The following is a 230,686-nucleotide window of genomic DNA, read 5'->3' as shown; positions in this document are numbered from 1 at the left end:
ACTATGTAAAGGGTCAAGGTACATACGTAACATTCCAAGAGCCAAACGAACAAGGCGAAGTGAAAACAATTATTAAAATCCAAGATGATCACGTTCTCATCATGCGTTCAGGTGCTGTTTCGATGCGCCAAACTCATAGAAAAGGTGAGTGGACGACAGGGACATATACGAGTGAACTTGGGACGTTTGCATTGCAAACAAAAACAGATAACGTTCTTTTCAAATGGTCAGATGAGAAGAAAAAGGGACAACTCTTTTTAACGTACGCTTTGCTTCTTAGTGAACAAGAAGCTGGCCGATATACAATTACGATTAATTTAAAGGAGGAGAAAAAATGAATTCTTTAGAACAAGTAAAAGAATTGATTAAAGATGAAATTAAAGCTGCTGTTGTAAAAGCAGAACTTGCAACAGAAGAACAAATTCCAAACGTTGTATTAGAAACACCAAAGGATAAAACACATGGTGATTTCTCTACAAACATGGCAATGCAACTTGCTCGCGTAGCGAAAAAAGCACCTCGCATGATTGCAGAAGAGTTAATTGCAAACTTCGAAAAAGAGAAAGCTTCTATCGAAAAGATTGAAATCGCGGGCCCTGGTTTCATCAACTTCTACATGGATAACAGCTACTTAACAGACTTAATCTCAACAATTCTTGAAGCTGATGCAGCTTACGGTGAAACAAACACGGGTAAAGGTGAAAAAGTTCAAGTTGAGTTCGTATCTGCAAACCCAACAGGTGACCTTCACTTAGGACATGCTCGTGGTGCAGCAGTTGGTGATACGTTATGTAACGTGTTAGCAAAAGCAGGTTACGATGTATCTCGTGAATACTATATTAACGATGCAGGTAACCAAATTCACAACTTAGCTCTTTCTGTTGAAGCACGCTACATGCAAGCGTTAGGTTTAGAGAAAGAAATGCCTGAAGATGGATACCACGGTGCAGACATCATCGGAATCGGAAAGCGTTTAGCAGAAGAGTTCGGTGATCGTTACGTACATGCTGATGAGAAAGAAAGCTATGAATTCTACCGTCAGTACGGCTTACAGTATGAGTTAGAAAAACTTCAAAAAGACTTAGAAAGCTTCCGCGTAAGCTTTGATGTTTGGTATTCTGAAACATCACTATACAAAAACGGAAAAATCGATGCGGCACTTGCAGTGTTAAAAGAGCGCAAAGAAATCTTTGAAGAAGAAGGCGCAACTTGGTTCCGTTCTACAACATATGGTGATGATAAAGACCGCGTATTAATTAAAAATGACGGTTCTTACACATACTTAACGCCAGATATCGCGTATCACCGTGACAAATTAGAGCGTGGCTTTAATAAATTAATTAACATTTGGGGTGCGGATCACCACGGTTATATCCCACGTATGAAAGCGGCAATTCAAGCGCTTGGTTACGATAAAGAGACGTTAGAAGTAGAAATCATCCAAATGGTACAACTATACCAAAACGGTGAAAAAGTAAAAATGAGTAAGCGTACAGGTAAAGCTGTTACACTTCGTGAGCTTATGGAAGAAGTAGGCGTGGACGCAATGCGTTACTTCTTCGCAATGCGTAGCGGTGACTCTCATTTAGACTTTGATATGGATTTAGCTGTATCAAAATCAAATGAAAACCCTGTATACTATTCACAATATGCACATGCACGTGTATGCAGTATCCTTCGCCAAGGAGAAGAGTTAGGCTTAACAAAAGGCGGAGATGTAAACTACAAGCTGATTTCTTCAGAAAAAGAAGTAGATTTACTGAAGAAACTGGGAGAATTCCCAGCAGCAGTTGCAGAAGCAGCAGAAAAGCGCTTACCACACCGCATCACAAACTATGTGTTTGAATTAGCGGCTGCACTTCACAGCTTCTACAATGCAGAAAAAGTATTAAATCAAGATAACATGGAATTAAGTCAAGCACGCTATGACTTAATGCATGCTGTACGTATCACTCTTCAAAATGCATTAGCATTAGTAGGCGTATCTGCGCCGGAGAAGATGTAATAAAGAAAAGCGTTAGCGGATCGGTAGAATAGGAGGGGGATGGAGCTCCTGACGTAGAGGCGTAGTTTGCCTCAGAGGAAGGCGCGAAGCCACCGAGTATTCTAGCCGCGAAAGCTAGACAATAAAGAAAAGCGGAAGCAGCTCGGTTAGAACAGAGCGATGTTACCGTAAAATAGTAAGAGCCACCATTTTTATGGTGGCTCTTACTATTTTTTAGGCAGCTTCCTGACTTTGTTGCTCTTCTTGCGCAGCCGGTTGTTGAAGCACATTATAAACACCAGTTCCAATAACATCTAAAGCCATTTTCATACGTTCTGCTGAAATGTTAGTTAACACATTATCTTCTGGTGTGTGGTATACTTTTTCGATGTGATAGATAAGTGGATCCCAGCTATCGATTCCCATCCAGATAAATAGAGCTGACGGTATACCAGCATCAAAGAATGGTACATGGTCACTTGAACCGAATTTTCCCTGTAAAACGAGTGGATTGTTTAACTGTTGTCCAGCTTGTAATGCTGCATTGGATACAAGGTTAGGTGATCCATCAACAGTCATTGCATATAAATTCTTTGCTTTATCATAATTTGTAGCCACCATATCAGCATTAAAAGCGCCTAAAATACGATCGCGCTCTGTCTGTGGTAATTGTTTCACGTAGTGTCTTGAACCGATGAGTCCCATTTCTTCTGCACCAAACGCAATAAAGCGAATCTCTTTATCAGTTTCTACATTTTGAAATGCACGTGCTAATTCTAACATTAGCCCTGTTCCAGAAGCATTATCATTTGCTCCAGGAGCTCCAACAACGCTGTCGTAATGCGCGCTTACGATAACAGCATTTTCATTTCCAGTACTCTTTTTTGGTTTCTTTTTCGCAATGACATTTGTAGATTGTAAGTTTGCTTCATGTGTTGCTTTTAAAGAAAGAGTCACATTCCCTTTTTTATTTAATTCTTCTTTAAATGCATTTCCTTGCGCATAAGCAAGTCCAAATACAGGGACAGATTGTTTCTTTGTTAGTCTTGGATTAAATGTTTGTCCGTAATTCCCACGACCACCAATTAAGCTGTATAAAAGCACTCCTTTTGCGCCCTTTGCAACCGCATTTTCAACTTGTTTATTGTAGTCTGCTATTGTTGCACCTCTTTCAAATAGGACAATTTTACCGTTTACTTCATTTGGGATATCTTCTAAGTTAGTTCCATTCGGTACAAAAATAAGTGGAGCTGTTATAGCTTCTGCTGAAATAAGAGAGTTTGGCGCTGCACCTGCTTGCCAACTTCTTGATTGAGATAAAGATGAGTCAATGAATCCTACGTATTGATCTGGTACATTAAACTTTTGATACTCTACTTCATATCCCATAGATTGTAACTGCATTCCAATATAGCGAGAGGCCCATTGCTCTGGTTTTGTCCCACCAGGACGTGGACCAATTCGTTCGGATAAAAAGCGTACATGCTCAATGGCGCGGTTCGCATCAACCTGCTCCGTAATAGATGGTACTTGTGTGGATTGTGGCGAAGAATCAGCCTTTACTTGTCCAAGCGGAGCTAGGCTGAAAGTGAGTGATACAGCAAGCAACATGCTTACTATTTTTTGTTTCCATGACTTTTTCATATTGTCCTCTCCCATTCTATTGTTCTATCTGACTGACAAAGGGGTGGATAATGAGTTTATTTTATCTTTATTTGTAAGAATTTTCAATAAATTTAGGGGATATATGTTTTAAAATGTTGAAAAATATGAGAAAAAGAGCTGCCACATAGTGACAGCTCCCTTTATTAATTAGATTCGTTTTTTCTTCTCATTGCTAATAAGCTAAATGCGCCAGCTAGTAATAGCATAAATCCTGCCACGATAAAGTGATTGCTATTTTGATGACCTGTTTGTGGTAGAAGCTTTTCTCCGTTAGATGTTTTATCTGTTAGACTATCTTCTTTTACGCCCTTTGTATCAGAGGTATTGTGATTCGTTCCATTGTTGTTGGAACCATCCTCATTAGGGGTACTATTTGGATCATCATCATTTGAATCTTCCCACTCATTCATAATTGGCTTATTTAGAGCAGTTACTTCTAACGTTTGCTTTTGCCCTTTATCAATTGTAAATGCTATCGGTGTGCTATCTAGTTCATATCCTTGCGGAGCAGCTGTTTCTACAAATTGATAGTTACCAGGTTTTAAGTTTGATACAAAGATATTTCCATCTTGATCAGTAGTTAGATCAGCATGAATTACATCGCCGTTGCTATTTAATAAAGTAAATGTAGCACCTGCAAGTACTCCTTTACTTTCAGCATCAACTTTTGTTAATAATGCGTTTCCTGTTGTTAAGCTATTTTCCACTGTAATTTCAGCTAACTTCTCTTGCCCTTTATCAATCGTAAATGGAATCGGCTCTGTACTTAAGTCATAATAAGTTGGAGCTTTCGTTTCTACAAATTGATAATCACCAGGTTTTAAATCAGAGACAGTCAAATTACCATCTTTATTTGTTGTTACATCTTTACGAACGATATTTCCATCACAATCAAGTACATTAAATACAGCACCCTCAAGTGTTTCTTTACTATGAGTGTCAACTTTCGTTAAAGTAATACCACCTTTTGTTAAGCTGTTCTCAGCAGTAACTCCAGCAAACTGTGTTTGCCCTTTTTCAATCGTTACCTTAATTGGCTTCTTATTGATATCGTAATGAATAGGAGCTTTTGTTTCAATAAATTCATAATCACCAGGTTTTAAATCTTTAACGGTAATTTTACCATCTTTACCCGTTTTTAAATCGGTGAAAACGACATTATTGTTGCTATCTACTAGCTTAAACTCTGCACCTTCGAGAACTTCCTTACTATCGGCATCAACTTTCGTTAAAATTGCGCCGCCTTTCATTAAGCTGTTCTTTCCAGTCACTGTAGCTATTTCCCCAGCACTAACTGTCACTGAAATTGGTGTTACATCTAAGCCGTAGTGAGTAGGAGCTTTCGTTTCCACGAATTGATAGCTACCTGGCAATAATCCATGGACAGTAATTTTCCCTTCACTATCTGTTTCTAAGTCTGTATGAACGACATTTCCGCCGCCATCAAGCAATTTAAATATCGCGCCTTGAAGCGTTGCATTTGTATCGGCATCAACCTTCGTTAATGTGACGCTACCTCTTGATAAATAGTTGTGAGCGGTCTTTTCAATTAACGTTGTTTGTCCTTTTTGTACTTCAAACGGAATTGGTGTTGCATTTAAATCATAACCAGCTGGTGCTTGTATTTCTACAAACTCATATTTTCCAGGTTTTAAATCTTTAACAATCGGTGTTTTTCCGTCTTTATCAGTCACTAAGTTTGTTGCAATTACTTCTTTGCTTCCTTGCTTTTGAAGTTTAAAGACAGCACCAGGAAGACCGCCGCTATGTCCTTCACCTGTTTTTGTTAATTGGGCTGAGCCGATTTTAGATAGTTCATTTACGAAAGGCTCAAGTTCTAATGGTGTTTCCTGCCCTCTTACAATTTCAAACTGAATAGGTTTAGGGTTTACTTGGTAGTGTTCAGGAGCACTTTTTTCAACTAAGTAGTATACTCCTGGAGTTAAGTTGTCAATTCGAAGCGTCCCATCTTCTAAAGTCTTTTTCCCTTTATGTTCTGAGATAACTTGTTTGTCTTTATCTAATAAATCAAATGTAGCATCTTTTAATCCAGTTTCCTTATCATCTTCGCCGACTTTCTTTAAGATAACGGATCCTTTTTTTAGACTATTCGTTGCCGTTCTTGAGACGACTGTCGTTTGTTTCTCTTTAATGTTGAAGTCAATTAGCTCGTTGCTCAATTCATAATGAGTAGGAGCTTTTATTTCTTTCAAATAATATGTTCCAGGTTTTAAGTTCTTAATGTGAACCTTACCTTTTTCATCAGTAGCGTCTAATCTTTCGTATCCTTTTACAGGCTTTTTATTTTCATCAAGTAGAGAGAATATAGCCCCTTGTAGATGTTCACCCGTTTCAGCGCCAATCTTTGTTAAGATAGCTTCACCTACAAATTTGTCGTTTTTGAATGTCTCGTATTCTTTTCCATCAGTTTTAGAATCGAGTTTTATTAGTATTCCTTTTTCTAGCTCATCGCTAATAACGTAACCTTTTGGAGCTTTTGTTTCTTTTAATAAATATTCTCCATAACGTAAATTCTTAAATTCAGCAATACCATTTTCTTTAGTTGAAACAGTTCGGATTACGTTCTTTCCAGCTTTATCGTATAGTGTAAATTCAGCATCAGCTAGAACTGTTTGTTTATCAGCATCAACTTTTTTAATCTCAAAGTGTCCTCGTTTACTGCCACCTGTTCCAGAACCAGAAGAAGTTTTTACAATGATTTCTTCTGAGGTTTCAACGTCTTGATTTGTAATTTTACTTCCGGAAAGTTTAACTTTATTACTTACTTTTTCGCCGTTGTCAGCGTAAATTAGAGTCTTATATTCTAGTACATAAGCCTCGTCAATTCGATTTAAAAAGGTAAGTTCAAAGGTTTGTTTTCCAGTTTCATTATCAGTATTGATTTGTAGTGTGTAATCTTTTCCTTGTTCTAGCTTTTTGTTTGGATCTTTCGTTATGTTTCCATTTGCATCAACTGATGTTCCATATAAATGGAATGAATCTGCTACAAGGATTTGATTATCAGTTGGATTATCAATAATCTTTGCATTTTCTAAAGTAGATTGACTGCGGTTAATATTGATTGTCCAGTTAATGTAATTACCATCTTGTTTTGCAGATTTACTAACGAATTCTCCGCCGTGAGTGATAGTTGTTGAGCCTGTTACAGAGGAAACATTCTTTGTACCATCTTTTAATTCGGCTGTATTTTTATACTCTTTTGTAATAAATTCATTTTCGACTGTTGTTTTGAAACTAATATAATATGGTGAATCAATCCTATTTTTAAAATGAATTTTTAATGTGTTTTTATTACTTTCTGTAGGGGTCTCCATTATATATTCACTAGAATCAACAAGGCCACCTAGAGAAACTCCATCAGGAGAACCAGTTAATAGCATGTGACGCACTTCGATAGAGCCCGGTACGAATTTTTGGTTACCCTTTAGTATGTCAGTTATGTAAGGGTCGTCGATTGTGACATTATTATAATTTAATCCGATATACCACGTGATTTCTTTCGTTTTAGCATTATAAATGCCGTATTTAAAGCCGTTTGCTTTTGTAAATTGGTCAGGGTTAAGGTCTTTAGAAGATGTACTGCTTTCATCTTTCCCGTTTTCATTTTTCCAGCTTACATGTGCTGTATTTTTAAATGACGTATATTTATCTTGGATTGTAGGATAATCAAACGTTGTTGTATACGTGATTTCCAGTGTATCTTTCATTTTAGAAGCATAGGATTTTGTTAGCGTTACTTTAAAGCCATCCTTTGTTACTTCTAACGTATAATCTTCACCTTCTACAAGTGGTTTCCCAGCTGTACGGTTTGTAATGGTAAAGGTATCTTTGTGTAAAGTGAGACCGCCATGATCAAATGTATCTGTAATAACAGCATTATTCATTTCATAATTGTTTTTGTTGACTTCAATCTTCCAAGATGTTGTTTTGTCTTTGTAGTTTACACTTGTGTTTGACTTGATAACATTTTGTTGCGTTGTATTCGTTGTATTAGAGCTAGAAGAGCCTCCACCTGTCGTAACAGTATTTTTAATTTTATTATCTGTAGTCACGTTACCAATTGGTTTTGTTTTGTAAGTGATAACATAGGCGTTATGAATATCTTCATTAAATTGTAGGTTAAAACCGTTTTCTTTATCGTTTTTTTGGGAAGTAACAGTGTAATTGTTTACGATTTCACCTGTTACAAGCTTTCCGCTATCATCGTATGCTGCTTTGTTAACTACAACGGAACCTTCAACAAGCTCGTGTGAGTTGTCAAATAAATCTTTTAGAAGTGCATCTTGTTGCTTAATCGTTTTTTCGTCACCGTTATAGGTAATCGTCCAAGTAATGGTTTGGTCAGTTGGATCATATTTACTTGTTTTATTTAAGTGCGTTCCATGAGATGCAGTGACGGTAGCGCTTGTTTCTGTGTCTTTTTGATTATCACTTGATAGAGTAGCCTTATTTGTAAAGTTTGTTTTACTATCATCGGTAATCTTTGTTTTGTATCGAATTTGATATGCTTGATTAATCGTATCGTTAAAAGCAATTGCTAAGTTCGATTCACTTGGTGATGAAATAGTATATGCTGATGAATTTACTTTCTCTCCAAGAGTCGTATTTCCATCAATATCTACATTCAAATAGTAAACTTCAATTGAGTTTGTATCTAAGCTTAACCCTTTTGGAATAGCATCTTTCATGACTGCATTCATAAGAGTGTCTTTCGTTTTATTGATGTTTACAGTCCAGTTGATTTCATTGGCGTTAAACTTTTTGTTTGGCAATCCGCTTTTGTCCATTGGATTTTTTACATTTGGTTTAAATTCAACCGGAATTGTTATACCTTCTTCTGTAACAGGGAAGTGAATCTCTTGAGTTGTAGAACCTTTAATCTTTTGTTTGTTAAATTCTGTTTGTACTTGTAATGCTCCGGAAATATAGGAATGTGTTTCTATGTAGTCATTGAAAGTCATCGTTACTGTACCATCTCTTTTGATGGTATAAGTGCCGACACTTTCACCGCTTCCATCAATTAAGTCACCTTCAACATCATTGTAGATAGCAAAGTGCTCCGGTAGTTTGAAGGTGTAGTAGTCACCACTTTTTGCACCAAGGTCATTTGGCAAATCCCATGTGAACTCAATTTTTGTAATGTCACTCGTAGTGGGACGATTTTCTTTATCATCAAACGGTTTTCCGTTCTTATCTGTCATCTTGACACTTGTCAAAATATTTTCCGTAATCTGCTTCGGGCCATCTTCTGACTCTGTTGTTTCAGCATTAGTTTCTTCCACTCCATTTTGCGTTACAGCATGCTCTTGAGTAAGCTCTTCTGCGTTCTCTAATGTTTCGTCTTGCTCGGAAGGTTGTTCTTGGTTTTGTCTTGTAGTAATTTCTTCTTCCATTCTTTCAACTGGCACTGTAATAAATCGTGACTTCGCACCTAGTGGGAATGTAATTTGAATCGTTTCTTCTTTATTGTCTGCAGCAGGGTTAAATATCGCTGCAAATGTAATTTTGCCATTTCCTTCTTTGGCTTGTTCATTAAAGGTAAGCTTTAATGTATTATCGCTTGCTGTAACAAAATATTGTCCAATTTCAAGCTCATTTCCTATTAAGCTACCTTGTATATCTTGTTGAATTTGTAGCTCACTTGGAATTTTTAATGATAAAGAATCACCGTTTGTTAGTGTGTGATTTTCTTTGAGAGACCAAGCGTATTCTAGTTGTACAGTCGATCCAGGTTGTATTTTTGTATTAGGATTCGAAGCTGCATCGATTGAAATATGATTGCTATCTTTCATTTCGATAGAATCAAATAGTGTATGTAGGTTTGATGTTTCTGCCATTACTTGATGGTAAGGGAAATTTAAAAGCTGTGAAACTATTAAGAATGCTATCAAACATACGTTAAAAGTTTTTTTCATTCTTTCGCCTCCTTGAAATATTGAGCTGTAGTATTATGGTATATTACACTTCAAATGAAGTAATAATCTTATTAAGACGATGTGCTTATATAAAAGCTTATAGCAGACAAAGAAAAGACATCAGACCTATCTGTTTATAGAAGGTTGCTGTCTTTTGGAAATGAAGAATAAAAGAGCAGGTCATCATATGAGTTGAAATCTTTTTCAGTATTCCTAAGTCTATTTCTATAAATAAGGAATCATATGAAACCGGTTTTCCATAGTATAAAAATAAAAAATGTAGTGTGAAAAGAAGGTTTGTAAAATATTGTTAGTGTAAAGTGGTATTTTAAATTGAAAGCTCTTTTTTAGGAAGAAATGAGCGAGATCATTTCTTCCGTTAAAGATTATATAATTAAATGTAGTTTATTTCAATAAAATAGAATTAATTTATTTAAATATTAAAAAGACTGACACTTTTTCGAATGTTATGAAAAAATGTCAGTCTTTTATTATTATAATGCTGTTAAAATAATTGGTTCACCTTTTGTAACCACAATTGTATGTTCACACTGTGCAACAAGGCTCTTATCCGGAGTAACAAATGTCCAGCCATCACCTAGTTCTACAATATGGTCTGCTTTCATCGATACGAATGGCTCAACTGCTAACACAAGTCCTTCTTTTAAAAGGGCGCTATCCATTGGATCGAAGTAGTTTAAAATGTGATTTGGTGCTTCGTGCAAACTAAGTCCAATACCATGGCCTGTTAAGTTTTGAATTACTGTGTAGCCGTTTTGGCGTGCATCATTTGCAACAGCGCGGCCAATTTGGTTTTGTTTTGCGCCAGCTCTTACTTTTTTCATTGCTGCCCAAAACGCGCTTTCAGCAGCTGCACAAAGCTTTTCTTTCTCTTCATCTTGACCGATTACAAATGAAATACCTGTATCTGCATAGTAGCCATCAAGTGCTGCAGATACGTCAACGTTTACTAAGTCGCCTTCTTGTAATGTACGTTCACCTGGAATACCGTGTGCGACTTCTTCATTTACGCTAATGCAAGTTGTACCTGGAAATTTATATTCCTTTTCAGGTGCAGAAACCGCACCGTGCTCATCTAATACTTTTTTACCAATTAAATCTAGCTCTTTCGTTGTCATGCCTGCTTTTGCTTGCTTCTTCATTTCTTCACGTGCAAGCGCAACGATGCGGCCGATTTTTCGTAAGCCTTCTAAATCTTGTTCGTTACGAATGATCATAAACAACCACTGTCCTTCCTCGAATAAACATCTCTCATGATTGTAACATGTTTATTTTCCTCCTGCTACTGAATGGAGAAGTGTGAAGGTAGTATATGACGTTTGTCATATGTATATTATTACTTAAATTACTGTTTTTGGAATTCTCCTCTTCGTAAAATGAAATTAACGATGGAGGTGGAGAGATGGAACATATTATTGAAGTGAATGGTGTGTCAAAAGTATTTAAAGATAAAAAAGCAGTCAATGATGTTTCCTTTTCTGTGAAGAAGGGAGAAATTATAGCACTTCTCGGTCCAAATGGTGCCGGAAAAACAACGATGATTTCGATGATGCTTGGATTGCAGAAACCTTCGGAAGGAAAAGTTTTAATATGTGGGAATGATCCAACACATAAAGATGTTCGCAATAAAATTGGTGGGATGCTTCAAGAAGTGAGCGTAATCGATAGCGTTTCTGTTGAAGAGGTAATCGATTTGTTTTGTAGTTATTATCAAAATCCGATGAAAAAAGAGACGTTACTTCAGTTAGCAAATTTACAAAAAGAAAGAAAAAAGCGTTGTGAAACGTTATCGGGTGGGCAAAAAAGACGTTTGAACTTTGCGCTTGCGCTTGCAGGAAATCCAGATGTAATCTTTTTAGACGAGCCGACCGTGGGTATGGACATTGCGTCGAGAAAATCATTTTGGGATACGATGCGGAATTTAACGAATGAAGGGAAAACAATTATTTTAACAACGCATTATTTAGAGGAAGCAGATGCGCTTGCGGACCGCATTTTATTATTAGCAAATGGAAGGGTAATTGCTGATCGTACGCCAAATGAGATGAAATCAACTATTTTACAAAAGAAGATTTCGTTTGAATTGAAAGAAGAAGTGCCGCTAACTATGCTCCGTAGTCTACCTTATGTAACAGATGTGTATCGAGAAAAGCAGCGTTTTATGTTAATGACAGATGATGCAGATATGACTTTACGAGAAATTTTCATTAAAAATGTGCCTGTTATGGAGATTGAAGTAGAACGCGGTGGATTAGATGAAGCATTCCAGCAGTTTGTTGAAAAAGAGGAGGAGAAGGCTGTATGAGGGCATTTTTAATGCAAAGTAAAATTGAAGTATTACGTACGTTTCGTAATAAATTTTTTATTCTTTTCTCTTTACTCATGCCCGTTATTTTTTATTATATTTTTACAAATGTAGTGAGTGTGCCAGATAACGACGCAGCGTGGAAAGCTCACTATTTAATTTCTATGACGACTTTTAGTATTGTTGCAACGGCATTATTTAGTTTTGGAGTAGGATTATCACAAGAAAGAGGGCAAGGTTGGACGAAACTAATCAAAATTACACCACTCTCTGAAGGGGCATACTTAGGAGCGAAAATTGTTGCACAAACCATTGTAAACTTCTTTTCTATTGTCATAATTTTCGTAGCTGGTATTTTGATCAATGATATTGAGCTAACTCTCTCTCAATGGTTAGGTGCTGGTTTATGGTTATTAATTGGTGTCACACCATTTTTAGCGCTTGGCACCATTATTAGTTCCATTCGAAAGGTAGATGCGGCAACAGGCCTGGCTAACATTTTAAATATGTGCTTAGCGCTTGTAGGGGGACTTTGGATGCCAATTCAAGTATTGCCAAGTACGTTAAGAAGTATTGGAGAATGGACACCAACATATCATTTTGGTAGCGGTGCATGGGATATTGTAGCTGGGAAATCAATATCTTGGGAAAATATTGCTGTGTTAGCAGGATACTTTGTCATCTTCGTCGTAATTTCTGTTTATATACGAAAAAGACAGGAAGCGGTATAAGTGATAGAAGAGAGGGAATTTGAGATTTTTCCGAGACACATGGGTTTCTTTCCATATATGTGGCTCGTATATTTAACACTTCCAATTGCGACATTACTTCAGCAATCGGGATGGGAATTATACGTAGGTGGCGGTATGATGCTTTTGTTTATCGTAGCATATCGCCAGCTTTATTTTGTAAGTAAAACATTTGTCATGTGGGCTTGTATTCAAATTGCGACTACATTTTTCTATGCTTTTTTTTATGAGCCGCATCATATTTTTATGGGGTTTTTTACAGCGTATGCAATTGGATTTGCACCAACAAAGAAGTCATTTCGCCTTTTAGTATCATTACTCGTAACGATGCTCGTTCTTGTTTTTCTGTTACGAGGTGATGATATATCCTTCTTAAATGTAGCACCGATGCTTGTCCTTATGTTAGTTTCACCTTTTGGAATGCGCAATTTCTATGAAAAAAAAGAATTGCAAGTGCAGTTAATGGAAGCGAATAAACATATTGAGACTCTTGTAAAACGTGAAGAAAGAGAAAGGATTGCAAGAGACTTGCATGATACGTTAGGCCATACTCTATCTCTTATTACATTAAAGGGTGAACTTGTTGAAAAGCTTACGGTGAAAAATCCGGAGCGTGCGCGGATGGAGGCAAAGGAAATTTCACAAACAGCAAGAACGGCCTTAAAACAGCTGCGAGAATTAATTTCTGATATGCGTATGATTACAATTGAAGAAGAAATAGAGCATGCGCAAAATATTTTAAGAGCTGCCGACATATTGTTACACGTGGAACAATATGCAAAGGTAGATGCTTTATCAAAACTTGAACAAAATATCGTTGGGATGTGCTTACGTGAAGTCGTAACAAATGTTGTAAAGCATAGTAAAGCGAAAGAATGCCAAATCCATTTATGTGAAAAGGAAGGATATATTGTTTTACGTGTAAAAGATAATGGAATCGGTATGAAAACAAGTGGAGATGGAAATGGCATTTTAGGGATGAAAGAAAGGTTAGTGCTCATTGATGGCATGTTAGCAATAGAGAGTGTGCAGGAAGGAACAACAGTTACGATACAAATACCGGTTGTGATAAGGGCAAGGAAGGTTGAGGAGACGGTATGATTCAAATCATAATAGCAGAAGATCAACGAATGTTGCGCGGGGCATTAGCAGCTCTTCTTGATTTAGAAGATGATATAGAAGTTGTTGGGCAAGCTGCAAATGGGGAAGAGGCGCTTAAGTTAATTGAAAAGCTTCAGCCGCATGTAGCGATTATGGATATTGAAATGCCGATGCAAACGGGGTTAGATGTAGCTGAAGTTATTCAAGAAAGAGGATTAGCATGTAAGGTGATGATAGTAACGACTTTTGCTAGACCTGGATACTTTGAGAGAGCGATGAAAGCAAATGTGCACGGTTATTTGTTAAAAGATAGTCCGAGCGAAGATTTAGCTGCTTCTATTCGAAAAGTGATAGAAGGAAAACGTGAAATTTCTCCAGAGCTCATGTATGGACTTTGGCAAGAGCAAAATCCGTTAACGGAGCGTGAAAAAGAGGTATTACTGCTTGCCCGAGAAGGGAAGACAACAAATGAAATTGCAAGCGAGCTATACCTTTCAGCGGGGACCGTACGCAATTATATTTCTGATGTATTAATGAAATTACAAGCAAAAAATCGAATTGAAGCAATTACGATTGCTGAAGAAAAAGGTTGGATATGAAGAGCCGCTCTATGTAGAGCGGCTTTGTTAATTCGTTTGAAGTCGTACATTTACTTTTAATAAATTCCACACTTCTTCTGGATAAATAGGCTTACTAATTAAAAATCCTTGAATTTGATCGCAATGTTGGTTATGTAGAAATAGTCTTTGTTCATCTGTTTCTACGCCTTCTGCGATGACTGTAAGCTGTAAGTTTTTCGCTAATGTAATAATAGAAGAAGTAATAGCTTCTTCCAATGGACTGTTTTCGATTTCATGAATAAATTCTCGTGCGATTTTTAGTGTATGTATTGGATATTTCGTTAAATAAGAAAGAGAGCTATATCCTGTTCCAAAGTCATCAATTGAAATTTTAATACCAAGCGTTTGGAGCTCTTGAAGTCGTTGAATAACCGTTTCTTCTTTATTGATGGCAATGCTTTCGGTAATTTCTAAGTTTAATGTTTCTGGTGATAAAGCTGTTTCTTTTAAAACTTGCTTAATTGTTGGAAGTAAGTTTACATGATTAAACTGAGCTGGTGATAAGTTGACAGCTACTGTTAAATGAGTAAAACCTTCGTCATGCCATTCTTTTGCTTGCTTGCAAGCTGTACGAAGAACCCATTCACCAAGCTTAATAATAAATCCTGTTTCCTCCGCGATAGGAATAAATTGAGCTGGCGGAACAACGCCGAGCTTTGGATGTTTCCAACGAACAAGTGCTTCAAATCCGATAATCTCGTTTGAAGTCGTACTTACTTGTGGCTGATATTGTAAGTAAAACTCGTCTTGCTTTAATGCTTTAGAAAGCTCGCTTTCTAAAAAGTACCCTTCAGTTTCAAGTATGCTCATTTCTTCTGAGAAAAGGACGACTTTGTTTTTTCCAGTTGCTTTTGCATGGTACATAGCAATATCAGCATTTTTCATTAATTCAGTTGGATCCGTTCCATCAAATGGATATGATGAAATGCCGATACTTGGTGTAATATGTAGCTCATGCTGCTTAATATAAATTGGTTTATTAAGTTCTTGTAATAAACACGCGCCAATAAGAGAGGCGGCATTTTCTTTATGCATATCCGATAAAAAGATTGTGAACTCGTCTCCACCTTGTCGTGCAACAACATCATTACCACGTAAACACCGTTTTAATCGGTTTGCAACTTCAACTAACAATAAATCTCCAATATCGTGACCAAGGCGATCATTTACTTTTTTAAAGCGGTCCAAGTCGATAAATAAGACGGACACATTTGTTTTTTGTTTATTCGCGCGTTGCAGTGCAACGAGTAGATCTTCTTCAAATTTTCTTCGGTTTGGAAGACCTGTGAGTGCATCATGAAACGCCATATGTTCAATTTGTTGTTGCTTTTGTTGTAACTCTGTAATATCGCGAGCAATTCCAAACATCCCAATAACCTTTTTTTTAACTGTTGTTGGAATTAACGTAATATGTAAGTGATGGTATGTATCTTTTTTTGTATAGGTGCGTACTTCAAATGTTTGAGACATCCCTTTTTTCGCTCGGAACATCGCGGCTTTGGCGATATGACAATCTTCATCTACAATAAAATCTTTAAAAGAATGTCCGATAAATTCATTGTAATAAGAAGCAAATAATTCTGTACAAGCTCCGTTTGCACGTTGGAAATTTCCATTCATATCAAGTGAAAATACAGCGTCTGGATGTTCTTTAAATAATGATTTATATTGTTGTTCACTTTTTGCTAGTGCTTGAATGCCTTCTTTCACTTTGACTTCTAGTTGCTCATTTAACCCTTGATATGTATATAATAAATCTTTATGTTCTTTCCACATAAGAGCTTGTCTACATAATAATAGTCCTAGTGAAATGCCTAATCCTATTAATATATTTTGATGCTCTTTCATATCCGAAACTACAAAGGATAAAATTGCGAGTATGCACAAATAAGGAAGGAATGCACGAGGGCCATCCAATCGAGCGTACAATTTCCTTTTTTGCACATGAACTGCTGTTTTCTCCTCATACAACAAGCTAGCAAATCCAATCAGTAATAAAGATACTGTATGAATAAAATAAGTAAACTCTGGAGAAATGATAGATCCACGGGCTTCTTTAAAGGTATGTATATAACCATATATAAGGATTATAAAAAATCCTAGTGCTAATGCTCTCCCACTTGCAATGTGCTTGTGACCCATTTTGTACAAACTGATAACAGCATATACAAAGAGAGATTGTGCAATAAAATAAAATGTCCCTAGCCACATTTCTAAGGATAGGCTTTTGATACTTGGAACATTTAGCACAATATTAAACATGAAATAAAACGTTGTAAAAGTGATAAAAACACTATCAAATAAAAATTGCAAAAATGTTGTTATGGAATGTCTATTAATAAATTCATATGTAAACGCAATAAATAGTAAACCATATTGTAATAGAAAAAAAGGTACTGCATCAAAAGAAAAGATTTCTTGTTCATAAATAGATGAAGCTTTTAAAAACAACCTAATTTCCATTAAACACCCGGATATGCATGTGCATAAAATAAGTGACCAAAAAATTTTTATATGCCCTGTACTAGATCGAATCCTTTTGAAAATCCAGTAAGCTGAAAGTGCGGATGCAAAGTAAAAAAGAAATAGAGTTCCCCATTCTTGTATAAGAGTATGAGAGGGGACTGCTAAAATCCATATAAGAAAGAATAGGCTATAAGTTGTAATGAACATGATATGTTTTGTTATTTGTTGCATATCATCCCCCCTAATTCCATGAAATTATCCCGCTATTTGCGGGCTGTAAGACTTCCACCTCAAAACTTAGAGGATTTAGAGAAGTTTAGGTGGGAGATTAACATCCCGTAAAAGCCCGATTGGTCAGGCTGACAATCAGTGGGGGATAGAGCCCCACTGATTGAAGTTTCACTTTATCCATAATATAAATAATAACACATAACAATTATAGGAAAATCTTTTAATTTTAATATTCTATTACACAGGAACTTTTTCTTTTTACGCCTCTTATCGAAGAAATCTCTTCTACTAATTGGAAAAGGGCTAAATCTTTCTTTTTACTTTCAATCATAACATCGAAGTCTCGCCCGAGTTCTTTAGCAGTAGATAAAAAAGGTCGAATAAACGAAAGATCTATATAATCTGAGTGAGCACGGAATTCTTTAGGCGACCTTGGTGATGAAATATGAACTTTTGGCAGTGCATTTGTGTGATCCCACGTATCAAAAATAGAAGGTAGTAATAATTCGAGCGATTCTTCGCAAAGATTGGCAACGTGATGGTGATAGTCGAAAACGAAAGGGATCTGTTCTTTTTGACAAACAGATAACGTTTCCGATGTTGTATATGTTTTATCATCATTTTCGAGTGTCATTTGTTTTTTGATATGGTTAGGAAGTTTCTTTATATTTTCATGAAAGCGAAGTAGAGCTTTTTCTTTATTGCCATATGCACCACCAACATGAATGTTAATATAGGAAGAATTAGCGAGCCCCATTGCATGTAATACATTGTAATGATAAGTCATATCGTGTACAGCATTGTTTGTAATATGTGGTTTATCGCTCGTAAATAGAGTGAATTGATTTGGGTGGAAACTGATACGTAACTGATGTTTTTTAATTAGCTGTCCTATTTCTTTCCATGTTTCTTTAAAGAGATTTAAGTAGTCAAAGTCGACCTCTGGATGTGTTGCGAGTGGAACAATCGAGGAAGAGAGACGATATAATGGGATTTCATGAGCGATATTATAATGTAAAATTCGCAATGTATGTAATAAATTTTGTTTTGTTATCTCGTATAACTTTTCTTTTCGTTCTTGTTTTTCAAGTGCTTTCCACCTTGTAAAAGTCATTGTTTTTGATGGAGAGCAGTCCCACAGCGCAAGTGCGTGTGAGACGTAGCCAAATCGTATTTTCATTTGTATCAAACCTTTCCTTGCTTTATCCCGCATTAACAGCCCGTAAAAGCCCGATTGGTCGGGCTGACACTCAGTGGAGGATGGAGAAAACTCCCACTGAGTGAAGTTTCACTTTATAAAAAATATGAAAAGACAGTGCCAATCCATTCTTTCATTTTACTTAAAAGTGTTTTCGGTGAAACATCTTGAAGTGAAAGCAGTATGGAAGCTTCTATGTCTTGTTGAATGGCTGCTTTTACTTGTTCTAAAAAGGAGGAATCGTATATGATGCAGTTGATTTCATGGTTGATATATAAACTTCTCATATCAAAATTTGCTGTACCAATATCACAAATTTGATCATCTATCATAATGAGCTTAGCGTGAAAAAAACCGTTTTGAAATTCATAAATGTTGCAGCCAGCTGCAATTAAATTGCGACAGTATGGAAGTTTTGCTTCCCGTACAAATGGATGATCTGCTTTTTTAGGGACAAGGATCGTAATTTGTACACCCCGTTTCATTGCAGTTTGAAGAGCATGTAATACTTTTTTTCCTGGAATAAAATAGGGTGTACCGATATATAATTTTTTTTCTGCTTTTTGGATTAAGTGTAAAAACGTTTCTTCTAAATACACCCCATTTGTTGGGACGAACTGATGAGGAGTAGTTCCTTTTTGTAACGATTTAAAAAAGCGTGCTTCCTGTAGTAATTTTTCTTTCGTATCACCTTGCCAATCGTGTAAAAATTGGTTTTGTAAATCAAGAACGCCTTCTCCTGTTATTCGTAGGTGATAGTCCCGCCACGGCCCAAGGTTTGGATCGTGCCCTAAATATTCTTCTCCGATATTAAATCCTCCTAAGTAACCAATTTCTCCATCGATGATTGTAATTTTCCGGTGGTTCCTTTGATTGGCAGAGAAGAAAAGGAAGGGTGGACGGATTTTATGACTAAAAGAAAACGCGATGCCATGCTCTCGTAATTGTGTAATCGTTTCTTTTGATACATAATGACTTCCAAGACGATCAAGTAATAAACGTACTTCAATTCCTTCTTTCGCTTTTTTCATAAGAAGATTTAAAAAGGTATGACTCACTTCATCATTTTTTACGATAAAAAATAAAATATGTATATGTTCTTTTGCATGTGCAATATCAAAAAATAAGTTATCGTATAATGTTTGACCGGATGTATATAGCTGAAAGTTACTATGGCGAAGTGGAAACGACAGTGGCTTTAACTTCTGAATATATAACTTTCTACCGTATGTAAAATCAAATACGAGCCATAGCAAAAGAAATATAAAAAAGAGAGATAAAAAGATCATCGTCAAATTACCTCCATACTTTTCAGTTTGGTTATGTTTTTATAGGTTGAGCAAAAGGGAGGGAAGACATTCTTATTTTTTGTGGAAAAGGAAATTCTGAAGTGATATAGAACACTATGTAAAGATTGGGGGGATTTGAGTGGAGAATGATTTTACGAGTTATGCAAGTTTAGACTTAGTTGAGCACTTTGATTTCGTTACAATTGATTTACAGCGTAAATTTTTCGTTGTACATATTGTAGAAGTGAAGACGGATAAAATTTTGTTGAAAGTTTTTATAAATTATGATGAAGATGATGTGAGAATAGAGGGAGATACGGCGCATTATGAAACGATGGACATCGCATGTTTGATTGAAAGTTTAAAAGTCACAGCAAAGCTCTGTATTGAAAATGATTTATGTAATGATGAGGAATTAGAAACTTTTTTACGTTCTTGAAAGTGGATAGGCCATATATACATGAGAATCCCATCTACATGCTGTTATGCAAAAGATGGTTTTTTTTCTGAAAAATATATTGTTATATAACAAAAAACTGTTGACTGAATGCTCACTCATAATATAATGAGATTAGGGGAAATAAATTCAGAAAATTATTTATTTTTGAATCTTCGAAAAGAGAGGGTACTACAAAGAGAGGGGCTGGAGAAATGAACACCTTATTAATTATCAATTGGTTGGCGTCAATTGCTGTTATTGGGTATGCGGTCTATTTGTTCGTTTATCTCATACGGACGAGGATGGCCTACATACAATTAGGTAAGAAAGTAGAGTTTGATCGCCGCTTTAAAGAAAGATGGGATCTTCTGAAAGTGAACGTCTTCGGACAGAAGAAGCTCATGAAAGATAAGAAGAGCGGTATCATACACGTTATGTTCTTTTACGGATTTATTCTCGTCCAACTTGGAGCAATTGACTTCATTTGGAAAGGTTTAGCACCAGGATCACATCTTCCACTTGGACCACTATACCCTGCATTTACATTCTTCCAAGAGATCGTCACACTCACGATTTTAATCGCAGTTCTTTGGGCTTTTCATAGAAGATATGTTGAGAAGCTTGTTCGCTTAAAGCGTAATTTCAAATCAGGTCTTGTTTTAATTTTTATCGGGGGCTTAATGCTGTCTGTTTTACTTGGTAACGGTATGAGTCTTATTTGGTACGGCCATGGTGGCGAATTTGCATGGAGTGAACCGGTTGCTTCTGTAATCGCTTACGTTTTCTCTAATATAAGTGAGACAGCTGCGATTGCTGTATTCTACTTTGCTTGGTGGATTCACTTATTATTCTTATTAACGTTTTTAGTTTATGTACCACAATCAAAACATGCTCATTTAATTGCTGGGCCAGCGAACGTATACTTTAGTCGCTTAACAAACCCAGGAAAACTAGAAAAAATTGATTTTGAAGATGAAACACAAGAAACATTTGGTGTTGGGAAAATTGAAGATTTTAGACAAACGCAGCTTATTGATTTATATGCGTGCGTAGAGTGCGGTCGCTGTACAAATATGTGTCCGGCAACAGGAACAGGTAAGATGTTATCGCCGATGGACTTAATTTTAAAACTTCGCGATCATTTAACAGATAAAGGTGCAGCCGTAACTTCGAAGGCACCTTGGGTTCCGACTGTTGCCTTTAACAATACAAAAGGAAATCAATTAGCGATGATGGCTTCAGGGCAAGGGCATCAAGAATCTGCAAGTGCACTTGCATACAACCCAAGCTTAATTGGTGAAGTCATTACAGAAGAAGAAATTTGGGCTTGTACAACGTGTCGTAACTGTGAAGACCAATGTCCGGTTATGAACGAGCACGTTGATAAAATTATTGACTTGCGTCGCTACCTTGTTTTAACAGAAGGGAAAATGGACGCGGAAGCGCAGCGTGCCATGACAAACATTGAGCGTCAAGGTAACCCTTGGGGACTAAATCGTAAAGAGCGCGAAACATGGCGTCAAGGTGACGATGAAGTAACTGTTCCAACGGTAAAAGAGAAATCAAAAGCTGGCGAAGAATTCGAGTACTTATTCTGGGTTGGTTCAATGGGATCTTACGATAGCCGTAGCCAAAAGATCGCGATTTCCTTTGCGAAGCTGATGAATCAAGCTGGCATTTCCTTTGCGATTCTTGGAAACAAAGAAAAGAACTCAGGAGATACGCCGCGCCGCCTTGGAAATGAATTTGTATTCCAAGAAATGGCGACGAAAAACATTGAAGAGTTTGAAAAAGCAGGTGTGAAGAAAATCGTTACGATTGATCCACATGCTTATAATACGTTTAAAAATGAATACCCAGACTTTGGTTTGCAAGCTGAAGTTTATCATCATACAGAATTGTTAGCGGAGTGGGTAGAAGAAGGACGCTTAGAGCCTGTTCACCGCGTTGACGAAACGATTACGTACCATGATTCTTGTTATTTAGGCCGCTATAACGAAGTATACGAAGCACCTCGTAATATTTTAAAAGCAATCCCAGGTGTAACAGTTGTAGAAATGGCTCGTAACCGTGAGACAGGTATGTGCTGCGGTGCCGGCGGCGGTTTGATGTGGATGGAAGAAACTGCAGGATCTCGTATTAACGTTGCCCGCACAGAGCAAGCCCTTGCGGTGAAACCAACAGTCATTGGTACTGGTTGTCCGTACTGCTTAACGATGATTAGTGACGGCACGAAGGCGAAAGAAGTAGAAGAGCAAGTGCAAACACTCGATGTAACAGAGATTTTAGAACGCTCTGTTATCGGACCGAAAAAAGAAGCAATGTAACGAAGAGTTTATACAACTTTAGAGAGAGGGGGGATTCCCCCTCTCATACAACAGCTGCACCGAGCGAGCGTTCAATCAGCGCCGCAAAACTTTAAAAAATTGGGGGTATTTGTTTTGGCAAGAACAGTGATTTTAAGTGCTGCAAGAACACCAGTTGGAAAGTTTGGAGGAGCATTAAAGGATGTAAAAGCAACGGAACTTGGAGGAATTGTAATTAAAGCGGCGCTAGAGCGTGCAAACGTTCAGCCGAGTGATATTGAAGAAGTTGTATTTGGAACGGTTATTCAAGGAGGTCAGGGTCAAATTCCTTCTCGTCAAGCGGCAAGGGCGGCTGGCATTCCGTGGGAAACACATACGGAAACAGTGAATAAAGTATGTGCATCTGGTCTACGTGCTGTTACATTAGCAGATCAAATGATTCGCGTCGGTGATCAGTCATTAATTGTAGCTGGTGGCATGGAATCGATGAGTAACAGTCCGTATATTTTACGCGGCGCGCGCTGGGGATATCGAATGGGAAATAATGAAGTAATCGATTTAAATGTTGCGGACGGTTTAACTTGTGCGTTCTCTGGCATTCATATGGGAGTTTATGGCGGAGATGTAGCGAAGGAAGATGGAATTTCCCGCGAGGCACAAGATGAGTGGGCGTATCGTAGTCATATGCGTGCAACTACTGCACGTAAAGAAGGACGCTTTGAGGAAGAAATTGTCCCTGTACAAGTGCCGCAGCGAAAAGGTGATCCAATTATTGTAAAAGATGATGAGGCTCCTCGTGAAGATACGACGGTAGAAAAGCTAGCAAAGTTAAAGCCTGTATTTGATAAAGAAGCAACAGTTACAGCTGGGAATGCGCCAGGACTGAACGATGGCGGTGCTGCGCTTGTATTAATGAGCGAAGAGAGAGCGAAGGAAGAAGGAAGGAAGCCAATCGCGACCATTTTGGCGCATACGGCAATTGCAGTAGAATCGAAAGATTTTCCAAGAACCCCAGGATATGTAATTAACGAACTATTAAAGAAAACAGGGAAAAAAGTAGAAGATATCGACCTATTTGAGATTAATGAAGCGTTTTCTGCAGTGGCTATTGCAAGTGCAAACATTGCAGGGATTGATCCGGAGAAGATTAATGTGAACGGCGGGGCAGTTGCGATGGGACACCCAATCGGAGCGAGCGGGGCTCGTATTATCGTAACGTTAATTCATGCGTTAAAGCAGCGCGGCGGTGGCATTGGTATCGCTTCGATTTGTAGCGGCGGCGGTCAAGGCGATGCAATTATGATTGAAGTTCATTAATAAAAAGGGGATGGAAAAATGAGCGTACAAAATATTGTTGTAATTGGTGCAGGGCAAATGGGATCTGGTATTGCACAAGTATGTGCAATGGCAGGATATAACGTATATATGCAAGATTTAAAGCAGGAGCAATTAGATAGGGGAACAGGCATCATTACGAAAAATTTAAACAGGCAAGTAGAGAAAGGGCGCATGAGTGAAGAAGATAAAGCAGCGACACTGCAGCGATTAACGGTAACATTATCACTTGACTGCGTCAAAGAAGCAGACCTTGTTATTGAGGCAGCTGTAGAAAGAATGGATATTAAAAAGAAAATTTTTGCGAATTTAGATGAGTTAGCGCCAGCGCATACAATATTGGCAACAAATACGTCCTCTTTACCAATTACAGAAATTGCGGCTGTTACGAAACGCCCTGAAAAAGTAATTGGAATGCACTTTATGAATCCGGTTCCTGTTATGAAACTTGTTGAAATTATTCGCGGCTTAGCAACAGAGGACGGAGTATACGAAACAATTGAAACGATTACGAAGGAAATTGGGAAAGTACCAGTTGAAGTGAATGATTTCCCAGGCTTTGTGTCTAACCGCATTTTATTACCGATGATTAATGAAGCGATTTACACATTGTATGAAGGTGTGGCAACGAAAGAAGCGATTGATGAGGTAATGAAGTTAGGTATGAATCATCCGATGGGACCGTTAACATTAGCTGACTTTATCGGTTTAGATACTTGTTTATACATTATGGAAGTACTTCACGAAGGATTAGGTGATAGCAAATACCGCCCATGCCCACTCCTTCGAAAATATGTAAATGCTGGCTGGTTAGGTCGTAAAACGGGCCGCGGCTTCTACGTATATGAGTAATGATATTTTTTTATAAAGTAGTGGTCTTACCAGGTGATGTAATCTTTTCAGAAAACGAGCTGAGGTGAAGGATATGCATTTTCAATTAACAGAAGAACAGCAAATGATGAGAAAAATGGTTCGTGACTTCGCTCAAAAGGAAATCGCTCCCTTTGTTCCAATGATGGAACAAGGGGTGTTTCCTAGCGAAGTGTTAGAAAAAATGGGTGTTCTTGGACTTATGGGAATCCCGATTCCTGCGAAGTATGGCGGAGCAGAAATGGATTTTATTTCTTATATTTTAGCAATCAATGAAATTTCAAAGGTCAGTGCGACGACGGGTGTTATTTTAGCGGTACATACATCTGTTGGCACGAATCCAATTTTATATTTTGGGACGGAAGAGCAAAAGAAAAAGTATGTTCCTAAGCTTGCAACTGGTGAATATTTAGGAGCATTTGCATTAACGGAACCAGGCGCAGGTTCGGATGCGGGCAGCTTAAAGTCTCGCGCAGTAAAGCAAGGCGATCATTATGTAATTAACGGTTCCAAGGTATTCATTACAAACGGTGGCGAAGCTGATACATATATTGTGTTTGCGTCTACAGATTTAGAAGCTGGGACGCGCGGTATCTCGGCATTTATCGTTGAAAAAGATACGCCGGGCTTAATTATTGGGAAAGATGAGCATAAGATGGGGCTGTATGGTTCTCGTACAGTGCAGTTAACCTTTGAAGATATGAAAGTACCAGTAGGAAATTTACTTGGTGAAGAAGGACAGGGCTTTAAAGTTGCGATGTCTAATTTAGATGTTGGACGCATTGGTATTGGGGCACAGGCACTCGGTATTGCTGAAGCGGCGCTAGAATGTGCGGCTGCTTATGCAAAGGAGCGTTATCAATTTGGAAAGCCAATCGCTATGCAGCAAGGTCTTGGTTTCAAATTAGCTGATATGGCAACAAGTGTTGAAGCGGCGCGCCTTTTAGTATATAGAGCAGCTTCGCTAAGAGCGCAAGGATTGCCATGCAGTAAAGAAGCATCAATTGCGAAATTATTTGCGTCTAAAACAGCGGTAGATGTAACGACGGAAGCCATTCAAGTATTTGGTGGTTACGGTTATACAAAAGAATATCCAGTTGAGAGATTTTTCCGCGATGCGAAAATTTGCGAGATTTATGAGGGTACGAGTGAAATTCAACGTTTAGTTATTAGTAGACAGTTATAAGGGGGAGCAAGGGATGCAATTCAAATTGTCAGAAGAACATGAAATGATCCGTAAAATGGTTCGCGACTTTGCAAGAAATGAAGTAGCACCAACAGCTGCTGAGCGTGATGAGGAAGAGCGTTTTGACCGTGCTTTGTTTGATCAAATGGCGGAACTTGGTTTAACGGGTATTCCGTGGCCTGAAGAGTACGGCGGAATTGGAAGCGATTACTTAGCATATGTTATTGCAGTTGAAGAGTTATCGCGCGTATGTGCTTCAACGGGTGTAACGTTATCGGCACATACATCACTTGCGGGGTGGCCAATTTACACATTTGGAACAGAAGAGCAAAAACAAAAATATTTACGCCCGATGGCTGAAGGTAAGAAAATGGGGGCTTACGGTTTGACAGAGCCAGGGTCAGGTTCAGATGCTGGTAGCATGAAAACAACAGCGAAGCGTGATGGGGATTCTTACATTTTAAATGGATCAAAAATCTTTATTACAAATGGCGGTTACGCTGATATTTATGTTGTATTTGCTTTAACAGATTCAGAGTCGAAGCAACGTGGCACAAGTGCATTCATTGTTGAAAGTAACACACCTGGTTTTTCTGTTGGTAAGAAGGAGAGCAAATTAGGGATTCGTTCTTCGCCAACAACAGAGATTATTTTTGAAGATTGCCGAATTCCAGCGGAGAACTTACTTGGCGAAGAAGGGCAAGGGTTTAAAATTGCAATGCAGACGTTAGATGGTGGGCGTAATGGTATTGCCGCGCAAGCTGTTGGGATTGCACAAGGAGCGCTTGATGCGGCTGTTCAATATGCGAAAGATCGTCATCAATTTGGAAAGCCGATTATCGCGCAACAAGGAATTGGTTTCAAACTGGCAGACATGGCAACGGGTGTAGAAGCATCTCGTCTATTAACATATCAAGCAGCTTGGTTAGAGTCGCAAGGTTTACCTTATGGCAAAGAATCTGCGATGTCGAAACTTTTTGCTGGGGATACAGCGATGAAAGTAACGACAGAAGCAGTGCAAGTATTTGGTGGTTACGGTTATACGAAAGATTATCCTGTAGAACGCTTTATGCGTGATGCGAAAATCACACAAATTTACGAAGGAACACAGGAAATTCAGCGTTTAGTTATTTCGAGAATGTTAACGAAGTAAAAGAGAGTGGCGTAGGGGAACCTGCGCTTTTTCTTACACAAGAAAAGAGAGGTGACAAGGATGACCAAACACAACATACAAGCGTCGGTAAAAGATGAAAAGTTGATAGCGCTTCGCCGTGAACAAATGATTAAAGGTGCAGTACAGCTTTTTAAACAAAAAGGCTTTCCACGTACGACAACGAGGGAAATTGCGAAAGCGGCAGGGTTTAGTATTGGCACATTATATGAATATATAAGAACGAAAGATGACGTGTTGTATTTAGTATGTGATAGCATATATGAGCAAGTAAAAGAGAGATTAGAAGAAGTTGTTTATACGGAAAAAGGTAGTATTGATAGCCTAAAGCAGGCAATTACAAATTACTTTAAAGTAATGGACGAGCTTCAAGAAGAAGTTTTAATTATGTATCAAGAAGTACGTTTTCTCCCAAAAGAATCACTTCCGTATGTATTGCAAAAAGAATTTGAAATGGTAGCGATGTTCGAACATATTTTAGAACAATGCGTTGTAAATGGAATATTCGTGTTAACAAAAAAAGAAGTACAACTAGTAGCTCATAATATTTTTATTCAGGGACAAATGTGGGGATTCCGACGCTGGGCACTTCAGAAGATGTATACCCTCGAGGAATATACAGATTTGCAAATTAAATACGTATTAAATGGTGTTCGTAGTATGTAAAAGAAGAGCGAAATAGATGCTCTTGTAGAAGGAAAAAGGAAATCGTTTTGGTTTCCTATTTTTTTGTGGCATATTTATAGTAGTTTTGTTTATAATGAATAGTATGGATTTTTTTTGAACAGGCCTTTATATATAGGATTATATTTTAATGAAAGGAAGTGCCGCATAAGTGAATTTAAAGCAATATTCACCAGAAGAGCTAAAAGAGTTATCCATGATCGAAGTGGTATACAGCTTATTAGAGGATAAGAGACAAGCAACACCATTTCAAGATCTAGTTCAAGAAGTCGCTCAAATGCTGGGACTATCTGAAGAACAAGTTGCTGCAAAGATTGCACAATTTTATACAGACTTAAACATCGACGGGCGCTTCATTAATTTAGGAGAGAATCGTTGGGGACTACGTAGCTGGTATCCATACGAGCAAATTGATGAAGAAATCTTACCTCAAGCAAAACCTAAGAAGAAGCGTAAAGCTGATGAAGATGAGGACTTCGATGACTATGTTGATAGTAGCGAAGAGGAAGAATTCGTTGATGAAGATGAAGATTTCCAAGAAGAAGCTGATGAAGATCTTGATGAATTACTTGAAGATGATGAAGATGATGAAGATGATGAAGATGAAGATGAAGATCTTGATGAGCTAGACGACGAATTCGGCGAAGAAGAACTAGAATACGATGAAACGGAAGAAGAAGAGGAAGAATTCTAATTCTTGACTTTTTATGAGCGTCCATGTAGAATCATTTTTGGGCTCTTTAAAAAAGACGATTATAGTATTTTAGTTTAAATATAAAAGAAAATTGCTCCCTTTTTATTATGTTTTGTAATAAGGGGAGCAATTTTCTTTTTTGTTTTTTGATTAGAAATAAAGTGAAACTTCACTCAGTGGGGGTCCTATAGCCCGTTAATGCGGGATAAAAAAGAGTCTAACAATAAAGACTATAAAAGTGTTATGTACATACGCTGCCATGTGCGGCGGTGATTATATAAGGGTAAAGTAGAAGGGAGTACATTTATGACTAAGTATATTTTCGTAACAGGTGGCGTAGTATCTTCTTTAGGAAAAGGTATTACAGCAGCATCTCTAGGAAGGCTTTTAAAAAATCGTGGGTTAAATGTAACAATTCAGAAGTTTGATCCATATATTAACGTAGATCCAGGAACAATGAGTCCATATCAACATGGTGAAGTATTCGTAACAGATGATGGTGCGGAAACAGACTTAGACCTTGGTCACTACGAGCGTTTCATCGACATTAACTTAAACAAATACAGTAACGTAACAACAGGTAAAATTTACTCTTCAGTTCTTCAAAAAGAGCGTCGTGGTGAATATTTAGGAGGAACAGTTCAAGTTATTCCTCATATTACAAATGAAATTAAAGAACGTGTATTCCGCGCTGGCCGTGAAACAAATGCAGACGTTATTATCACGGAAATTGGTGGAACTGTTGGTGACATCGAGTCTTTACCATTCTTAGAAGCGATTCGTCAAATTAAGAGTGATATTGGTCGCGACAATGTAATGTACATCCACTGTACGTTAATTCCATACTTAAAAGCAGCTGGCGAAATGAAAACAAAGCCAACGCAACATAGTGTAAAAGAATTACGTAGCTTAGGTATTCAGCCAAACATTATCGTTGTTCGTACAGAAATGCCAGTTTCTCAAGATATGAAAGACAAGCTTGCATTATTCTGTGACATCGATCCAAAAGCTGTAATTGAAGCACGTGATGCAGATACGTTATATGCAGTTCCATTAGCTCTTCAAGAGCAAAATATGGACCAAATCGTTTGTGATCACTTAAAACTAGACAACCCAGCAGCAGACATGACAGATTGGACTGCGTTAGTTGACAAGGTACGTAGTCTAACTAAGAAAACAAAAATTGCACTTGTTGGTAAATATGTAGAACTTCAAGATGCATACATTTCTGTTGTAGAAGCACTTCGTCACGCTGGTTACAACTTCGACACAGATGTAGAAGTAAAATGGGTAAATGCTGAGCATGTAACAGCAGAAAACGTAAAAGAAATGGTTGGCGATACAGATGGTATCCTTGTACCAGGTGGTTTCGGTGACCGTGGTGTTGAAGGTAAAATCGCAGCGATTAAGTACGCACGCGAAAATAAAGTACCATTCTTAGGAATTTGCCTAGGTATGCAACTTGCTACAATTGAATTTGCACGTCACGTATTAGGTTTAGAAGGTGCGAACTCTTCTGAGATTAACCCTGATACAAAATATGCAATTATCGACCTATTACCAGAACAAAAAGATGTAGAAGACTTAGGTGGTACACTTCGTCTTGGTTTATATCCATGTAAGCTTACTGCAGAAACAAAAGCATTTAGCGCATACGGCGAAGAAATCGTATATGAGCGTCATCGCCATCGCTATGAGTTCAACAATCAATTCCGTCAAGAGATGGAAAAAGCAGGCTTCTTATTCTCTGGAACAAGCCCTGATGGCCGTTTAGTAGAGATCATTGAGCTTAAAGAACATCCATGGTTCGTAGCGGCTCAGTTCCACCCAGAACTTGTATCTCGTCCGAACCGTCCGCAACCATTGTTCCGTGACTTTGTACAAGCTTCTATCATTAATAAAGAAAGCAAGTAATATAAGAAACAGGTGTCCATATATGGATGCCTGTTTTTGTATTTGTCACACTATAAAAAAATAGCTGGAAAAATAGAATAGCCGAAAAAAAGACAGCTGTAAAGAAAAAAATACATTTTACAGCTGTCTTTATATATATTTCTAAATAGTGAATGAAAAGGTACTCTCAAAAAACGGCCACGTAGAAAAAAGAGCCCTAATCTTACTGGCTCCATGTGTTGAAACATCGCATGAAGCAGAAACAGGCTCTGAACGCTACAAGCCATGGAGTAACGTCCTATCCCACCCTAAAAAAGAGTTTTTAAGTTTTTTAAGGTTTTCCTTCTTATTCATACTCGTTCATAATCTCATCAATTGTAAACTTTAAATTATGGTACGCAAACAGAGCGATCATTAAACTTGGGAATCCGTAACGTGAGCCATCATCATCGGGAATAAGTGCCTTTAACAGTTTTGTATCAATATGTACATCTGTGAATTGCTCAAGGGATTGCTCACCTTCTTGTAAAGCAGAGATACCAACGATAAAGTTACCTTCTTCTTGGAAGTTTTTTGCTAATGAAATGATTTCTTCATCTGTAGAGGAACGGCTAATCAGAAGTACGCGATCTGCTGATGTTACGTTTGCTTTTGCTTCTCCTTCAAAAAGGCGTTTTGCATTTTTTAGTGGCTCAGCCCCGTATAAAGCTTCGCAAACTACACCTTCCATTTCTTTCGTACCGTGTAGATAAATTGTGCCATCACCAATCATTGCTTGGGCAAGTAAGCGAGCGCTATCTTCTATATTTGCTTCTTCGTTTTGGCTAATTCGTGTGAAGTAGCCATTTAACTGTGTAGAAAAGATTTTAAACATAATCATACTCCTTTTATTTTTCGAACAGTAAAGTTGTGCTTATGTAGACAATCATGAATGACCTCCAGCCCATTTCACAAGTAATACAAAAAGGCTCTGACCGTTATTATATATGGCGCAAAGCTTTTATCTACTAGAAAAGGATGGAGTGTAAGTCTTTCTTTATATTATATCTTATTTTGGCTTATCACCATAACTTGTGGTTGATCTTTTGTTATATAAGGAGCGGAGGATAGGGATAGCGAGGGAAGCGCCTACTCGGAGTTTAGTTCCCAATTGATTTGTCACCCGCGACTTTTGGTGATGAAACCTCATTTTAGAAAAAATTAAAAAGTAGGGAGTTGATATAAAGATGGTGTAAAATGTAAAAGAAGAGGGAATAAGAAGGATTTTGATGAAAGATAGCGAAAGTAGAAAAAATAGAGATCTTAATTTTTGTATGACATAGAAAGGTTGAGGAAAATGGACGGCAAAATTTTAATTGTTGATGATCAATATGGTATTCGTGTACTGTTACATGAAGTGTTCCAGAAAGAGGGTTATCAAACATTCCAAGCAGCAAATGGCTTTCAGGCTTTAGACATCGTAAATAAAGACTGTCCAGATTTAGTTGTTTTAGATATGAAAATTCCTGGGATGGATGGAATTGAAATTTTAAAACGTATAAAAGATATTAATAAGGATATTAAAGTTATTTTAATGACTGCGTATGGTGAGCTAGACATGATTCAAGAAGCGAAAGATTTAGGTGCGCTTATGCATTTTGCGAAGCCTTTTGATATTGATGAAGTTCGTAAAGTAGTGCGAAATGAGCTAGCTGTACAGGCATAGTATGAATTTTTTATAAAAAAAATAGAAAAAAGCGTTTTCATATGGAAGAGGTTGGTGGAAGGCGGTTGAGTTTTTGGATACAAGTTGGTATTCTATTGAGTGTAGAAAAGTCCGGTATATGTTTTTAACACATAAATTTCCTTATGTTGGTTAAAATACCAATGACAGGATTTATCGGATACAAAAAACGTTTTTTAGGAGGATTCACCATGCCTTTAGTTTCCATGAAAGAAATGCTAAACAAAGCGCTAGAAGGAAAATATGCAGTTGGTCAATTTAACATGAACAACTTAGAGTGGACGCAAGCAATCCTAGCTGCTGCAGAAGAAGAAAAATCTCCTGTTATTTTAGGAGTATCTGAAGGTGCAGCTCGTTACATGGGCGGCTTCAATACAGTAGTAAGCATGGTTAAAGGTTTAATTCAAGACATGAGCATCACTGTTCCTGTAGCAATTCACCTTGACCACGGTTCTAGCTTCGATAAATGTAAAGAAGCAATCGATGCAGGTTTCACATCTGTAATGATCGACGCTTCTCACCATCCATTTGAAGAGAACATCGAAACTACTAAAAAAGTAGTAGAATATGCACATGCTCGTAACGTATCTGTAGAAGCAGAGCTTGGTACAGTTGGCGGACAAGAAGATGACATAATCGCTGAAGGCGTTATTTATGCTGATCCTCAAGAGTGTAAAGAATTAGTTGCAGCTACAGGTATTGACTGCCTAGCTCCAGCATTAGGTTCTGTACACGGTCCTTACAAAGGTGAGCCAAACTTAGGCTTCGCAGAAATGGAACAAGTTCGTGACCTAACTGGTGTACCATTAGTACTTCACGGTGGTACTGGAATCCCAACAGCTGATATTAAAAAATCTATCTCTTTAGGTACTTCTAAAATCAACGTAAACACTGAAAACCAAATCGAGTTTACAAAAGCGGTTCGTGAAGTATTAAATAAAGACCAAGAAGTTTACGATCCACGTAAATTCATCGGACCTGGTCGTGAAGCGATTAAAGCTACAGTTATCGGTAAAATGCGCGAATTTGGTTCAAACGGTCAAGCGTAAGAATAAAAATTCGTTTAAGAAACCGTCTAGTCTTTTAGGCGGTTTCCTTTCGTTGTATAATGAAAGCGTCAACATTTTACAAAGTTAGACAAAATCTGCGCTTTCCCTATGTAATAAATAATGGTGAAGACTTCATTGGAAGATGTAAATATAGCTTGTTTGAAACAGCTTGGATGTATCCGAAATAAATATTATATAAAAAGAATCTTGTAGTGTTAGCGAATGAGAACATTGTGAATCTCATGCAGCTTTCTTTGCTACGGCAAATGAATAGGATGGGGGACGTATTCACAAGAAGGGAGCTTCAAATGGACAAGTTGTTAATTGAAGGTGGAAGACCTTTGCAAGGGACAATTCGTGTAAGTGGTGCGAAAAATAGTGCGGTTGCTCTTATTCCGGCCACTATTTTAGCGGAAACACCTGTAACAATTGGCGGAGTACCTAATATTTCAGATGTAAAAATATTAGGGGACTTACTTGAAGAAATTGGTGGCACAGTCACATATCATGGAGAGGAAGAGATGACAATCGACCCTTCTAACATGGTTGCAATGCCCCTTCCAAGCGGTAAGGTGAAAAAACTTCGTGCTTCTTATTATTTAATGGGGGCAATGCTTGGGCGTTTTAAGAAAGCTGTTATCGGTTTGCCTGGTGGTTGTCATTTAGGACCAAGACCGATTGATCAACATATTAAAGGGTTTGAGGCACTTGGTGCTCATGTAACAAATGAACAAGGTGCTATTTATTTACGAGCAGATGAATTAAGAGGGGCGCGCATTTATTTAGATGTTGTAAGCGTAGGTGCGACAATTAATATTATGTTGGCAGCTGTACGAGCAAAAGGTAGGACGGTTATTGAAAATGCAGCGAAAGAACCAGAGATTATTGATGTTGCAACATTACTTACAAGTATGGGTGCACGCATTAAAGGTGCGGGAACAGATGTAATTCGTATTGATGGTGTTGAAAGATTACATGGCTGTTATCACTCAATTATTCCTGATCGTATCGAAGCGGGAACGTATATGATTTTAGGGGCGGCTTCTCGCGGGCAGGTGACGGTGGGAAACGTAATTCCTCAACATTTAGAATCTGTAACAGCGAAATTGCGAGAAATGGGTGTAAAGGTCAAGACAGAAGATGATCAAATTACGGTAGACGGAAGTCAAAGTTTAAAAACTGTTGATATAAAAACACTCGTTTACCCAGGATTTCCAACGGACTTACAACAACCGTTCACAACGTTGTTAACACGTGCAAGTGGTACGGGGGTTGTGACTGATACAATTTATGGTGCGCGTTTTAAACATATTGATGAGTTAAGACGTATGAATGCACAAATTAAAGTAGAAGGCCGTTCAGCTATCGTTGGTGGCGCTGTTACGTTGCAAGGGGCAAAAGTAAAAGCGAGTGACTTACGAGCTGGAGCAGCACTGGTGATTGCTGGACTTATGGCTGATGGGATTACAGAAATAACAGGACTTGAACATATTGATCGTGGTTATGAAAATTTAGAAGAGAAATTAAAAGGTCTTGGTGCAAATTTGTGGCGTGAGAAAATGACAGAGCAAGAAATTGAACAAATGAAAAACGTTTAAAACAAACATAGAATATGGCATATAAGTGGCGCTGTATGTCATACACAAAGGGGAGATTCAGGATGGAAAGAAGTTTATCTATGGAGTTAGTACGTGTAACAGAAGCAGCGGCATTATCATCGGCACGTTGGATGGGACGCGGTAAAAAGGATGAGGCAGATGGAGCAGCTACTTCAGCTATGCGTGATGTATTTGATACGGTACCAATGAAAGGTACTGTTGTAATTGGTGAAGGGGAAATGGATGAAGCACCGATGTTATATATTGGTGAAAAGCTTGGAACAGGTTATGGTCCACGTGTTGATGTAGCGGTTGATCCATTAGAAGGAACAAATATCGTTGCAGCTGGCGGATGGAATGCACTTGCTATTATTGCAGTAGCGGACCATGGAAACTTATTACATGCACCAGATATGTACATGGATAAAATCGCAGTTGGACCAGAAGCTGTCGGTGTAGTTGATATTGAAGCACCGGTAATCGATAATTTACGTGCTGTTGCAAAGGCGAAGAATAAAGATATTGAAGATGTAGTTGCAACGATTTTAAATAGACCACGTCATGAAAAAATTATTGAAGAAATTCGTAAAGCTGGTGCACGTATTAAATTAATTAACGATGGCGATGTAGCGGGTGCGATTAATACAGCATTCGATCGTACGGGCGTTGACATTTTATTTGGCTCTGGTGGTGCACCAGAAGGTGTATTAGCAGCTGTTGCGTTAAAATGCTTAGGTGGGGAAATTCAAGGTAAGCTTCTTCCTCAAAATGAAGCAGAGCTAGCACGTTGCACAAAAATGGGTATTCAAGATGTAAATCGTATTCTTCGTATGGAAGATTTAGTGAGGGGCGATGATGCGATTTTTGCGGCAACAGGTGTAACAGATGGTGAACTTCTTCGTGGTGTTCAATTTAAAGGTAGTGTAGGGACAACTCATTCACTTGTTATGCGTGCGAAGTCTGGTACGGTTCGCTTCGTGGATGGACGTCATAGTTTAAATAAAAAACCGAATTTGGTGATTAAATAGTAGGTCTTATTAAAAGAGCAAATGGGAATTTTTCTCGTTTTGCTCTTTTATTTGTGCTACAACGTATTGATTAAAACTAGATAAAAAGGTTACAATAGTTAATATTACCCTACTTGAATTTATTGCCTTTCATTTATTATTTGCCTTCCTAAAATCACCCTACCCATGTGAAAAAGAGAATAATTTAAAGTGTGGTGTCTGAATGAATTTGTCAATTGCAGCATTGGAAAATTTGAAATTAAAGGAATTATATGAGCTAGCGAAAGAATTTAAGATTTCTTATTATAGTAAATTAACGAAAAAAGAGTTGATTTTTGCAATCTTAAAAGCGCGAGCGGAGAAAGAAGGATTCTTCTTTATGGAAGGTGTACTAGAAATCATTCAATCGGAAGGTTTCGGATTTTTACGTCCGATTAACTATTCTCCGAGCTCTGAAGATATTTATATTTCAGCTTCGCAAATCCGTCGTTTCGATTTGCGTAACGGAGATAAAGTTTCTGGTAAAGTAAGACCTCCAAAGGAAAATGAGCGTTATTTCGGATTACTGCAAGTAGAAGCGGTAAATGGAGATGATCCAGAATCGGCAAAAGAGCGTGTACATTTCCCAGCGTTAACACCGTTATATCCAGACCGTCAGATGAAATTGGAAACGGAACCAAAGAAATTATCAACACGTATTATGGACTTAATTGCACCAGTTGGATTTGGACAACGTGGTTTAATCGTTGCGCCGCCAAAAGCAGGTAAAACAATTTTGTTAAAAGAAATTGCACATAGTATTACAACAAATCATCCAGAGGCAGAGCTTATTGTACTGTTAATCGATGAGCGACCAGAGGAAGTAACGGATATTGAACGTTCTGTAAAAGGGGACGTTGTAAGTTCTACTTTCGATGAGGTGCCAGAAAATCATATTAAGGTTGCTGAACTTGTACTAGAACGTGCAATGCGCCTTGTTGAGCATAAAAAAGATGTTGTAATCTTAATGGATAGTATTACTCGTTTAGCACGTGCTTATAACCTTGTTATTCCGCCAAGTGGACGTACGTTATCAGGTGGTATTGACCCTGCGGCATTCCATCGTCCAAAGCGTTTCTTCGGGGCAGCCCGTAACATTGAGGAAGGCGGAAGTTTAACAATTTTAGCAACAGCTCTTGTTGATACAGGTTCACGTATGGACGATGTAATTTATGAAGAGTTTAAAGGAACAGGAAATATGGAGCTTCACTTAGATCGTTCGTTAGCTGAGCGTCGTATTTTCCCAGCGATTGATATTCGCCGCTCTGGTACACGTAAAGAAGATTTATTAATTCCGAAAGAGCATTTAGACAAGCTATGGGGAATTCGTAAAACGATGCGTGATACGCCAGACTTTGTGGAAAGTTTCTTACGTAAGCTTCGTCAAACAAAGACGAATGAAGAGTTTATGGAAAGTATCGCTGCTGATACAAAAAGGTATGTAACAACAAAGGCATAAGTTTAAAAATAAATTTTTGTTATGCTAAAAACAGGTAGTTGCAAAATGAGGATAGCCTTGTTATAATTTCCTCATGTGTGTTTCATCATTATAGTTGTATACGCAGCTAAAGATGAAAAAACTCTGTTTCGAAAATGATTCAGGGCGGAAGGAGATGAAAAGAATGAAAGCAGGAATCCACCCAGATTACAAGAAAGTTGTATTCATGGATACGAACACAGGCTTCAAGTTCTTAAGCGGATCTACTAAAGGTTCTAACGAAACTATCGAGTGGGAAGATGGAAACACTTATCCATTATTAAAAGTTGAGATCAGTTCTGACTCTCACCCATTCTACACAGGACGTCAGAAGTTTGCTACTGCAGACGGACGTGTTGACCGCTTCAACAAGAAATACGGTCTTAAGTAATAACAAACATAAAACAGGCAAGTGCATTTATTCGCTTGTCTGTTTTTTTTTCGATAATATGAATTTGTACTTAACTTATTTAAGAAAAAGTAGACGAAAGGAGGAGCTCTCGTGTACTTAGTGAATAGACATGGATGGATTGAAGTGATTTGTGGAAGTATGTTTTCCGGAAAATCAGAGGAGCTCATCCGACGTGTACGTCGTACGCAATTTGCAAAACAAAGTGCAATTGTATTTAAGCCAGCTGTTGATGATCGTTATAGTGAAGAAGATGTTGTATCACATAATGGTTTGAAAGTTAAAGGTATTCCGGTTCAGGCTTCGAAAGATATTTTGAACCATGTGACAGACGATGTTGATGTAATTGCAATTGATGAGGTTCAGTTTTTTGATGAGGACATTGTGGAAGTGGTGCAAGGGTTAGCAAACCGTGGCTATCGCGTAATTGTAGCAGGTTTAGACCAAGATTTCCGCGGTCTACCATTTGGACAAGTTCCTCAGCTAATGGCAATTGCAGAACATGTTACGAAATTACAGGCGGTATGTGCAGAATGCGGATCACCAGCAAGTCGTACACAACGCTTAATTGACGGAAGACCAGCTTCTTTTGACGACCCAATTATTTTAGTTGGGGCATCAGAGTCATATGAACCACGCTGCCGTCATTGTCACGCTATGCCGAAAAAGCAAAATTAAAGTGAAACTCGCTGGATAAGGCGAGTTTTTTTGAGGATGTATGGAAGAGTTTTCATATGTAAATAGTGAGGCGCTTCCGCTTTAAAAATAATAATTTGCGTTTTTTTTATTTTGTACCATATACTATTCATATTAGATTATAGGATGTTGAGGTGACTGATTTGTTAGATCGTTTGCAAGCTGTAGAGAATCGTTATGAGAAGTTAAATGAGCTTTTGAGTGATCCTGAGATTGTAAGTAATCCGAATAAGCTTCGTGAGTATTCAAAGGAGCAATCTGATATTCAAGAGACGGTGGAAGTATATCGTGAATATAAAGATGTTCGTGAGCAACTGCAAGATGCAAAAGCAATGCTAGAAGATAAGTTAGATGCTGATATGCGTGAAATGGTGAAGGAAGAAGTTTCTGAGCTAGAAGGACAAGAAAAGGAATTAGCTGAGCGCTTAAAAATCTTACTTGTACCAAAAGATCCAAACGATGATAAGAACGTTATCGTTGAGATTCGCGGAGCTGCTGGTGGAGATGAAGCAGCTTTATTCGCTGGTGACTTATACCGTATGTATAGCCGTTACGCAGAGGTGCAAGGGTGGAAATCAGAGGTTATCGAAGCAAGCTATACAGAGCTTGGTGGATATAAAGAAATTATCTTCATGATTAATGGTAAAGGTGCGTATGCGAAGTTGAAGTTTGAAAACGGCGCACACCGTGTACAACGTGTACCAGAAACTGAGTCTGGTGGCCGTATTCATACATCTACAGCGACTGTAGCTGTATTACCAGAGGCAGAGGAAGTAGAAATTGATATTCACGAGAAAGATATCCGTGTTGATACGTTCGCTTCTAGTGGTCCTGGTGGACAAAGTGTTAATACAACAATGTCAGCGGTACGTTTAACTCATTTACCGACTGGTGTAGTTGTATCATGTCAGGATGAAAAGTCTCAAATTAAGAACAAAGAAAAAGCAATGAAAGTATTACGTGCACGTATTTACGATAAATTCCAACAAGAAGCGCGAGCAGAATATGATCAAAACCGTAAGCAAGCTGTAGGTACAGGTGATCGTTCTGAGCGTATTCGTACGTACAACTTCCCGCAAAACCGTATTACGGATCACCGTATTGGTTTAACGATTCAAAAACTTGATCAAATTTTACAAGGTAAGTTAGATGACTTCATCAATGCTTTAGTAATGGAAGATCAAGCGAAGCGTATGGAGGCAGCTGAGTAATGCGCCTATATGAAGCCCTAAAATGGGCTTCTTCTTTTTTACGTGAAAATGGACGAGATGAAAATGCGGGAGAACTGGTTCTTTGTCACGTATTAAATACGAACCGAACAGGCTTAATGATGAATATGCGTGAAGAGTTAACGAAAGAGCAAGAAGAAATGTTTCGTAGTTTCGTTCAACAACATGTTGCTGGGCAACCTGTTCAATATTTAATTGGGCATGAAATGTTTTACGGACGTTCGTTTTTTGTAAATGAAGAAGTGTTAATTCCAAGACCAGAAACAGAAGAGCTTGTATTAGGTGTGTTAAACCGAATTCAAAATAAGTTTGGTGATAAACCTTTACATGTAGCAGATATTGGAACAGGTAGTGGCGCGATTTCAATTACGCTATCACTAGAAAATAAAAATCTGCATGTATACACAGTTGATATTGCAAAGGAATCCATTGAAGTGGCGAAGAAAAATGCGGAAACGTTAGGTGCAAGTGTGACGTTTTATCATGGTGATTTACTATCACCGTTTTATGAAACGGATCAAAAATTAGATGTTGTCGTTTCTAACCCACCATATATTCCAGAAGAAGATTGGCGTGGTCTTTCGGAAGTTGTGAAAGAGCACGAACCGAAGCGTGCGCTTGTTGGTGGAGACGATGGTCTCGATTTTTATCGCCGTTTTATGGATGAATTGCCAAATGTTTTGCAAAAAGAAGCAATCGTCGCTTTTGAAGTTGGAGTTGGACAAGGGGAAGATGTAAAAGTCTTGCTAGAGCAAACTTTCCCGCATGCAAAGGTAGAAGTTGTATTTGATATTAATGGCAAAGACCGTATGGTATTTGCCGAAATGTAAAAGAGGAGGAAACTCCTCTTTTTTTGTATGCATATTGAATAAAGAAGTGTCAGAAAAGGCCCTGACCGTTACTACACATGGACAGCTGCTCTCTTCCAACCAAAAAAGAAAAGGTTTTTCTCTTTTAAATCTTTTTCTCTAGATTCCCAATTTACTAGTTTAGAAATCATCTAAGTTGTCCACACTGTTTTACTGAAGGGACGGTGGGGAAAATGAAAAAGAAAGTGATTACATATTTCCTTATTTTATTAATCGGTGCACAAGTACTTGGGCATTTTGAATATATGAAAGCTGATGCGAAAGGTCCTTTAGTAATTCCGGATGAAGCAATTCGGTTACGTATTTTAGCAAACAGTGATTCTAAGGAAGATCAAGAGTTAAAGCGGAAAGTACGCGATGAGGTGAAGGCACAAATAGACGGATGGGTAGAAGATTTAAAGTCATTTGAAGAAGCGAAAGAGGTTATTAAAAATCGTTTGCCGGAGCTTGAAGAAACAGTTGCAAATACATTGAAAAGTGAAGGGAGCAAAGAACCATTCCAAGTGAAGTTCAGCAAGCATGTTAAATTTCCAACAAAAATGTATGGGAATTTCATCTATCCCGCAGGTGAGTATGAAGCAGTGCTGATTACAATTGGGGAGGGGGAAGGTGCGAACTGGTGGTGCGTATTATTTCCTCCAATGTGTTTTGTAGATTTTTCAAGTGGGACAGCTGTTAAAGCAAAGGGGCGTTCTGAGGAAGTACCAAAAGAAGAAGTAGATGAAGAAAAACAGGAAACTATAGAAGAAGAGAAAGTGAACTTAAACGAGCTTGAGGAAAAGGTTGTGGTGAATGAGCAGCAGGTAAAGAGAGTGTTAACAAAAGAAGAAGAGACTGTAGAAGAAACGGTAAAGAAAGAAGATGAGGAGGTAAAAGACGAACAAGATAAGGAAGAAAAAGAAGATGAGGAGATAAAAGACAAACAAGATAAGAAAGAAAAAATTGAGGTGGAGGAGGAAGAGGACACAGAAGTGAAACTATTTGTAGTAGAAGCTTTCTCATCACTTTTTTCAAAATAAGTTCTAAAAAGGAATCCCTTCTCATATGTAACAATATGAGGAGGGATTTTTTGAAGAGCGTTCGATTTGCGACAAAAATGGATTGTGAGAAAATACGTGATTTTTTGGGACAAGCTAAAATGGAAGATGATAAAATAAATGAGTTGTATGGACAGTTTATGTTGTTAGAAGAGGATGGGAATATCCAAGCTGTTATTGGTTACGAACAGGTTGAGCAGGATGCTCTTATTCGTTCTTGTTTATTCACACCTGCTGTGGATAACGTTACGTTTTTACATTTTTTCGAAACGTTTTTGCAGTATACTAAGGAAAAAAGTATTAGGCAATTATATTTACTCACAAAACATCCACAATCTTTAACAATATTTCAGTTCTTTCAGTTTTATCCTGTTGATAAAGAACAAGTTTCAGAAGGGATTAGGCGTTTAGAACATTTTTGTAAAAATGTAAAACAACCAAAAGTCATTATACTAAATTGTCAGCTATTAACAAAGTTATCCACTGATTAATTGGGTTTATCCACATTTTGTGGATAAACCTTGTTTGTCTTTTGGCTCTGGCTCATAGTACACTACAAATAACAAGCATTTCAAGCGAAAAAAGGACGTGGAAAAAATGAATACAAAAATGTGGTCTGTGGATAATGTTGTGGAAACAGAAAATGGTTATCCACAATTACAAGAAGCGGCACAACTTTTAAAAGAAAATGAAGCAATTGCTTTCCCAACTGAAACAGTATATGGGCTTGGTGCGAATGCACTTAGTGATGAGGCTGTTGTGAAAATCTTTGAAGCAAAAGGAAGGCCAAGTGATAATCCACTTATTGTACATATTGGCGCAAAAGAGCAGTTATCGCATATTGTTACCGATATTCCACCGGTAGCCGAGGAGCTTATGAAGCATTTTTGGCCGGGACCATTAACGCTTGTCCTTCCTAGAAAAGAAGGAATTTCTGAAAAAGTAACGGCTGGTTTACAAACAGTGGGAGTTCGTATGCCCGATCACCCAGTTGCAAGAGCTTTAATTGAAAAAGCAAATGTACCAGTAGCAGCGCCAAGTGCAAATCGATCTGGCCGACCAAGTCCAACGTTAGCTTCTCATGTATATGAAGATTTACAAGGGAAAATTGCTGGGATTGTAGATGGTGGAGCGACGGGGGTTGGTGTAGAATCGACTGTATTAGATTGCACAAGCAGCGTCCCGACAATTTTACGCCCAGGCGGTATTACAAAAGAGCAATTGGAAGAAGTAATTGGAGAAGTTGCTGTAGATCCGGCTTTATTAGATGAGACAGAAAAGCCAAAATCCCCTGGTATGAAGTATACACATTATGCACCGAAGGCACCTCTTTCTATTGTAGAAGGATCTCGTTCCTTTATTCAAAAGCTGGTGACAGAGAAACGAGCAGAAGGTTATAAAGTTGGTGTATTAACAACAGAAGAGTACAGTCATGTATATGATGCAGATGTAGTGCTTTCTTGTGGTTTGCGCACAGATTTATCTACGGTTGCAACAAAGTTATATGATACACTTCGTACATTTGATAGCAGTGGTGTAGATATTATTTTTAGTGAATCATTCCCGAATAGTGGAATCGGTAGTGCGATTATGAATCGCCTAACGAAAGCGGCAGGACATCACGTTATTTTTGAAGGTTAGTTCCATATCTATAACTTCTAATTCCTCCTCGGTATGCATATTGTAAAGTAGCAAGTCCGAGGGGGGACGAGATGTCGATTGAACACATCATAAGTGAACTGTTACCGCTATTTATTATGGCGTTTGCATTAGGGCTTGATGCTTTTTCGGTGAGCCTTGGTATGGGGATGGTTGCGCTACGCTTAAGACAAATCATCTATATCGGTATTACCATCGGAGTATTTCATATGATAATGCCATTTTTAGGTATGATGCTTGGTAGGTTTTTATCGGATCAGTTTGGTCATTTTGCTAGCATTTTAGGTGGAATATTGCTAATGGGGTTAGGTTTTTACATTATATATTCGACCATGTTAGAAGAAGGAGAGAAACGAGATGCCCCAGAAGGTGCAAGTTTGTTTTTGTTTGCATTTAGTGTGAGTATCGATAGCTTTTCGGTTGGACTCAGCCTTGGTATTTATGGGGCAAAAACATTCATAACAATTATGTTGTTTGGCTTTGTCAGCATGTTGTTAACATGGTGTGGTTTGCTGATTGGTAGACATGTGAAGCAAGCTCTCGGTACATACGGTGAAATCATCGGAGGCACCATTCTTGTTGGATTTGGTATGAAGTTACTATTTTTATCGTGAAAGCACAATCATACGGATATACTATTGCAATAGTATATATTTTTTAGAGCTTTCATAATGAACATGCCTAAAATTCGTCATCGGATAAACAGTCTTATTTTTAGAAGGAGTTCGTATCGTATGACAAAAATAAAACAATTTTTCGGAATCATTCTTAGTTTTTTTATATTTTGGTTTAGTGTACTTGGCATACAACGATTTGCGGAGTTTTTTGATGTGAGCTCGTTAAAATTTGTAGAAGGAAAAACGGCGGCAGCTCGTGTTTTCCATTCTCCATACCCATTTTTAATTGTGTTTATTATTACGCTTCTTTCGTTATATTTCTTTGTTGTGAAGGTTGGAAAAAGAACGAAGGAAGAGCTTGTATTGGTTGAAGATAGGGAAGATGTGTAGTATTAATAATGTATTTCTCAAGTTTACGCATATACTCTATGTGGTAATATTTACATAAGATAATTTTCTCTAGGCTTTCTTAGAAGAAAACTCAATACACACAAAGAAAAGGTGCTCTAAAGAGCACCTTTTCTTTGTGTCACTTTCGCTTATAGTTACGGTCTTACTAATTCAAATAAGTCCCCGAGTTTTGCGTAGTTATGCCCCGCTAAACGACTGATTGGCTTTAAACCTTCTGCATGGATACGTCCATTTTCATATAGATGCTCTGCGATATGGAAGCGAACGATGCGTCCGATTAATAGGTCACATGCTGGTGAATCTTCTGTCCCGCCAAGCTGGATTGCACGTTCTAATACACATTCCATACGGATGCTCGCTTCTTTTACTCCTTTTGTAGAGATTACTTCGCTTTCAATTGGTGTTAGTTTGGTAAGTTCGATTTCACTTTCATTTGGTGGTAAGTTTGCTGCGGTCTCATTGATGGCTTCGACGTATGATTCGTCAGAGACGTGGACGACAAAATCTTCTGTTTCCATTGCGTTTCGAGCGGTATCTTTTGGAACACCATTTTTGCGCTGCACAGAGATGGAGATAAGCGGTGGGTTTGCAGCGACGATATTGAAATAGCTAAACGGAGCTCCGTTTAGTACACCGTCTTTTGTAGTTGTTGTAACAAAAGCAACTGGCCGAGGGATGATGCTTCCTGTTAGTAATTTGTAATTATCCTTTTCTGTTTGTTCGTTTGGATTAATGGATAGCATAATAGTAGCTCCTTCCTAAATCTGAATCTCTCCTTGTTTCTTTACAAGATAGTAGGGGAAAACTCCTGCTAAATGTTGTATAAAAAAATCCTCTTCACATCGGAAGAGGAGTATCTTGAATAGGAATTAAAATAAAGTATAAGCACCAGGGCCAATTAATGCCACACCGATTGCAACTGCGATTAACATAAGATTGTACTCAAAACCGTTTTGTGTAATCCAGTATCCATTTTTGCCGTGAACAGTGAAGATAGCGATTAACATTGTTCCTACGATAAAAAGTGCACCGACGGAAGTGAAGACACCAGCAGCAAATAAGAATCCACCTAATAATTCAGTAGCTCCTGCCATGAATGCCATAAAAACACCAGGCTTTAAGCCGATAGATTCCATCCAGCCGCCAGTTCCTTTTAATCCGTGACCACCAAACCAACCGAATAATTTTTGTGCACCATGACCCATGAATGTAATACCGATAACAAGACGAATAATAAGAAGACCTAAACTCATTTTATAAAACCTCCTAAAAGTTTATTTACTTACTTTATGTAAGTTATAATAAAACAGTTACTTACTTAAGTCAAGTAACTTATTGATATTTTTTTAAGGGATTCACAAAAATGGTTGTAAAGACCTCTAGACAATTGGTGGAAGAAAGGAGACAATAAGGTGTGGAAGTTGCATATTCAGACAGTCTGAATTGACTGGATTTTTTTAAAGAGATACAATAAGGTTTCAACTAGTGTTATCGTTTTCTAATCGAAAGCGTTTTATTACATATATGTAGTATGTAATGAATAATTAGCTAGAAATAACTTCCCTATTTTACAGGTGTATAAAAGGAGGCCGACCTGATGTTCAAGAAATTATTTGGACTTGGTTCTAAAACAAAAGCAGACACAATCGTAGCTCCATTAACTGGAGAAGTGAAAAATATTGATGAAGTACCAGATCCAGTATTTGCTGGTCGTATGATGGGTGACGGTATTGCAATTGATCCAACTGAAGGTGTAGTCGTATCTCCAGTTGATGGCGAAATCGTTCAATTATTCCATACAAAACACGCTATTGGTATTAAAGCGAAAAATGGTGCAGAGGTTTTAATTCATGTTGGATTAGAAACTGTAAAGATGAATGGTGAAGGCTTTGAAGCGCACGTTTCTGAAGGACAAGCTGTTAAAGCTGGCGACAAATTAATTTCTTTCGACTTAGAATTAATTCATGAAAAAGCAAAGAGCACAATTACACCAATCGTAATTACAAACACAGATGCGACTGAGTCAATTAACACAACTGTAGGTGTTACGGCTACTAAAGGTGCAACTGAAGTAATGAAAGTGACAATGAAATAACATTGCTGATTAATGAGGAATTCATGCCCGATATGGAATGGATTCCTTGTTTTTTTTTGTTAATTTAAGGGAAACTTCAATTAATAGTAGACTTTTTAAAATTCTATGTTAGTATATTTGAGTACTTGGAAATTAGGGCTTCATGTATATATGAATAAGGCGCATTTCTTCTGTTGAAAGATATAGAAGAAGTGCGCTTTTTTTCATTTAAAATGTGAGTTATGATAAATAAAGGATAGTCAGTGTAAGGAGGAGTTGAAGGTGAAGCGAGTATTATTCGTTTGTACAGGGAATACATGCCGTAGTCCGATGGCAGAGGCTTTACTCCGCCATCATAGTGAGGGAAGATGGGAAGTACAATCTGCTGGTGTGTATGCATCCGTAGGGAGCGATGCTTCTTCTCATACGAAAAGTGCTTTAAATGGGAAAGGCGTCCCGATTATGCATCAATCCCAGCAAGTAACAACAGAGTTATTGAACTGGTCTGATGTCATTTTAACGATGACATCATCTCACAGGCAATTAATTTTACAGCATCATCCATACATGAGAGAGAAAGTATATACATTATATGAATTTGTTGAGGGAATAAATAAAGATATTTCTGATCCCTATGGCGGATCGTTACAAGTATATGAGCAGACGTTAACGGAGATGGAAATACTTATAAAAACTTTACTGAAAAAACATTCAGACAGTTAAGCTTTCGTGTATAATACGATATTGGATAGAATACTGTTCTTACGGCTTACATATGTCTGTAAGAGCTTGCTTTAAAAAACTTTCTATTTTATGAATAGAAGTCTCATTTTATTATACGGAGGGGTTTTAAAATGAAAGTAGTAGTAGCATCAGATCACGGTGGAATGAATATTCGCAAAGAAATCATTAGCCTATTAGAAGAATTAAACATGGAATATGTTGATTTAGGATGTGAATGTGAAGCAGGCTCTGTTGATTATCCTGATTTTGCGTTCCCAGCAGCAGAAATGATTGCAAAAGGTGAAGCAGATCGCGGTATTTTAGTGTGCGGTACAGGTATTGGAATGTCGATTGCGGCAAATAAAGTACAAGGCATTCGTTGTGCATTGGTACACGATACGTTCAGCGCAAAAGCAACGCGAGAGCATAACGATAGCAATATGCTTGCAATGGGTGAGCGTGTAATTGGACCAGGTTTAGCAAGAGATATCGCAAAAATTTGGTTAACAACAGATTATGAGGGTGGCCGTCACGAAAATCGTGTAGGGAAAATTAAAACGTACGAAACGAAGTAATAGTATGCTAACTTTTAACGGTGAGTAATATAATATGTTGAACCAACCTGTGAAAGGGAGAGGCGTAATGATGGAAATTGTACAAATAAGAGAACAGATGCAAGCGGCACTTTCAGAGTTTCAAGAACAAGCTTTTTTGCAAAGTAGTCGTATTTTTGTAGTTGGGTGTAGTACAAGTGAAGTGCTTGGAGAAAAGATTGGAACATCGGGGACGATGGAAGTAGCAGAAGCAATCTTCTCTGAACTAAAGCAGTTTCGTGAAAAACATGGTATTGCCCTTGCTTTTCAGTGCTGCGAACATTTGAATCGTGCATTAATAGTTGAAAGAGAAGTCGCAGAAAAACATCAGTTCGAAATTGTAACCGTTACGCCTGTCCGATCGGCAGGTGGGGCTCTTGCAACGTATGCCTATCACAATATGAAGGATCCAGTTGTAGTAGAATTTGTGAAAGCCGATGGGGGTATTGACATCGGTGATACATTCATTGGTATGCATTTAAAACATGTTGCTGTTCCAATTCGTACAAGTGTAAAAGAAATTGGGCATGCGCACGTGACAATGGCAAAGGTTCGTCCGAAGCTTATCGGAGGAGCACGTGCAATGTATCAGGCAGAAGTAGAATCTTATACTTGCAGCTAAGTTACATACGTTTAAAAAATAGTAAGAAAGAAAAGGTCATTTTTTGACCTTTTTTATTTTCATCCTTTGTGAACTCATGTTAGAATGTAGATGAAAACATGAAGGTTAGAATGAATTATCACTTGAATTTTCGTTTTTTTCTTAAAAATAAGAGAAAAATGTTGGGAAATGGTGTGGTTCGCTTAAGAAAAGGGGGATTCAGATGGAGCATGTAAAACGTCAAGATGAAAAAGTATTTGCTGCAATTGAAGCGGAATTAGGGAGACAGCGTTCAAAAATTGAGCTGATTGCTTCTGAAAACTTTGTAAGTGAAGCAGTAATGGAAGCGCAAGGTTCTGTATTAACGAACAAGTATGCAGAAGGTTATCCAGGTAAGCGTTACTACGGTGGTTGTGAACATGTTGATGTAGTAGAAGATATCGCACGCGACCGTGTGAAAGAAATTTTCGGTGCGGAACATGTGAACGTTCAACCACACTCTGGTGCACAGGCAAATATGGCTGTATACTTCACAATTTTAGAGCATGGTGACACAGTACTTGGTATGAATTTATCTCATGGTGGTCACTTAACGCACGGAAGCCCTGTTAACTTCAGTGGTGTACAATACAACTTCATCGAGTATGGTGTTGATCAAGAAACGCATCGCATTAACTATGATGATGTATTAGCGAAAGCGAAAGAGCATAAGCCGAAGTTAATCGTTGCAGGTGCAAGTGCTTACCCTCGTGCAATTGACTTTAAGAAGTTCCGCGAAATTGCTGACGAAGTGGGCGCATACTTAATGGTAGATATGGCACACATCGCTGGTCTTGTAGCAGCAGGCTTACATGAAAACCCAGTACCATATGCAGACTTTGTTACGACAACGACACATAAAACATTACGCGGTCCACGTGGTGGTATGATTTTATGTAAAGAACAGTTTGCGAAACAAATTGATAAATCCATCTTCCCTGGTATTCAAGGCGGTCCACTTATGCATGTTATCGCAGCGAAAGCTGTTGCATTTGGTGAAACATTGCAGCCAGAATTTAAAACATATGCACAAAACGTCATCGATAATGCAAAACGCTTAGCAGCAAGTCTTCAAAAAGAAGGCATTACACTTGTTTCTAATGGAACGGACAATCACCTTGTATTAATTGATGTGCGTAGCTTAGAAATTACAGGTAAAGTAGCAGAGCATGTACTAGATGAAGTTGGTATTACAGTTAACAAAAATACAATTCCATTTGATCCAGCAAGTCCATTTGTAACAAGTGGTATCCGCATCGGTACAGCAGCGGTAACATCTCGTGGCTTCGGTTTAGAAGAAATGGATGAAATTGCATCAATTATGGCATACACGTTAAAGAATCATGAAAATGAGGAAGCGCTTGAAGAAGCAAGTAAACGTGTAAGTGCTTTAACAGATAAATTCCCAATGTATCCGGGACTATAATAATTCAAAAAACCCCTCTTTCTTTCCTATATAAAAGAAAGAGGGGTTTTCTCTTTTTCTTTTTCATAATAAAAACTTGAATATTAACTAGGTTTTCTATAAAATCGTACATAGTGTAAAAAAGCGTTTTCGTACACATCAATATCATCTGAAGGAGAGAGTTCACATGGGAAAATTGTATGTATTTGATCACCCGTTAATTCAGCATAAGATTACATATATTCGCGATAAGAATACAGGTACGAAAGATTTTCGTGAATTAGTAGATGAAGTAGCAAGCTTAATGGCATTTGAAATTACGCGTGACCTTCCACTAGAAGAAATCGAAGTTGAAACACCTGTTAGCATGGCGAAATCAAAAGTGATTGCTGGTAAAAAACTTGGTTTAATTCCAATTTTACGTGCAGGATTAGGAATGGTAGATGGAATTCTGAAATTAATCCCAGCAGCAAAAGTAGGACACGTTGGTTTATACCGCGATCCGGAAACATTACAGCCTGTAGAATACTATGTGAAGCTTCCAACGGATGTAGAGGAACGTGACTTCATCGTACTTGACCCAATGTTAGCAACTGGTGGATCTGCAGCAGAGGCAATCAACTCACTGAAAAAGCGCGGTGCAAAAAACATTAAGTTAATGTGTATCGTTGCTGCTCCAGAAGGGGTAGAAGTTGTTCATAAAGAACATCCTGATGTAGATATTTATCTTGCTGCACTTGATGAAAAGCTAAATGACCATGGTTATGTTGTTCCAGGCCTTGGTGATGCTGGTGACCGTTTATTCGGAACGAAGTAAGACAACAGACGAGAAGAGTTCTTCTCGTCTGTTTTTTTATTTGTATATATCTCGTTATGAAATGGATAAAAAGAAATTGCAAGATGTAAGTGTGTTTTCTCAACATGAATCTATAACGGGAAAAGTGAGAGAATTTCAGTCTTCTTCCATATAAATACAAGTTAAAAAACGAAAAAGCCCTTTTCTTTTTCGGTAGAAGAGGATGTTCCTCCATGTGCAGTAGCGGTCAGGGCCTTTTCCTACCGCGCCCCTATGTTACAACAAATAGATGAAATGAGTACGTTTGTCATTCTTATATACGTGGCAGCTACTTTTGTGTGAAATGGTCAAGTTGGATATATATACCTTAAGTAGGGGAGGGGGGATAAAATAGTTTCTACTATTGAAAAAGAATTCTTCTATATTATTATACTTTCCATACTATGAATTGAACGTTATAAAGATAGGGAGACCGCTATGTATGTATAGACCGATTTGAAATAAAGATTGAGTACAGATAGCACGTTGTTTCCTTATATAAATGTAGGGAAGGATAACAAGGTTAAAATGATGTTAATAGTGTATGATTATGCAACATAACTTGCATATGCATTACATATAATAAAGGAGCCCCATCTTTTAAAAGTTATATTACAGAAATAAAATTATACATTCAGGAAATGTAATATTGACAAACTTGTGAACTTTTTCTTCTATATTAATGGTGAGATTCAGAGGTTTTTAACAGTATTTAGAAGGGGAACGTTTTCATTTCTGTCAATAAATGACTGATACTCAAATTTTTTGATTTTTTTCGATTTGTCGTTGACACTGTTAATACCCTATTGTATGCTAACAACGGGAGTAGATGGTAGGGCTTTCAGTGACAATTTTTCATCTATTCTATGTCGAAAAAGTAAACTTTTTTGATTATGAAAGATTTATGCAAGGAAATGAGTTATTATAAACACATTGAGAGTGAGTTCCTTATAAATTGGAGGGATGAATCCTTGCAAAATAATGAGCGAAGTCCAGTAAAAGCATATGCTTTAATGACAGGAATCCTTTCCCAGTTAGTAGGTTCTATCTTAATCGGTATTTTCGGTGGGAAATGGATCGATAGTCAACTTGGAACATTTCCGTTATTTCTCATAGTTGGTTTATTGCTTGGCCTCGGGACAGGAATTTACGCTATGACGCGGCTCATTCGACATTTTTATTCAGGAGAGTAATGATGATAGATGTACACGGACTTGTTCAACGACAAAAGAAATATACTTATAACTTTTTAGCGCTTTTTGTATTAGGATGGGGCTTTACCTCCTACAAAGAAGTATTCCTAGGGCTGATTATCGGAACGATTTTCAGTTTTCTTAGTTTGCGCATCGTTGCCAGTAAAACAGACAAGCTATTAGATCGCGTAACGAACGGGAAGGAAGTTAAGTTTAAAGCTACAGCTGTTAGTACATATTCAAGATTTGCTACTTTCGGTTTATTAATTTTATTTGCAGCGAAATATCAGCACTTGATTGCGATATGGAGCTTAGGTGTGGGATTGTTGACAGGGTATCTTGTCATGATCATAGATTTTCTTTATTTACAGTATAAGAGCAGGGAAGAGAGGTGAATTACTAGTGGAACACGGTAAATTAGTGGAATTTCTAGGAATAACGTTCGACTTATCGGCTGTCATCATGCTTACTGTTGCAGCTACAGTTGTTTTTGTAATCGCTGTGATTGGTACACGCAGTTTAGCTCTTCGTCCAACCGGAATGCAAAACTTCTTCGAGTGGATTTTAGACTTTATTAAAAATATGATTAACAGCACGATGGACTGGAAAACAGGTGGGCGCTTTTTAACGCTTGGTGCTACACTTCTTATGTTTATCTTCGTGTCAAACGTTCTTGGTTTGCCATTTATGATTGCAACAGTGGAAGGTGAACATCACGTCGCGTGGTGGAGATCTCCAACGTCTGACCCAGCAGTTACTTTAGCATTAGCCGTGATGGTAGTTGCCCTCACCCATTATTATGGAGTTAAGATGAAGGGTACAAAAGAATATTTAAAAGGTTATGTTCAACCGATGAAGTTCTTACTCCCTTTAAAAATTGTTGAAGAATTTGCGAACACATTAACTTTAGGTCTTCGTTTATTCGGTAACATTTATGCAGGTGAGATTTTATTAACATTACTAGCTGGATTAGCGGTAAGCGGTCCTTTAGGATTCGTAGGTGCAATCATTCCATCGTTAGCATGGATGGGATTCAGTGTATTCGTAGGTGCAATCCAGGCATTTATTTTCACAATGTTAACAATGGTGTATATGGCTCATAAAGTAAGCCATGACCATTAATATATTTTTAAGTAAGTAAAAACTATTTTTTATAATACAAAGGAGGACATTTTAAAATGAGTTTAGGTGTAATCGCAGCTGCAATTGCAATTGGTTTATCAGCATTAGGTGCAGGTATTGGTAACGGTCTTATCGTATCACGTACAATCGAAGGTGTTGCTCGTCAACCTGAATTACGTGGCGCACTTCAAACAATCATGTTCATCGGGGTTGCATTAGTTGAGGCACTTCCAATCATTGGAGTAGTTATCGCATTCATGGTAATGAACAAATAAGGGACCATTCCCCTTACATAGATGGCGAAGAGTGTTTAAGAACTTTCTTCGCCATTGCTTTATGAACGAAACGTTTATTTGATTTTTTAATATAGTTACTTTAGATACTCGAAGGGAGTGAATCCTTGTGCAAACTTTAGTATTAGGGGCTGGAGCTGGTATGCCATTTGGAACAGTTCTATATACAATCTTCATTTTCTTAATTCTATTAATGTTACTTCGCAAATATGCTTGGGGTCCGTTAATGGGAATGATGAAAGAGCGTGAAGAGCATATCTCTAGTGAAATCGATGCTGCTGAGAAAAATCATGTAGAATCGAAAAAGTTAGTAGAAGAACAACGTGAGATGTTACAACAATCACGTGTTGAAGCGAAAGAGCTAATTGAAAGAGCGAAAAAGCAAGCAGAGGAACAACGCGAAGGTATTGTCGCTGCTGCGAAACAAGAAGCAGAATCTATTAAAGAGTCTGCTGTACAAGAAATTCAACGCGAAAAAGAGCAAGCAATTGCTATGCTACAAGAACAAGTCGCTTCGTTATCCGTTCAAATTGCTTCTAAAGTAATTGAAAAAGAGTTAACAGAAGAAGACCAAGTGAAATTAATTCGTGAGTATATTAAAGAGGTAGGCGAAGCACGATGAGTAATGCCATTGTAGCAAAACGTTATGCAGTCGCTCTTTTTAAAATCGCGAAAGAAAAGCACGTCTTAGAACTGTTTGAAGAAGAGTTACGCCTTGTGAAAAATGTATTTGAAACAAATGCAGAATTACATAGTTTCTTATCTCAACCAAACATTTCAAAAGAGCAGAAAAAAGCTGTTCTTTCTAACGTGTTTTCGTCTCTTTCAGAATCTATTTTAAACACACTATGCATTTTAGTAGATAACAAACGCATTGAAATATTATCTAGTATTGCAAATGAATATGTTACACTTGCGAACGAAGAACGTAACGTAGCAGATGCAACTGTTTACTCTATTCGTCCTCTATCTGAAGATGAAAAAGTAGCAATTGCAGAATCATTTGCAAAGAAAACTGGAAAAGATGCAATTCGCATTCAAAATGTTGTAGATACAGAGTTACTAGGTGGTATTAAAGTACGCATCGGAAACCGTATTTACGATGGAAGTTTACAAGGAAAGTTAGCACGTATTCAGCGTGAACTTATGAAGAATAGATAGGGGTGAAGCGCATGAGCATCAGAGCTGAAGAAATTAGCGCACTGATAAAGCAACAAATCGAGAATTATCAGTCTGAAATCGAAGTTAGCGATGTTGGTACAGTTATTCAAGTTGGTGACGGTATCGCACGTGCTCATGGTCTTGATAACGTTATGGCTGGTGAGCTTGTAGAGTTCGCTAACGGCGTTATGGGACTTGCACAAAACTTAGAGGAAAACAACGTAGGTATTATCATTTTAGGACCTTACACAGAAATTCGTGAAGGTGATGAAGTTCGCCGTACTGGCCGCATCATGCAAGTACCAGTAGGTGAAGAATTAATCGGACGTGTTGTAAACTCATTAGGTCAACCAGTAGACGGTTTAGGCCCAATTAATACAACAAAAACTCGTCCAATCGAAAGTCCAGCACCAGGTGTAATGGATCGTAAATCTGTTCATGAGCCTCTTCAAACAGGTATTAAAGCGATTGACGCGCTTGTACCAATTGGACGTGGTCAACGTGAGTTAATCATCGGTGACCGTCAAACAGGTAAAACATCTGTTGCTATCGATACAATCTTGAACCAAAAAGATCAAGATATGGTTTGTATCTATGTTGCAATCGGACAAAAAGAATCTACGGTTCGTAACGTAGTAGAAACTCTACGTCACCATGGTGCGTTAGAGTACACAATCGTTGTAACAGCATCTGCTTCTCAACCATCTCCATTATTATACTTAGCTCCATACGCTGGTGTAACAATGGGTGAGGAGTTCATGTACAATGGTAAACATGTATTAGTTGTATATGATGACTTATCTAAGCAAGCGGCTGCATACCGTGAGCTTTCATTACTATTACGTCGTCCGCCAGGTCGTGAAGCATATCCAGGGGATGTATTCTACTTACACTCCCGTCTTCTAGAGCGTGCAGCGAAGTTAAGTGATGCAAAAGGCGGCGGTTCTTTAACTGCACTACCTTTCATCGAAACACAAGCTGGGGACGTATCTGCATACATCCCAACGAACGTAATCTCCATCACAGATGGACAAATCTTCTTACAATCTGATCTATTCTTCTCTGGTGTGCGTCCAGCGATCGATGCGGGTACTTCTGTATCTCGTGTTGGTGGTGCGGCTCAAATCAAAGCGATGAGTAAAGTATCAGGTACACTACGTCTTGACCTTGCGTCTTACCGTGAGTTAGAGGCGTTCGCACAGTTCGGTTCTGACCTTGATAAAGCAACACAAGCGAAGTTAAACCGTGGTGCACGTACAGTAGAAGTATTAAAACAAGGCTTACATAAGCCATTAAAAGTAGAAAAACAAGTTATGGTTCTTTACGCATTAACACGCGGCTTCTTAGATGATATCCCAGTAACAGATATCACTCGTTTCGAAGAAGAATTCCATGCTTGGTTAGATTCAAATGCTGCTGAATTACTAGACGAAATCCGTACAACTACAAAGCTTGCGGATGACGAAAAAATGGCTGCTGCAATCAACGGCTTCAAAAAAGTATTCGTAGTATCTGAGTAATAATAAAAAGCGGAGATGGCTCGTTTAGAATGTGAGAGGGGATGGAGCTTCTGGCATAGAGGCGTTTTTTGCCTCCGCGGAAGAAGCGAAGCCACCGAACATTCTAGCCATCGCAGCTAGATTGAATAAAAAGCGGAGATGACTTTAAGTCGCTCGCTATTCATAAAACAACAAGCAGAGCCGACTGTACACCGGCTCTGCTCCCTATACAAACAGGCAACTCCTACATAGAGTGCTGACGGATTGGCTACAGAAAGAATAGGTGCACATACTCTTTCTGTAGCTTATAAGCAAGTGTATCTTGCAACAAGAATAGAAAGAGGGAAGCCTCTCTATTCATGCCAACTTCCGAAATAAAGGTGGTGAAAACCTGTGGCATCTTTACGCGATATAAAAGCGAAAATTAACTCGACAAAGAAAACGAGTCAAATTACGAAAGCGATGGAAATGGTATCTGCATCGAAATTAAGCCGTGCAGAGCAAAATGCTAAATCTTTCGTTCCGTATATGGATAAAATTCAAGAAGTAGTAGCGAGCATAGCGCAAGGAAGCAAAGGGGTAAATCACCCGATGTTAACGGCGCGCCCTGTAAAACGTACGGGATATATCGTTATTACATCTGATCGTGGACTAGCAGGTGGATACAATAGTAACGTTTTACGTGAAGTGAGTAACACCATTAAAGAACGTCACAACATGGACGCGAATCAATACTCTATTATTGTTTTAGGTCGTCTAGGTCGTGATTACTTAAAACGTCGTAACTTTAATATTATTGATGAAGTAGTAGGTCTATCTGACCAACCAGCTTTCTCTGATATTAAAGATATTGCTTCAAGAGCGGTAGCGATGTTTACGGACGGCGCTTACGATGAGTTGTACATTTATTACAATCACTACGTAAGTAAAATTTCACAAGAAGTAACGGAAAAGAAAATTTTACCGCTTACTGATGTTGTATCGGATAAACCAACAACAGCTTATGAATTTGAGCCTTCTGAAGAAGATATTTTAAAAGTTCTATTGCCTCAATACGCAGAAAGCTTAGTGTACGGTGCATTACTAGATGGTAAAGCAAGTGAACACGCAGCGCGTATGACAGCAATGAAGAGTGCTACAGACAACGCAATGGAAGTTATCGATTCACTTACACTTTCATTCAACCGTGCTCGACAAGCGGCGATTACGCAAGAAATTACGGAAATCGTTGGTGGCGCGGCAGCGTTAGAATAGTAAAAAGTGGAGATGGCTTGCTCAGAATGTGAGAGGGGATGGAGCTTCTGACATAGAGGCGCTTTTTGCCTCGGCGGAAGAAGCGAAGCCGGCTCGCTTAACTTATATTAAGCGAGCTGCTAAAGCTATGTAACTTATAAAACCAATATAAAATAAAAGCCGACTGCTCGCAGAAAGTTGGCTAATTTAAAGAAAGCTAGGAGGGAACCCGATGAATAAAGGGCGCGTTACGCAAATCATGGGTCCGGTTGTAGACGTTAAGTTTGACGGCGGAAAGCTACCTGAAATCTACAATGCCCTTAGAATTAAACAAGACGCAATTGACTTAACGTTAGAAGTTGCGCTTCACCTTGGTGACGATACAGTTCGTACAGTAGCAATGGCTTCTACAGATGGCCTTGTTCGTGGTGCAGAAGCAACAGATACAGAGCAACCAATCTCTGTTCCAGTTGGTGATGCAACACTAGGACGTGTATTTAACGTATTAGGTAATGCAATCGACTTAGATGGTGAAGTTCCAGCAGACGTACGTCGCGATCCAATCCACCGTCAAGCACCTTCATTCGAAGAGTTATCTACAAAAGTAGAAATTCTTGAAACTGGTATTAAAGTAGTAGACTTACTTGCTCCTTACATCAAGGGTGGTAAGATTGGTCTATTCGGTGGTGCCGGTGTAGGTAAAACAGTATTAATTCAGGAATTAATCAATAACATCGCACAAGAGCACGGTGGTATCTCTGTATTCGCTGGTGTAGGTGAGCGTACTCGTGAAGGTAACGACTTATACCATGAGATGAGCGATTCTGGCGTAATCAAGAAAACTGCGATGGTATTCGGACAAATGAACGAGCCACCTGGAGCACGTCAACGTGTTGCATTAACAGGCTTAACAATGGCTGAACACTTCCGTGATGAGCAAGGACAAGACGTACTACTGTTCATCGATAACATCTTCCGTTTCACGCAAGCAGGTTCTGAAGTATCTGCCCTTCTTGGCCGTATGCCATCTGCGGTAGGTTACCAACCAACACTTGCAACTGAAATGGGTCAGTTACAAGAGCGTATTACATCTACAAATAAAGGTTCTATCACGTCTATCCAAGCGGTTTATGTACCAGCGGATGACTACACGGATCCAGCACCAGCAACAACGTTCGCTCACTTAGATGCAACAACAAACTTAGAGCGTCGTTTAACACAAATGGGTATTTACCCAGCGGTAGATCCATTAGCATCTACATCTCGTGCGCTTTCTCCAGAAATCGTAGGAGAAGAGCATTACGGAGTAGCTCGTCAAGTACAGCAAACTCTACAACGTTACAAAGAGCTTCAAGATATCATCGCTATCTTAGGTATGGATGAGTTATCTGAAGAAGATAAATTAGTTGTACATCGCGCTCGTCGCATTCAGTTCTTCTTATCACAAAACTTCCACGTTGCTGAGCAGTTTACAGGACAAAAGGGATCTTATGTACCTGTAAAAGAAACAGTTCGTGGTTTCAAAGAAATTCTAGAAGGAAAGTATGATGACCTTCCAGAGGACGCATTCCGTCTTGTTGGTGGTATTGAAGAAGTTATTGAAAACGCGAAGAAAATGATGGCATAAGGCCTTAGGAGGGACGAATTATGAAGACATTTCCAGTCAGTATTGTAACTCCTGATGGACCGGTTTACGAAAAAGAAGTTGAAATGGTAAGCGTAAAGGCAGAAAGTGGGGAAATGGGGATCTTACCAGGTCACATTCCAACTGTTGCACCGCTTAAAATTAGTGCAGTTCGTCTGAAAAGCGGCGGAGACACTGATTATGTAGCAGTGAGCGGCGGCTTTATTGAAGTGCGCCCTGACAAAGTAACAGTGTTAGCACCATCTGCTGAAACTGCAAGCCATATTGACGAACATCGTGCAAACGAAGCGAAGCGTCGTGCTGAAGGACGTCTGCAAGATAAACAAGCAAATGTTGACTTCAAACGTGCAGAACTTGCACTGCAACGTGCAGTTAACCGTTTGGACGTTTCAAATATGAAGTAAAAAAATCCGTAAAGGCTTAGCCTTTACGGATTTTTTATGTTTTCATAAAGAAGTTCAGACAATAAATTCCAATAAATGATACAATTTTAATGTAGCATTTCATACATAGAAAAATTTTGATAGAAGGGGATGGAAAAGTGATTAGTGAAATGAAACGAGAGGCATTGCAGTCATTAAAGGGAAAATGGGGCCTTGGGGTTGGAGGAACTCTCTTATATTTTATTGTAAGCTATGCTGTGTCGATGCTTGCCAGCCTTGTCGTTATGATTCCTGGTATGATGATATTTTTCTTAACGGCAGGACTTGTAGGTGCGTTTGAGGGAGAGGAGATGACGGCGATTGGTCTTCTTGTATTTGTTATTCTGTATGTTATCCTTTTAGTAGTAACACTTGCTTCTTATGGCGTTACGGTGTACGGATATACAAATGTATTTCTACAGCTTAGTAGAACACAAGATGTAACAATTGATGCTCTATTTGAAGGGTTTCGTGGTTTTAAAAAGATGATGAAGACAATGAAAGCAATGATCCTTATATGTGTGTATACAGGAACATGGCTTCCACTTGCTTTATTTGGCGTCTTCGTGGCTTTAATTGAGGGAGATGGTAGTAGTACAAATGATGAATTTTTAATACTGATTTGTTTTACTGCAATAATTCTATCCATTATTGGTATCATTGTTATGTATTTCTCGTATGCGTTGACGTTCCATGTAATGATTGATTATCCGGAATATGGCGTACTCGAGGCGATGAAAGAAAGTAAACGCTTAATGAAAGGGCGTAAAATGGATTTATTTATGTTATGGATAAGCTTTATAGGGTGGTGGCTATTAGCAATTGTAACTTTAGGCATTGGTCTTCTTTGGGTATCACCTTATATGATGACAACAACCGCAGTATTTTATAACAAAATCTCAAACCATAATAAAACAGAGCAGGAACTTTAAGTGTTCCTGCTCTGTTCATTTTGGAGAAATTGAATCATTTGTTTTCCATTCAGCGGTTTGCTCACGTAATAACCTTGAATATACGTGCAGCCGTGTTCGCGTAAAAATTGCATTTGTTCTTTCGTTTCAACACCTTCTGCAACAACGGAAAGGCTTAGTGTATGGGCAAGTGAGAGAATGGTTGATACAACTGCTTTTCCTTCTTTTTCATGCCGATTCATCTGTGTCAATTCCCTTGGGATTTTTAATGTATCGATTGGGAAGAGTGGCAAGTAAGACAGTGATGAATAGCCAGTTCCAAAATCATCGATTCCAATATTTATACCGTGTGTCTTCAACTCTCGCATTTTGATTAATGCTTCTTTTTCATTTATCATCGTTGTTCGTTCTGTAAATTCTAGTGCTAAATAATGTGGGTTTAATTCCACGTTTTGTAGCGTTTGTAAAATGGATTGTGTAAAGTATTCTTGTTGAAATTCTTTAGCGGATACGTTTACACCTATCTTTAGGTGAGCATATCCAAGTGTATGCCAAATTTTGAGTTGACGGCAAGCTTGCCGTAATACCCATTTTCCAATGGGGATGATGGTAGCTGTGTCTTCGGCAATAGGAATAAACTCAGAGGGCGAAATGAGACCAAGTTTTGGATGATTCCACCTTATTAACGCTTCAGCACCAATAATTCTCTTCAACTCAGTACATAGTAAAGGCTGATAGACGAGAAAGAATTCATCGTTTGTAAGTGCAAGCGGTAAATCTTTTTCAAGTTGTAATTTCCGTTCAAGCTTTTTATATAGAGCATCAGTGTATATAGAGAAATTATTTTTCCCCTTACTTTTTGCATCATACATGGCCATGTCAGCATGCTGTAACAATGAAGTAGAATCTTCACCAGCTTCTGGATACATTGCAATACCGATGCTTGGTGTGATTTTTAATGTATGCCCTTCAATATGTAACGGTTTATCCATCGTCTGTAAAATAGCATGAGCGATTTGTTCTATATGTGATACGTGTTCTACATTTTCTACGATAACAGTAAATTCATCTCCTGCAAGCCTTGCTAGTTTTATGTTAGGCGTAGCAATTTGCTGAAGACGCTCAGCAACTGCAATTAAGAGAAGGTCACCTACTTTGTGCCCGAGCGTATCGTTAATGAGTTTAAAGCGGTTTAAATCAAGGAACATAAGGGCTAAAGAACGACCGTTTTGCTCTGCGTTTTGGATAGCTTCTTCTAATTGTTCCTCAAAGGCACGACGGTTTGCTAGCTTTGTTAATGTATCATGATAAGCTAAGAAGTTAATTTGTTCCTCCTGTCGTTTACTTTCTGTTACATCTTTCACCATCATATAAATGCCGGAAATATGTTCATGTAAAATAATAGGAACGACCGTAACTTGTAAATAATAAATATCTCTATTTTTATGATATGCTCTCACATCGTAAGAAGTAGAATGCCCATGCGCCGCTTGCCAAAGGGCAGTTTTAAAAATTGGAAAGTCTTCTTCATAAATAAGCGTATCGTACGATTGCTTTGTTAGTTCATCTGTTTTATAACCAAGTAATGTTAACCCAGCATTGTTGACACGTAAGAGATGACCATGTAAGTCTAACGTAAAAATAGGATCTGGATGATGTTCATACAATGATTTAAACATTTGCTTACTGTGAAGCAGCTGTTTCTTTTGGTGTACGAGGTGTTGCGTTTGTTCGTCTACTTCTTGCTTTAGCTTTAAGTTAAAATTTTCTTGTTCTCGTAATAATTGTTTGTTTTGCTTGCGAACAAGTAAATGCCGGACTAATACAAAGAAAAATGTAAGCATAAGTCCAACAATCAATACCGACGAGAACGTCTGATCAAACAGGATAAATACACATAAAGCACTAACAGAAATATAAGGAAGTGCTAGTTGTACTTTTTGTCCAATTTTCTGGTTTAATACACTTTCGTCCACACATTGTTCTTTACTTGAAAAGACGCAGGAAATTGCAATCATCGTAAGAGCAACTTGATATAGCGGTGCGATGGCGAATGCTCCCGTAAACGAGATAAAGTACTTCATATACGAATAAAGAAAATCGACGATTACGTAAACGAGTAAACCACCGCTCAAATAAGAAGCAGCTGCCTTACAAAGAAACGATAATGGGCGAAAGAGTAAGCTAAAACTAATTAAAAGAAACACTAAATTAGGTATTGGATATATAAATTGTATAATTCTTGACATGATGGATGTTGCATTTTGATTGATAGCCATTTCAATCAAGAGATAATTATTGACGATAAAGATGGAGGTAGTAATAATAGCAACATCACATAAGGCAAATAACTTTTCCCATATTGTTCTCTCATGCATGATTTTATAAAAAAATGCCAGTAAAAAGAGACATAAAAATAGTAAGTAAAATACATCAGAAAGTTCTACATACGTTTCATATTGCTTAAGAACAATCCGCTGATAGGAAACGATAATATCCCCAATGAAATAAAAAAATGTGCCAGTTGTTATGAGCATCCAAAATGTATAAGAATGCCCATTATGTTTTGATGTAAAGTAAGCTAATCCCCCTAAAATAATGAGGTTTAAGAATAAGAGGAACCCACTTGTTATAACATGAAAAGATGATTCGTATATGGATAGTCGTAAGAACTGTATGTAGCTTACGATAAGATGAAGCAACAAAGAGCCTACTAAAATAAATACATAACGTTTTCTATTGTTTTTCAAGCCATTCACCTACGATGTTCTTTTAAATATATATCTTTTATAGTTTTATTTTACATCTTTTAGAAAGGATAACAAAGGATACGAAGGGAAAGGGCAGAATAATATGAAATAGAAAGCGTTTTCTAAAATTTTTTATTATGTCGACATCGTAATTTGATGTTTGATATAATACGTTTGATTATTATTTTTAGAAAAATTAAAAAATAATAATTAGAATAAAATCATCATACTTTGTACTAAGTGAAGCTTTCAAAAGTAGAAGGGGGAGTTTCAAGCAGTGGAGCATGTATATGAAAACAGCTATATGATTTTGATGATTTTCTTGTTATTAGGTATATTACTTCCTGTAGTTGCTCTTACAGCAGGACGAATATTACGGCCTCATAAGCCAAATGCAGCAAAGATAACAACATATGAAAGTGGGATTGAGCCTTTTCACGATGCAAATGTTCGCTTCCATGCTCGCTACTATATGTTTGCACTACTCTTTGTCATTTTTGACGTAGAAACGGTGTTTTTATATTCGTGGGCAGTGGCGTATGATAACCTCGGTTTGTTTGCATTAGTGGAAATGCTCATTTTTGTTATTATGTTACTCATTGGTCTTGCATATGCTTGGAAGAAGAAGGTGTTAAAATGGCTATAAATTTTGAGGAACTTCATCCAAATGAACGAGCAGAGTTAGAGAGAAACATTTTTTTCACGACGCTAGAGCAAGTAAAGGGGTGGGCTCGTAGTAATTCGTTATGGCCGATGACTTTTGGCCTTGCATGTTGTGCAATTGAAATGATGGGAGTTGGCTCATCACATTATGATTTAGATCGCTTTGGTTCATTTTTTCGAACCTCTCCGCGTCAATCTGATGTGATGATTGTCTCTGGTACAGTAACGAAAAAAATGGCGCCAATCGTTCGAAGATTATATGATCAAATGCCTGAACCGAAATGGGTTATTGCGATGGGCTCTTGTGCGACAGCGGGGGGACCATATATTAATTCATACGCAGTGGTAAAGGGTGTTGATCAAATTGTACCTGTTGATGTATACATTCCAGGTTGCCCGCCAAATCCAGCTGCTTTAATTTATGGGATAAATAAATTAAAAGAAAAAATTCGGTATGAAGCGAAGACTGGGAAGCAGGTGACAAACCGATGAAAGAGAGTAAGGAAGATATAAATGAGTTAAAAAGAGAAGCGGCATTATTGGCAAAGGAAGAAGCGAGAAGGCGCCTTGAAGCGAAGAAACTAATAGAAGAACCAATAGAGAAAGCGTTATCAAAAATGGATGGGGAAGATAGAAATCAAGTTTTTGAAGAAGCGAAGCAGCGTGTAATGGAGAAAGCAGTGGAACAAATAGAGGAAGAAGATATAGCCGAGAAGAAGCGCCGCGCAGTAGAAGCGGCAAAAAGGCGCGCAAAAGAAATTGCTAAACAAAAAATGATGGAGAGCGGCGAAGCAGCGGAAGAAGAAAAAGTGAAGGTAACAGCATCAGCGAAGCAGACGATGGAGAGTAGAGAAATAATGGAAGAAGAAAAAGCGAAAGCGAAGGCAGCAGCGGCGGCCAAAGCAAAAGCGGCAGCGTTAGCGAAGAAGCAGACGATGGAGAGTGGAGAAGTAACGGAAGAAGAAAAAGCGAAAGCAAAGGCAGCAGCGGCGGCTAAAGCAAAAGCGGCAGCGTTAGCGAAGAAGCAGGCGATGGAGGGCGGAGAAGTAACGGAAGAAGAAAAAGCGAAAGCGAAGGCAGCAGCGGCGGCCAAAGCAAAAGCGGCAGCATTAGCGAAGAAGAAGGCGATGGAGAATGGAGAAGTAACACCTGAAGAGAAAGCAAAGGCAATTGCTACAGCGAAGGCGAAAGCAGCGGCAGCCGCCAAAGCGCGCACGGCTAGTAAACAAGAAGAAAGCGTCGCAGAAGAACCGGTCAAGCCTTCTCTCAATCAGCCGTATTTAGATCGTTATGTGAGAGAAGTTGTAGCGAAACTTGGCAAAAATGTGTTAGAGGAGTCGTATATTAATGCACTTTCAAAAGATGTTCCGACACTTGTTGTAAAGTTAGAACATTACTATGGCGTGATGGAATTATTGAAGAGTCATAAAGATTTAGCTTTTGATTATATGTCCGAATTACATGCAACGGATTTTGTCTCGCATATGGAAGTATATGTTCACTTGTTTTCATATGGAAAGAAGCAGTCTGTTGCTGTCAAAGTGAAATTAGATCGAGCGGAGCCGAAAATTCCTTCTATTGCTCAGCTATGGCGCGGTGCGGATTGGCCCGAGCGAGAAGCATATGACTTGCTAGGGGTTACCTTTGAAGGACATCCGAATCTAAAGCGGATTATGATGCCAGATGATTGGGTTGGGCACCCACTTCGAAAAGATTATGAGCCGTATGATATGGAGTTGTAAAGATTTTAAAACCTCTAAAACCTGTCTTTTTAGATTGGAGAGTATGTTACTCCATGCATAGTAGCGATTAGTACCTTTGACTGCCTCGTGCGATGTTTGAAACAAAAGGAGGTAGTAGACCTTCATTAGTAACTGGCGATGTAAAACAGGGGGTTTGGTTATTTAGAAATAAAGCGAATCAATAGAAGAAACAGGGGGTGTGAAGCTATGATTCGTACAGAAGAAATGCTTTTAAATGTTGGACCGCAGCACCCGAGTACGCACGGTGTTTTTCGGCTCGTGATTAAAATTGATGGAGAAACGATTAAGGAAGCGACGCCGGTCATTGGGTATTTGCACCGCGGCACAGAAAAGATTGCGGAGAACTTACAGTATACACAAATTATTCCGTATACAGACCGAATGGATTACTTATCTGCAATGACCAATAACTATGTGGTTTGTCACGCGGTGGAGACGATGATGGAACTTGAAATTCCGGAGCGAGCTGAATATTTACGCGTACTTGCGATGGAACTTGGACGCGTTGCGAGTCACCTCGTTTGGTGGGGAACAAACTTACTTGATATCGGAGCGGTAAGTCCATTTTTATATGCGTTTCGTGAACGGGAAATGATCATTAATTTACTAAATGAACTATGCGGAGCCCGTTTGACGTTTAATTATATGCGCGTTGGTGGTGTAAAGTGGGATGCTCCGGATGGATGGATTGAAAAAGTTCGCGAGTTTGTTCCATATATGAGAGAGCAGTTAGCAGGATACCATGATCTTGTGAGTGGGAATGAAATTTTTTTAAATCGTGTAAAAGACGTTGGGATATATAGTGCAGAAGAGGCCCTTTCATATTCGCTAAGCGGCGCAAATTTAAGGTGTACAGGTGTAAATTGGGATTTGCGTAAAGACGAACCATACTCAATTTATAACCGATTTCATTTCGACGTTCCAGTTGGTGAAAAGGGCGATGCGTTAGATCGTTACGTCTGTCGTATGCAAGAAATTGAAGAATCTCTCAAAATTATTGAACAAGCGGTGGAACAGTTCCCGAAAGAAGGTGCTATTTTAGCAAAAGTACCGCGCATTATTAAAGCGCCAAAAGGCGAGGCATTTGTGCGTATTGAATCACCGCGTGGAGAAATTGGCTGTTATATCGCGAGCGATGGGAAGAAAGAACCATATCGCTTAAAATTCCGCCGTCCCTCTTTTTATAACCTACAAATTTTACCAGAACTTCTAAAGGGAGAAAACATCGCGAACCTCATTACCATTTTGGGCGGCATTGATATTGTGCTTGGGGAGGTTGATGGATGATGGTAGAACACCTCTTAGAATCACCTACAAGTTGGACCAACTTTTTCATCTTCTTTGGCCTTGCGACATTATTATTGTTTGTCGTACTTGGCTTTGTTACATATGGTATTTTGGCAGAAAGAAAGGTAATGGGGTTTATGCAAGGGCGCATTGGACCGAACCAAGTTGGTGGGCGGTTTGGTCTGCTGCAAACGGTAGCGGATGTACTAAAGTTGCTTATAAAAGAAGATACGGTGCCAAAAGCTGCCGATAAGCCACTTTTTTTACTTGCTCCTGTTATTGCGTTTGCACCAGCATTTATGGTGCTAGCTGTTATTCCATTTACGGAAAATCTACAATTTGCTGACATTGGTGTTGGATTGTTGTATTACATTGCTGTATCTAGCATTACGACAATCGGTGTCGTTACAGCCGGCTGGGCATCAAACAACAAATATTCATTAATTGGCGGTATGCGTGCGGCCGCGCAAATGATTTCCTACGAAATTCCGCTTGTGATGAGTGTGATTGGTGTTGTTCTATTAGCGGGAAGTTTGAATTTAAACGAAATTGTACAGTCGCAGGAAAAGATATGGTACATCTTCGTTCAGCCAATCGGGTTTGTTATTTTCTTAATTGCGGCGGTAGCAGAGCTTAATCGAACGCCATTTGACCTTCCAGAAGCGGAATCGGAACTTGTGTCTGGATATCATACGGAATATTCAGGGTTTCGCTGGGCTTTCTTTATGTTATCTGAGTACGTGTATTTCTTCGGAATGTCCGCGCTGATTACAGTACTCTTCTTGGGGGGATGGAAGCCGCTTCCGTTCTTAACATTTATTCCGGGTGCAGTTTGGTTCGCATTGAAATTTAGCTGTATTGTGTTTTTGCTTATTTGGTTTCGAGTTACGTTCCCACGCTTACGTGGCGATCAGCTCATGGAATTTGGATGGAAGGTTTTGCTTCCAGTTGCGCTTGCGAATATTTTCATAACAGCCATTATAAAGGAATTGTTTTTTTAATTAAAAAACCTAAAGCCTAAAACCTAAAACCTCTTTTTTAGGAAGGAAGAGAGGGGCTGGTGTTGCGAGGTAACGGTCAGTGCTTTTGAGTGGCACGAGCTGTGTTTGAAACAAAAAGAGTAGTTGTCTGTATATTCATGATTTGGATTAATACAGGGGGGAGAATACATGAAAGGATTATTAAAGGGGCTAAAGTATACGTTAAGCAATTTGAGTAAGAAGAAAGTTACGTATGATTATCCCAATGAACCGATCCCGCTTCCGGACCGGTTTCGCGGGATTCAGAAGTTTTATCCTGAAAAATGCATCGTTTGTAATCAGTGCGCGAATATTTGTCCGACAGATTGCATTCAGTTAACGGGAAAGAAGCATCCGGACCCGGAGAAGAAAGGCAAAATTATTGATACGTATGATATTAATTTCGAGATTTGTATTCTTTGTGATTTATGTACAGAAGTTTGCCCAACAGAAGCGATTGTGATGACGAATAACTTTGAACTTGCTGAGTATACACGTGATGATTTATTTAAAAATTTACAGTGGTTAAATGAAAATGATGAAAATGTCAGAAGGGAGAATAAAGCATGAGTGGTGAGTTTTTAGCATTCCTTGCGCTATCCCTAACGGCAATTATTGGCGGTGTTCTTATGCTGAGTGTGACAAAGGTTATGCATATGATGCTTTCGCTTGTGTTCACATTTCTTAGCATCGCTGGTCTTTACTTTATGTTAGAAGCGGAGTTTGTTGGTGTTGTGCAAATTTTAATTTATTCCGGTGCAGTCACGATTATTATGATTTTTGGCATTATGCTCACAAAGCATAACGATGAAAGTGAAATGAAGTTTAGTTGGCGAAGCGTCATCGTGCTACTAGCTGTTTGTACATTTGGAGCAGTGATGTACTTTGCGGTGAATAATCTTGATTTTTCTTCAAGCGAGAATGGATCGGCACTTCACGAAAATAATACACGTCAAATCGGTGAGCTGCTTTACACAAAATATATTATTCCGTTTGAACTTGTATCAGTTATTCTACTTGTGGCTCTTGTTGGGGCAATTGTGTTAGCAAGGAAAGATGAGAAAGAGAGGGATTTAGATGAGTAGTGTACCTGCATCTGCTTACTTTACGCTTGCGATTATTCTCTTTTGCATCGGCTTATACGGAGCTTTGACAAAGCGAAATACCGTCATTGTTCTTGTGTGCATTGAACTCATGTTAAATGCGGCTAACTTAAACTTAGTTGCATTTAGTAAGTTCGGTTTCTTCCCAAATATAGAGGGGCAAGTCTTTTCGCTATTTACAATGTCCGTAGCTGCGGCAGAGGCAGCGGTTGGGCTTGCTATTTTAATAGCTTTATATAGAAATCGTACAACGGTCAATATCGATGAAATGGATTCTTTAAAGCATTAGAAAAGGAGGGAGAACCAATGATGGACTATGCGTGGCTCATACCACTCTTTCCGCTCATATCCTTCGTTTTACTGGTTATTTTGCAAAGGAAATTAAGAGAGAGTAGTAGTTTTATAGCTATTTTCTTCGTTTTTCTTTCATTTGTTGGTGCAGTTCTTGTATTAATAGAACGTCTGTCGAATGAAACAGTGAAAGAGAGTTGGACTTGGTTACAATTTGGCGATGTAAACATCTCGTTTGGATTTGAAGTGACGGCATTAAATGCACTTATGCTGTTTATCGTCACAATCGTAAGTTTGCTTGTACATGTGTATGCGAAAGGGTATATGGATGGAGACGAAAGATTGCCTATCTTTTACGCATATTTAGGACTGTTTACATTTGCGATGCTTGGCCTTGTTATTTCAACAAATGTATTACAGCTGTACATCTTTTGGGAGCTCGTTGGCCTCGGGTCGTTTTTACTCATTGGGTTTTACTTTTTTAAAGAAGAGGCAAAAGCTGCAGCAAAAAAAGCATTTATTATGACGCGTATTGGAGATGTTGGGCTGCTTATTGGAATCATCTTGTTGTTTTTAGAAACGGGCAGCTTTGAGTACGACGTTATTTTTCAAGCGGTACAAGCCGGAGATATATCAGGGACGATGCTGACTGTAACGGCGATTTTAATCTTTGTTGGTGCGATTGGGAAGTCTGGTCAGTTCCCGCTACATACGTGGTTACCTGACGCAATGGAAGGACCAACGCCTGTGTCGGCGCTCATTCATGCGGCGACGATGGTGGCGGCTGGCGTATATTTAGTTGCTGTTATGTTCCCGTTATTTGTAGCAAGCGAAGTAGCGATGCAAACTGTTGCTATCATTGGTGGGTTTACCGCCATTTTTGCTGCGTCGATTGCGCTTGTACAAACGGATATAAAACGTGTTCTTGCGTATTCAACTGTTAGTCAACTTGGCTATATGATGCTTGCGCTTGGCGCGGGTGGGTATACGGCCGCAATTTTCCATTTAACAACACACGCTTTTTTTAAAGCGTTACTATTTTTAGCGGCTGGTAGCGTCATTCACGCTGTGCATACACAAGATATCGAAAAAATGGGTGGTTTATTTCAGAAGATGAAAGTAACGGCTACGTTATTTCTGATCGGCACGCTTGCAATTAGTGGTGTTCCGCTGCTTTCTGGTTTCTTTAGCAAAGAGGAAATTTTCATTGCAGCGTGGGAGAGTGGGAATTATGGATTGTTCGCTTTAGCGCTACTTGCAGCGTTATTTACATCGTTTTATATGTTTCGTTTATACTTTCTCGTCTTCGCAGGGGAAGCGCGGAGCACGCAGCACAATGTGCAGGAATCACCGGCTACTATGACGATGCCAATGATGATTCTCGGTGTATTCTCAGTATGTATTGGTTATATCAACACGCCGTGGTTTGGCACATTCCTTGCTGATTGGCTAGGGGAAGAGGCGGCGCCAGGTCATGGTCCGACTTGGATTATGTTCGTTACAACAATCGTTTCGCTTGGGGGGATTTTTCTCGCATACCTCATATATGGGAAACGATCGTTTTCTCGCAACTGGTTAATTCGTAAAGGTTCAATGGCGCACAACTTGTTAAAAGAGAAGTATTACATCGATGAGTTATATGGAGTGACTGTCGTTCGTTTTATAAAATGGAAAGCGAAAGTGCTACAGCTGTTCGAAACGTATGTTGTAGAAGGAGCGGCGCAAGTTATGGCAGGTATTATAAAAGGTGTCGGCATAGCTGGGGCGAAAGTGCAAGACGGAAAGGTACAAACATATGGAACGGTGACAGCTGCTTGCTTAGCCATTCTTGTCTTCATACTACTTATGACAGGGGGGGATTTTAGATGAGTTCATTGCTACTATCACTATGTATTTTCTCCCCGTTAATTGGTGTGCTATGTCTTCTATTTATAAGGAAGGAAGAGCAGCGATTTATTCAGATGGCTGGGATAATCAGTACACTCATCCCGTTGTTATGTGCGTCTGTTATCGCAATTTTGTATCGTTTCGGAACGAGCTTAAAGGCGTTCTCTGTAAAGGTAGATTGGATTCAATTTGGGAGGTTTCCAGGTTTAGAAAAAGATTATTTTTCTATTCATTATGAGCTTGGCATTGATGGGTTTTCGCTTGTGATGCTTGTATTAACAGCGCTGTTAGTTACGCTTTCGGGGATTGCGGGGCTCTCGATTGAAAAGAATATGAAAGGATTTTATATTCTTTTACTCCTATTAGAAGTTGGTATGCTTGGTGTGTTTGCGGCAGAAAACTTATTGTTGTTTTTTATCTTCTTTGAATTAACGCTGCCAGCTATGTTTTTACTTATTGGAAAATGGGGCAAGTTTAGCAGTGAAAAAGCTGCGTACCATTATTTAATTTATAACGGAATTGGCTCGGCGATTTTGTTAATTGCCTTCTCTATTTTATTTGCTAAAACAGGGACAACAAATATTGGTGAATTGGCAAATATAATCGCAGAACAAGCATCACCGTTTGGGGAGATGGGGAAGACACTACAATTCAATTTATTTCTCGCAATTATGATTGCGTTTGCGATTAAGTTACCTGTTTTTCCGCTGCATCGCTGGATGGTAAGTGTTCATACAGAGGCGCACCCAGCGGTCGTTATGCTCCATGCGGGTATTTTATTAAAAATTGGGGCATATGGAATGGTTCGCTTTGGAGTTGGATTATTTCCAGAGCAATTTCAAAATGTGAGCATATGTATTGCGATTCTTGGTGTAGTGAATCTTTTATACGGTGCCTTCCTTGCTTTCATTCAAAGAGATTTCCGCAGTGTACTCGCATATTCGAGTATTTCGCACATGGGAATCGTCTTGCTTGGGCTTGCCGCGTTTAATATGAGCGGTATGATGGGGGCGTTATTTCAAATTATATCGCACGGATTAATTGCCGCGCTCTTATTCTTCTTGCTTAGCATGATTGAGCAGCGCTTTGGGACATCCCATTTGGATCAGCTCGGCGGCTTGGCAAAAGAAGTCCCGGTATTAAGTGGATTTTTATTAGCGGGGAGTATGGCGGCGCTTGGACTTCCCGGTATGTCAGGATTCATTAGTGAATTTCTTGCCTTTTTAGGGTTGTTCGAGGTGCAGCCAATTGTTGCAGTGATTGGCGCACTTGGCATTATTTTAACAGCTGTTTACATGTTAAGAGCGGCTTTACAAGTTACATTTGGTAAGAAGAAATGGTCAAAGACGGAAGATGTACGCGGAATTGAATACGTACCAATCCTTGTGTTACTCGCTTGTATTGTCATCATTGGAACGATGCCTAATATATTAAGTACACCGTTAAATGAAACTTTACAATTGATAGGGGGGTGGTAGAAGGTGGATATGGATATGTTACTTCGTTTACCTTGGCATTTGATGACGCCAGAGTTTATCCTTCTTGGCGGGGCAATTCTTCTATCACTTCTTGATTTATTCGCAAAGCCTGGCATTGATCGGCGCCACCTCGTATACGGTGCGATTGTCACGGTTATGCTAGCGTTCGTTTCGCTCACCTTTTTATATGACAATCCAGCTGGAGAAATTTTAGACGGTTCTTTCGTGCTAGATGGATTTTCAAAAGGGTTTAAGACGCTTTTATTAGTAGGTGGCTTACTCGTTTTATGCATGGCGATTAGCGGTCAGGGTGATAAAGAAATCGAAGACAAGGGAGAGTATTACTACTTATTTTTAACAGCGCTGCTTGGCGCAATGATTATGGCATCTAGTGTAGATCTCATGACTCTTTTTATAGGACTTGAGTTATTGTCACTATCGTCTTACATTTTAGTTGGCATGAGAAAACGAAACCGTGCAGCAAACGAGGCAGCGATGAAATACGTCGTGCAGGGCGGGATTAGTACAGCGGTTACGTTATTTGGTATGAGTTATCTGTATGGAATAACAGGTTCGACGAATATGCTTAAGATGCAAGAGGTGCTGCGCCAGGGGGCAGGAGGCGATATTTATTTGCTTCTATCACTTTCGTTTGTACTTATCTTTGTTGGACTTTCATTTAAAATTGCAACTGCGCCATTTCATATGTGGGCGCCTGATGTATATGAAGGAGCATGGACACCGGTTACCGCTTTTTTAGGAACAGTATCTAAAATGGCAGGGTTTATTCTTCTCGTTAGAGTTGTGCTGATGATTTTTGGAGTGATTCCCGCAAGAACGGAAGAAACGTCTATGCTCGGAAATATGAATATATACATTGCTGCTCTCGCATGTATCACGATGATAATTGGAAACGTCGTTGCGCTGAGGCAGCAAAATGTGAAGCGAATGCTTGCGTATTCTGGTGTTGCTCATGCGGGATATTTGCTCGTCCCACTTGTTGCACTGTCGCCTTTCATGATGGATAGTATGTGGTTTTACATGCTTGCATATGCACTAATGAACATTGGGGCGATTGCAATCATTCACGGGATAATCTTACAAACGGGAAATGAAAATTTATCATCTTTTGCAGGTTTGTATAAAAAATCGCCGAGTAGCGCGGTTATGATGACAATTTTTATTTTATCGCTTGCAGGTATCCCAGGAACAGCAGGTTTTATTGGGAAGGTGAATATCTTTCTAGGTGCATTTCTTGTTCATCCGGCCCATTATGTACTGGCATCGGTTATGATGGCAACAACAGTTATATCTTTCATCTATTATTTTCGCATTGTACAGCAAATGTTTTTTAGGAAACCAGCGAGTGAAAAATCGATTGAATTACCGCTAAATATTAAGGTTGTTGCAGTAGTTTGTGCTTGTATGATTGTGCTACTTGGGGTGCTTCCGGCTCTTGGTTACAATTTCTTTTATGATAACTTCCCTCTTACGAAGGATTTCTTCTTTGTTCGGAACATGGTACAATAGTCTGAAGTGAAAAGTGTAGAGAAGACCTCTGCACTTTTTATTTTGCTTTTTGTTTGTGCAGTTAGACTTCTGACTGTCGGCAAGGAAATAAACAGAAAGGGTCGATTGTTCATGGCGCAAATTTTAGGGCAACAAGCACTAATTGCTATCCTGTCGCATTTATTGTTTATTACAATTACGTGGTGGGCGCTGCAGGGCCTTCATATCGAGCGTCTTATGAAGAGCGGAAAAGTAATGCAAACGAGAGTGTTGCTTATTCTACTAACAATTGCTATTGGTACATCGGTGAGTAACTTTTTCCTTGATTATTTAGGATATTCGAAAAGTTTGACATATTTGGTGAAGTGATGTTTTAATGTGCTCGCCTAAGAATAGTTATTTTTCTGTCGGTTTTTATACGACGAAGTAACGTATAGAACCTTTTTACTCCGTTAACAATGGGGAGTAGGAGGGGATGAACGTGAAAAAAGTGCAATTGTTTCTTTGTATGATTGTGTCTGTTTTGATTTTTTTAGTTGGGTATAAAGCAGTAACACCTATAAGTGAAGAAGAAAAAATGGAAAACATGATTGCAGTAATAGAGCGAAACGGTGCGGCACTTGAGCGTTGGTCATGGCTTGCAAAAGAAACGAAAACGATTTCGAATATACATACATTTGAACAGCTTGTACAAAATATTGGTAAACGTGCCGATGTTGAGAAGTGGGAGTTCGAACAGTCAAAAGAAGGTTATAAGGCAGTAGCGAAAAGAAGTTTTTCTTCTCATGAGGAGAGAATAGTAGTTACTTGGATGACGGAAAATAATAAAGAAAACACTTTCATCATTTATGAAGTAAGCGGAAAAATATGGAACCCAAAATATATTAAAAAAATGGATAAAATTTTTAGTACAGAACCTACAATTTATACTTGTATTGAAGGTACCCTCAATGATAAGATTGAAGGTGTTTTGCAAAATAAGGCAAAAGAGGTTGTGGAAGATCTTTCAGCAAGAGCGATTGAGCAAGTAGAAGAAAGAGCATTTGTATCCATCTCCGCATATAATGAAAAGTGGGATGACGCTCTTTCAAAAAATAGAGAGAAAATAAATGTGCAAATAGCAGTAAGGTCTACAGATAAAAAAAATACCATTGTGGTTGGCACACCGATCATAACTTCTGAGTATTGAATAGATAACGTGAAAAAAAGGACACGGAGGGGAATAAATTGGAAAAGATCATCGTCCGTGGCGGAAAGCGGTTGAACGGCACAGTACGTGTAGAAGGCGCGAAAAATGCTGTATTACCTATAATCGCTGCAGCCCTATTAGCGAGTGAAGGAAAGAATGTACTATCTGAAGTACCACCACTTTCAGATGTTTACACAATTAACGAAGTATTACGTCATTTGAATGCAGAGGTTGCATTTGAAAATAATCAAGTGACAATTGATGCATCAAACGAACTAAATATTGAAGCACCATTTGAGTATGTACGTAAAATGCGTGCATCTGTGCAAGTAATGGGACCTTTACTTGCGCGTAAAGGTCATGCACGTATTGCACTTCCTGGTGGCTGTGCGATTGGATCACGTCCAATTGACCAACATTTAAAAGGTTTCGAAGCAATGGGAGCGAAGGTAAAGGTTGGTAACGGTTTCGTTGAAGCATCTATCGAAGGAAAATTAAAAGGTGCAAAAATTTACTTAGATTTCCCAAGCGTAGGTGCGACGGAAAATATTATGTCTGCGGCAGTATTAGCAGAAGGTACAACAGTTCTTGAAAACGCAGCGAAAGAGCCTGAAATCGTTGACTTAGCGAACTTCTTAAATGCAATGGGTGCAAAAGTTCGCGGTGCAGGAACAGGCACTATTCGCATTGAAGGCGTTGATAAATTATATGGTGCAAATCACTCTATTATTCCTGATCGCATTGAGACAGGGACGTTTATGGTAGCAGCTGCAATTACAGGTGGAAACGTCTTAATTGAAAATGCTGTTCCAGAACATTTAAGCCCAATCACAGCGAAGATGAAAGAAATGGGTGTTACAATTACAGAGGAGAATGGCGGCTTACGTGTTATCGGCCCAGATAAGTTAAAAGCGGTTGATGTAAAAACGATGCCACATCCAGGATTCCCAACAGATATGCAATCACAAATGATGGCATTATTATTAAAAGCGGAAGGAACGAGCATGATTACAGAAACGGTATTCGAAAATCGTTTCATGCATGTTGAAGAATTCCGCCGCATGAATGCAGATATTAAAATTGAAGGTCGTTCTGTTATCATGAATGGACCAGGTAACTTACAAGGTGCAGAAGTAGCTGCAACAGACTTACGTGCTGCTGCTGCGTTAATTTTAGCGGGTCTTGTATCTGATGGATACACACGCGTAACAGAGTTAAAACACCTTGATCGTGGATATGTAAACTTCCATGGTAAGTTAGCTGCATTAGGTGCAGATGTTGAACGTGTAAAAGAACAAACAGAAGAAGTTGTGGAGAAACAAGTATCTGATCTTCACGCATAAGGATAGTAGCTTCTATGTCTTATAGGCATAGGGGCTATTTTTTTATGTAAGTTTTTACGAATGACAGTCGTTCTTTTTATTTTAAACATGGCATGTGATTGAAAAGGGCCCTGACCGTTACTCCGTAAGGCTAGATGCGCTCTCCTATCGAAAAAGAAAAGGTTTTACTACTGTTATAGTCAATCTTCTCAATATTTATGCCTATTTCTTTTCTAATATTCCGAAAAAAATGCTTGTTCTAAAAGCTTGTCTCTTCCCATAAAAATGAAGTGAGTATGATTTTAGCTGTGGAGGAAGACGATGAAGATTTCTAAATCTCTTTTTGTTGCTATCGCGCTTATTGCAGCGCTCGTTTTAATCGTTCCAACGATGCTTGTTATCCCTTTTACAAAAGAGAGTGAAGTGCCGAAAATGAAACAAGCAAATGAAACAAAACAGACGAATCCTGTTCCAGCCCAGGTGAATACAAACGTAAAAGTGAACGTATTTCGAAGTGCACAAAATAAAACGGAAACAGTACCAGTAGAAGAGTATGTGACAGGTGTAGTTGCCTCGGAAATGCCGGCAAGCTTCGAAATCGAAGCGCTGAAAGCACAGGCGTTAACAGCGCGTACATTCGTGGTACAACGTATGTTAAGTGGAAAGAAACAGAAGAATAATGCAGATGTAATTGATACTGTTGATAACCAAGTATATAAAAGTAAAGATGAACTAAAACAGCTATGGGGAAAAGAATATGAAAGCAGGATGAGAAAAGTTGAAGAAGCCGTCGCAAAAACAGCCGGACAAGTTTTAACGTATAACGGATCCCCTATTTCAGCCTCCTTCTTCTCAACGAGTAACGGTTATACAGAAAATGCGGTAGATTACTGGGGGAATGACTACCCGTATTTACAAAGCGTTGATAGTCCGTGGGATAAGGATGCACCAAAATTTTCGAGTGAACAAACCTTTAAGGTATCTGAGTTTCAAAAGCGTCTTGGCGTTAAAATAGCAGGAGATGGTAAAGTTGGTACCATTAAAGAACGTACAGAAGGAAAACGTGTGAAAGAAGTTGTGTTTAATGACAAAACATTAACGGGTAAAGAAGTACGTGAAAAACTAGGCCTTCGCTCATCTGATTTTAGTTGGAAACAAAAAGGTGATCAAATTATCGTCACAACAAAAGGCTATGGCCATGGCGTTGGAATGAGCCAATACGGCGCAAACGGTATGGCGAAAGAAGGCAAGAAATATACGGATATCGTCACTCACTACTATAAAGGAGTAAATATTGAAACGTTGAATGCCTACGAAGGAAAGTTGATGGCGAGGCAGTAGAGGAAAAGAGCCTACTTTGTGGGCTCTTTTTATGTGGATGAACGGAATAGCCGAAAAAATTCAAAAGCAGCAAAAATAGCCGAAAGTAATATGAAAATAGCCGAAAAAATAAAAAAATCGCCGATAAAATTCAAAAGCAGCAAAATCGCATGTCATTTTTTGTAGAAAACGAAAGAATTGTAGCCGGCTTTTCTGCTACGCTATCGTGTTATAATACAGTTAAACGATTTTAAGCTTCATAATAACAGGAGGTATGCGCGATGATGATGGATGTACCATTACTCATTCCAGCTATGCTAGAGAGAGCTGAAAAGTATTTTCCGAAAAAGGAGGTCGTATCACGCACAAGAGCACGTATTCAAACATTAACATACAAAGAAATTGGAAAGCGTACGAGAAGACTTGCAAGTATGTTACATAAGATGGGGATTGAAACAGGTGATAAAGTAGGAACGATTGCTTGGAACCATCACCGTCATTTAGAAGCGTACTTTGCGATTCCGGGAATCGGATCTGTATTACATACAATTAATTTGCGACTTTCAGATGAACATATTTCTTATATTATTAATCATGCAGAAGATCAAGTTCTTCTTATAGATGAAGACATGGTCCCTACAATTGAACGCATTCAACATGAAATTCCTCACATAAAATCATTTATTATTATGACAGATGAAGAACATTTACCTCAAACAACACTATCGCCGGTTTATCATTATGAACAACTCCTCGAAGAAGGCGATGAGACATTCCAATTTATAAAAGATTTAGATGAAAAAGCACCTGCTGGTATGTGCTATACATCGGCAACAACAGGTAAGCCAAAAGGCGTTGTATATACGCATCGCAGCGTGTCATTACATAGTTATACGCTTGGACTTGTTGATGGCGGCAGTATATCAGAAAGAGATACATGTATGCCTGTTGTTCCAATGTTTCACGTCAATGCATGGGGGTTGCCATTTGCAAGCACGTGGTTTGGTACAAAACTTGTGTTACCGGGGCCGCAGTTTACGACGGAAATTTTGGCACAGCTCATTGAGAAGGAAAGAGTAACAGTCACAGCTGGTGTACCAACAATTTGGATTGGTTTATTACAAGAGTTAGAAAAGCATCCATATGATATAAGTAGCGTCTACTCTATTTGGTCAGGTGGTTCGGCTGCACCAAAAGGTATGATTCGTACATATGAAGAAAAATATGAGATTTCATTCCGCCAAATATACGGCATGACGGAAACAAGTCCAGCGGTTGTAATTAATTGCCCGAAATCGTATCAAAAGGATTTATCGAAAGAAGAGTATTACGAACTACGCTCGCGCCAAGGTTACTTGTTCCCAGGTCTTGAAATGAAAGTTATTGGTCAAGATGGTGAGATTAAATGGGATGGGCAAGAGATGGGAGAACTTTGCTTAAGAGGTCCATGGATTGCAGGGAGCTATTATAACGATGAGCGCACAGAACAATCAATGAAAGATGGCTGGCTTCATACTGGTGACATTGTAACAGTTGATGAAGAAGGGTTTATTAAAATTGCAGACCGGACGAAAGATTTAATTAAAAGCGGCGGAGAGTGGATTTCTTCCGTTGATTTAGAAAATGCACTTATGGCTCATGAACAAGTGTTAGAAGCAGCAGTTGTGGCTATTCCGCATGAAAAGTGGCAAGAGCGCCCTGTTGCATGTGTTGTTGTGAAAGAAGGACAAGCAGTAGAGAAAGAAGCTTTATATGAGCTACTAGGTGAACAATTTCCAAAATGGTGGATGCCAGATGATATTTTATTTGTGAATGAAATTCCAAAAACATCAGTTGGGAAGTTTCTAAAGCGAGCGCTGCGCGATCAGCTGAAAGAATCAATGGTGAAGTAAAGAAAAGGGGCCTATTTTGTAGGCCCTTTTTATATAGATGAATGGAATCGCCGAAAGAAGTACGAAAATCGCCGAAACCAACATAAAAATAGACGATAGAACGAAAAAACATAAACCAATATTTGGTACAATAGGATAAAAACCAATCATGGGGGAGAAAACATGACGTTATTGGAGTTGAAAAAACTAGGGAAAACAAATCAGTTGCCGATGATTCAGCTCGAGATAGAGAAAGAGCAATGTGTAGTGCTACAATGCAATCATCATACGGCTAAAGTGTTGCATTCCATTATTATTGGGCGAGAAAAAGCATCAACAGGTACGGTTTTATTTGATGGTCAGCCACTCCAGAAAAAAGATTATAAGCGAATTGGGTTTTGTTTTTTAGAAGATGAAGCATACGAACGTTTGACGGTAAATCGATATTTAAAATTTATATCAGATTTGTATGAAGGGGCTGAAAGTATAACAGAAGTAGCCCAACAAGTGGGATTGCTTGATAGATTGAATATTAAAATTGAAAAGTTATCATTTTCTGAGAAACGTCGTCTGCATATTGGACGCATTATGATTCACAATCCTGATCTCGTTATATTTGAAGAGCCTGAGCAAAATGTTGATACAGAAAGTACAATTATTATCCGAAAGGCATTAATAAGGTTAAAGGAAGAAGGAAAGGCGATCTTTATTACATCGGCTTTTCTATCCGATGCGCTTTCTTTAACAGAAGATGTATACGTTCTTACTCAAGATGGGGTAAAGAAAATTGAAATTGAGCAGGAAGATGGAGAAGAAGTGAGTACAGAAAATGTTGTGCAAATGACTCCACAAATGAAATTAGAACGCATTCCAGCGAAAGTAAATGACAAAATCATTTTACTTGATCCAACAGAAATTCATTTTATTGAAACACAAAATGGTACGACGCATATTCATACGCGTGATGGTGCTTTTACATGTGCTCTTACGTTAAGTGAGTTAGAAGAACGTTTAAAGGCATTTGGTTTCTTCCGTTGTCACCGTTCCTATCTCGTCAACTTACAACGTGTACGCGAAGTGATTACATGGACACGCAATAGCTTTAGTTTAATTTTAGATGATGAGCGAAAAAGTTCGATTCCACTTTCAAAAGGAAGAATGGAAGAACTAAAAGGTGTCATTGGAATGTAAAAGCATCTCCATTCAGAGTTTCTATTGCACCATTCATAAAAATGATGTTCCAATAAGCGAAAATAATGCTCCATCCACCGGTAAAAATACTCCTTTTACCGGTATTTTACTGCACCCTCTTTTTCTTTCGCATATGATTGAATCAAGAAAAGCGAAACGAATAAAGGGGATGATGAGATGGCGTTAGCAATTGAAATGAAGGATGTAATGAAAACATTCGATAGTAAGACGGCACTTCGTAATTTAAATATTGAAGTAAAACAAGGTGAGATTTTCGGCTTTCTTGGGCCAAGTGGATCTGGGAAAACAACGACGGTGAAAATTTTAACATCTCAATTACTTCATAGCGTTGGAAAAGTGAGCGTGTTAGGAAGAGATATTACAGGACCCAATAGCATTGATTATAAACGAATTGGCATTTTAACAGATAATAGCGGTCTATATGAACGATTAAGCATTTATGACAATTTACTATTATTTTGTGATTTATATGATTGCAAAAAAGAGCGTATTGACGAAGTGTTAGCACAAGTGAACCTGTTAGATGATAAGAAGACGCTCGTGAAGAAGCTATCAAAGGGGATGAAGCAGCGCGTAACGTTAGCGAGAGCAATTCTTCATAAGCCGGATATGCTCTTTTTAGATGAACCAACATCTGCATTAGACCCGGTGAACGTACAAAACATTCATAATATCTTACGAGAGTTAAATAAGGAAGGAACAACAATCTTCTTAACAACGCACAATATGGATGAAGCAGAAACACTTTGTGATCGCATTGCTTTCTTATGCGGAGGAGAAATTGTGGCGCTTGATACACCTGAAAACTTCCGTCTAAAGTATGCGAAAGATAAAATTGAAGTTGTATTAACAGAAAAGCGAAAAGAAACAGTGCAAAAAGATGAACTTGGTGCAAAACGAATTTCTGAATGGATGAAAAATGGGGAGTTATTATCAATTCATTCGTATGAGCCAACGTTAGGAGACATTTTCATTGAAGTAACTGGGAGGGGATTATAATGACATTTTCATTAAAGAGATTTTCAGCTATTTTCCGAAAAGAGATGCAAGATTTAAAGAGTAATGCACAAATGTTATTAATGACAATGGTACCACTTGCGCTAGCGTTATTTTATAGACAGATGCAAGGAGGAAAAGAAGTTTTGGCGGTGATTGTCATTGCGATGATTTGGTGTATGGTAACAATGCTTGTGCAAGCGACGTTAATTGCTGAAGAGAAAGAAAAGCACACGTTACGCGTTGTTATGCTATCTCCTGCTTCCGCACTAGAGGTATTATGCGGGAAGGCGTTACCGGTTATTCTTTTATCTGTTATTTTAAGTGTTGCCAGTCTGTTTATATTAGATATAGTGAAAGTAAATCAACTTTTATTAGGGATTGTTCTTTTGTTGGGGACGTTGTTTACCATCATAGTTGGGACAATTATTGGGCTAGTATCTAAAAATATGGTTCATGTATCTGTAATTGGAACACCATTCATGATGTTGTTAATAGGTACTCCTGTATTACAACGTATGATTGACAATGAATTTATAAAAGAGGTTTTATCATTTTTACCAATGGATCATCTTGGTTTAGCACTACTTAGTATTTTTGAAGGAAAAGGATTCGCTGCGATTGATATGCATATATTAAATGTTTCTGTTTGGGTGGTAATAGCTCTTATTGCTTGTTTATTCACTTATAAAAAGAAACAACTAGACTAAAAACTGAGCCAAGGTGCTCAGTTTTTTCTATTTTTTATCATTTCCTCGGAAATTTTGCAGAATGGATACATATTTTTACAGTTTTTGTCGAAAGATAATGAGTTGTAATGTGTATAGGAAGCGGTATTCTTGTTCAAAATGATTGCTGAGGTGATGATAGAATGAGAGAGAGGGAAAACAAGAAGTCTTCTCGAAAAGTAGTTCATATGTTTCAAAAACGCTGGGTTTTTCCAACATTATACATTGCTTGTGCAGCGATAATTTTATCTGTTGCGCTTTGGTACCAGGCTGCAAATCCAAGTAAGCCAAATAAAGAACAAGCAAATCCGTATAGCCAAGATGAAAATCCAGCAGTACCGGTTATTAATTCTTCGGAAATGTTGAAGATGCCAGTAGCAAAAGGAACAGAAACAGTTTTGAAGAAAAAGTTTTATGATCGTAGTGGAACTGAAGCAGAGCAGGAAGCAGCACTTGTCTTTTATAACAACACATACACTGCAAATACAGGAATCGATATTGCAGCAAAAGATGGAAAAGAGTTTGATGTAACAGCTGCATTAAGCGGAACTGTAACAAGAGCAGAGAAAGATGCGCTTCTTGGGTATGTTGTAACGGTTGATAGCGGAAATGGTGTGACGACGTTTTACCAAAGTTTAGGTAGCGTAAAGGTTGAAGAAGGCATGCGCGTTGCACAAGGTGAAGTGATCGGTAAATCTGGTTTAAATGAAGTGAACAAAGACGCTGGTTATCACGTTCATTTTGAAGTCCGCAAAAATAACGTAGCGGTAAACCCAGAGCGTTACATTGAAAAGTCTGTTACAGATATTAAAGTAGACGGTGAAGATAAGAAGAAGGAAGAGAAGTCAACAAGCGGCTCTTCTGAAGGCAAGAAAGAAGAGAAATCAACGAGCGGTTCTTCTGAAGAGAAGAAAGAAGAGAAATCAACAAGTGGTTCTTCTGAGGAGAAGAAAGAAGAGAAATCAACAAGTGGTTCTTCTGAGGAGAAGAAAGAAGAGAAATCAACGAGCGGTTCTTCTGAAGAGAAGAAAGAGGAGAAATCAACAAGTGGTTCTTCTGAAGAGAAGAAAGAGGAGAAATCAACGAGCGGTTCTTCTGAAGAGAAGAAAGAAGAGAAGTCAACAAGTGGTTCTTCTAATCAACAAACAGAAGAACATTCAAATTCTGCTGAGTAAGCAATATAAAATGAGCAAAAAATCAACTCCTGCACTTGGAGTTGATTTTTTTATTTTTATATAAAAATAAATTATAATTTAAGGAAAACGTGATGATGGCAAGGAATTTGGGTGTAATTCTTGAATATAAATATGTATAGAAGGAGGCGAGCCGATGTCCTTTTTGTTTGTTATTGTAACTGCTCTTATTTTATTGGTTATTTTATTTTCTTTTTATCAGATTGTAGCTAGCAAAAAGAAAGTCCCCCGCCGCACAATTCTTGAAGAATGTAAGAGAAAAGAATGACGCCTGTTAAAAAAGGCGTTATTTTTTGAGCCTGGAAAAAATTTTAATAAATAGTCAAAAAGAATAATCATTATAAAGTACAATTCCTCTGTAATTCTTGGTAAAATGGTTGTTGATGTGTCCATAAAGGAGGAGTAATTGTATATGAAGAAGTTAATGGTAGGGTTCGCAGTAGCAGTTACAGTTTTAGCTGGTTGTGGTCAAGAAACAAAAGAAAGTAAAGCAGGGGAAGAGAAAGTAAAGAGCGTGCAAATTTCAGAAACGCATATCGAAGCAAATGGTGATCATGAATTTACAGTATCAGCAAAAACAGATAGCGAAGATGTTACGTATGCATACTCTATTTACAGAGATAATAAAGTAGTAGATAAAGTGTCTTATCAAAAAGAAGACACGTTTACGTATAAAACAGACGAGCCAGGCGTATATTTCGTAAAGATATATGCGAAAGATGCAAACGGTAAAGTTGATACACAATTTACAGGCGAAGCAAAGTTAGGCGAGCCTAAAAAGTCACATTAATACAGTGAGAATCATTGTTTCTCTACTTGAAAAAGGATAATCCGCATGGAGCGGGTTGTCCTTTTTTATTTTTAAAAAAGGTGTCGCCGTTAGACGGAGTAAGTTGAAAGGTGTTTCCTTATTTGAAAAAGAGAGAGTTCTTTCACTTTTTTCTACACTTAGTCCGCAAAAATACAGAACTTGTAGCATATAAATACAAGGCGAGCAATACAATGTTATAAACGAAAGCTAAGAGAGTGTTTGAGGTGAGAAATCGTGGATCATTTTATTATAAACCCGAAAATGTTTCATCTTTATAATCAGCATTCAAACTTACTTCTTAGTCCTGTGCAGCGAGTCTCATTTCACACTTCTCACATCCAATTTAGGGAGGCGAGTGGTGTGCACGATTACATCAAAGAGAGAACTATCAAGATTGGAAAATATATCGTGGAGACAAGAAAGACAGTTCGCGTTATTGCGAAAGAATTTGGGGTGTCAAAAAGTACTGTTCATAAAGATTTGACAGAGCGCTTACCAGAAATTAATCCAGAGCTCGCAAATGAAGTGAAGGAAATTTTAGATTATCACAAGTCCATTCGTCACTTGCGTGGCGGCGAAGCAACAAAGCAGAAGTATCAGAAAGAAGATTCCGAAAATCCTGTGCGTTAATCCTTTGCACAAGGCAAACATTCCGAAGAAATAGGGTATATTTTCATTACAATTCCTGTTTCTAATGTTACGTTTCTGTTAAAATTATGATAAAATTAAAAATTAGGTGCATAAGAATTCGGGTTCAACCTGATTGAATATCAAGGAGGAAAAACAGGAATGTTTGCGAGAGATATCGGAATAGATCTTGGCACGGCCAACGTATTAATTCATGTTAAAGGTAAAGGAATCGTATTAAACGAACCGTCTGTGGTAGCAATCGATCGTAATACTGGAAAAGTATTAGCTGTAGGTGAAGAAGCAAGACGCATGGTAGGGCGTACACCTGGTAATATTGTAGCAATTCGTCCGCTAAAAGATGGGGTAATTGCTGACTTTGAAATTACAGAAGCAATGTTAAAGCATTTCATTAACAAACTTGATGTAAAAGGCTTCTTATCTAAACCTCGTATTTTAATTTGCTGTCCAACAAACATCACATCTGTCGAACAAAAAGCAATTCGTGAAGCTGCTGAGAGATCTGGCGGTAAAAAAGTATACTTAGAAGAAGAACCAAAAGTAGCTGCTGTTGGTGCTGGAATGGAAATTTTCCAACCAAGCGGTAACATGGTTGTTGATATTGGTGGAGGTACAACTGATATTGCAGTACTTTCTATGGGTGATATTGTTACCTCCTCCTCTATTAAGATGGCGGGCGATAAGTTCGACATGGAAATTTTAAGCTACATTAAACGCAAGTATAAGTTGTTAATCGGAGAGCGTACAGCAGAAGATATTAAAATTAAAGTTGGTACAGTATTCCCAGGTGCACGCAGCGAAACTCTTGATATTCGCGGACGTGACATGGTAACGGGTCTACCTCGTACAATTACAGTATGCTCTGAAGAGATTACAGAAGCATTAAAAGAGAATGCAGCTGTTATTGTACAAGCTGCAAAAGGTGTGTTAGAGCGTACACCACCTGAATTATCTGCAGACATTATTGACCGCGGTGTTATTTTAACAGGCGGCGGTGCATTATTACACGGTATCGATATGCTTCTTGCAGAAGAATTAAAAGTACCAGTATTAATCGCTGAAAATCCAATGCACTGCGTTGCGGTTGGAACAGGCATTATGCTTGAGAATATCGATAAATTACCGCGTCGTGCATTGTTATAAAATGATAGAAAATCCACTAAGCATATTTGTTTAGTGGATTTTTATATTTAATATTAAAAATATAACGTTTTTAAGAAAATGAGAGGAAATGAAAGGAAAATAGACAAAATACAAGATTTTTTGCTAAAAAATGTCGGTTTTTCGGGTTTTTCATATTACAAGAAATTATAATATAATGAACGGGAATACGACATATGAAGTACATATATGGTTTTGTATATGAACTTCCCCTAACTTGGGCATACACTCTTTTTTCCTCCATGCGAGCTGTAATAATGATTGTTATACCGAATATATAGAGTAGAAGAGTGTATGCATTTTTTTAATAAAATGACCAGAAGCAGATGAGCTGCTTCTTTTTTTTATCCCGCATTAACGTGCTGTAAACCTCCCACCTCAAAGCTTGAGGAGTGTAAAGAAGTTTAGGTGGGAGATAAACAGCACGTAAAAGCCCGATTGGTTCAACTAATAATCAGTGGGGGATGGAGAAAACCCCCACTGATTAAAGTTTCACTTTATAATGACAAATGAGAAAGAAAATGGGATAATGAAAATAGAACCAGATACTAATACTAAATGATAAAAAGGAGCGAGAGAACATGTTGAATATTGAACAAATTAAAGAAATTATCCCACATCGTTATCCGTTTTTACTCGTTGATCAAATTTTAGAAGTAGAAGAAGGAAAACGAGCGATTGGTATTAAAAATGTAACGGCAAACGAAGAATTCTTTAATGGACACTTTCCAGGTTATGCGGTAATGCCAGGTGTATTAATTGTAGAAGCACTTGCACAGGTCGGAGCAGTTGCCGTATTAAAGAAAGAAGAGAACCGTGGACGCCTTGCGTTCTTTGCTGGCATTGACGGCTGCCGCTTTAAAAGACAAGTACGCCCAGGTGATCAACTTCGCTTAGAAGTAGAAATGACGCGCGTACGCGGCCCAATCGGAAAAGGGAAAGCAGTAGCAACAGTGAACGGTGAAGTTGCTTGTGAAGCGGAAATTACATTTGCACTTGGTGAAAAACAGGAATAATATGAAGAGAAGACACGTAGATTGGAGCGTGTCTTTTTTGTTCGGGAATTTTAAGAAATACGGAGGTGTTACTGGTAAAAAGTTGGATATATCGTATAATAAACTTATGTTTCATAAGGAATATGTACGCAAAGATTTTAGGTCGTTTTTATTTCATATATTCGTCTTAGTTTTCTAAAATGGATATGAAGTAAAGTGGTTTGTGTACAATTAGAAAGAAGGTTGGAGAGATGAAGAAGTTCCTGTTTTGGATTTTAGGAATTGTAGGTGTCATTGTTGTTGGTTTAGGCATTTATGGGTATAACGTGTATTCTAATGTTTCAGATACGCTAAGTGGAGTACATAAGCCACTAGATCGTGATCGTTCTCCAAAGCGTGATGCAATTGTTGATGTTGAGAAGTCAGAGCCTGTGTCCATTTTAATGATTGGTGCAGATGAGCGTGAAGGTGACCGTGGTCGTTCTGATTCTTTAATGTTAATTACGTTAAATCCGAAAACAAATTCAATGAAAACAGTAAGTATTCCACGTGATACGTATACAGAGATTGTTGGTAAAGGAAAGAAAGATAAAATTAATCATGCCTATGCGTTTGGCGGAATAGATATGTCTGTTGCGACTGTGGAGAATTTCTTAGATATACCAATTGATTATTATGTTGAAGTCAATATGGAAGGTTTTAAAGATATTGTTGATGCAGTTGGTGGTGTTACTGTATACAATGATTTAGAGTTTACAGAGGGCGGACATCAATTCGCGAAAGGGAATATTCATTTAAATGGTGAAGAAGCATTAGCATATACACGTATGCGTAAGCAAGACCCTCGCGGTGATTTTGGTCGTCAAATGCGTCAGCGTCAAGTGATGCAAGCTGTTGCGAAGGAAGGAGCAAGCTTCTCTTCTTTAGCAAATTACGGTGACGCACTTGCGGCAATTCAAAAGAACGTGAAGACGAACTTAACGCAAGATCAAATGTTTGATATGCAAAAGAACTATAAAAACTGTTTACAAAACTCAGAAGATATTCAAATAAACGGTGATGGCGGTAAGCAAGGTGGCGTTTGGTATTATTTCGTTCCAGATGCAGAGCGCCAAAATGTATCGAATACATTAAAACAACACCTAGAATTAAATAAATAATGAAACAACCCAGCTTCTAAGTAGCTGGGTTTATTTTTATCCCGCATTAACTGGCTGTAAGACTCCCACCTCAAAATTTGAGAGAAGCAAAGAAGTTTAGGTGGGGGATGAAGAAAACCCCTACTGAGTGAAGTTTCACTTTATATGTGGGACTAAATGAAGTAGGTGTGTAAATGAAAGGTGGTGGGGAATTTTACATTTGAGTAACGAAATTGTAAGTGCGACAGGATAAATAATAACTGAAACGGTTTTACATAGAGTAGTAAGAAGTATCTTTTAATAAAGCACAATTAAGAAGGAATTTGGAGTTTTATGGTTAATTTATTATGTAGATGAGGGGGAAGTTATCTAGTTTTCTTATCTAATATAAATTTTATTATCTTTATATTATATTAATATAATTAAAAAGGGGTGTTTGTAATGGCGATTCTTGTTACAGGCGGAGCTGGGTATATTGGGAGTCATACGTGCGTTTCATTATTAAATAGTGGCTATGAGATTGTTGTGGTAGATAATTTTTCAAATAGTTCGGTGCAATGTTTACATGAAGTGAGTGCGATAACGGGTAAGCAGTTTCCGTTTTATGAGGTGGATGTAGTAGATAGAGAGGAAATGAATCGTATTTTTTCAGCACACAAGATTGATGCGGTTATTCATTTTGCAGGTTTTAAAGCAGTTGGGGAGTCTGTTGCGAAGCCGCTTATGTACTATTATAACAACATAACAAGCACGGTTGTTTTATGTGATGTGATGCAACAGCACGGCGTGAAGAAGATGATTTTTAGTTCGTCAGCAACTGTATACGGTGCGCCTGAAACGTCGCCGATTATGGAAGATTTCCCTTTAGGTGCAACAAATCCATATGGACGAACGAAGCTCATGTTAGAGCAAGTATTGCGTGATGTAGCTGTGGCAGATGATGAGTGGGGCATTACGTTCCTTCGTTATTTTAATCCGTGTGGTGCACATGAGAGCGGACGAATTGGTGAGAATCCAAATGGTATTCCGAATAATTTAATGCCTTTTGTGTCGCAAGTAGCGGTAAGGCAGTTAGAGGAACTTCGTATATTTGGAGACGATTATCCGACAGAGGACGGGACAGGTGTACGCGATTATATTCACGTTGTTGATCTTGCGGAGGGTCATGTGAAGGCGCTAGAGAAAGTGCTAGAGGAAGATGGAGTGAATGTGTATAATCTTGGCACAGGAAAAGGATATAGCGTGTTTGAAGTTGTGCGCGCATTTGAGGAAGCTTCAGGTATTCCGATTCCTTATAAGGTGATAGGAAGAAGACCGGGCGATATTGCGGTTAGTTTTGCGAATTGTAATAAGGCAGAGCGAGAGCTAGGGTGGAGAGCAACGCGCGGAATTGAAGAGATGTGCACAGATGCGTGGAGGTGGCAAACGTACTATAACGAGAATTGTAAAGAAGGGGTGAAATAGTCACCTCTTTTGTTTTGGTAAAAAATACAAATTATTAACATGGAATTTATACAGCCTTAATATTGATATTGGATAATAAAAGTGACTTAAATAAAAGGGGGAATGAAATTGGATCTAACATTCTCGAATATGGAGAAGTCGTATTTTTGCATAGCTACAGTCACTGTAAGTAATTGTATGTATGAGTTTGCGGTTCGTAGTGTATCAGATGTAGGAGTCGTCATTAATTTGTTGGACAAGCAAGGGCAAGAGTATACGCCACTGCACATTGAGACATTTATGACTAGCACGCCTGCTTTATTTCCAACTGAAGCAGAAAAGGAACAGTACAGAGAAGACTGCAAAAGTAAGACAGGCTGGATTATAAGAGAATATGGAGCCGATTTTCATCAAGAAGAATCACAGCGAGAAATGACGCCAGAAGAAGTAGAAGCGTATGAGCTTGTGAAAGAGAATCTCCTGAAAGAGATGATTGCATCGTGAAGAAAAAGGAACACTGCCGCTATATGAGGTGGCGGTGTTTTTTTGTTTAATCAAACGTTTGTTTAAATGGGAAACTATAATTGTTTATAGCCTTTTTGTACTAATCAAACGTTTGTTTAAATTAATTTCTGAATATTATTTACAATCTTCATTATCCCTTTACAAAACATTTACAATCTAATCAATCCGTGATAACATACAAATACATTCAAAAATTGAACGTATTGTAGATGGAGGATATGCGATGCAACATGTGCTGAATATATTAGAGATTATTAATAAGGATCCGCATATGAGTCAGAAGAAAATTGCGGAGCGTTGTGAGATGTCTGTTGGTAAAGTGAATTATATTATGAACGATTTAGCTGAGCGTGAGTATATTTACAGTAAAAAATCAGGTAAGCGGATGAGTTATTATTTGCATGAGAAGGGGCTTTCATTCTTGCATCGTGAGTTAGCTGAGCTGCAAGGGAAGAAAATTCGTATGCATCAGCAAGGGTATAAAAAGGTGACGCAAGCTGTTATTTTGGCGGCTGGTAACCGAAAAGAAATTGGAAAGCCGTCTTGTTTGCTGCAACTTGAGGAGCAAACGATTTTAGATCGTCACTTAGATGTGTTAAAGCGTAACGGGATTGAGAAGGTTGTAATTGTTACTGGATATAAACAAGAGGCGTTTGCGAGTTATGAAGGAACAAGCGATGTGTATTTTACAGAGAATCATAAGTATAAGTGGACAGGTTCTATGGCTTCACTTGTTTGTGTGAGTGAGCTAATTGACGATGATTTTTTACTAATTGAAGATGATATTGTCATTGAAGAGCGAGCGATTATGCAAGTGCTTCAATATCCAGAGCGTGATTGTGTTCTCATTACAAATGAGAGTGGCTCTGGTGATGAGGCGTTCGTTGAAATTCAAAATGGACATTTATATAAAATTTCAAAGGACATTCACCAGCTGAACCGTATTGATGGTGAGATGATTGGTGTGTCAAAAATTTCACGTGAAGTGTTTGCGAAAATGTTAGAGGCGTACCGTTATAATAAAAACCCATATGTGAATTATGAGTATTTATTATTAGATGTTGCGCGAACGTATGATATCGGTTATGTGAAGCTGCAGAGCGTTGTATGGGCTGAGATTGATACGAATGAGCAATATGAACACGTGCAAAATAAAGTATATCGTCAGTTAAAGAGAAAAGAAGCGGAGTTTAAAGAGAAACAAATTAAGCGTTACGTAGCAGAGGCGCTTCAAATTTCTATTGATGAAGTAACAGAAATTCAGCCGTTTGGCGGGATGACAAATACGAACTTTAAAGTAATCGCAAATGAGAAAGAGTACGTTCTCCGTGTTCCTGGAAGCGGAACGGAAGAGATGATTAGTCGCCATGATGAGAAAGTGAATGCGAAAGTGGCAAGTGATTTAGGTATTGATGCAGAACTTCTTTATTTCAATGCAGAAACAGGTGTAAAGTTAGCGGAGTTTATTGAAAATGCGGAAACGTTAAATCCAAAAACAGCAAGACGTAGTGACAATATGATGTTAACTGCTTCTGTATTAAAGCAGCTTCATACGTCAGGTGCTGTGATGCAAAGTGAGTTTAACGTTTTTGAGAAAATCGAGCATTATGAAGGGTTACTGAAAAAGGTGAACGGGAAAAACTTCGATGATTATGAAGAAGTAAAAAGCCACATAGTAAAGTTAAAGGAAATGTACGAGGCGATGAATGTAGAGCTTACGCCATGTCATAACGATACAGTTCCAGAAAACTTCGTTAAAAGCGGCGAAGAGAAGATATATTTAATCGACTGGGAATATGGCGGTATGAACGACCCGATGTGGGATCTTGCGGCTCACAGCTTAGAATCAGGATTTTCTGAAGAGGAAGAAGAGCTGTTTTTAGATTATTATTTTGGCGGACAAGTGAAAGATGAGCATAAACAGCGCATTATGATGAATAAAATTTTCCAAGACTTCTTATGGAGCATTTGGACAAATATTAAAGAAGCAAAGGGAAGCGATTTTGGAACGTATGGCATCGATCGCTACAATCGAGCGAAGAAAAACTTACAATTCTTCTCAGTCTTCATATAAACGGGGGATATTAGGATGAAATTGACACAAAGTAAAGGTGCATTTTATGGTCTGTTTTCTGGATTTGCGTGGGCAGTTGATACAGTTTTAATTGGAATTGTATTATCATCGCAGTTAATGCTTTCAACAGAGACGGTTATTTTCCTCGCTCCGCTTGTGAGTACGTTTTTACATGATTTTATGTCGAGCTTATGGATGATGGTCTATATGTCGATGAGAGGGCAGTTAAAAACAGCCCTTTCCAAAATGAAAACGAGAAGCGGTCGTTTTGTGATGCTTGGAGCATTGCTTGGTGGACCAGTTGGAATGACGTGTTATGTATTAGCGGTTAAATATATTGGCGCTTCGTATACGGCTGCGATTTCTGCGATTTACCCGGCGATTGGTGCGTTTTTTGCTTTCTTATTTTTAAAGGACCGTCTTCGTTTGCCAAACTGGATTGGCCTTGTGATTAGTATTGTCTCTATTTTCTTACTTGGATTTACAGGTGAAGGCTTTACGTCAGAGAATTTCGCACTTGGTTTTATGTTTGCACTTATTTGTACAGTTGGCTGGGGGCTTGAGTGTGTCATTTGTGCATATGGTATGAAAGATGATGAAGTATCGCCAGAAGAGGCGCTTCAAATTCGTCAGCTCGTATCAGCAGGGACATATGGATTGTTTATTTTGCCAGTCTTTGGTGGTCATTTCTTAACAGTAGACGTTATAATGAGCATGGAGTTTCTGTTAATTATCTTTATTGCTTTAGTTGGAACAGCGTCGTATGTCTTCTATTATAAAGCGATTTATCAAATTGGACCGACAAGAGCGATGGCAATGAATATTACGTATGCAGCATGGGCGGTTGTCATTTCTGTTGTAGTACTTGGAACGCCGTTTTCATGGAAACTTATGATTTGTTGCGCGGCTATTTTAATCGGATCAATATTAACAGTAGCAGACCCAGATGAATTGAAAAAAACAAAAAAATACCGAGGTGAAACAGCATGAGAGCCATTCTTTTAGCTGCTGGCATGGGTACGCGTTTGCGCCCGTTAACATTAACAACGCCAAAGTCGCTAGTACAGGTGAACGGAAAACCGATGCTAGAGAGACAAATTGAATATTTAAAACAAACAGGTGTCGAAGAAATTATCGTTGTGACAGGATATTTAGCGGAGAAGTTTGATTATCTTGTTGATAAGTACAATGTAAAGCTTGTGCATAACGATAAATATGATGTATACAACAATATTTATACGATGTACTTAGTGCGTGACTACTTACAAGATGCATACGTAATGGATGCAGATGTATACTTACACCGCAACATTTTCATAGAGAACCCTAAGTCTTCTTTATACTTAAGTGCAAAGAAAGATGACTTTAAAAATGAGTGGATTATTAAACACGATGAAGATGGAAAAGTGTACGACATTGAAATTGGTGACGGTAGTGATGACTACATCTTATGTGGAATTTCATACTGGTCAAAAGAAGATGGCACATATATTGTGCAGAAGCTAGAAGAAGTTGTTGAAAGTGGCGATTTCAGTGAACTGTACTGGGATAATATCGTAAAAGATAACATCGATAAGCTAAATGTACATCTTCACAAAATCGGTAGTTACGATAGCTTTGAAATTGATTCTGTTGAAGATTTAGAGAAGGTAGAAGAAACGATTGCTTCTCTTGTATAAAGGAAAAACCGAGCTCCTTATAGGAGCTCGGTTTATTTTTCGTCTTCATTTGTAAGTTGTAGGTCACCCATATGAATGCGGCGTTCGCTTTCTTTCGGTGGTTGCATGTAATCACCATATAATAACGTTAAATATTCATGTGTATCTTTCGGAGTTTGGAACCATTCCCCTTCAAAGATACCTTTTTGAAGCGGAAAGATTTTATCTACTTCAAAGTATGCCCAGCCGAAGAACGGTGTTTCTACACCATATGTGACGATGTTTGATTTCTTTGTGAACTTCGCATAGATTTTTTGTATTTGCATATTGTTAATGATGCGGCAAATGAAGTCTTTTGCGGAGTTCACTTGCATCGGATACTCAAGGCGAGCAAGTCGATGGGTAATCTTTTGAACTTTGCTTGTTTCATGTACATAATCAAACGGGAAGATGTCGATAGAAAGACCTTGTCGTTTTACACCATCCCAGTCTGTCCATTCAAATCCACCTAAATATACGATTTTTAGCCAGTTATGTTTTCCTTGTGTATTAATATCTACTGTTTCTACTTGAAACGGTGCAGGAAGATGTGTAGCTACAATACGGGAAAACTTTTCGTAATCTTCTCGTAGCATTGCAAGGTCTGCATCATCATCCCACGGAATGAATCCTTTATGTCGTTTGGAACCAAGCAGTGTTCCATCAGTTAACCAGTATGGAATGTTGTGTTCCTCACAAATGTTATGAATTGCCACCATCATTTGCAACATAAGACTTTGTGCATATTTTAATGGATCTTGTTGTGTTGCGTTTTCCATTATAATCCTCCATCCAATTTGGGAATCATTTTATTATAACTCGTGTATAGGTACAGTAATATTACAAATTAAAGTGTACATGAAGTTCCATTTGTAATGCAACTGAAAGAGAGAGGTGTGTATATCACATGAGATTATGCTAATATTTAGTTTTATCTATTTGAAATTCATATTTTAAAGTGATTTTTAAAGTAATTTTAAGGAAGTTATTCATATGAACCTGTTTCAAGAACTTAAAATTTTTGTTACAATAGTATTGGTTATGTAAAACTTTGTAAAAGTCGTGTAAGGAATGCAATAATTTCGTTTTTAATAGTCAGAAAGTTTTGCGTAATCAAATGTTTTTATGAAGAGTATAAAGGAGAGGAACTATGATAACAGAAACCGCTCGTACACCTAATAAAAAGAAAAAGTGGATTATTGCTGGTATTATCGCATTAGTTGTTGCCGTTGTAGCAGTAAATATTTTCGTTATGAAAAATAAGAAAGTCGGAAAAGACGTTGATGTGAAATTAACAGCGGTAACAGAAAGAACATTAAGTAATACGAAGCTTATTGCAGGGGAAGTAAAACCAGGTAATATTGAAAACTTTTACGCGGATCCAACAAAAGGAAAAGTACAGGAGATTGCAGTAAAAGAAGGTCAAGAAGTAAAGCAAGGGGATAAGTTATTCTCTTATGATAATGAAGAAATGAATTTACAAATGAAGCAAGCAGAGCTTGATCAAAAGATGACGACAATGAATATTGATCAAGGTAAGAAGAAAATCGATTCCTTAAAAAAAGATATTAAATCAGCAAAAGATAGCGGAGCAGGTAAAGAGGTAACAGAGCCGTTAGAAGCTCAGCTAAGCGAGTTAGAAATGCAGCAAAAGGTTGCAGAGCTTGAGAAGGAAAAAGGAGCTCTTCATCAACAAGAGTTAAAGAAAAAGCAAGGTGAATTAACGGTATACAGCAGTTTCAATGGTGTTGTTCAAAAGGTAAATAAAGACGCAGCGCAAGGCTCTAGCCAAGCGATGAGTGGACAAGGAACACCGTTTCTACAAGTCGCTTCTAAAGACCCATTCCAAGTTCATGGAACAGTAACAGAACTTCAAAAATCACAAATTCAAAAAGATCAACCAATTAAAGTAACAGCAAAAGCAGCTCAGAAGCAAGAGTGGACTGGTAAAATCGTTGAGGTGAGTGAATATCCAACGAGTGCAGAAGCGCAAGGTATGGCAGGAGAACAAGGACAGAACATGTCTTATTACACATATAAAGCAACATTAGATACACAAGAGGGACTATCTCCAGGTTACCACGTATCTTTACAAGTGGAATTAAACAGCCAAACGATGATCGCTGTTCCAAGTAACAGTGTAATTGAAGAAGGCGATAAAAACTATGTGTACATAGAGAAAAAAGGAAAACTGAAAAAGCAAGAAGTGAAAAAAGGTGCAACTGATGGTAAATATGTAGAACTTCTTGAAGGTGTAAAAGTAGGACAAAAGGTGGTTCAAAATCCTTCCGACAAACTGTATGACGGAATGGAAGTGACGAAGAAATGATTACGTTAAAAGATATTCATAAAGCGTATAATCAAGGAAAATTTGAAGTGCCAATTCTACACGGCATTAGCTTAGAGATTAAAAGCGGTGAGTTTGTTTCGATTATGGGACCATCTGGTTCTGGTAAATCAACTCTTATGAATATTATCGGTTGTTTAGATCGTCCAACAAAAGGTGAATATGTACTAAATGACGTGAATATTTTAACAGCAGATGAGAAAAAACTAGCCCTTATTCGTAATGAATATATTGGTTTTGTATTCCAGCACTTCAACTTACTACCACGTCTTTCAGCGGTAGAAAATGTGGAATTACCGCTTATATATGGCGGAATGAAAAAGGCAGAACGTCGTCAGCGTGCTCTTGAGGCGTTAGGAAAGGTTGGACTATCCGACCGCGTTCATCACTTACCAAATGAATTATCAGGTGGGCAAAAGCAACGTGTAGCAATTGCACGTGCAATTGCAAATAAACCGACGTTCATTATGGCCGATGAGCCAACAGGTGCCCTTGATACAAAGTCTGGTGAACAAGTAATGGACATTTTTACACAGTTAAATAAAGAAGGTACAACAATCGTGATGATTACACACGAAGAAGAAGTAGCAGAGTATTCATCAAGAAGAATCATGCTGCGTGACGGACTCATTACAGAAGATAGAAGGTGTGCGATATGAGTTTACTAGATAGTATTAAAATTGCACTCGGTTCTATTCTTGCACATAAATTACGTTCAGCACTAACGATGATTGGGATTATTATTGGTGTTGGTTCAATTATTACCGTTGTTGCGATTGGGCAGGGCGGAGAAGCGATGTTAAAATCGCAGTTTGCCGGTTCAGGAAATAAAGTGATTCCGATTACATTTACAGCGGATATTAATGATCCGTTTGCGATGGGAATGGGAGAACGCCCAGAACTAACGGATGAAGATATTTTCGAGTTGAAACAACTTCCAGAGATTGCACATGTTGTTACAACGAACTCTAGTATGGAACCACTTGATATTAATGAGAAGAAAGAAGTGACATCGATTACTGGACTTGATAGCGAATATTTTGACGTGAACAAAATCAAAGTTGTTGAAGGACGTTCATTAGAGCAATCAGATGTTGAGAATGGTAACAACGTTGTCATGATTAATACAGAAGCAAAAAAAGTATTCTTCCCAGACTCTAATCCTGTCGGTGAGATTATTGAAATGAAAGGTCAGCCTCTGCAGATTATTGGTGTATATAAGTCTGATAATGAGTTTATGGGGTTTGGTATGACAGAAGTATTGTTACCAATCTCAATTTGGCCAACGTTGTATGGTGTAAGTGAGATTCAAAATATTGCCGTACAAGCAAAAGATGTTAATAAGTTAGAAGAAGCTGGTAAACGTGCAGTTGAGGTGTTAAATGCGCGCAAGCCAAGTGATATTCCAGGTGAATATGAAGTTGTGAATCTAGAAGAAATACAAGCTAGCATTTCAAAAGTAACAAGCATTATGACGATGATTATCGGTGGTATCGCTGGTATTTCATTAGTCGTTGGTGGTATCGGTGTAATGAACATCATGCTTGTATCCGTGACAGAGCGTACGCGTGAAATTGGGGTGCGTAAAGCACTTGGTGCAACGCGTGGCCAAATTTTACTTCAGTTCTTAATTGAATCTGTTATGTTAACGCTGCTTGGCGGAATCATTGGAATTGGTCTTGGATACGGCGGAGCATACCTCGTATCAGTGTTTGCAAAATGGCCACCGCTCGTTTCATGGGAAGTTGTCGTTGGCGGTATGTTGTTCTCAATGACGCTTGGTGTGGTTTTCGGGTTAATGCCAGCAAACAAAGCAGCGAAGCTTGATCCAATTGAAGCATTACGTTATGAGTAAATAACCTTGTTTCTTATGGGTGGTTCATCTCTACTACAAAAGTAGAGATGACTCACCCGTAAGAACGGGGAAAAATATAAAAGGGAGGCTTTTACATGGAACCAAATGTAAACGCAGAAGTAAGTACGAAGAAACCTTCATTATTCGGAATGATTACTTCACCAGGGATGCAGTTTGAGAGAATGAAGACAAATAGCCCTGTATGGGGAGCGTTCTTTTTAATCGTATTGATAGGTACGTTATCTTCTTTAGCTGTAACTCATGCGCTTATTCAAACACCTGAGATGGTAAAAGTATTTGCAGAAGATCCAACAGGGATGGCTAAGACGTTCACATATGTTGGAGGAGCGCTTGGAGGAATCATTGGTATTCCGGTGACTTTCTTTATTGGAGCAGGGATCTACAAAGTTATTATGATGCTTATGGGAAATGATACTTCTTATAAACAGCTATTATCTATTACAGTATATGCAAGCATCATTTCGTACCTTGGTGTGATTTTAAATGCCATTTTTGCAATGGCTTTAGGTGGAGATGGGCAAGTGATGTACACTGGCTTAGGACCATTGTTTGATCCAAAAACAACAATTGGTACCATTGCGAATTCCATTGAAATCTTTACAATTTGGGGATTAATTGTAACAGGGATGGGCTTACACATTGTTGCTGGTTTGAGTAAAAATAAAGCAACAATTCTTATGGTAATCTTCTTCTTGATTTCTGTAGGATTTGGTCTTTTAGGTAATATGTTTGGAATGTAATCTTAGATTACGTAAAAAGGTTCTTCTATAAGAGCCTTTTTATTTTTGCCCTAATTTAAGCTAACAGCTACAAAACTGCAAATTTCGCTAAAGGAAACTGCAATTTTCACTAGGGAAATTTGCAATAACTCACGGTGAAAAAGAAGCTGGCTTTTTGTACTGTAAAGGTACCGCGGAATACAAAGAAGGTGTACCTTTTAGAAATGAGCAGTGTATGAAACCAGCGACGTTTGAAGATGCTGTTATGCTTTATGAAAATATGATTAAAGGGCAACTGAAGAAGCTTTGTATTTATAAAAATCATGAAGAGTATTATCAGTGCGGGCTTATTGGGCTTTGGAGGGCTTATGCTAATTATGATGGGGAAAAAGGGAGTTTTCCATCGTATGCATATATAAATGTGCGTGGTTATTTAATTGAACAGTTAAAGAAAGAGAAACGATTTGAAACTCGTCATACGATGATGGAACAAGATAGCATGGAATATGTGAGTGGAAAGGTTGAAGATAAGAAGGTGTTTTTTGAGTATACAAGCATGTTAAATGAAACGGAGCGTTTTGTAGTTACTTCATATTTTTACAATCGAAATAAAATGGATGAAATTGCCGAAGAACTTGGTATTACGTATCATCAAGTGCGCTGGATTTATAGAAAGGCACTAGAGAAAATGCGGAAGAAGTAGTAAAGTGAAACTTTACTCAGTAGGGGGCTCCATCCCCCACTGATTGTTAGCCCACAAATAGCGGGATAAAAAGGAGGCAAACATATTGCCTCCTTACAATTTATTTTTCCGATCCGTCAAATTCATTTTTGCTAAAAGGTCACCAGTGCGCATATATTGTCTTTTTATTTTATTTAAGCCAACCTTTAGCACATTAAAATCTTTATTATGAAAGTGAATTTTTGTGTCTTTCCCATGAGGATCAAAGCGTGCAACTTGTCCGTAAAAAAGCCAGGAGCAGTCCCAGCGCTCAGGGGATGCTGTTGGAATAGCACAGAGGTAGTTGCGGTGATCGAGTGGAATGGGTACATTGTTTTTAATGTCGTATTTCTTTTGAATGGCCTGTCTTCGCCCTTCGTATGTACTGTAGGTTTGAGTAAGGCAGCTTTCTTTAATGAGTTCAAGTGGTGTTTTCTTTGAATAAAATTGACCATCAGTATCGAAAATTTTTGTTTGATAGACTGAGTGAGCGATAGGTTGTAACATCATCGTTTTAAGTGAAATGGTATAATCACCAAGTGTATGTTTTTCCATATGCATCCCCCTCTTTTAATAATTATATTACGCATTTGATTATACACGTGAAATATAAATAGAATTTGAATTATTTGTAAAAAAACGTAAATTTTTGCTTTAAATTGGGATTTTGTTAAACGTCCTAGTTTGTCTATTTTATATACTCGTTTCATATGTATAGGCGAAAGGATTCTCTTTTCTTGTTATGGAATATAAGAAAAAAGGTAGGCGGTGATAATCATGAAGAAAAAGTATATTTTCGGGATTTTATTGATTGTGCTACTCGTGTATTTAGCAAATAGCAACCCGAGTAAAAGTGCATATACAAGCTGGGCAGCAAAGCAATTTATGAAACGAAATGACGTAAGTCAAAAGCTAACGGAAATTGAGAAGGAAGATAAAGGGGGACTATTTGGTGAGTTAGCGAAATTTGGTCAAAATGTTGCGAAGAAATATGTGGAACCACAAGTTGATACACTTATTGATCACTATACAGAGCGAAGTGATTATATTTTCTTCTCGACGTATACGACTGAATTCTCAATAGGAAAAGATACATATAAATATGTATCGGTTGGTATTGCAGACCACTTTATTCCGGTTGATATGCCAGAGAAGAAAAAGGAGTAACCGAGGCGGTTACTCCTTTTTCCTTATGCTTGAATCATAATATCAGAGACGTTGCGCTCAACAAGGCGCGCTTCTTTTTTACGAGCTTGTACACCAAGTGTTGTAAAGATACCTGATGCAAGAATGGTGTTCATCGCAGCGTTGACTGTTTGTTCATTCACTGGTGTAACAGGATTATCGAGCGAAAAATTTGTTGTTTTGCCGTCGTCTTTCAAAAAGATTAGCTCCAATGTTTTCATTTGTTATCTCCTCCTTTTATCCCGCTATTTGCGGGCAGTAAGACTCCCACCTCAAAACTTGAGGAAAGCGAAGAAGTTTAGGTGGGAGATTAACAGCCCGTAAAACCCCCACTGAGTGAAGTTTCACTTTATTATTGGTTAGATACGTCTGCTGTGCTAATAAGCTGAACAGCATGTAATGGGAAGTTTTGTAGCGAAGCAAGTGCAAGTGCAACTTCATGTACTTTCTCAGCGTCAGCATCAGGCTTAATGTTTTTAAACTGTTTATTTTTCATGATGTCTTTTCCGTTCTCATCTTTTCCGCCGTTTAAAACGAGACGTAAATTCATGTCGGATACGATTGTTTGAACCGCCATGTCTCTCACCTCCTTTCGCTTTATATATAAGTTGCGCTACATAAATTTGGCGTGAAATTTTTATTTTTTTTTGATACCCTTAAACAAGGAAGTGAGGAGAAGCTATGAATCGAAAATGGCTATTTTGGATTCCTGTTTTCATATGGATGGGAATTATTTTTTATTCTTCAGCGCAGCCATACGGCAAGCAAGATATGCGCTCTGGGATCGAAGATTATATCAATACAGAATTTGTGGAGAAAAATTTCTCAGGAGTATCGATTGATTACGGCGGAGGTACACCTGTTAGTATTGAAAATAAAGGAGTCGGCGGTTTTGTTGAATTCTTTATTCGAAAAGGTGCACATTTTGGTGTGTTCTTTATTCTTGGCGTGCTTATGTATACAGCACTTATTCAATCAGAAGTACAAAGAAAAAGAGCGTTTTGGCTCGCACTCGTCCTCGTCGCAGCATATGCAGGGTTTGATGAGATTCATCAAGGATTTACTGGAGACAGAACACCAATGTGGCAAGATTCTGTATTAGATACATGCGGTGGTTTAACAGGTATTTTCATCGCTAGCTTGTTTTGGAAGCGAAAAAAAGCGAATTCGTAATGGTTACGAATTCGCTTTTTTGTGTAAGTATGTGGATTCAGCTACTTTTTGATTTATCCGGTCAAAATGGGGTAGAAATCAGCCACTTTTTGATTTATTCGGCCAAAACGGAGCGGAATCCAGCCACTTTTTGATTTATCCGGTCAAAACGGGGTAGAAATCAGCCACTCTTTGATTTATTCAGTCAAACAAGCCTTAAACGCCAAGCAATTCTTTCAGTTCATCTGTAGATAGCTCAGTAATCCAGTTATCACTTGTAATGATCGCGTTGTTTAGTGACTGTTTTCGTTCTAACATTTCATCGATTTTTTCTTCAAGTGTTCCGGTTGTAATAAGCTTGTGCACATGAACGAAGCGCTTTTGTCCGATGCGGTAAGCTCGGTCTGTCGCTTGGTTTTCGACAGCAGGGTTCCACCAGCGGTCGTAATGGATAACATGGTTCGCTGCTGTTAAGTTAAGACCTGTTCCACCAGCTTTTAAAGAAAGCAAGAAGACGCCATACGTACCGTTTTGGAACTGCTCAATCATTTTGTCACGATCTTTCTTTGGTACGCTACCATTTAAGAATAGAACGCGTTCTCCAAAGTGTTCTTCTAGAACATTCTTTAATAAGTTGCCCATACCGATATACTGCGTGAAAATTAAGCAGCTTTCATTTTGGTCACGTATGTTTTCAATCAGTTCTACTAACGTTTCCATTTTTAATGAGCGCTCGACGACATCTTTTGGGTTTTCTTCTTTTAAGTATAAAGATGGATGATTACAAATTTGTTTTAATTTGTTCAACATCATTAAAATGAATCCGCGTCTTTCAATTCCTGCTAAGCCCTCTACTTGCGCTAATGTATCTTGAACAAGTTGTTCGTAAAGGGAAGCTTGTTCAGCGGTTAATGGGCAATATGCTTTTTGTTCCTGCTTATCAGGTAAGTTAAGTGCCACGTTTTGATCTTTCTTCGTGCGGCGCAGTAAGAACGGACCAATAAGCCGCTGTACTTGCTGTATTTTCGTCTCATCACGGTCTTTTTCAATTGGTGACACGAAGCGGCGCTGAAACTGCGGCAAGCTTCCTAAGTAGCCGTGATTTAAAAAGTCAAAAATAGACCATAATTCCGCTAAGCGGTTTTCCATCGGTGTTCCGGTTAGAGCAATCTTATGATTTGCTCGTAAGTTTCGCACAGCACGGGACTGCTTCGTGTGCGGATTCTTAATATTTTGTGCTTCATCTAAAATGATGGCATCAAAGCAGTTGCTACTTAGTTCCTCTTCGTCAAGCTGCGTAAGGGCATAAGATGTTAATACAACATCAGCATCTTGCAGAAATTGTGTGAAATCTTCACCCTTTGGACGATTGCTTCCGTAATAAAGCTTTACGTTCATATGCGGTGCAAACCGCTCGAACTCTTTTTGCCAGTTTCCAAGTACAGATGTTGGTGCAATAATAAGTGCTGGACCAGTCTTTAAATCGTGTTCTTTTGTATAAAGTAAGTATGTAATTGTCTGGATACTTTTTCCGAGGCCCATATCATCGGCTAACAACGCACCAAACCCAAGCTTTCTTAAATAAAGGAGCCATTCGACACCTTGCTTTTGATAAGGACGCAATGTTGCTTGTAAGGACGCGGGAATTTCAATTTCTGGAATGTCCCCAAGTTTTACGAGTCGTTCAAAGAGCTTGTCATAATAGTCGTCTAGTTCAATTTCAATCTCTGAGAACGGATCGTCATCTTCGGTAACTTCTACTTCAGTTGTTTTTAGTAAGTGCTGCTGAACGACATCTTTCATTTCAAGGCCATATTTGTCTGCTTTTTTCATTAATTTCTTTACTTCTTCAATGAAGGCAGGATCGAGGCGCATCCATTCGCCATTTATATTGATAAGTCTTCGGTTTTGTTCAATGAGTTCTAGAAATTCAGCCTCTGATAAATCAATTCCATTAGTAGAAATGCGCCAGTTGAAATTAACGAGTGTATTCATACCGAAGAACGATTCGCTTTTCTTCGTATCATGCTGCACAAGTGCACGTAATTTCGGCTTTGTTGCTTTCACGTTTTGCCACCAAGACGGCAGGAGGATGTCAACGCCAGCAGCTAGCAACTCATGACTTGCTTCTGTTAAAAATCTCCATGCTTCTTGTTCATATAGCTCTGTTCGAAACTGCTCATCTTCCATTAACCATGGTACAAGATTACCAAATCCTTCTTGTGCTTCTGTAATACGTTCATCGTGAGGTTGCCAGCGCTTAGGTAACGAGTTGATATCTGTATAGACGTATACGCGCTGCGTTCCTCGCTTCGCCGTAACAATTGTTTCAAGCTTCCACGCTTCAAAGTCCTCTTTTGGCTCTTGTAAGCGAAGTCCAACTACAAATGGGAGATCGTCTTCGATAAATCCGATTTTACGAAGCCAATCTTCTTCGTGAATCGCTGTTTGTAGTTGTTTTTTCGTAAAGTCGTAATGTTCATAGAGCCGCTTTACTTCGTCCCATGCATCGCCCGAGCGTGTATCGCGGCGAACTGTTTCGTTTACAGCGGCTGAAAAGAGCTGCTGCACTCTGTCATCTACAACATTTGTCGCCTTGATTTTCCAAGATGGTGCTTTTTCCCAACTTTCCATATCAGGAAGAAAATCGCCGGTCATATAGGCACTCCACATTTCAGTTGCGATGTGTGAAGACTCCGTAATGCTTTCGCTTAGCTGCAGGAGCATGAATGAATTCGCTGGTTTTTTTGCAATATATTCTAATGTTTGAACAGGATTCATTATGATACCACTGCGTCCGTCATGCACACCTTCTTGTAAAGCCGTTCCGTAAAAGGAAGAGGCATGCCACGTAAATGCTTGCTGCTTCCAGTTATGCACTGATAAAGGCAACCCAGTATCGTCTTCTGCCCAAAGAAACCAATTGTTGTTTATACGTTCAAGCCGGAGGATGATTTCAGTTGGTATTATCATCAATTAATTTTCCTTTCCGCATTTCTTCTTGTAATGCTCGTAATCGTGAGTGAGAAGAGGCAATCATTCCTATATATGTTTGCCATTCATCTGTACGTTTCAACTTTTTATACAATGTACGCAATTTCTTTAAGTAACGAACAGCACGGCGATATGATTTTCTATTTTTTTCTTCAATTGTATTTACGACAGCGATATGATAAAGCGGAAGGGCGGCTTCGGGAGCTGCTTTTTCCACTTCCTTGAGCGGTTCTTTTAAATATTCAATCGCATCAAATCCGTAGAATAAATGAAGTTCTGTCCACGTATGATATTGCTGTTTTGCAAGAATGTATTGCTCATAATCATCGAAGCTGTATGGTAATAGTTCTTGTAAAATCATTTCATATCCAGCTTGCTCATTTGTTTGTGTTGCGTATGTTTCATAGGTGCTAACAAACATATGGACAATTTCTCGTATAAAGTAAGGCTCATCTGTTTCTTTCATCGTTTCTTTTACTTGGTTGTACGTAAATGATATCCACCTTTTTGCACGATCCCACTGCATAGAATGTAGTAAATCTTCAATCCAGTGGAAGTAAAGGTGTACAAGCTTTGGTGTTTGGTTGGATAACATATCAATTGCATCGTCATCTTGCTTTTGTAGGAAAAGCAGATGGGTATATGCTAAAGCTTTTAAAACAGGTTGCATCTTTTCATCAATACGTTCTTTCTCTTCCTTTATAAAAGTTTCTTCAAATAGAAGCTCACTCCATGCGTAATGGTAAAGGAAGAAGCGTTCTGGAATATAAGATGTTGTTGCGAAGAAAATAGAATGAATGGCGCGAGCAATTTCTTGCAATGCTGGCTTTAACTTCGCAGGGATTGATTCTGTTCGTAAATCACGAATAAGACCGTCTATTTTATCAACAAAGAGGCGAACAATTTGCACTGGCTGATGATAAGAATATCCTCCCTTTTCTTCAAATTCTTCGATTTCTTGTAGTAACTTTTCAAAGGAAAAAAGAGCTGCGTGTAATTTGAATAGTTCATGTACAGTTACAACGCGAGGTGCTTTTCGTTCTATGCGTGTATAAAACTCTGAAAAGATATTCATAAGAAAGTACATTTGTTTATACGATAATTTTGTTTGTTCTGCCTTGTAGGAAGTGTATTCCTTTTCAAAATAAGTAAGCCAGCTTCCATAATCCGTTTCTTCAAATAATGTTGTTTGTAGTACTTGGCGCGCTGTACGGATAGGAGGGAGGGCAGGCTTATTTTTCTTTTTAAATAATGTCAGTACATCGCCTACTTTTCCGAAGCTTGCCGCTGCAGATAGTAAAACAGCTAACATATGTTCACACTGCGTTGCAGAAAAACAGTCACAGTAACTGTCACTTGGCTTTTGAATGAGAATGTTTACGCTATAAATGGTTCCATCAGCTTCGGCAGTCCCAGAGAGCGTATAGCCATCAAAGTCCACGTTATACACAAGGCCGCTTCTATATAGACTAAGTGCATTTGCGACGTGTTCTTTATCAGCTTCTTGATTGGGACTAAGCCCTTCTACAAATGTATGGGCTAGCTCCATAATTTCATCTTTCGTAATCGAATGTTGAAGCATAAGATTCCTCCGTACAAAAAATTTCGTTCTTCTACATTATAAACAAATTTGCAGTAAAAATAGAAAAAATCAAATCGAAAACAACTCATCATTTGAAAATTATGCTAAAATATATTTTTTATGGAAATGTTATTTTTTTTATTTTGGGAGGGATTAAAATGTCGGATTTACAAACAAAATTAGGCAACGGAATGAACAAGTTGCAAGAAGGTATTGAGCAAGGGAAAATAAAATTGCAAACGGCCCAAGAAATTGCACAACTAAAAAAGGAGATAAATAGTCAGCTGCAACAAAAGGCAGAAATTTTGCTGGAGCTTGGACAGCGTACGTATGTGCAGTTGCGCAATGGAAGTTTGCGAGAAGAAGAGTTGAAACAGCTGATTGTACCAGTACAAAATATCGATATTTCTATATATAATGCTTATGATAATATTGCTAATCTACAACAAGAACAACATAAAAAAGGTACATGTACTTGTGGGGGTACATTAGCAGCTACTGATAAGTTCTGTGGACAATGTGGTCAAAAAAATACAATGCTTGTAGAGCAGCGAAAAGTAGAAACAGTATCATGCTTATCATGTGAAGTAAGTATTGCGAAAGAATCAATGTTCTGTCCTGCTTGTGGGATGAAACAAAGTAAGGAGTGATGAGTATGTATTGCAAAATTTGTGGAACAGAACAATTAGAATCTGCAAATTATTGTTCTCATGATGGAGTAATGATGAATTCTTTCGGAAATACAGTTACACTTCAGCAAGCGGACACTACATACTGCCGCACATGTGGTAGTCAAAATGAAGTGAAAGACTCATACTGCATGAAGTGCGGGGAACCTACATTAAAAGTCGTTGCAAAAACACGTACCGTTGAAAGAACGATTCAAATAGAGGGGATTTCAACAGTTGATCAAAAAGGAGTTTTGCAGCGTGGTGTGTTTGGTGGTGCTCTTGTTAGTTTAGCAATGTTATTTGTAGCTTGGATTGGTAAGCTTGTACTAGGTAATGCCATACAAGGAACATTAGGTGAAATCTTTGGGGATTCAGATTTTTCATATGTCATGAACGGGTTGCTATCAGATTCCTTTGGTGGAATATCGAATAGTATTTTAAATTATCATTTGCTTAGTATAACGGTAGAAAGTACAGGGGGCAAACTCTTGTTAGATATACCATTCTTTATTCTAATATGTATTCCTATTCTTACTATTAGTGGAGTTGGAATGTGGCTGCAAAAAAAATATCAAATGTCATCTGTAGTAGAAAAAGGGATGACAGCATGTATGACTGGTCTTATTTATGGTTTATTTTTAATGATTGTAAGTTTTATAGCAGCTAATGAAATTACAATGGATAATCTGTTAGAAAATACTCTAGTGGTGAACATAGGGTATTCATCGGTAGCTAGTTTAATAGCTGGTGTGATTTATGGAACGTTATTTAGTTTTATCGGAATGTTACTATATGCAGGGCGTACAAATCGAGCGGCTTATATCGAGAAATTGCTTCCGTATGGTTCTTCTATGTATTACGGCTTTATGAGTGCAATAGTGGGACTAATGATTTCAAGTGTCGTGTTTGTAGGAGCCTTCATGAATATATTACCAGACTACACAAGCTCAAACGATGATGAGACATTTATGATTGCTACACAAATAGCACCAAAAGCATGGGGTGCAGCTCACTTTTCCCCGTTGCGAATTGAAAGTGAAGTGTTAGGAGAAGAGTTCCGGGGAGAATTTAATGAATCACTGGGCGAGCTTTCAAGCGAGGAGCTTTTCTTAGATTTTTCTTATGTGGGTGGGGTATCGATTAGTGGTACTTCTATGAAGGATTTATTTGTAGCAGAAGGGGCGAGTGTGACTGATATACAAGAAACGGAAGTATTGAATGGCAAGCTTCACCGTGGTTTGTTATTAACACTCATTCCTATTGCATTACTGTTTTTAGCTGGCAGAAAATTAGCGCGTAATCATTTACAAAAGATGTACATGACATTATCGGTGTTGAGTGGCACATATGCAATAACAGCAGTTACGATCAATTTTATATCAAGCATTACAATCAATGGGAAAACAGAGGGGATGTTAGCTCAATTTATTCAAATAGATGGCACGTTACTTTCTGTACAAAACCATCCGATGTATTTGTTATTATTTAGCTTTGTCATTGCGTATGCAGCTTCGTTTGCTGGTATGAAGCTAGTAAAGAAGTAAGGAGGAATATTTATGAAGTTTTGTAAAGAATGCGGTACCACTTTAGACATATCGTTACAATTTTGTTCAAATTGTGGGAAGAAAATAGATAATGCAAAAGAAAACGTAGTTCAACAAGAAAATATTGTAACAGAAGAAAAGCAGAAAAAATCAAAATGGAAGAGTAGTTTTGCTATTAGCGTTGCGGTAATAGTAGCGCTTCTGTTTGGTGCTTACCAATTTGGTGCGTATCAATTTTCAAAAGAAAAACAAGTGAAATCATTTATCCAAGCTGTAGAGAAACAAGATACAAAAGCGTTAGTGTCAATGATGCAAGCGAGTGACACACGAGTAAAAATAACAGAAGGTGATGTGAAGTCATATTTACGTTATATGAAAGAAAATCCATCATACTATGATGGGTTCATATCGTATTTAAATACACAAACGGTTGATGGGTTAGTTGTGAAAAAGGAAGATAGCTTTCCAGATGCTCAAGTTGTAGAGAAAGGGAAGAAGTGGATGTTGTATCCGGTGTATAAATTACAAGTGCAAGCGTACTATATGGACGTTCAAACAAATGCAAAAGATACAACGATTTATGTGAATGATAAAGAGATAGGGAAAATTAAGAATGCAGATTTTGCAAAAGAAGTTGGTCCATACTTCCCTGGCATTCATCGTGTGAAGGCTGTTGCAAAATCTGATCTCACGACATTAGAAAGTGAAAAAGAGGTTGAATTAGCAGGTAAGCAAGATGGAAAAGTAGAAGTTGAACTACCGCTTGAAGGACATTATGTAATCATTGAGTCAGATCAGGATGATGCAACAATCTACGTTAACGGAGAGAAGCGTGGCAAACTAGATGATGGTAGCTATGAACTTGGACCTGTTTCAACTGATGAAACTGTTGAAGTGCATTTAGAGAAGAAATTTAGCTGGGGTGTATCAGCGACCGAAAGCGTAAAAATCGGTACGGACAGCAGTTATTATCTTGAATTTCCTACACAAGTAAGTGAAACTGAAGTTGGAGAATTTGTTCATAACCATATTCGAGAAAATGTTCGTGCAATTAACTTAAATGATTTTAGTTTAATTGAAGATCATTATAATAGAAGTGGGAAAGGGTACGAAACAGATCGCGAATACTTAAAGTATCTATTTAAAAAAGGGATTACAGAAGAGCTATTACAATTTGAAGTACGTGATGTAAAGCGGACGAGTACATCCGAGTATACTGTGAAAACGTATGAAGAGTATTATATTCATTATGGTGATGGTTCTACTAAATTTAAGAGTTTTCATAATGAACATTTCGTAACAGTAACAAAAGAAGGAAAGATTTTGTATCACTCTTTAGGTAAGAATGAAACATTGAAAACAGAAAATATTTCAGGCCCAACTGGGGAATAAGAAGAAAAGCCGATCTCTATTTCATGAGATCGGCTTTTGTTGTAATACCATTTGTACATAAGGGTCTTGTAAAATACTTTCAATAAGCGGATTTGTTTCATTTTTGTAATGATGTCCTGTATCAATTGGAAAAGGCTTTTGTGCTCCAGGCTTTACGCCATATTTTATAATTTTATATTGCATATCATTACGATGTTTTAAGATGATTAATTTATAACGTGCGTCATCTTGCTCTACCGCGAAATCAATTGCAACGGCATCATATGTAATATCATCTTTATAAATGTATGCTTTTGGTGTACCAATCCAGTTGACAGGCTTATTTATATTCATATGTTATAGCACCTTCTTTTTGTATCATAGTAAAAAAGAGTAGAGGAAACCCTCTACTCTTAATATTTATTTCAGTAATCTTCCATCTTTCGCGAAAGAGTAGGAGATATTGTTAATAACTATCTTTCCTGTTGTCATCGTACCATCTTTCTTTAAATAGTACCAGTTATGACCATCTTGTAACCAGCCGATATGCATTTGTCCAGCTATAAGATAGTACCATTTCCCATTGTCGTAAAGCCAACCGTTATGTGTGATACCATCGTTACCGAAATAGTACCATGTTTGATCAATGAAGTGCCATCCAAATGCACGTGAACCGTCTTGGTAATGATAAGCACCGTAGATAGATTCACCTATCCATCCAGTATGCATTTTCGCATTTTCACCAAAGTAGTATACTTTACCAACATCGTTTAAAAGTCCATAATGGAGTGTTCCATCTTGATTGATGTAATACCAAGCACTATCTTGATATACCCAGCCAGGAGTTGTAACGAGAGCACCATCGTGTTTTAGTAAGTAACCGTTATTTCCATCATCAATAGCACCAGTTTGCATTTGTCCTTCGTTATTTAAGAAATACCAGATGCCATTATCATATACCCAACCAGTTTGTATCTTTCCATCTTTATAAAAATACCAATAGTTGTTCTCTTTTATCCAGCCTGATTTTTGAATTGTTTGTTCTGCTTTTGCAGTATTATTGTGTATGTAATCATTTGCTTCTGCATGAGAAGTGATAGGAGCTATTAACATAGTAGACATTAAAACTGACAAAATAACTTTTTTCATATTCATACAACCTCCAAATGATAGGTTTTAATTGTAATTTCATCTTCTTAACTTCATTATATTACCAGACTGTGTAATAGGCAATACATTTTTGTAACATAAATGAAATATTTTTTATATTCTTGTCACTTTAATTGTTTTTCTGTCTAATTTTGAGGAGAGGTATATGTTTTGCTCGAATTATTAGGAAATGACTCTTTTTGTTTTTTTGGTAGCAAAATTTGTGCTACAGAAAAGAAGAGTCAGTTTCTCTACATGTTTAAAATGTAGAGTCAGTAAAAACTAAAAAAACAGCTCTCACAATGAGAGCTGTTTTTTCGTTTTTTACAACAATAGCAGTTTTTTAGTCTAATATTTTCACAGTTACTGTTTTACGGCCCCACTGCTTTGCAGCCTCACTAGAACCTAGTAAAACGTCGATACGGTTACCTTTAATTGCACCGCCAGTGTCACCAGCGATTGCTTCTCCGTATCCTTCAACCCATACTTTTGAACCAAGTGGGATAACGTTTGGATCAACTGCAATAACTTTCATATTTGGGTTTGCAGTTAAGTCATGACCCATTGCAGTTAATACGCGGCCATTATATGTGCCACCGTTTTCGCTTGGGTCAGCTGTATAAGCTGTTGCGACAACTTGTAGTTCACGGCCACTGCTTGGAGCAGGGGCTGCTTGAGCTGGCTGTTCAGCAGGCTTTGTTGCTTGCTGAGCAGCTGGTTGTGCAGCTGAAGCTTCTTGCTTTTCAGGTGCTTGCTTCACTTCTTGTTTCTCGATAACAGGAGCTTCACCTGTTAAGTAAGGAACATGAACATAAGCAGTTTGCCCTTCGTATTCGAATTGTAACCATTCGTTTTCTACTTGGTGAGTTGTTTCGATCGCTTGATCTTTCGTTAACTTACCAAGAATTTCTGAATCAGTGTTTGCGTCAGCACGAACGTTTAACACGCCAGCTGTTACATAGTACACATCCTTTGTAAATTCAGAACTTACGAATGCTTCTTTACCGTTTAATTGGACTTGTAGCCATCCGTCTACTGTATCTGTAACTTCTAATTTATAGCCTTCTAATACTTTTCCTACAATTTGTGAGTCAGTAGTTGGGTTTTCGCGTACGTTCAGTACATCTGTCGTTACGATTGTTTCTGCTTGTGCAGAGGAAGTGAAAATCCCAAGACCAAAAACTGCTGCTGTTGCTATACTAAATAACTTTTTCATGAATAGCCTCCATTGCTTTTGTTTTCGTGTCCTCATTATAGCAACTGTTTTTCCAGTGATTTTCGAAAACACACAATTACAAACCATTCGTAACGAGTCATTAATACTTTGTAATATAAAAAAACAAGACAAAAAAACGTTTTCTTTCCGCTTCATTCAGAAGATGAGTGGATTTTACTGTATTTTTTCGTACGCATACTTTTTTTCGGTAGAGTTAATAATATTTCTGTAGTATTACATACTGTTTACGATAAGGTTGCATTCCTTGAGTCTGACAAGCATTTATGCCTAAAATGATTATATAAATATAAATAATTTGTTTTGTTTTTCACAAACTAACGTCTAATTCCTAAAAAAAACCTGCTGAATTGTTACAAAAAGAGGCAGCTAAAATAATGAAAAAAGAGTATTTCGTTTCAATTTGTACAATTAATACTTTATATTTTCGGGTGAATTTGGATTGAATGAGGAGAAAGGCCTCATATAGGATCGTATCGTTTTAAATAGGTAAGAATTTGTCGATTTCCTTCTATTAATATTTACCTCGCATAACAGCCCGCAAATGCCCGATTGATTCAACTAATAATTAGTGGGGGATAGGGACCCCACACGGATTGAATTTTCACTTTATCCGATTTTTCATATTGGAATTGTTTAATTTGATATAAAAAAGAGACTGAAGGGGGATTTTATGAGGAAACTTACGAAAACATTTATTATTTCATTAGCAATTTGTATTGCTTTTACATTATGGGGAATTATTCCTGAGTCCGTGCTTGGAAATGCAAGTTTAGGAAATGTAACAGATGCAATTCAGTCGATGTTAGTTAGCAAGTTTGGTTGGTTTTATATCATCTCTGTTTCTGTATTTTTAGGAATTTCGATTTTGTTAATCTTCTCAAAGTATGGTTCCATTCGTCTTGGTCAAGATGATGACGAGCCAGAGTATAGTTATTTAACTTGGTTTGCAATGTTATTTAGTGCTGGAATGGGGATTGGTTTAATCTTCTGGGGTGTCGCAGAGCCTTTAAACCATTTATACGTTCCACCAGTTGGAGAAGGAGTTACAGAAGAGAGTGCTCGTTTAGCACTGCGCTTTTCATTTTTTCACTGGGGTTTACATCCTTGGGGATTATATGCGCTTGTTGCTCTTTGTATGGCATACTTTACATTCCGTAAAGGAAAGCCAAGTACGATTAGTTCAACAGTAGGCTCACTTTTCAAGTCTGGTGAAAATGGAAGACTTGCACATACGTTTGACGTATTAGCTGTTTTTGCAACTGTATTTGGTATTGCGACATCTTTAGGACTTGGTGCCAAACAAATTTCAGGTGGAATTAGTTATTTAACGGATATTCCTAATTCACTAGGAACGCAACTTGTCATCATCGCAGTTGTTACAGTACTATATTTAATTTCATCACAAACAGGTCTAGATAAAGGGATTAAATATTTAAGTAATGCGAATATCATGCTGGCATTTGCTATTATGCTTATTTTATTGTTTGCAGGACCTACAAACTTTATTATGAATTACTTCACATCAACAATTGGTTCATATTTGCAAAACTTACCGAGTATGAGTTTCCGTTTAAGTCCATTAGATGAAGCAGGTAACGAATGGATTCAGTCTTGGACAATTTTCTACTGGGCATGGTGGATTGCATGGTCACCGTTTGTTGGTACATTTATTGCTCGTGTTTCAAGAGGGCGTACCATTCGTGAGTTCGTAATCGGTGTTCTCCTTGTCCCAACAATTATCGGTGCACTTTGGTTCTCAGTTTTCGGTGGAACAGGTATCCATATGGAGCTATTCCAAGGAACAAATTTATATGAACAAATTCAAGAATTTGGTACAGAAATTGGATTATTTGCGATGTTCCATGAATTAGGAGCGATTGGTCCAATTTTATCAGTGATTGCCATTTTATTAATTTCAACATTCTTTATTACATCTGCTGATTCAGCGACGTTTGTTCTTGGTATGTTAACAACAAATGGTAGCTTAAACCCATCTAATCGCATTAAGTTAGTTTGGGGTATCGTGCAGGCGGCACTTGCAGGAATCCTTTTATATGTGGGGGGATTAACAGCATTACAAACAGCATCTATTATTGCTGCATTCCCATTCACATTTGTTATTTTCTTTATGGCGGCTGCGCTCTTTAAGGAATTACAAAAAGAAGGAAAAAAGAAAAAGCATTTGTAAATATGGAGTAAAACTTCATTCAGTGGGGGATATTTCTCACTGAGTGTTAGTTTAACCCAAAAAGCCCCCTCTATATAAATGGGGGGTCTTTTTTTGGTTGAAAAATAGAGATAAGGTATACTTTTGACAATTTTTTGACGGAAATGTGTTGTCACTTTATGTAATATATGCTATATTACTTGTTGTAAGCGATTTCAATTTTTAATGTGCAACAAGGGGAGGACATCTAGAGTTATGAAGCGTTACGAAAGAAAGTGGAAACATATTTGTTTAAAGCGCGTTGCTCACCGTACGGTGCGTGAGCATACAGAACAAAAAATAGAAAAGTCTACAGAAGAGCGAGAGAAGCAATTCGTTTCGCAAAGGTAGAGCCACTTTTTTCGTGAGAAAGCATTTCGTTCGTTGGGGGATGGACGGAGAGCTGTTTCCAGCTAAGGGGTATTTGTCTGAACATACATAATTTATACGGCTAAAAAACAAGCATAGAGCATACGGCGCTCTATGCTTATTTTCTTTTCATCAAACGTTTGTTTAAATTACATTCTGAGCGAGCCGCTTCCGCTTTTTACTGGAATCCAGCTCCGATGGCAAGCTCTTCGCGTCTAAGAACCTTCCGCACGAGAAAGTAAAGAACACTTTCTGTGCGAAAGAACCTTAGCCGGTCAGAGCTGAACGAGCCATCTCCGCTTTTTAATTAATCCAGCTCCAGCGGCTAGAATGTTCGGTGGCTTCGCTTCTTTCGCCGAGGCAAAGAACGCCTCTATGTCAGAAGCTCCATCCCCTCTCACGTTCTGAGCGAGCCGTTTCCGCTTTTTATTGGAATCCAGCTCCAGCGGCTAGAATGTTCGGTGGCTTCGCTTCTTTCGCCGAGGCAAAGAACGCCTCTATGTCAGAAGCTCCATCCCCTCTCACATTCTGAGCGAGCCGCTTCTGCTTTTTATTGGAATCCAGCTCCAGCGGCTAGAACAGTCGGTCGTTTCGCGCCTTCCTGTGAGGCAAAAAGCGCCTCACAGGAAGGAGCTCCAACGTCCTCCTGTTCTAAACGAGCCGCTTCTGCTTTTTATTTTTTAAACCTTACTGTTTTGTCCCATCCGATGACTTGTTTTTTACTTTTTGCTCGTAAGTAGAGGATGAGGCTGCGAATAAATAGATAAGTGAAGAGTTGGGCATATGTGAAGTACATGATTGTACTAATAAATACGTTAATGGGTGTGAAGGTGTTGTCGACACTTTGTGCACTGAAAAGCTGGGCAACATAGGTGACGTAACCAACATACCACATAAATAAAAGCGGTATAGCATAATTAATTTGGAATAGGCCTAATATACCAAGAACGAACCAAACGTTTGAGATAATTAAAAATAACCAAAATACGATATAGACTAATACTTGTTGTAGTGAATGAACAAGTAGTTTTCCTTTAAAGAAAGCAAAGGAGGAGAACATTTTTTCTAAAATATATAAATTCCCTTGTAACCAGCGGGTTCGTTGTTTTATTAGTATTTTTAAATGCTCAGGTTCTTGCTCCCATGTAACTGCTTCTGGGACGATTGGTAGTAAAAATCCTTTTTGTGTAATGCGCAATGTTAACTCGGCATCTTCTGCAATTGCATAGGGATCATAGCCGCCTAGCTCTTCTAACAAATCACGGCGGAGAAGCATATTTGTTCCTGTTAGCGATCCTGTCTGAAAGAGTAGCCAACGCCCAGATTGCATTAAGAGCTGGAAAATTTGAAATTCTAATGAAATCATTCGGGTCAACCAATTTCGGTTTTCATTAACAGTACGGACATGACCAACAGCACCAACGGCATCCTCTGTTGTTTCTGCGTATTCTACAAGCATGCGGAGAGCTTGTGGTTCTGGTTGATTATCAGCATCATATACGCAAAAATATAATCCATCTGAAATACTAAGTCCATAGTTCAGTACGCGTGATTTTCCTTTCGGTTCACCCGGTGGTACGCGAATATGGTGAATGTGTGCGTATGCAGCATCAAATAAATCAGCAATCTCACTAGTCTCATCTTGTGAATTATCATTTAATAAGTAAACATTCAGCTTACCAGGATATTCGATGTTTGCCATTGCTTCTAATGTATCTTTAATAACAACTCCTTCATTATGAGCAGGGATTAAAATATCTACGCTCGGATAATGGGAGAGTGTACGATCTTTGATTTTTCGATTGCGATGGACAAGGCCAGCTACTGTTAAGAAAGAGTAGTATGCGAGTAACCCTGAAAATAAAAATGCTGTAAAAATAAGAACATACTTAATGGAAAATACGATGCTAATCCAAAAAGCAAGAACACAAAACAAAATAAATAATAGAAGGAGAATTAACGTCATCATAAGGCCGACGACTCCTTCGTTCCAATTTGCTCTTTCTCAATTGTAATCTGCGTAGTAGCATCTTCAGTTAACCATTGTTTTAATTTTGGTTTTAAACGATTCATCACTATCGATGCGCCTTCTTCATTTGTATTTTGTAGAAAAACAACTAATTTGTTATTGTCGTATTTTCCAACGAGATCAAAATCTTGGCGCACTGTGTCAAGAAGGAGAGAAGCAACGCGGTCCATGACGCTTTTCTTTGTATAGTTGCTAAAAGAAGTGAAATCGAAATAGAGGATCATTCCCGTTTCTTCTCGTCTACGCATAGCCTTCTCTAATAATGCTTGTCGTCTTTGGAATTCTTGCTTCGTTAATATTTTTGATTCTCCGATATATTGTTCTAGTACATCTACTCGTTTGCTTAGTTCCATATTTTCTCGAACAAGTTGTTTTAACATATAAGTTGAAATGTAAATAAGAAAGAAATTTGATGACATGAGAAAGTGGACAATCATGTAGTACAATTGATCTGGGCTACTCCATAAATAGATCCACGCCTCATAAAAGAGGTAGAAAACAGAAATAATCATCCCAATAACAAAGAGGACAAAAGCATGTTTATCCTGTAAAAATAAGAAAAGTATGTTGACTAGTACGTACGCAATCGTAAAAGTGAGTGCATATTTATATGCAGTCATATGTACCGTAGAGAAATAAAAAAGGATTTGCAAAATCCATAATGATAAGGCTTTATTGTATGTTTTTTTCATCTTATTCCCTCCCTAACAGTTGTAGGTTATTTGTAATATGTGCATTCAGAGAAAAAATGAATCATGAGAAAAGTATGTAAAATACTAGAAGTTAACAGAGTTACAATGAGAGTGTAACGATACGATGTTCGTGTAGCATGTTATCCTGAATTTCATTGTTAGGTTGTCCGCACATCCAATCGTAACAAACTATGAGTAAGAAAGAAAGATATGAATTATTAAAACCTTATAAAAAGATATAAAGGTAACAAAAAGTCCCTTTTCGATTGAAAAGGGACTGTGAATTAAAACATCATACCAGCTACTGCAGCGTTTAATAAGTTTGCTAATGTACCTGCCATTACAGCTTTAATTCCTAATTGAGCAATTTGCTTACGGCGTGAAGGAGCAAGTGATCCTGTTACACCTAGTTGGATTGCAATCGAAGAGAAGTTTGCAAATCCACAAATTGCGAATGTTAAAATCATAAGTGTTTTATCGGAAAACTCTGCCATCTCTTTTCCTAAGTTTGCATACGCAACGAATTCGTTGATTGCAAGTTTTTGCCCAAGGAAGCTAGCCGCATGTACTGCTTCATTTGGTGACACACCAATTAGGAGTGCGAGTGGAGATAAAAGATAACCGAAGATTAAATCAAGACTTAGTTTTATATCGAACCAGCTACCAACCCATCCTAACATACCATTTAGAAGGGCGATTAAAGCGATAAATGCCATTAACATTGCAGTAACATTAATAACAAGATGCATACCTTCAGATGCTCCGCGTGCTGCTGCATCGATAACGTTTGCATCTTCACGTTCAGTTGAAAGTTCAACATTGTTATTTACTTCTTCTGTTTCTGGCATGATTAGCTTCGCAATTAATAAACTTGATGGCGCTGCCATAATTGCTGCTGCTAATAAATGTTCAAGTGGAATACCCATTGCTGCGTAACCAACAAGAACGGAACCTGCTACAGCTGTCATACCGCTTACCATAATTGTGAAGAACTCACTATTTGTAAGACGTGTTAAATACGGTTTAATTAAAATCGGTGCTTCTGTTTGTCCTAAAAATACTGTCGTTACAGCATTTAAGCTTTCCGCTTTGGAAGTACCAAGAAGCTTGCTTAATGCACCGCCCACAATACTAATAAAACGTTGCATAATACCTAAATGATATAAGATTGCTACTAACGCGCTAATAAAGACGATTGGAAGTAGTGCTTGAATAACAAAAATGAATCCCCAAGGGCCTTCTGGGTTAATTAAATCTCCAGAAACGAATTTAATACCCTCATAAGAATAATTAATTAAGCTTTGTACACCGTCAGCAGCAAATTTTAAAGCAGCTTTTCCAGCATCCCATTTTAAAACGATAAATGAGAATATAATCTGAAGAGCAAGTGCAACTAAAATCGTGCGCCATTTAATGGCTTTACGGTCAGACGATAGTAAAACAGCGATTGCTAAAATTCCAATCACGCCGCCAATTCCCCATAAAACATTCATGCGATTGAATCTCCTCTCTCATAGTACAGAAGTATAAAAGAACGATTTCATATACTTCTATGAAAATATTATCTTAAGTAACTTATCACAATGGACTTCAGAGGTCAAACATCTAACAATTATTCGCAATAGAAAGAAAATATAGTAAGATAGCACATAAAGGATATATTATACATAATTTTGTCATGATGTTTCTTTGAAAGTTCATCATTTTTGAGCATTTGAGGATGATTATAAGAAAATATGATGTATTAAATGGGAAAATATCCACACTTATTTCCTTATAATGTGGGCGCTTACAATAGTGATCGTTCGTAATAAAGATAAAAAAAGAGCCTTCTAGTAATCTAGAAGGCTTTAAAATTATAAATTAATAAGGTTTAGAATATCCTAAGAAATGTTTACTCCAATATGAGTTGCTTAAAGATGCAACTTTTACGCCGCTATCACCAGATTGAATGAAGGTACCTCCACCAAGATAAATACCCATGTGAGAAGGACCAGCTTTATATGTGTTTTGGAAGTAAATTAAGTCACCAGGTTGCGGATTGGAAGTTTTTTGGAAACTGTTCCAATATCCAGCTACACTTTGACGACTAATAGAATATCCGTGCTTTTTGTATACGTGATAAATGTAACCGCTACAGTCAACGCCAGTTGCTGAAGTACCGCCCCATACGTATGGAACTCCTTCCATTGACTTTGCATATGCAAGTAATGATGACATGTCACCATTAGTGCTACCAGTGTTGTTTCCACCGTTTGATCCAGAAGTTGGTGGTGTTACTTGTCCACCTGAAACTGGTGTTTGTGATAAGTATTTTGTCGCAATATAACCAGTTTTTCCGTTGTAATTAACTTTGCTCCATCCGGATTGCTCAGATAGAACTTGTACTTTCGTTCCTTTTGATAACGCACCAATCACGCCGTAGTTCGTACCAGCGCCACTACGTACATTTAATGCACTTACGTTAATGTAGTAATCGCCAACAGCAGTACCTGTAGATGGATTGCTTGTCTCAGGTTGTGATGGTGTACCACCTTGAACGAACTTCACATATTCACTGCTTACATAACCAGTTCTTCCTTGATAGTTCACTTTAAACCAACCGTTTTCGACACCAGTTACTTGTAATGTTTGTCCTTTTAAGACACCACCAATTACACTATGGTAAGTAGCAGGGCCTGTACGGATACGTAAAGAGGTTGTGTCTACAACGTATGTACCGCCTGTTTGAACAGTTACGTTGTTATTATTTTGTCCATTTGTTTGGCCTGCATTTGCATCAGAGCCACCCTTTGAAACATAATCTTTGCTAATGTAGGCAGTTTGTCCGCCATAGTTAATTTTAAACCAGTCTTGTACTTCACCAGTTACTTGTACGACTTGTCCTTTACGAACAGATCCTAAAGTTGTATGAGAAGTACTTGGACCTGTACGAACGCGAAGGGAAGAGACATTGACTGTATAATTACCACTAGCTGCTTGAACATTTGCATTGTTGTTAGGTGTAGAGTTTGTAGCATTGCCACCATCTGCAACGAATTGACTGCTTACATAACCTGTTTTTCCGTTATGATTGATTTTTAGCCAGCCATTTTCTACGCCAACAACTTGTAGTGCTTGCCCTTCATACACGCGCCCCATAATAGAGCTGGAAGTGCTTGGGCTTGTACGAATACGTAATACATCGGCTGTTACTGTTTTAGTGCCAGTTGTGTTTACATTTGTTGTTGCATTGCTATCTTTTGAGACAAATTGTCCGCTTACAAAACCGGTCTTTCCTTGGTAGCTAATTTTTAGCCAACCATTTTCTTCTCCAATGACTTGTACCGTTTGCCCTTTGTACACTTTAGACATAATTGCATGAGAAGTACTTGGACCTGTGCGAACGTGTAATGCATCAGCTGTTACTGTGTGTGCTCCGCTTTTTTGCGAAGTGGCTTGAACTGTTTGTGTGGTCTTTGGCGATTGATCTGTAGCTGCTTGAACGCTATTATCCATTACTGGAGCTGCTGCACCTGCTACAGATACTGCTGCAAGACCGGCAAGATACTTTTTCATAGTTTGTCGAATCCTTTCTGCAAGTGTTTTCTATCAATGAAAAAATTACCAACTAAAAAAATTCTAAAATGCTTGTCGATTTGTGTCAAGAATCATGAAAATATCCGAATATAATGCAAAAAAACAAAAAAATAATCAAGGTACCAATTTATACCTTGATTTTCAAGTAAAATACATATATTTAACAGAAAAATTTCTAATATTATACGTTTTTATTAAAAAGTGACATTCGAATTAGAAATACTTTGTTCAAAAGTTTTTTGTAGCAATTTTGTGAATTTACCAACTTGTCCATTGGCAATCGCATTTCCGTCTATATGTGTCATTGGCATAATCTCCATCGTTGTCCCAGTAAAGAAACATTCATCTGCTCCATACACATCCCGAATACTAAAGAGCTCTTCTTGTACTGGAATTTGAAGTGTATGAGCTAAAGAAATGACATACTGACGGACAATGCCGTTTAAGATTAAATGGTTCGCAGGATGTGTATAAAGCGTACCGTTTTTTACAAAAAAGAAATTAGAGTGGCTTCCTTCGGTAACGAGACCATTTCGAATAAATAATGCCTCTTTACAACCTTTTCGCTCTGCCTTTGTATTTGCCATCACGTTTGGTAATAAATTTAGTGATTTAATATCACAGCGAAGCCAGCGGATATCAGGCTCTGATATAGCTCGAATACCGTATTCTAGCCATAAAGCAGGGCGTTCTTTTCGTGTAATATAACCATATACGGTAGGTTTCGTATCAAAAGAAAATGGATGAGTTCTAGATTGTACACCACGTGAAATTTGTAAGTATAACGTTCCATCTTCTTTAAATTGATTTTTTGTAATTAAGTCATAAAGAAAAGCAATGAGTTCTGCTTTTGAGAATGACGGTGTAATCTCAATTTCCTCCATAGAACGATATAGCCTTGTTAAATGTGGTTCTAGTAAATGTAAGCTTCCTTTGTATATGCGAATAACTTCATATACACCGTCTCCGAATTGTAAACCGCGTTCTTCTAACTCAATAGATGTTCTTTCAGCTTCTGTATCAATGATTGTATGATTCCATAATACAAAACGTTCATATGCCATTATACGTCCCCGCCTTTTACAATTTCTTACTTTGTATATACAAATTCGAAAAATAGAGAAAAGAATCCTTCTTTTTTTAAAAAAAAGACAACGTTCCAAAAAGAACGTTGTATGCAAAATCATTTGCATAAGGAGGGTAGCTTGTTTCATAGGGACATAGCTTACATTTTTTATTATAGAGACCGTTTATGAAGTGGATGTAAATATAAGGTAAAGATTGTGTAATAATGTCTAAAGACCTGAGTTAAATAGCTTGAAAAATCTTTGTACATTACTCATGATGACTAGTTCCTTCGTTCAAGTAAATGCAACAACATGTTTCTCACATATTCACTACATTAAGGCTCCGCAAACACTTAAAATTCTGCATTTGCTTGCTATCATTTGTTTCAAACATTGGTCGTCCGCCAAAAGGGACCTGACCGTTACTATGCAAGGCCAGGTCCGCTATTCCACCCAAAAAAGAAAGTTTTTTGTTTTTAATCGTCTTTAAAAGATAAAAAAAGACGCTGATTACTCAGCGTCCTTTTTGTCTTCTTTTTTCTCTTCTTTAATAACAGTTTTTATTTCACCTGTTTTTATGTTCTGACCTTCATAGAAACGAAGTAAATCACCTTCGATAATTTGATCAGACATACGCAATTCGTTTTGAGCACGATCTTTCAATGCTTGAGCTTCTTCTTTTGGTACATCGGCTACTTCACCTGTTAAGCGATCGTAGAATGTATTGTTTGTGTAAATATATTGCTCTGTAATGAAGCTTCCATCACGTAATATAACAAAAGGTGTACGATCTGGTGAGAATAAATCGTGACCGAAGTTAATGTCATTTGTTGTATCAATTCCTAATAAATGAAGAATTGTTGGTTTAATATCAATTTGACCAGCAGGAGCAGAAATTGTTTTTCCTTCTGTTTGTCCTGGTACATGAATATATAATGGTGTACGTTGTAAATTAATATGGTCAAACTCTGTAATTTCTTCTTTACCTAAGAACTGTGCTGTTGCACGGTTATGGTTTTCAGAAATACCGTAATGGTCACCATAGAACACAAGAACTGTGTTATCGTACAGACCTTCTTCTTTTAGACGTTCAACAAATAGCTTTAATGACTCATCTAAGTAACGTGCTGTTACCATATAACGGTCAAAAACGCCGTTACCAGAGTTATATGGCTCGATGTATTTTGTATCATCATCGTATGTGAACGGGAAGTGGTTTGTTAATGTAAGGAAGCGACTATAGAATGGCTGGTCAATTTCCTTTAACATATCAACAGATTGATCAAAGTACTCGATATCTTTTAATCCCCAGTTTAGTTTTGACTCTTCTGTAATTGTGTAGTCTAATTCATTAAAGTAACGATCGTAACCCATTGATGAATACATCATGTTACGGTTCCAGAACGTTGCGTTATTCGCATGGAACACAGATGTGTGATATCCTTTTTGATGCAAAATTTCTGGTGATGCTGTATATTCATTTGTACCGTGTGTAAAGTATACAGCGCCACGGTCAAGTGGATAAAGACCTGTATCTACTAAGAATTCAGCATCAGATGTTTTACCTTGCCCAGTTTGGTGGTAGAAGTTGTCGAAGTAATAACTTTCGTTAATAAACTGGTTTAAGAAAGGAGTTACTTCCTGTCCGTTTACAGTCGCTCCAATTAAAAATGTTTGTAATGATTCAAGAGAAACGACAATAACGTTCTTACCTTCTGCTACACCGAACATGTTCGGATCAGGCTTTGTATGCATTGTTTTCACATAGTTTTCAGTTTCTTGCAGTTTGCTGCTATCTGCAAATGCCTTTTGAGACGTTGACTTCGCTTGTAAGCCAATGTCATATGCTTGGTGGAAATATACACCTAAGTTTTTCACTAACATAACACGGTCAAATGAACGTGTTAATAGTTGTGGACGCTCAGCTTCAGCAAGACCTAAGTTTACGAAGAACACAGCCACTGTTGATACAAAGTATAAAATTCGCACCGGACGTGTAACACGCTCTGTTTTTGCAAAATCCTTTTTCTTCTTTAAAAGGATTGCAAAGAAAATAATGTCAGCAAAAGCTAAAATAACTTTAAGATTTAATAATTCCTTTGCACTAGAACCAAGGCTACCGAAGTTAGATGTTTGCCCTAGTACTGGTAATGTAACGAAATCGTTGAAGAATCCGTAGAACATTACGTTACCAACAAGAATAAATGTCAGTAAAAAGTTCATTCCAAGTGCAATATAGTTACGTTTTTTCCCTTTTGCAAATAACGCTAGACCAACAACAAGTAATGACATTGCTAATGGACTAATGAGTAAAATTAACTCTTGCATAACAGATTCAATTTTTAAATCAAAGCTAGTGCGCGTAATAATGTATGTTTTTAACCATACGGCTAAAGCTACAAATAGTGTAAAGCGCACGTTCTGAAATTGTAATTTTAAGGATTCCTTCATCCATTTTCACCCTTTCTCTATCAGGCTTGGTCGATTTTGGAGCAAAAATGCTAAAATAAAAAATACATAGTTTTTGTTGCTATGGATGTAGCCATATTTCTATCATCCATATATGCTTTGAACTATGCATACCCTCTATTGTTTTCTTGCCTTTTTTCTGTTTGTTCCTAAATCATAACGTCATTATTGTATTATACTACAAACTTTGGGTGTTAGGAACAGTGTAACTTTTTACAGTTTTTGTATTTAATTTAATAGCTGACATTCAAAACTTTAACATTCGTTTATATGCTCGTCAACCATATAATATAACAAACAAAATTGAGAAAAAGAGAATAAATTGAACATTTTGAGAGGAATTCTTTTAAAAAATGTTTTTAAAAGCTCTTTCTTTTTAGGATGAATAGAGGACCTGGCCGTGCGTAGTAACGGTCAGTGCCCTTTTGTGGGACGCCCAATGTTTGAAATAAAAGATAGTGAGTGAGAGTAGGATTCTGCGTATTGCAGCAACTGTGATAGATTTGTTGAAAAATATCATATATATTTATATGAAAACAGATAGAACATTTGTTCTTTTTGTTGTTTTTTGTTAAGATATATAAATAGGATAAGTTTCATTCTACTTTGGAAAAGCATTTGAATATGTTTTGTGTTGTATTTGGAAAAATATGATTGATTTACGTATAATAAAAGCAAAAAGTAGGGGGCACATATATGGAACAAAAGTTTACAGTTCAATCATTTTGGAACAAGGTGAAAAGTGTAGCAAAAAAAGCAGGACATTCAGTTATATATGCAAGTCTACTACTGTTTTATGTCTTACAGCGAAAAGATGTCCCAAAACGTGTAAAAGTGACAATTATCGGAGCTCTTGCTTATTTTATTACACCGATAGACGCGATTCCTGATATGATTGTAGGTCTTGGGTATACGGATGACTTAGGTGCATTAACTGCGGCTCTCGTACAAGTTGCGATGTACGTAAATGAAGACGTAAAGGAACAAGCACGCACGAAACTTGCAGAATGGTTTGGTACAGATGTGGATACGTCACTTATTGATCAACAATTAGATCAATGATGTTCAGTTTGGACATTGGATCGAGTGAAGGAAGTGCACTATGCCATCAGGGAAAACACATACAAAAATTAACTTGCTTTCTCTTCCAATCGTATTGCTTATACTCATTTTGTATGGGTTAACAACGCTTGATTTTTTACTTACATTTGCAATTGGTTTTCTTGTCGGAACATTCTTTTTAACACCGGACTTGGATATTCACAGTTCAGCCTATAAAAAATGGGGGATTCTTCGTATTTTTTGGTATCCATATCAAGTGGTGATGCCACATCGTTCACCGTTAACACATACAATTATTATCGGTGACCTCATACGCCTTCTTTATATGCTCATTGTATTTTCACCTTTTTTATACGTATTAAATGTAACAATATTAGAGGGAAGATTACTAGAGTTAGCAAAGGCGCATGAAGTGGCACTTATTACGTTTGTTATGGGCGTAATTGTAGCCAGTACATTACATATTGTAGCAGACTATATTAGTACGAGAAAAAAGAGGAAGAAGCGCCGAAGAAGAAAGAGATAAAGTGAAACTTCATTCAGGAGGGCAGAGCCCCTCTGAGTATCAGCCCGCAAATAGTGGGATAAGAAACACTCGCGAAATGCGAGTGTTTTTTATCAAACGTTTGTTTAAATGAGGAATTAGTAACAATATTGAAAAAATATCTTTTTGGACGGGGAAAGATATGGTAAAGTATAATTAACATTTCTTCTTGAAAACGGTTTCTATAATCGTTTTTTTATTTTGTTATAAAGGTATGATGACCGGATGGCCTTATGATGAAGAGAAGAAATATAAAAATAGGGGATAACATAATAGAAGGGGAGATGAGTGATGGGGACATGGGTACAAGTGTATGATCCATTTCATAACATTTGGCTTTCGGCAGCAGTAGCACTAATTCCAATTGTTTTTTTCTTTTTAGCGCTTGCTGTGTTTCGTATGAAAGGACATACAGCAGGATTTATTACAGTTTTATTAACCGTATTAATTGCTATTTTTGTATATAAGATGCCATTTACAATGGCGATGGCAGCAACGGGATACGGCTTTGCATATGGACTTTGGCCAATTGCTTGGATTATTATTACATCAGTATTTTTATATAAAATTTCTGTAAAGACCGGGCAGTTTGATATGATTCGTTCATCTGTGTTAGCAATTACAAATGATCATCGTTTACTTGTCATTTTAATTGGATTTTCATTTGGGGCTTTTTTAGAAGGAGCGGCAGGGTTTGGTGCGCCGGTAGCGATTACAGCAGCGCTTCTTGCCGGGCTTGGATTAAATCCATTATACGCAGCTGGACTTTGTTTAATTGCGAATACAGCACCGGTAGCGTTTGGAGCAATGGGGATTCCGATTACAGTAGCTGGCCAAGTGACAGGTATTGATGCACATAAAATTGGTCAAATGGCAGGGCACCAATTGCCATTCCTTTCTTTATTTGTACCATTTTTTATCGTTTTTTTAATGGATGGATTAAAAGGTGTAAAACAAACGTGGCCAGCTTTATTTGTTGCTGGTGGATCGTTTGCGATTACGCAGTTCATTACAGCAACGTTTCTTGGACCGGAGTTACCGGACATCACATCCGCACTTGTAAGTTTAGTAAGTTTAGCGCTATTTTTGAAAGTATGGCAGCCAAAGGAGATTTATCAGTCAAAACAAGCAAATGGAGAGGTTGCAGCAACGACGGAAATACCTCAAGCAGGAAGCTTAACATTTGGAAAGATTGTAAAAGCTTGGTCGCCGTTTATTGTGGTGACTATTATGGTTGTAATTTGGAGTCAAAAGTTCTTTAAAACATTATTTATGCCAGGCGGTGCATTAGAAAGTCTCGTCTTTAAGTTCGAAGTACCAGTCTTGCATAATTTAGTGATGAAGGCGGAGCCAATTGTAAATGAGCCAACGCCTTATGAAGCAATTTTAAAATTAGATATTCTTTCGGCAACAGGAACGGCAATCTTAATTGCGTGCTTTATTTCAATTTTTTTACTAAAGATGAGTGCCAAGCAAGCGGCTGAAACATTTAAAGAAACGTTACAGGAATTAAAAATGCCAATCTTATCAATTGGACTTGTACTTGGCTTTGCGTTTATCGCGAACTATTCTGGTTTGTCGTCTACGTTAGCGTTAGCACTGGCGGGAACAGGTAGTTTATTCCCATTCTTCTCACCATTCCTTGGCTGGATCGGTGTATTTTTAACAGGTTCTGATACGTCAGCAAATGCGTTATTTGCAAATTTACAAGCAATTACAGCTCAGCAAATTGGTGTTAGTGAAGTATTACTTGTTGCTGCAAATACAACGGGTGGTGTAACTGGTAAAATGATTTCACCGCAATCAATCGCAATTGCATGTGCAGCGGTTGGACTTGCTGGAAAAGAGTCAGATTTATTCCGTTTTACAGTTAAGCATAGTCTTTTCTTTGTAACTATTGTAGGTATTATGACATACGTACAGGCATATTATTTAACGTGGATGATTCCATAAAGTTAAAAAACAGAAAATAAAAATGGTTTGCATTTTTCGAATTATGATGTATGATGAGAAAGTATGAAAAATGAATACAGTATGAAACTAGGGGTGCCCATGCAAATTGGGCTGAGAGAGAAGTGTAATAACTTCTTAACCCTTTGGACCTGATCTGGCTCGTACCAGCGTGGGGAAGTTAACGGCTTTACATAATGATGTCTTATTGAGCCAGGTCCTTATTTACGTATGGACCTGGCTTTTTTGTTTGTCTAAAGAAAAGCGGTGGTGGCTCGTTCAGCTCTGATTGGCTAAGGTTCTTTCGCACAGAAAGTGTTCCTTACTTTCTCGTGCGGAAGGTTCTTAGACGCAAAGGGCTAGCCACTTAACTTTAGACAAAAAAGCTTAACCGACTGTTGCGAGAGGGAGAAGGACGGATATTCAAACAAAAGGGGAGGCATCAAGCAATGAAACAAACAGTTTCAGCTGAGCAAATTGAATTGAAGTCAAGTTTACCAGGGAGCAAAAAAGTATATGTAGAAGGAACACGCAGTGATATGAAAATACCGATGCGTGAGATTTCACAAAGTGAAACAAATGGTGTTCCGAATCCATCAGTACGTGTATATGATACAAGTGGTCCCTATACGGATCCGGAATTTAAAGTAGAACTGGAAAAAGGGATTCCAGCACCAAGACGTGATTGGATTATTGAACGCGGTGATGTTGAAGAGTATGAAGGACGAGACATTAAGCCTGAAGATGATGGGATAAAGGCAGCATCTAATCATACGCCAGTATTTCCGCAAATGGGACGTAAACCACTTCGGGCAAAGCAAGGTGAAAATGTGACACAAATGCATTATGCACGAAAGGGAATTGTGACGTCTGAAATGGAGTATGTTGCGATTCGAGAAGGTGTAGATGCAGAATTTGTTCGAAAAGAAATTGCAGAGGGCCGTGCGATTTTACCAGTGAACATTAACCACCCGGAAGCAGAACCGATGATTATTGGACGGAATTTCCATGTGAAAGTAAATGCGAACATTGGAAATTCAGCGGTAACTTCCTCTATTGCTGAGGAAGTTGAGAAAATGACGTGGGCAACGCGCTGGGGTGCTGATACAATTATGGACCTTTCTACAGGGAAAAATATTCATACAACACGCGAATGGATTATTCGTAATGCACCTGTGCCAGTTGGAACAGTTCCAATTTATCAAGCGCTTGAAAAAGTAAATGGGATTGCTGAAAACTTAACGTGGGACGTGTACCGTGATACGTTAATTGAGCAGGCAGAACAAGGTGTAGATTACTTTACGATTCATGCTGGTGTATTACTTCGCTATATTCCGTTAACGGCAAAGCGTGTAACGGGAATTGTGTCACGAGGCGGTTCTATTATGGCGCAGTGGTGTTTATTCCATCATAAGGAAAACTTTTTATATACACACTTTGAAGAAATTTGTGAAATTATGAAGCAATATGATGTGTCCTTCTCACTTGGAGATGGATTGCGCCCAGGTTCAATTGCTGATGCAAACGATGAGGCACAGTTTGCAGAGCTTGAAACGCTTGGTGAGTTAACAAAAATTGCATGGAAGCATGATGTTCAAGTTATGATTGAGGGACCAGGTCATGTACCGATGCACTTAATTAAAGAAAATGTAGAGAAAGAAATTGAAATTTGCCACGGTGCCCCTTTCTATACGTTAGGGCCGCTTACGACAGATATCGCACCAGGTTATGACCACATTACATCGGCAATTGGTGCCGCAATGATTGGTTGGTTTGGAACGTCGATGCTATGCTATGTAACGCCAAAAGAGCACTTAGGGTTACCGAATAAAGATGATGTGCGTGAAGGAGTAATTACTTATAAAATCGCGGCACATGCAGCTGACCTTGCAAAGGGTCATAAAACTGCGCATCAACGTGACGATGCATTATCGAAAGCACGTTTTGAATTCCGTTGGCGCGATCAATTTAATTTATCACTAGATCCAGAGCGTGCGATGGAATATCATGATGAAACATTGCCAGCTGAAGGCGCAAAAACTGCCCATTTTTGCTCTATGTGTGGGCCGAAGTTTTGCAGTATGAGAATTTCGCACGACATTCGCGAGTACGCGAAAGAGAATGATTTAGAGACGACAGAAGCGATTGAACAAGGAATGAAAGAAAAGGCCGAAGAGTTTAAAGAAACGGGCCGCCGTTTATATCAGTAAAAGTTATTCCTCTCTATAATGATGTGTACCTAACTTAACATATATAGAAATCCCCTCGTCCGGATAAACGAGGGGATTTTTCGTTTACTTTTCTTTTAAAAACGTCCGGTCTTTTAGGAACAAATTCCAGAAGAAGATAAAGCCTGGAAGTAAAATCGCGATGCCGACTGCGTACAAAATGAGTAGGGCATAAAATGTTTCTGTCGTTGTAAAGCTTGTATATACAGTCACATCTGGATAAATGATGTACGGCAAATGAGCAGCGCCATATGCGTAGCTTGCAAATCCGTATTGTGCGACAACTGCTAGTACAGCCACTCGTGGCCAGCCAAGTCCGCCATGTTTTTTATTTGTCCACCATAGTGAAGAATAGCCTATAACAAAGCATAGTAAGGAGATGGCGAACCATGGGAATTGTTTTAGTAATCCTTCCAGGAGCCAGCTTGATTCTGGGTTCATCACTGCAAGAGCAACGATGGCAGTTACAAGTGTTGCGGGTCCAAGTAAGATTGCACACTTTCGATATAGTCGATATGTGTCTTCTGATTTTTGCTCTCGCGCAAAGTCGGCAAGAAACAGTGCTGATAAAAATAATTCAGAAGTGAGCCCAAATAGCATATACCAATAGATAACAGGGCTGGATAATAATTTTCCATATAGAAGTGTCTCTTCTCCATTTTCAATAGAAATAAATCCACCTTCTGTAACAGGTAACACTGTAATTAAAAGTGCCGGAACTAACAAGCCGGTAATACCTGAAATGATACGCATTGTTCGCTCATACTTTGGAAGGGAGTAGGCAAATACCATAAACGTACTACGAATGGCAACGAGCACAAGAATTAATGTGACAGGTACAAACATTACAGTTGCAAGTGTGAAAGTAGCCTTTGGAAAGAAACCTAAAAACGCTACAACAACGAAAACAAGAAATGTATTTGTTACCTCCCATGTTGGTGATAAGTAACGATTAGCTAATTTACTTGCAAGAGTTGGATGTTTAGCAAACGCCATGCCCCAAAATCCCGCACCAAAATCAATAGAACCTAAAATACTATAGACGAATACCAATGCCCATAAAATAAGGATGGCAATACTCGCTTCATGCATGTGACTCACCTCCACCTTTATTTAAATCATTTACAAGTGGATGACGTTTAAAGAATGTGCGCAGAACAAAAATTGTTAAAGCACCAAGGAAAATGTACAACAAGACAAAGACAATAAATAACGGGCCAACAAAATCAGCACGTGTTGCGGCATCCATCGTGCGCTGCATCCCATAAATTGTCCAAGGTTGGCGGCCGCTACAGCTGAAAATCCAGCCAAATTCAATGCCGAGCATCATAATTGGTCCACAAGCAGCAATCGTCCAAAGAAGCCACTTCGGAAAATGTGCCCCTTTCTTCTTATAAATAAAGAACCAATATGCAAGTGCAAGAGCGGCAATGAAAAATGTATATGCTGCTGTGCCAACCATTAAATTGAAAAAGACATGTGTATAAAATGGTGGCCATGTTTCTTCTGGGAACTCTTCTAATCCTTTTACAACAGTATCAGGGGAGAAATCGACTAACATACTGAGCATGGCAGGGATTTCAAGACCATATACCATTTCATGTGTATTTGGATCAACAATGCCGCCAATTGTAAGCGGAGCATGGGACTGTGTTTCAAATAAACCTTCAGCTGCCGCTAGCTTTTCAGGTGAATGTTCATGAAGGGCAACAGCAGAAGAATGACCAGACATCCACATAATGGCACCTGTAATAAAAGTGACTGTTAATCCTAAAAATAGCCCTTTTTTATGGTAAGCAATTTCTCTTTCACTACTTCGTTTTAATAGTTTAAAGCCTGCAATCGAAGCGATAACAGCGGCCCCTGTTGCATAAGCAGTAATGACAACATGAAAAGAACTGGTGAAAAAGCTTGGATTAAAGAATGCTTTCCAAGGGTCCACATTATAAACAGAGCCATCTGGGTTCATAGAAAAGCCAGCAGGTGTATTCATCCACGTATTCGCTGATGTAATAAGTACCGCAGAAGCTGTAGCGCCGAGCATAACAAAAAAGAGCGAAATTAATCGCATAACAGGTGGTAACTTATCGGCTGCATATACGTAAATGGACATAAATAACGCTTCTAAAAAGAAGGCGAAAATCTCAATTTGGAACGGAACGGAAATAACTTGTCCGACAATTTTTGCAAAACCTGGCCAAAGTAAGGAAATTTGCACACCAACAATCGTTCCAGTTGGAATGGCAACGCCGAGAAGAATAGCAAAAGCTTTCGTCCATCTTTTTGCCATTACCGCATAATCAGAATCTTTCTTTACTTGATATAACACTTCGCTTATAAAAATCATTAAAGAAAGTCCGATACCGAGTGTCGCGAAAATGATATGAAATGCTAACGATGAACCGAAGAAAGCTCGCGATAATGTAACAGTATCCATATATTTACTCCTCTTCTTTTTGCCATTATTTTCTTACTGATAGATAGATTTTATTCAAAAAAAATCCAAAAAATATATATGTATTTTTAGAGGGATTATGATAATATAATGTTGAAATATTCTAAAAAATAAAAAACCGTCTTTTTTAGGGTTGAATAGAGCTCCCGGCGGAGTGTAGAAACGGTCAGAGCCTTTTTTAGCCGCGACCGAGTAATAGGATAAAAGATTAGAAATAAAGGTAGATAATTAGAATTTCCTTTTGTGTTTTCAGCGGTGGATGAGCTGTGTGAGACGCAAAGTGAATGTATATAGAAAGAATTTATTATTTTGTTGTGTTTTTTGAAAAAGTCTTTTATAATAATCTAGCGAACACAAGTTCTGTTTTCGGTAATCAATGATTAAATGGAAGAGTTCTCATGAAACGGAGGGAAGTTTTCATGTATCCTGAAGTCATTAAAAAAATGGCATTTTCAAAAGAACATAAAGACTTACTATTAAAATTGTACAATAAAGAAATTACACGTCAGGAATATGATCGTCTTGTACAAACTTTATATCGACCAACAAAAGAAAGTGTATAAGTAGATAAAATAGAGGGAAGAAAGGGAAAGGTAATCCGTAAGAGGGTTACCTTTTTTATTATAGAGAATTTTCTTTTAAAGTTTGAATAGGGGATCTAGCGATGTTTCAGGCGAAAGGAGATTACTTCATTCCACTATTTGCAGGCTGTAAGACTCCAACCTCAAAACTTGAGAGAAAGCGAAGAAGTTTAGGGGGAGAGTAAAAGCCCGATTGGTCGGGCTAACAATCAGCGGGGGATGGAGAAAACCCCGTTGATTGAAGTTTCATTTTATGTGCGTATAACAGTGAAGTAACTGCCTACAATGAAAAAGAAAGTGTATAGTAGAAATAAGGGGGGAATACGTTGAATAAGAAATGGTACATAGCAATTATTGTATTTGTCATCCTTATCGGGAGTGCTGTTTATATTCGTACATATGGAAATGCAACAGAAAAATTTATTATGCGCGATATGCTGAATGAAAATGGAACGTTAGCAACATATCGGTTAGAGAGTGAAGAAGGTGGTACAGATATTGCTGCAGGGCGTGAAGCTTTATCGGAATCTGCCGGCCTTTGGTTACAATATGCACTCGATAAGAAGGACCAATCGTTATTTGATGAGCAGATGAAAGTGATTCAATCTGAGTTTTTAGATAAGACAAATATCGTGTTATGGAAAATTGAGCCTTCTGGCGAAAGGCAAACGAGGACAAATGCTCTTATTGATGATTTACGTATCATTGAGCAACTTTATAGAGCGTATGAATTGTATGATGAAAATCGTTATAAACAGCTTGCTGATCGTATTAGTGATGCGGTTTTGCAACATAACAAAAAAGGACGATTCTTTGTCGATTACTATGATGCAGAAGCTAAGGTAAGTAATGAGACGTTAACGACTTCATATGTAAATCCAAAAGCATTCTTTTATATGAAGAAGTACGGGAAAATTACGGAGGAAGATTATAATGAGGTTGTTCAGTTTTTAGCTGATTACCCAAGGCATGGCTGGGCATTCCCAAAAACGTATGAAAAGGATGGTTCATTCACATATGATAAAGAAGTGAATCTTATTGACCAATCTTACGTTGCATACCACCGTAGTCTAGCTGGATTAAAGTCTGACGCGTATTTGAAGTTTTTAAAACAAACGTTTGAACAAGAAGGAAAATTATATGGAAGATATCATTTGGAGAGTGGAAAACCAGCTGCTTCATTTGAATCACCGGCTGCTTACGGTTTAACAATTTTATATTTATTAGAAGAAGATGAAACAGCATTTGCAAATGAATTGTATGATAGAATGACGATGTTTCGAAATGATTGGTTGTGGAGTCGCTTTTATGGCGGATATGTAACAGGAAAAGAGAAAGATACACATATTTTTGATAATGTACTTCCTTTGTTAGCGGAAACTGAAATGTAAAGAGGGTGCTAAACTTGGCACCCTCTTTATATTTATTAAGCAATTTGTTTTTTCAGCCAGTTCTTACCTTCTACAAAACGAGCTGTTAACACAGCACAAGCGTTGTCACCTGTCGCGTTTAACATTGTAGCAGGTGGATCGATAATGGTACTAATTGCTGCGATGATTGGAAGAGCTTCTGGTGGGAAGCCGTATAGAGAAAGAATTAACATTTCACCAATCATACCGCCGCCTGGGATTGCACCCATTACAGTTCCAACTAACATGGAAACAACAATTGCGATTGCGATTGTTTTCGGATCTGTAAATTGCATGTTAAATACTCCAAATAAAAATGCAATTTTAATAACGCCACCTAAAACAGAACCATCTTTATGAAGTGTTGAACCAAGTAGGACAACAGTTTCACGAATATCAGAAGAAATACCCATCTTCTTTGTCGCTTCTAAGTTTGCTGGAATACTTGCGGCACTACTACAAGTTGCAAGTGATGTTACTGTAGGAGACACCATGTTCTTCCAAAATACTTTCACACCTTGTTTACGTCCTGCGACATATGCATACAGTGTAAAGAAGACGATGAAATATACGATTGCGGCTGTGTAGTAAATAACAGACGCGCGGAAGTATGTTCCAAGTAATTGTGGTCCGAACTCACCAACTAGTGCTGCGAAATATGCACCAAGACCGATTGGAGCATAGTACATAATGTACGATACAACTTTCATTGAAATTTCTGCACCAGATTTTAAGAATGCTGCAAATGGTTTTCCTTTTTCACCGCTCGTAGAAGTTGCGATACCCATTAAAATAGAGAAGAAAATAAGGGCAAGCATGTTTTGACGAGATAGCAAGTCAGCAAAGTCAGAAACAGTGAAAATACCAACGATTTGGTCAGCTACACTAATGGTTTCTGCTTGTTCTGGTTTTGCCATTTCAATAACAGCACCTTGAGCAGGTGGGAAAATAAGTACAACAGCAATCATAAATACTGCAGCAAGGAATCCTGTTACTAAAAACGTTCCAATCATGCTAGAGATAATTTTTCCGAAACGTTTTAATCCATCCATATTCGCAATCGATGATGCGATGCTAAAGAATACAAGTGGTACAACAATTGTAAACATTAAGTTTAAGAAAATGTCGCCAAATGGTTTTAACATTACCGCGTCAGCGCCCATGAAATAACCTATAATACCACCAATTAGGATGGAAGATAATAAAATAAGTGAAAAGCGATAGGCTTTCATATAAATACCCTCCAGTTAAAAAGTCATACTGCCCCATTATACAGATTTGTTCTTCTATTTTCTAGGAAGATTATAAAGTAAAAAAAGAAGGAAAACTCATTATTTTTTGTTATATGTATAATTTTTATATACTAATTTTGCATATCCAACTTAACTGTTTCAAACGCCCGTATATAAGAATGGAAATGTACGCACTTCATCCATCTGTTGTAACTTGGCGCGCGGTAGGGAAAGGTGCACATGGAGGGACCTACTGTTCTACCAAAAAAGAAAGTGGGTTCGTTCTTTAACTTGTATTTATATATAAATTTCGTAACTACTAAGACCTACACTGAATTTAAAAGTTTGGTAAAGGGGATTATCCAAGTGAACAAATTGCTGCTATGAAGATAAAAATTGCCCTACACCTTGCTGCTTTCTTTGTTTTCAAACTTTGCACGTGGTAGGAAAAGGAACTGACCGCTTCTATACATCGCCAGTCCCACTGGCCCGTTTTAAAAAAGGATTGTTGTTTTTTATAGAGTAACTGAGTAGTTACTAAATTTCTTCAATACGCTTGTCATATCCTAAGTAATATAGACATATATATTTGTAACCTAGTCATGTACATAAAGTTGATGCTGCTACGATTTTAGCCACCTAAAGAAAAGGGAGGGATTGAATGAATATTTTACTTTGCTGTAATGCTGGTATGTCGACAAGTTTGCTTGTGACAAAAATGGAGAAAGCGGCAGAGGCAAAAGGGGTAGATGCGAAAATTTGGGCTGTATCTCAATCGGAAGTCCATGATCATATCGATGCTGCTCATGTATTACTGCTTGGTCCACAAGTACGCTATTTACTTCCAAAGATGAAAGAGCTTTGTAAAGAAAAAGGTATTCCTGTTGATGTCATTGCCCCGATGCATTATGGGCTTTGCAATGGAGAAGCGGTCTTAGAAGCAGCGCTATCAATGAGAGTATAAGGGAGAGTGGAGAGATGATTGCGTTTTTAGAGAAGTACTTTATGCCGGTGGCAGGAAAAATTGCAGAGCAGCGTCATTTGCAAGCGGTACGAGATGGAATTATTTTAACGATGCCATTTCTCATTATCGGATCTTTCTTCCTCATTATTAGTTCGTTACCGATTAACGGTTATAGTGAGTTTATGGCCAATATATTTGGAGATGGTTGGCAAAAAGCACTAGGGTACCCTGTTAATGCAACATTTGGTATGATGGCATTAATAGCCAGTTTTGGAATCGCTTACAGATTAGCAGAGAAATATAAAGTAGATTCACTGGCAGTTGGAGCGTTATCCGTTGTATCGTTTTTACTTGTAACACCGTTTCAAATTAATTTTTTAGGTGAAGGAATGAAGGAAGCAGCACTTGTTGAAGGTGTGATTCCTGCTGCACTAATGGGAAGTCAAGGTTTGTTTGTGGCGATGATTATAGCTATTATATCTACTGAAATTTATCGATTTGTCGTACAAAAAAAGATTATTATTAAAATGCCAGAAAGTGTGCCACCAGCAGTGACTCGTTCGTTCGCTGCACTTGTGCCAGGGTTTGTTGTCATAACCGTCGTGTGGATTTTACGCTTAATTGTTGAAAATACTTCGTTTGAAAGCATGCACAATATCGTTGGACAGCTACTGCAAGAGCCATTAAGTGCGCTTGGAGCAAGTTTATTTGGAGCAATTATTGCTGTACTTCTTATTCATTTATTATGGGCGTGTGGAATTCATGGGATGGCCATTGTTGGTGGGGTTATGAGCCCAATTTGGTTATCGTTAATGGATCAAAACCGCGTTGCTTATCAAGCTGGAGAAGAGTTACCAAACACAGTTACAGCACAGTTCTTTGACTTATGGATCTTTATGGGTGGATCAGGGGTAACACTTGCACTTGTGTTTGCAATGCTCCTTTTTGCGCGTAGCCAGCAGCTGAAGAGTTTAAGTAGGCTTTCCATTGGACCGGGTCTTTTCAATATTAATGAAATGGTAACGTTTGGTATGCCAATCGTATTAAATCCACTTCTTCTTGTTCCATTCATTCTTACACCAGTTGTCTTAACAATTATTTCATACTTTGCGATGGAATGGGGGCTCGTTGCAAGACCAAGCGGAGTTGCCGTGCCGTGGACAACACCAATCTTTATTAGCGGTTACTTAGCATCAGGTGGCAAGATTTCTGCTGTTGTATTGCAGCTTGTTAACTTCGCGGTAGCATTTTGTATCTACTTACCATTCTTGAAAATATGGGATAAACAGAAATTAGAAGAAGAACAAGGAGCGTAAGAAAACATATGAATACGTTAGAAACAATAGCATTTCATTTGATTTTACATGGCGGGAACGCTAGAAGCTGCGCGATGGAAGCCCTTCAGCTCGCAAAGCAAGGAGAATTTAAAGAGGCAGAAATAAAATTACAAGAAGCAGAGAATGAATTAAAAGCAGCGCATAAATTACAAACAGAACTCATTCAAAAAGAAGCTGGCGGAGAAAAAACAGAGCCAACCCTTCTGATGGTGCACGCGCAAGATCATTTAATGAATGCGATGACAGTGAAGGAATTAGTGAATGAGTTCATTCATTTATATAGGAAGGTACTGTAGAAGGGGGAACCCTTCTTTTTTTATTATTTGGAAGTGGTCTATCGGCTATTCTAGTAAGCTAATCGGCTGTTTTACACAATCCAACAAAATCTTCTAAACAAAAACTCCTACTATTCTACAAAACACACATATAGATAACTAAACACAAACTCTATTTCATGCCAATTTGTATCCATTGTGTGTTAAGTTAGCAACACACAATCATTTTTTATGTGACACACAAAATGAAAACGTTAACACACAACGAAAACAGTCGAAAAAAGGCCTTTATTAAAGCGGTTTCAAAAAGTTGGCACGGTACTTGCATTAATAAAAGGTGTACAAATAAAAAAAGAAATGATTACTCATAGGGGGATTTTCACATGAATATTTTACTTTGTTGCTCAGCAGGGATGTCTACTAGTATGTTAGTTACAAAAATGGAAGCGGCTGCGAAAGCTCGCGGGTTAGAAGGAAAGATTTGGGCTGTATCTGGGGATGCAGTAAAAAACAATATTGATGAAGCCGATGTATTATTATTAGGACCACAAGTTCGTTATATGTTGTCTTCTTTGAAACCGCTTGCAGATGAGAGAAATATCGGCATCGATGTCATTAACGCTATGCATTACGGCATGATGAATGGCGAAGCTGTTCTAGATTATGCTCTTACATTAAAAAAATAATAATTAGGGGGGAGTAAAAAATGCAAAAGTTTATTGCATTCATGGACAAATATGTCGTTCCAGTTGCAGGGAAGATTGGTTCACAGCGTCATTTAGTAGCAGTTCGTGATGGTTTTATCGCAGTTATGCCACTTATTATTATTGGTTCATTGGCAACACTTGTTAATACTTTACCAATTGATGTGTTCCAAAATTTTATGAAAGATCTTTTCGGAGATACTTGGAAACAAATTGGTGGTGGAATGTGGACAGGTTCCTTTGCAATTTTAGCATTACTAGTTGCAATAGGAGTAAGTTATAATTTAGCAAAATCTTACGGGATAGATGCACTATCAGCAGCAATTATTACATTCGGTTCTTTAATTGTCATCTCCCCAACAACGCCAAAAGAAGGCGGTCTTGATTTCGCTTGGACAGGGGCACAAGGGTTATTCGTATCAATTATTACGGCACTTGTTGTAACAGAGTTGTTCCGTTTCTTACTTCAGAAGAACATTACAATTAAAATGCCAGAAAGTGTACCGCCAGCAGTTATTAAGTCGTTTGCGGCATTACTGCCAGCAACAATTATCTTATTTATTGTTGCAAGTATTCAGTTAGCTGTGAAATTAGCAGATACAAGCATTCACCAAATGGTATTTGAAACAATTCAAATGCCGCTGCAAGGTTTAGCGGCAACATTACCAAGTGCAATTATCGTTGCCTTGCTTGTTCACGTATTATGGTTCTTTGGTTTACACGGTCCAAACATTCTTGGTGGTATCATTGATCCAATTTACTTACCAGCTTTAGAGAAAAACATTAAGCAATTTGGTGAAGGTGTTTCTGCATTCGATGTACCATACATTTTCACAAAACCATTCTTTGATGTATTCATTTACATGGGTGGTTCTGGTGCGACGTTAGCATTCTTAGTAGCAATCTTTATTGTAGCGAAAAGCTCACAGCTGCGTGCAATGAACCGTGTATCCTTTACACCTGGTTTATTCAATATTAACGAACCAGTTATTTTCGGTACACCTATTGTATTAAATCCAATTTTATTCATTCCGTTCGTATTTACACCAGTCGTTCTAGTTATTACGACGTATATCGCAATGGCAACTGGCCTTGTACCAAAAACAGTTGCATTAGTGCCTTGGAACATTCCACCAATCTTTAGTGGATACCTTGCAACTGGTGGAAGTATTAGAGGGATTTTATTACAGCTATTCAACTTCACGATTGCAGTTGCAATGTACTTACCGTTCGTATTAATGTGCGATCGCACTTACGTACGTGCTGAGAAGACTGCAAATCAAACAGGAAATGATTCTTCCGTACAAATGTAATTTTTCTTCCTTGCGGATACTCAGCTATTCGCAAGGAACATATCTTGTTCTAGTAAGTGGTAATGCACTGAAAGAACACCGAAAAAGAAAGGCTTTATATGAAAATCGTGAATAAAATGTAGTGTATTTCGAATATATAGAAGGGTGGTCGTCTTTTATGACAACAGCAGAGCAAATTCCATTTCAAATTATTTTACACAGCGGTAACGCAAGGAGCTATGCAATGGAAGCTCTTCAATATGCAAAGCAAGGAAAGTTAGCAGAAGCTGAAGAAGCAATGGGAAAAGCGAAGGAAGCGGTAAACGAAGCACATCATTTCCAAACAGAGCTCATTCAAGCAGAAGCAAGAGGAGATAAAACAGAAATTTCTATTCTATTAATTCATGCGCAAGACCACTTAATGAATGCGATTACAGTGAAAGAACTAGCTTCAGAGTTTATTGATCTTTATAAAACTATCGGAGTGAAAGGGGCACAAGAAGCATGCGTGGAATAAAAATTACAACAATCGGCGGCGGGTCTAGTTATACACCAGAATTGATTGAAGGTTTTATTAAACGTTATCATGAGCTTCCTGTTCGTGAAATTTGGTTAGTAGATGTAGAAGAAGGAAAAGAAAAGCTAGAGATCGTTGGAAATCTAGCAAAACGTATGGTGAAAAAGTCTGGTTTACCAATTGAAGTTCATTTAACACTTGATCGCCGTGAGGCATTAAAAGATGCGGATTTCGTTACGACACAGCTTCGCGTTGGTTTACTAGCAGCGCGCGGGAAAGATGAATCGATTCCATTAAAATATGATGTAATTGGTCAAGAAACAAACGGACCAGGTGGATTATTTAAAGCGCTGAGAACTATACCAGTTATTTTAGATATTTGTAAAGACATGGAGGAGCTATGTCCAAATGCTTGGCTCATTAACTTTACAAATCCGGCAGGTATGGTAACAGAAGCAGTTCTTCGTCATACGAACATTCAAAAAGTTGTTGGGTTATGTAACGTACCAATTGGTATTCGCATGGGACTTGCAAAACTTCTTGAAGTAGAACCAGAGCGTGTACATGTTGATTTTGCTGGTTTAAATCATATGGTATATGGTTTAAATGTATATTTAGATGGTGTGAACGTGATGGATCGTGTACTAGAGTTAGTAACGGATCCAGAGAAGCAAATTTCAATGCAAAATATTGCAGCGCTTGACTGGGAGCCTGATTTCATTCGTGCGCTTCGTGCAATTCCATGCCCATACCACCGCTATTACTATAAAACGAGCGAAATGTTAGAAGAAGAAAAACAAGCAGCTCTTGAAAAAGGAACGCGAGCAGAAGTCGTAAAACAATTAGAAGATGATTTATTTGAGCTTTATAAAGATCCGAACTTAGACATTAAGCCACCACAATTAGAGAAGCGCGGCGGTGCTTACTATAGTGACGCAGCATGTAGTTTAATTACTTCTATTTATAATAATAAAGGTGATATCCAACCGGTAAACACAAGAAACAACGGTGCAATTGCAGATCTTCCGCATGACTCCGCTGTTGAAGTAAACTGTGTCATTACAAAAGATGGTCCGAAGCCAGTTGTTGTTGGTGACCTACCGGTAGCAGTGCGCGGCTTAGTGCAGCAAATTAAATCATTTGAGCGTGTAACAATTGATGCAGCTGTAACAGGCGATTATCATAAAGCGCTTCTTGCGATGACAATTAATCCGCTTGTACCATCTGATAAAGTGGCAAAACAAATTTTAGATGAAATGTTAGAAGCACATAAAGAGTATCTTCCGCAATTCTTTCAAAAAATAGAGAAATAGAGTGCGAGAAATGATATAGAAAAAAGCGGTCTCATCGTAGCCGCTTTTTTCTATATCAACTTGCTAGCTTTTGTATATAAAATAGGAAGAGTTTCGAACTTGTTTCTTACGTGTATTGAGAGGCCGTGACCGTTACTATGCATGGCTAACGTTGCTCTCCAAACGTAAAAAGAAGGTTTATTAGGTTGTTGGATTTCTATATCATTTAGGAGGTATACGCATGATTCAGTTAATTGTAAATGCAGATGACTTTGGTCTTTCAGAAGGTGTAAACTACGGGATTATTGATGGGCATGTAAATGGACTGGTAAACTCGGCAACGATGATGATGAATATGCCAGGAGTAGAACATGCAGTGCAGCTTGCGAAGCATCATAAAACGCTTGGTGTTGGAATCCATCTTGTATTAACTGCGGGAAAACCATTGTTAGATGATGTGCCATCTCTTGTACAAGAAGATGGTACATTTCATAAACAGGCGACGGTTTGGGAAGGTAAAGTAATGAATCCAGAGGATGTAGAAAGAGAATGGACAGCACAAATTGAAAAGTTCCTATCTTATGGATTAAAACCGACGCATCTGGATAGTCATCATCACGTTCATGCAATACCAGTTTTACATAATGTAGTAGAAAGGCTGGCAGAGAAGTATGATTTGCCAGTACGATGCTGTGCAGAAGATCGTCTAATCCGTCCGTTCTCTGATACGTTACTTACCGATTTTTATGCGGATGGCGTTGTAGACAATTACTTTATAGGACTAAAGGAGCGTGTGCAAGATGGAATGACAGTTGAGATTATGGTACATCCAGCATATGTTGACCCAGAGCTTGTAAGACGTTCATCTTACGTTATGAAACGTGTTGAGGAATTGCGTATTTTAACAGAAGCTTCATTGCCAGAAGGAATGGAACTTGTGAAGTACGGTAAGTAATGAAGATGATTTTAAATAGATAGCCGTTTGAAAGGGGACTGTTAAAAGTCCTCTTTTTCATTTGAAAATGAATGGTTATATTTCCACCCCTGTGCACAATACAATAGGTAAGGGAAGAATGACTTTGTTAAAGGGGTAGATTGCTGCGATGAAAAAACATTTCTTTGCTAGGTTGAAAGGTAGGCATGAAGTGCCCCCTGTCCAAACCGCTGCATATGGGGTTACGGAGTTTATTTTGAATTACGATGGCACAAAGCTTTATTATAAATTAACACTAAAGCGTATTAAAAAGGTGACAGCGGTACACATCCATTTCGGTACGGAAGTTCAAAATGGACCAGTCGTAGCGTTTTTATTTGGACCACTAACTGCAAGCATTAGTGTTGATACGGGAATTATAACAGGTATATTAACAAATGAAGACTTAGAAGGGCCATTGCAAGATAAAACGATTCATGAATTGATACGAGAAATGGAGAATGGAAATACGTACGTGAATGTGCACACAGAGAAACATCCACAAGGGGAGATACGTGGACAGATTCAAAACATTCATTAATTGAACATGCCAAGAAATCAGTTTCTTGGCATGTTTGCATTCTATTTATTTTTGAAAAGCCAACAGCTCTTTCTAACCTAAAAAAGTAAGGTTTTAATCTTTTCATCCCGCATTAACGGGCTGTAAGACTCCCACCTTAAAACTTAGAGGACTCAGAGAAGTTTAGGTGGGAGATTAACAGCCCGTAAAAGCCCGATTGGTTCAACTAACCCTCAGTGGAGGATGAAGAACCCCCTACTGAGGGAAGTTTCACTTTATACCGGCTGATTTTTAAGGAAGAAATCCATCACGTAAAATACTTCATCATCAGGAATCTTGATTTCGAACGTTTTTTCAATAGGTTGCAGTGTTTTTTTGATTTTCATATACATCCAATATTCATCGTGCCTACGCGTTTCTTTCTCTGGATAAGGAAGTAAATCTTCTCCTTTTTGGAGACGATCGACCATACAGCTCATGTGTAAAATCACTCCCATTAAGCTGTCGGGATTTAGTTGTAAGTTAATGAGTTCTTGAATCGTATTTAACGCATAACGAATCGTTTTAATGATGAGAGCACCGTCAGTTCGGTTCATTTGTTGCCCTAACATATCAGCCATTTTTGTATATGTTTCTTCATACATAATGAGCTCTTGAATCGGCTGAATCGCTTTGTAATTGACGATATCTTGGAAATGATATGTTAAACACGGAACTTGGACGTCAAAGTTCGTTACGATACAAATAATATTCCGCTCTTTCTTTACGTTCTCAATCATCTTTGTTAAGTCTTTTTGATGGACGATACTAATTGGGATAATTTCTATCATCTCTTTATCAAATCGCAAGTAATTTTCGAGCATCTTTTGAATGGCTAGTGCGCTTCCTTCTCCTGTTAAACAAGCAGTTAAGATGACCGATTTCATTTGCATGTTTGATTTTTTCTTCTCTTCTTGTATATCAAGATAGAAAGGTGTTAAATTTTTCACTGTATCGTATAGAGCATCTAATGAATAGCCGAGCTGTGCTTTCCTTGCTGCTTCTAATACGTGTGGTGTACTTGTCATGGAAAGCACACGAACAGGAACATGAAACTCCGTTTGTAATAAATCTCCAATGTAAGCAAGTGACCCCATATCAACGAGTAAGAGCAAACCGCTAATATGTTTTTCTAGCGTTTTCATATATAACTTTACGCGCTCTAAAAAGTCTTTTGGAGATTCATGAAGCGGCATATCAATTCCTGTTACATCTTCAATCCCAAGCAATTCATTTGCTACGTTTGCCATTTCTGTTGCGATACCATTCCCATGTGCTAAAACGAGCACCTTCACCTCTGTTTGTGTAGCTGGAATTGGGTCAACAACGAAGAACATTGTTAAAAATCCTGCTTCATCAATCGGCATTGTTACTTGTAATTTTTCTTCTAACAGTTGAATACTTTGCATTGCCACAGAGAAAGCCTCTTTATACTTCGAACGAATTTGATTGAGCTGTGGATGGTGAATTTGTTTTCCACTTCGTATACGTTGTAAAGTTGTCTGTACATGTAGATTTAAAGCGAGAAAAACTTTTTCATCAAACGTCTTTGCTAGACGTGTTTCCACAAGTGCTGCAATCTTTTCACACACATTTACGATGCTTGGATCGACAATTTTAAATACATTTTCATGATTTGTTTTTTTGGACATTTGATTGAAGTATTTCATGAAAAAGCTTTGTATGTCATTTTCAATTAATAGCTCTAGTTCATTTTCTTCAATGCCACGTGCTTGTAGTTCCTCATATTTATGATCAATGAATTCATAAATAGAGGAGCGTGATGAATTATCATCTTGTTGACGCACATGTTCATTCCCACTGAAAACAAAGGTTTCGTTTGGTACTTGGAAGAGGTGACGGCTTTTTCGTTCGATAAATAAACCTTCCTTCATATACCACGGTAAATCTGTGCTAGAAACACGGATGTACTCTCCCTTTTTTGTTACAAAATCAGAGTATGCTTTTGCACAGGCGATTTGTACGTCAGTTTTTAATTGTCCAATGTTATTTGGACATTGATAAAAGACAAATGAACGCATTGCATTTGGACTTACGTGAATTTCTTTTCTTAGACGAAGGGCTTCGTTTTTGAAAAAGAGCTTTAGTAGTGAGAATCGCTCTTCATAAGACCTTTCTCTTAAAGGTGGTAACGTTAATGTCATTGGAATACGGCGCGTAAATGTTTTCAGTAAAAAAGAATTTGGTTCTTCCGTTGTGGCCGCAATGATTAATACGTTTGCATTTCTTTCGCTTTCCGTTTCACCTAAACGTCGATAAACCCCTCTATCGATAAAGGTAAAGAGCATTTCTTGTCCTTCTGGTGGAAGGCGATGTACTTCATCGAGGAACAGAATGCCTTCATGTGCCTTCTCTAGCAATCCTTTTTGTTCATTTGCTCCTGTATATGCTCCCTTTTTAATTCCAAATAGCTGTCCAAGTAAAAGCTGTGGGTTGTTGGCATAATCAGCACAGTTGAAGACTACAAAAGGAGCGTCTTCTTTTAATTGTTTTACTTCAATTGCATACTCGTGCATGAAAGAAGCAAAGAATGATTTCCCAACACCAGTTTCACCAAGTATTAACGTATGCATCCCGTTTGGTGGATATAGAACAGCAGCTTTTGCCTTTTCAATCGCAATCTTTAAACTTTTATTTTCTTTTGCGAATGTATCTAGTGATGTCGTTTGTTTTGAAGGCGTTTCCAAATCTGTGTTTGTGTTAATGAAAAAAAGAACTGGACGTGTTCCCGTTTTATATAGGCGTCCATCTTTCACAAGCTTGTTTAAATCACTACTTACATTTGCTCGGTCGAGTTGTAAATGAGTAGCGAGTTCTGATGCTGTTACGCCTTCTTTATATCGTTTATTTTGCAGTGCATCAAAGATGAGGTCTATTCGTTTCATCGTTTTTCACCTCGCCAGATTATCATTAGTTAAAATTGTACACAAAAATAGAGAATGTGAAAAGAAAAAACAGCTTTAGTGTGTACTAAAGCTGTCATAATCTTTTGTCTTTCCAAAAATTCACCTTTATGTGAGAGGAAGGATCGTAAGGAAGGAGTGTATAACCTTGTGAATGTAAATAGTCAATAATTTGAGGAAGAGCTTTGACTGTAACGGCAGAATCGTGCATAAGTACAACTTCTATTTCTTCATCTGTTTGATTTATTAGTCGTTGTACAACATTTGAAGGATTCCCGTTACTTTTCCAATCATATGTGTCAATTGTCCAGTCCCACATTTTATAATGTTCTTTCACAAGTGCATTTCGATAATCTTCTTTTAAATAAGGCATGCTTCCGTAGGGAACACGAACGAGCTGAGAATCTAGACCGGTCGTCGCTCGTACAATGGTGCGCGTTTGCTCCATTTCAGCAACGAGAGCAAAAGGGTCGCCATTATATAAACGCTTTACATCGTGCGACATGCTATGTAAGCCGATAGAATGTCCCTCTCGTACGATGCGATCCATTGTTTCAGGAGAACGTGCGATACGTCCACCAATAACAAAAAAAGTGGCGTGGACATTTTTTTTCTTCAAAATGTCTAAAACCATCGGTGTGTACTTGTTAGGACCATCATCAAATGTTAAGTAGGCTACTTTTTCCGAAGCAAATACAGGAGTATGTAAAACAAAGCAAAAAGAAAGAATGAAAAAAATTACAAGCGTCCGATTTTTCATGCTGTTCACCCGAATTTCAAGTTTACGATATATGTAACTATAGTTGTAGTCTGTTCCAATTACAGGAATCTCAAACAATTATATTTTGGAAAAAGAAAAGCGGTAACATTTTCAAAAAGAAATGTTACCGCTTGTATACTTTTTTTTCTTATAGGCAATACTGTTCTTATTCTTCTCGTTTCTTTACCTTTTTATAAAATGAAATAATTGGTTTGTAACGCTCATGTACAAGGCCGATTACTTCAGCTACAATTTCGGTAATTAGGATAAGAGCGAATAAGAGAACAATTGACATCCATAATGTTGCACTAGAGAAAATAATCGCATTTACACTAAAGAAAATACCGAATGCATAAATGATAAGTACTGTCGTTCGATGTGAGAATCCCATCGCCAGTAAGCGATGATGTAAATGTGATTTATCTGGTGCTGAAATCGGTTTGTTATTTACGATACGTCTTATAATTGCAAACGTCGTATCAAACACAGGAACACCTAAAATAATAATTGGAACGATAAAACTAAATAATGTTACGCTTTTATATAGTCCAAGAAGTGATAGTACAGAAATGCAGTATCCTAAAAATAGAGCTCCTGTATCTCCCATGAATATTTTCGCGGGATGGAAGTTATAAAATAGGAATCCAATTGTACTTGCAAGCGCAATAAGTGCCAGTGGCAAGATAATTGCATTACCAGCTCCTGTTACACTTGTAGCAGCCATATATGCTAATGTTGCAAGAACAATAGATGAAATACCAGCGGACAAACCGTCTAGCCCATCAATTAAATTAATTGCATTTGTAATACCGACAATCCAAAATACTGTAATCGGATAAGATAGCCAACCAAGTTCAGTTTCCCCTAAAACTGGAATATAGAGAACTGAGATTTGTAAGTTCTTCACAATCATCAGTGCAACAATAAGTTGTCCACCAAATTTAACTTTTGCAGATAATTCGTACATATCATCTAGTATACCGATGGCAACAATAATTACAGCACCGACACTAATTGATAAAATACGCTGTTCATATAGTCCGCTCACGAAACAGCCAACAACAACACCAATAAAGATTGCCAGTCCGCCAAGACGAGGCATTACTTTTTGGTGCACTTTACGTGCATTTGGCTTATCTGTAGCCCCAATTTTGAATGCTAACTTAATGACTAAAGGGGTAACAGCGAGTACGGTAATGAACGATGCGAGCACTGCATAAATGATCTGTGAGTCCATTAATACCCCACCTTTTATATTTTAACGTATTGAAATTTCTTATTGTAAAAAAATCACAATTTATATTTCTCGACTCATATCATATCGTATCACAAAAAAAGTAGAATTCAATCTTTTTTTCATTTACCGTTCATTTACAATTGATTAAATATATGACAATGAAAGGGCTTTTGTAAATGGTGACGAGAAGATTGCTACATGGAACGGAATACATATTTTACGGTGAGGTCTATTGGTCATTCGTTTTTTAGAAGTTGATCTCTCTTCGGAAATTATAAAACAGAGGACAACTGTAGTGTGATAGACATAAGCAAGGAACAATTCGCGACGTCCCCCATTATAAGCTGTATGATATAATAAGTTTGTTTTATTATAAGTGTTACACGCTGAAACGACTATGTTTCGTGTTAACTTATGGTAACTGATATTACAATGGAGACAGCGAGAGCAGTGCTCATAACATAAATAGTGTAGGGGGAGTATAGATGATTTTAGTCGTTGGTGGTGCAGGATATATTGGCAGCCATACCGTAAAGGAATTGTTAGATAAGGGCTTTAAAGTTGTTGTGCTAGATAATTTAACGACGGGACACCGTGAAAGCGTTGATAAGCGTGCTATTTTAGAAGTTGGAGATTTAAGTCAACCAATCGATTTAGATCGTGTATTTAATAAATATGCAATTGATGCAGTTATGCATTTTGCAGCGAACAGTCTTGTTGGTGAGTCTGTTGTAAATCCGCTGAAATATTACAAAAATAATGTGAATGCAACGATTACGTTGTTAGAAAAGATGATGGAGCATGGCGTGAATCGTTTCATTTTCTCTTCTACGGCCGCAACGTATGGTATTCCTGAAACAGATATAATTACGGAAAATACAGTAACAAATCCAATCAATCCATACGGTCGTTCAAAGTTAATGATTGAGCACATTTTAGAAGACTTTCATGCTGCTTACGGCTTTAAATATGTTGTACTACGTTATTTTAATGCAGCAGGTGCACATGTTTCAGCGGAAATCGGTGAAGATCATGATCCAGAAACACATTTAATTCCAATTATATTGCAACATTTATTAGGAAAACGCGAAGCGATTTCGATTTTCGGAACGGACTATGATACAGCAGATGGTACGTGTATTCGTGATTATATTCACGTAACAGATTTGGCGGAAGCGCATATTGCGGCACTTCAAAGTTTGCAAACAGAACAGAAAGAAAACGAAGTATACAATTTAGGGAACGGTAAAGGTTTTTCTGTAAAAGAAGTTATTGAAGCGTGCGAGGAAGTAACGGGTAAAAAAGCGAATATCTTATATGGTGAGCGTCGCGCTGGTGACCCAGCCCAGCTTATTGCTTCTTCACAAAAAATTTATGATGAGCTTGGCTGGAAAGCAAAATATTCTTTACATGAGATTATTGAAACGGCATGGAAGTGGCATATTTCACATCCAGACGGCTATAGCAAGTAAAAAGAAGCTGCAAATATGCAGCTTCTTTTTTTTACAAACCTTTAACAGTTGTTTCATTTGTCCTTTCATATAATGAGGATAGCAACGAAGATTAGTTTCATTAATGAAATTTCAAATATATGTGAAAAAGTAGGTGCGGATATAGGAGAGGTTGCGAAAGGAATTGGTATGGATCATCGGATCGGCTCGTGTTTTTTGGATGCGGGCATTGGTTACGGAGGTTCTTGTTTCCCGAAAGATACGAAAGCGCTCGTTCAAATTGCAGGGAATGTTCACCATGATTTTCAATTATTAAAAGCGGTGATTGAAGTGAATAATAAACAGCAGATGGCTCTTGTTGAAAAAGCGAAAGATACAGTTGATTTAAGAGGAAAACGAGTGGCAGTGCTCGGCTTATCATTCAAACCAAATACAGATGATATAAGGGAGGCACCATCTCTCGTTATTATTAACGAACTTCTTCAACAAGGTGCCCATGTAGTTGCATATGATCCGCAAGCAATAGGAAATGCAAAGCGGACTTTCTTCAATCAAATTAAGTATACAACTTGTATAGATGAGGCGATTACAGGAGCGGAATTAGCATTTATTGTAACAGAATGGGATGTTATTTGTACGTACGAGATGAACAAGTACGTAAATTTAATGAAGGAGCCTATTTTATTTGATGGAAGGAATTGTTATCGTATAGAGGATGTGAAAAACTATGCGGTGGATTACTATTCTGTGGGCCGTGCATCAGTTTGTAATCGGGGGATATCACAAACCGTTTAAAATGGTTCCTTTTACCGTTTTGGATTCTCCTATATAATGATAGTGTGGAGCAATAATTATTGATGAAAGAAAAGAGGCAATGATATGACAGAGCGTATTAAAGTAATGACGATTTTTGGAACACGTCCAGAAGCAATTAAAATGGCGCCACTTGTTTTGGAATTGCAAAAGCATCCAGAACAAATTGAATCGATTGTGACGGTAACAGCACAGCATCGTCAAATGTTAGATCAAGTATTAGATATTTTTGGGATTACACCAAATTATGATTTGAATATTATGAAGGATCGTCAAACATTAATTGATATTACAACGCGTAGTTTAGAGGGTTTAGATAAAGTGATGAAAGAAGCAAAACCAGATATTGTTCTTGTACATGGAGATACGACAACGACATTTGTTGCAGGTCTTGCGGCATTTTATAATCAAATTCCAATTGGTCATGTGGAAGCGGGGCTTCGTACATGGGATAAATATTCTCCATACCCAGAAGAAATGAACCGTCAACTTACAGGTGTATTAGCTGATTTTCATTTCGCACCAACATCAAAATCTGCGACGAATTTACAACAAGAGAATAAAAAAGAAGCAGCAATTTTCATTACAGGAAACACAGCAATCGATGCTTTAAAAACAACAGTAAAAGAAACATATACGCATCCTGTACTAGACAAGATTGGAAATAATCGCCTTGTATTAATGACGGCGCACCGCCGCGAAAACTTAGGTGAGCCGATGCGTAACATGTTCCGTGCAATTAAGCGTCTTGTTGAAAAATACGAAGATGTACAAGTTGTATATCCAGTACATATGAATCCAGTTGTTCGTGAACTTGCAGGAGAAATTTTGGGAGATCATGATCGTATCCAGTTAATTGAACCACTAGATGTAATTGACTTCCACAATTTTGCGTCTCGTGCACATTTAATTTTAACGGATTCTGGTGGTGTACAAGAAGAAGCGCCATCACTTGGTGTACCGGTACTTGTGCTTCGTGACACAACAGAGCGTCCAGAGGGTATTGAAGCAGGTACATTAAAACTTGCAGGAACAGAAGAAGAAACAATCTTCTCATTAGCAGATGAACTATTATCAAATGAAGAAGCGCATGCGAAAATGGCACAAGCATCTAATCCGTACGGTGATGGAAAAGCATCAGAACGTATCGTAGCTGCGATTTTAGATCATTTTAATGAGAAATAAGGAAAGTATACTCTTTCGATTATTTTTCGTGTTGAATATGTAAGAAAAAAGCTATCCCGTTTTAACTACAAATGGGATAGCTTTTTGTTATACACGCTTTATTCCGTTCTTAAATAGTGAATTTGTTGAAGAAGAATTAATGAGACATTTGCCACTCTGTACTTGTTGTACGTACAGAGTCCGAATCTCTTTCTTCTTCTATTGTAGCATCTGTCGTTTCAGAGCTGGCAGATTCTTCGGGTTCAGCTTGCCCTAAGTTTTCCATAAATTTTTGACGAGCGGTTTGGACACTTACTTCATCTGGAGTAAAGTAATAGATGCCATTTATTCTTTGATCTTCTCCCTCTAACGTCAGTGTTTCAATCGCGTTGGCATCAAAATCAGAGAATTTTTTTGCTAATGCTAAGCCATCGGATACTGGAATGTCAGTTTTTACATTCTTTCCAATTGTTTTTGCTAAGTCATTAATTTTAAAGACTGTAGATGCAGAGTTTAATTCGTGTAAAATTGCTTGAACCACCTGACGCTGACGCTCAGCACGGCCAAAATCCCCGTTTGGATCTTGTTTTCGCATACGTACATAGGCAAGAGCTTCCTCGCCATTTAAGCGTTGCTCCCCTTTTTTAAAGTAGATTTTCTTATAGTAGTCTTCATCAGAACGTTCCCAAAAATCAAATGGAACATTAACTGTAATACCACCAACTGCATCAACGACACCTTTAAATCCTTTGAAATCAATTTTTACGTAATGATCGACAGGGACACGTAAAAAGTTTTCGACAGTTTCAATTGCCATTTTTTCTCCACCATAAGCGTGAGCAGCATTGATTTTATCTTTTTGATCACGTCCGACAATTGTAACGCGTGTATCACGTGGAATACTCATGAGTGATACTTGCTCTGTTTTTGGGTTCACTGTAGCAAACATTAAGGAATCTGTTCGCCCGTTGTCCCCATCTGTTGCGTAATCTTCAATTCCCATAATTAATAAACTAAATGGTTCGCTTGTAATTTTTACTTCCTCTTTACGAAGATCGGATTTTTCACGGCTAAATCCATTGTAAATTCCCATTAAAGAAGAATAAGAGTTATATACATAATAACCGCCGATAGCAATTATTAAGGCAAGAAAGAAGAGAATGGTTCTACGTCTTCTTTTTTGCTTTTTTCTTCGGAGATGACTTTGACGTTCTTGCATAAAAAAGCTCCTTTTAATGAAATGATAGAATAAAATGTATTATACATCTTGTTCGAGGTATAGTAATTCACCTTCATTAATGGTACATTTCCCATTTGTTAATTCAATCATCCATTCAGTAAATGCACCAGTTTCTTCTTCTTTTACATACGTATCAAATGTAACGTTTTCTAAGTAGTGAATATCTTTAATTGTGTAGATGGAATTTCGTAATTCGTTTTCGACTTTTCCGAGTAACGTGTAATCAATCTCAGTTTGCATAACGCGCATAAGTTTACGTTCTACAACACCGATGTGATTGAGTCCCTCACTCACAGACTTCCCATAAGCGCGAATTAAACCACCAGCACCAAGTTTAATGCCACCGAAGTAACGTGTTACGACAACAACAGTATCTTTCAAATGACGTTTTTTTAGTACCTCTAACATGGGTACACCGGCAGTACCGCTTGGTTCACCATCGTCGTTTGCTTTTTGAATTTGATCTTGTTCCCCAATTAAATAAGCGGAACAGTTATGCGTAGCGTTCCAATGTTGCTTTTTAATCTTTTGGATGAAGTTTTGTGCTTCTTCTTCCGTTGTTGCACGACTGGCATAACAGATAAAGCGAGACTTTTGAATGACAATTTCGTGTTCGCCTTCTTCTTTCACAGTGAAGTATTGTAATAGCAATGATATTCGCCCCTATCTGAATAAAATATTTGTGCCGGGTGTTCATTATGAATGACGGACAAGGAAAAATTCTCCTGACCTCATTCTATTCTTTTGCTTGAAAGCAGGAAATGAGGCAGCTATAGGTCTTGATCGTTACAATGCAATGTGTAACATGTTCTTTAAATGCAGACCATAAATTTAAATAGTACTCTTTATTGTAAAATGGGGCGTTATGAGTTTCAAATCTTTTTTCATCGAAATATCGGAAATTATATTACAATTTGGCTTTTTTTGTTGTAAGTTGTTAAAATATTGATTATAATCTTAAATTGGCATTTTTTTATCAAGTAATGCACCTTTGTCTATTTTCATGTACAATTAGATAATAAAACTTTTTATAAGGTAGGTACGAAAATGAGAACAGCTATTGTGACAGATAGTACAGCATATATACCAAAGCATATTCGTGAAGAACTCAATATACATATGATTCCATTAAATGTTATTTTTGGAACGGAGTCTTATCAAGAGGAAGTTGAGATTACACCAGGAGAGTTCTATGAAAAAGTACGTGAAGAAGAAGAGCTCCCAAAGACATCTCAGCCAGCGATTGGGAAATTTGTTGAATTGTTTGAAGAGCTAGGGAAAGAGTACGATGCTATCGTAAGTATTCACCTTTCTAGCGGTATTAGCGGTACATACCAAACCGCAACAACAGCAGGACAAATGGTTGAAGATGTAAAAGTATATACATACGACTCTGAAATTAGTTGTGAAGTACAAGGTTTCTACGTACGTGAAGGCGCGAAAATGGCAAGTGAAGGAAAGAGCCCGGAAGAAATTATTGCTCGTTTTGATGAAATGAAGAAGACGATAGATGCATACTTCGTTGTTGATGATTTACATCACTTACAGCGCGGGGGGCGTTTAAATAGTGCTCAAGCATTTATTGGAAGCTTATTACAAGTAAAACCTGTTTTATACTTCCGTGATAAAGTAATTATTCCATTTGAAAAAATTCGTACGCGTAAGAAGGCGTTAAAACGAATTGTGGAAATCTTTGATGAGCAAGCAAGTAAAGGCTTGCCAATGGAAGTAGTTGTCATTCATGCAAATCGCGAAGAAGAAGCTATTGAGTGGAAAGAAGAACTAGAAGAGAAGTACCCACATGCTACGATTCGTATTAGCTACTTTGGTGCAGTTATCGGTACGCACTTAGGAGAAGGTTCTTTAGGATTAGGTTGGTACACAAAATAATGAACGTGAAGCTCTCTTTTGTAGAGGGCTTTTTTCATAACAGCTAGAAATAAAAATAAAGTTTCTTTTTTATCTCGTTATTTGCTGGCTGAGTGAAGGTTCACTTTCATAGTAACGGTCAGTTTTTTGACAGTTACATATGGAGAAATCAAGGAAGGTTGTATATCAATGTCCTTGCGTATGGTCTGTATAGAAGAGACGTATATGTCAAAAAATCAAAATGGACTTATGTAATGGATGGATAATCATTTCGTGCATTTCATAAAAGGTAAGTTTTATTACTTACTTTTTGTAAGGAGTGCATTTATAATAGAGGTGAGGTGAAAACATATGGAGCATAATCCTTGTTTGTGTCCGAAGTTTGAATCTGCTTTTACGCTTCTAAGTAAAAAGTGGACTGGGTTAATTATTAAGTCACTATTAGAAGAACCGAAGCGATTTAGAGAAATTGCTGATATTATTCCAAATATGAGTGATCGAATGTTATCAGAGCGCTTGAAGGAATTGGAAAGTGAAGGAATTGTCGTACGTGCTGTTTATCCGGAAGTTCCTGTTCGTATTGAATATGGCTTAACGGATAAAGGAAAGGCGCTTGAAAAGGTCATGCAGGAAGTACAACAATGGGCTGAAAAGTGGGTTGATTAATAAAAAAGTGTAAGGATCACATTGCTCCTTGCACTTTTTTATTTTGCACTTTTATGTAATAAATCGGCAAAAATATACAATTTATTACCAAAGAATACGAATATTCCAAGAAACGACAAACAAAATATTACGTTTCTTTTACAAAACCGTAACATTGCAAAAAAAATATGGAAACTATGGTATAAATTCTATTAGAGCCAAGTCGGAAAACAAAAAAAGAAAGCGGTGTAAAATACAATGAAAAAATTCAAAATTGCATCTTGCGTGTTAGCAGGATTAATGGCGTTTTCAGGAGTAACACCAATGGTATCAGCTGAAAAAGTTGAAGACGTGAAAGCTAAAATTAACACAGAAAATGAAACTTTAAATAAACAAAAACAAGAACGCGATGAGCTTCAAAAGCAAATGAATGGATTAAACAAAACGATTGAAGGTTTAGATAAGTCAATCGTTGAAAACGAGCAAAAGTTAAACGAGACGTTAAAACAAGTTGCTGATGCTGAGAAGTTAATCGAAGAAAAGAACAAAACGATTGCGGAATTACAAACGAAAATCGCAGAACGTGAAGAACTGTTAAAAGGACGTTTAGCAGCGCTTCAAGAGCAACCAAAATCAAACATTGTAACAGATGTTGTTGTAAACTCTACTAGCATTGCTGATTTAGTGAGCCGTTTAACATCTGTATCTCAAATTATGCAGTCTGATAAAGAGATTATGGAAATGCAAAAGAAAGATCAAGACAGCATTAAAAAAGACGTTGAGACTGTAAAAACAAAGCAAGAAGAGTTAAAGAAGGCACAAACTGAAATCGAAGCAGTAAAGCAAGAGCTTGATACGAAAAAAGCGGAGCAACAAACAGCAGTAAACGATCTTACTGCAAAGATGGACGTAGTTGTGAATGAGCTTGAGAGCACAGAAGCACAAGTGAAAGAGCTTGAGAAACAAGCATTATACTTACAAAGTTTAGCTGAGAAAGAAATGCGCCAACAAGAAGCTCAGCAGGCAACAGCGGCAGCGCCAGCAAATAACGGTGGTGGACAAGCTCAAGCACCAGCAAATAACGGTGGTGGGCAAGCTCAAGCGCCAGCAGCAAAACCAGCAGCGCCAGCAGCACCAGCTTCAAATGCAAGTGGTGTTGTGGCAAAAGCTCAGCAATATATTGGTGTGCCTTACGTATGGGGCGGCGCATCTCCAAGCGGTTTCGACTGCAGTGGTTTCATCTCTTACGTTTACGGTGTAGGTAGACAAACGGCAGCAGGCTTCTATAGCTCTGCAACAAAAGTTAGCTCGCCACAACCAGGAGATTTAGTATTCTTTGCTAATACGTATAAAAAAGGTATCTCTCATATCGGTATTGTTGTTGGTGACGGTACGATGATTCATGCGGGTCCAAGTGGTATCGCGGTATCTAACTTAAGTAACTCTTATAACCAGAAACATTTTGCTGGATACGGTAGATTATAAGATTTTTTAGGACATAAAACTTGAATATAAAGTCGATAGCTTACTATTTTAGGAGTGGGTTATCGGCTTTTTTTACGTTTTCACGTTTTCTTAAAAAGAAGTATAGTGAGGATGGGGGTGATATATTTGTTAGAAGGAAGACAAATATTACTAGAGGAAACTCCGTTTTCGGAAGAACGCTTGTATCGTTTACAAGAAGAAGGAACTGTTTCGATTGTAAGAGGAATCATTCAGAAGAGAGGACACTATGTATGCCAACGCTGCGGAAATGATGTGTCCCGTTTATTTGCATCCTTTCTTTGTAAACGGTGCGGTAAAGTATGTACATACTGCCGAAAGTGTATTGTGATGGGGCGAGTAAGCGAGTGTACGAAGCTTGTCCGTTTTTTACAAAGGTTTAACGGTGTATGTATAGAGGATGCATTGCAGTGGACAGGAGTGCTATCCATAGGACAAGAGTTAGCATCAAAAGGTGTGTTAGAAGCTGTTAAAAGAAAAGAATCCTTTTTTGTATGGGCTGTTTGCGGTGCTGGTAAAACGGAAATGCTATTTCATGGTATAGAAGAAGCGCTTCGGAGCGGAGAGAGGGTCTGCATTGCAACTCCTCGTACCGATGTAGTGCTTGAGCTGTATCCGCGTCTTAAAGGTGTCTTCCCATCTGTCTCTATTGCCGCTTTGTATGGCGGAAGTGAAGATCATAAGAAGAATGCACAGCTTGTAATTGCAACAACCCATCAGTTATTACGCTACTATAGAGCATTTCAAGTGATGGTTGTTGATGAAATTGATGCATTTCCATATGCGATAGATGAAACGTTGCAGCATGCTGTAAAATGGGCTTCTACAGAAATTGCCGCACGTATATATGTAACAGCGACGCCATCAGAAGCATGGAAGAAAAAGATACAATCTGGAAAACAAAAAGGAGTGATTATTCCCGCACGTTATCATCGTCATCCGCTTCCTGTCCCCGAATTTCGTTGGTGTGGAAACTGGAAACATACGTTGCACAAGAAGAAAATTCCTCGTATTTTACTACAATGGATCAACGAATATCTCCAAAAACAATACCCCATCTTTTTATTTCTCCCACACGTTTCATATATTGACGAAGTAACAACTCTTTTAAAGAAAATAAATGTGAAGATTGAAGGTGTGCATGCTGAAGATAAGGCACGTAAAGAGAAAGTAAACGACTTTCGTACCGGTGAGATTCCGCTCCTTGTGACAACGACAATTTTAGAGCGTGGTGTTACTGTTCCGAATTTACAAGTAGCTGTACTTGGTGCAGAAGAAACAGTTTTTTCAGAGAGTGCACTTGTCCAAATTGCAGGACGTGCAGGACGAAGTATATCCGCGCCAAATGGTGAAGTTATCTATTTTCATTACGGAAAAACAGAAGTGATGGTGCGGGCTAGACGCCATATTCAGCAAATGAATAGTAGAGCAAAGCATCAAGGGCTGATTGAATAATGCACTGTTTAATTTGTGATGATTTTTTTATGGAGCAAGTTAGTTGGTTTTCATTTTTTGTAAAGCAGCATCAAAGTTGTATATGCTCGCACTGTGAGAAGCGGTTTTCTTATGTAATAGGAAAGGTATGTGAAGATTGTGGTCGGCCGCTTAAAGATCTTCTTGATATATATAAGAGAGGGGACGTTTGTTATGATTGCATGCGCTGGAGAGAGCAGAATGTTTTACCGTATGTGAAGAATCGATCGTTATACGTATATAATGATTGGATGGAAGAAGTGTTAGCTCGCTTTAAATTTCGTGGTGATGCTGTACTTGCTTCTTTATTTGCTGCTGATTTACGTAGCGCCTATCAAACGTATTTTTTGAATTTTAAAGTCGTTCCAATTCCGTTAAGTAGAGAACGAGAACAAGATAGGGGATTTAATCAAGCGGAACTTCTTGCTGAATGTTTACAAGTTCCTCTTATGAAAAGTTCATTTATGAGAAGTGAAACAGAGAAGCAGAGTAAGAAAACGAGGAAACAACGTCTAACGTCATCGTGTCCGTTTTACTTTACTTTAGAAGAAGACTTTACAGATTTTAATATTGTACTAGTTGATGACGTATATACAACGGGCATTACGGTGAGGCAGGCAGCAAGGTGTTTTTATGAAAAAGGAGCTAAGAGCGTATCATCACTTACGCTCTGCCGTGGGTGATGTCGAAAGGTAAGATAAAAAGGCGATAACTCTTCTTTGACTTTTCACTTTCGGATTCGTTATATTCAAGGTATGGGGTAAGTACCCTGATTTTAAGATTGAAGGGAATGGAAGAAGCATGCAAGGAAAAGTGAAATGGTTTAATGCAGAAAAAGGTTTTGGGTTTATTGAGCGAGAAGAGGGAGATGACGTGTTCGTTCATTTTTCTGCAATCCAACAAGATGGTTATAAGTCTTTAGAAGAAGGTCAAGCAGTTGAATTTGATATCGTAGAAGGTGCGCGTGGTCCACAAGCAGCAAACGTTGTAAAAGTATAAGTAGTTGCCCTTATTTTTAGAAATATATATTTGAAACAAGGTGCTGTAAGTCAGGATCAGCGTTTCATATAAGAACGAATGAACCTCCGTTAACACGGAGGTTTTTATTATTGCTGCCTAACCTCCTGATTATTACAATGCTTGGCTAGCGCTACTCTTTTATCTAAAAAGAAAGTTTTTCGCTCTTTTCTTCCAGACAAAATTTTGTAAAAAATTCGTAACGAATTCTTCACACGTATATAACGTAACTATCATATAAAAAGGTTAAACTAATAGTAGGAAAGATATTTCATTTCTTTTCTACAAAAAATGATAATTTTTTTTACACATGTAGAAGGAGTTTTCGCACTTTTGTCGAAACCCTATACATAGGCTTGAAAGGAGGAGTTCATCTATGAAATTTAACATTCGCGGTGAAAATATTGAAGTAACTCCAGCATTAAAGGAATATGTAGAGAAAAAGCTAGGGAAATTAGAACGCTATTTTGATACATTTCCAGAGATTAAGGTAAACTTAAAAGTATACTCTGACAAGCAACGTGTGGAAGTAACAATTCCATTCCCGGATTTATTACTTCGCGCAGAAGAAACAAACAATGATATGTACTCTGCGATTGATTTAGTACTTGATAAAATTGAGCGACAAATTCGCAAACATAAAACAAAGGTAAATCGTAAGTTACGTGAAAAAGGATCTCCGAAAAACTTATTTATTCTTCCAGAGCAAACAGCAGTAGCGGTGGCAGATACAGTTGATGAAGAGATGGAGCTTGTGCGTACGAAGCGATTTGATTTAAAACCAATGGATGTAGAAGAAGCGGTTTTACAAATGGATATGTTAGGTCATAACTTCTTCGTCTTTACAAATGCAGCTACAAATGAAACGAATGTGGTGTATAGCCGTAAAGATGGGAAATATGGTTTAATTGAAACAACATAAATAATTAAAAGCGCAGCTCTTGCAGCTGCGCTTTTTTGCATACGCTCTGTACAGCCGATTGTTGTCATAGAGATAAAATAAGTGTTACAATTATTGATAGGTTTCCATTTTTATCCCCATATATAAGGGTGAGAAAAAATGAACGTATGAAAATACAATGAAGTAGTATGATAAAATATTCAACTAAGTATAAGTATATAACATATGTCTGTGACAACTTGTACTTCATTATAAGAAAAGAGGAGCGTATTCCCATGATTGGTATTTTAAAAAAGGTGTTCGATTCAAATCAGCGCCAAGTTAAACGTATGCAAAAAATCGTGGATCAAATAGAAGCACTAGGACCAGATATCGCAAAATTATCAGACGAGCAATTAAGAGGAAAAACAATTGAGTTTAAAGAGCGTTTGACAAAAGGTGAAACGGTGGATGATCTATTGCCAGAGGCTTTTGCTGTTGTTCGTGAAGGTGCAACACGTGTGCTTGGTATGCGTCCGTATCCAGTCCAGTTAATGGGTGGTATCTCTTTACATGAAGGAAATATTTCTGAGATGAAAACAGGGGAAGGAAAAACATTAACTTCCACACTTCCTGTATATTTGAATGCCTTAACAGGAAAAGGTGTTCACGTTGTTACAGTAAATGAATACTTAGCACAGCGTGATGCAAGTGAAATGGGTCAATTGCATGAGTTTTTAGGGCTAACAGTTGGAATTAACTTAAACAGTATGTCTCGTGAAGAGAAGCAAGCGGCTTATGCAGCTGATATTACATATAGTACAAACAATGAACTTGGGTTTGACTACCTTCGTGATAATATGGTGCTATACAAAGAGCAACGTGTACAACGTCCACTTCATTTTGCAATCATCGATGAAGTCGATTCCATCTTAATTGATGAAGCTCGTACACCGCTTATTATTTCGGGACAGGCTCAAAAATCAACAGAGCTATACTTATATGCAAATGCATTCGTTCGTACATTAACAAATGAAAAAGAATATGCGTTTGATGAAAAAACGAAGAATGTTATGTTAACAGAAGAAGGTATTAATAAGGCAGAAAAAGGTTTCAATATTGAAAACTTATTTGACTTGAAACATGTAACATTGCTGCACCATATTAATCAGGCTCTTCGTGCGCATGTTGTTATGCATCGTGATACAGATTATGTTGTACAAGAAGGAGAAATCGTAATTGTTGACCAATTCACAGGTCGTCTTATGAAAGGTCGTCGCTATAGTGAAGGGTTGCATCAATCAATTGAAGCAAAAGAAGGCGTAGAGATTCAGAATGAAAGCATGACGCTTGCAACAATTACATTCCAAAACTACTTCCGTATGTATGAAAAATTATCAGGTATGACAGGTACTGCGAAGACGGAGGAAGAAGAGTTCCGCAATATTTATAATATGAGCGTTATTGAAATTCCAACGAATAAACCGATTGTTCGTGACGATCGTGCGGACTTAATTTTCAAAACGATGGAAGGAAAGTTTAATGCTGTTGTCAACGATATTGTTGAACGTCATCGCAATGGACAGCCTGTTCTTGTTGGTACAGTTGCAATCGAAACATCCGAATTAATTTCAAAAATGTTAACACGTAAAGGCGTACGTCATAACATATTAAATGCGAAAAACCATGCGCGTGAAGCAGATATTATTACAGAAGCGGGCTATAAAGGCGCGGTAACAATTGCAACAAACATGGCCGGTCGTGGTACAGATATTAAACTTGGTGAAGGCGTAAAAGAAGCTGGTGGCCTTGCGGTTATCGGTACAGAGCGTCATGAAAGCCGCCGCATTGACAATCAGTTACGTGGTCGTTCAGGGCGTCAAGGAGACCCTGGTGTAACGCAGTTCTATTTATCAATGGAAGATGAGTTAATGCGTCGCTTTGGCTCTGATAATATGAAAGCGATGATGGACCGCCTTGGTATGGATGATTCACAACCAATCGAAAGTAAAATGGTTTCTCGTGCAGTAGAATCTGCACAAAAACGAGTAGAGGGTAACAACTATGATGCTCGTAAACAGCTTCTGCAATACGACGATGTTCTTCGTCAGCAGCGTGAAGTCATTTACAAGCAGCGTCAAGAAGTAATGGAATCTGATAACTTACGCGGCATCATTGAAGGTATGATAAAGTCAACAGTAGAACGTGTTGTCGGGGTTCATACACAAGAGGAGCTAGAGGAAGATTGGAACATTGCAGGGCTTGTTGAATACTTAAATGCAAACCTTCTGCAAGAGGGAGATGTAACAGAAGAGCAATTACGTCTTCTTGCACCAGAAGAAATGATTGAAACAATCTATGCAAAAGTGAAAGAGCGTTATGATGAAAAAGAATCGAATCTTCCAGAAGAACAAATACGTGAATTTGAAAAGGTAGTTGTATTCCGCGTTGTTGATACGAAATGGATGGGACACATCGATGCGATGGATCATCTTCGCGAAGGTATTCATTTACGTGCGTACGGTCAAATCGACCCGCTTCGTGAATACCAAATGGAAGGATTCGCAATGTTTGAGTCAATGATTGCTTCAATTGAAGAAGAAATCTCTCGTTATATTATGAGAGCTGAAATCGAACAAAACTTAGAGCGCCAAGAAGTAGCAAAAGGTCAAGCAGTTCGCCCAAGCGCTGACGGCGAAGAAACAAAAAAGAAGCCAGTCGTAAAAAATGACCAAACAGGACGAAATGAAGACTGCCCATGCGGAAGCGGAAAAAAATATAAAAATTGCTGTGGGTGATAAGAAAAGCGGAGCCGACTGTTTAGCTTCATTGGCTAAGGTCCTTTCGCACAGAAAGTGATTTGTACTTTCTCGTGCGGAAGGTTCTTAGACAGAAGAGGCTAGGAGGCGCAGCTGGACAATAAGAAAAGTGAAGGTGGCTCTTTAGAACAGGAAGGCGCGAAACAGCTGACTGTTCTAGCCGCTGTCGCTGGATAACCCATATACAAAACGGGGTTGACTCTCTCTGAAAAAGCAGAGAGAGTCAACCATGCTTTATGGAAAAATGATAGTGAATGACTATAGAGGTGACTGATATGATGGAATTAGTAGAAATCAGACAAGAGTTAGAAAAAATGGCTAAGCGATTAGCGGACTTCAGGGGGTCTCTTTGACCTCGCTGGTAAGGAAGCACGCATTGCTGAATTAGAAGAAGTAATGATGGGTGCAGGTTTTTGGGATGATCAAAAAGCGGCACAAGTTGTTATTAACGAAGCGAATGCGTTAAAGGATATGGTTGGGAAGTTCCATGAACTAAATGACATGTTTGAGAACTTAGAAGTAACACATGAGCTTGTAAAAGAAGAATATGATGAAGATTTACATGCTGAGTTAGAATCTGAAGTAAAGACATTAGTAGAAGAAATGAACGAATATGAGTTACAGCTTCTATTAAAAGACCCATATGATAAAAATAACGCGATTTTAGAATTACATCCAGGTGCTGGTGGAACAGAGTCTCAAGACTGGGGCTCTATGTTACTTCGTATGTACACGCGTTGGGCTGAAAAGCGTGGCTTTAAAGTAGAAACGTTAGATTATCTTCCAGGTGACGAAGCTGGTATTAAGAGTGTTACACTTGCAATTCGTGGTCATAATGCGTACGGCTATTTAAAAGCGGAAAAAGGTGTACACCGTCTTGTTCGTATTTCACCGTTTGATTCATCTGGTCGCCGTCATACATCATTTGTATCTTGTGAAGTGATGCCAGAATTCGAAGGTGACATTGAAATCGAAGTTCGTACAGAGGACATTAAAGTAGATACGTACCGTGCGAGCGGTGCAGGTGGTCAGCACATTAATACGACTGACTCTGCTGTTCGTATTACACATATCCCAACAAATACGGTTGTAACATGTCAATCTGAGCGTTCACAAATTAAAAACCGTGAAAAAGCGATGAAGATGTTAAAAGCGAAGTTATATCAAAGAAAATTAGAAGAACAGCAAGCTGAGCTTGATGAAATTCGTGGTGAGCAAAAAGAAATCGGATGGGGAAGCCAAATCCGTTCTTACGTGTTCCACCCATACTCTCTTGTAAAAGACCACCGTACAAATACTGAGGTTGGTAACGTACATGCGGTAATGGACGGAGACATTGACTCCTTTATTGATGCATACTTACGTTCCCGCATTTAATAAAAAAAATGCCAACGGAATGTTGGCTGTGGTTGAGGAAAAGTATGAAGAGATAAGGGGAAAGAACTTTCTTTTATCTGAGAGGGGAGAAGTTGCGATGACAACTTCTCTTTTTGGTGGGTGTATCTCTATCATAGTCGTAAGAGTATGACCTTGTAAAAAGTAGAAAATAATAAAATCATACGTGCAATTTATGCAGTATGTAGAAATATTCCTTCGTTCTTTTTCTAAAGGAAATTTCTTTTTGTGGAGTTTGTTCAAGAAATTGAAACAATTTTAGAGCAATATGTAAGGTAGTATTTCATGTGTAGATAGTAATAACAACAGGGAGCGATAAAGATGAAGAAGAAATTGTTGGCTGTCGTACTTGGTGCATCAGTTGCACTTACATTAGGAGCATGTGGAAATAAAGAAGAGAAACCTTCTACAAAATCAGGGGAGACTGCAAGTACAGATAGCGGAGAGAAGCTATATCAAAAAAGTTGTGCTGGTTGTCACGGTAACGATTTGCAAGGGTTAAATGCACCGCCTTTAGATACAGTGGGCAGTAAGTTTGATGAAAAAGAAATTGAGCAAATCATTGTAAAAGGTCGTGGCTCAATGCCAGCTGGTATGCTTCAAGGTGAAGAGGCAACAAAAGTAGCAGAATGGTTAGCGGAGCATAAATAATATCTTTCCCAAAATCTTCCGTTTGAAGACGGAAGATTTTATCATGTTGTCGTATAAAATGCTTCGTGTAACAGAACTGTAATGAAATTGTATCTGAACTGGAAGATGAATAGTGTTACAATGTAGAACGTAGTATTTTCTGTAGAATTTTGCCGGAAAATATACATATCATCGTAATAGCGCGAATGTTTGTTATAGCGATAAAGGAAAAAGAGTGTCAAAAAAAAATCATTAGTATTGGGTGATAAATAATGATAACAATGACGAATGTTTATAAAGAGTATCCAAATGGTATGAAAGCCATTGATGGACTAACAGTAAAAATTAAGCAAGGTGAATTTGTATATGTAGTTGGACCAAGTGGTGCAGGTAAATCTACATTTATTAAAATGATGTACCGCGAAGAAAAACCAACAACAGGATCAATTAACGTAAATGGTTTAGTAATTGAATCATTAGCAGAGCGTGATGTACCGTATTTCCGTCGCCAGTTAGGCGTAATCTTCCAAGACTTTAAATTACTTCCGAAGTTAACTGTTTATGAAAATGTAGCGTTTGCGTTAGAAGTAATTGAAGAGGAAGAAGATGTAATTCGTGAGCGAGTAACAGAAGTATTAGGACTTGTAGGTCTTGAAGATCGTGCAGAAGCACTTCCAAATGAGCTTTCAGGTGGAGAGCAGCAGCGTGTAGCAATTGCGCGTGCGATTGTTAACAGGCCGAAAGTTGTAATTGCCGACGAACCAACTGGTAACTTAGATATTGATACGGCACTTGAGATTATGAACATTTTCAAACGCATTAATGAGCGTGGAACGACAATTGTTATGGCGACTCATAATGCTGATATCGTAAATACAATCCGTCATCGTGTAATTGCAATTGAGAGCGGAAAAATTGCTCGAGATGAGATGGAGGGAGGATACGGTTATGAAGAATAAAACCCTTTTTCGTCATTTAAGAGAAGGAGTGAAGAACCTTTCTCGTAACGGTTGGATGACATTTGCTTCTGTAAGTGCAGTAACAGTTACGTTATTGCTTGTAGGTGTCTTTTTAACAGCGATTATGAACATGAACCATCTTGCGACGAAGCTAGAGGAAGATGTAGAAATTCGTGTATTAATTGACCCAGCAGCGCAAAAAGAAGATCAAAAGAAATTAAAAGCAGATATTGAGAAAATTAAGCAAGTTGATTCGATTGAATTCTCTTCAAAAGATGAAGAGTTAGATAAACTGTTAAAGAGTTTAGGGGATAGCTCAAAGTCATTTGAGTTATTTGAACAAGATAATCCGTTAAAAGATGTATACGTTGTAAAGGCAAAAACACCAACAGATACAGCAACAATTGCAAAGAAAATCGGAAAGATGAAATTTGCGAATAAAGTTGAGTATGGTAAAGATAAGGTAGAGAAGTTGTTTGATACAGTACAAACAGGACGTAATATCGGTATCGTGTTAATTGCTGGTTTACTATTTACAGCAATGTTCTTAATCTCTAATACAATTAAAATTACAATTTACGCACGCAGTACAGAGATTGAAATTATGAAACTTGTTGGAGCGACAAACTGGTTTATTCGTTGGCCGTTCCTATTAGAAGGATTATTCCTAGGATTATTAGGATCAATCATTCCAATTGTTATTGTGGCAATTTCTTACAATTCATTGCAAAGTATGTTTAACGAGCAACTAGGCGGAACGATGTTTGAAGTTCTTCCATTTAGTCCATTTATTTTCCAATTATCAGGATTATTAATGTTAATTGGAGCTTTAATTGGTATGTGGGGAAGTGTAATGTCAATTCGTCGCTTCTTAAAAGTTTAAAAAAGTTGCAAACATATTTCGTACAAGCTTATCATATAGTAGAAGTAGATAAAGGCATCACACAGAGTGTGATGCCTTTTCATACACCAGTGTGTATTCGGAAAGGGGAATTCCGTATTGAAACGTAGAGTTGCAATTATAGGAATGCTTGTTACATTTTTTTTGGGTGCCGGTAGTATGTTTGTGGGCTTATCTTGGCTCGGAAGCAGCTCTTACATGGCACAGTCTATTACAGGTGAACAGAAATCAGATTTAGATAAGATTGGTGAAGCATATGCGCTAATCGATTCGCGTTATGTGGAAGATGTGAAAGATGAGAAGCTTGTAGAAGGAGCGATACAAGGAATGCTCGCTACGTTAAAAGATCCATACTCTACATATATGGATAAGAAAACAGCACAGCAATTTGAGCAATCGCTTGATCCAGAGCTTGAAGGAATTGGTGCGGAAGTGAATAAGACGGATGATAAACTGATTATTGTCTCGCCAATTAAAGATTCACCAGCAGAAAAGGCCGGTATTAAACCGAACGATCAAATTTTATCTGTTGATGGAAATGGTGTCTCGGAGTTAACACGTGAAGAAGCAGTTATGAAGATTCGCGGGAAGAAAGGGACAAATGTTACGCTCGAAATTAAACGTGCTGGTGTTTCTGAGCCGTTAATCTTTAACATTAAGCGTGATAAAATTCCAATTTTCACTGTGTTTAGCTCGGTGAAAGAAGAGAATAACAAAAATATTGGTTACATACAAATTACGTCATTCTCAGAAAAAACAGCAGATGAATTTACAAAGCAGCTAAAAGAGCTTGAGAGCAAAAATATTGAAGGACTTGTCATCGATGTGCGTGGCAATCCAGGTGGTTATTTAGAAAGTGTGGAAGAGATTTTAGAGCATTTTGTGACAGACAAGAAGCCAATTCTGCAAGTTGAGCAACGAAATGGTGAAAAACAAAAAGTATATACGAAACAAAAAGAACGTAAGTCATATCCAGTCTCTGTCTTAATTGATGGCGGAAGTGCATCCGCATCTGAAATTTTAGCCGGTGCATTAAAAGAAGGCGAAGGGTATGAGTTAGTCGGAGAGAACACGTTTGGAAAAGGAACTGTACAGCAAGCTGTCCCATTCTCTGACGGTAGTAACATTAAATTGACAATGTTCAAATGGTTAACGCCAGATGGGAATTGGATTCATGAAAAAGGAATTAAACCAACTGTTGAAGTGAAACAGCCAGATTACTATCATGCAACGCCAATCCAAATTGAAGAGGCGCTAGCATACAATGACAACGATGAACAAATTAAGCACGCGCAAAGCATGCTAAAGAGCCTTGGCTATGAGCCAGGACGCGAAGATGGTTACTTCAGTAAAGAAACAGAAGCTGCCGTAAAAGCGTTCCAATCGGAGAAAGGTATTGAAGTTACAGGAAAGCTCGACAAAAAAACAGCAGAAGCAATTCAAAATGCGATCATTGAAAAAATCCGCTCTGGCGAAAATGACCTGCAGTTACAAGCAGCCTTAAAGTTAATGACGAAATAAAGAGAAGCCCACAAGCTAAGTTTGTGGGCTTCTTCGTATGTTGGCGGGAAGAAGAAGGGGCCAGTAACTTTTTCGTTTATTCAGTCAAAACAGGTGATAATGCGGTCACTTTTTCGTTTATTCAGTCAAAACAGGTGATAATGCGGTCACTTTTTCGTTTATTCAGTCAAAACAGGTGATAATGCGGTCACTTTTTCGTTTATTCAGTCAAAACAGGTGATAATGCGGTCACTTTTTCGTTTATTCAGTCAAAACAGGTGATAATGCGGTCACTTTTTCGTTTATTCAGTCAAAACAGGTGATAATGCGGTCACTTTTTCGTTTATTCAGTCAAAACAGGTGATAATGCGGTCACTTTTTCGTTTATTCAGTCAAAACAGGTGATAATGCGGTCACTTTTTCGTTTATTCAGTCAAAACAGGTGATAATGCGGTCACTTTTTCGTTTATTCAGTCAAAACAGGTGATAATGCGGTCACTTTTTCGTTTATTCAGTCAAAACAGGTGATAATGCGGTCACTTTTTCGTTTATTCAGTCAAAACAGGTGATAATGCGGTCACTTTTTCGTTTATTCAGTCAAAACAGGTGATAATGCGGTCACTTTTTCGTTTATTCAGTCAAAACAGGTGATAATGCGGTCACTTTTTCGTTTATTCGGTCAAAACAGGTGATAATGCGGTCACTTTTTCGTTTATTCAGTCAAAACAGGTGATAATGCGGTCACTTTTTTATTTATTCAGCCAACTGTCTCCGCAAGTTATGATAATATAAGAAATAAAAAGAGATTATTTTACAAATGGTGGTGAGTACGTTCGTGGAAGAATTGTTATTGGAAATTGGAAGAGGGATTGGGCGTCTATTCTTAAATCCTGCGTTTTACGTATTCTTTATTAGTTGTGCTCTCGTTGGTTATTTCCGCATGAACCGAGAGCGAAAGGATTTTTCATTTAAAGTGTATGATATGTGGTATGAACTGCGAACGTCATTGTTTGCGGCAATTGGATATGGATTATGTGTATCTGTCGTAACAGTAGGGGCAGGTCTTATTTTTTCAGAGGCTAGCTTACTTGCAATGACCATTTGGATGGTGTTATTTGCACTTGTTGTTCAGTATAGATACATATCTCCAGCGTACACTGTGAGCATTGCGATTGCGATAACTTTATTATCTTCAAAGCTACCAATCTCATTTTTACAATTAAAGAGTGGAGAAGAAGCAAGCATTGTTTCACTCGCGATTTTACTCGGGCTTTTATTAGTTGTCGAAGGATTGTTAATTTCAAAGCAGGCAGCGAATCACTCTATGCCAAAGCTAAGAAAAGGGAAGCGCGGTTTAAATATTGGTCTTCATGAAGCGAAGCGCTTATGGATGGTACCAGTATTTTTCCTTGTACCAGGCGATGCAATTACACAGTTTCTTTCGTGGTGGCCAGTTGTTTCGCTAGGACAAGAGACATATTCAATTGTCCTTGTTCCATTTCTAATTGGATTTATTCGCACAGTGAAGGGCTTTGAACCGAAAGAAGCGTTATTATTTACGGGACGCCGTGTACTAGGACTAGCAGTTATTGTTCTTGTATTAGGCGCGGCAAGTTACTTTTCATCTGTCTTTGCGATTGTCGCGATGGGCGCGGCGATGCTCGGTCGCTTTACAATTGCGATGCAAGAGCGAATTCAAGATGAAAACCGCGAACCATATTTTGCGGTGCGCAATAATGGTTTAGTTGTACTAGGGGTAATTCCTAACACTGCTGGAGCAGAGATGAGACTACAGCCTGGTGAAGTAATTGCAAAAGTAAATGGATCCATCCCAACAACTGTTGATGAATTTTATAATGCACTTCAGTCCCGTACAACGGGGGCGTTTTGTAAACTAGAAGTAATTGATACAAAAGGTGAACGTCGCCTTATTCAGCAGGCGATTTACGCTGGTGAGCATCATGAACTTGGCGTTGTATTTGTAGGACAAAATCATAAATGGGATACGGAAGTTATATAAATGTTGTTCAAAAGATCTATAACCATTCATAAAGAGAATGGTTATAGATCTTTTTTGCATTTTATTATTAGATTAAAGAGAGACTCTGCTTACTTCTATATGTTCGTCACTAGAAGCTTATATCATAGATAGATATTGTAAAGGTTGTTATGATATAATTGATAACGGTTATCAATTATTGAGACTTTGCTATTAGGAAAAGTCTTTTTATCCCGCATTAACGTGCTGTAATACTCCTACCTCAAAACTTGAGAAAAAGCGAAGAAGTTTAGGTGGGAGATAAACAGCACGTAAAAGCCCGATTGGTCGGGCTAATAATCAGTGGGGGATGGAGAAAACCCCCACTGATTAAAGTTTCACTTTATTTTGGATGAAGGAGGGAGTTTATGTTACGTCGGTTTTTTTCTTACTATAAGCCATATAAGGGCTTATTTATACTTGATTTTTCCTGTGCTGTAATTGCTGGTTTGTTGGAACTTGCGTTTCCGCTTATTATAAATCAATTTATTGATAAATTACTGCCAGGACAAAATTGGTCATTGATTTTATGGGCCTGTATCGGTTTATTTGCAGTTTATGTACTAAATGCCGGTTTGCAATACGTTGTTACATACTGGGGGCATATGCTCGGAGTTAATATTGAAACGGATATGCGTCAAAAGTTATTTAATCATGTTCAAAAGCTATCATTTCGATTTTTTGATAATAATAAGACCGGTCATTTAATTTCACGCCTTACAAATGATTTAATGGAGATTGGTGAAGTTGCCCATCATGGACCAGAAGATTTATTTATTGCCATTATGACATTAATTGGAGCATTTTCATTTATGATGATGATTAACTGGAAGTTAGCCTTGCTTACATTCTTCGTTATTCCATTTTTACTTTGGTTAGCACTGTATTTCAATCGTAAGATGACAGTTACGTTTAGACGCTTATTTTCAGATGTTGCGGACTTTAATGCGTGTATTGAGAATAATGTTGGTGGAATTCGTGTTGTACAAGCATTCGGCAATGAGGAGTTTGAAAAAGGGCAATTTGCAGTAAATAATGCTCGCTTTCGTACGACAAAGCTTATGGCGTATAAGATTATGGCGTTAAATTCATCAATTAGTTATATGTTAATGCGCCTTGTTACTTTATTTGTATTAGTATGCGGGACTTGGTTCGTTTTACAAGGGGAACTAACATATGGCGGATTTGTTGGTTTTGTATTATTAACAAATATTTTCTTCCGTCCAATTGAAAAGATTAATGCTGTTATTGAAAGTTATCCAAAGGGAATTGCAGGATTTAAAAGGTATGTTGAACTGCTAGAAACAGAACCTGATATCGCAGATGCAAAGGATGCAATGGTAGTAAAACATGTACATGGTGATATTCAATATAACAACATTACTTTCGGATATGAGGAACAAGAACCGATTTTGAAACATATTGATTTGAAAATTAATGCGGGAGAAACGGTTGCGTTTGTTGGACCATCTGGTGCTGGAAAAACAACGTTATGTAGCTTATTACCACGCTTTTATGAGATTACAGATGGCTCTATAACAATCGATGGTATTGATATAAAGGAAATGACACTGTCATCACTTCGTAAACAAATTGGGATTGTACAACAAGATGTCTTCCTATTCTCTGGGACAATCAGAGAGAATATTGCCTATGGAAACTTACAAGCTTCAGAAACTGAAATTTGGCAAGCTGTTAAACGAGCACAATTAGAAGACTTAATTTATTCGCAGCCAGCTGGATTAGACACAGTAATTGGTGAACGAGGGGTGAAGCTTTCAGGCGGACAAAAGCAGCGTCTCGCAATTGCTCGTATGTTCTTGAAAAATCCACCGATTTTAATTTTAGATGAAGCGACTTCTGCACTCGATACAGAAACGGAACTTGCGATTCAAAAGTCACTTGCTGAATTAGCGGTTGGTCGCACAACATTAGTAATCGCCCACAGGCTCGCAACGATTAAAAATGCAGATCGAATTATCGTTGTGAATAAAGATGGCATTGCTGAACAAGGTTCGCATGAGGAGCTCCTACATAAAGGCGGGGGTTATAGTAAATTGTACGAAGCGCAATTTAGCTCATAACATTATGCGTTAAGGGAATCTGACAAATGAAAGAAGTAAATAGTGAAGTAGCTATTACATAAGTATTTTTATATAAAAAAGTATATTATAGAGATAGGTACAAACAAATAGTGAAGTCATAGGAGGAAGTAAATCATGCTTGTAACAACAACCTCGACAATTCAAGGGAAAGAAATAACAGAGTACATCGACATCGTAAATGGAGAAGCGATTATGGGAGCAAATATTGTACGTGACTTATTTGCGTCTGTTCGTGATGTTGTTGGTGGGCGTTCTGGTGCATACGAAGAAAAATTAAAAGAAGCGCGCGATATTGCGATGGAAGAAATGAAAACAGTTGCAAAACAAAAGGGTGCCAATGCGATTGTCGGTATTGATATCGATTATGAAGTAGTACGCGATGGTATGTTAATGGTTGTAGTTAGCGGTACAGCGGTACGTGTATCGTAAATATAAAAAATGCTCAGCGAATGAACGCTGAGCATTTTTTTATCCCGCATTAACTGGCTGTAAGACTCCCACCTCAAAACTTAGAGGGTTCAGAGAAGTTTAGGTGGGAGATTAACAGCCAGTAAAAGCCCGATTGGTAGGGCTAACAATCAGTGGGGATGGAGAAAACCCCCACTGATTGAAGTTTCACTTTATAAATCTTTTTTCAAATAATAATGCTTATGATCCCTACCAACATTCTCAAGAACGCCAAATTGTTCATAACCGTGCTTCTTATAAAAATCTAATGCCTGGAAGCTTAGTGTATCTACTTTAATAAAATCACAATCGTTATTGATTGCGATGTGCTCTATTTCTAATAATAGCTTAGATCCGTATCCAAGCTTACGTATATCTTCATCAAGCATGAAAGTATGAATTTCTAGCCAGTTCCAACAAATTTCTCCTAGTACACCCCCATGAACCTTCCCATCTTCATCTCGAAGGAAAAGCTGAATTTCTTTATATCTTCCACCTAAATCTTTTGGGAAATGCTTTAAGTTATATTCATAAAGTTTATTGTTCACATGATTTTTATCTTGTTCATTCAATTCTTTCGTAATGTGTAACTGCATAATAGATTTCTCCCCTTAATGTCGTCATTTGTATATTTCTTAGGAAATGAAACGAAATTTATCCCGCATTAACGGGCTGTAAAAACTCCCACCTCAAAACTTGAGGGAAGCGAAGAAGTTTAGGTGGGAGATAAACAGCCCATAAAAGCCCGATTGGTTCAACTAACACTAAGTGGGGGATGAAGAAAACCCCCACTTAGTGAAGTTTCACTTTATCAAATAGACTGCTGATAAGTTCGAATTTCCTGAAGCAACCTTTCGTATTCTTGCTCTAGCAGTGCGGCATTGTCATTTTTACTTGGCATTGAGAGTCTCCCAATAACTTCTGTTAACCTTGTTTGGAGGCGCATTAGCTCTTGTTCTGCTGGATTGACAGAAGTTTTTTCTGTTTTCGTTGTATACTGTTCGTAATTTCCGTGAAAGACTCTTGGCGCATCTTCATCAATGTGTAAAATATGATCAGCGACGTTACGGATAAACGTACGGTCGTGACTGACAAATAATACAGTTCCCGGGTACTCTGCTAACATGTCTTCTAGTTCTTCTTGTGCGAGGATATCCAAATAGTTTGTTGGTTCATCAAGAAGCAGCATATTGTAATCACCAAGGAAAATCTTTGCTAATGCGACTTTCATACGCTCACCACCGCTTAAAACAGAAACATGCTTATGCACATCTTCGCGGCGGAAGAGAAGACGCGCAAGTACGGTCCGAACGAAAGCTTCGCTGTAATTTGTCTCCTCCATAATGTTCTCGATTATTGTTTTTTCAGTTTGTAAAATAGATAACGTTTGTTCAAAATAACCAATTTTACAGCTTTTTGATAATTGAATGCCACGCTCGTTTTCTAAAATCATACGAAAGAGTGTCGTTTTACCGCTTCCGTTTTTGCCGATAATCGCTAGTTTACTGCCTGGTGTGATGCTGCCAGTAATATGTTGAAACAGTGTGCGCTTTCCCATTTTATTTGTTGTTTTATGAAAATGGAGTGCGTATTTACTATGAATCGGCGCATGATACTGCACATCAAATTTCGAACCGACAATTTCTTTTGGTTTTTCTTTTTTCTCTAGTTTTTCAAGACGCGTTTCCAATGTCTTTGCTGCTTTCATCACTTTGCCTTGACTGTTTGCTGCCGCCATTTTAAAGAACTTTGATTCGGCAGAACCAAATCGGCTTGGAATGCTCATCATTCCAGATGCTTGTTGTTTGCGTTTCATAATGGATTGTTCAAGTCGCTTTCTTTCACTTATATATTTCTCATATTCGCCTTGTTGTTCTATTCGTGCCCTTTCTTTTTGTGCCCGGTAATGTGAGTAATTCCCTTTATATTCATGAATAGTGCCGTCTTCGATTTCAATAATCTTTGTGCAAATGCTGTCGAGTAGCGTACGGTCATGTGAAATGAGGACAATGGCTCCTTTATAGGATTGTAATGACTTCTCTAACTGCTCACGACCATGTAAATCTAAATGGCTTGTCGGTTCGTCAGCAAATAAGATAGATGCGTCTTGTTCTAGTGCTGCTGCGATTTTTAAGCGCATATGTTCACCGCCGCTCATTACATTGCCTACGTGGTTAACATTCCATGTCCCTTTTGCAAAGGAAGACGCTCCTTCTGTTTCTTGTTCGCCAAGTTGCGGAATTATTGCTGCTGATCCATAGTGGGTAACAGTTCCGCAATCCGGTTCTAATTCTTTACTTAATATTTGAAGCAATGTTGACTTACCTGCACCGTTTACGCCAACAATACCGATGCGGTCATTTTCGTATATTTCAAGTGATGGCAACGTAAATACGGTACGATCACCAAAGCTCTTCTCAATGTTTTGTGCATGTAAAATGTTCATAAAAAAACCTCCCTAGTTCTACTAGAGAGGGTATGATCCGTCCGTATATGTAAAAATGGTGTGCGCAAATAAGCGATGCACATTTTTACATCGGAAAGTACAGACAAATGGACAGACTAATCCCCTTCTAGTTTTCATCATTTTTGTTCACTATGTGTGATGGATGAATAAAAAAGAGAATTAGAAAATCATTAGACAAAGTACCTTCCTTTCATAAGTTACTTTTATTGTATGCTTATTTTATAAAAATTGTCAAATGAATTAACGGAATAATTTGTTAAATTGTTTCGCTTTTTCGCTTGCCTCTATATCATTTTCAATTTCATTTGGCGCATTTGCAGATCCGATAATGTAGTTAGAGAAAGAAGTACCAACGAAATCAAAGATGTATTGGAACTGCTGAATAAGCGGCAAAGCTTTCAATTTAGGGTTATCGCCACCAACGATTACAACGTACATCTTTTTGCCTTTCATACGCTCTTTAAAGCGAAGTGATGGATCACGCAAGCTTTGTGACCAGCGATCGACGAAGTCTTTCATATGACCGCTCATACCGTACCAGTAAAGAGGTGTTGCAAACACAATTGTGTCATGCTCTAACATTTTCTTTACTAGTTTTTCATAGTCATCATTGATAAATTGAAAACCTTCTGCATCGTGACGCTGATCTTTAACAGGCTCAATTTTGTAGTCACGTAAATGAATGTGCTCTGCATCGATTCCTTCTGTCATCATTTTTGTAAGTGCTTCTGTATTACCATTTTGGCGAGAACTACCGTGTATAACGAACATGTTGTATCAATCCCTTTCTGTATGCTTATTTAAAAGTGTGATATGCTTTTGTAAATTTGATTGAATATGAGAAAGTAATTCGATTTGTTTTGTTACTTCGATTAATTTTTCTTCATATAGTTTCAGAATGCTGGTACATGGATTGTCGTATAAATCTGGCTTGATTTCTAAACAATGAATCATGCGTGCGGTTTCTTCTAAGTTCAAACCGAGGCTCAAATACATTTGAATGAGCTGAACTTTTTCAAGGGCACTTTCGTCAAAGTCACGGTACCCATTTGTGAGCCGTTTGGAAGGGAGTAATCCTTTTTCTTCATAATGACGTAAAGAGCGCTCACTAACCCCTGTTTGTTTTGCTAATTCTCCAATGCGCACTGTTACTTGGCCCCTTTCTTAATCTATTTTAAACCTTTACATTAATGTGAAGGTCAATCTTCTTTTTTTACAAATGCTTGCACATGTTCTAAAAAGACTGTAATCGCTTTTGATCCGAGGTAGTATTTACCGCGAACAATGGAAAAAGGACGGATCAGTTTTTGGGGCAAAGGAATGTGAACAATTTCTCCTGCTTGCAATTCTTTTCGCACTGTCCAGTCGGATAAAATTGCGATGCCTAACCCGGCGGCTACTGCTTCTTTTACACTTTGTGTACTACTAAAAGTGAAGTGACGTTTCATTTTTAATTGATGATCATGAATAAAGCGGTCGCTGTAAGCTCTTGTTCCAGACCCAGTTTCACGTAGTACCCATACTCTATCTTGGAGTGAATGTTCTCCTTTTGTTAGTGGGTGGTTTGATGCAGAAATTAATTTCATTTCATCTTCCATAAAAGGTTCCGCCTTAACGTCGGCATACACAACCTGGCCTTCTACAAGCCCAATGTCAATTTGATTGGATCGTAAACTTTGCAGCACTTCTTCGGTATTGGAAATAAAGGTATGCACTTCAACATGCGGATTTTCATTAGCATAGCCGGCAAGTATTTTAGGTAATAAGTATTCACCAATTGTAAAGCTCGCTCCAATACGAAGAGTCCCCGTCACGACGTTATGAAGTTCGTTAATTTCTTTTTTTGCTTCTTCATATAGACTAAGGATTTGTTTTGCACGAATGTATAAAATGTTACCTGCTTCTGTCATTTGTACATGCTTGGGCGAGCGGTGAAAAAGCGTCGTTCCAAATTCATTTTCTAAATTACGAATGTGCATGCTAACGCCAGGTTGTGATAAGTTTAGAAGTTCTGCCGCACGTGAGAAATGCTGTTGTTCAGCAACAGTGACAAAGATTTTTAAAAGATCGACATTCATAGCGAGGCTCCTTTTTAATCATCAGTTTTACTTATGATTGAGATAGTATATTGATATTTAACTTATGATAACATCCCTTTTACAATAAAAGTATGAATACGAATATTGGAGTGATTGAAAGTGGGAGAGGCGGTTTTATTACAAAAGAAGAAAAGTCTCGGTTTTGGGCAAGGTATATCCATTACATTGCTCATTGCTATTATCGCAAAATATATATCATATATGCCGTTTTTTGCAATTATGGGACAGTTAGTAATCGCAATTTTACTTGGGATGGCGTGGCGTGCATCAGTTGGCGTTCCAGTCGGGGCAACTATAGGAACGAACTTTGCAAGCAAAAAGCTGCTGCGCCTTGGTATTATTTTACTCGGAATGCGCTTAAATATAGCGGATATTATAAAGGCTGGTCCGAAAGTGTTAATAATTGCGGTGTTAGTAATTGTCTTTACACTTGTTACGGTGTATATGTTAACGCGTGCATTTGGGGTAGAGAAGAAGTTAGGTATGTTAACAGCGTGCGGAACAGCGATTTGCGGAGCGGCAGCAATTGTTGCAATTGGTCCGCAGGTGAAAGCAAAAGATGATGAGATTGCCGTAGGAGCAGCAACAATCGCAATTTTAGGTACGATTTTTACGCTGCTTTATACGGTTTTATATTCCGTTTTCGGCTTATCTTCCTATGAATACGGCGTATTTTCTGGAGCAACATTACACGAAATTGCTCACGTCATCGCAGCGGCAGCGCCTGGCGGAAGCGGTGCACTAGATATTGCGATTATCGTGAAGTTAACGCGAGTTGCTCTTCTCGTTCCAGTTGCAATTGGAATTGGTATTTGGTTTCATCGAACAAGTCATGAAGGAAAAAAGAGTTCATGGCGTGATATTCCGATTCCATGGTTCATCTTTGGATTTTTAGCAATGAGTGCCCTGAATTCGGTAGGAATTGTGTCAGAAGAAGTAGCTGAATTTGTTGTAACAGTTGCTTATATGCTTCTTGCAATGGCGATGGCTGGGCTTGGTTTAAATGTACAATTTCAAACGTTTCGTAAGCTTGGACTGAAGGCGTTTTACGCTGGGGTGATAGGATCGGTATTGCTATCGGTATTTGGATATATACTTGTTAAGGTATTGATTTAAGAAGAAAAAGAGCCCTTCACTATAGGGCTCTTTTGCTATTTTTATTCTTCCATATTACTTAATACATTGTGTAAAAATTGTGCATACTGTTCGCGAGTTACTTTCGTAGCAGGTTCGAATTTCCCATTTCCAGTACCAGATGTAATTCCGTAAGAATATACAGCACTAATCGCGTCGTTTGCCCATGAGTTCGTTGGCACGTCAGTAAATGTGTGTTGCTCTAGTGGAAGAAGATCGAAAGCATTTGTAAGAACTTGTGCCATTTCTGCACGTGTTAAGGAAGCTTTCGGACGGAAGTTTCCATTCTCATCGCCACTAAATACGCCAATTTCTGTTAAAGTTAAAATTTCTTCCATAAACATAGTGGAATTTTCGTTTATATCTCCATACGGATTGCTATATTCAATTTGCTCTTCGATGCCGTAAACATTATAAATTAAGCGAGCTACTTGCTCACGAGTTACATCATCTCCAAAACCAAATACACCATTTCCATATCCAGCAATAATTCCTGCATTTGCTAAATCCATAATTGCTGTATATGACCAATGTGTTTGAGGCACATCGTGAAAGACAACAGAGCTTGTCTCTTCAGCTTTTACAGTAGAATGATTTGTGCTTAGTAATACGCCACCCATAATTGTTAAAGATGTAACCGCTTTTAATAATTTTGTTTTCATGTGTAAATCCCCTTCTATTATGTACGTCTTTGTTAGTAATCAAAATTAATATAGATAAAATACTTATAAAAGGCAATAAAACTATCAACATTGGAATATTCCACTTTAATATTACGAATGCGTTAATTATATATTAATAAATTGTAAGATTTTGAGAGAGGGAGTTTTCTTGAAGTGTAACGTACTTATTTTCTTTTTATGTAAAGATATCTTTACTAAGTGGAGGAGAAATTTTACAATTAAAGTAAAGATATCTTTACTTTAAAGGATGAAGCAAATGCCTGTGAAAAATAAAATTAAAGAATTACGAAGAGAAAAAGGAATTACGCAGCTTGAAATGGCAAAAGCAATGGATGTAACAAGGCAAACAATTGTTGCGATTGAAAATCATCACTATAATCCGAGCTTAGAACTGTCCTTAAAAATCGCAACGTATTTTCAAGTAAGTGTAGAAGACATTTTTACATTGCAATAAGGGGGAGTTATGGTGCAAATGCAAGATGAGTACGAAAGACATCAATCAAAGCATTTAAATATTTAGGGATATTTTATGGGATTAGTTTAGCGGTGTGGGGGCTTTACGACCTTATTGTAAACGGGAACCCTGGTGTACCTTTTGTCCTTTTTGTTATTGGACAAATTATGTATTTGTTTGTAATCAATTGGTCGAAGTGGAAGATGAATCGGATGAAAGAGGATGAGTACCCCCCCTGCCATGTAGCAGGGGTTTTTTTATAGAAGACTAGAAGTAAAAGCAACTGAATATAGAAGTATATAAGGAATAAGCAAGCAGATGAACGCCTGCTTCCATGTATATTTTTTATTATGAGATAGCCATAAATCTGTTAGGAAGAAAATGATGCACTAACTATTTTCGTTACAATAAAGGCAGATTTCACGGGAATTCATAGAATCTTCTCCTCTGTTAGTAATCTAGTATCATCTTACCTTTTATTTATTATTTTTACAGAAAAATCCCTTAAAAGTGACGTAACGTCATTTTTTAAAATGAAAGAGGAAAGGGTGCTGAAGATGATTTCAATTCAACAATTAACGAAAGAAACGGGCGTTACAGTGCGCACGTTACGATATTATGATGAGCGTGGTCTGCTGAAACCGAGCGGAAAAACTGAAGGTGGTCATCGCCTATATTCAGAGCAAGATGTGATGAAATTGCAGCAAATTTTATTTTTAAAAGAAATGGGCTTTCCGTTAAAAGAGATTATTCATATGTTTACAGTCAATGATTGGGACTTGAAAAGTACGTTGCAAAAACAACTTTCCTTCGTACAGGAAGAACAGAAAAAGTTTCAGCGAATGGAGAAGATGCTTCAAGCGGTTGTGTATTCGGTAGAAATAGAAGGGGAGCTCGATTGGAATATGATGTTTGGGCTAATTCAGCTATCACAGCAGTCTCCGCATCAGCGAGAGTTGGTTTCCGAAGAGGAGCAGCAATTTTTAAAACGGTTACCGAATATGAGCGAAGCTCGTGATGATGTAAAAGAGTGGATCGTTTTACTGAAAGAGATGCGCACGCTTATGCAGGCTAGAAAGAGTATAGACGATATTGCAGTACAAACCGTGACAGACAAAATCATGAAAAAGTGCAATGAAATGGCAAATGGTGATGAACGGTTTTTAGATAAGTTATGGGAAGTTCGAAAGTCAAAGGAACAGTCGCAGCAAATGAATATGTATCCGATTGAAGACGAATTATTAGTTTACATGGATGAAGCATTTGCATTCTATATAAAAAGAATGGAAGGAAAAAGGTGAGTATACTTACAGAGTACCGCTGGGCATTTTTAATTGGTGCGGAAATTATATTTTGGTGCTCCGTGATGAGCTTCTTTCTAATACGCTATATGTTTAAGCTGAAAAAAGCGGGTTTTATAGCGGGAATTTTATTGTTGTTCAATGAAATCTTTATCCCGCATTAACTGGCTGTAAGACTCCTACATCAAAAATTGAGAGAAGCAAAGAAGTGTAGGTGGGAGATTAACAGCCAGTAAAAGCCTGATTGGTCGGGCTCACACTAATTGGGGGATGAAGAAAACCCTTAATGAGTGAAGTTTCACTTTATTTTAACGCGTTCCGAAAGAAGTCCTCTTACTCAAGGAGTGAGAAGAGTGAAGCCCGATGAGTAGGGAGAGGAGGAATTTCGGTTGGCGTTAGCAAAAGAATATGTGTTGCATGTTTCTTTTGCTATGTATTATAATAAAAACAAAAAGAACAAATGTTCTATTTGAGGCGGATTATTCTCTTCTTGTTACAAATTAGACTTGAACTGGAGGGATGACAATGTTGTTGAATCAAAAGTATGAAATGTTTCCATTATTTGATCCCTACCCCGGTCGTGAAATTAGGTAATATTTATTTTCAAAAAAACAAAACATTAAGCATCGGTCCTTTCATTTGCCGATGTTTTTCCTTTCCTAGCTAAAAGGATTTTCTCTGATTAAATAAAAATATAAATACATTCAAAAAAAAATTCGAGGTGATTTAAGTTGAAACAATGGATAAAGGAAATTGAAATTGATGCTCCGATTGATTACGTATGGAGCTTATTAGAGGGACCACTGGAAAATATGCAAAGGATTATGCCGGAAGTTCTGGAGAACAAACCAGTCAAAGTGACCGAAGAAGTGGTTGGAAGTGTATACCGTCAAAAATATAAAGAAGGTAAAAGAATTGAAGAATACGATGTGGAAACGCTAGAATACCTCAATACTCCTGATCAAAAGAACCTTAAAGTTGGTTTCACGTTAGCTAAGATGTTCGAAATTACCGCTAAGTATGAATTAAGTAAAATCAATGAACAGAAAACTCGGTTTACATATACTTGTACCAATAAGCCATTAAAGGCGTTCCTCAAACTATTTTTATTTTTTGCAGGTGATAAAGTCGTTGTTAAATTTTGTGAAAAAGTGAAAAAAGAGGCTGAAGCCGATTACCAAAAATCCGCTATGCCGGTAAAATAGCTTCTGAAACGAAGTCATCGCAGTCAGCCTCTGATTTTGTGCGGCTCGTATTGAAGAGTATTATAGTGGCAGACTACTTTAAGACGTTTCTTAGAGGTAGAAAAACCAACAATTCGTGATTTCATTTTCATATGTGGTATTCCGAAAGAAGAAAAAGGGAAAGGGCTATTTTCGCAGAAAGTAGCTCTTTTTTTGCAGGGGTTCAGAATATGAATAGAGAAGCGTTATGAAAAGGAGATGACGGTATGAGAATGGTAGTTTGTATATGTTTACTTGTATTTAGTTTAATTGGTTGCTCAAAACCGAGTACAGTAGATGAAAAAAGCGATGTAATTGTAAAAATGGAAGGCATCGAGAATATAGATACGTTTAAGAAATTTATAGCGAATATGAAAAAAGGAAAAGAAAATGAGGTGCAAATTGTTCATTATACAAAAGAAGGGGATCCCATTTTTGAAACGGTAAAATATAACGGAAAAGAGATTGAATATGTAAAAGATAATTCACAAGATAAACTTGGCGATAAGGAGATTGAATTTGATACATGCCGAGATATGAGCGAAGAAAAAAGGGAAGATCGAACAGTATATGCGTTAACAAAGTGTGAAAAAGGGAATACATATGAATTGATTACAGTACCAGAGTTATAGTGTTTGAAAGAAGGAAGGGAGCGATCCTTCTTTTTTTGTCGAATTATTTACCGAATATCTGTTCGTTTTCTTGGTTTTTTTCGTGGTGTTCGTGGTAAAATAATAGTAGAGATTTTTGATGAGGAGGTCGGTGTTTTTGGAACAACAATTTGAGATTGTCTCACAATATTCCCCGCAAGGTGATCAGCCAAAGGCGATTCAAGAACTTGCGGAAGGGATTCGTAATGGGAAAAAACATCAAGTGTTGCTTGGAGCAACGGGAACGGGAAAGACATTTACGATTTCAAATGTCATTCAAGAAGTGAACAAACCAACACTTGTTATGGCGCATAATAAAACATTAGCAGGACAGTTATATAGTGAGTTGAAAGATTTCTTCCCAAATAATGCAGTGGAGTATTTTGTTAGTTATTACGATTATTATCAACCGGAAGCGTATGTACCACAAACGGATACGTTTATTGAGAAAGACGCGCAAATTAATGATGAAATCGATAAACTGCGCCACTCGGCAACCTCGTCATTATTTGAACGTAAAGACGTAATTATTGTAGCGAGTGTTTCTTGTATTTATGGTTTAGGTTCCCCAGAAGAGTATAGTGAGCTTGTTGTTTCGCTTCGTACTGGAATGGAAAAGGGACGTGATGAATTGCTGCATCAGCTTGTTGATGTTCAGTATGCACGCAATGATATTGACTTTAAGCGTGGAACATTCCGCGTGCGCGGTGATGTTGTTGAAATCTTCCCAGCATCCCGTGACGAGCATTGCATTCGTATTGAATTTTTTGGTGACGAAATAGATCGCATTCGCGAAATTGATGCATTAACAGGTGAAGTGATTGCTGAGCGTGAGCATGTTGCAATCTTCCCTGCATCTCACTTCGTTACGCGTGAAGAGAAGATGAAAGTAGCGATTAAAAATATTGAACAAGAGTTAGAAGAGCAGTTACAAAAGTTACGTGATAACGGAAAGTTATTGGAAGCACAGCGCCTAGAACAACGAACGCGTTACGACTTAGAAATGATGGGGGAAATGGGATTTTGCTCCGGCATTGAAAACTACTCCCGTCATTTAACGCTTCGCCCAGCAGGGTCAACACCGTATACGCTAATTGACTACTTCCCGGATGATTTCTTAATTGTAATGGATGAATCACATGTAACCGTACCACAAGTACGTGCAATGTATAACGGAGACCAAGCGCGTAAGCAAGTGCTTGTTGACCACGGATTCCGTTTACCGTCTGCTATGGATAATAGACCACTTATGTTTGAGGAATTTGAAGAGAAAACAAACCAAGTAGTATACGTATCTGCAACACCAGGACCTTATGAATTGGAACGTTCACCAGATGTTGTTGAACAAATTATTCGTCCAACAGGTCTGCTAGATCCAAATATTGATGTAAGGCCAATTGAAGGACAAATTGATGATTTATTAGCTGAAATTCAAGATCGCATTGCGAAAAATGAACGTGTTCTTGTAACGACGCTTACGAAAAAGATGTCGGAAGACTTAACAGATTACTTAAAAGAAATTGGTATTAAAGTAAACTACCTACACTCTGAAATTAAAACGTTAGAGCGAATTGAAATTATACGCGATCTTCGTTTAGGGAAATTTGATGTGTTAGTTGGGATTAACTTACTTCGTGAAGGTCTCGATATTCCGGAAGTGTCACTTGTTACAATTTTAGATGCGGATAAAGAAGGATTCCTTCGCTCTGAGCGTTCTCTTATTCAGACGATTGGCCGCGCAGCGCGTAATGAGAACGGCCATGTTATCATGTATGCAGACCGTATTACGAAGTCGATGGAAATCGCGATTCATGAAACGAAGCGTCGTCGCCAAATTCAAGAAGAATATAACGAAAAGCATGGTATTACGCCAAAGACAATTCAAAAAGGTGTGCGTGACGTAATCCGTGCAACGACAGCAGCTGAAGATGGAGAGCAGTACGAAGCAGCGCCACTTACTTCGAAAAAGATGACGAAGGAAGAGCGTGCGAATACGATTGCTCGTTTAGAGAAAGAAATGAAAGAAGCGGCAAAAGCGCTTGATTTCGAACGTGCAGCGCAGCTTCGTGATTCACTATTAGAATTAAAAGCAGAAGGGTGACGAGAGATGAGTAAAGATTTTATTGTTGTAAAAGGTGCAAGAGCACACAATTTAAAAAATATTGATGTCACCATTCCGAGAAATCAACTTGTTGTTGTGACGGGATTGTCCGGATCAGGGAAATCCTCTTTAGCATTTGATACGATTTATGCAGAAGGACAGCGCCGCTACGTAGAATCGTTATCAGCGTATGCGCGCCAGTTTTTAGGGCAAATGGATAAGCCAGATGTAGATGCGATTGAAGGTTTGTCACCTGCCATTTCTATCGATCAAAAAACGACGAGCCGCAATCCGCGTTCAACAGTTGGAACGGTAACAGAGATTTATGACTATTTACGTTTATTATTTGCGCGCATTGGAACGCCAATCTGTCCGAATCATGGCATTGAAATTACATCGCAAACGGTTGAACAAATGGTCGACCGCGTCCTGCAGTATCCGGAACGTACGAAGTTGCAAGTGCTTACGCCGATTGTATCTGGGCGTAAAGGAGCGCATGTAAAACTTCTTGAAGATATTAAAAAGCAAGGATACGTCCGTGTTCGTGTTAATGGCGAAATGATGGACGTATCAGAAGAAATTACGTTAGATAAAAATAAAAAGCACTCAATTGAAGTTGTCATAGACCGCATTGTTATAAAAGAAGGAATTGCATCACGCCTTGCGGACTCTTTAGAAGCAGCGCTAAAGCTTGGTGAAGGCCGTGTTTTAATTGATGTAATGGGAGAAGAAGAACTATTATTTAGCGAGCATCATGCATGCCCTCATTGTGGATTTTCAATTGGTGAGCTTGAGCCGCGCATGTTCTCTTTTAACAGTCCGTATGGTGCTTGTCCTTCTTGTGATGGGCTTGGATCGAAGCTTGAAGTCGATGAAGAGCTTGTTATACCAAACTGGGATCTATCGCTAAATAACCACGCGATTGCACCATGGGAGCCATCAAGTTCTCAATATTACCCGCAGTTATTAAAGTCTGTCTGTGACCATTATGGCATCGATATGGATATGCCGGTAAAGGATATACCGAAACATCTATTTGATAAAGTGTTATACGGGAGCGGTGACGACAAAATTTACTTCCGTTATGTTAATGATTTTGGACAAGTGAAAGAAAGCACGATTGTGTTTGAAGGTGTTATACCAAATATTGAGCGCCGTTATCGTGAAACGAGCTCCGATTACATTCGTGAACAAATGGAGAAGTACATGGCAGAACAAGCGTGTCCAAAATGTAAAGGTGGCCGCTTGAAACCAGAAAGCTTAGCGGTATTTGTTGGTGAGAGAACAATTGCAGAAGTGACGAAGTTCTCTGTACAAGAAGCGCATGATTTCTTTGCAAATATAGAACTGACAGAAAAACAGCAAAAAATTGCTCACTTAGTTTTACGTGAAATAGAGGAGCGTTTAAGTTTCTTAGTGAATGTTGGATTAGAATATTTAACGCTTAGCAGAGCCGCGGGGACGCTGTCGGGCGGAGAGGCGCAGCGCATTCGTTTAGCAACACAAATTGGCTCTCGTTTAACCGGCGTATTATACATTTTAGATGAGCCGTCCATCGGATTACATCAGCGCGATAATGATAGACTTATTCATACGCTTCAAGAGATGAGAGATTTAGGAAATACGTTAATTGTTGTTGAGCATGATGAAGATACGATGATGGCTGCAGATTACTTATTAGATATTGGTCCAGGTGCAGGAGTTCATGGCGGTCAAGTTGTATCAGCTGGAACGCCGAAAGAAGTAATGGACGATGAAGCTTCTTTAACAGGGCAATATTTAAGCGGGAAGAAATTCATTCCAGTTCCGCTCGAGCGCCGTAAAGGTGATGGACGTAAAGTTGAAATTATTGGTGCGAAGGAAAATAACTTAAAGAATGCGAAAATGTCATTCCCTCTAGGTACATTCGTTGCGGTAACAGGTGTGTCTGGATCAGGAAAAAGTACAATGATAAATGAAGTGCTATATAAAACACTTGCGCAAAAGTTATATAAAGCAAAAAGTAAACCAGGTGCTCATAAAGAAATTAAAGGGCTTGAGCATTTAGATAAGGTAATTGATATTGATCAGTCTCCAATTGGACGTACACCTCGTTCAAATCCAGCAACATACACGGGTGTATTTGATGATATTCGTGATGTATTTGCACAAACAAATGAGGCAAAAGTGCGTGGTTATCAAAAGGGGCGCTTTAGTTTTAACGTAAAAGGCGGCCGCTGCGAGGCTTGTCGTGGCGACGGTATTATTAAAATTGAAATGCACTTCTTACCAGATGTGTACGTACCGTGTGAAGTTTGTCACGGAAAACGTTATAATCGGGAAACATTGGACGTAAAATATAAAGATAAAAACATTTCTGATGTATTAGAAATGACAATTGAAAACGGTGTGGAATTCTTCGCAAATATCCCGAAAATTAAGCGCAAATTGCAAACACTTGTGGATGTAGGGCTTGGTTATATGACACTTGGTCAACCGGCGACAACATTATCGGGCGGAGAAGCACAGCGCGTTAAGCTTGCTTCTGAGCTGCATCGCCGTTCAACGGGACGTACGCTATATATTTTAGATGAACCAACGACAGGGTTACATGCTCATGATATTGCTCGTTTATTAAAGGTATTGCAGCGCCTTGTAGATAATGGTGAAACGGTCCTTGTAATCGAGCATAATTTAGACGTAATTAAAACAGCAGATTATATCGTTGATCTCGGTCCTGAAGGTGGAAATAAAGGTGGACAAATTGTTGCAGCTGGTACACCGGAGCAAGTTGTAGAAGAAGAGCGCTCATATACGGGTAAGTATTTAAAAGATATTTTAAATCGTGACAAAGCACGTATGAAAGACAAAGTAGAAGAAATAGTGCAATAAAGTGAAATTATTATCCTGGTTAACTGGGATAAAGAACGGGAATGAACCGTATACGGAAGATATATTCTTTTGTATACGGTTCTTTTTGGAAGAGGAGATGATGTTCTGAACTCTACGGATAAAATGTTAGCTGCAGGGTGTTATTTTAGTGTGTTCGTTGCTCCTTTTTTATTTCCTATCGTTGTGTACTTCGTTTCGCAGCATGAAATCGTAAGAAAACATGCAAAAAAAGCATTGATCTCACATGTGTTACCATTCTGTTGTTTCTTTGTGATGTTTTTGATGTTTCTTGTTTCTAATTCACTTGAACAAGCTGGGGTTGTTATGGTGGTTACGGTATTACTGTTTGGGCTTGTAAATCTTATCATCATTGTGTGGAATATCATAAAAGGTGTACAGGTGCTATCTCATGAGTAAATTGTATCGTTCTCATTATAATCGTACCGTTGCAGGTGTGTTAGGCGGCTTATCGGATTATACAAAAATTGATGCCTCTTTTCTTCGCATATTGTTTGTGCTTGGTGTTTTCTTTGGATTTGGCGTATTATTATTTGTATATATGATTTGGATTATCATTGTGCCAAGCGAAAAGGATGTGGAAAGAAAATGAGGTGGATCATATCGCTTCTTGTAAATAGCGTTGTGTTAATTGTTGTATCAGGTCTTTTAAAAATGATTACTCCTGACGCATTTCATATTGCCGATATACAAACAGCAATTATCGCTAGCGTCATTTTGGCGATTTTAAACGTATTTGTAAAACCACTCTTAATTATTATTACATTACCAATTACGGTACTTACTTTTGGGTTCTTCTTAATCGTTATTAATGCGATTACACTGACAATTACTGACTCTTTATTAGGTGACGCTTTTAATATATCAGGATTTAGCGTTGCGATTATCGCTTCAATCTTTATTTCTATTTTGAATATGCTGATCGATAGAGTGATTGTTGAGCCGTTAACGGATAAAAAATAAGCTGCCAATGGCAGCTTATTTTTTATGTCAACGGAAAGTGACTGAATTATGTCCAGCTTTGACTGAATCCACAAAGATGGCGAAGTGCTAATGAAAAACGCGCCGCTATCATTTCTTGTTTCCTATAAAAAATGATACAATATCGAATAGAGTGAAAACATGACTTATAAGTCACAGTGGAGGTTTATTATGCCAAAGGTTCGTACGAAAGATTTGATAGAGCAGTTCCACCTAGAGTTAGTGAGCGGTGAGGAAGGGATTCATCGTCCGATTGATACGAGTGATTTGTCGCGCCCTGGTATTGAGATGGCGGGGTTCTTTACATATTATCCAGCTGATCGTGTACAGCTTCTTGGAAAGACAGAGATTACGTTTTTTCATACGTTAACGAAAGAGCAAAAGGAAGTAAGGTCAAAGGCAATTTGTACAGAGGAGACACCTTGTATTATTGTAACGCGTGATCAAGAAGTACCAGAAGAGTTATTAACAGCATCTCGTGAGTCGGGTGTACCTTTACTTCGTTCGTTGCAAACGACGACGCGTTTATCAAGTCGTTTAACGAATTATTTAGAGAGTAAGCTTGCACCAACGACGGCGGTTCACGGTGTATTAGTTGATATATATGGAGTTGGCGTATTAATTACAGGACAAAGTGGTGTTGGTAAAAGTGAGACAGCGCTTGAGCTTGTAAAGCGTGGTCATCGTCTTGTTGCGGACGATAGTGTAGAAATTCGTCAAGAAGATGAAGATACGTTAGTTGGTAGTTCGCCAGATTTAATTGAACATTTATTAGAAATTCGTGGTTTAGGTATCATTAACGTTATGACGTTATTTGGTGCGGGTGCGGTTCGTAACCATAAGCGCATTTCTTTAATTATTAATCTTGAGATTTGGGATCAAAAGAAAAACTATGATCGCCTTGGTCTCGATGAAGAAAAGATGAAAATTATTGATACAGATGTGACGAAAATTACGTTGCCAGTACGACCAGGCCGAAACTTAGCGGTTATTATTGAAGTAGCAGCTATGAACTTTAGATTGAAGCGCATGGGTGTCAATGCAGCACAGCAATTTTCAGAGCGCTTAATGAGTGCGATTGAAGTAGGTAAACAAGACTAATAGTGAAGGGAGTAATGGGTATGTTGTTAGCATCTGTTCCACAGCTTGACCGAATTGCGATTCAGCTTGGACCGTTTCCGATTTACTGGTATGGTGTTATTATCGGTACAGCTGTGCTTCTTGGACTGTGGTTAGCAGTTCGTGAAGGAGAGAAGCGTGGTATTCCAAAAGATACATTCGTTGATTTAGTATTAATTGCTGTGCCGATTGCGATTTTATGTGCCAGATTGTATTACGTTATATTTGAATGGGAGTATTACTCACAATATCCGAGTCAAATTCTTAGCATTCGCCAAGGTGGACTTGCCATTCATGGTGGTTTAATTGGAGCTGTTGTGACGGGAGTGGTCTTTGCGAAAATGCGTGGCCTTTCATTTTGGAAACTGGCTGATATCGCAGCGCCAAGTATTTTGCTTGGGCAAGCAATTGGACGCTGGGGAAACTTTATGAACCAAGAAGCACATGGTGATGAAGTAACGAGACAGTTCCTCGAAGGCTTACATTTACCGGATTTCATTATTAACCAAATGTATATTGATGGTGTGTATTATCATCCAACATTCTTATATGAATCGTTATGGAATATTGCGGGTGTAATTGTTTTACTTTTATTAAGAAAAGTAAATTTACGCCGCGGCGAGCTGTTTTTCACATATGTCATTTGGTATTCGTTCGGTCGTTTCTTCATCGAAGGAATGCGTACAGATAGCTTAATGATTGGCGGACTACGCGTTGCACAAATGATGTCAATTGGTTTAATTGTTGCTGCTATCCTTTTTATTATTGTAAGAAGAGTAATGGGGCATTCTAAGAAGAGGTATTTAGAATCATAAATGAGTAGCGCCTATCATAGGCGCTGCTTCTTTCATATGCAGGGAATTTGAGGAAGGATGGAGAACATGAAAATAAACACAGTACTATTTGATTTAGATGGGACACTTATTAATACAAATGAATTGATTATTTCTTCTTTTTTACATACGTTACATACGTACTATCCGAATCAATATAAAAGAGAAGATGTATTGCCGTTTATCGGTCCGTCTCTTCATGATACATTTAGCTCAATTGATAAAGATCGTGTAGAAGAATTGATTCAATGTTATCGTCAGTTTAATCATGACCATCACGATGAGTTAGTTGAAGAATATGAAACCGTTTACGATACAGTGAAAATATTGCGTGAAAAAGGATATAAAATTGGAATCGTAACAACGAAAATTAGAGAAACGACGAATATGGGACTGAAGCTTACAAAGTTAGATTCATTTTTTGATGTCATTGTCACAATTGATGATGTTGAAAATGTAAAGCCACATCCAGAGCCGATTCAAAAAGCAATTCGTTTATTAGAAGCAAAGCCAGAAGAAACGTTGATGGTTGGAGATAATCATCATGATATCGTTGGCGGGAAAAATGCAGGAGTGAAAACAGCAGCTGTAGCGTGGACGATTAAAGGAAGAGAATATTTAGAGTCGTACAATCCAGACTATGTACTTGAAAAAATGAGCGATTTGTTACCAATCATAACAAAAGAGGAATGTTAAATCATTCCTCTTGGTTTTGTGAATAAAAAGGAAGAATTTGAGTATAATATATTGTTTTGTTTTTGGGGGAATCGTTTATACTTATATATACAGGAAAAGTATGACCGAAGAAACGATGGAGGATATATGGGGAAAAAACAAGAACTTAGAAAAGATAGCGGACAAGTTATCTCGTTTAATCAATTAGCTGATTTCTTTTATAAAAAAGGAATGCGGGCATATCAAAACCATAAGCTAGAAGATGCAGTGAAATATTTAAGACGAGCGGCACAAGGTGAAAGTGAGCCGTTTATTTTATGCCAATTGGCGACCGCATTATCGGAGACGGGAGAGTATCAAGAGTCAAATCAGTTGCTGCTAAAATTGATTCGTACGAATAAAGATATGGAGCAGTGTTACTACTTTCTAGCAAATAATTTTGCGTATCTTGGATTATTTCAACAGGCGAAGAAGTATGCGGAACAATATTTAGAAGTAGCAGAAGATAAAGAATTTGTTGAAGAGACTCTTGAACTGTTAGAGATTATGGAAGAGGAAGGCATTGGAGAAGATGACTTCGAAGGTGAAGATGAGTTAATCTTAATGCAAGAGCAAGCGAACGGTTATATTCGAAACGGACAATTAGAAGAAGCGATTGCATTGCTGGAGACTGTAACGACGCAGTATCCAGAGTTTTGGTCAGGGCATAACAATTTAGCGATTGCACATTTTCAGTTAGGGAACGTGGACAAAGCTTTAAAGCTAACGGAAATGATTTTAGAGAAAAATCCAGGGAATATACATGCTCTTTGTAATACGCTCATTTTTCTATATTCTATTGGTGAAAGTAAGCAAGTAGAGCGCCTAGCAAGCCAGCTGGAGAGCGTATACCCAATGTCATTTGAACATCGTTTGAAATTGGGGACGACATTTGCGACAATTGGAAAGTTTGAGCCAGCTTATAGATGGTTAAAACTCCTAAAGCGTCAAGGGTATGAAGGTGATGTTAGCTTTTATTACTGGTTTGCATATTCAGCGTATATGGTGAAAGATGAAGTTACAGCTGAAAAAATGTGGGAACATGTCGTGGAGCTACATCCAGATAAAAAAGATAAAGAACCGTGGAATACACTAAATTTAGTGGATGACACACAAAATGTTTTGTTTCATGAGTTAGAGCAATCATTCCGAAATAGCGAGACGTTAGAAGAGCAGATGTTAGCTCTTTATTTAATGAATGAATTAACAACGCCAGAAAAAGTCGGCTTTTTCTTTGATGTTATGCAGTCGGCAAAGCGCATTCCAATTGTTTCACAGCTCGCAAAATACTTTTTCTTAACGAATAGTAATAAGAGTCTTCCGAAAGAAATGAAGGCGTTTGAGCATTGTGTTCATATAGCAGACGCGTTGTATAATTACACGAAAAAAGATGATGCTTTAATTGAAGAGTGTCTACATTATTGGTTCTGTACGTTTATTCGTTTGTACACAGAAGGAAAAGTATTTACAAATGTGTATGCCTTTGCGGCAGCGGTAGAGTATGTTGTGCGTGGTGAGCAATGCGAAAAGATGACGCAGGCTGAAATAGGGAATATATATAATATATCGGCAGCGACTGTGAGAAAGTACGTACAGGCGGTTAGACGCGCGCACGCATAAGCATATGAGTAGGAAAAAGTATGCCAAATGAGTATAATGAAGGTACAAAATGAGCGAAAACGAATAGGAGCTGAATACTGTGTCAGAAGAAAAGATCTATGATGTCATTATTATCGGAGCTGGGCCAGCGGGGATGACGGCTGCTGTTTACACGTCCCGTTCGAACTTAAGTACACTTATGCTTGAGCGTGGTATTCCAGGCGGACAAATGGCAAATACAGAAGAAGTAGAAAACTATCCTGGTTACGATCATATTTTAGGACCGGATTTATCAAATAAAATGTTTGATCACGCGAAGAAATTTGGTGCAGAGTATGCATACGGCGATGTGAAAGAGATCATCGACGGTAAAGAATATAAAACAGTAATCGCTGGTAAAAAAGAATACAAAGCACGTGCAATCATTATTGCAAGCGGTGCAGAGTACAAAAAGATTGGTGTACCGGGTGAAAAAGAACTTGGTGGCCGCGGTGTATCATACTGTGCAGTATGTGACGGTGCATTTTTCAAAGATAAAGAGCTTGTTGTTATTGGTGGCGGCGACTCTGCAGTTGAAGAAGGCGTATACTTAACGCGCTTTGCAACGAAAGTAACAGTTGTTCACCGCCGTGATGAATTACGTGCACAAAAGATTTTACAAGATCGTGCATTCCAAAATGAAAAAGTTGATTTCATTTGGAATCACACTGTAAAAGAAATTAACGAATCAAATGGAAAAGTAGGTAGCGTTACACTTGTTGATGTAAACAGCGGAGAAGAGACAGAGTTCAAAACAGACGGTGTCTTCATCTACATCGGTATGCTTCCACTTTCTAAACCATTTGCAGAGTTAGGTATTACGAATGAAAATGGCTACATTGAAACGAATGAGCGTATGGAAACACGTGTACCTGGTATCTTTGCAGCAGGAGACATTCGTGAGAAAATGCTTCGCCAAATCGTAACAGCAACTGGTGACGGAAGTATTGCAGCACAAAGTGCACAGCATTACGTAGAAGAGTTATTAGAAGAACTGAAAGTTGAAAAGTAAGCTTTTAATAAGGCTTATTCTTTAGTTTTACGTTATGGGTTTGAAAATTAATTCAAGCCCATTTTTTATTTATAGAGTTTAGGAATTGTGTCGTAATTATATAATTTATAGAAAAAACAGCCATTCTGTTGAAAGTATTTGATGACAGAATGGCTGTTTTTTATTTGACAATAATTTTTGGTGGATTATGAATATAAAGAAATAAAAAATTGATTTATTTAGATCGAAAATTATGCGGGATATACGGGGGTTTTATTTCCATTAAATTTTTACAATGGGAAATGAAAGAAAAACTATTTGAGGGGAGCGAGGAATTGAAACCAAGAGTAGTAGTTACAGGGTATGGAGTTGTGACACCAATTGGAAATAATGTTACAGATTTTTGGAATAGCTTACTGAATGGGAAAAGTGGTGCAGGAAAAATTCTTTCTTTTAATACAAAGGAATTTGCTACAAAAATTGCAGCTGAAGTGAGGGGAATCAAAAAGGAAGAAAATTTAGATGGATTCGCGCAGTTTGCCTTATCTGCAGCCTTAGAGGCTTGGCGAAATTCTGGATTAGAAAGTTATCAAATAGACCCATATCGTGTTGGTGTTCTAGTTGGCTCAAGTAATGGGGGAGAACAGTATGTACAAGATAATTATCTTGCCTATATCAAGCATGGTATTAAGGAAATAGATGCTAATAAATTTGTAGGTAGCATGATTAACTATGTACCAGCTATGCTTGCTAAAAGGTTTGGGGTGCAAGGAGTCTCATATGCTTTATCAACCGCTTGTGCAACTGGGGTAAATACGGTCGGAGAATCTGTAAGGATAATCCAAGATGGTATAGCAGATGTTATGGTTGCGGGTGGCACTGAGGATGGTATTAAAGAATTAAATGTTGCTGGACTTGCAAGGATAAATGCAATGACGAGAAGGAATGAAGAGCCAACTATGGCAAGTAGGCCCTTTGATAGAGATAGGGACGGCTTTTTGTTGGGAGCAGGGGCTGGAATTATTATTTTGGAAAGTCTAGAACATGCGCAAAAGAGAAATGCACCTATTTATGCTGAAATTGTAGGATACGGTTGCAATACAGATAGTTATCATATTACAGCTCCTAATCCAGAGGGAATAATGCCAGCTTTAGCGATGCATCAGGCCTTGGATGAAGCAAATATTGCTCCTAATGAAATAGATTATATAAATGCGCACGGCACAGGTACTATATATAACGACATTATGGAAAACAACGCTATTCACAGGGCGTTTGGGGAATATGGAAAAAGAGTCCCTATTAACGCTATTAAGTCTTTAACAGGACACATGTTAGGGGCTTCAGGCACAGTTGAAATTATTTCTACGATTTTATCGATGCAGCATAACATTATTCCTAGAACTGTCAATTGTGATCACTTAGATGAAGAGGTTTCATTAAATATTATTCGAGAGGAGAATTTTAATTGTGTTATTGATGTTGCTATGAGTAACTCATTTGGATTTGGTGGGAACAATGTAAGTATAGTGTTGAAAAAATATGATATGAATGGAGAAAATGCATGAAATCAGTTATTGAATTCTCGATTAAAAATAAACTTGCCGTTTGGATTGTAACATGCTTTATTATCGTATTTGGAACATATGCGGGATTTTCTATGAAACTAGAAACAATTCCAAATATCAATGAGCCACTGGTGAATATTACAACTGTATACCCTGGAACTTCACCAGAAGAAGTATTGAATAAAGTAACAGAACCTATTGAGAAGAAATTATCGAATTTAGAAGGTGTAGAAAATATTACATCTACTTCATTAGAGGGAGCTTCTACAATAGCAATCCAGTACGATTTTAAGACAGATATGGAAAAAGCAGAAAGTGAGATAAAGGAAATTGTTTCTAAAATAGAACTCCCGGAAGGAGCGCAAAATCCAGACATTGCAAGGGTTAATTTTAATGATCTACCTGTATACGTATTATCTTTAACTGATAGTAAAAGAGGATTAGAAGATTTAAGCAAACTAGCTGAGAAGGAAATCGTACCTGAGCTTGAAGGAGTAGCAGGTGTTTCTAATGTTAAAGTTGTTGGAAAACAAAATAAAGAAGTGGAAATTAAATTTCAACAAGATAAATTAGAACAATATGGTTTGCAACCACAAGAGGTAACAACATACTTAAAAACGGTTAAAAATGATGTGAATTTAGGAATGCAAGTGCTTGATGGTAAGGAAAAAGTTATTAAAGTTAATGGAAATGGAGATAGTGTCGAAACAATTAGTGATTTACGTATACCTATTATTTCAACTGTATTGAATAATGAAATCACAAATTCTGAAAATGTTCCTTCTGTTTCTTTAAAAGAGATTGCAGATGTAAAAATGGTTGAGAAGGCACAGTCTGTCTCTAGGACTAATGGAAAAGAAGGTATTAGTATTGAGGTATCTCAGAGTCGTAGTGGTAATACAGTAGAGGTTGTAGAAGGTGTAAAAAAAGAACTTAAAAAATTAGAAAATAAGAACAAATCATTAGAGTTTAACTCTGTTTTAGATAGTGGGAAACCGATTGAAGACTCTGTCGGGATGATGCTAAACAAAACATTAATGGGTGCGGCCTTTGCGATATTAATTATTCTAATGTTTCTAAGAGATATTAAGTCGACAATCATTGCGGTTATTTCTATACCTTTGTCACTAATTATTTCTTTAATTTTATTAAAACAGCTAGATATTACTTTAAATCTAATGACATTAGGAGCTATGACAGTTGCTATTGGGCGTGTCATAGATGATTCCATTGTAGTTATAGAGAACATATATAGACGTATGACTCTAGCAGGAGAGAAATTAAGTGGTGCAAAATTAATTAAGGCTGCCACTTCAGAGATGTTTTCATCTATTATGTCCTCTACGATCGTAACAGTTGCTGTGTTCCTGCCACTAGGTCTAGTTGATGGACCGGTTGGAGAGTTATTTATGCCATTTGGATTAACTATTGTCTTTGCACTATTAGCTTCACTATTAGTTTCAATTACTGTCGTGCCTATGATGGCACATTTAATGCTTAAGAAAAAAGCGGGAGTGGTTGAGAAAGAATCTTCAAAGAAATCAATTACAGGTTACTACAAAGTACTGAATTGGAGTTTAAATCATAAGTTAGTTACGTTCTTTCTTGCTAGCGCGTTATTTGTGGGCAGTATATTCTTAATCCCAGCTATTGGGGTTAGCTTCATTGGATCAAGTGGTGACAAAATGATACTAGCGACATATAACCCAGTATCTGGATCTACAGAGGATACGATTAATAGTGATGTGAAAAAAGCAGAAGAATATCTATTAAAAAGAAAGAATATTAAGATGGTTCAGGCATCTTATGGTGCAGGAAACCCTTTAAATCCAGCAGATACGAAGCAAGTAATGTTTTTTATTACTTATAAAGATGGTTTAAAAGATATAAACAAAGAACAAAAGGCGATTGTCAAGGATCTAAAGAAAATGCATGAGGGTGAATGGGGCTTCCAAAGCTCAGGTAGTAGCAATGGTAAAGTGGATGTTTTTGTTTACGGAAAGACTGTTGAAGACATTCGTCCAGTTGCGGATGAAGTTAAAGGTAATTTATCAAAGAATGAGAATTTAGCCAATGTCAAATTAGATTTGTCCGATTCTTTAAATCAAGTGAACTTTAATTTGGACACAGAAAAAATGACTGATTTTGGGATTCGACCGGAGCAAGTATTTGGGAAATTAGTTCCGCCTAAAGAAGAAAAAATTGGAATTTTGGAAGTCGATGGGCAAGAAGCAGAAATTAAAGTTGTAGAAGGGACTGTTTTAACTAATCAAGAAGAGTTAGTAAGTCAACAATTGCCTACAATGTTGAATCAAAAGGTAGCTTTGAATGAAATATTAGATGGAGAAGTAAGTGAGGTTCCAGCTTTTATTACAAAACAGAATGGGGAAGTTTATACAAAAGTATCAGCTGAGATAACAGATAAAGACGTTGGAAAGGTTACAAAAAGTATTGAAAAAGAAATGGACAAATTGTCGGTACCAGCTGGTGTGAAAATCAATATTGGTGGAGTGACAGAGCAAATTGATGAATCTTTTACACAATTGGGAATTGCAATGATTAGTGCAATTGTCATTGTATACTTTGTTCTAGTTGTTACTTTCGGTGGAGGATTAGCACCGTTAGCTATATTGTTTTCTTTACCATATGCATTAATTGGAAGTTTGGTAGGACTGTTAATCGCGAAGGAACCAATTAGCATTTCAGTAATGATTGGTACACTTATGTTAATTGGAATTGTTGTAACTAATGCTGTGGTATTAATAGATCGAGTGATTCGAAATCAAGAACAAGGTATTCCAATAAGAGAAGCAATCCTTGAAGCTGGGGTAACGAGGTTACGACCAATTTTAATGACTGCCATTGCAACAATAGGAGCATTATCTCCATTGCTTTTTGGAGGAGTATCAGACGGAAGTGGATTAATTTCAAAGGGACTAGGAATTACAGTAATCGGTGGGTTGACTTCTTCAACAATACTAACACTAGTGATTGTTCCTGTTGTATATGAAGCATTAATGAAGCTCAATTACAAATTCTTTAAAAAGAGTAAGGACAAAAAAGAATTTAAGATTGGTGCTTAGCAAAGAAGGGCTAGGCCCTTCTTTTTTATAGATGAAAGCCGAAAGTATAGCGACCTACAAATAAGAAAGAGGAGTAGATAATATGGAAGCTATGGTGAAGTATGAAGAATATTCATCATCTCTCGTTAGAAATAAAGCTTTTCTTTTACTATTAATTGCCACCGGCTTTTCCAGTTTAGGAGCTTCAATGTTTATCTTTACACAAACGTGGTATATAGTGAAGGATTTAAATTTAGGAGCAGCTGTGGGAGCTGTTATGATTAGTTCGAGTATTTCCCAAATGTTATTTCTTTTTATAGGAGGGGTTGTTGCAGATCATTGGAATAAATCAAAGGTACTGCTCCTATCTGATTTAATTAGAACAATTTTGGTAAGTTCTATCGTTTTAATATTTATTCTGTTTAATAAGGTTCCGCTAGTGACCTTTATTATTTATGCATTTTTATTTGGTGTACTAAGTGCATTTTTTAATCCTACTCGAGATTCAATAATACCTCTAATAGTTCATTCGTCTCAACTTGCAAGGGCAAATTCTATCATTTATACCACTAATCAGTTATCAGTAATTATAGGACCATTTGTAGGGGGGATAATAATAGGGGAATTTAGCTATACTATAGCATTTATATTTGTTGCTAGTATGTTGTTACTAAGTACAATTACGGTTTCGATGGTTAATATTCAAAATGATGAAAAGAAAAATGTAAAGGAAATGAAAATTAGTAAAGAAGTTCGTGAAGGGATTAAATACTTACGTAAATCTAGTGTTTTATCATCACTTTTATTTATCTCTATTTTTGTAAACTTTTTTATTGTTGGTCCTCTTTTCATTGGGCTTCCTATTTTTGTAGATACAGTATTAAAGGGAGGAGCGATGCACTACAGTTTTTTAGAGGGAAGTTTATCAGTTGGAGTACTAGTAGGATCTATAATTATGGTATTACTTAATATCAAGAAAAGAAGAGGGAAACTAGTTCTTATGCTTCTTTTATGTTTATCAGTAAGCTTTTTAATATTTAGTAAGTCCACAGAACTTTGGACTAGTGTAATTGTGTTGTGTGTAGTTGGAATGTTGATACAAATGACGATCATTCCTGTTATTAGTATTATTCAGAATTTTACTGAAGAGGAATATATGGGAAGAATTATGAGTTTGCTTACTTTATCATCGATGGGATTGATACCACTTTCTTATGGGCTTACATCGCTTCTTCTTATGTGGAATGTTGAAATCTTAAATATTATTTTTGGTTGTGGTATTTCTTTGCTAGGATTATCAATTGTCTTTTGGTTTTTATATCCAGTAATGTATAAAATTGATTAGGTCTTTTATTTGTAATAAGTAATAGTGAGATGAAACAAAAGGGCATTCAAATGTTGCTGAAATAGTATTTGAATATATGCAGTGGGTTTGTATTCATTTTGAAAAGGAGAATAAACATGCTTGAGAAAATTGGTCATATTGGAATTGCAGTACAGTCTTTGGAGAAAACATTACCATTTTATACGGATATCTTGAATTTAGAGCTTTTAGGAATAGAAGAAGTGGAATCACAACAAGTAAAAGTAGCTTTTTTAGAAATTGGTGAAAGTAAATTAGAGTTATTAGAACCATTAAGTAAAGAAAGTCCAGTAGCGCATTTTATAGAGAAACGTGGAGAAGGGATACATCATATAGCATTTGAAACAACGATACTAGAAAAGAGGATTCAATATATGAAGGAACGGGGAATACAGTTAATTAATAAAGCACCTAAACTTGGAGCTGAGGGTGCAAAAATAGCATTTATTCATCCGAATTCTAGTTATGGCACATTGTATGAACTATGTGACAAGGGAGGTGACCCTAATTGATTGATATTTACAGTAAAATAACTGAATTATATGACAAAAAAAGCACTATCCATATGGGGGGTGGTGACGAACAAATCTATAAACAACATCAAAGGGGAAAGCTAACGGCTAGGGAGCGAATTGAACTATTAGTAGATGAAGGTACATTTGTAGAATTACAACCTTTTATTGAACACCGGTGTACAGATTTTGGATTAGATAAAAAAAGTGGTCCAGGTGATGGTGTTGTTACTGGTTATGGTAAAATAAACGGCCGTCCGATTTATCTTTTCTCACAAGATTTTACAGTGTTTGGTGGCGCACTTGGAGAAATGCATGCTAAGAAGATTTCTAATGTGATGGATTTAGCTGCAAAAAATGGTGTACCAATTGTTGGGTTAAATGATTCTGGAGGTGCACGTATTCAAGAAGGGGTATTGTCTTTGGATGGATATGGTCAAATTTTCCGCAGAAACGTAAAATATTCAGGAGTTATCCCTCAAATATCAGTAATTTTAGGACCGTGTGCAGGTGGGGCAGTCTATTCACCAGCTATTACAGATTTTGTAATAATGGTTGAAGAAAAGAGTCAAATGTTTATTACTGGACCAAAGGTAATCGAAGCGGTAACAGGTGAGAGGATTTCATCAGAAAACTTAGGTGGAGCTAGAGTTCATAATAAAATTAGCGGAAATGCACATTTTTCAGCGGTAGATGAAGAGGAAGCTTTATACTTTGTACGTGTACTTTTGTCTTATTTTCCACAAAATTGTCAAGAAAAGCCACCTATGTTAAAAGAAGAATCAGAAGAAGATTATCGTATAGATTTAGCAGATATCGTGCCAAATGATGCACAACGTCCTTATGATATTCGGCGAGTTATTGAACAAGTAGTAGACTTTGCATCTTTTTTTGAGGTGCAAAAAGGTTTTGCTAAAAATATTGTAGTAGGGTTTGCACGTATAAATGGAGAATCAGTTGGACTAGTTTGTAATCAACCAAAAATACTAGCAGGAAGTCTTGATATTAACTCATCTGATAAGGCAGCAAGATTTATTCGTTTTTGCGACTCTTTTCAAATTCCGGTGATTACATTTGAAGATGTAACTGGTTTTTTTCCAGGAGTGAATCAAGAGCATAGTGGTATTATTCGTCATGGTGCCAAAGTCTTATATGCATATTCTGAAGCAACCGTACCGAAAATTACTGTGATTTTAAGAAAAGCTTACGGAGGAGCATATGTGGCACTAAATAGTAAAGCAATTGGAGCAGATATCGTATATGCATGGCCAAATGCAGAAATTGCAGTTATGGGGTCACAGGGAGCGGTAAATGTCATTTTTTCAAAAGAGATTAAGAATAGTGATGAACCTGAAGTAAGACGTCAGGAGCTGATTGATGAATATAGTGATAAATTTGGAAATCCTTATGTTGCTGCAAAGTACGGTATGGTTGATGATATTATAGATCCGAGGGAGACACGTATAAAACTGATACAAGCACTGGATATGTTACGAACAAAAAAAGAAGAAATACCTAAAAAAAAGCATGGGAATATTCCATTATAAATTGTTAATTATAGAATTTGGGGAGTAAGATAATAATAATAAATTCTTATGTAATTATATTTGGCTATGCTAGAGCGAGAGGGAAAGGTAAATTGCTGAGCAATAAAGTAAAGAACCTTGATTAATCAAGGTTCTTTACTTTATTGCTTAATTTATTAGTTTTGAATAGAAACTATTTTCTAATGAGATTTAAGATGCTGTGCTTTTAGATTCTTCACTTCTAGGGAAGAATGTGTAGGATAAAGAGATTGCCCCATCAATAGCTAGTATAAGTGTCCAAATTCTACTTAAGTTATTTACAGCCATATTATTAGTCGGTAATTGTGGGTGAATTTCTTCGAACCATTGTGATAGTGAACTTCCTATATTTTGGATATCATGAAGTTGATTAGAGAGACCGAATATTATTATAAATATAGCATGAACTACTACATAAGTAAGGAAATGAAAGAAAAATTGTTTTCTTTCATTTTTTGCATGTTCTTTTCCAGATAGTCTTTTTGGAATATTAACTTCTGGGATAGGGTTGCCTTTCCAACCTGCAACTTTTTTTTGTATAAAAGCATCAAGCTTTCTAAAATCATTTTTTCCATAAGTTAGTGCATAGACAATAATCACGACGATAATAATTTGGTAGTTTGAAAATTTCCCCGTTTTTAAGTAATCGAAAAATCCCATTGTAGCAATCCACAAGTCATTCACAATAAACAAAATAAAGAATGCTAAACTAGATTTTTTAAGTTCAAACCAATACCTTAATATTAAGAAACTTAGAATTGAAATCCAAAATACAACTTCAGCAATAATGAGAAATGTCCATTTGTTTTCTAAAATAAAATCCATTTTTTATCTCCTTATATTTTATATTAAATTATTTATTTTTCCCCTCTAAATGAGGAGTTTTATTCCTTAGGTAGCCGTCTAAGTTAATCTATGATGTTATCTTTAGGTGTTATGTTAAACTTGCATTTTTTGTGAAGACTCAAGTTGTATTTAGTATTCCTTTGCCCCTTTGTAATTCTTCATTCAATTTCATACAGTTACTTTTATCAATTAAGTTGTTTTTATTAATAATAAATGAAAGTCTTTGAAGAGGTATCTGATATAAGCTATGAAATAGGGATATGATAAAGTTTTCTTTAGTTAAAGGAACTAATTATCTTTTTTGTAATTATGTGGTGTTTTTTATAACGATTATATACTGAAAAATAAAAATATGTCAAAGAATCAATAAATTACCTAAGTTAGATTTAGGGACGCAACTGATGGTAGATATATAGTATGAACATCTACGGCATCATCTGTACAAATACAAGTAGAGTAACTATCTTTGACCAAAAAACTGTTAAGTATCCCATTTTTAACTTTCATATTTCTTAAAACAGTTTCTGAAGTTAAATGGCCTGAGAAATTGTTTGGTGGTTGTTGAAAGCCAGTACCTTGAGCTTTTAAAATGGCTTCTTTTTGAGTCCAAAGATGATAGAAGGCATGAACTTTTTCTGATTGTTGGAGTGTACGAAACCACTCTAATTCTATCTCGTTCATAATAATCGAGCTAAGTTCATCAATATTGATAGTAGGATTTATTTCCTCAATATCAACACCAATTATTCGATCTTTAGAGAAAGCAAAGGCTCCCATATTTTGAGAGTGTGAGATGTTAAAGTTTAGACCATCCTTATTTTGAGAAGGTGCTATAAAAGGTTTACCGTATGAATTGTAATGTAATTCAATCTCTTTCGGATCTCGCTGTAAGTAACAACTTAGTAAGAGACGTAAAGTACCGCGACAAATAATGAAAGTTTCCTTTGCCTTTTGATCTAGAAACCGCTTTGCTTTCAGTAACTCATTTTCCGATAAGTGGCTTTCTAGCAAATATGCAGACGAATCGAGATGTAATAACCATAAATGAACATCAGATTTTGATATTGGTTGAATATTGTCTAGATACTTCGGAATTGTAAGCATATTACCCTCCTTTTATTACTTTTCTTTTAACGTATTAGAAATTAATTTAAGAGTCAATAGATTCTGTAAATTATTGCGCTTTATACGGATATATAAAATTGTAGGAAAATTTATACTTTTATTAAACAATCACATGAAAAAGTAATAGGAATATTTGTAGTTAAGGAGAGATGTTAGAAATATTTTATCCCGCATTAACTGGCTGTAAGACTCCCACCTCAAAACTTGAGAGAAGCAAAGAAGTTTAGGGGGGAGATTAAGAGCCAGTAAAAGCCCGATTGGTTCAACTAACAATCAGTGGGGGATGAAGAAAACCCCGACTGAGTGAAGTTTCACTTTATTGCGTAATTGAAGCTTCTTTATAGATGAAAAAGTCTGGGAAGATTATAAAAATATATGAGGGGTTGTTTAATATAGAAACAGATTGTTTGCTTTATTTGTGAAGAATAATAAAAAGGTTTTTAATTTCTTATCTCAAAAAAGATGCGAGAAATACGGATGTGATTATAGTTGCAATATTATAGAATACTAGTCAATTAGAAATATAGAGAATTACCTATACGATATTAGGTTTAGAGATAGTGAAGTTTTATTTAGCTGAAATTTCTGTAAAAAATATTCAGCGCAGTATTCATTTTTTATTTTGAAAAAGGTTGCGGGAAATACGGATTTTTATATACATCTTATTTTGTAAAATAATATTAAATTCAGGCAAAGGGGATTATTAATGAAAAAGCGTGTAGTGGTTACAGGAATGGGAGTTATTACACCGATAGGTAACAATGTGGAATCTTTTTGGAATAATTTAATTCATGGTGTAAGTGGAGTTGACTATATAAGTTTTTTTGACGCAGAAGGATATGTAACTAGAATTGGTGCAGAAGTGAAGGGTTTCGATGCAAAAAGCTATTTTAATTCAAAAGAAATTAACCGAATGGATACGTTTACGCAATATGGAGGAGCTGCTGCAATACAAGCTATGAAGCAAGCAAACCTGCCAATGAATAAACTAAACCCTTATCGTATAGGAACCATTGTAGGATCAGGTGCTGGTGGCATGCACATGATTCTTGAAAATTATAAGAAGCTATTAGACAAAGGTCCAAGAGGAGTCAGTCCTTATTTAGCATCTGGAATGTTAAATAATGCTGTGGCAAATGAAATTGCCATCCGGTTTGGTGCTAAGGGGAAAAGTGGATCTTTTGTAACTGCTTGTGCTACAGCAGCAAATTGTATTGGTGAAGGAATGCGTGCCATACAGTACGATGAAGCCGATGTAATGATTGTCGGAGGAGTAGAAGGAGAATTTACTCCAATGGATATAGCTTCTTTCTCTAGAATTAAGGCACTTTCTACGAGAAATGACAATCCAAAAGAAGCAAGTCGACCATTTGATAAAAATAGAGATGGTTTTGTAATTGGTACAGGTGGGGGAGTGTTGATTCTAGAATCAGAAGAGTTTGCGAAGAAAAGAGGGGCAACAATATTAGCTGAGTTAGCTGGATATGGAGCAACAACAGATGCGTATCATATTACTGCTCCAGATGCTGAAGGTGAAGGGATGTTAATGGCAATGAAGCTTGCCCTAGAAGAGGCAAATGTTGGTCGCGAAGATATAGATTATATTAATGCTCATGGAACAAGCACAAAACTAAATGATTATTGTGAGACAATGGCTATCAAAAAGTTGATGGGGGATAAAGCAAAGTTGGTTCCAATTAGTTCGATTAAATCCATGACGGGCCATTTACTTGGAGGAGCTGGTGCTGTAGAGCTAATTGCAAGTATCTTATCTTTGAAACATGATATTGTTCCTCCAACTATTAATTATAAAGAACAGGATGAAGGATTAGATTTAAATTATGTTCCAAATGAAGCGCAAGCGCATAAGGTGACCATCGCAATAAGTAACTCATTTGGATTTGGTGGACATAATGTATGTCTTGTTGTGAAAAAAATTTAATGGATAAAACGAGGAGAGAATGAAATGAATGGAATTGAGAGACAGGCTATCACAAATGGCTCACATTTATTTGAGAATAGAGACTTATGTGTTCATGAATTGGTTGAGAGACAAGTGGAGTTGAATCCTACAAAATTGGCAGTAATTTTTGAAGAAAAAGCTTTGACTTATGAACAATTAAATGAAAAAGCGAATCAGTTAGCTCACTTTTTGATACAAAAAGGTCTAAAGCTTGAGGAGCCCGTTGGAGTTTATATGGAACGTTCTTTAGATTTGGTAGTTGTATTACTAGGAATTTTGAAGGCAGGAGGGGCATATGTACCGTTAGATCCTTCATATCCAAAAGCAAGATTGGAGTATATGCTTGAAGATTCTAGACCATCATTTATTATTTCAACGAAAGATAAAAGTCAATTGATTCATGGGTGTTCTCATGAAGCGCAAATTGTTACTTTAGATGAATGTGAGGAACTGGATCGACAAGTTAAGGTGAATCCTCAATCGTTAGTAACCCAGGATCATTTAATGTATATTATTTACACGTCTGGTTCTACTGGTAATCCAAAAGGGGTAATGAATACACATGTCGCTCTTAATAACCGCCTTCAGTGGATGCAAAAGGAATTTTCTTTAGATGAAAGAGATCGTGTGTTACAGAAAACACCTTATAGCTTTGATGTCTCGGTATGGGAATTCTTCTGGCCATTAATTGCTGGTGCAACACTAGTTATGGCCAAGCCAGATGGACATAAAGATCCAAGCTATTTGATGAAAACAATTGGTGATTATAACATTACAACTATTCACTTTGTGCCATCTATGCTACAAGTTTTTTTAGATGCATGGGTAATGAAGAAAGAGGATACATCCTTAAAAAGAGTTATTTGCAGCGGAGAAGCACTAACGAAGTCGATGGAACGAGCTTTTTTCTCAAAAATGGATAAAGTAGAGCTTCATAATTTATACGGACCTACTGAAGCAGCTATAGATGTATCTCATTGGAAATGTAACGGATTGGCGGATGGAGATGTAGTACCTATCGGTTATCCTATTAGCAACATTCAGCTATATATCATGGATGAAAATCAAGTTTTAATTGAGGAACCGGGAATTAATGGTGAACTGTATATTGGTGGAGTAGGTGTTGCCAAAGGATACTATAATAAACCTGATTTAACGAAAGAGAAATTTATTAAGAGTCCATTTGAAGATGAGGGACAATTATATAAAACTGGTGATATTTGTAGGTTACGTAAGGATGGTGGAATTGAATATATAGGGAGAAGTGACTTCCAGGTTAAGATTCGTGGTGTAAGAATTGAATTAGGCGAAATTGAGGCTGTTATCGAGCGCATTCCGTATATTAAGCAGTGCATTGTAAAGCCTTTTTATGAAGAGGATCATACGTATTTAACAGCCTATGTAACAGTAGCAGAGGGAAAAGATTGGGATGAAGAACAAGTAAAACAAGAGATTGAGCAATTATTACCTGAACAAATGATGCCATCTTTCTTCATTAGATTACAGGATTTACCTTTATCTTTGAATGGAAAAGTAAATCGAAAAGAACTTCCTAACCCTAAAACACTACGTATTGTTGAAAAAAAGGAACAGCCAGTAACGAAGTTAGAGAAAATAGTTGCTGATTTTTGGAAAGAACTACTTTATTTAAAAGAGGTAGGCGTTAGAGAAAAGTTTATTAATATAGGAGGAAACTCTTTATTTGCTGTAAGATTTGTTGCTCGAGTAAAACAGGATTTAAATATTTCTATTACTTTGGAACATGTATTTGAATATCCGACAATTCGAGAAATTAGTAAATTTATTGAGGAGCAAAATGCTGAAATGAACTTAGTCGAGTTGACAAAAAATAGCACGCCTAAGTCACGGATGGAACTTTCCCATTCACAAAAAAGGCTTTGGTTTCTTAATGAACTAGAAGGCTTAAATCCTTTATATAATCTACCTAACTATATAGAGATAGAAGGGAATTTACATGTTGAGTCATTAGAAAAAAGTTTGAATGATTTAATACAAAGTCAGGATATTTTAAGAACTAACTTTTTTACAGAGAATGGAGTTCCTTATCAAACAATCAATCCACATACAAATTGTGCTTTACATGTAATGGATTTATCTGCTCATGGTGAAGAGTGGGGAATGATTGAGGCTAAGAAGGAGATGGAATATGATTCAGTAATTCCATTTAATCTAGAAATGGATCCGCTCTATCGCTTTAAGTTATTTAAAATTGATGAACAGCAATATATCTTTTATTTTAATATCAATCATATTATTTCAGATGGTTGGTCTCATAGTGTCTTTAAAGCGGAACTATTTAAATTTTATAAGAGAAATATTACCTTAGAAAACGCTCATGTAGAAGAGAGAGTTCAATACAGTGATTATATTGATTGGCAAAAAGGCTTAGCGGATAGCCCTGGGTTTAAAAAACAGCTAAATTATTGGAAGGAAAAATTATCTGCTGAAACACCTTTTATTCAACTAACAGCGGATCAAGGTATAACATCTTCTAATAGTCACGAAGGGAATGTAGATTCATTTAGATTTCCAAAAGAGTTAATTGCTAGATTGGAAGAATTGTGTAAAGAAAAAGGCAGTACGCTGTTTATGGCAATGCTTTCTTTATATAAAGCTTTTCTGTACCGTCTTTCTGGTGAAAATGATTTAGCTGTAGGCATACCTATAGCAGGTCGTAACCATCCAAAGTTAGAGGAGCTAATTGGTTTCTTTGTTAACACTTTAGTCATTCGCAATAAGATTGATGGAGAAATGTCATTTGAAGATGTAATGCAAGTAGTTCGAAAGACATCTATTGAAGCATTTTCTAATAGTGATGTACCATTTGAGAAAATTGTAGAAGAAATCCAACCGCAGCGCTCTTTAAATCAGACGCCATTATTCCAGTACATGTTTGCTTTTCAAGATTTGGCTTCACAACTAGTGGAGGTATCGGATTTAAAGATTAGTGATCCAACTTTGATTCATAATGGAACAGCTAAATTTGATTTGACGTTATTTATTGAGAGGGATGAGAAAGGATACTTTGGAAAATGGGAATACCGGACTGATATTTTTGATAAAGAAACGATTGTAAGATTCACATCTATCCTTCTGAATTTACTTTCTAATATAACTGAAAATTCAGATTTACCGATAAAAAATCTTTCACTACTTACAAAGCAAGAAGAAGAGTTTTTAATTAAGGGGTTAAATGATACGAAGACTACATTTCCAGATGTTTGTCTCCATGAACTTTTTGAACAACAGGTAGAGTGTACTCCAGATTATATTGCAGTCAAATATGAAGGGGAACAGTTAACGTATAGAGAGTTAAATGAGAAAGCTAATCAAATGGCTCATTGTCTGCAACAAAAAGGAATTGTAGCCGACGCACCAGTTGGATTAAGGATTGATCGATCACTGGAGCTTGTTGTAGCTATGTTAGGAATTTTAAAGGCTGGTGGAGCATATCTTCCAATCGATGCGGAGCTTCCCGCAAATCGTGTACATTCTATATTAAACGATGCAAATGCAACTCTATGTTTGACACAAAAGTCAAATGCGAATTTGGAAAGTGAAGGTATTGAGTATGTGGAATTCTCTCTAAATGAAGAGAGTTTGAATAAGTTTCCAGTTACAAAACCACATGTTGCATTAAGTCCAGATCACCTTGTGTCCGTTTATTATACGTCAGGGTCTACTGGAAAACCGAAAGGTGTTAGTAGTACACACAGAGGTTGGGTAAACAGGATGAACTGGATGCAAAATAAACATCAATTAAAAGAAAAAGAAGTAGTTCTACAAAAGACAACTTTAACATTTGATGATGCTGCAGTAGAATTCTTTTGGCCACTAATGGTAGGAGGGGTTATCGCTCTTATTCCGAAAGATATGCATAAAGATCCTAATAGCATACTACAATGTGCAATTCATTATAACGTTTCGGTACTACAATTTGTGCCTAGTATGTTACAAATGGTAGTCGATTTAATTACACCTGAACAAAGAAAGTTATTATCTAACTTAAGGGTAGTTGTGTCGAGTGGTGAAGCTTTAAAGACTAATCTTATTAATGAATTTTATGAAAAGGTTCCAGGAAATTTATTTAATTCTTGGGGAGCAACAGAAGTATCAATCGATTCTACATGCTTTGATTGTGCTCCAGTTAATAGTCAAAATGCTGAAATTTGTTCGGTAGGTAAGGCAATTGATAACAACCGTGTTTATGTACTTAATCGTCATTTAAAGCCTGTGCCAATTGGTACTGTAGGTGATTTGTATATTGCCGGTATTGGCTTAGCGAGAGGATACTTGAATAATCCAAAACGAACGGCGGAAGCCTTTATTCCGGATCCTTTTTATCCAGGAGAAGCTATGTATCGTACAGGTGATAGAGGGTATTTGAGAGCTGACGGAAATATCATGTTCGTTGGTCGAGAAGATAATCAGATTAAACTACGGGGAATGCGTATCGAACTTGGTGAAATTGAAAATAATTTGAGAATGCTAGACAACATAAAAGAAGCGGTTGTGCTTGTTAAGAGCACTGATACCAATATGCAACATTTAGTAGCTTATTATACAGAAGGAAATGAGGACAAAAGTGCAAACTCTATAAAACGAATTTTGCAAAAGAACCTTCCAGATTATATGGTACCAAGCTATTATGTGAAATTGGAAAAATTCCCACTTAATGCGAATGGTAAGATTGATCGTAAGGCTCTTCCAGAACCATCCAAGGAGAATTTAGTAATAAACTCTCAATTTATAGCACCTAGAAATGAAGTAGAACAAAAAATGGAAGAAGTTTGGAAGTTGAGATTAGGTTTGGAGAGAGTTGGAACTCAGGATGATTTCTTTGAATTAGGAGGTCATTCATTATTAGCGGTACAAATTATTGCAGATATTAATAGAGAGTTTAATAGTAATTTGCAAGTCAAAGATTTATTCAAAAATTCTACTATTGAAAAAATAAGTCAGAATGTTCAACCTTATTTTGGCGTACGGAGGCTTGGAGAGCGTATTCAAAAAGTTGATCGAACTACGGATATCCCATTATCAGATGCTCAAAAGCGAATCTGGTTCTTAAATCAATTAAACCATGATGCAAAGTACAATATGCCACTTGTCTTAAAATTCAGTGGACTAGTAGATGAGGCTAAGTTAAATAATAGTATTAATCAACTAATTAATAGACACGAGTCTTTAAGAACGATTTTTATTGAGGAGAACGGTATACCTCAACAAAAAGTGTTGTCGAATCTGAATATTACTTTACAGAAGGAGGATTTGGAGGGGCAAGATTTACAAGTAGTAATTCAAAAGGAACTACAGAACACTTTTGATTTGTCTAAAAGCCCTTTAATTAGAGGGAAGTTAGTTAGATGTGCTGGTGAACATATATTAATTTTAACATTCCATCATATTATTTGTGACGGTTGGTCATTAAAAATTTTAAAAGAAGAGCTACTTCGGATTTATATGGGTAAGTTGGAGTTATTAGAAGAACCTACACAATATCCTGATTATGCTGTATGGCAAATGAAATATAAAGAGGAAAAAGAATATCAAGAGCAATTATTATATTGGAAGAAAAAATTAGCAGGACAAATTCCTTTGTTACAGTTACCGACGGATAAGCAATTAAAACAGTCTCAACAGACGAATTACACAATCCATAAAGTACTTGAAAAGGATGTTTCTAAGAGAATTAAGTCGTTTAGTAAAGAGCAAAAAATCACTACATTTATGAACTTTCTGACCACATTTAATATGTTGTTAAGCAAACTATCAGAACAAAAAGAAATCATTTTAGGTACACCAGTTGTCAATCGGAACTTAGAAGAGTTATCAAGTTCAGTTGGATTGTATCTAAATACGCTACCACTAAAAGTGGAATTGGATAACAATGAGCAATATACAAGTTTATTACAAAAAGTAAAACAAGTTGTTATGGAAGCATTCTCGCATCAAGATGTTTCTTTTGAAAGGATTGTTGAAGAGATTCAACCGGAGAGAAATTTGAGTAGAAACCCACTATTCGATGTTTTAATCAATTATAGAAATTTTGAAGAAGAAAAAACTTACAGGTTAGCAAATATGGAGGTAAAAGAGGTTGCGGTGGACTCCATTGAGTCAAAATTTTTCATGACACTTTATATTGAAGAAACTTTCGACAATTTTAATATTTCTTTAGCTTTCCAGAATAATATGTTTTCTATTGAAAGAATGGAAGAATTATTAAACCAGTATGAATACCTTCTAGAACAAGTTTTAGAAAATCCATCTAATTTAGTAGGAGACTTTTCTTTAATCACTCCTCATGTAGAAGCGGTATTGCCAGATCCAACAGTACAACTGGAGGAAGAAAATTTTCAAACAGTTATCGAGAGTGTGAAGTACTGGGCTTCAACTCAACCTAATCACGTAGCTGTTGAAGAGGGAGAAACTCAATATACGTATCACCATTTACAAAATCGCTCTCTACAAATTGCGAATGCAATTTTAGAACAAAATGTTGGAATGGAAAAAGTAATAGGAGTATATGGGGAAAGAAGTTTTGAAATGATCTCATCAATTTTGGGTGTTTTGCATGTAAAGAATATTTTCTTAAACATTGACTATCAAGTGCCAGAGCAGCGCATGAAGCGAATGCTAGAAATATCTCAAACAGCATGTATTGTAGCTACACAACCGATGCAATCTGAACACGAAAAAATTGCAGAAAATCTGGGGATACCAATAATTAAGACTTATCTGTTTCCTGAAACAAATTTAGTAACAAATATAAATTTAGATACGGATTTGATAAATAAAGATGCATATATCTTCTTTACATCTGGTACGACAGGTGAACCAAAGGGAGTATTGGGAACACATAATGGTTTAGCACAATTTTTGTATTGGCAAAGAACACAATTTGAAGTAACGCCAATGGATCGAACAGGGCAGTTAACACATGTGGCTTTTGATGTATATCTAAGGGATGTATTTTTACCTTTAACAAGTGGTGCAACTCTTTGTATTCCGAACAAAGAAGAGGATAATATTTTGAAATGGCTACAGGAGAAAGAAATAACTTTATTGCACGCGGTACCATCCCTTTCAAGAAATTGGTTATATGGTTCGGTAAATACGGGATGCTTAAATAAGTTAAGGCATATCTTTTTTGCAGGAGAGCCTTTACAAAGTACTTTAGTACAGGCGTGGCGTGAGATAACTGATGCACAAATAAATAATTTCTATGGACAAACAGAGACCACACTTGCAAAATGCTTTTATGAAGTGCCAATGGAATTAACTTTTGATGTAGTACCAATAGGTAAACCGATTTTTAATGCACAATTATTAGTTGTAAACGAAAGAGGAAAACTTTGTGGTGTAGGGGAACCAGGCGAAATTATCGTTAGAACGCCTTATTGTACGAAGGGGTACATTAATAAGAATATAGAAGCATTTTGTAAGAATGAGTTTACAAAGCAATCGGAAGATAAATTGTATCGCACTGGGGATATGGGAAGATTTCGTCCAGATGGTGGAATTGAGATTATTGGACGTAATGACGGAGAAGTGAAAATAAGAGGCGTTCGTATTAACAAAGGAGAAGTTGCAGCTGTAATTACTAAACAAATGAATGTAACACAATGCTTAGTTGTAGATGTTAATAAGGCAGGGGAAACAAGGCTTGATGCATATGTTGTATTTAAAGAGAAGGATAAGATAGATCTTAATCAATTACGAAGAGAGTTGATGAAAGAACTTCCATTAGTTATGATTCCAAATAAATTTATCGCGATTGATAAAGTACCTGTTACGAAAAATGGAAAAGTGGATAAGAAACAACTATTAAGATATGTAGTGAAACAGAAAGAACAATTAGAAGAAAGTGAACCCAGCTTGATAGAGAAAGAGATTATAAAGATTTGGTCGGAGCTTTTACCTAATAAGAAAATTAATCGTAACGATAATTTCTTTGAATTAGGTGGACATTCATTACTAATTGTGAAGATGATTTCTATTGTTCGTGAGTGTTTAAATTATGAAGTTAGTTTAAGAGTTGTTTTTGAAAATCCAACAGTGCAAGAGATGGCAACTTATTTACTAAATAGTAAAAAGAGAAAAGGTATTGTTATGAAAAAACTTGATCGAGTTAAACAGAAGGTTAAAGAATAAGAAGGAAGTGAAAAATTTGGGACAATTAAAAATTGAAAATGAAGTATACATGCTTCCTGCTTCCTATGGGCAAAACAGAATGTGGTTTTTTGAACAGATGTTTCCGAATAGTGTGACGTATGGCATCCCCTTTATTTTAAAAATAAAGGGGGGCATCAATAAAAAAATATTAGAGCAAGCACTCCAAATGATTATTGACCGACATGAAGTATTACGTACAACCTTTGAGGAAAGAGAGGGTGAACTGTTCCAAAAAGTTTTTGTTGAATGTCCTCATTTAAGGTTAGAGGAAAAAAATCTAGATGAAATTAAAAAAATTCAAACGTTACAATCATATTTGAAGGCATTTGCAAAAGAGAGCTTTGATTTGCAAGAAGGCCCTCTTATAAAGTTTGAGCTAATTTGCGTAGAAGCGCAGTATCATTATCTTTTAGTTAATGTACATCATATTATATTTGACGCGTGGTCTATTAATATATTTGAGAAAGAACTATTGGAATTTTATAGTTATTTAAATGGAGGAGTAATGTTTGATTTGGATGAGCTGCCTTTGCAATATGCAGATTATGCGGCTTGGCAAAAAGAGAGCTTAGGAGAGGGAGACATAGAGAAGAAGTTAGATTTTTGGGGGAATTATTTACGAGATGCATCATCCATTTTAAACCTTCCATCAGATAGAATAAGACCGCAAAAACCTTCTTATGAAGGTGAAAATTATAAATTTAAGTTACCAGAACATTTAGTTATTAGTGCGCAAGAGTTTTGTAGAGCAAACAATATAACATATTATACGTTTTTTTTAACAATATTTAATATATTGTTATACAGATACTCAGGACAAAAAGATATCGTAATAGGAACACCGATTACAAATAGGAAAGATAAACAGATACAAGATTTAATTGGCTTCTTTGTAAATACATTACCAGTTAGAACAATGATCCAATCGAAGGAAAGTTTTAAAGTAGCGTTACGAGATACACTTGAATCATTTCTTCAAGCTCATGAAAATGGTGATGTACCATTTGAAAGGATCGTACAGGAAGTAAGTCCTGAACGTGATACAAGTTATCATCCAATTTTTCAAGTATTATTTACTTTACATGAAAAAAACGAAGTTAGTAAGTCTGATGTTCTTTTTATAGAACATGAAAAAATTAATACAGGTACTTCTAAATTCGATCTCGTTTTATATGTTTCTTGTGCTGAAGATGAAATAAATGGAGAGATTGAATATAGTACGGATCTTTTTGATCATGTTTCAATTGAGCACTTTTTTCAAAATTATATAGCATGCATGCAGGCACTTCTCGCGTCACCTAACAAGCCTATTGCACAAGTCAGTATGTTAAGTGAGAAAGAACAATGTGAATTTATAGTAAGAAAGGAAGAGGAATTCGATAATAGCAGGTTCATAAGTCAATTATTTGAAGAACAAGTCTTCAAATATGCAAATAAGATAGCCATAAAAGGCGTTCAAGGTTCTTTCTCCTATAAAGATTTAAATGAACGATCTAATCAAGTTGCAAATGAATTGCAAAAGAAAGGTATTGAACCTGGTAGCATAGTTGGGGTTTGTTTAAAAAGATCTCCAGAACAAATTGCTACACTAATTGGTATTTTAAAGTCTGGTTGCGCATATCTCCCAATTGATACTGCTTCACCAAAAGAAAGGATAAAGTTAATTGTTGAGGATTCTAGCACTAAGTTCATTATAACAGATGGTGCTGATTTAAAAGGTATATCTGGTGTATCACTTCTTCAATCGGATTCTATTTTTTGTAATGGTAGCAAGGAGAATGTGAAATGGACTTTAAATAAGCCTCCGGAAAAGCAATTAGCATATGTAATTTATACTTCTGGATCGACAGGGAAACCGAAAGGAATAGGGGTTTCGCATGCCTCCTTTGTTAATCATATTCAAGGAATGTTAAAAACATTTCCTATTAGTAGCGATGAACGAGTTTTACAAAATATTACCTATAGTTTTGATGCATCAGTAACTGAAATATTTGCAACTCTTATAGGGGGAGGTACGTTAATCCTTACACATCCTGATCATCAATTTGATATTGATTATTTAGCAGATCTAATGATTAAAGAATCTGTTACACGAGCGCAATTATTCCATAGCTTAATAAATAAGTTAATACATGTTGATGAATTTAGGGAAAAAAACAAACTTCGACATGTATTTACAGGAGGAGAAGCTCTTAGCGGTCAGTTAGTTCAATTGTTTTATGAAAAGTTAGGTAAAGATATTGTACTGGTAAATTTATATGGTCCAACAGAGGCTACAGTAGCTTCTACATATTGGATAAGTGAACCAAAGTATAATCAGAGTACTGCTCCAATTGGTCGCGCCTTACCTGGATATCATTTGTTAATTCTTAATGAAGAATTGCAACCGGTTCCTAAAGGTGGGGTAGGTGAACTATTTATTGGTGGAAAAGGATTGGCATTAGGTTATTTAAATAATAATGAATTAAATAAATCGGCATTCTTATCCCTTAATATTAACGGAGAAAGCAATTTGTATTATAGGACTGGTGATTTGGTTAAGCAATTATCAAATGGTGATTTGCTTTTTCTTTCAAGAAAGGATTCTCAAGTTAAAATAAGAGGCTTCCGAATTGAATTGGACGAGATTAAACATAGATTATTAGAGCAGCCAGAGATTGAGAATGCAGTTGTAGTAGTTGAAAAAATAAAAGGTGATAAAAAAATCTTTTCATTTATAACTCGTATGGAAGGCACGCATGTAACTGCTAATGAAGTAAAAGAAAGACTAAAGAATACACTCCCACACTACATGATTCCACAAGTAATCTCTTGGGTGGAGAAAATTCCTATTACGTTAAACGGAAAAGTTAATAAAAAAATATTGCCTTTTGATAAAAATGATTTAGTAAATACAGAAAAAATATTCGCGGGAAATTTATTTGAAAAGCAGTTGGTGGGTATTTGGGAAGAAGTACTAAATCTACAATCTGTAGGAGTAAATGAAGATTTCTTTGATCTTGGTGGACATAGTATAAAAGCTATTGAAATCATAGGGTTAATTCGAAAAAGATTAGGTATCCATTTACCGATTTCTTGTTTATTTGAATATAGAACAATACGTGGAATATCTGAATACAAAGAGAAGATGAAAAAGTTAGAGCAAGAAGACTTTATCATTTCCTTGAAAAAAGTTGATTCGGAAGAACCACCATTATTTCTTATTCATCCAGGTGGAGGAGGCGCATTATGTTATGTGCCATTAGTTAGATATATTGATAAAAATATAAGTGTATTTGGAATACAATCACAAGGGTATGAGACGAACAAGGAACCGTTAACAACTATTGCTGCTATGGCAAAGTTGTATGCAGAAAAAATTCTCAAAATTCAACCTAAGGGACCTTATCGTTTAGCTGGTTGGTCTATGGGTGGAACATTAGCTGTAGAAGTAGCAAGAATATTAGAATCAAAAAGAAAATGTGTATCATTTGTTGGTTTAATAGATGCACATCCATTTGATTGTTCTATGAAAAAGGTAAGTCGCCAAGATCCACTAGCTGTTTGGGCATATAGTTTAGGAATAAAAGAAAAAGATTTTAATAAAGAAAATGAGACTGAAAAGTATCAAATTGTTCTAAAAGCAGCTCAAGAGAAAGGGACAATCCCTCGAAATGCTGAGTTAGAGGACGTTAAACGTATTATAAAAGTAATGGCGACAAATAATATGGCAAGTGATCAATACGAATTTGGTGAACCAATTCATTCTGATTTATTTTTGCTCAATTGTGAAGAATTAGATCCTAGTTCTTTTCATCAATTAGTTAATATTGAGTCTTGGAAAAATAGAACTAAGGGAGAGGTATATACTTCTACAATTAAAGGACATCATAATAACTTAATGCAATTACCGCAGGTTGAATATATAGGTGAATTAATTTCAAAATTTTTGGAGGGGAGATAAGAATGATGCAGGAACAAGTGACAGGACGAATTCAAAAACCTCCTCATGAGGCATATGTTCAAGGAGTATTACTTCCACAATTCCAATATGAGTTAGAAAACTACGTGAATCATTATTTGAATATTGAAAAAGTTTTACTTAAGGCTTATAAAAAAATGAATCTTTTATCTGAAACAGATGCTCATAGAGTATGGGAATCTATAAAGAAAGTAAATGAAGATTCTATCCTTAATATTTCAAAATACAATATGACAGATATTGCGTTAAGCATAGAAAGAGTAATAGAGCAGCACTTAGATGAGCCTGTTGTAAATTGGCATATTGACCGAAGCCGTAATGATTTTCAGGCTTGTGCACAACTAATGTATACACGTGAAAAGTGGATTCAGCTTATTGAAAAAGTGGATGCTTTTGCTCAACTTATGTTGGAGAAAGCTAAAAAGCATATTTATATGATAATGCCTGGTTATACTCACTATCAATCTGCACAAATCATAAGTGTGGGGTTTTATTTAACGGCTGTTAGTCGCCATGTATTAGACACTATGAAAAAGATGATTGGTGTACTAGAGAATATGAATAATCAATGTCCTTTAGGTTCAGGTGCTATGTCAGGTCAAGAGTATAACTGGGATTGTGATCAGATGGCTAATGACCTAGGATTCCAATCGTATGTTGGACATGCATTAAGTGGCGTAGCATCCAGAGACTGGGCGTTAGAAGTTGCAGAATGCCTCTCATTTTTTGCTAGTAATATGAGCCGTTTTCTAACAGATTTTATACAGTGGGGAAGCAGCGAGTATCAGTTTATAGATCTACCAGATGAATTGACTGGAATTTCTTCATCTATGCCTCAAAAGAGAAATTTTCCTATTCTTGAAAGGCTGAGAGGAAAGACAAGTCACTTAATCTCTTACCATATAGACTTCTTATTAGGACAACGAAATACGTCTTATAGTAATTTGGTAGAAGTTTCAAAAGAGGCAGGACGAAACTTATCTACATTGTTTAATGAAGCAGAGAGCTTATTAGATCTACTCCTTTTAGTTTTTGAAAATATCTCTTTTAAAGAAGAAAATATGAAACAATGTTGTGCTTTAGAGTATTATGGGGGGTTTACATTAGCGAATCTTTTAACACAGAAAAATAATATCCCGTATCGAAAAGCGCAGGTTGTAGCAGGCAAATTTGTTACAAAGTCTTTAGAAAATCATATTGCTCCTCAATATGCTTCTATTGAATTGTTAGATGAAGTTTGTCTGGATAATGGATGTGTCAATACAGTTACACAAAAGGAGTTAGAAAATATATTTGGTGTTGAGCGAGCGCTAGAGTTTAAGAAAACAAAGGGTTCTACAAACCCAGAAGCTGTAGCAGATATATTAATATATCAATCTGAAAAAGAAGAATTTTTAAGGAAGAAATTCAATAGCATCACGGAGAGTATTAGAAATAAAATTAGTGTACTTGAGAATGGGGATTCTATTTATGAGGAGAATGTATGATGGGGCAATCCAGTCAATTATTGTTAAAAAAAAGAAAAACGGTTGTTACAAATAAAGGACGTGGAAAGGCATGTGGAACTTTTGGGGAATTGTTACAAGGTGTCTTGCCGAATAATAGAGACTTCTTAGTAACGCTACCTATTCAACGTTACTCTCAATGTGAATTTTTCTCTACACCTCATTTAAAAGAACTTAGTATTTATCCATCAAACCAAACGAAATCTTTAAAGTTAGCAAAAAGGATTTTGCAATTTTTCGATTTGCCAGTTAGAGGGCATATTAGGATGCAAAGTGATATTACTCATGGTAAAGGGCTTGCTAGTTCTTCAGCAGATATGGTTGCAGTAGCAAGAGCAATTGAATCGTGTTTTAAAATCAAAATTCCAGCTTCAATTTTAGAAATGTTGTTAAGAGAAATTGAACCAACTGATGGGGTTATGTATCCAGGAATTGTGTCCTTTTATCATAAAGAAGTTAAGTTAAAGGAATGGATTGCTGAGTGTCCACCTTTAACTATTCTGGCCATAGACGAAGGGGGACAAATTGATACAGTTGCTTTTAATGGCCTTCCGAAACCATTTACATCTACTGAAAAGCAGGAATATCAAATGTTATTAGACGACATGCTAAGTGCTTTGAGAAATCATGATTTGCATACAGTAGGACGTGTTACGACTAGAAGCGCAGAACTCAATCAGAAGCTTCACAAGAAAGAGACATTGGAAAAAATGCGTACCATTTGTGAGGAAATTGGAGGTTTAGGAATTGTAACAGCACATAGTGGAACTTATATAGGTATTTTAATTTCTAAAGAAGATGCTTCTTATTTAGAAAAGGTGTCTAACGGTTTATTGAAAATTAAAGAACTGGGTTATCCAACAGAGATATTTCATACTATATCATCATCTTTTTTATAAGAAAAAGGGGGAGAAAAAATGCAAGATACTATTATTGATTTAATTGGTAAGACACCGCTAATTCAACTTCGACTCGGTGATGAGCGACACACCAATGTTTATGCAAAATTGGAAATGTACAATCCTTATGGTATGAAAGATCGAGTAGCGAAACAAATGATTCTAGAAGCAAAGCATACAGGGTTATTAAAAGAAGGAGCTCCTATTATAGAAAGCTCCTCTGGTACTCTTGCTTTAGGAATTGCATTAGTTGGTACTTATTTAGGACATGATGTTCATATTGTCACGGATCCTCGTATTGATGATTTAACTTATAAAAAGCTTAAAGCATTAGGTGCCCGTGTGCACATTGTAAAAGAGATGGGGAAAACTGGTGGATGGCAAGTGGCGAGGTTACAGTATTTAAACAAACTACTTATGAAATATCCTAATGCATATTGGCCTAAACAGTATGAGAATACTCAAAACCCTTTATCATATAGTCAACTTGCTAAAGATATCGTAGAGGAGTTAGGACAAATTGATTATTTAGTTGGGGCTGTAGGAAGCGGTGGTTCTTTATGTGGTACTGCTAATGCCCTTAAATTTCATAATCCTAATTTAAAAGTTTTGGCTGTTGACGCAGTGGGAAGTGCAGTTTTCTATCAGAAAGATAGACCTGATCGTCTGCAAGGTGGATTAGGAAATAGTTTGCAGCCGCCTAATGTGGATTATTCTGTGATTGATGAAGTGCATTGGTTAAATGATGAAGAAGCTTTTAATTGGACTTTAGAATTAGCACGTCGTGAAAAAATTATTGCAGGAAATAGTTCTGGTAGTGTGTATGCAGTTGCTCGATGGTTAAGTACACAAGTCCCAAAGGAAAAGAAAATTACATGTATCTTTCCAGATAGAGGGGATCGTTACGTTAACACAATTTACGACGAGGAGTTTTATTTTCAGCATAAATTAAATAGGGAGCATTTAAATTTTAATCCACTAGAAATAGAAACTATACAAGATGTTAATAATTGGAGTTATTTTCATTTTAATAAAGGGAAGTGTATGAATGAAAAAGCTGCTATTTATTGAGGCGAATACTACTGGAACGGGGATGTTAGCTATTTCGAAAGCGAAAGAAATAGGATTTAGTCCTGTATTTATCACTAATAACCCTAGACGGTATATAGGATTAGAGGAGATGGAGTGTACTGTTTTAGAATGTGACACAAACAATATTGACGTCGTTAGAGAAATGATTAGGTCACAATTTGAGGTGTTCGAAGTAAGTGGTGTTACAACAACCAGTGAATTTTATATCGAGACGGTAGCAGTTATAGCGAAGGATCTGGGACTTGTCGGGAATCCATTAGATACTGTGAAAAATTGTAGGGATAAAGCGAGAATGCGTTCACTGTTACAAAATGTACCGCATGTATATTCGCCATGGTTTCATAGTATTGCAGCGGTTAATGATTTGGAGGGAATACAAGATCATATAGTATTTCCATGTGTTGTAAAACCTGTGGACGATAGTGGATCGAATAATGTATTGAAATGTTATTCATACGAAGAGGTTCAACTACAGGTAGAGAAGATTTTGAGTAAAACGCATAACGTTAGATCACAGAGAAATATAAAAAATGTGTTAATTGAAGAGTATGTAGAGGGACAAGAATATAGCGTAGAGATTTTCTCTTACAATGGAAAGTCTCATATTTTTGGGATTACTCAAAAGAGTGTAGGACAGGAACCTTATTTTGTTGAAGAGGGACATATATTCCCTGCTGTTATTCCAAAGGATTTACAGTTAATTGTTAAAAAGGGAATTACTTCTATTTTAAATAAGGTAAATTGGCAAAACGGTCCTTGTCATTTAGAGGTTAAGATAAAAGAAGATAATGTATTTTTAGTAGAATTCAATGGTCGGCTGGCTGGGGGAATGATTCCCGAACTCATTCGTTATGCAACACAAGTGGATTTGCTTAAGGAACAATTGAAAACTGTAACGGGAACAGCGCCAAATTTGGATAAAGTGTCTTCTTTATATGCAGGCATACGTTTTATTGTACCAACAAATGAAGGAGAAATAACGAATGTTCTAGGATTCGAACAAATAAAAGATATGTTAGGAATTAAAGAAGTGAAGTGCCGAACTGTTATTGGAGAAACTGTACAAAAAGCTCAAAATGCCTATGGAAGAGTAGGGCATGTGATTGCTACGTCTGAAAATTCTGTTGAATTACAATCTCTTTTAGAAAAATGTATAAATAGCTTAAACATAGAGGTGAAGGAGTGTGGAGCAATTGATTAATTACTTAAGTGACACAGTTACATTACCTACTGAGGAGATGTTAGATTCAATTCAAAATGCGAATCTAGGTGATGATGTATATGGAGAAGATAAAACGGTTAATCAATTAGAGGCATTAGCTGCTGATATGCTAGGAATGGAAGCTGCTTGTTTTATGCCAAGTGGCACAATGGCCAACCTTGCTTCAATTTTAGCGCATTGTCCAAGAGGTTCTACAGTTTTAGTTGGAGATGAATCAGATATCTATATTTATGAGGCAGGTGGGGCTTCGGTTTGTGGCGGAATCATGTATCATCCCATTAAGACACAGCCAGATGGTCGACTTTTATTATCTGATTTAGAAGCTGCTTTTCCAATTGATGAGACAGATCCACAATTTGCGTTGCCGGCGTTAATATGTTTAGAGAATACACATAATCGTTGTGGAGGGAAAGTATTACCACTTTTATACTTAAGAGAAGTTAAGGAGTTTGCTATGCAAAAAAATATTCCTATTCATATGGATGGAGCACGTATTTTTAATGCAGCAGTTAACTTAGGTATAGACATTAAAAATATTACGCAGTATGCAGATTCTTTACAATTTTGTTTATCAAAGGGATTATCAGCACCAATTGGTTCAATGGTAGCGGGCAAACATAAATATATTGAGCAGGTAAGACGTATTAGAAAAATGCTTGGAGGCGGAATGCGTCAAGTGGGAATCATTGCGGCGCCAGCAATAGTAGCACTACAAAAAATGTCTTTGCGTTTGCATGAAGATCATAATCGAGCAAAAAAATTAGCAAATGGTTTAGCTAATATTAATGGAATTGAGCTTGATTCATCAGAAGTACAGACAAATATTGTGATGTTCCGTGTAATAGATCCAAATTATGATTGGGCAAAGTTTTTACACGAGGCGAAAGAGCAAGGAGTCATTTTATCTGAAATGGGTTATGGAAGAATAAGAGCTGTAATTCATCGGCATATTACAGATGAAGATATTGAACGTACGATTCAGATAATAGAAAGTTTGTTAAAGAATACATCTTTAATGAAATAGATACAAGGTTTTATTTAAAAGAGCTGCAATATAGTCCGATTTTTGACTATATTGCAGCTCTTTTTGTTTTTAAGTTAGTTAAGAGTGCTTTATTAAATACAGCAGGAATTGATTGGATTTATGCAACTAGTAAAGGAAAGAACCCTCTATTTTATTTTGTATAAGAATGGGTAGTTTATGTGTTTTTAGTAAAAAAAAACAAAAAAAATAATTAATTATTTATATTATTTTTAAGTTGATTTTACTCATTGTTGTTAACTGTAGTGGAGAAGTATATTTTAAGTACAATAAGTGAGCTGCTTAAGGGGGAATAAATTGTAATGGATCAAATGAAAAATACAATTAATGAGGGATCTAATGAAATGCTCCATGAAGAGAATGAGCAAACGAATACTATAAATAATATCAACCCTTTATGTGAAAGCGTTAAATATTATATTTATAAAAAGGAAAGTTTATTAGAAAAGCATCAAGATATGGAGTTACCATTTATGCATCTTAACGTGTTGGCTCAAATGCTTTATGAGGCCTTTCATGATAGGAGTTTAAACAAAGTAAAACCGATTGTACTTATCTTTAAAGAACATATAGTAGAAGGACTTATTTCACCTGGAGCGTACTTTATTGACTTTGAAAATGATTGTTTTATTAAAGCGGAAAGTATAGACATTCAAGAGTTGAAGGAAGAGTTTAAAGATAGAGGGGATGTGCTAGCAATTGGTTATATATCACTTGAAGGGGATAATCAGTTAGAAGATTTAGCTGTTATTAGTGAAGAGCTTATAGATCGATTGAAGGAAATATTATGTATACATGGTGAGTTAAAAGATGATATAAGTTCTTTTATTGACTTAAAAAAATTTAAAGTTCCGTTGCTTAAAGTTCAATGGTTAAAAAGGAAAAATAGTAAGTAATAGAGTGCTGATTATATAAATTAATATGTATTACATTTGAAGGAAGGTGAAAATAAGTTAATCAAGCAGTATTTTAGTTAGAGATAGAATTTTATTTAGATTTATATATAACGTGTGTTTTTTGAAAAATGTGATGCAAAAATAATAGTAACTTCACTACAAGGAATATCATCATAATATTTAGTTGAATATTAAAAATATAACGATATTAAAGGATGGGTTTAGAAGTTATATTAATATAATATCATCTTTTGTAATTGATAAAAATATATGGAGGTAATCTTATGAGAGGTAAGGGATTAGTATTTTTAGAATTTATTTCACCTGAAATATCTACCATCGATATTTCAGTAAGCAAGATTGATAATAATATAGGAAATTCAATTATTAATTTAAACAAACAAATTAATGGAGAGTACTGATTATGTATACAAAAACAAAAAGAAAAAAAGTATTGGTTGCTGATCAGGGGAATAAAGATTGTTTTGTTTATTCGGATATTAAAAAAGACAATAGAATACAAATCCATGTTCTTAATAATGAATTTATGCTAGAAGACTCATTATTTTTAAATACATTCGATATTGTAATTACAGATAGTATTCATTATAGCACTTTGAAAGAAATAGTAAGTGACTCGCTTAAACTAATAGTTGTTCTAAGCAGTAAAGAAAAACATTTAGTTCCTATAATTCAGAGGGCTCAGGCAATTGTAAAAAAAGGAGACCTCCAAGAAATGTTAAATGCTCTAACAGCTGTTGGAGAAGGTAAGTTATATGTTTCTAACGATTTAAATCAATCACTTCCGAGAGTAACAAAAAGTATAGTCTTAAATAAGTTTGTTTTTAAAGAGAATAGTGTTTCTAGTGTATTAACAAAAATGGAGTTTCGTGTGATGGAAGAACTAATTGCAGATAAAACAAATCAACAAATTGCAGATACGCTTCACTTAAGCAAAAGAACTGTGGAATATCATTTAGCTGCTTGCATGAGAAAATTAGAAGCTAAATCTAGAGTAGGTTTAGCGGTTACGTTTACCAAATCAATTTTACTACAAAAGTATGCTTAGAATATTGCGGGTTACCTATAAACGATATTGTTGATTAAGTCTGTTAAATATATTTTTACTTATGGAATTTTTTATATAGAAAAATTTTATTTGCGTGAATTACGGGTGTTCCTAATTAACTTAGCATTTATTATATAAATAAGATTTGAATATATTGGAGGGGTATCATGAAAGGGCATTTTGTTCAATTACAGGCTCTAGAAGAAGAGGATTATAAATTATTTTCTAAATGGATTAGACCTTCTAAAGTAAGTGCTTTAGCAAGGGGAGCTCAAGATTTTGCTACTGTAAGAGAGATTAAGATGGACATTGAGTCAAGTAGTACACGTTATGCTACAGTAGTAACCCATGAAGGGAAAAAAATTGGTTTTGTTTCTTGGGAACCAATGAAGTATGAAGGAAGTTATATTTTAGGTGGTGTGATTGGTGATCCGGATTTATGGGATATGGGGTATGGAGCTGAGGCGTCTATCTTACTTATGGATTACCTTTTCCACTTTAAAAATGCTCACAAGATTCAATTTATTAATGGCTTATACAACCAAAGAACTATCCGCTTTCTAATAAAAAATAATGTAACAATTGAAGGGGTTCTTCGAGATTACTTTTTTCTTGATGGTGAATATCATGATGCAGTTATCTCATCTATTTTGCGAGAGGAATATTACGCTGGTGGGAAAGGCGGGCAACCGGAGGATATAATTCCAAAAAGTGAAAAAGAAGAGATCCAAAAAGAATTAAGGGAATATTTAGAAAAATGCTGGAAAAATGATATTTTTCCAAGCTTAAAAAAATAGGGTGAAGAAAATGGAGTGGAAATCTAAAGTTATACTTATCACTGGTGCTTCAAAAAGCTTAGGAAGGGAAATTGCACATCATTTTGCAGAATTGGGGGGACGAGTAATTTTAGGATATAGGCAATCCCTTGAAGAAGTGCAAAATACAGTAATGCATATTAAAGCTACAACAGGAAATGAACAGGTTGAGTATGTAAAACTTGATGTAAATGAATTTTCTCAAGTACAAGATACGATACAAGGAATTATTAATACGTATGGTAGGATCGATGTTCTTATAAATAATGCTGGGGTTAGTTATGGAGGAGCGTTAATCCCAGGAAACCCAATTGATAAATGGAAAGAAATTATAGATACAAATGTAATGGGGACAATTAATTGTATTCATGCTGTATCTTTCCATATGTTAACAGAACAAAAAGGCTCTATTATTAATATTTCTTCTGTAGCAGGTCTTACTGGAATGGAGAGACTTAGCGCTTATAGTGCCAGTAAAGCAGGAGTTATTGGTTTAACTCGTTCTCTTGGTAAGGAATATGCTCCTTATAATGTACGAGTAAATGCAGTAGCACCTGGATATACAGAGAATACTGGTATGGTCGATAGAATCCCGGAAGATCAGATGGAGAAATTTAAAAAGAAAATTGCTATGCAACGTCTGGGAACTGCAAAAGAAGTAGCTGAAGCAGTTTCGTTCCTTGCATCTGAGAAAGCCAGTTATATAACGGGGCAAACATTAGTAGTAGACGGTGGACTTATGTAAAGAGAAAAGGAGGTAATATAAATGAAATCAGCTTTGTTATTTCCACCATTAATGACTTTAAAAAAAGGGAGTTTCCGTGAATTATATGATCATATTCCACATGTTCAAAGAAAATTTGAGGAAGCTAGCAATATTATTGGAATAGACCTTGCTGAGCAGTTTTTTTCAGATAATGAAAAGATTGTAAATACAGGTATTATTGCAAGGCCTAGTATTGTAACAATAGCGACTGCGTTATATGAACTATTACGAGAGAAATTAGGAAAAGTTGATTATTTTCTTGGGCCAAGCCTTGGACAGGTTACAGCATTTCATTGTAGTGGATGCCTAGATTTTAAAGATACATTAAATATGGTTCGTGTTATGTGTGATCTAGAAGCAGCAGAATTTCAAAATAAGTCGTATAGTGTTTATTTTTTTTATAATATAGACACAGAAATTATGGAGCTTAGTATTGATAAGCTTTCGAAAAAGGGATATATATTAGAGCCTTGTATGCATGCTACATCTAATCAAATGATTGTTAACGGCGATTTTGAGAGCTTAGAAAAATTGAATGAAGAGGTTCAAGGTTATGGAGCGCTAGCCGTTAAAATCCCTTATGGACCTCCAGGGCATTGTTCTTTGTTGGAAAGTGTAAAAAAAGAATTTGATAAGAGTTTTATGACTAATGTTCATGTGAAAAAACCACTTACACCACTAATAAGTAATGTGGATGCAAAAGAAATTATTCATGTATCAAAAGTAGCTCATGATTTAGTGGAACAGTATACAAATAGTGTGCAATGGTATCAATCTTTAAAGGAATTATCTAAAAAGGGAGTTCAAAAATTATTTGTATTAGGACCAGGGAACTTTGTGTATAAGTCTTTAGAATTTACTGATATTGAATTTGAAATTGTACCACTTGTAACGCTAGCTGATGTGCAAGAAATGCTAGGAATATTACAGATGAAGGAGGAGTAGGGGATGAATGGTCTTGTTCTCCCAGGGTTAGCACCATCTCATTATCAAGAAGTTGAGAGTTTTATTAAGAATAGCCCGTTTGCAATTCAAAGGTTTAAGGAGGCTAGCGAAGTATTAGGATATTCTCTTGTAGATGCTTTTAAGGAGGCTGAAGTTGATGAGGCTCCAGAAGTATATGAAGTTTGCTTTCTGGCTAACTCCATTGCATTGTTAGATCATTACTATAATCACTACAACTGTCAACCTGATTTTGCAATCGGGGTAAGCTTTGGTGGGATGAGTGCAGCAGTTCAAACAAATACACTTGCTTATGATGAAGCAGTATGGCTAACGCATGAAGCAGCAAAGCAAGCAAAAGCATTCTTTAAACAGATGGATGGAGAATATCAAACACACTTTATTTATAATATGTCTTTAAATGAAGCTAAGACGATTATTAAAGAGTTTCAATTGAAGGGAATGTATTTAGAGTTAGTTGGTTTTTTAGAAAAAGTAGTATGCCTATGTGGAGAAGCAAAAACAATTAAACTTCTTAAAGAGAAAATTAATACAAAACCTAAATGTGTTTCCTTACACACAATGAAACAGCCAATTCATAGTATCCTTTTGAAAGACCTGCATCAGCAATTGAAGAAAGGATTATATAATCAAGTTAATTTTAAGCCGATGGAAACAGCTATTATATCAGATGTGGATGGTGACGTAATAAAGGATACAGAATTATTTAAGCAGTCTTTATTAGATGGCTATGATAATCCTGTACGTTGGGATTTAGTGACGGATACGATGAGGAAACAGAAAATAGAACAAGTTTATGTTGTAGGACCGAGGAATTTATTTGCGCAACTACTAAAGAATGAATTTAATACCGTCAGAATTGGTCCTGAATTATTTGAGAGTAAAGCGGTTTTACGATGAGAGGTAGGAACTAATGGGATATAAAATTTATACTTCAGAGAAGACTTATTCTATTCAAGAGTTTAAAAGAGATATTCAGGCTTATAAAATGTATTTGAAAGAAATGGATGTAGTTGCTGGAGAAAGAGTTTTATTTACGGCGGAGAATTCCTATAACTTCTTAATTGGATTTTTTGCTTTAACAGAATTA

Annotated in this window: 198 protein-coding genes, 4 pseudogenes and 1 riboswitch (2 of these 203 only partly in view); of the genes and pseudogenes, 161 read left to right on the top strand and 41 right to left on the bottom strand. The window is 37.4% G+C overall.

What is annotated here, in order from left to right; translation table 11 throughout:
- Positions 1 to 338: the 3' portion of a YwiB family protein gene (locus BAMA_RS01535; RefSeq protein ID WP_034635468.1), read on the top strand. 103 nt of this gene lie to the left of the window's left edge; 338 of the gene's 441 nt are visible here — the last part of the coding sequence; the start codon falls outside the window, past its left edge; the stop codon is at positions 336 to 338.
- A complete protein-coding gene (gene argS, locus BAMA_RS01530) occupies positions 335 to 2,005 on the top strand; it encodes an arginine--tRNA ligase (RefSeq protein WP_034635466.1) in 1,671 nt (556 codons plus the stop codon). Before BAMA_RS01535 ends, argS begins: the two co-directional genes overlap by 4 nt.
- 213 nt (positions 2,006 to 2,218) lie before the next feature.
- On the opposite strand, the gene BAMA_RS01525 is transcribed toward argS, so the two are convergent.
- The 3 genes from BAMA_RS01525 to map form a co-directional block, all read right to left on the bottom strand.
- Entirely contained in the window at positions 2,219 to 3,628 is a 1,410-nt protein-coding gene (locus BAMA_RS01525) for a M28 family metallopeptidase (protein WP_034635464.1), read from the bottom strand.
- Between the two features lie 164 nt (positions 3,629 to 3,792).
- Entirely contained in the window at positions 3,793 to 9,585 is a 5,793-nt protein-coding gene (locus BAMA_RS01520; protein ID WP_051758849.1) for a SpaA isopeptide-forming pilin-related protein, read from the bottom strand.
- 494 nt (positions 9,586 to 10,079) lie between these two features.
- Positions 10,080 to 10,823: a type I methionyl aminopeptidase gene (map, locus tag BAMA_RS01515; RefSeq protein WP_034635609.1), complete on the bottom strand. Its 744-nt coding sequence runs from the start codon at positions 10,821 to 10,823 to the stop codon at positions 10,080 to 10,082.
- Between the two features lie 185 nt (positions 10,824 to 11,008).
- Between map and BAMA_RS01510 the strand changes: the two genes are divergently transcribed.
- From BAMA_RS01510 to BAMA_RS01495, 4 genes are read left to right on the top strand one after another with little or no spacing between them, the layout of a single operon-like run.
- Entirely contained in the window at positions 11,009 to 11,911 is a 903-nt protein-coding gene (locus BAMA_RS01510; protein ID WP_034635463.1) for an ABC transporter ATP-binding protein, read from the top strand.
- The gene (locus BAMA_RS01505; RefSeq protein ID WP_034635461.1) at positions 11,908 to 12,642 is read left to right on the top strand and encodes an ABC transporter permease; all 735 of its coding nucleotides are present in this window, start codon (positions 11,908 to 11,910) and stop codon (positions 12,640 to 12,642) included. Before BAMA_RS01510 ends, BAMA_RS01505 begins: the two co-directional genes overlap by 4 nt.
- On the top strand, positions 12,643 to 13,761 hold the full coding sequence (locus BAMA_RS01500) for a sensor histidine kinase (RefSeq protein WP_034635458.1): 1,119 nt from the start codon (positions 12,643 to 12,645) through the stop codon (positions 13,759 to 13,761).
- Complete coding sequence (locus BAMA_RS01495; RefSeq protein ID WP_034635455.1) at positions 13,758 to 14,360, top strand: response regulator transcription factor; 603 nt, start codon at positions 13,758 to 13,760, stop codon at positions 14,358 to 14,360. The genes BAMA_RS01500 and BAMA_RS01495 overlap by 4 nt, the downstream gene beginning before the upstream one ends.
- Before the next feature lie 27 nt (positions 14,361 to 14,387).
- Here BAMA_RS01495 and BAMA_RS01490 read toward each other — a convergent pair whose 3' ends face one another.
- The 3 genes from BAMA_RS01490 to cls form a co-directional block, all read right to left on the bottom strand.
- Positions 14,388 to 17,078 (bottom strand): DUF4084 domain-containing protein, encoded by a 2,691-nt coding sequence (locus BAMA_RS01490; protein ID WP_034635453.1) that lies wholly within the window; start codon positions 17,076 to 17,078, stop codon positions 14,388 to 14,390.
- Between the two features lie 226 nt (positions 17,079 to 17,304).
- Complete coding sequence (gene uvsE / locus BAMA_RS01485; protein ID WP_034635450.1) at positions 17,305 to 18,258, bottom strand: UV DNA damage repair endonuclease UvsE; 954 nt, start codon at positions 18,256 to 18,258, stop codon at positions 17,305 to 17,307.
- A gap of 113 nt (positions 18,259 to 18,371) precedes the next feature.
- Positions 18,372 to 19,565, bottom strand: coding sequence for a cardiolipin synthase (cls, locus tag BAMA_RS01480; RefSeq protein WP_034635448.1), 1,194 nt, complete (start codon positions 19,563 to 19,565; stop codon positions 18,372 to 18,374).
- A gap of 139 nt (positions 19,566 to 19,704) precedes the next feature.
- Here cls and dhp61 point away from each other — a divergent pair, with 139 nt between their 5' ends.
- The 9 genes and pseudogenes from dhp61 (at position 19,705) to BAMA_RS01435 (ending at position 30,164) form a co-directional block, all read left to right on the top strand.
- Positions 19,705 to 20,004, top strand: a complete 300-nt coding sequence (dhp61, locus tag BAMA_RS01475) for a protein Dhp61 (RefSeq protein WP_034635446.1) — start codon at positions 19,705 to 19,707, stop codon at positions 20,002 to 20,004.
- 212 nt (positions 20,005 to 20,216) lie between these two features.
- Positions 20,217 to 22,331: a (Fe-S)-binding protein gene (locus BAMA_RS01470; protein WP_034635445.1), complete on the top strand. Its 2,115-nt coding sequence runs from the start codon at positions 20,217 to 20,219 to the stop codon at positions 22,329 to 22,331.
- Positions 22,332 to 22,451: 120 nt separating this feature from the next.
- Positions 22,452 to 23,627, top strand: a pseudogene (locus BAMA_RS01465) (acetyl-CoA C-acetyltransferase); the annotation flags it as partial.
- 18 nt (positions 23,628 to 23,645) lie between these two features.
- Positions 23,646 to 24,497 carry a 3-hydroxybutyryl-CoA dehydrogenase gene (locus BAMA_RS01460; RefSeq protein WP_034635440.1) on the top strand — a complete coding sequence of 284 codons (852 nt, stop codon included), beginning with the start codon at positions 23,646 to 23,648 and terminating at the stop codon, positions 24,495 to 24,497.
- A 73-nt stretch (positions 24,498 to 24,570) separates the two neighbouring features.
- A complete protein-coding gene (locus BAMA_RS01455; RefSeq protein ID WP_034635438.1) occupies positions 24,571 to 25,701 on the top strand; it encodes an acyl-CoA dehydrogenase in 1,131 nt (376 codons plus the stop codon).
- Positions 25,702 to 25,714: 13 nt separating this feature from the next.
- A complete protein-coding gene (locus BAMA_RS01450; RefSeq protein WP_034635437.1) occupies positions 25,715 to 26,854 on the top strand; it encodes an acyl-CoA dehydrogenase in 1,140 nt (379 codons plus the stop codon).
- Between the two features lie 60 nt (positions 26,855 to 26,914).
- Positions 26,915 to 27,538 (top strand): TetR/AcrR family transcriptional regulator, encoded by a 624-nt coding sequence (locus BAMA_RS01445; RefSeq protein WP_034635436.1) that lies wholly within the window; start codon positions 26,915 to 26,917, stop codon positions 27,536 to 27,538.
- A 169-nt stretch (positions 27,539 to 27,707) separates the two neighbouring features.
- Positions 27,708 to 28,250, top strand: coding sequence for a DNA-directed RNA polymerase subunit delta (gene rpoE / locus BAMA_RS01440; protein WP_034635433.1), 543 nt, complete (start codon positions 27,708 to 27,710; stop codon positions 28,248 to 28,250).
- Between the two features lie 306 nt (positions 28,251 to 28,556).
- On the top strand, positions 28,557 to 30,164 hold the full coding sequence (locus tag BAMA_RS01435) for a CTP synthase (protein ID WP_034635429.1): 1,608 nt from the start codon (positions 28,557 to 28,559) through the stop codon (positions 30,162 to 30,164).
- Positions 30,165 to 30,489: 325 nt separating this feature from the next.
- Here BAMA_RS01435 and BAMA_RS01430 read toward each other — a convergent pair whose 3' ends face one another.
- On the bottom strand, positions 30,490 to 31,017 hold the full coding sequence (locus BAMA_RS01430; RefSeq protein WP_034635427.1) for a DUF2529 domain-containing protein: 528 nt from the start codon (positions 31,015 to 31,017) through the stop codon (positions 30,490 to 30,492).
- A gap of 462 nt (positions 31,018 to 31,479) precedes the next feature.
- On the opposite strand from BAMA_RS01430, the gene BAMA_RS01425 reads away from it, so the two are divergent.
- The 14 genes from BAMA_RS01425 to BAMA_RS01360 all read left to right on the top strand — a co-directional run bounded on the left by BAMA_RS01425 (position 31,480) and on the right by BAMA_RS01360 (position 43,942).
- Positions 31,480 to 31,848: a response regulator gene (locus BAMA_RS01425; RefSeq protein ID WP_034635424.1), complete on the top strand. Its 369-nt coding sequence runs from the start codon at positions 31,480 to 31,482 to the stop codon at positions 31,846 to 31,848.
- Positions 31,849 to 32,057: 209 nt separating this feature from the next.
- A complete protein-coding gene (locus tag BAMA_RS01420; protein WP_034635420.1) occupies positions 32,058 to 32,915 on the top strand; it encodes a class II fructose-bisphosphate aldolase in 858 nt (285 codons plus the stop codon).
- A 308-nt stretch (positions 32,916 to 33,223) separates the two neighbouring features.
- Complete coding sequence (locus BAMA_RS01415; RefSeq protein WP_034635418.1) at positions 33,224 to 34,513, top strand: UDP-N-acetylglucosamine 1-carboxyvinyltransferase; 1,290 nt, start codon at positions 33,224 to 33,226, stop codon at positions 34,511 to 34,513.
- A 62-nt stretch (positions 34,514 to 34,575) separates the two neighbouring features.
- On the top strand, positions 34,576 to 35,541 hold the full coding sequence (glpX, locus tag BAMA_RS01410) for a class II fructose-bisphosphatase (RefSeq protein WP_034635417.1): 966 nt from the start codon (positions 34,576 to 34,578) through the stop codon (positions 35,539 to 35,541).
- A 202-nt stretch (positions 35,542 to 35,743) separates the two neighbouring features.
- Entirely contained in the window at positions 35,744 to 37,018 is a 1,275-nt protein-coding gene (gene rho, locus BAMA_RS01405; protein ID WP_034635414.1) for a transcription termination factor Rho, read from the top strand.
- 163 nt (positions 37,019 to 37,181) lie between these two features.
- Positions 37,182 to 37,427, top strand: coding sequence for a type B 50S ribosomal protein L31 (locus tag BAMA_RS01400; RefSeq protein ID WP_034635411.1), 246 nt, complete (start codon positions 37,182 to 37,184; stop codon positions 37,425 to 37,427).
- A gap of 111 nt (positions 37,428 to 37,538) precedes the next feature.
- Complete coding sequence (locus BAMA_RS01395; protein WP_034635409.1) at positions 37,539 to 38,123, top strand: thymidine kinase; 585 nt, start codon at positions 37,539 to 37,541, stop codon at positions 38,121 to 38,123.
- 161 nt (positions 38,124 to 38,284) lie between these two features.
- Positions 38,285 to 39,352 carry a peptide chain release factor 1 gene (gene prfA / locus BAMA_RS01390; protein ID WP_034635406.1) on the top strand — a complete coding sequence of 356 codons (1,068 nt, stop codon included), beginning with the start codon at positions 38,285 to 38,287 and terminating at the stop codon, positions 39,350 to 39,352.
- On the top strand, positions 39,352 to 40,200 hold the full coding sequence (prmC, locus tag BAMA_RS01385; protein ID WP_034635404.1) for a peptide chain release factor N(5)-glutamine methyltransferase: 849 nt from the start codon (positions 39,352 to 39,354) through the stop codon (positions 40,198 to 40,200). Before prfA ends, prmC begins: the two co-directional genes overlap by 1 nt.
- Positions 40,201 to 40,412: 212 nt before the next feature.
- Positions 40,413 to 41,258, top strand: coding sequence for a stage II sporulation protein R (spoIIR, locus tag BAMA_RS01380; RefSeq protein ID WP_034635401.1), 846 nt, complete (start codon positions 40,413 to 40,415; stop codon positions 41,256 to 41,258).
- A 50-nt stretch (positions 41,259 to 41,308) separates the two neighbouring features.
- A complete protein-coding gene (locus tag BAMA_RS01375) occupies positions 41,309 to 41,767 on the top strand; it encodes a mechanosensitive ion channel protein (protein ID WP_034635397.1) in 459 nt (152 codons plus the stop codon).
- 106 nt (positions 41,768 to 41,873) lie between these two features.
- Positions 41,874 to 42,917 carry an L-threonylcarbamoyladenylate synthase gene (locus BAMA_RS01370; RefSeq protein WP_034635395.1) on the top strand — a complete coding sequence of 348 codons (1,044 nt, stop codon included), beginning with the start codon at positions 41,874 to 41,876 and terminating at the stop codon, positions 42,915 to 42,917.
- A gap of 71 nt (positions 42,918 to 42,988) precedes the next feature.
- Positions 42,989 to 43,549, top strand: a complete 561-nt coding sequence (locus tag BAMA_RS01365; protein WP_235184406.1) for a manganese efflux pump MntP — start codon at positions 42,989 to 42,991, stop codon at positions 43,547 to 43,549.
- A gap of 120 nt (positions 43,550 to 43,669) precedes the next feature.
- Positions 43,670 to 43,942, top strand: coding sequence for a DUF3935 domain-containing protein (locus BAMA_RS01360; RefSeq protein WP_034635392.1), 273 nt, complete (start codon positions 43,670 to 43,672; stop codon positions 43,940 to 43,942).
- Positions 43,943 to 44,097: 155 nt separating this feature from the next.
- Here BAMA_RS01360 and BAMA_RS01355 read toward each other — a convergent pair whose 3' ends face one another.
- Positions 44,098 to 44,706 carry a flavin reductase family protein gene (locus BAMA_RS01355; RefSeq protein WP_034635389.1) on the bottom strand — a complete coding sequence of 203 codons (609 nt, stop codon included), beginning with the start codon at positions 44,704 to 44,706 and terminating at the stop codon, positions 44,098 to 44,100.
- 126 nt (positions 44,707 to 44,832) lie between these two features.
- Positions 44,833 to 45,216, bottom strand: coding sequence for a DoxX family protein (locus BAMA_RS01350; protein WP_034635386.1), 384 nt, complete (start codon positions 45,214 to 45,216; stop codon positions 44,833 to 44,835).
- A 344-nt stretch (positions 45,217 to 45,560) separates the two neighbouring features.
- Here BAMA_RS01350 and BAMA_RS01345 point away from each other — a divergent pair, with 344 nt between their 5' ends.
- The 18 genes from BAMA_RS01345 to BAMA_RS01265 all read left to right on the top strand — a co-directional run bounded on the left by BAMA_RS01345 (position 45,561) and on the right by BAMA_RS01265 (position 59,733).
- A complete protein-coding gene (locus tag BAMA_RS01345) occupies positions 45,561 to 46,058 on the top strand; it encodes a PTS sugar transporter subunit IIA (protein WP_034635384.1) in 498 nt (165 codons plus the stop codon).
- Between the two features lie 261 nt (positions 46,059 to 46,319).
- Positions 46,320 to 46,760: a low molecular weight protein arginine phosphatase gene (locus tag BAMA_RS01340; protein WP_034635382.1), complete on the top strand. Its 441-nt coding sequence runs from the start codon at positions 46,320 to 46,322 to the stop codon at positions 46,758 to 46,760.
- Positions 46,761 to 46,891: 131 nt separating this feature from the next.
- Positions 46,892 to 47,335, top strand: coding sequence for a ribose 5-phosphate isomerase B (gene rpiB, locus BAMA_RS01335; RefSeq protein WP_034635381.1), 444 nt, complete (start codon positions 46,892 to 46,894; stop codon positions 47,333 to 47,335).
- A 34-nt stretch (positions 47,336 to 47,369) separates the two neighbouring features.
- Complete coding sequence (locus tag BAMA_RS01330) at positions 47,370 to 47,975, top strand: TIGR01440 family protein (protein ID WP_084157836.1); 606 nt, start codon at positions 47,370 to 47,372, stop codon at positions 47,973 to 47,975.
- Between the two features lie 202 nt (positions 47,976 to 48,177).
- The gene (glyA, locus tag BAMA_RS01325) at positions 48,178 to 49,419 is read left to right on the top strand and encodes a serine hydroxymethyltransferase (protein ID WP_034635378.1); all 1,242 of its coding nucleotides are present in this window, start codon (positions 48,178 to 48,180) and stop codon (positions 49,417 to 49,419) included.
- Between the two features lie 166 nt (positions 49,420 to 49,585).
- Positions 49,586 to 50,215 (top strand): uracil phosphoribosyltransferase, encoded by a 630-nt coding sequence (gene upp / locus BAMA_RS01320; RefSeq protein WP_034635375.1) that lies wholly within the window; start codon positions 49,586 to 49,588, stop codon positions 50,213 to 50,215.
- A gap of 847 nt (positions 50,216 to 51,062) precedes the next feature.
- Complete coding sequence (locus tag BAMA_RS24380) at positions 51,063 to 51,161, top strand: DUF4024 domain-containing protein (RefSeq protein ID WP_157405941.1); 99 nt, start codon at positions 51,063 to 51,065, stop codon at positions 51,159 to 51,161.
- A 43-nt stretch (positions 51,162 to 51,204) separates the two neighbouring features.
- Positions 51,205 to 51,426: an AtpZ/AtpI family protein gene (locus BAMA_RS01315; protein ID WP_034635373.1), complete on the top strand. Its 222-nt coding sequence runs from the start codon at positions 51,205 to 51,207 to the stop codon at positions 51,424 to 51,426.
- A 2-nt stretch (positions 51,427 to 51,428) separates the two neighbouring features.
- Positions 51,429 to 51,821 carry an ATP synthase subunit I gene (locus BAMA_RS01310; protein WP_034635370.1) on the top strand — a complete coding sequence of 131 codons (393 nt, stop codon included), beginning with the start codon at positions 51,429 to 51,431 and terminating at the stop codon, positions 51,819 to 51,821.
- A 7-nt stretch (positions 51,822 to 51,828) separates the two neighbouring features.
- Positions 51,829 to 52,548 carry a F0F1 ATP synthase subunit A gene (gene atpB / locus BAMA_RS01305; protein WP_034635367.1) on the top strand — a complete coding sequence of 240 codons (720 nt, stop codon included), beginning with the start codon at positions 51,829 to 51,831 and terminating at the stop codon, positions 52,546 to 52,548.
- 56 nt (positions 52,549 to 52,604) lie between these two features.
- Entirely contained in the window at positions 52,605 to 52,823 is a 219-nt protein-coding gene (atpE, locus tag BAMA_RS01300; protein WP_034635365.1) for a F0F1 ATP synthase subunit C, read from the top strand.
- 127 nt (positions 52,824 to 52,950) lie between these two features.
- The gene (atpF, locus tag BAMA_RS01295) at positions 52,951 to 53,463 is read left to right on the top strand and encodes a F0F1 ATP synthase subunit B (RefSeq protein WP_034635362.1); all 513 of its coding nucleotides are present in this window, start codon (positions 52,951 to 52,953) and stop codon (positions 53,461 to 53,463) included.
- Entirely contained in the window at positions 53,460 to 54,002 is a 543-nt protein-coding gene (locus tag BAMA_RS01290; RefSeq protein ID WP_034635360.1) for a F0F1 ATP synthase subunit delta, read from the top strand. The genes atpF and BAMA_RS01290 overlap by 4 nt, the downstream gene beginning before the upstream one ends.
- Positions 54,003 to 54,013: 11 nt before the next feature.
- Positions 54,014 to 55,522 (top strand): F0F1 ATP synthase subunit alpha, encoded by a 1,509-nt coding sequence (gene atpA, locus BAMA_RS01285; protein ID WP_034635358.1) that lies wholly within the window; start codon positions 54,014 to 54,016, stop codon positions 55,520 to 55,522.
- 372 nt (positions 55,523 to 55,894) lie between these two features.
- A complete protein-coding gene (gene atpG / locus BAMA_RS01280; protein ID WP_034635355.1) occupies positions 55,895 to 56,755 on the top strand; it encodes an ATP synthase F1 subunit gamma in 861 nt (286 codons plus the stop codon).
- 211 nt (positions 56,756 to 56,966) lie between these two features.
- Positions 56,967 to 58,361, top strand: a complete 1,395-nt coding sequence (gene atpD, locus BAMA_RS01275) for a F0F1 ATP synthase subunit beta (RefSeq protein ID WP_034635353.1) — start codon at positions 56,967 to 56,969, stop codon at positions 58,359 to 58,361.
- A gap of 20 nt (positions 58,362 to 58,381) precedes the next feature.
- Positions 58,382 to 58,783, top strand: coding sequence for a F0F1 ATP synthase subunit epsilon (locus BAMA_RS01270; protein WP_034635352.1), 402 nt, complete (start codon positions 58,382 to 58,384; stop codon positions 58,781 to 58,783).
- Between the two features lie 137 nt (positions 58,784 to 58,920).
- A complete protein-coding gene (locus BAMA_RS01265) occupies positions 58,921 to 59,733 on the top strand; it encodes a DUF975 family protein (RefSeq protein WP_034635351.1) in 813 nt (270 codons plus the stop codon).
- Here BAMA_RS01265 and BAMA_RS01260 read toward each other — a convergent pair.
- Positions 59,730 to 62,462, bottom strand: coding sequence for a putative bifunctional diguanylate cyclase/phosphodiesterase (locus tag BAMA_RS01260; RefSeq protein WP_034635350.1), 2,733 nt, complete (start codon positions 62,460 to 62,462; stop codon positions 59,730 to 59,732). The two genes, BAMA_RS01265 and BAMA_RS01260, sit on opposite strands and share 4 nt — an antisense overlap.
- Positions 62,463 to 62,739: 277 nt before the next feature.
- Between BAMA_RS01260 and BAMA_RS01255 the strand changes: the two genes are divergently transcribed.
- The 31 genes from BAMA_RS01255 to BAMA_RS01105 all read left to right on the top strand — a co-directional run bounded on the left by BAMA_RS01255 (position 62,740) and on the right by BAMA_RS01105 (position 93,768).
- On the top strand, positions 62,740 to 63,108 hold the full coding sequence (locus BAMA_RS01255; RefSeq protein ID WP_084157834.1) for an NADH-quinone oxidoreductase subunit A: 369 nt from the start codon (positions 62,740 to 62,742) through the stop codon (positions 63,106 to 63,108).
- Complete coding sequence (gene nuoB / locus BAMA_RS01250) at positions 63,099 to 63,617, top strand: NADH-quinone oxidoreductase subunit NuoB (protein ID WP_034635348.1); 519 nt, start codon at positions 63,099 to 63,101, stop codon at positions 63,615 to 63,617. The genes BAMA_RS01255 and nuoB overlap by 10 nt, the downstream gene beginning before the upstream one ends.
- Entirely contained in the window at positions 63,614 to 64,867 is a 1,254-nt protein-coding gene (locus BAMA_RS01245) for an NADH-quinone oxidoreductase subunit C (protein ID WP_034635346.1), read from the top strand. The genes nuoB and BAMA_RS01245 overlap by 4 nt, the downstream gene beginning before the upstream one ends.
- A 207-nt stretch (positions 64,868 to 65,074) precedes the next feature.
- Positions 65,075 to 66,175, top strand: coding sequence for an NADH-quinone oxidoreductase subunit NuoD (gene nuoD, locus BAMA_RS01240; RefSeq protein ID WP_034635343.1), 1,101 nt, complete (start codon positions 65,075 to 65,077; stop codon positions 66,173 to 66,175).
- Positions 66,175 to 67,176, top strand: coding sequence for an NADH-quinone oxidoreductase subunit NuoH (gene nuoH / locus BAMA_RS01235; protein WP_034635606.1), 1,002 nt, complete (start codon positions 66,175 to 66,177; stop codon positions 67,174 to 67,176). The genes nuoD and nuoH overlap by 1 nt, the downstream gene beginning before the upstream one ends.
- A gap of 168 nt (positions 67,177 to 67,344) precedes the next feature.
- Positions 67,345 to 67,764 carry an NADH-quinone oxidoreductase subunit NuoI gene (nuoI, locus tag BAMA_RS01230; RefSeq protein WP_034635340.1) on the top strand — a complete coding sequence of 140 codons (420 nt, stop codon included), beginning with the start codon at positions 67,345 to 67,347 and terminating at the stop codon, positions 67,762 to 67,764.
- Entirely contained in the window at positions 67,761 to 68,279 is a 519-nt protein-coding gene (locus BAMA_RS01225; protein WP_034635337.1) for an NADH-quinone oxidoreductase subunit J, read from the top strand. The genes nuoI and BAMA_RS01225 overlap by 4 nt, the downstream gene beginning before the upstream one ends.
- Positions 68,272 to 68,586 (top strand): NADH-quinone oxidoreductase subunit NuoK, encoded by a 315-nt coding sequence (nuoK, locus tag BAMA_RS01220; protein ID WP_034635334.1) that lies wholly within the window; start codon positions 68,272 to 68,274, stop codon positions 68,584 to 68,586. Before BAMA_RS01225 ends, nuoK begins: the two co-directional genes overlap by 8 nt.
- A gap of 17 nt (positions 68,587 to 68,603) precedes the next feature.
- Positions 68,604 to 70,457 (top strand): NADH-quinone oxidoreductase subunit L, encoded by a 1,854-nt coding sequence (gene nuoL / locus BAMA_RS01215; RefSeq protein WP_034635331.1) that lies wholly within the window; start codon positions 68,604 to 68,606, stop codon positions 70,455 to 70,457.
- The gene (locus BAMA_RS01210) at positions 70,454 to 71,953 is read left to right on the top strand and encodes an NADH-quinone oxidoreductase subunit M (protein WP_034635328.1); all 1,500 of its coding nucleotides are present in this window, start codon (positions 70,454 to 70,456) and stop codon (positions 71,951 to 71,953) included. Before nuoL ends, BAMA_RS01210 begins: the two co-directional genes overlap by 4 nt.
- Positions 71,954 to 71,962: 9 nt before the next feature.
- Positions 71,963 to 73,483 (top strand): NADH-quinone oxidoreductase subunit NuoN, encoded by a 1,521-nt coding sequence (gene nuoN, locus BAMA_RS01205; RefSeq protein ID WP_034635605.1) that lies wholly within the window; start codon positions 71,963 to 71,965, stop codon positions 73,481 to 73,483.
- Positions 73,484 to 73,594: 111 nt separating this feature from the next.
- The gene (locus tag BAMA_RS01200) at positions 73,595 to 73,831 is read left to right on the top strand and encodes a DUF1146 family protein (RefSeq protein WP_034635325.1); all 237 of its coding nucleotides are present in this window, start codon (positions 73,595 to 73,597) and stop codon (positions 73,829 to 73,831) included.
- A gap of 139 nt (positions 73,832 to 73,970) precedes the next feature.
- Complete coding sequence (locus tag BAMA_RS01195) at positions 73,971 to 74,651, top strand: YwmB family TATA-box binding protein (protein ID WP_235184411.1); 681 nt, start codon at positions 73,971 to 73,973, stop codon at positions 74,649 to 74,651.
- A 38-nt stretch (positions 74,652 to 74,689) separates the two neighbouring features.
- Positions 74,690 to 75,994, top strand: coding sequence for a UDP-N-acetylglucosamine 1-carboxyvinyltransferase (gene murA, locus BAMA_RS01190; RefSeq protein WP_034635319.1), 1,305 nt, complete (start codon positions 74,690 to 74,692; stop codon positions 75,992 to 75,994).
- Between the two features lie 300 nt (positions 75,995 to 76,294).
- On the top strand, positions 76,295 to 77,314 hold the full coding sequence (gene spoIID, locus BAMA_RS01185) for a stage II sporulation protein D (protein ID WP_034635317.1): 1,020 nt from the start codon (positions 76,295 to 76,297) through the stop codon (positions 77,312 to 77,314).
- 260 nt (positions 77,315 to 77,574) lie between these two features.
- Positions 77,575 to 79,185, top strand: coding sequence for a long-chain fatty acid--CoA ligase (locus BAMA_RS01180; RefSeq protein ID WP_084157832.1), 1,611 nt, complete (start codon positions 77,575 to 77,577; stop codon positions 79,183 to 79,185).
- 162 nt (positions 79,186 to 79,347) lie between these two features.
- Entirely contained in the window at positions 79,348 to 80,355 is a 1,008-nt protein-coding gene (locus BAMA_RS01175) for a LytTR family transcriptional regulator DNA-binding domain-containing protein (protein WP_034635315.1), read from the top strand.
- A 177-nt stretch (positions 80,356 to 80,532) separates the two neighbouring features.
- Positions 80,533 to 81,375: an ABC transporter ATP-binding protein gene (locus BAMA_RS01170; RefSeq protein ID WP_034635312.1), complete on the top strand. Its 843-nt coding sequence runs from the start codon at positions 80,533 to 80,535 to the stop codon at positions 81,373 to 81,375.
- Positions 81,375 to 82,082 (top strand): ABC transporter permease, encoded by a 708-nt coding sequence (locus tag BAMA_RS01165; protein ID WP_034635310.1) that lies wholly within the window; start codon positions 81,375 to 81,377, stop codon positions 82,080 to 82,082. Before BAMA_RS01170 ends, BAMA_RS01165 begins: the two co-directional genes overlap by 1 nt.
- 161 nt (positions 82,083 to 82,243) lie before the next feature.
- Positions 82,244 to 83,275, top strand: coding sequence for a stage II sporulation protein SpoIIQ (locus BAMA_RS01160; protein ID WP_034635308.1), 1,032 nt, complete (start codon positions 82,244 to 82,246; stop codon positions 83,273 to 83,275).
- Positions 83,276 to 83,429: 154 nt separating this feature from the next.
- The gene (locus tag BAMA_RS01155) at positions 83,430 to 83,561 is read left to right on the top strand and encodes a hypothetical protein (protein ID WP_034635306.1); all 132 of its coding nucleotides are present in this window, start codon (positions 83,430 to 83,432) and stop codon (positions 83,559 to 83,561) included.
- A gap of 144 nt (positions 83,562 to 83,705) precedes the next feature.
- Entirely contained in the window at positions 83,706 to 84,083 is a 378-nt protein-coding gene (locus tag BAMA_RS23420; RefSeq protein ID WP_051758848.1) for a hypothetical protein, read from the top strand.
- Positions 84,084 to 84,464: 381 nt separating this feature from the next.
- Positions 84,465 to 84,734 (top strand): sporulation transcriptional regulator SpoIIID, encoded by a 270-nt coding sequence (spoIIID, locus tag BAMA_RS01145; RefSeq protein ID WP_034635303.1) that lies wholly within the window; start codon positions 84,465 to 84,467, stop codon positions 84,732 to 84,734.
- Positions 84,735 to 84,893: 159 nt separating this feature from the next.
- The gene (mreB, locus tag BAMA_RS01140) at positions 84,894 to 85,895 is read left to right on the top strand and encodes a rod shape-determining protein (protein WP_034635301.1); all 1,002 of its coding nucleotides are present in this window, start codon (positions 84,894 to 84,896) and stop codon (positions 85,893 to 85,895) included.
- A 599-nt stretch (positions 85,896 to 86,494) separates the two neighbouring features.
- On the top strand, positions 86,495 to 86,929 hold the full coding sequence (gene fabZ / locus BAMA_RS01135) for a 3-hydroxyacyl-ACP dehydratase FabZ (RefSeq protein WP_034635298.1): 435 nt from the start codon (positions 86,495 to 86,497) through the stop codon (positions 86,927 to 86,929).
- Positions 86,930 to 87,159: 230 nt separating this feature from the next.
- Entirely contained in the window at positions 87,160 to 88,068 is a 909-nt protein-coding gene (gene tagU / locus BAMA_RS01130) for a polyisoprenyl-teichoic acid--peptidoglycan teichoic acid transferase TagU (protein ID WP_034635296.1), read from the top strand.
- A gap of 420 nt (positions 88,069 to 88,488) precedes the next feature.
- Positions 88,489 to 89,511 carry a UDP-glucose 4-epimerase GalE gene (gene galE / locus BAMA_RS01125; RefSeq protein WP_034635295.1) on the top strand — a complete coding sequence of 341 codons (1,023 nt, stop codon included), beginning with the start codon at positions 88,489 to 88,491 and terminating at the stop codon, positions 89,509 to 89,511.
- A gap of 108 nt (positions 89,512 to 89,619) precedes the next feature.
- Positions 89,620 to 89,994: a hypothetical protein gene (locus BAMA_RS01120; RefSeq protein WP_034635291.1), complete on the top strand. Its 375-nt coding sequence runs from the start codon at positions 89,620 to 89,622 to the stop codon at positions 89,992 to 89,994.
- 244 nt (positions 89,995 to 90,238) lie between these two features.
- A complete protein-coding gene (locus BAMA_RS01115; RefSeq protein WP_034635289.1) occupies positions 90,239 to 92,089 on the top strand; it encodes a phosphocholine cytidylyltransferase/choline kinase family protein in 1,851 nt (616 codons plus the stop codon).
- A 15-nt stretch (positions 92,090 to 92,104) separates the two neighbouring features.
- Positions 92,105 to 93,079 (top strand): DMT family transporter, encoded by a 975-nt coding sequence (locus BAMA_RS01110; RefSeq protein ID WP_034635286.1) that lies wholly within the window; start codon positions 92,105 to 92,107, stop codon positions 93,077 to 93,079.
- On the top strand, positions 93,076 to 93,768 hold the full coding sequence (locus BAMA_RS01105; RefSeq protein ID WP_034635283.1) for a CTP--phosphocholine cytidylyltransferase: 693 nt from the start codon (positions 93,076 to 93,078) through the stop codon (positions 93,766 to 93,768). Before BAMA_RS01110 ends, BAMA_RS01105 begins: the two co-directional genes overlap by 4 nt.
- Positions 93,769 to 93,800: 32 nt before the next feature.
- Here BAMA_RS01105 and BAMA_RS01100 read toward each other — a convergent pair whose 3' ends face one another.
- Complete coding sequence (locus BAMA_RS01100) at positions 93,801 to 94,565, bottom strand: LicD family protein (protein WP_034635281.1); 765 nt, start codon at positions 94,563 to 94,565, stop codon at positions 93,801 to 93,803.
- 371 nt (positions 94,566 to 94,936) lie between these two features.
- Between BAMA_RS01100 and BAMA_RS01095 the strand changes: the two genes are divergently transcribed.
- The 5 genes from BAMA_RS01095 to BAMA_RS01075 all read left to right on the top strand — a co-directional run bounded on the left by BAMA_RS01095 (position 94,937) and on the right by BAMA_RS01075 (position 99,431).
- Entirely contained in the window at positions 94,937 to 96,115 is a 1,179-nt protein-coding gene (locus BAMA_RS01095; RefSeq protein WP_034635279.1) for an efflux RND transporter periplasmic adaptor subunit, read from the top strand.
- A complete protein-coding gene (locus BAMA_RS01090; protein WP_034635278.1) occupies positions 96,112 to 96,792 on the top strand; it encodes an ABC transporter ATP-binding protein in 681 nt (226 codons plus the stop codon). The genes BAMA_RS01095 and BAMA_RS01090 overlap by 4 nt, the downstream gene beginning before the upstream one ends.
- Positions 96,789 to 97,988 (top strand): ABC transporter permease, encoded by a 1,200-nt coding sequence (locus BAMA_RS01085; RefSeq protein ID WP_034635277.1) that lies wholly within the window; start codon positions 96,789 to 96,791, stop codon positions 97,986 to 97,988. Before BAMA_RS01090 ends, BAMA_RS01085 begins: the two co-directional genes overlap by 4 nt.
- A 95-nt stretch (positions 97,989 to 98,083) precedes the next feature.
- Positions 98,084 to 98,749, top strand: coding sequence for a YknW family membrane protein (yknW, locus tag BAMA_RS01080; RefSeq protein ID WP_034635275.1), 666 nt, complete (start codon positions 98,084 to 98,086; stop codon positions 98,747 to 98,749).
- Between the two features lie 214 nt (positions 98,750 to 98,963).
- Positions 98,964 to 99,431: a sigma-70 family RNA polymerase sigma factor gene (locus BAMA_RS01075; protein ID WP_034635602.1), complete on the top strand. Its 468-nt coding sequence runs from the start codon at positions 98,964 to 98,966 to the stop codon at positions 99,429 to 99,431.
- A 93-nt stretch (positions 99,432 to 99,524) separates the two neighbouring features.
- On the opposite strand, the gene BAMA_RS01070 is transcribed toward BAMA_RS01075, so the two are convergent.
- Positions 99,525 to 100,004 carry a competence protein ComK gene (locus BAMA_RS01070; RefSeq protein WP_034635271.1) on the bottom strand — a complete coding sequence of 160 codons (480 nt, stop codon included), beginning with the start codon at positions 100,002 to 100,004 and terminating at the stop codon, positions 99,525 to 99,527.
- 222 nt (positions 100,005 to 100,226) lie between these two features.
- Here BAMA_RS01070 and BAMA_RS01065 point away from each other — a divergent pair, with 222 nt between their 5' ends.
- The gene (locus tag BAMA_RS01065) at positions 100,227 to 100,616 is read left to right on the top strand and encodes a DUF4359 domain-containing protein (RefSeq protein WP_034635268.1); all 390 of its coding nucleotides are present in this window, start codon (positions 100,227 to 100,229) and stop codon (positions 100,614 to 100,616) included.
- A 23-nt stretch (positions 100,617 to 100,639) separates the two neighbouring features.
- On the opposite strand, the gene BAMA_RS01060 is transcribed toward BAMA_RS01065, so the two are convergent.
- Together BAMA_RS01060 and BAMA_RS01055 are read right to left on the bottom strand one after the other, a co-directional pair.
- A complete protein-coding gene (locus tag BAMA_RS01060) occupies positions 100,640 to 100,855 on the bottom strand; it encodes a DUF2922 domain-containing protein (protein WP_034635266.1) in 216 nt (71 codons plus the stop codon).
- A 131-nt stretch (positions 100,856 to 100,986) separates the two neighbouring features.
- Positions 100,987 to 101,211 (bottom strand): DUF1659 domain-containing protein, encoded by a 225-nt coding sequence (locus BAMA_RS01055; RefSeq protein WP_034635263.1) that lies wholly within the window; start codon positions 101,209 to 101,211, stop codon positions 100,987 to 100,989.
- A gap of 104 nt (positions 101,212 to 101,315) precedes the next feature.
- Here BAMA_RS01055 and BAMA_RS01050 point away from each other — a divergent pair, with 104 nt between their 5' ends.
- The gene (locus tag BAMA_RS01050) at positions 101,316 to 101,807 is read left to right on the top strand and encodes a VanZ family protein (protein ID WP_034635260.1); all 492 of its coding nucleotides are present in this window, start codon (positions 101,316 to 101,318) and stop codon (positions 101,805 to 101,807) included.
- A 195-nt stretch (positions 101,808 to 102,002) separates the two neighbouring features.
- Here BAMA_RS01050 and BAMA_RS01045 read toward each other — a convergent pair whose 3' ends face one another.
- Both BAMA_RS01045 and BAMA_RS01040 read right to left on the bottom strand, forming a co-directional pair.
- Positions 102,003 to 104,759, bottom strand: coding sequence for a DEAD/DEAH box helicase (locus BAMA_RS01045; protein ID WP_034635258.1), 2,757 nt, complete (start codon positions 104,757 to 104,759; stop codon positions 102,003 to 102,005).
- Positions 104,743 to 106,362 (bottom strand): SWIM zinc finger family protein, encoded by a 1,620-nt coding sequence (locus BAMA_RS01040; RefSeq protein WP_034635255.1) that lies wholly within the window; start codon positions 106,360 to 106,362, stop codon positions 104,743 to 104,745. The genes BAMA_RS01045 and BAMA_RS01040 overlap by 17 nt, the downstream gene beginning before the upstream one ends.
- Positions 106,363 to 106,520: 158 nt before the next feature.
- Between BAMA_RS01040 and BAMA_RS01035 the strand changes: the two genes are divergently transcribed.
- Genes BAMA_RS01035 through BAMA_RS01025 form a run of 3 tightly spaced genes read left to right on the top strand, consistent with a single transcriptional unit; the run spans position 106,521 to position 109,969 of the window.
- Positions 106,521 to 107,012, top strand: coding sequence for a zinc ribbon domain-containing protein (locus tag BAMA_RS01035; RefSeq protein ID WP_034635254.1), 492 nt, complete (start codon positions 106,521 to 106,523; stop codon positions 107,010 to 107,012).
- Between the two features lie 5 nt (positions 107,013 to 107,017).
- Positions 107,018 to 108,577, top strand: coding sequence for a zinc ribbon domain-containing protein (locus BAMA_RS01030; protein ID WP_034635252.1), 1,560 nt, complete (start codon positions 107,018 to 107,020; stop codon positions 108,575 to 108,577).
- 12 nt (positions 108,578 to 108,589) lie between these two features.
- The gene (locus BAMA_RS01025; protein ID WP_034635246.1) at positions 108,590 to 109,969 is read left to right on the top strand and encodes a zinc ribbon domain-containing protein; all 1,380 of its coding nucleotides are present in this window, start codon (positions 108,590 to 108,592) and stop codon (positions 109,967 to 109,969) included.
- Between the two features lie 21 nt (positions 109,970 to 109,990).
- On the opposite strand, the gene BAMA_RS01020 is transcribed toward BAMA_RS01025, so the two are convergent.
- From BAMA_RS01020 to BAMA_RS01010, 3 genes are all read right to left on the bottom strand, one after another.
- The gene (locus BAMA_RS01020) at positions 109,991 to 110,302 is read right to left on the bottom strand and encodes a DUF3910 family protein (protein WP_034635237.1); all 312 of its coding nucleotides are present in this window, start codon (positions 110,300 to 110,302) and stop codon (positions 109,991 to 109,993) included.
- A 66-nt stretch (positions 110,303 to 110,368) separates the two neighbouring features.
- The gene (locus tag BAMA_RS01015) at positions 110,369 to 111,097 is read right to left on the bottom strand and encodes an N-acetylmuramoyl-L-alanine amidase family protein (RefSeq protein ID WP_034635601.1); all 729 of its coding nucleotides are present in this window, start codon (positions 111,095 to 111,097) and stop codon (positions 110,369 to 110,371) included.
- Positions 111,098 to 111,440: 343 nt separating this feature from the next.
- A complete protein-coding gene (locus BAMA_RS01010; protein WP_034635235.1) occupies positions 111,441 to 112,313 on the bottom strand; it encodes a 3D domain-containing protein in 873 nt (290 codons plus the stop codon).
- Between the two features lie 691 nt (positions 112,314 to 113,004).
- Here BAMA_RS01010 and opuD point away from each other — a divergent pair.
- Entirely contained in the window at positions 113,005 to 114,522 is a 1,518-nt protein-coding gene (gene opuD / locus BAMA_RS01005; protein WP_034635232.1) for a glycine betaine transporter OpuD, read from the top strand.
- A 234-nt stretch (positions 114,523 to 114,756) separates the two neighbouring features.
- The gene (locus BAMA_RS25340; protein WP_265182699.1) at positions 114,757 to 114,891 is read left to right on the top strand and encodes a hypothetical protein; all 135 of its coding nucleotides are present in this window, start codon (positions 114,757 to 114,759) and stop codon (positions 114,889 to 114,891) included.
- A 691-nt stretch (positions 114,892 to 115,582) separates the two neighbouring features.
- On the opposite strand, the gene BAMA_RS01000 is transcribed toward BAMA_RS25340, so the two are convergent.
- The 6 genes from BAMA_RS01000 to BAMA_RS00975 form a co-directional block, all read right to left on the bottom strand.
- Positions 115,583 to 116,878: a glycosyltransferase family 2 protein gene (locus BAMA_RS01000; RefSeq protein ID WP_034635229.1), complete on the bottom strand. Its 1,296-nt coding sequence runs from the start codon at positions 116,876 to 116,878 to the stop codon at positions 115,583 to 115,585.
- Positions 116,875 to 117,630 carry a diguanylate cyclase domain-containing protein gene (locus BAMA_RS00995; protein WP_034635227.1) on the bottom strand — a complete coding sequence of 252 codons (756 nt, stop codon included), beginning with the start codon at positions 117,628 to 117,630 and terminating at the stop codon, positions 116,875 to 116,877. The genes BAMA_RS01000 and BAMA_RS00995 overlap by 4 nt, the downstream gene beginning before the upstream one ends.
- Before the next feature lie 284 nt (positions 117,631 to 117,914).
- Entirely contained in the window at positions 117,915 to 119,123 is a 1,209-nt protein-coding gene (locus BAMA_RS00990; RefSeq protein WP_034635226.1) for a NupC/NupG family nucleoside CNT transporter, read from the bottom strand.
- 370 nt (positions 119,124 to 119,493) lie between these two features.
- The gene (locus BAMA_RS00985; RefSeq protein WP_034635225.1) at positions 119,494 to 121,188 is read right to left on the bottom strand and encodes a C40 family peptidase; all 1,695 of its coding nucleotides are present in this window, start codon (positions 121,186 to 121,188) and stop codon (positions 119,494 to 119,496) included.
- 215 nt (positions 121,189 to 121,403) lie between these two features.
- Entirely contained in the window at positions 121,404 to 122,273 is an 870-nt protein-coding gene (locus tag BAMA_RS00980) for a D-amino-acid transaminase (protein ID WP_034635223.1), read from the bottom strand.
- Between the two features lie 513 nt (positions 122,274 to 122,786).
- On the bottom strand, positions 122,787 to 124,643 hold the full coding sequence (locus BAMA_RS00975) for an LTA synthase family protein (protein WP_415782859.1): 1,857 nt from the start codon (positions 124,641 to 124,643) through the stop codon (positions 122,787 to 122,789).
- Positions 124,644 to 125,441: 798 nt separating this feature from the next.
- On the opposite strand from BAMA_RS00975, the gene BAMA_RS00970 reads away from it, so the two are divergent.
- From BAMA_RS00970 to thiC, 4 genes are all read left to right on the top strand, one after another.
- Positions 125,442 to 125,807, top strand: coding sequence for a YkvA family protein (locus BAMA_RS00970; protein WP_034635219.1), 366 nt, complete (start codon positions 125,442 to 125,444; stop codon positions 125,805 to 125,807).
- A gap of 40 nt (positions 125,808 to 125,847) precedes the next feature.
- Complete coding sequence (locus BAMA_RS00965) at positions 125,848 to 126,333, top strand: metal-binding protein (RefSeq protein WP_034635217.1); 486 nt, start codon at positions 125,848 to 125,850, stop codon at positions 126,331 to 126,333.
- A gap of 309 nt (positions 126,334 to 126,642) precedes the next feature.
- Positions 126,643 to 128,304 carry a lactate permease LctP family transporter gene (locus BAMA_RS00960; protein ID WP_034635214.1) on the top strand — a complete coding sequence of 554 codons (1,662 nt, stop codon included), beginning with the start codon at positions 126,643 to 126,645 and terminating at the stop codon, positions 128,302 to 128,304.
- Positions 128,305 to 128,383: 79 nt separating this feature from the next.
- Positions 128,384 to 128,497, top strand: a riboswitch (TPP riboswitch).
- Positions 128,498 to 128,750: 253 nt separating this feature from the next.
- Complete coding sequence (thiC, locus tag BAMA_RS00955) at positions 128,751 to 130,511, top strand: phosphomethylpyrimidine synthase ThiC (RefSeq protein ID WP_034635212.1); 1,761 nt, start codon at positions 128,751 to 128,753, stop codon at positions 130,509 to 130,511.
- Between the two features lie 84 nt (positions 130,512 to 130,595).
- On the opposite strand, the gene BAMA_RS00950 is transcribed toward thiC, so the two are convergent.
- Positions 130,596 to 131,621, bottom strand: a complete 1,026-nt coding sequence (locus BAMA_RS00950; RefSeq protein WP_034635209.1) for a cytochrome d ubiquinol oxidase subunit II — start codon at positions 131,619 to 131,621, stop codon at positions 130,596 to 130,598.
- Positions 131,614 to 132,966: a cytochrome ubiquinol oxidase subunit I gene (locus tag BAMA_RS00945; protein ID WP_034635208.1), complete on the bottom strand. Its 1,353-nt coding sequence runs from the start codon at positions 132,964 to 132,966 to the stop codon at positions 131,614 to 131,616. The genes BAMA_RS00950 and BAMA_RS00945 overlap by 8 nt, the downstream gene beginning before the upstream one ends.
- A 437-nt stretch (positions 132,967 to 133,403) precedes the next feature.
- Here BAMA_RS00945 and BAMA_RS24845 point away from each other — a divergent pair, with 437 nt between their 5' ends.
- A complete protein-coding gene (locus BAMA_RS24845) occupies positions 133,404 to 133,547 on the top strand; it encodes a hypothetical protein (RefSeq protein WP_200874655.1) in 144 nt (47 codons plus the stop codon).
- 344 nt (positions 133,548 to 133,891) lie between these two features.
- Positions 133,892 to 134,956 (top strand): transcriptional regulator, encoded by a 1,065-nt coding sequence (locus BAMA_RS00940; protein WP_034635205.1) that lies wholly within the window; start codon positions 133,892 to 133,894, stop codon positions 134,954 to 134,956.
- A 35-nt stretch (positions 134,957 to 134,991) separates the two neighbouring features.
- On the opposite strand, the gene BAMA_RS00935 is transcribed toward BAMA_RS00940, so the two are convergent.
- Positions 134,992 to 136,206 (bottom strand): dicarboxylate/amino acid:cation symporter, encoded by a 1,215-nt coding sequence (locus BAMA_RS00935; RefSeq protein WP_034635202.1) that lies wholly within the window; start codon positions 136,204 to 136,206, stop codon positions 134,992 to 134,994.
- A gap of 661 nt (positions 136,207 to 136,867) precedes the next feature.
- On the opposite strand from BAMA_RS00935, the gene BAMA_RS00930 reads away from it, so the two are divergent.
- The 9 genes from BAMA_RS00930 (at position 136,868) to BAMA_RS00890 (ending at position 144,101) form a co-directional block, all read left to right on the top strand.
- Positions 136,868 to 137,170, top strand: coding sequence for a PTS sugar transporter subunit IIB (locus BAMA_RS00930; protein WP_034635197.1), 303 nt, complete (start codon positions 136,868 to 136,870; stop codon positions 137,168 to 137,170).
- A 14-nt stretch (positions 137,171 to 137,184) separates the two neighbouring features.
- Positions 137,185 to 138,486: a PTS cellobiose transporter subunit IIC gene (gene celB / locus BAMA_RS00925; protein ID WP_034635195.1), complete on the top strand. Its 1,302-nt coding sequence runs from the start codon at positions 137,185 to 137,187 to the stop codon at positions 138,484 to 138,486.
- A gap of 8 nt (positions 138,487 to 138,494) precedes the next feature.
- Complete coding sequence (locus BAMA_RS00920) at positions 138,495 to 138,803, top strand: PTS sugar transporter subunit IIA (protein WP_034635187.1); 309 nt, start codon at positions 138,495 to 138,497, stop codon at positions 138,801 to 138,803.
- A 362-nt stretch (positions 138,804 to 139,165) separates the two neighbouring features.
- Positions 139,166 to 139,468 (top strand): PTS sugar transporter subunit IIB, encoded by a 303-nt coding sequence (locus BAMA_RS00915; RefSeq protein WP_034635176.1) that lies wholly within the window; start codon positions 139,166 to 139,168, stop codon positions 139,466 to 139,468.
- A gap of 20 nt (positions 139,469 to 139,488) precedes the next feature.
- Positions 139,489 to 140,799 carry a PTS cellobiose transporter subunit IIC gene (gene celB, locus BAMA_RS00910; protein WP_034635174.1) on the top strand — a complete coding sequence of 437 codons (1,311 nt, stop codon included), beginning with the start codon at positions 139,489 to 139,491 and terminating at the stop codon, positions 140,797 to 140,799.
- Positions 140,800 to 140,956: 157 nt separating this feature from the next.
- Complete coding sequence (locus BAMA_RS00905; protein ID WP_034635173.1) at positions 140,957 to 141,295, top strand: PTS lactose/cellobiose transporter subunit IIA; 339 nt, start codon at positions 140,957 to 140,959, stop codon at positions 141,293 to 141,295.
- Entirely contained in the window at positions 141,283 to 142,608 is a 1,326-nt protein-coding gene (locus BAMA_RS00900; RefSeq protein WP_034635171.1) for a 6-phospho-beta-glucosidase, read from the top strand. Before BAMA_RS00905 ends, BAMA_RS00900 begins: the two co-directional genes overlap by 13 nt.
- Before the next feature lie 220 nt (positions 142,609 to 142,828).
- The gene (gene chbG, locus BAMA_RS00895; RefSeq protein WP_034635168.1) at positions 142,829 to 143,542 is read left to right on the top strand and encodes a chitin disaccharide deacetylase; all 714 of its coding nucleotides are present in this window, start codon (positions 142,829 to 142,831) and stop codon (positions 143,540 to 143,542) included.
- 148 nt (positions 143,543 to 143,690) lie between these two features.
- On the top strand, positions 143,691 to 144,101 hold the full coding sequence (locus BAMA_RS00890; protein WP_034635166.1) for a CHRD domain-containing protein: 411 nt from the start codon (positions 143,691 to 143,693) through the stop codon (positions 144,099 to 144,101).
- 254 nt (positions 144,102 to 144,355) lie between these two features.
- On the opposite strand, the gene BAMA_RS00885 is transcribed toward BAMA_RS00890, so the two are convergent.
- The 3 genes and pseudogenes from BAMA_RS00885 to BAMA_RS00875 form a co-directional block, all read right to left on the bottom strand.
- Positions 144,356 to 147,025, bottom strand: coding sequence for a sigma-54-dependent transcriptional regulator (locus BAMA_RS00885; RefSeq protein ID WP_034635160.1), 2,670 nt, complete (start codon positions 147,023 to 147,025; stop codon positions 144,356 to 144,358).
- 94 nt (positions 147,026 to 147,119) lie between these two features.
- Positions 147,120 to 147,725 (bottom strand): annotated as a pseudogene (locus tag BAMA_RS00880) (polysaccharide deacetylase family protein); the annotation flags it as partial.
- Between the two features lie 244 nt (positions 147,726 to 147,969).
- Positions 147,970 to 149,040, bottom strand: coding sequence for a glycosyltransferase family 4 protein (locus tag BAMA_RS00875; protein WP_034635156.1), 1,071 nt, complete (start codon positions 149,038 to 149,040; stop codon positions 147,970 to 147,972).
- Positions 149,041 to 149,525: 485 nt separating this feature from the next.
- On the opposite strand from BAMA_RS00875, the gene galE (BAMA_RS00870) reads away from it, so the two are divergent.
- The 3 genes and pseudogenes from galE (BAMA_RS00870) to wecB all read left to right on the top strand — a co-directional run bounded on the left by galE (BAMA_RS00870) (position 149,526) and on the right by wecB (position 152,489).
- Positions 149,526 to 150,512, top strand: coding sequence for a UDP-glucose 4-epimerase GalE (gene galE / locus BAMA_RS00870; protein WP_034635154.1), 987 nt, complete (start codon positions 149,526 to 149,528; stop codon positions 150,510 to 150,512).
- Between the two features lie 78 nt (positions 150,513 to 150,590).
- Positions 150,591 to 151,286 (top strand): annotated as a pseudogene (locus BAMA_RS00865) (nucleotide sugar dehydrogenase); the annotation flags it as partial.
- 84 nt (positions 151,287 to 151,370) lie between these two features.
- On the top strand, positions 151,371 to 152,489 hold the full coding sequence (gene wecB, locus BAMA_RS00860) for a non-hydrolyzing UDP-N-acetylglucosamine 2-epimerase (RefSeq protein ID WP_034635153.1): 1,119 nt from the start codon (positions 151,371 to 151,373) through the stop codon (positions 152,487 to 152,489).
- Between the two features lie 136 nt (positions 152,490 to 152,625).
- On the opposite strand, the gene BAMA_RS00855 is transcribed toward wecB, so the two are convergent.
- Positions 152,626 to 153,687, bottom strand: a complete 1,062-nt coding sequence (locus BAMA_RS00855) for an LCP family protein (RefSeq protein ID WP_034635151.1) — start codon at positions 153,685 to 153,687, stop codon at positions 152,626 to 152,628.
- Between the two features lie 39 nt (positions 153,688 to 153,726).
- Positions 153,727 to 154,359, bottom strand: coding sequence for a YigZ family protein (locus tag BAMA_RS00850; RefSeq protein ID WP_034635149.1), 633 nt, complete (start codon positions 154,357 to 154,359; stop codon positions 153,727 to 153,729).
- Positions 154,360 to 154,755: 396 nt separating this feature from the next.
- Here BAMA_RS00850 and BAMA_RS00845 point away from each other — a divergent pair, with 396 nt between their 5' ends.
- The 16 genes from BAMA_RS00845 to BAMA_RS00770 all read left to right on the top strand — a co-directional run bounded on the left by BAMA_RS00845 (position 154,756) and on the right by BAMA_RS00770 (position 173,871).
- Positions 154,756 to 155,598 (top strand): DegV family protein, encoded by an 843-nt coding sequence (locus tag BAMA_RS00845; protein WP_034635145.1) that lies wholly within the window; start codon positions 154,756 to 154,758, stop codon positions 155,596 to 155,598.
- 330 nt (positions 155,599 to 155,928) lie between these two features.
- A complete protein-coding gene (locus BAMA_RS00840) occupies positions 155,929 to 156,243 on the top strand; it encodes a winged helix-turn-helix transcriptional regulator (RefSeq protein ID WP_034635142.1) in 315 nt (104 codons plus the stop codon).
- A 237-nt stretch (positions 156,244 to 156,480) separates the two neighbouring features.
- Entirely contained in the window at positions 156,481 to 157,707 is a 1,227-nt protein-coding gene (locus BAMA_RS00835; protein WP_034635139.1) for a C40 family peptidase, read from the top strand.
- A 126-nt stretch (positions 157,708 to 157,833) separates the two neighbouring features.
- Positions 157,834 to 159,180, top strand: coding sequence for an ATP-dependent helicase ComFA (locus tag BAMA_RS00830; RefSeq protein ID WP_157405940.1), 1,347 nt, complete (start codon positions 157,834 to 157,836; stop codon positions 159,178 to 159,180).
- The gene (locus BAMA_RS00825) at positions 159,180 to 159,881 is read left to right on the top strand and encodes a ComF family protein (protein ID WP_034635121.1); all 702 of its coding nucleotides are present in this window, start codon (positions 159,180 to 159,182) and stop codon (positions 159,879 to 159,881) included. The genes BAMA_RS00830 and BAMA_RS00825 overlap by 1 nt, the downstream gene beginning before the upstream one ends.
- A 118-nt stretch (positions 159,882 to 159,999) precedes the next feature.
- Positions 160,000 to 160,197 (top strand): cold-shock protein CspD, encoded by a 198-nt coding sequence (gene cspD, locus BAMA_RS00820; RefSeq protein ID WP_034635111.1) that lies wholly within the window; start codon positions 160,000 to 160,002, stop codon positions 160,195 to 160,197.
- A gap of 394 nt (positions 160,198 to 160,591) precedes the next feature.
- Positions 160,592 to 161,137: a ribosome hibernation-promoting factor, HPF/YfiA family gene (gene hpf, locus BAMA_RS00815; protein WP_034635109.1), complete on the top strand. Its 546-nt coding sequence runs from the start codon at positions 160,592 to 160,594 to the stop codon at positions 161,135 to 161,137.
- A 254-nt stretch (positions 161,138 to 161,391) separates the two neighbouring features.
- Entirely contained in the window at positions 161,392 to 163,893 is a 2,502-nt protein-coding gene (gene secA, locus BAMA_RS00810) for a preprotein translocase subunit SecA (RefSeq protein WP_034635108.1), read from the top strand.
- 299 nt (positions 163,894 to 164,192) lie between these two features.
- Positions 164,193 to 165,291, top strand: a protein-coding gene (prfB, locus tag BAMA_RS00805) for a peptide chain release factor 2 (protein WP_157405939.1) whose coding sequence is annotated in 2 segments (ribosomal slippage) — positions 164,193 to 164,264 and positions 164,266 to 165,291 — 1,098 coding nt in all. Because the reading frame shifts where the segments join, the coding sequence is not laid out codon by codon here.
- Between the two features lie 339 nt (positions 165,292 to 165,630).
- On the top strand, positions 165,631 to 165,960 hold the full coding sequence (gene cccB, locus BAMA_RS00800; protein ID WP_034635101.1) for a cytochrome c551: 330 nt from the start codon (positions 165,631 to 165,633) through the stop codon (positions 165,958 to 165,960).
- Positions 165,961 to 166,211: 251 nt separating this feature from the next.
- Positions 166,212 to 166,898: a cell division ATP-binding protein FtsE gene (ftsE, locus tag BAMA_RS00795; protein WP_084157828.1), complete on the top strand. Its 687-nt coding sequence runs from the start codon at positions 166,212 to 166,214 to the stop codon at positions 166,896 to 166,898.
- Positions 166,888 to 167,781, top strand: coding sequence for a permease-like cell division protein FtsX (ftsX, locus tag BAMA_RS00790; protein WP_034635099.1), 894 nt, complete (start codon positions 166,888 to 166,890; stop codon positions 167,779 to 167,781). Before ftsE ends, ftsX begins: the two co-directional genes overlap by 11 nt.
- Before the next feature lie 117 nt (positions 167,782 to 167,898).
- Positions 167,899 to 169,320: a S41 family peptidase gene (locus BAMA_RS00785; RefSeq protein ID WP_034635096.1), complete on the top strand. Its 1,422-nt coding sequence runs from the start codon at positions 167,899 to 167,901 to the stop codon at positions 169,318 to 169,320.
- A gap of 796 nt (positions 169,321 to 170,116) precedes the next feature.
- On the top strand, positions 170,117 to 171,319 hold the full coding sequence (locus BAMA_RS00780; RefSeq protein ID WP_034635094.1) for a PDZ domain-containing protein: 1,203 nt from the start codon (positions 170,117 to 170,119) through the stop codon (positions 171,317 to 171,319).
- A gap of 386 nt (positions 171,320 to 171,705) precedes the next feature.
- Positions 171,706 to 173,421 carry an ABC transporter ATP-binding protein gene (locus tag BAMA_RS00775; RefSeq protein ID WP_034635091.1) on the top strand — a complete coding sequence of 572 codons (1,716 nt, stop codon included), beginning with the start codon at positions 171,706 to 171,708 and terminating at the stop codon, positions 173,419 to 173,421.
- A 135-nt stretch (positions 173,422 to 173,556) separates the two neighbouring features.
- Complete coding sequence (locus tag BAMA_RS00770; protein ID WP_034635089.1) at positions 173,557 to 173,871, top strand: heavy metal-binding domain-containing protein; 315 nt, start codon at positions 173,557 to 173,559, stop codon at positions 173,869 to 173,871.
- Positions 173,872 to 174,062: 191 nt separating this feature from the next.
- Here the strand turns inward: BAMA_RS00770 and BAMA_RS00765 are convergent, their stop codons facing one another.
- The 5 genes from BAMA_RS00765 to BAMA_RS00745 all read right to left on the bottom strand — a co-directional run bounded on the left by BAMA_RS00765 (position 174,063) and on the right by BAMA_RS00745 (position 178,434).
- The gene (locus BAMA_RS00765; RefSeq protein WP_034635087.1) at positions 174,063 to 174,485 is read right to left on the bottom strand and encodes a GNAT family N-acetyltransferase; all 423 of its coding nucleotides are present in this window, start codon (positions 174,483 to 174,485) and stop codon (positions 174,063 to 174,065) included.
- 215 nt (positions 174,486 to 174,700) lie between these two features.
- Positions 174,701 to 176,335, bottom strand: a complete 1,635-nt coding sequence (gene abc-f / locus BAMA_RS00760) for a ribosomal protection-like ABC-F family protein (protein WP_034635086.1) — start codon at positions 176,333 to 176,335, stop codon at positions 174,701 to 174,703.
- Positions 176,336 to 176,596: 261 nt separating this feature from the next.
- On the bottom strand, positions 176,597 to 177,127 hold the full coding sequence (locus BAMA_RS00755; RefSeq protein ID WP_034635085.1) for a flavodoxin family protein: 531 nt from the start codon (positions 177,125 to 177,127) through the stop codon (positions 176,597 to 176,599).
- A 6-nt stretch (positions 177,128 to 177,133) separates the two neighbouring features.
- Positions 177,134 to 177,502, bottom strand: coding sequence for a MerR family transcriptional regulator (locus BAMA_RS00750; protein ID WP_034635080.1), 369 nt, complete (start codon positions 177,500 to 177,502; stop codon positions 177,134 to 177,136).
- Positions 177,503 to 177,555: 53 nt separating this feature from the next.
- On the bottom strand, positions 177,556 to 178,434 hold the full coding sequence (locus BAMA_RS00745) for a LysR family transcriptional regulator (protein WP_034635078.1): 879 nt from the start codon (positions 178,432 to 178,434) through the stop codon (positions 177,556 to 177,558).
- A 120-nt stretch (positions 178,435 to 178,554) separates the two neighbouring features.
- On the opposite strand from BAMA_RS00745, the gene BAMA_RS00740 reads away from it, so the two are divergent.
- Complete coding sequence (locus BAMA_RS00740; protein WP_034635077.1) at positions 178,555 to 179,571, top strand: YeiH family protein; 1,017 nt, start codon at positions 178,555 to 178,557, stop codon at positions 179,569 to 179,571.
- A gap of 41 nt (positions 179,572 to 179,612) precedes the next feature.
- Here the strand turns inward: BAMA_RS00740 and BAMA_RS00735 are convergent, their stop codons facing one another.
- A complete protein-coding gene (locus BAMA_RS00735) occupies positions 179,613 to 180,251 on the bottom strand; it encodes an S-layer homology domain-containing protein (RefSeq protein WP_034635074.1) in 639 nt (212 codons plus the stop codon).
- Positions 180,252 to 180,528: 277 nt separating this feature from the next.
- On the opposite strand from BAMA_RS00735, the gene BAMA_RS00730 reads away from it, so the two are divergent.
- The 20 genes and pseudogenes from BAMA_RS00730 to BAMA_RS00640 all read left to right on the top strand — a co-directional run bounded on the left by BAMA_RS00730 (position 180,529) and on the right by BAMA_RS00640 (position 203,218).
- On the top strand, positions 180,529 to 180,726 hold the full coding sequence (locus tag BAMA_RS00730) for a helix-turn-helix transcriptional regulator (RefSeq protein ID WP_034635071.1): 198 nt from the start codon (positions 180,529 to 180,531) through the stop codon (positions 180,724 to 180,726).
- 18 nt (positions 180,727 to 180,744) lie between these two features.
- A pseudogene (locus BAMA_RS24840) lies at positions 180,745 to 180,989 on the top strand (hypothetical protein).
- Between the two features lie 288 nt (positions 180,990 to 181,277).
- Entirely contained in the window at positions 181,278 to 182,027 is a 750-nt protein-coding gene (locus tag BAMA_RS00725; RefSeq protein WP_034635598.1) for a MerR family transcriptional regulator, read from the top strand.
- A gap of 731 nt (positions 182,028 to 182,758) precedes the next feature.
- Positions 182,759 to 183,232, top strand: a complete 474-nt coding sequence (locus BAMA_RS00720) for an SRPBCC family protein (RefSeq protein WP_034635070.1) — start codon at positions 182,759 to 182,761, stop codon at positions 183,230 to 183,232.
- A gap of 245 nt (positions 183,233 to 183,477) precedes the next feature.
- Positions 183,478 to 183,882: a DUF4362 domain-containing protein gene (locus BAMA_RS00715; RefSeq protein ID WP_051758846.1), complete on the top strand. Its 405-nt coding sequence runs from the start codon at positions 183,478 to 183,480 to the stop codon at positions 183,880 to 183,882.
- Between the two features lie 136 nt (positions 183,883 to 184,018).
- Positions 184,019 to 186,001, top strand: coding sequence for an excinuclease ABC subunit UvrB (gene uvrB, locus BAMA_RS00710; protein WP_034635068.1), 1,983 nt, complete (start codon positions 184,019 to 184,021; stop codon positions 185,999 to 186,001).
- A gap of 6 nt (positions 186,002 to 186,007) precedes the next feature.
- Positions 186,008 to 188,872, top strand: coding sequence for an excinuclease ABC subunit UvrA (gene uvrA / locus BAMA_RS00705; RefSeq protein ID WP_034635066.1), 2,865 nt, complete (start codon positions 186,008 to 186,010; stop codon positions 188,870 to 188,872).
- 123 nt (positions 188,873 to 188,995) lie between these two features.
- A complete protein-coding gene (locus BAMA_RS00700; protein WP_034635063.1) occupies positions 188,996 to 189,289 on the top strand; it encodes a magnetosome magnetite crystal formation protein family in 294 nt (97 codons plus the stop codon).
- Positions 189,282 to 189,482: a PspC domain-containing protein gene (locus BAMA_RS00695; RefSeq protein ID WP_034635062.1), complete on the top strand. Its 201-nt coding sequence runs from the start codon at positions 189,282 to 189,284 to the stop codon at positions 189,480 to 189,482. The genes BAMA_RS00700 and BAMA_RS00695 overlap by 8 nt, the downstream gene beginning before the upstream one ends.
- On the top strand, positions 189,479 to 189,853 hold the full coding sequence (locus BAMA_RS00690; protein WP_034635059.1) for a phage holin family protein: 375 nt from the start codon (positions 189,479 to 189,481) through the stop codon (positions 189,851 to 189,853). The genes BAMA_RS00695 and BAMA_RS00690 overlap by 4 nt, the downstream gene beginning before the upstream one ends.
- A gap of 189 nt (positions 189,854 to 190,042) precedes the next feature.
- A complete protein-coding gene (gene hprK / locus BAMA_RS00685) occupies positions 190,043 to 190,972 on the top strand; it encodes an HPr(Ser) kinase/phosphatase (RefSeq protein ID WP_034635051.1) in 930 nt (309 codons plus the stop codon).
- A gap of 20 nt (positions 190,973 to 190,992) precedes the next feature.
- Positions 190,993 to 191,805 carry a prolipoprotein diacylglyceryl transferase gene (lgt, locus tag BAMA_RS00680; RefSeq protein WP_034635049.1) on the top strand — a complete coding sequence of 271 codons (813 nt, stop codon included), beginning with the start codon at positions 190,993 to 190,995 and terminating at the stop codon, positions 191,803 to 191,805.
- Between the two features lie 66 nt (positions 191,806 to 191,871).
- Positions 191,872 to 192,519 (top strand): pyrophosphatase PpaX, encoded by a 648-nt coding sequence (gene ppaX, locus BAMA_RS00675; RefSeq protein ID WP_034635048.1) that lies wholly within the window; start codon positions 191,872 to 191,874, stop codon positions 192,517 to 192,519.
- A 126-nt stretch (positions 192,520 to 192,645) separates the two neighbouring features.
- On the top strand, positions 192,646 to 194,157 hold the full coding sequence (locus BAMA_RS00670; RefSeq protein WP_034635046.1) for a tetratricopeptide repeat protein: 1,512 nt from the start codon (positions 192,646 to 192,648) through the stop codon (positions 194,155 to 194,157).
- Between the two features lie 79 nt (positions 194,158 to 194,236).
- Positions 194,237 to 195,187 (top strand): thioredoxin-disulfide reductase, encoded by a 951-nt coding sequence (gene trxB / locus BAMA_RS00665; RefSeq protein WP_034635044.1) that lies wholly within the window; start codon positions 194,237 to 194,239, stop codon positions 195,185 to 195,187.
- Positions 195,188 to 195,501: 314 nt separating this feature from the next.
- A complete protein-coding gene (locus BAMA_RS00660) occupies positions 195,502 to 196,734 on the top strand; it encodes a beta-ketoacyl-[acyl-carrier-protein] synthase family protein (protein ID WP_034635596.1) in 1,233 nt (410 codons plus the stop codon).
- Positions 196,731 to 199,817 carry an efflux RND transporter permease subunit gene (locus BAMA_RS00655; RefSeq protein WP_034635038.1) on the top strand — a complete coding sequence of 1,029 codons (3,087 nt, stop codon included), beginning with the start codon at positions 196,731 to 196,733 and terminating at the stop codon, positions 199,815 to 199,817. Before BAMA_RS00660 ends, BAMA_RS00655 begins: the two co-directional genes overlap by 4 nt.
- A gap of 82 nt (positions 199,818 to 199,899) precedes the next feature.
- The gene (locus BAMA_RS00650; RefSeq protein WP_034635036.1) at positions 199,900 to 201,141 is read left to right on the top strand and encodes an MFS transporter; all 1,242 of its coding nucleotides are present in this window, start codon (positions 199,900 to 199,902) and stop codon (positions 201,139 to 201,141) included.
- A 116-nt stretch (positions 201,142 to 201,257) separates the two neighbouring features.
- Positions 201,258 to 201,671 (top strand): methylmalonyl-CoA epimerase, encoded by a 414-nt coding sequence (gene mce, locus BAMA_RS00645; RefSeq protein WP_034635034.1) that lies wholly within the window; start codon positions 201,258 to 201,260, stop codon positions 201,669 to 201,671.
- Positions 201,668 to 203,218 carry an acyl-CoA carboxylase subunit beta gene (locus BAMA_RS00640; protein ID WP_034635033.1) on the top strand — a complete coding sequence of 517 codons (1,551 nt, stop codon included), beginning with the start codon at positions 201,668 to 201,670 and terminating at the stop codon, positions 203,216 to 203,218. Before mce ends, BAMA_RS00640 begins: the two co-directional genes overlap by 4 nt.
- 189 nt (positions 203,219 to 203,407) lie before the next feature.
- Here BAMA_RS00640 and BAMA_RS00635 read toward each other — a convergent pair whose 3' ends face one another.
- Positions 203,408 to 204,061, bottom strand: a complete 654-nt coding sequence (locus BAMA_RS00635; protein WP_034635032.1) for a hypothetical protein — start codon at positions 204,059 to 204,061, stop codon at positions 203,408 to 203,410.
- Between the two features lie 396 nt (positions 204,062 to 204,457).
- Entirely contained in the window at positions 204,458 to 205,186 is a 729-nt protein-coding gene (locus BAMA_RS00630) for a 4'-phosphopantetheinyl transferase family protein (protein WP_051758844.1), read from the bottom strand.
- Between the two features lie 727 nt (positions 205,187 to 205,913).
- Here BAMA_RS00630 and fabF point away from each other — a divergent pair.
- The 16 genes from fabF to BAMA_RS00555 all read left to right on the top strand — a co-directional run.
- Positions 205,914 to 207,149, top strand: a complete 1,236-nt coding sequence (gene fabF / locus BAMA_RS00625) for a beta-ketoacyl-ACP synthase II (protein ID WP_034635031.1) — start codon at positions 205,914 to 205,916, stop codon at positions 207,147 to 207,149.
- A 24-nt stretch (positions 207,150 to 207,173) separates the two neighbouring features.
- On the top strand, positions 207,174 to 215,345 hold the full coding sequence (locus BAMA_RS00620) for a non-ribosomal peptide synthetase (protein ID WP_034635030.1): 8,172 nt from the start codon (positions 207,174 to 207,176) through the stop codon (positions 215,343 to 215,345).
- Between the two features lie 16 nt (positions 215,346 to 215,361).
- Positions 215,362 to 219,309, top strand: a complete 3,948-nt coding sequence (locus BAMA_RS00615; RefSeq protein ID WP_034635027.1) for a non-ribosomal peptide synthetase — start codon at positions 215,362 to 215,364, stop codon at positions 219,307 to 219,309.
- Positions 219,310 to 219,311: 2 nt separating this feature from the next.
- Positions 219,312 to 220,814 (top strand): lyase family protein, encoded by a 1,503-nt coding sequence (locus BAMA_RS00610; RefSeq protein ID WP_235184405.1) that lies wholly within the window; start codon positions 219,312 to 219,314, stop codon positions 220,812 to 220,814.
- Positions 220,811 to 221,731, top strand: a complete 921-nt coding sequence (locus tag BAMA_RS00605) for a GHMP family kinase ATP-binding protein (protein WP_235184404.1) — start codon at positions 220,811 to 220,813, stop codon at positions 221,729 to 221,731. The genes BAMA_RS00610 and BAMA_RS00605 overlap by 4 nt, the downstream gene beginning before the upstream one ends.
- Before the next feature lie 18 nt (positions 221,732 to 221,749).
- Positions 221,750 to 222,802 (top strand): cysteine synthase family protein, encoded by a 1,053-nt coding sequence (locus tag BAMA_RS00600; protein ID WP_034635025.1) that lies wholly within the window; start codon positions 221,750 to 221,752, stop codon positions 222,800 to 222,802.
- The gene (locus BAMA_RS00595; RefSeq protein WP_034635023.1) at positions 222,780 to 224,024 is read left to right on the top strand and encodes an ATP-grasp domain-containing protein; all 1,245 of its coding nucleotides are present in this window, start codon (positions 222,780 to 222,782) and stop codon (positions 224,022 to 224,024) included. Before BAMA_RS00600 ends, BAMA_RS00595 begins: the two co-directional genes overlap by 23 nt.
- On the top strand, positions 224,008 to 225,069 hold the full coding sequence (ltaE, locus tag BAMA_RS00590) for a low-specificity L-threonine aldolase (protein WP_034635021.1): 1,062 nt from the start codon (positions 224,008 to 224,010) through the stop codon (positions 225,067 to 225,069). The genes BAMA_RS00595 and ltaE overlap by 17 nt, the downstream gene beginning before the upstream one ends.
- Before the next feature lie 320 nt (positions 225,070 to 225,389).
- Positions 225,390 to 225,983: a hypothetical protein gene (locus BAMA_RS00585; protein ID WP_034635018.1), complete on the top strand. Its 594-nt coding sequence runs from the start codon at positions 225,390 to 225,392 to the stop codon at positions 225,981 to 225,983.
- A 284-nt stretch (positions 225,984 to 226,267) separates the two neighbouring features.
- A complete protein-coding gene (locus BAMA_RS24370) occupies positions 226,268 to 226,405 on the top strand; it encodes a hypothetical protein (protein ID WP_157405937.1) in 138 nt (45 codons plus the stop codon).
- A gap of 2 nt (positions 226,406 to 226,407) precedes the next feature.
- Complete coding sequence (locus tag BAMA_RS23415; RefSeq protein ID WP_051758842.1) at positions 226,408 to 227,052, top strand: LuxR C-terminal-related transcriptional regulator; 645 nt, start codon at positions 226,408 to 226,410, stop codon at positions 227,050 to 227,052.
- A gap of 167 nt (positions 227,053 to 227,219) precedes the next feature.
- Positions 227,220 to 227,849, top strand: coding sequence for a GNAT family N-acetyltransferase (locus BAMA_RS00575; protein WP_034635005.1), 630 nt, complete (start codon positions 227,220 to 227,222; stop codon positions 227,847 to 227,849).
- A gap of 10 nt (positions 227,850 to 227,859) precedes the next feature.
- Positions 227,860 to 228,612 (top strand): SDR family NAD(P)-dependent oxidoreductase, encoded by a 753-nt coding sequence (locus tag BAMA_RS00570; protein WP_034635002.1) that lies wholly within the window; start codon positions 227,860 to 227,862, stop codon positions 228,610 to 228,612.
- Positions 228,613 to 228,633: 21 nt separating this feature from the next.
- Positions 228,634 to 229,578, top strand: a complete 945-nt coding sequence (locus tag BAMA_RS00565) for an ACP S-malonyltransferase (RefSeq protein WP_034634999.1) — start codon at positions 228,634 to 228,636, stop codon at positions 229,576 to 229,578.
- 3 nt (positions 229,579 to 229,581) lie between these two features.
- Positions 229,582 to 230,496, top strand: coding sequence for a hypothetical protein (locus tag BAMA_RS00560; RefSeq protein WP_034634996.1), 915 nt, complete (start codon positions 229,582 to 229,584; stop codon positions 230,494 to 230,496).
- Positions 230,497 to 230,509: 13 nt separating this feature from the next.
- Positions 230,510 to 230,686: the start of a class I adenylate-forming enzyme family protein gene (locus tag BAMA_RS00555; RefSeq protein WP_034634994.1), read on the top strand. 1,272 nt of this gene lie beyond the right edge of the window; the window shows 177 of its 1,449 coding nt (coding positions 1–177); its start codon is at positions 230,510 to 230,512; its stop codon lies beyond the right edge, outside the window.

The sequence above is a fragment of the Bacillus manliponensis genome (genome assembly GCF_000712595.1).
Lineage (GTDB): Bacteria > Bacillota > Bacilli > Bacillales > Bacillaceae_G > Bacillus_A > Bacillus_A manliponensis.
The sequence above is the reverse complement of the archived record's forward strand: the minus strand, read 5'-3'. Positions and strand labels throughout refer to the sequence as shown.

Coding starts and splice junctions, on each gene's coding strand:
- argS (WP_034635466.1), top strand. CDS start 335: ATGAATTCTTTAGAACAAGTAAAAGAATTGATTAAAGATGAAATTAAA.
- BAMA_RS01525 (WP_034635464.1), bottom strand. CDS start 3,628: ATGAAAAAGTCATGGAAACAAAAAATAGTAAGCATGTTGCTTGCTGTA.
- BAMA_RS01520 (WP_051758849.1), bottom strand. CDS start 9,585: ATGAAAAAAACTTTTAACGTATGTTTGATAGCATTCTTAATAGTTTCA.
- map (WP_034635609.1), bottom strand. CDS start 10,823: ATGATCATTCGTAACGAACAAGATTTAGAAGGCTTACGAAAAATCGGC.
- BAMA_RS01510 (WP_034635463.1), top strand. CDS start 11,009: ATGGAACATATTATTGAAGTGAATGGTGTGTCAAAAGTATTTAAAGAT.
- BAMA_RS01505 (WP_034635461.1), top strand. CDS start 11,908: ATGAGGGCATTTTTAATGCAAAGTAAAATTGAAGTATTACGTACGTTT.
- BAMA_RS01495 (WP_034635455.1), top strand. CDS start 13,758: ATGATTCAAATCATAATAGCAGAAGATCAACGAATGTTGCGCGGGGCA.
- BAMA_RS01490 (WP_034635453.1), bottom strand. CDS start 17,078: ATGCAACAAATAACAAAACATATCATGTTCATTACAACTTATAGCCTA.
- uvsE (WP_034635450.1), bottom strand. CDS start 18,258: ATGAAAATACGATTTGGCTACGTCTCACACGCACTTGCGCTGTGGGAC.
- cls (WP_034635448.1), bottom strand. CDS start 19,565: ATGATCTTTTTATCTCTCTTTTTTATATTTCTTTTGCTATGGCTCGTA.
- BAMA_RS01470 (WP_034635445.1), top strand. CDS start 20,217: ATGAACACCTTATTAATTATCAATTGGTTGGCGTCAATTGCTGTTATT.
- BAMA_RS01460 (WP_034635440.1), top strand. CDS start 23,646: ATGAGCGTACAAAATATTGTTGTAATTGGTGCAGGGCAAATGGGATCT.
- BAMA_RS01455 (WP_034635438.1), top strand. CDS start 24,571: ATGCATTTTCAATTAACAGAAGAACAGCAAATGATGAGAAAAATGGTT.
- BAMA_RS01450 (WP_034635437.1), top strand. CDS start 25,715: ATGCAATTCAAATTGTCAGAAGAACATGAAATGATCCGTAAAATGGTT.
- BAMA_RS01445 (WP_034635436.1), top strand. CDS start 26,915: ATGACCAAACACAACATACAAGCGTCGGTAAAAGATGAAAAGTTGATA.
- BAMA_RS01435 (WP_034635429.1), top strand. CDS start 28,557: ATGACTAAGTATATTTTCGTAACAGGTGGCGTAGTATCTTCTTTAGGA.
- BAMA_RS01430 (WP_034635427.1), bottom strand. CDS start 31,017: ATGTTTAAAATCTTTTCTACACAGTTAAATGGCTACTTCACACGAATT.
- BAMA_RS01425 (WP_034635424.1), top strand. CDS start 31,480: ATGGACGGCAAAATTTTAATTGTTGATGATCAATATGGTATTCGTGTA.
- BAMA_RS01420 (WP_034635420.1), top strand. CDS start 32,058: ATGCCTTTAGTTTCCATGAAAGAAATGCTAAACAAAGCGCTAGAAGGA.
- BAMA_RS01415 (WP_034635418.1), top strand. CDS start 33,224: ATGGACAAGTTGTTAATTGAAGGTGGAAGACCTTTGCAAGGGACAATT.
- glpX (WP_034635417.1), top strand. CDS start 34,576: ATGGAAAGAAGTTTATCTATGGAGTTAGTACGTGTAACAGAAGCAGCG.
- rho (WP_034635414.1), top strand. CDS start 35,744: ATGAATTTGTCAATTGCAGCATTGGAAAATTTGAAATTAAAGGAATTA.
- BAMA_RS01400 (WP_034635411.1), top strand. CDS start 37,182: ATGAAAGCAGGAATCCACCCAGATTACAAGAAAGTTGTATTCATGGAT.
- prmC (WP_034635404.1), top strand. CDS start 39,352: ATGCGCCTATATGAAGCCCTAAAATGGGCTTCTTCTTTTTTACGTGAA.
- spoIIR (WP_034635401.1), top strand. CDS start 40,413: ATGAAAAAGAAAGTGATTACATATTTCCTTATTTTATTAATCGGTGCA.
- BAMA_RS01370 (WP_034635395.1), top strand. CDS start 41,874: ATGAATACAAAAATGTGGTCTGTGGATAATGTTGTGGAAACAGAAAAT.
- BAMA_RS01365 (WP_235184406.1), top strand. CDS start 42,989: ATGTCGATTGAACACATCATAAGTGAACTGTTACCGCTATTTATTATG.
- BAMA_RS01360 (WP_034635392.1), top strand. CDS start 43,670: ATGACAAAAATAAAACAATTTTTCGGAATCATTCTTAGTTTTTTTATA.
- BAMA_RS01355 (WP_034635389.1), bottom strand. CDS start 44,706: ATGCTATCCATTAATCCAAACGAACAAACAGAAAAGGATAATTACAAA.
- BAMA_RS01350 (WP_034635386.1), bottom strand. CDS start 45,216: ATGAGTTTAGGTCTTCTTATTATTCGTCTTGTTATCGGTATTACATTC.
- BAMA_RS01345 (WP_034635384.1), top strand. CDS start 45,561: ATGTTCAAGAAATTATTTGGACTTGGTTCTAAAACAAAAGCAGACACA.
- rpiB (WP_034635381.1), top strand. CDS start 46,892: ATGAAAGTAGTAGTAGCATCAGATCACGGTGGAATGAATATTCGCAAA.
- BAMA_RS01330 (WP_084157836.1), top strand. CDS start 47,370: ATGTTGAACCAACCTGTGAAAGGGAGAGGCGTAATGATGGAAATTGTA.
- glyA (WP_034635378.1), top strand. CDS start 48,178: ATGGAGCATGTAAAACGTCAAGATGAAAAAGTATTTGCTGCAATTGAA.
- upp (WP_034635375.1), top strand. CDS start 49,586: ATGGGAAAATTGTATGTATTTGATCACCCGTTAATTCAGCATAAGATT.
- BAMA_RS24380 (WP_157405941.1), top strand. CDS start 51,063: ATGGTAGGGCTTTCAGTGACAATTTTTCATCTATTCTATGTCGAAAAA.
- BAMA_RS01310 (WP_034635370.1), top strand. CDS start 51,429: ATGATAGATGTACACGGACTTGTTCAACGACAAAAGAAATATACTTAT.
- atpE (WP_034635365.1), top strand. CDS start 52,605: ATGAGTTTAGGTGTAATCGCAGCTGCAATTGCAATTGGTTTATCAGCA.
- BAMA_RS01290 (WP_034635360.1), top strand. CDS start 53,460: ATGAGTAATGCCATTGTAGCAAAACGTTATGCAGTCGCTCTTTTTAAA.
- atpA (WP_034635358.1), top strand. CDS start 54,014: ATGAGCATCAGAGCTGAAGAAATTAGCGCACTGATAAAGCAACAAATC.
- atpD (WP_034635353.1), top strand. CDS start 56,967: ATGAATAAAGGGCGCGTTACGCAAATCATGGGTCCGGTTGTAGACGTT.
- BAMA_RS01270 (WP_034635352.1), top strand. CDS start 58,382: ATGAAGACATTTCCAGTCAGTATTGTAACTCCTGATGGACCGGTTTAC.
- nuoB (WP_034635348.1), top strand. CDS start 63,099: ATGGCTATAAATTTTGAGGAACTTCATCCAAATGAACGAGCAGAGTTA.
- BAMA_RS01245 (WP_034635346.1), top strand. CDS start 63,614: ATGAAAGAGAGTAAGGAAGATATAAATGAGTTAAAAAGAGAAGCGGCA.
- nuoD (WP_034635343.1), top strand. CDS start 65,075: ATGATTCGTACAGAAGAAATGCTTTTAAATGTTGGACCGCAGCACCCG.
- nuoH (WP_034635606.1), top strand. CDS start 66,175: ATGGTAGAACACCTCTTAGAATCACCTACAAGTTGGACCAACTTTTTC.
- nuoI (WP_034635340.1), top strand. CDS start 67,345: ATGAAAGGATTATTAAAGGGGCTAAAGTATACGTTAAGCAATTTGAGT.
- BAMA_RS01225 (WP_034635337.1), top strand. CDS start 67,761: ATGAGTGGTGAGTTTTTAGCATTCCTTGCGCTATCCCTAACGGCAATT.
- nuoK (WP_034635334.1), top strand. CDS start 68,272: ATGAGTAGTGTACCTGCATCTGCTTACTTTACGCTTGCGATTATTCTC.
- nuoL (WP_034635331.1), top strand. CDS start 68,604: ATGATGGACTATGCGTGGCTCATACCACTCTTTCCGCTCATATCCTTC.
- BAMA_RS01210 (WP_034635328.1), top strand. CDS start 70,454: ATGAGTTCATTGCTACTATCACTATGTATTTTCTCCCCGTTAATTGGT.
- nuoN (WP_034635605.1), top strand. CDS start 71,963: ATGGATATGTTACTTCGTTTACCTTGGCATTTGATGACGCCAGAGTTT.
- BAMA_RS01200 (WP_034635325.1), top strand. CDS start 73,595: ATGGCGCAAATTTTAGGGCAACAAGCACTAATTGCTATCCTGTCGCAT.
- BAMA_RS01195 (WP_235184411.1), top strand. CDS start 73,971: ATGATTGTGTCTGTTTTGATTTTTTTAGTTGGGTATAAAGCAGTAACA.
- spoIID (WP_034635317.1), top strand. CDS start 76,295: ATGAAGATTTCTAAATCTCTTTTTGTTGCTATCGCGCTTATTGCAGCG.
- BAMA_RS01180 (WP_084157832.1), top strand. CDS start 77,575: ATGATGATGGATGTACCATTACTCATTCCAGCTATGCTAGAGAGAGCT.
- BAMA_RS01175 (WP_034635315.1), top strand. CDS start 79,348: ATGACGTTATTGGAGTTGAAAAAACTAGGGAAAACAAATCAGTTGCCG.
- BAMA_RS01170 (WP_034635312.1), top strand. CDS start 80,533: ATGGCGTTAGCAATTGAAATGAAGGATGTAATGAAAACATTCGATAGT.
- BAMA_RS01165 (WP_034635310.1), top strand. CDS start 81,375: ATGACATTTTCATTAAAGAGATTTTCAGCTATTTTCCGAAAAGAGATG.
- BAMA_RS01160 (WP_034635308.1), top strand. CDS start 82,244: ATGAGAGAGAGGGAAAACAAGAAGTCTTCTCGAAAAGTAGTTCATATG.
- BAMA_RS01155 (WP_034635306.1), top strand. CDS start 83,430: ATGTCCTTTTTGTTTGTTATTGTAACTGCTCTTATTTTATTGGTTATT.
- BAMA_RS23420 (WP_051758848.1), top strand. CDS start 83,706: ATGAAGAAGTTAATGGTAGGGTTCGCAGTAGCAGTTACAGTTTTAGCT.
- mreB (WP_034635301.1), top strand. CDS start 84,894: ATGTTTGCGAGAGATATCGGAATAGATCTTGGCACGGCCAACGTATTA.
- fabZ (WP_034635298.1), top strand. CDS start 86,495: ATGTTGAATATTGAACAAATTAAAGAAATTATCCCACATCGTTATCCG.
- tagU (WP_034635296.1), top strand. CDS start 87,160: ATGAAGAAGTTCCTGTTTTGGATTTTAGGAATTGTAGGTGTCATTGTT.
- galE (WP_034635295.1), top strand. CDS start 88,489: ATGGCGATTCTTGTTACAGGCGGAGCTGGGTATATTGGGAGTCATACG.
- BAMA_RS01115 (WP_034635289.1), top strand. CDS start 90,239: ATGCAACATGTGCTGAATATATTAGAGATTATTAATAAGGATCCGCAT.
- BAMA_RS01110 (WP_034635286.1), top strand. CDS start 92,105: ATGAAATTGACACAAAGTAAAGGTGCATTTTATGGTCTGTTTTCTGGA.
- BAMA_RS01105 (WP_034635283.1), top strand. CDS start 93,076: ATGAGAGCCATTCTTTTAGCTGCTGGCATGGGTACGCGTTTGCGCCCG.
- BAMA_RS01100 (WP_034635281.1), bottom strand. CDS start 94,565: ATGGAAAACGCAACACAACAAGATCCATTAAAATATGCACAAAGTCTT.
- BAMA_RS01095 (WP_034635279.1), top strand. CDS start 94,937: ATGATAACAGAAACCGCTCGTACACCTAATAAAAAGAAAAAGTGGATT.
- BAMA_RS01090 (WP_034635278.1), top strand. CDS start 96,112: ATGATTACGTTAAAAGATATTCATAAAGCGTATAATCAAGGAAAATTT.
- BAMA_RS01085 (WP_034635277.1), top strand. CDS start 96,789: ATGAGTTTACTAGATAGTATTAAAATTGCACTCGGTTCTATTCTTGCA.
- yknW (WP_034635275.1), top strand. CDS start 98,084: ATGGAACCAAATGTAAACGCAGAAGTAAGTACGAAGAAACCTTCATTA.
- BAMA_RS01075 (WP_034635602.1), top strand. CDS start 98,964: ATGAAACCAGCGACGTTTGAAGATGCTGTTATGCTTTATGAAAATATG.
- BAMA_RS01070 (WP_034635271.1), bottom strand. CDS start 100,004: ATGGAAAAACATACACTTGGTGATTATACCATTTCACTTAAAACGATG.
- BAMA_RS01065 (WP_034635268.1), top strand. CDS start 100,227: ATGAAGAAAAAGTATATTTTCGGGATTTTATTGATTGTGCTACTCGTG.
- BAMA_RS01060 (WP_034635266.1), bottom strand. CDS start 100,855: ATGAAAACATTGGAGCTAATCTTTTTGAAAGACGACGGCAAAACAACA.
- BAMA_RS01055 (WP_034635263.1), bottom strand. CDS start 101,211: ATGGCGGTTCAAACAATCGTATCCGACATGAATTTACGTCTCGTTTTA.
- BAMA_RS01050 (WP_034635260.1), top strand. CDS start 101,316: ATGAATCGAAAATGGCTATTTTGGATTCCTGTTTTCATATGGATGGGA.
- BAMA_RS01045 (WP_034635258.1), bottom strand. CDS start 104,759: ATGATAATACCAACTGAAATCATCCTCCGGCTTGAACGTATAAACAAC.
- BAMA_RS01040 (WP_034635255.1), bottom strand. CDS start 106,362: ATGCTTCAACATTCGATTACGAAAGATGAAATTATGGAGCTAGCCCAT.
- BAMA_RS01035 (WP_034635254.1), top strand. CDS start 106,521: ATGTCGGATTTACAAACAAAATTAGGCAACGGAATGAACAAGTTGCAA.
- BAMA_RS01030 (WP_034635252.1), top strand. CDS start 107,018: ATGTATTGCAAAATTTGTGGAACAGAACAATTAGAATCTGCAAATTAT.
- BAMA_RS01025 (WP_034635246.1), top strand. CDS start 108,590: ATGAAGTTTTGTAAAGAATGCGGTACCACTTTAGACATATCGTTACAA.
- BAMA_RS01020 (WP_034635237.1), bottom strand. CDS start 110,302: ATGAATATAAATAAGCCTGTCAACTGGATTGGTACACCAAAAGCATAC.
- BAMA_RS01015 (WP_034635601.1), bottom strand. CDS start 111,097: ATGAAAAAAGTTATTTTGTCAGTTTTAATGTCTACTATGTTAATAGCT.
- BAMA_RS01010 (WP_034635235.1), bottom strand. CDS start 112,313: ATGAAAAAGTTATTTAGTATAGCAACAGCAGCAGTTTTTGGTCTTGGG.
- opuD (WP_034635232.1), top strand. CDS start 113,005: ATGAGGAAACTTACGAAAACATTTATTATTTCATTAGCAATTTGTATT.
- BAMA_RS25340 (WP_265182699.1), top strand. CDS start 114,757: ATGAAGCGTTACGAAAGAAAGTGGAAACATATTTGTTTAAAGCGCGTT.
- BAMA_RS01000 (WP_034635229.1), bottom strand. CDS start 116,878: ATGATGACGTTAATTCTCCTTCTATTATTTATTTTGTTTTGTGTTCTT.
- BAMA_RS00995 (WP_034635227.1), bottom strand. CDS start 117,630: ATGAAAAAAACATACAATAAAGCCTTATCATTATGGATTTTGCAAATC.
- BAMA_RS00990 (WP_034635226.1), bottom strand. CDS start 119,123: ATGAATGTTTTATGGGGAATTGGCGGCGTGATTGGAATTTTAGCAATC.
- BAMA_RS00985 (WP_034635225.1), bottom strand. CDS start 121,188: ATGAAAAAGTATCTTGCCGGTCTTGCAGCAGTATCTGTAGCAGGTGCA.
- BAMA_RS00980 (WP_034635223.1), bottom strand. CDS start 122,273: ATGGCATATGAACGTTTTGTATTATGGAATCATACAATCATTGATACA.
- BAMA_RS00970 (WP_034635219.1), top strand. CDS start 125,442: ATGGAACAAAAGTTTACAGTTCAATCATTTTGGAACAAGGTGAAAAGT.
- BAMA_RS00965 (WP_034635217.1), top strand. CDS start 125,848: ATGCCATCAGGGAAAACACATACAAAAATTAACTTGCTTTCTCTTCCA.
- BAMA_RS00960 (WP_034635214.1), top strand. CDS start 126,643: ATGGGGACATGGGTACAAGTGTATGATCCATTTCATAACATTTGGCTT.
- thiC (WP_034635212.1), top strand. CDS start 128,751: ATGAAACAAACAGTTTCAGCTGAGCAAATTGAATTGAAGTCAAGTTTA.
- BAMA_RS00950 (WP_034635209.1), bottom strand. CDS start 131,621: ATGCATGAAGCGAGTATTGCCATCCTTATTTTATGGGCATTGGTATTC.
- BAMA_RS00945 (WP_034635208.1), bottom strand. CDS start 132,966: ATGGATACTGTTACATTATCGCGAGCTTTCTTCGGTTCATCGTTAGCA.
- BAMA_RS24845 (WP_200874655.1), top strand. CDS start 133,404: ATGTATCCTGAAGTCATTAAAAAAATGGCATTTTCAAAAGAACATAAA.
- BAMA_RS00935 (WP_034635202.1), bottom strand. CDS start 136,206: ATGAAAGCCTATCGCTTTTCACTTATTTTATTATCTTCCATCCTAATT.
- BAMA_RS00930 (WP_034635197.1), top strand. CDS start 136,868: ATGAATATTTTACTTTGCTGTAATGCTGGTATGTCGACAAGTTTGCTT.
- celB (WP_034635195.1), top strand. CDS start 137,185: ATGATTGCGTTTTTAGAGAAGTACTTTATGCCGGTGGCAGGAAAAATT.
- BAMA_RS00920 (WP_034635187.1), top strand. CDS start 138,495: ATGAATACGTTAGAAACAATAGCATTTCATTTGATTTTACATGGCGGG.
- BAMA_RS00915 (WP_034635176.1), top strand. CDS start 139,166: ATGAATATTTTACTTTGTTGCTCAGCAGGGATGTCTACTAGTATGTTA.
- celB (WP_034635174.1), top strand. CDS start 139,489: ATGCAAAAGTTTATTGCATTCATGGACAAATATGTCGTTCCAGTTGCA.
- BAMA_RS00905 (WP_034635173.1), top strand. CDS start 140,957: ATGACAACAGCAGAGCAAATTCCATTTCAAATTATTTTACACAGCGGT.
- BAMA_RS00900 (WP_034635171.1), top strand. CDS start 141,283: ATGCGTGGAATAAAAATTACAACAATCGGCGGCGGGTCTAGTTATACA.
- chbG (WP_034635168.1), top strand. CDS start 142,829: ATGATTCAGTTAATTGTAAATGCAGATGACTTTGGTCTTTCAGAAGGT.
- BAMA_RS00890 (WP_034635166.1), top strand. CDS start 143,691: ATGAAAAAACATTTCTTTGCTAGGTTGAAAGGTAGGCATGAAGTGCCC.
- BAMA_RS00885 (WP_034635160.1), bottom strand. CDS start 147,025: ATGAAACGAATAGACCTCATCTTTGATGCACTGCAAAATAAACGATAT.
- BAMA_RS00875 (WP_034635156.1), bottom strand. CDS start 149,040: ATGGACTCACAGATCATTTATGCAGTGCTCGCATCGTTCATTACCGTA.
- galE (WP_034635154.1), top strand. CDS start 149,526: ATGATTTTAGTCGTTGGTGGTGCAGGATATATTGGCAGCCATACCGTA.
- wecB (WP_034635153.1), top strand. CDS start 151,371: ATGACAGAGCGTATTAAAGTAATGACGATTTTTGGAACACGTCCAGAA.
- BAMA_RS00855 (WP_034635151.1), bottom strand. CDS start 153,687: ATGCAAGAACGTCAAAGTCATCTCCGAAGAAAAAAGCAAAAAAGAAGA.
- BAMA_RS00845 (WP_034635145.1), top strand. CDS start 154,756: ATGAGAACAGCTATTGTGACAGATAGTACAGCATATATACCAAAGCAT.
- BAMA_RS00840 (WP_034635142.1), top strand. CDS start 155,929: ATGGAGCATAATCCTTGTTTGTGTCCGAAGTTTGAATCTGCTTTTACG.
- BAMA_RS00835 (WP_034635139.1), top strand. CDS start 156,481: ATGAAAAAATTCAAAATTGCATCTTGCGTGTTAGCAGGATTAATGGCG.
- BAMA_RS00825 (WP_034635121.1), top strand. CDS start 159,180: ATGCACTGTTTAATTTGTGATGATTTTTTTATGGAGCAAGTTAGTTGG.
- cspD (WP_034635111.1), top strand. CDS start 160,000: ATGCAAGGAAAAGTGAAATGGTTTAATGCAGAAAAAGGTTTTGGGTTT.
- hpf (WP_034635109.1), top strand. CDS start 160,592: ATGAAATTTAACATTCGCGGTGAAAATATTGAAGTAACTCCAGCATTA.
- secA (WP_034635108.1), top strand. CDS start 161,392: ATGATTGGTATTTTAAAAAAGGTGTTCGATTCAAATCAGCGCCAAGTT.
- cccB (WP_034635101.1), top strand. CDS start 165,631: ATGAAGAAGAAATTGTTGGCTGTCGTACTTGGTGCATCAGTTGCACTT.
- ftsE (WP_084157828.1), top strand. CDS start 166,212: ATGATAACAATGACGAATGTTTATAAAGAGTATCCAAATGGTATGAAA.
- ftsX (WP_034635099.1), top strand. CDS start 166,888: ATGAAGAATAAAACCCTTTTTCGTCATTTAAGAGAAGGAGTGAAGAAC.
- BAMA_RS00780 (WP_034635094.1), top strand. CDS start 170,117: ATGGTGGTGAGTACGTTCGTGGAAGAATTGTTATTGGAAATTGGAAGA.
- BAMA_RS00775 (WP_034635091.1), top strand. CDS start 171,706: ATGTTACGTCGGTTTTTTTCTTACTATAAGCCATATAAGGGCTTATTT.
- BAMA_RS00770 (WP_034635089.1), top strand. CDS start 173,557: ATGCTTGTAACAACAACCTCGACAATTCAAGGGAAAGAAATAACAGAG.
- BAMA_RS00765 (WP_034635087.1), bottom strand. CDS start 174,485: ATGCAGTTACACATTACGAAAGAATTGAATGAACAAGATAAAAATCAT.
- abc-f (WP_034635086.1), bottom strand. CDS start 176,335: ATGAACATTTTACATGCACAAAACATTGAGAAGAGCTTTGGTGATCGT.
- BAMA_RS00755 (WP_034635085.1), bottom strand. CDS start 177,127: ATGTTCGTTATACACGGTAGTTCTCGCCAAAATGGTAATACAGAAGCA.
- BAMA_RS00745 (WP_034635078.1), bottom strand. CDS start 178,434: ATGAATGTCGATCTTTTAAAAATCTTTGTCACTGTTGCTGAACAACAG.
- BAMA_RS00735 (WP_034635074.1), bottom strand. CDS start 180,251: ATGAAAACAAAATTATTAAAAGCGGTTACATCTTTAACAATTATGGGT.
- BAMA_RS00730 (WP_034635071.1), top strand. CDS start 180,529: ATGCCTGTGAAAAATAAAATTAAAGAATTACGAAGAGAAAAAGGAATT.
- BAMA_RS00715 (WP_051758846.1), top strand. CDS start 183,478: ATGAGAATGGTAGTTTGTATATGTTTACTTGTATTTAGTTTAATTGGT.
- uvrA (WP_034635066.1), top strand. CDS start 186,008: ATGAGTAAAGATTTTATTGTTGTAAAAGGTGCAAGAGCACACAATTTA.
- BAMA_RS00700 (WP_034635063.1), top strand. CDS start 188,996: ATGTTAGCTGCAGGGTGTTATTTTAGTGTGTTCGTTGCTCCTTTTTTA.
- BAMA_RS00695 (WP_034635062.1), top strand. CDS start 189,282: ATGAGTAAATTGTATCGTTCTCATTATAATCGTACCGTTGCAGGTGTG.
- BAMA_RS00690 (WP_034635059.1), top strand. CDS start 189,479: ATGAGGTGGATCATATCGCTTCTTGTAAATAGCGTTGTGTTAATTGTT.
- hprK (WP_034635051.1), top strand. CDS start 190,043: ATGCCAAAGGTTCGTACGAAAGATTTGATAGAGCAGTTCCACCTAGAG.
- lgt (WP_034635049.1), top strand. CDS start 190,993: ATGTTGTTAGCATCTGTTCCACAGCTTGACCGAATTGCGATTCAGCTT.
- ppaX (WP_034635048.1), top strand. CDS start 191,872: ATGAAAATAAACACAGTACTATTTGATTTAGATGGGACACTTATTAAT.
- BAMA_RS00670 (WP_034635046.1), top strand. CDS start 192,646: ATGGGGAAAAAACAAGAACTTAGAAAAGATAGCGGACAAGTTATCTCG.
- BAMA_RS00655 (WP_034635038.1), top strand. CDS start 196,731: ATGAAATCAGTTATTGAATTCTCGATTAAAAATAAACTTGCCGTTTGG.
- BAMA_RS00650 (WP_034635036.1), top strand. CDS start 199,900: ATGGAAGCTATGGTGAAGTATGAAGAATATTCATCATCTCTCGTTAGA.
- mce (WP_034635034.1), top strand. CDS start 201,258: ATGCTTGAGAAAATTGGTCATATTGGAATTGCAGTACAGTCTTTGGAG.
- BAMA_RS00635 (WP_034635032.1), bottom strand. CDS start 204,061: ATGGATTTTATTTTAGAAAACAAATGGACATTTCTCATTATTGCTGAA.
- BAMA_RS00630 (WP_051758844.1), bottom strand. CDS start 205,186: ATGCTTACAATTCCGAAGTATCTAGACAATATTCAACCAATATCAAAA.
- fabF (WP_034635031.1), top strand. CDS start 205,914: ATGAAAAAGCGTGTAGTGGTTACAGGAATGGGAGTTATTACACCGATA.
- BAMA_RS00620 (WP_034635030.1), top strand. CDS start 207,174: ATGAATGGAATTGAGAGACAGGCTATCACAAATGGCTCACATTTATTT.
- BAMA_RS00610 (WP_235184405.1), top strand. CDS start 219,312: ATGATGCAGGAACAAGTGACAGGACGAATTCAAAAACCTCCTCATGAG.
- BAMA_RS00605 (WP_235184404.1), top strand. CDS start 220,811: ATGATGGGGCAATCCAGTCAATTATTGTTAAAAAAAAGAAAAACGGTT.
- BAMA_RS00600 (WP_034635025.1), top strand. CDS start 221,750: ATGCAAGATACTATTATTGATTTAATTGGTAAGACACCGCTAATTCAA.
- BAMA_RS00595 (WP_034635023.1), top strand. CDS start 222,780: ATGAAAAAGCTGCTATTTATTGAGGCGAATACTACTGGAACGGGGATG.
- BAMA_RS00585 (WP_034635018.1), top strand. CDS start 225,390: ATGGATCAAATGAAAAATACAATTAATGAGGGATCTAATGAAATGCTC.
- BAMA_RS24370 (WP_157405937.1), top strand. CDS start 226,268: ATGAGAGGTAAGGGATTAGTATTTTTAGAATTTATTTCACCTGAAATA.
- BAMA_RS23415 (WP_051758842.1), top strand. CDS start 226,408: ATGTATACAAAAACAAAAAGAAAAAAAGTATTGGTTGCTGATCAGGGG.
- BAMA_RS00575 (WP_034635005.1), top strand. CDS start 227,220: ATGAAAGGGCATTTTGTTCAATTACAGGCTCTAGAAGAAGAGGATTAT.
- BAMA_RS00570 (WP_034635002.1), top strand. CDS start 227,860: ATGGAGTGGAAATCTAAAGTTATACTTATCACTGGTGCTTCAAAAAGC.
- BAMA_RS00565 (WP_034634999.1), top strand. CDS start 228,634: ATGAAATCAGCTTTGTTATTTCCACCATTAATGACTTTAAAAAAAGGG.
- BAMA_RS00560 (WP_034634996.1), top strand. CDS start 229,582: ATGAATGGTCTTGTTCTCCCAGGGTTAGCACCATCTCATTATCAAGAA.